Below are 230686 nucleotides of genomic sequence, written 5' to 3' on the forward strand. Positions count from 1 at the left end.
TTTACAAAAACAGTTACCATAAGCTCTAATGCTGCGGGACAACCTAGCAAAACGTTAACCATCAAAGGGAATGTTTTGCCAGATGAAGCAAAAAGCTAATAACAAAAAATACAATGCATAAAAAAGCTTCCTTTCGGGAAGCTTTTTTGTTAAAAATTATTTCATCATGAGAAAACTTGACAATAGTGAATTAGATAGAAAATCTATAGAAGGCTTCAAACAATCGCAAAAAACACCGTTAATTATAGTGTTAGAGGATGTAAGAAGTTTACACAATATTGGCTCAGTATTTAGAACTGCCGATGCGTTTTTAATTGAAAAAATTATTTTGTGCGGCATTACCGCCACACCTCCCAATAAAGAAATCCATAAAACCGCTTTAGGAGCTACTGAAACTGTAGACTGGGAGCATTTTGAAAATTTTGAAGACGCCCTGATTCAGCTCAAAAATGAAAACATTACCACCCTTGCCATCGAACAAGTAGAAAGCGCTATTTACCTTCAAGATTTTCAAGTTGATCCTTTACAAAAATATGCTATTGTCTTCGGAAACGAAGTGCATGGAGTGACACAAAAAACAGTTAGCCTATGCGATGGATGCATCGAAATTCCTCAATTGGGCACCAAACATTCTTTAAATATTTCGGTAAGTGTAGGCATTGTAGTTTGGGATTTATTCAAACAATTCCATTTTCAGCAAGGGTAAAAACTATAGAAATACTAACAAATTCTTAAATAAAAACTCGAATAAGGTTCCCAATTTAAAATTTGTTTTACATTTATGGAATGAAGGCATCTTTAATGTTACTATTACATATATTTTTTCTCTTTCCTCAGATTTTGTTGCCATTTCATGGTGGTACAGACAAGGGTTTTCCCACTCATTTTACGGAAGAAAATCAAAAAACAATTGTTGCCAACATTGCACCTAGCATCAAAGCAACCGGAAACCAAGCCTATTGTCCTTTATCATACACCAACATTGTATCTAGCATTAGTATTACCGACCCTGATGACAACGCAACAGAAGCCATTTACATCCAAATTTCATCAGGATACGACCAAGGCAATGATTTTTTAATTTTAAATAACTCAACTGCTCACCCGAACATAATAAGTAATTGGAATCCACAGGAGGGCAAACTTATATTAGCTTCACCAACTACAGGCAACTTAGTTCCTTATACGGATTTGGTAGCTGCTATTAAAGACGTTCAGTTTTATAATACTTCCCCAAACGTTAAAGGAAGTAGGAGTTTTTCGATAAGTATTAGTCAAGCCAATTATTTACCAAGAAACGGCCATTATTACGAATACGTTCCGAGCTTAGGGATAACCTGGCAAAACGCCAAAATTGCTGCCGAAGCTAAAACCTATTATGGTTTAAAAGGCTATCTAGCCACCCTAACCGCTGCCGACGAAGCACAATTAGCCGGCAAACAAGCACCTGGAGCCGGATGGATTGGCGGAAGTGATGCTGAAACAGAAGGCGTATGGAAATGGGTAACAGGCCCAGAAGCAGGCACCATTTTTTGGAATGGTACCGCTAATGGCAGCAGTCCCAATTTTGCTTTTTGGAACAATAACGAACCCAATCAACTTGGAGATGAGGATTATGCCCACATTACAGCTCCAAGCATAGGCAAACCTGGTTCTTGGAATGATTTATCAAATACTGGTTCTGCAAGTGGAGACTACCAACCAAAAGGGTTTATTGTTGAATATGGCGGGACCCCAGGTGATCCAATTTTAGAATTATCTGCCAGTACCAGCTTAACGGTTATTGACATCACAAGCACTTCACCTGCTTCCAAATGTGACCCTGGTAGTCTAACCTTACAAGCCACTGCTTCTATCGGAACTATTAATTGGTACGACCAATACTCAGGCGGCAATTTAGTTGGCACAGGATCGAGTTTTACCACCCCTTTTTTAAATACTACCACTACTTATTATGTCACTAGCTCCGCATCAGGATGCAGCTCTGAACGTAAAGCTGTAGTGGCCACAATTAATCGTATACCCTCCATCACAACAACCAATTCTCCGGTTCAAAACTGCGGTCCCGCATCAGTAACACTGACAGCAACTAGTACAACTGGCACCATACATTGGTATGAAGATGAGAATTCCAACACTTTACTTAGTACGGGAAATAATTTCATCACACCCCTCATAAACAAAAACACCACTTACTACGCTGAGGCAGTCAATGGAAATTGCACAAATGGCAACAGAATACCAATTACTGTTATCATCAATTCCTTTCCCGATGTAACTGATGAAGAAAAAATCATCTGCCAGTCCAACCCCTTAAAATTAGATGCTGGGGGTATAGGGATGACCTACTTATGGTCTACAGGCGCCATTACTAAAGAAATTACCATAAATGATGTAGGAACTTATTTTGTTGACATTACCAATACAACTAATTGCAGCAGTCGTAAAACATTCACGATCCAACGAACTACCGAACCAAAAATTAATGATGTTTTAGTTACTGAAAATAGTGTAACAATTACAACTACTAATGAAGCTTCTTATTTTGAATACTCTTTAGACAATATCCATTACCAATCCTCGAATATTTTTACCCAAATTCGTCCAGGGATTCAAACGGCCTATGTTAGAGACGCTAATCATTGCTATCTTGACCAACAAGCTTTCATCGTAATTTCACCTCCAAAATTTTTCACCCCAAATAATGATGGGTTTAACGATGTGTGGTATGTAAAGGATTTTGATACTTTCCCAAATGCAACGCTATCAATTTTTGATCGTTTCGGAAAGTTATTAATTCAATTATCACCTAACAACAAGAGTTGGGATGGCACTTTTCAACGCCTACCAATGCCCTCGGATGATTATTGGTATGTGCTGAAATTAGATGATTCAGGGGTGGAGAAAAGAGGTCATTTTTCTCTGAAAAGGTAAAATACAAAGTTGAATAACCAACTATTTCAAATGAATTTTCTTCTGAATTTCATCCAATACAAAAAGGTAATCTTCTTGGTTTTTGACAAAGTCAAGGTCTGAAACATCGATGATAAGAACATTTAAATCCTGTTGCGATTTGATGTAATCTAGATAACCCGTGTTGATTTTGTCTAAATAGTCTGCATCAATATTTTGTTCATACCCACGTCCTCTTTTCTTGATGTTCTGCAATAACCGATTCGTGTTTTGATACAAGTACACATACAAATCGGGTTTGGGCATTTCTTTATAAATAATCGAAAACAGATTGCGATACAAATGGTATTCATCTTCGGCAAGAGTAATTTTGGCAAAAATCAACGATTTAAAAATATGATAATCCGCTACGATAAAATCTTTAAACAAGTCATACTGCGCCAAATCATCCGATAATTGCTGGTAACGATCTGCCAAAAACGACATCTCCAATGGAAACGCATAACGATTCTGATCATTGTAAAATTTAGGCAAAAATGGATTGTCTGCAAAACGCTCTAACACCATTTTCGCATTAAAATCTTCGGCTATTTTGGTAGTCAAGGTAGTTTTGCCTGCACCAATATTTCCTTCGAAGGCAATATAATTATAGTGTTCTAAAGGAATTTTGGACAAAGGCGCTTCTAGCGTATCCACTTTGATACACATACTAGTATCCTTAGTCTCTTTGATCAAGTCATTTACCGACTTGTTAAACACTGGATGAATCCATTGAAATTGAAGATCCTGAAAAGGAAGTAAAACAAACTTCCTATTCTGCATAAGTGGGTGTGGAATTTGTAATTTGTCCGTCTGAACAATTTGTTCATCAAAAGCCACAATATCAATATCAATCACTCTTGCTTGATACCCCAGACTCTTTTCGTTTCGAACTCGACCCAGTTTTTTTTCAATTCTAAGAATTCTTTGCAACACTTTCATGGGCGAAAAATGTGTATGCAATAACAACGCACAATTGTAAAAAGAATCACTCTCAAAACCCCAAGCAGGCGTTTCGAAAACAGCCGATATTTTGATAACAGTCCCTACTTCTTGATGCAACAGCTCAAGGCATTGTTTTATATGGTCAAGACGATTTCCTTGATTACTGCCTAGAGATAAAATGACTTGATATTGTGAATTCATAAGGCTACAAAGTAACTAAAAGAAATTTAAAAACGCTATGGAACACCCGAAGTATTCCTTTTAAAATTAAAAATAAAATCTACATTTGTAACAATCAATTCAAAACTTCGACATACTACATAAACAATTTTAAAGATGAGATTTTTAGGAAATATACTAGCTACTGTAATTGGTATTTTTGTATTCATAATGCTGACTTTTATTGGCATCATTGTGCTGGGCGTTGTTTTTGGAGGCGATTCAGAAGAAGTCGAAGTCAAGAAAAACTCGGTAATTGTTTTGGACCTAAAAGACATCCAAGATGACTACGCTGGAAAATATTCAGACCCTTGGTTAACTGCTTTTTCAGATCGCAAAAAAATGGGGTTAATTGATGTCGTAAATGCTATCGAAATGGCCCAAACCGATGAGTCAATCAAAGGAATTTCACTCTTAAACACACAATCTGCTTTAGGAATGGCTCAAAGCAAAGAATTACGAGATGCTTTGGATCGCTTTAAATTAACAGGAAAGTTTATCTATGCCTATGCACATGCGTACTCTCAAAAGGGCTATTATTTAAGTTCTGTTGCCAATAAAATTTTCCTAAATCCAATTGGAGAATTAGACTTTAAAGGATTGAGCACCGAAGTGATGTTTTTCAAAGATTTTCAAGAGAAATCAGGTTTAAAAATGGAAGTTATTCGTCATGGAAAATACAAAAGCGCTGTAGAACCATTTCTAGAAAACAAAATGAGCGATGCCAACAAAGAACAAACAACAGCTCTTTTAAATTCGATTTGGGAAGCTATGGTTTTGGATGTTTCTAGAAGCAGAAACCTCAGCATCCCCCAACTCAACACTATAGCTAACGGCCTTTTGGCTAGAACACCAGAAATGGCAAAATCTCAAGGATTAATTGACCAAATTGCCTATGAAGATGAATACCATAATGCTATAAAAAGACTTCTAAAAGTTGATGATAAAGAAGAATACAACACCATCTCGATTGCGGATTACACCCAAAAAACGTTAAGTAACGCCATCGACTTGAATGCCGATGCTTCGATTGCTGTAATTTACGCCCAAGGAGAAATTCGCAGTGGCGAAGGCGATGTTAACGAAATTGGAGAAGGATCCATGCGTCGTTCTCTAAAAGAAGCTAGAGAAGACGATGATGTGAAAGCCATTGTACTTCGAGTAAACAGTCCCGGTGGTAGCGCTTTAACTTCCGATTTAATTTGGAGAGAAATCGAGTTGACTAAAAAAGTAAAACCAATCGTGGTTTCGATGGGGAATTATGCTGCTTCAGGTGGTTATTATATCGCTTGTAATGCTAATACTATTTTTGCACAAAAAAACACGATTACAGGCTCAATCGGTGTATTTGGAGCTTTACCTAATTTCTCGGTTGCTGCTAATCGATATGGGATACATTCAGAGCAAGTGAGAACACATGAAAATGCTTCAAATTATAGCCCATTTGTACCTCTAGACGAAAAATTCAAAACCGTAACGTTAGAAGGCGTTGAACAAATCTACCGCACCTTCATAAGTCATGTGGCTCAAGGCCGAAAACTGAGCCTTGCTCAAGTCGATTCTATCGGTCAAGGTCGAGTTTGGTCAGGAAGTGAAGCAATAAAGATTGGACTTGTAGATAAAATTGGAGGCTTAAAAGAAGCATTAACAGAAGCTGCGCGTTTGGCTAAAATAAAATCATACCGAACTGTCAATTATCCTGAATATGAAAAAAGTTTTGAAGACGTATTGGCCAACTTGCCTTTTGCTAAATCCAAAACCAACCTCATAATTGAAGAAATTGGAGAAGAAAACTATCAAATTCTACAAGAAGTAAAACGATTCAAAAGTCGCAAAGGGGTTCAAGCCGTGCTACCTTACGAACTCAGAATAGACTAACAACTATATCAAAAAAAACCAAGCTTCACCTTTCTCATAAACAACTGGTTTAAAAAAAGGAAGCTTGGTTTTTTGATTTAAATATCATTACCTAAAAATTATCCTACTGTAAGCTGAACAACGTACCCTTCATTGTTCCGAACATTAAATACTGTTCCGCCTTCAAACAATAAATACTGGCCTTTTATCCCAATCAACTTCCCACTATACATTGGTGTTTTGTCTAAATTTAAACTACTAATTTTAGTTGGATAAGTCACCACAGGGTAATTCATACTGATGATTTCATTTTGATTTGGGTAAAAATACTCACGCACTTCTTCTGGCAACCAAGCTTCCACCTTACTTTTTTCTTGTGATAAATCAGCAGGTACAAACGAATTGGTCAACATTTTTCGCCAATTGGTTTTATCTGCAAAATGATTCTTCAGGGCCACCTCGGTAATTCCTGCCAAGTACCGATTAGGCACTTCTACTAAAACAATAGCTTGATCGGCTCCTTGATCAATCCAACGGGTAGGCATTTGGGTTTTACGAGTTACTCCAACTTTTACGTCACTTGACAACGCTAAATATACGATGTGAGGTTGTAACTGCACTTTTTGTTCATAAGCCAAATCTCTATCTTCTATCCCTAAATGTGCGGTACTCAACTCGGGTTTCATAATCCAATCGCCTACAGCTGGGCTTGAATAAAAACAATCATAACAAAAACCTTGTCTGAAAATTGTTTTATTCTTTCCACAATTCAAACATTGAAATCCTTTCAACTGAATACTGATTTCTCTATTCAACAATTGATTCATATTGATAAAATCAGATTCAAACACTAAGTAATACTGAATGGGATCTCCCATTTCGGTGGACATTTTGGAGAGCACTCCTTCGTAAATCATTTTGGGCTTACATTTTTAGGTGGATAATTAGAATTCTTATAGTGGAGAAAACTATTTCCAATTAGAATTAATTTGAAAAAAAAAATACTATTTTTGGAATAATAGCAAAGTTAGTATTTGTCAGTCGATTTTCAAATCTAAAATCTGCATCAAAATTTAAACCCTATCGCTTCATGCCATTATCCATAATCAATTCCATAGCTTCGTGGTTTCTAAAGCAGCGCATTCATCAAATTGAATTATTCTTGAAATACCCAAACGAGGTACAAGAAGAACTCTTGATGAATTTAATCCGTTCGGCAGAAAACACAGTTATTGGCAAACAATATGATTTTAGCTCGATTAAATCGTATGCACAATTCATCAACCGCGTACCTATTTCGAGTTATGAGGAGCTCGAACCATTTATAGAGCGCACCCGAAAAGGCGAACAAAATGTATTGTGGGAAACCCCTATAAAATGGTTTGCCAAATCCAGCGGCACTACCAATGCCAAAAGCAAATTTATCCCCGTGAGTAATGAAGCTTTAGAAGATTGTCATTACAAGGGAGGTAAAGATTTGTTATGTCTTTATCTTAATAATAACGAAGATTCTGAAATATTTTTAGGAAAAAGTCTTCGATTAGGAGGTAGCTCTCAAATTTATGAAAACAACAATACATTTTTTGGAGATTTATCAGCGATTCTAATTGAAAATATGCCTATTTGGGCTGAATTCAGTAGCACACCGAGCAATAAAATTTCACTTATGAGCGAATGGGATTCTAAAATGGCAGCCATTGTCAAGGAAACCATCAACGAAAACGTTACAAGTTTTGCTGGAGTGCCGTCTTGGCTATTGGTATTGATGAACAAAGTTTTAGAACAAACAGGTAAAAGTCACCTCATGGAAGTTTGGCCTAATTTGGAAGTTTATTTTCACGGAGGGGTAAATTTTGATCCGTATCGAGACCAATATCATAAAATTTTACCCAAAAACAACTTCAAATATTACGAAATCTACAATGCCTCTGAGGGATTTTTCGCCATACAAGATTTAAATTATTCTAGTGATTTATTGCTCATGCTCGATTATGGCATTTTTTATGAGTTCATCCCAATGGACACTTTTGGCACGCCCAACCAAAAAGTTATTCGCTTATCCGAAGTAGAATTATTCAAAAATTATGCTTTAGTCATCACTACCAATGGTGGATTGTGGCGCTATTTAATAGGCGACACCGTTCGATTTACATCATTAAGCCCTTATAGAATTCGAGTTTCTGGCAGAACCAAACATCATATTAATGTTTTTGGCGAAGAACTCATGGTAGAAAACACCGAGCAAGCCTTGGCCAAAGCGTGCAAAGAAACCCAATCCGAAATTGTAGATTACACAGTAGCTCCAATATTCATGAAGGGCAAGCAAAAAGGAGCTCACGAGTGGATGATTGAATTTAAAACACCACCAAAAGACCTAACAGCATTTGAAAAAATACTAGACCAAACCTTACAATCGTTAAATTCGGATTATGAAGCCAAACGCTACAACAACATGACATTAAACCCGTTAATCATTAATGTAGCGAGAGAAAATCTTTTTTACGACTGGCTTAAACAAAGAAATAAAGTAGGTGGACAAAACAAAATTCCTCGCCTTTCTAATCAACGAGACTATTTGGAGCAATTGAAGGAATTGCAATCCTAACTCATAATTAAGAAAAAAAACGTTTAAAAATTTTGCTGTTTTTACTTTTAGTAGTAATTTCGGCCCCTCGCGGGATGTAGCGCAGCCTGGTAGCGTACTAGCATGGGGTGCTAGGGGTCGCTGGTTCGAATCCAGTCATCCCGACGAATTCTTCAAATTAAAAATCCCATTTACCAAGTGTAAATGGGATTTTGTTTTTCTATAAATAAAATTTACTGTACCCTTGTTTTATAGTTTTTGTCAAATCGAGCGCAGTCGAGATTGATTGTTCTCGACTGCGCTCGAACTGACAAAAACAAGTTTGTATTGCAACTACTATTCCTGCATCATGTCGATGTGTCGATCGTGATAGCCTAATAAGTATAAAACTCCATCCAATCCTAAACTCGAAATGGACGTGGAAGCACTTTCTTTTACTTTAGGTTTTGCATGAAAAGCAATCCCTAATCCTGCCAAATTCAACATCGGCAAATCATTGGCGCCATCTCCTACTGCTATGGTTTGGTTAATATGAATTCCTTCTTTTTCAGCGATTGCTTTTAAGTATTCGGCTTTCTTTTGTCCATCAACGATTTCACCTAAATAATTGCCCGTCAACTTACCGTCTTTTATTTCTAATTGATTGGCAAACACATAATCGATACCCAATTCTTTCTGCAAGTATTCTCCAAAATAAGTAAACCCTCCCGATAAAATCGCCGTTTTGTAACCATAATACTTTAGAGCCTTCATCAAACGATGCGCCCCCTTGGTAATCGGAAGATTAACAGCCACATTTTGAAGCACTTCTTCGCTTAAACCTTCCAAAAGAGCCATACGCTTTTTGAAACTTTCGCTAAAATCAATTTCTCCATTCATGGCCGACTCGGTGATCGCTCGTACTTGTTCCCCTACACCTGCTAATTCTGCCAATTCATCAATCACCTCGGTTTGAATTAGTGTCGAATCCATATCAAAACAAACCAATCGACGATTACGACGGTACATATTATCTTCTTGAAAAGAAATATCGACATTCAAATCGCGAGACACATCCATGAAACTAGAAGTCATTTTGGCTTTGTCCAACAAATTTCCAGTAACGGATAATTGAATACAGGAACGAGGATATTCTTCTTTTTCAACCACAGAGGTTCTCCCTGTCAATCGAATAATTGAATCAATATTGAGCTTATTATTTGATAAAATTTGAGTCACAGCAGACAATTGTACTGCTGTCAATTCTTCTCCCAATACATTGATGATGTAGCGCTGTTTGCGTTGGGCTTTCACCCAATTCTCATAATCCTCAATAGTTACAGGAGTAAATTTTACTTTGATTCCCAATTCGTAAGCTTTGAATAATAAATCTTTCAAAACCGGACCAGAATTTGAACCCTTTTCTATTTCAAACAATATTCCTAAAGACAAAGTATCGTGTATATCGGCCTGACCAATATCTAAAATCGTTGCTCCATATGTTGCCAAAATAGAAGTTAAACCGGCAGTTACCCCTATTTTATCTTGACCAGAAACTTTTAATAATATTATCTCTTTATCTTCTATCGCCATTTTTGAAATATTTAAAGTGTGCCAAAAATCGGAATTCTATCGTTTAAAAAAAAGGACTTTGACGTTTTTATCGAAAGTGAAAATATTATTTTAAAGCGTATCCGTTTATGAGTAAATTCGAAACAAAAGGTCTCATTTAAGGTTAAATCATTAACAAATAAAGCTCAAAAACGAATGTTTCTGAGCTTTATCTTTATTTTAATATACCTTAAAACATTAAGAAGCCATCTCTAAACGCTTCAATAAATTTTTATTCAAGGCTTCTTGTGTATACGCTTTGTCAATTGCCAAAACTTTATGGTCCGAGCTAGGCAATTCGTACATCGCATCTGTTAATACTGCTTCGCAAAGGGAACGCAATCCACGAGCTCCTAATTTATATTCCAAAGCTTTGTCTACAATAAAATCTAAAGCTTCATCAGTAATACTAAATTCAACCTCATCCATCATAAACAATTTTTGGTATTGTTTGATTAAGGCATTTTTGGGTTGCGTTAAAATGGCTCTCAACGTAGCCCTATCCAAAGGATCCATGTGTGTTAGTACCGGCAAACGCCCAATGATTTCAGGAATTAATCCAAAATCCTTGATATCCTTTGGGATAATATACTGCAACAAATTGTCTTTGTCGATATTGTCCTCATTTTTAGAAGTGGAATACCCCACTGCTTGACGATTCAATCGCTTAGAAATAATACGCTCAATACCATCAAAAGCACCACCAGCAATAAACAAGATATTTTGAGTATTGACTTCAACAAACTTTTGATCCGGGTGTTTTCGACCCCCTTTTGGCGGTACATTTACTACAGTTCCTTCCAATAATTTCAATAATGCTTGTTGCACTCCCTCGCCAGAAACGTCGCGAGTAATGGAAGGGTTATCGCTTTTACGAGCAATTTTATCTATTTCGTCAATAAAGACAATACCACGTTCTGCTTTGGCCACATCATAATCTGCAGCTTGCAACAATCGGGTCAAGATGCTTTCTACATCTTCTCCTACATAACCGGCTTCTGTTAACACAGTAGCATCAACAATCGCTAGAGGCACATCTAACATTTTGGCAATAGTTTTGGCTACTAAGGTTTTTCCTGTACCTGTTTGCCCCACCATAATGATGTTACTTTTTTCGATTTCTACCTCATCTTCCAAATCTTGTTGCAACAATCTTTTATAGTGATTATACACTGCAACCGACATCACTTTTTTAGTTTGTTCTTGACCAATAACGTATTGATCTAAAAACGCGCGAATTTCTTTAGGTTTTTTCAAAATCAAATCGCCCACCAACTTAGAGTTTCCGTTTGATTTTAATTCTTCGAGAACAATACCATGTGCTTGCTCGATACATTTGTCACAAATATGTGCATCTATACCTGCAATAAGCAAATTGGTCTCTGGTTTTTTCCTTCCGCAGAAAGAACAATGTAATACTTGTTTTGCCATCTTTTTTTAGTGGTCAGTGGTCAGTGTTTAGTTATCAGTATCGGTTTTACAATAAACTTGTTAGTATTATAAACACATAACTCATTCTTAAAACTGAATACTAAAAACCTGAACACTGAATACTAATTTAACTTCTTCTTAAAACTTCATCAATCATTCCGTATTCTTTGGCTTCATCAGAAATCATCCAATAATCGCGTTCGCTATCAGCATATACTTTGTCAAAAGGTTGTCCCGAATGGTGCGAAATAATTCTATACAATTCGTCTTTCAATTTCAACATCTCGCGTAAGTTGATTTCCATATCCGATGCCACCCCTTGCGCTCCTCCTGATGGTTGGTGAATCATTACTCGTGAATGAGGCAAAGCCGAACGTTTTCCTGCTGCACCCGCGCATAATAAAACCGCTCCCATAGAAGCAGCCATACCAGTACAAATAGTAGCAACATCAGGTTTGATGTACTGCATCGTATCATAAATTCCTAAACCTGCATACACACTTCCCCCTGGTGAATTCAAGTAAATTTGAATGTCTTTGGATGCATCGGCACTTTCTAAGAACAACAATTGTGCTTGTACAATATTGGCAATTTGATCATCGATACCTGTTCCTAAAAAAATGATTCGGTCCATCATCAATCTTGAAAAAACATCCAATTGAGAAATATTCAACTGACGTTCTTCAATGATGTAAGGAGTCATATTTGTCGGATTCATTGCCGCAACGATTTTATCGTAGTATAAGGCATTAACACCTTGGTGCTTTGTCGCAAATTTTTTAAATTCTTTACCGTAGTTCATAGTAATAAGTTTATGGTTTGTCGTTTACAGCTTATAGTTTGTATAAAAAACACTATAAAATCTTGAAATAAAAGAGCGTCAAAAAAAATCTTTTGACGCTCAAATATAACTATTTTTTATGGTTTGGGTTTTCTAATGAAATCATAAAGTTTGCGCTCTATTTCAGGAATCAAACTTTCGACTTCAATCTTCTAACCGCTAACTATAATTTATTCTCCGAAAGAAGCAGCGATAAACTCTTCGTAAGTTACTTCTTTCGTAGTTGGATTGGCTTTTTCTTTGAATAAATCCAACAATTTAGCTGCTACTACTTGATCAGAAAGTCTTCTTACTTCTTCTTGATTAGACAATACTCTAGCTACAATTCCTTGTACTTCCTCATCCGTTGGATTGGTTTGACCGAATTGTGCCATTTGTTGTCTGATTGCATTTGAAGTAAATGTTTTCAAATCTTCAAAAGTGATTTGGATATTACTTTGTGCCATCGCTTTACCTTCGATCAACTGGAAACGCAATCCTTTTTCAGAACGTGCATATTCTACTTCAGCTTCTTCTGGTGTTAATTTTTTCTCACCAACAGTTTGCAACCATTTTTTTAAGAATGTTGCTGGCAATTCAAACGGAGTATTATCAATCAAAAAGTTTTGAACATCAGCTAATAATTTTTGATCCGCTTGTTGTGCGAATTGCGCTTCAGCATCTTCTTTGATTTTTGCTTTCAATTCCTCTAAAGAAGCTACATTTCCTTCTCCGAATAATTTATCAAATAATTCTTGATTCAATTCAGCAGGTTCAGAAGCATTAATAGCCTCGATAGTAAAATCAACATCTACTGCTAAATCGTGTACATTATCATGTCCTACTTTTAAGTAGTCCATCAATTGGTGATCGTCTTCAAATAAACCTTTAGTGTTTACTGTTACCACATCACCTACTTTTTTACCAATAAACAAATCTTGTGTTGCTTTGTCTTTGAAAGTCTCTAATGCAATTGTTGTTGGATTGTTGATTCCGTTAGCTTCGCTAGAGAAAACTCCAGTCAAATCGCATCCTGCAGCTACTACTTCTTGTGGAATTGCTTTTCCGAATTGTTTTTGGATACGCGCTACTTGACCATCAATCAATTTATCATCTGCGATAACAGTGTATTTTACGATGTCATTTTTCGCTTCTAAATCCAATTCAAAATCAGGCACTAAACCAATTTCAAATTCAAATGTTAACTCTTCTGCATCCCAATCCAAATTTTCATTTTCAATTGGCAGTGGAGATCCCAAAAGATTTAATCTCTCGGATTGTATATATTGTTGAATAGCCAAATCAACTACTTTCTTTACCTCTTCTTTTTTAATACCTTTTCCGTATTGTTTGGCCACTAAGTCTCTTGGTACTTGACCTTTTCTAAACCCTTTAACTTGTGCTAAAGGCATTTTTTCGTTGATTCTTTTGGCTACTTGACCTTTGTAATCCATGTGCACCACATTCATCACAATTGTTTCAGTCACAGCATCTATCGCTACTCTTTTGATATCCATCTTGTTCTTATTTTTACGTAATAAAATTGGGTGGCAAAATTATAAAATTTTCAACACCCATACAAGCTTTTTATTTTCAAGCTTTTGAACAACAAAACTTGCCTTTGATTAAATTAAAATTATGTTATAATTCATCCAATTCTCTCCCATAATGAAGATTATGATTTAAATTTAATGTTTTAAACAAAAAAAACATGAACAAACCACTTATCGTTATCACGGGAGCTAGCTCGGGTTTTGGGCTGGAAATGGCAATAGAATTTTCAAAAAGCGGCTATCCACTTTTACTTTTGGCCAGAAGACTAGAAAAAATGGAAGCGCTTAATCTTCCAAATACACTTTGCAGAAAAGTAGATGTTACGGATAAAAATGCTTTTGAAAATGCCATTAGAGAAGCAGAATCCTTGTATGGAAAAACAGATTTACTCATCAATAACGCCGGAGTAATGCTACTTGGCAACATTGCCACACAAGATCCTGCAGAATGGAAATCGATGCTCGATATAAACATTTTGGGAGTCATGAATGGAATGCAGATTGTAATGAATGACATGAAAGCAAGACAAAGCGGCACCATTATAAATGTTTCTTCCATTGCCGGTTTGCAACCTTTTGGAAATCACGCAGCCTATTGCGCTTCAAAATACGGTGTTCGAGGGCTAACACAAACTGCAAGAATGGAATTAAGTCCTTATAATGTAAGAGTAATTGTGGTAGAACCAGGAGCTGTGACTACCGAATTACTTGGCCATACTACTGACAAAAGCATTATCGAAGGCTACAACCAATGGAAAGAAACCGTAGGAGCAGTAAACATTACCGCCAAAGACGTAGCTAATACTATCAAATTTGCCTATGAATTGCCTCAAGGGGTACTATTACGAGAACTTGTTATTACCGACACCAAGCAAGACGCCTAAGAAATCATACAATAGACTTTAAAAAAAGGAGTTCGTTTTACCAATGCAGCAAAACGAACTCCTTTATGTTTTTACCTACAGCAAAAACTAAATACGGTATCGAAATCTATCACCTATTTTTAAGTTGAATGGTAATTTGATCTCCTATAGCAACTTGACCCAAAGTAGTACTTATTAAATTCTGCCCAAACAAAACTTTATTTCCAACTCTTCGATATTCTGCTAAAGTACGCAAGGGATCGCTTCCTGAAACCATTCCTTTGTCTTGATCTACAGTTGTCATTACACAACGTGCGCATGGTTTTACCCCATAAAAAAACTCCTGGCCAATAGTAAATTCCTTCCAAGTTTCTTCTTCATTGGCAGTACCACCAGTAAAAACAAAATTGGGACGAAAACGATTCATCGGAACTGGATTTTCTAAGCGCCTATTCAACTCATCCAAAGAATTTTGACCAATAATCAAAAAAGGATACCCATCGGATAAGGAAGTAAGATCCGTTAAAGTTACAGCATAATCAGGCTCTACTTTTCGCAGACTCTCATCAGGCATATAAACTAATTTCACTTTAAAATTTAGGATGTTAGAAAACCATTGGGAAACCTCAGGCTTAACTTCATAGGCTGCAACCAAATCATCCCATACCGAAACCAACAAAGACGCATCATTATACGTCGAAACCAAAGGAAACTCAACGGATTCACCAGTTATTCGATACTTAACATTTAAAAATTGCTCCTTTATAGCTGTCTGAAATAAGGCCAATTGAGGATATTCTCGCTGAGACACAAATCGGTTTTGCGCATCTACTAACATCCATCGACGGTCATGTGCCAAACCACGATCGGTCAATTGGGCCTGATTGAGCGAAATCCCCCCCATGGATTTGATGGGATAAATCCAAATTTCGGATAGAAGCAACATATTTACTTTTGTTATTAAATTGTATTCTTATGATGTTTTTCTCAAAAACTTCACCTATTCTTTGATAAACAATTTATAAGCTATTGATTGGGACAAGGAAAGCAATAAACTAAAAAGCAAGGCTGTCAAAAAGGAATCCACTACAAAACCACCTACAATTTTAGTACACAAAATGATTACCAATCCATTTATAACCAACAAAAACAACCCAAAGGTAATTATGGTAAAAGGCAATGTGAGCACCACCATTATAGGCTTTATAAAAATATTGATTACTCCCAACACAAATGCTACGATTAGAGAGGTAGTAAAACTTTCTACATGTACCCCAGAAATAAGGTTAGAAATTAACAACACCAACCCTGCGGTGATGAAAAGACGTAATAACATATTCATAGTTTCGATTTTAAATTAGCGTATAAAAAATAAAGTTGAATCATTATTTAAAAAACTCAATACAATATTGATAAAACAACTTCGGATTTTCGGCGTGCAACCAATGCCCCGCTTCTGGTATGGTTTGAAGTTGTAGGTTTGGAAAATGATGCTGAATCCCTTCTAGATCTTCATCCAAAATATAATTAGAATTTCCTCCTCGAATAAAAAGAACGGCCCCTAACCACACCAATTCTTCTGACAAGGCTTTTCCAATTTCTTCAATTTTTTGATTAAACACTGCCAAATTGAAACGGAAAGCCAACTGTCCTGGTTCTTGCCAGTACAAACTCTTTAATATAAATTGTCGAGTTCCAAAATCAGGTATGTACTTAGTAAGTATCACATCTACCTCATTTCGACTAGGCTTAATGGAGAAATCTACTGCGTTCAAACCCGCCAAAATATCTTGATGATGTGGAGCATAATATTTCGGACCTATGTCGGCTACGATTAATTTGCGAATCAAATCAGGATATGTGGTAGCCAACAACATAGCTACTTTCCCCCCCATAGAGTGTCCAATGATATCGATGTTTTGCAATTGTTTATCTTGACAATAGTCGTAAACGTCTTGGGCCATCAATTCATAACTAAAGTCATCCGAATGAAAACTACGTCCATGATTTCGCAAATCCAACAAATGTACTTGGTAACCATCGGTAGCAAATTGAGCTCCCAATGTTTTCCAATTGTCAGACATTCCTAAAAAACCGTGGAGAATAAGCATCACTCTATCTCCCGAAGAAGGAATTGAATTCTCTTGAAGTATAACACTATGTAAAGTCGTTTTACTGTTTACCATCTGTTTTTAATATTTGGATAATACTAACACTGCTCTGTTTTGGACTAGTGAGCTAATTTTTGCAAATACATATTGACCACATTTTCCAAACCTAAATAAATAGCTTCAGAAATCAAGGCGTGACCAATAGAAACCTCTAATAAGCCCGGAATGTTTTGTTGAAAAAATTGAACGTTGTCTAAACTCAAATCATGTCCTGCATTAATTCCTAATCCCAATTCGTTAGCAAGTTCGGCAGCTTTTACATAGGGATCTATTCCTTTTTCATTTCCTAAACTATACTGATGCGCATAGGCTTCGGTATACAACTCTATTCTGTCTGTACCCGTTTTTTTAGCTCCTTCGATCATGGCCTCAATGGGATCCACAAAAATAGAAGTACGAATACCATAACGTTGAAACTCCTGAATCACTTCTGTCAAATAGGATTGATTAACTATCGTATCCCAACCAGCAGAAGAAGTAATTGCTCCAATGGCATCTGGCACTAAAGTAACTTGTGTGGGCTTGCACTCTAACACCAAATCGATAAAATTATGTTGAGGATTTCCTTCGATATTGTATTCTGTATACACTATTGATTTTAAATCTCGAGCATCTTGATAGCGAATATGACGCTCATCGGGACGAGGATGAATGGTGATTCCTTGCCCGCCAAACTTTTGAATATCGGTAGCAACTTGTAATAAATTTGGAACATTTCCCCCTCTAGCATTTCTTAAAGTGGCTATTTTATTGATATTAACACTTAACTTTGTCATAGTAAATAGAAAAATAATTGCAGATAGTTTATTTTGACAACAAAAATACAAAGTAAAACTTAGGACTTTTTCCCTTTTTTTGATTATTTTGCATGAAATATACACAAGAGTATCATGACCGATATCTTAAATTACATTACCAACGACTATAAGGCTATTGACTTCCAAGAAACTATTGCGGAGGCTCAAGATTTTTTACATGAGATTCCTTTTTCACATTTTCCTGTAATTGAAGATGGGATTTATTTGGGATGTTTGATAAAAGACGATTTGGAAACCTTTGATGGAGAAAAAAAAATAGCCGATTATCGTTTTACTCTAGAACCTTTTTTTGCCAAAACTTCAATGATTTGGCTCGATGTATTGGAAGTTTTTGCCAAAAACCACACGAATCTAGTTCCCGTTTTAAATGATGAAAACGCATATGTAGGGTACTATGAAATTGAAGATATCATTAATTTTTTTCACGAAACCCCTTTTTTAAAAGAACAAGGAGGCATACTTGTAGTACAAAAAGCCATACAAGATTATTCCATGAGCCAGGTTTCACAAATTGTAGAAAGCAACAATGGCAAACTATTGGGGTTGTTTATCTCTGAAGCCGATACAACTACCATTCAAATTACTGTAAAAATAAGCTTAGGACCAATGAATAACATCATTCAAACCTTCCGACGCTACAATTACGAAATCATTTCTGAACACCACGAGGACAACTATATCAACAATCTAAAGGAACGATCCAATTATTTAGACAAATACCTTAATATTTAATTCTTCGGATTAACCTACTCTCCTATTATAATGAAAATAGCCATATACGGACAATATTATTTAGTTAGCACAGAACCCATTATCAAAGATATTTTTGTTTTTTTCAATGAAAACAATATCGAAATGGCCATAGAAGCTTCTTTTCTTGAAATGTTGTACGAAAAAAAAATTGTTACCAAATCTTACAACACTTTCAATTCGCATACTGAATTGGACCAAAGCTTTGATTTACTCATAAGTATCGGCGGCGACGGCACCATGCTTAGAGCTGTTACCCTAGTACGAAATTCGGGTGTACCAATGCTCGGAATTAACGCGGGACGACTGGGCTTTTTGACCAATGTTGAAAAAGAAAATATTGCCGCATTTTTACAACTTGTACTCGACAAAAAATACAAACTCTCCAAACGCACCTTATTAAGTTTATCCTGCTCACCAACCAATGAAGCCATTTTGGACTTAGACTTTGCGTTAAATGAAATTTCTGTCAGCCGAAAAGACTCCACTTCAATGATTACTATTGAAACGTATCTCAATGGCGAATTTTTAAATTCTTATTGGGCCGATGGTTTAATCATCGCAACCCCCACTGGAACCACAGGCTATTCCTTGAGTTGTGGTGGCCCCATTTTGATGCCAAACGTAAAAAGTTTTGTTATCACCCCCATCTCTCCTCATAATTTGAATGCACGACCGCTTGTTATCTCGGATGATACCGAAATTTTATTACGTGTATCCGGACGTGAAGATCATTATCTAGTATCTTTAGACTCTAGAATCGCAACCATTCAAAATGAATCCGTTCTAACTATAAAGAAAACTCCTTTTGAAATCAACATGATTGAAATTCAAGAAGTCTCTTTCCTAAAAACCCTCAGAAAAAAATTACTTTGGGGAGAAGACCGAAGAAACTAATCTTGATAAAAAAACCTAAATTATTGCATAACCAACAACATTATAACATAGGTTTTTTCAGAAAACTTAAAAATGCGCACATTTATGCTATAGTTCATCAATTAGAAGTGAATATTATTATATTTGCAGGCAATTGAAATCGTATGAAGAAAATCATTTATTTACTTGCTTTCCTATTTTCTTTCGGAATTTCCTATTCTCAAATTCATGAGATTGGATTTTTTGCCGGAGGCAGTAATTATATAGGTGATATTGGTCCAACGAATTATATAGCTCCTAACAAATTGGCCTTTGGACTGCTATACAAATGGAATAAAAGCCCAAGACACGCTTACCGTTTTTCCTACACACAAACCACATTATTTTCGAACGATTTGGACTCTAAAGAAATCAGCAGATACCAGAGAGGCTTTGCTTTCGAAAACAACATCAAAGAGCTTTCTGCAGGTTTAGAATTCAATTTTTTTGATTTCAATTTACACGAATCAAAAGTAAAAGTAAGCCCGTATGCGTTTACAGGAATTAGTTATTTTTTCAGAGACGAACTTTACAATAATGCAGGAGTGACCCAAAAAGAGGGTAACTCGAATTCATTTGCCTTACCTATTACCGTTGGTATAAAAACAAGTTTAATGCGCAACTTTGTGCTTGGCGCAGAAGTTGGCGCTCGTTATACTTTTACAGACAACATAGACGGAAGTTTTCCTAACAATACAAATTATCAAAAATTTGGCAACATGAATAACACCGATTGGTATGTGTTTTCAGGACTAACCTTAACCTACACATTTGGTGAAAAACCATGTTATTGCGCTTATTAAAATGAAAACAATTAATCAAATAGACAGATCAAAATTACCTAGCCACCTAGCTATTATTATGGACGGGAATGGCCGTTGGGCCAAACAACAGGGGCTTTTAAGAGCCTTTGGTCATGAAAGCGGCACAAAATCAGTAAAAAAAATCATTCAAGCTTGTGTCGAAATAGGTATAGACTTTCTTACACTCTACGCCTTTTCTACCGAAAACTGGAAACGACCAAAACTAGAAGTCGACACCTTAATGAAGGTATTGATCAATTCCTTGCAAAAAGAATTACCAACCCTTCAAGAAAACAACATTCGTTTGAATGCAATAGGGAACTTAGAACTACTACCTTCCAAAGCCCAAAAGCAACTATTGGAAGTAATGGAACTTACCCAAAACAATACAAAAATGACACTCACTCTAGCGTTAAGTTACGGATCTAGAGAAGAATTAACACATGCAGTAAGAAAAATTAGCGAAAAAGTTAAAAATAATATAATTTCTTTGGAATCTATTGACGATTCCATTATAAATAATCATCTTTACACGCACAATTTACCCGATGTAGATTTAGTAATCCGTACTAGTGGCGAACATAGAATAAGCAATTTTTTGTTATGGCAAATTGCTTATGCAGAGCTCTACTTTACGGATATTTTATGGCCTGATTTTAAAGAAGAAGATTTATACGAAGCTTTACTCAGCTATCAAAAAAGAGAACGTAGATTTGGAAAAACAAGTGAACAAATTAAATAAGATTGTAGTGTTAAATAAAACTATAAAAATAGCCCTTTTTACCCTCCTTTTAGGGAGTTTTTTCCAACTATCGGCGCAAGAAAGGGTACCCTTTGATCAAGGTAAAAAATACATCCTTGCTAATATTGATGTAACCGGAAAAATTAGCTTTAACAAACAAACAGTAGTAACATTTACTGGCCTTGAAAAAGGACAAGAAATTACGATTCCTGGAGAAGAAGTAAGTAGTGCCATCAAAAAACTTGGAAAGTTAGGACTATTTGAAGAAATCAATTTTTATGTAGAAAAAATTGAAAACGACAGCGTATACTTAGAATTAAACATACACGAGCTACCCAAATTGAGCGAGGTTCGTTTCAATGGTGTTAAGAAGAGTAAAATTGATGGGCTTATCAAAGACAATAACCTAAAAAAGGGAAAAATTGTCAACGAAAACCTTATTACTACTACCAAAAATTATATTGAAAACAAATATAAAAAAGAGGGATACTACAACACCAAAGTTGTGATTACAAATACCCCAGCAGATACTACGAGCAGCAATCTCGTAAATATGTTGATTAACGTAGACACCGGTACTAAAGTAAAAATTGCAGCTATTGATTTTGTAGGTAATGAAAAATTGACCGACAAGACCTTGAAAGCCGCTATGAAAGAAACCAAACAAAAAAAGGTAACGCGCATCTTCAAAAAATCCAAATTCATTAAGAAAAATTACAAAGAAGATCTAGATAAAGTAATTGCTGCATACAAAGAAAAAGGATACAGAGATGCCCGTATAGTTTCGGATTCTGTAGCTTACAATAAAGAACAAAATGCAATCAACATTAAAATCAATGTTGAAGAAGGTAATAAATATTATTTTGGTAACATCAAATTCTTAGGAAATACAGTGTATACCGATCAAGGGTTATCGCAAATGCTCGGGATAAAGAAGGGCGACACGTATAACGGAGTGCTACTCGAAAAACGCATTGCAGACAAAAGCAAACCCGACGGAGAGGATATTACCAATTTATACCAAAACAATGGATATTTATTTTCTAACATCAATGCCGTTGAGGTAAAAACGGTCAACGATACTATTGATTTTGAAGTAAGAATTACCGAAGGTCCTATCGCGTATTTTAATAAAATTTCTGTAGTAGGAAACGACAAAACTAACGACAAGATTATCTACCGAGAACTTCGCACGAAACCAGGCGAAAAGTACAGCAAAGAAGAACTTGTACGTACCATTCGAGAAATCGGACAGCTAGGATTTTTTGATCCAGAGGCAATCGATCCAAAATTCAAAAATGTAGATGCCGGTGCAGGTACCGTAGATATAGAATACAATTTAGTTGAAAAAGGAGCCAGTCAAATTGAATTACAAGGAGGATATGGCGGAGGAGGTTTTATTGGGACCTTGGGATTATCTTTTAACAATTTCTCTGCTCGAAATCTTTTCAATAAAGAGGCCTACAAACCATTACCAATGGGAGATGGTCAAAAAGTTTCGCTAAGATTGCAAGCCAGTACGTATTTCCAAACCTATAGTTTTTCTTTCTCCGAACCTTGGTTTGGTGGAAAAAAACCAGTTTCCTTCAACACCTCTCTTGCGTATAGTAAACAATACCTCAATAATTTTGTCACTAGAAGAGCGGATAGAAGCAAAAGTTTTAACATTCTGTCGCTTTCTGCTGGAATTTCAAAACGTTTGAGTGTACCAGATGATTTTACTTATCTATCGCACTCTTTAAGTTTTCAAAATTACGATTTGAACAACTATTTTACAGGATTGTTCAGTTTCGGAAATGGGTATTCTAACAACTTAGCTTATACTATAGGTATTACACACTCTAATAAAGGAACTAACCCGATTTTCCCAATGTACGGTTCCGAGTTTAGTTTTTCTGCCAAGTTCACCCTGCCCTATTCTTTATTCAATGGTGTAGATTACAGAAATCTTGGTGAATTAAAAGAAAACAAATACCAATATGATGGTAGTATAGGAGACTCTTACATAGGCGACAATGGGATTATTGTAAACAAAGGAGATTATGTAGAAGCCATTCCTACACAAAATACTAGACCGAATAAAGTAGACGATTTCAGAGATGCCGTAGCAGACCCAGCAAAAGTTGATCAAGAAAAATTTAAATGGTTGGAATACTACAAAATAAAATTTAAAGCCGATTGGTATACTAAAATATACGACAAACTCGTTTTAAGAACTTTAGGCGAATTCGGATTTTTGGGCGCCTATAACCAAAGTAGAGGCTTGATTCCATTTGAAAGATTTTTCTTGGGAGGTGATGGTATGGCGAACTTTGCAATGGATGGTAGAGAAGTAATCCAATTACGTGGATACCCCAACCAATCATTAACGCCAGACGGCCAAAATGATGGAGGTACCATTTATAACAAATTCTCTATGGAATTGCGTTATCCAATTACACTGAAAGCTTCCGCTTCTATTTATGCGTTGGCATTTCTTGAAGCAGGACAATCGTTTGCCGACTTTAAAAATTACAACCCTTTTAATTTAAATCGTTCAGCAGGATTTGGACTACGAGTATTTATGCCGGCCTTTGGATTGCTAGGAATCGATTTTGGACATGGATTTGATGCATTGCCTGGACAAACAAAAGCCAATGGTTGGGAAACCCATTTCATAATTGGGCAACAGTTTTAAAAAAGAGCTATTAACCTTTTTCAAATACTATAAAACTATGAGAAAACATATTTTATTTATATTTTTATCGCTTTTTATAGTAAGCATTGGAAACGGACAATCCAAAGGACCAAAAATCGGCTACATCGATATGGAATACATTCTACAAAATGTAGGAGGCTATATCGAGGCAACAAGTCAATTGGAAAATAAAGCACAAACTTGGAAACAAGAAATAGAAGTCAAAAAAAATGATATTAAAAAATTAAGAGACGCTTTAAACATTGAAAAAGCATTACTCACTAGAGTATTAATTGAAGAAAGAGAAACAGAAATCCAATTTCTTGAACAAGAGCTCTTACAGTTGCAACAACTAAGATTTGGAGCTAACGGTGATTACATCACGAAAAAAATGGCCTTATCTAAACCGATACAAGACCAAGTTTTTACAATAGTTCAAGATATTGCCGAACGATTAAAATATGATTTTATATTTGACAAAACCTCTGATTTCACAATGCTTTTCGCTGCCAAAAGATTTGATATTAGCGATCAAGTACTGAGAAAATTAAATACCGCTGAAAAAAGAGAAAAATTAAGCAAGAAAGAATTAGAAGCGCAAGAAGCCAAAGAAAAAATTCAAGAAGCGTTAGATGAAAATCCAGAATTAAACGAACGTCAGTTACAAATTCAAGCAAAAAAAGAAGCGCAGAAAAAAGCCTTAGAAGAGCGCATTCAACTGCAAGAACAAAAAAGAAAAGAATTTGAAGAAAATAGGCGAAAATTAAAAGAAGCGAGAGGAACTAAAAAAAGTGGCACAATTTCTGAGAGTACAGAAAAACCCACCACCAATACAGAAGGTGTTAGCAATCAAAACAGTACTACCGTTTCAAAATTGGCTACAGAGCTAGACAAAGAAAAAGTAGCTACAGAAAGAGCTCAAGCCGCAGAGGCGAAAAAACAAGAAATTGCAGAGAGAAAAAAAGCTCTAGAAGAAAAAAGAAAAAAAATACTCGAAGAAAGGGAAGCACAAAGAAAAGCTAAAGAAGAAGAAAATAAACAAAAAACAAACGGAAATTAATTACTAAAATTTAAAACAATGAAACAAATTAAAACTTTATTAATTGCAGCAGTAGCAATGTTAGGAGTAAACAGTATGAACGCTCAATCTAAAGTTGCACATGTAAATGTTGCTGAAATTATGACTAAAATGCCAGCTATGCTTGACGCTCAAAAACAATTAGAAAAATTGAGCACTACATATGATGCTGAGTATAAAAAAATGGTAACTGAATATCAAGATTTACTTAAAAAATATGATGCAGAAGCAAAAACAGTAACCGATGCCGTTAATGAAACACGCGGTAAAGAAGTACAAGATATGCAACAACGTATTGTAGCTTATAGAGACAATGCTCAAAAAGAATTACAACAAAAAGAAGGCGATATCACTAAACCTTTATACGAAAAAGTAAGAGCTTCAATCCAAAAAGTTGGTAAAGCAAAAGGAGTACAATACATCCTTGATGCTGCATCATTATTGATGGCTGACGGTCCAGATTTAACTGCTGATGTTAAGAAAGATTTAGGTTTCTAATATCATTCAAATTCTAATACAAACGGCTCCTTTCATTTGATTGGAGCTTTTTTTTTGGTATCAAGCCATAAAACCGTAAATTTGTACTATGCACAATAATCATCCAATTGGCGTTTTTGATTCTGGAATTGGGGGCACCTCGATATGGAAAGCCATACATCAACTCATGCCTAATGAAGCGACAATTTATTTAGCAGACAGTAAAAATGCTCCTTACGGTCAAAAATCCAAAGAAGAAATCATTGCATTGAGCAAGAAAAACACCGATTTTTTATTGAGCTTAGGATGTAAAATCATCGTAGTTGCTTGCAATACCGCCACTACCAATGCCATCAGAGAACTACGCGCTTCATATGACATCCCATTTATTGGAATTGAGCCAGCGATCAAACCGGCCGCTACACATTCCAAAACACAAACTATTGGTATATTAGCCACTCAGGGCACCCTAAACAGCGAACTGTTCAACAAAGCTGTAGAAATGTACCAAGACACTAAAATTATTGAACAAATTGGCCACGGATTAGTACAATTGATAGAAAGTGGTCAAATGTACTCTCCAGAAATGTCGAAATTGCTCCATGACTATCTCACACCAATGATAGCCGCCAATATTGACTATTTGGTTTTAGGTTGCAGTCATTATCCGTATTTGATTCCACAAATAAAAAAAATACTTCCACCTCATATTAAAATTATAGATTCAGGTGAGGCTGTTGCCAAACAAACGCAACATGTATTAAAAGAAACCGTGGGGCTTTCAAATCTATCGGAAAGTCACCCCATTTTCTACACTAATACCAATCCAAAAGTACTGACTGATATCCTAGAACACCAATATCAAGTAATACAAAAAGACTTTTAACGTTCTGTTTCTTCTTTAAACCAACTAGAATACAACACGTAATTATTGGAAATACGTGCAATTTCGCCAGCAAAATCCGACTGATCAATGTCTTTTACTTTCTTTGCCGGTACTCCTGCGAATATAGTTCCTGAAGGGACTACAGTGTTTTGAGTAACTACCGCTCCCGCAGCAATAATAGCATTACTTTCAATTACACAATTATCCATAACAATTGCTCCCATCCCGATTAAAACATTGTCATGAATGGTACAACCATGTACAATAGCATTATGACCTATTGAAACATTATTCCCAATAATGGTGGGATGTTTTTGATACGTACAATGAATAACTGCACCATCTTGAATATTCACTTTGTTTCCAATGGTAATAAAATGCACATCGCCTCGAATAACAGCATTAAACCACACACTACAAGAATGACCAAAAGTCACCTCTCCAACAATTGTTGCATTTGGAGCTACAAAACAATCTTCTGGTATTTGTGGAGACTTTCCGTTTACTGGTAAAATAATCATGTTGAAATCTTTTATTGTTAATTAATTGCCGGACAATCGCACTCAAATTTTTCTCGCTTGCAGAACAAATTCAACCCTAAAGTAAGTTGATGATAACCGCCATTGTCAAATCGAACAGCACCGGCAACATGAGAATAGGTATATGCAAACATAAAATTATGATAATTTACACCAATAATTGGACTAATAAATTGCAATTTTTGAGAAGCGACACCTGAATTTGTAGCATATTGAGCCCCATCAAAACTATTTCTATAGGATAAACCAGCCCAAATACTTCCAAAATCCAAATTTTTATAGGCTTTTAAATTGACATCAATGGCTTTTTCTTTTGTTTTTTCAGTGAATTGAAACAATACCGAAGGTTCCCATAAAATTTGATCTTTTCTACCGAAAATATACCCTGAAGAAATCAAATATTTGCGCAAATTATCAAATTCGTAAATGCTATAAATCTCTCTTCTTGTTTCTACCACATTCTTTATGGTGGCATGGGTATAAAAATTCAGAAAATTATACGAAATGCCCAAATCAAAATTTAGGTAAGCATCACGTTGTACTATAGTTCCGTTTATGCTAGGATCAAAATCACCGGATTGAATAAAATCAGTTTCATCCAATTGACTTTGAATAAAACCTGTACTAATCCCAAACGATAATTGATTTAAATCCAAAGCATCTCTAGAAAACATTAAATGATACGCATAACTCAATTTTACACCTTTTTGAGAATGATATCCATTTCTGTCATTAAAAACAATTACACCAGCACCAGCTTTATCTGTAATTCTACTATTAAAGCTTAGGGTTTGTAATTGAGGCGCATCCTCTTGTCCAAACCATTGTTTTCGAGCGGTAAGCCGCAACTTATCACAATTGGCGGCACCAGCCATCGAGGGATGGATCAAATAATAATTATCAGATAAATAATCAGAATATACTGGAATTCCTTGTTGTGAAAAACTCGAAATTGAAGTCAGTAAAAAAAATACTAAAAGAAAATTTTTATACAACATTAAATTGGTATGGTAAATTGGATTGGTTCTAGCTAAAGAATAATTGAAATTAATTGACGGATTGGAAAATGCTATTATAAAAAACCAAATATAACGATAAGTAAAAAATATCTTTAGTAATTTTGCGAAAAATAAATTGACATGATAAAAATAGCTATAAAGGAAACTCAAAACCCAACGATTCTTAAATTTGAATTTCCAGACTTTATTACACAAAATGAAAATTTTGAATTTAAAAACATAGACGAAGCAAAAAATTCACCATTAGCCCAACAACTTTTCTACCTTCCATTTGTAAAAACAGTATACATTTCCGGGAATTTTATTGCTATAGAAAGATTTAGCATTGTAGAATGGGAAGATGTGAAGGAAGCTGTAGCAGAACAAATTGAAAAATATGTAAATGAGGGTGGGGCAATTATTACTATTGACACAACTAAAGCAAAAAAACAACCCGTAACAGTATACGGTGAAACTACGCCAAATCCAGCTGCTTTAAAGTTTGTAGTTAACAAAATGCTCACCAAAACTCCAATAGAGTATAAAAACATAGATCAAACACAATCTTCACCTTTGGCACAAGAACTTTTCAAATTTCCATTTGTAAAAGAAATTTTCATTGACGAAAACTACGTTTCAGTGACTAAATACGACATTGCCAATTGGGATGAAATCACATTAGAATTACGCACGTTTATCAAACAATACATCGAAAATGGTGGAACTGTAATTGAAGCCTCTCTACTCGACAAAGCTCAAACAGACGAATCCGTTAAAGACGAAAATTTTGATAATCTAGATGAAACTTCGCAAAAAATCATCAACATCTTGGAGGAATATGTAAAACCTGCTGTTGCAGCCGACGGAGGAAACATTGTTTTTGATTCTTATAGCAATGAAACCAACACCGTAAGAGTAATCATGCAAGGAGCATGTAATGGATGTCCTTCATCAACATTTACTTTAAAAAATGGTATCGAAAACATGTTAAAAAGTATGCTCAACAACGATACAATTAAAGTAGAAGCTGTTTAATCTATCTCACAAATACACAATGCCATCTTCATTTCAAGATGGCATTTTTTGTTTTACGAATTTACTTCACTGATTTTCAATAGTTATCAAAAATATTTAGTTAAATTAGTGTCTAATTTAAACTAACTAGTATCATGGGAGTAACATCATTTTTCAAAAACTTATTTGGATCAGCGCAAAAAACAGCCGCTGAATTGGCAAAAGATGCCGAAACTGCTTTTGAAGAAGCAAAAGAAGTAGCCGCGCCTCATCTAGACAATGCAATTAAATTTGCGGATGAAACCATTGACAAAGTCAAAGACTCCTCGGCTACTTATCTTGAAAAAGCTGAGCAATTTGCCGAAGAAACTATCGATAAGGTTTCTGAATCAGCCGCACCAATAATCGATAAAGCTGAAGCACTTGCCCATAAAGCCAAAGATTCGATAAGCGAATACTCTGAAAAAGCAGAGACGGTTATTGGAGATATTGTTGAGGATGTAAAAGAAAAGTCGTCCGAGGTCGCAAAAAAAACTTCAGAAATTGTTGATGAAACCGTAAATGAAGTGAAAAAAAAGTTAGAATAAGAATCAATTATTTCATACAAAATCAAAAAAATTGTACTATTGTATAGTCAACATAACCTTCTCTTTGGTGAAGGTTTTTTAATTCAATTGCTGTATGGATGCTAATCAAATTCAATTTACCAATTACGCGTCGCTATTGTGGAACGCAATTTTAGACTATTCGCCAAAATTGGTGTCGGCTTTTGTGATTTTAATCGTTGGTATTTATGCCATTCGATTGATTACTCGGGTGATAAAAAAAGTGATGCTTCAACGCGAACTAGACCCTACTCTGAGCAAATTCTTGGCTGACATTTTGGTGTGGGCTCTTCGAATTTTACTCTTTGTTGCCTTCATTTCAAAATTAGGCGTGGAAACCTCCTCTTTTGTAGCAATTCTAGGAGCAATGGGATTGGCCATTGGTTTGTCCTTACAGGGGTCTCTTTCAAATTTTGCTGGTGGTATGTTGATTATCCTTTTCAAACCCTTTAAAATGGGAGATACAATCGAAGCCCAAGGTCAAATTGCTACCGTACTCGAAATTCAAATATTTGTCACCAAATTAGTCACCGCCAACAACCAAACTATTTTTATCCCTAACGCCTTATTGTCCAACGGCATGATCATCAACCATTCTATGCAAGGACAACGCAGAGCCGACTTGACCATAGCTATTTCCTATGATACCGATTTAAAGAAAGCTAAAGAAATTATTGCAGAGGTGATGCACAACAATCCAAAAGTTTTATCCCACCCTGCACCAGAGGTAAGTGTAAAAAACCTTACGGATAATGGGATTCAACTAGCGGTACGACCCTGGGCAAAAAATGCAGATTTTGGAGCTGTATTCGCAGAAACTCTCGAAAATTGCAAACTAGCTTTTGACGCAGCGGGCATAGAAATTCAACCTTACGTAAAAGAAGCCTCGAAGAGTTAAGCTTTTTTTGTAGTGATCATGAAGTCTTTCAAGTAAAATGGTTCAAAATATGCCACATCAACAGTGTCATTTTTGAGGTACTTCTCATAACTCAACTGAGACATTTCTTTGGCTGAGGGATACTGAACTCCATCTAAAAAAATAAAATTAGGTGACGAAAGTACCGTTTGACATTTTGCATTACAATCTCCAATGAAGTAGATTTTTTCTTGCCATTCTTCGAATGATGTTTCGGTAATCACTTCTGCCAAAATGGATCTTTTTGACTCATATTGGGCATCAAAAATTGCGCTATACACTTCCATTCTTCGGGCATCAATCATTGGAATTATCAATCCCTCCTCAACTTGAACTTGTCTCGCTAAGGTTTCTAAGGTATCAACTGCAATTAGGGGTATATTCAAAGCATAACACAAACCTTTGGCAGCCGAAACACCAATACGCAAGCCTGTATAAGAACCAGGCCCCTGACTTACAGCAATGGCATTTAACTGTTGATAAGTAATGCCGGCTTGTTGTATTAGTTCCTCAATAAATACATGCAAGTACTCTGCATGAGAATAACCCTCTTCTGCGAGTTCTTTGCTGAAGATTGTAATTCCATCTTTGGCCAATGCTACAGAACAATTTTTAGTAGCTGTTTCTATGTTGAGTATATACGTCACAACTTTATGAATATAAACTCGAAAATCACAATCGTAACTTATGATTGTGATTTTTCGAATTTGATTGATACAATATTACTTTTTATTTTCTTTTTCTTTATCCGATTTTAAAGAAACTTTATCTCCCGAATTCAGTTCTTTGGTGACTGTGGTATACGGACCGGTAATGACCACATCACCTTTTTGCAACCCTGACAACACTTCGATATTGGTATCGTCTTGAATGCCGGTTTTAATGATTCTAATCTTGGCTTTATCGCCAACTTTTACAAAAACACATTCGAATTTCTTATCACTTTTCGGTTTTGATTTTTCTTCATTCGGATCCTCAACTTTAATCTCTTTTACAGCAGCGGTATCCGATTTTACGACCACAGAGCTAATTGGCACAGTCAAAATGTTCGACTTTGTATTTGTAATAATGTCTACAGTGGCGGTCATTCCAGGTCTAAAAGGAGAATAGGTACTTGGCTTTCCAACCAATAGATCTTGATAAGATTCTTTCAATATTCTAACTTTCACTTTAAAATTCGTCACCTGATCAGCTGTTAAAGTCGAGCTGGCAGAATTAGAAATACTCGTAACAACTCCCTTAAATTGTTTTTTCAAATAAGCATCTACTTCTACATTGGCTTTATCTCCAACTTTTATCTTAACAATATCATTTTCGTTTACGTCTACTTCCACTTCCATATTGTTCAAATTGGCTACACGTAAAAGTTCGGTTCCTGCCATTTGCTGTGTTCCCAAAACACGTTCTCCTAATTCTACATTCAAAACCGAAATGGTACCGTCAGCAGGAGCGTAGATTGTAGTTCTTCCTAAATTATCTTTAGCCTCAAGTACCGTAGCCGAAGCACTCTGTACGTTGTAATAAGCGTTTTGCTTATTCGCTTTGGCCACCTCAAAAGTAGCAACAGCTTTATCCCAATCAGCCCTAGAGATTATCCCTTTTTCGTATAAAGATTTGTTGCGATCATAATTGGCTTTGGCTTCTTTATAGGAAGCTTCAGACTGACTTAAACCTGCTTTGGTTCCTGACAAATTAGACACCGTTCTGTTGTAACTTGAGGTGTATAAATCGGGATTGATCTTAACCAACAAATCGCCTTTTTTTACGACTTGACCTTCCTTAACATTCAATGCAATGATTTCTCCAGATACTTCTGAAGATATCTTTACCTCAACTTCGGGTTGGATTTTTCCTGTAGCAGAAACGGTTTCTACAATTGTGGATGCCGCCACATTGGCAATTTCAATTTCTTTACCTTTATCCTTATTCCCAATAATTCCTGCTTTGGAGAGTCCTACTAAGGCTCCTATTAAGACCACAGTAACGGCTAAAAGTATATAAATAGTTTTCTTAGACATAATGTATTAATTTTTTAAGATTGGAATTCCGAAATAGAATTCAAGTATTTTGATTTTAAAAATATAGTCGTATTTGGTACGGATTACTTCAGATTGCGCATTGGTCAACAACGTTTGTGCTTGATTAAAGTCGAAAGAATTCATCATCCCCACCGCATAGCGTTCTTTCGCATAATTGAAAGCCTCTTGTCTTGATTCTAAGGCAACAATAGCAGACTCATGAGTTTTCAAAGCACCTTTGGCATCTGTAAAAGCTGTATAAACATTACGTTGTAAATCCAATTCTTGTTGTTCTAGCGCAATTTTTGATTTCTCAAGATTGACTTTATTACGTTCCACATTATTTTTCACTGACCATCCATTAAAAATTGGAACAGAAAGTTGCAAACCAAAAGCTTGTCCTTTATTGTCTTTAAATTGATTCCAAACAGAATTTGGCCCACCCAAAACAGGTAAAGTATTTGGTCTCAAAACATTTTGATTGGTTCCTTCAACATAACCAATAGTTGAAGTAGGATTTGAAGGATCAATTTTAGACCCAACTATTTGATCAGAATATGCTGCTCTTGTATTAAAATTATAGAATCCTTGCAAAGTGGGCTGAAAAGCTCCTTTAGCAATAGCCACATCTTTTTCTGCAATTTCTAGATTCGTTTTTGCAATTTTCAACTCTGTTCTAGTTTCTTTAGCTTTATCATAAATTGCCGTAGCAGGTTGACCTAAAATATTATTTTCATCTTTAAGAGAAGTATTATCAATAACATCAAAGTCATAAAACTCTTTTAATTGCAACAATTGCGCTAAACTTAACTTAGAAATCAATAAAGCATTTTCTGCCGTAACTACATTTTGTTTATTAGTTGCAACGTTTGCTTTGATATCCAAAAGATCTCCTCTTGGAATAGAACCTGCTTTTACTAATTCTTCTGAACGGGTTAATTGCTTTTCTGTAATAGCTAGCTGTTCCTTTTGAACTTTTAAATTTTCTTTATTGAATAAAACTTGCAAAAAAGCATTTGCTACATTTAGAGCAATATCTTCTTGCATCTTTAGCAATTGATATTTAGAAGCTACAATAGCCAGATTAGCTCTTCTTAGGTTGTTTTGGTTTTGTAATCCTTTGTAAACATCCACACCTACCGTAGCTCCAAAAGAAGAGAATTGTGTGGTTTGATTTCGTAATAACCCTGTAGTGATATCTTGGTTCAAACCAATATTCCAAGAGTGAGAGGCGTTAGCATTCAATGAAGGTAAAAAGTTTCCTTTAGCTCCTCTTTTATTAATATCAGCAGTTTTTGTATCTAGCTCGGTGTTTTTGATAGAAATATTATTCTCTATGGCATATTTTACACACTCTTCAAGTGTCCAAGATTTGGTTTGCGCTGTACCGTAATAGGTTGAAAACATCAACAGTACTAGACCAAAAAAATTATTTTTTTTCATAAATCGAGAGTGAAAGTACAGCAAATATACTGTACATATTTAACATTTTATTTAAAATCATTTGAGTTTACCTAATTAAGGTTTGGGTTCTTCTTGTTGCAATCCTTGATTCCATATTTTTATCTTATCCGAAGGTTGAATTCCTTTTTTTACCTGAACATAAATCCCATCACTTACACCCAAAACCAAATCTCTACGCACAAATTTTTGAGGTCCCGTTTGTACTTCTACATAGGGTTTTTGTGTCTTTTTATCAAACTGTACTAAAGCTTCTTTGATTGCCAACACTCTATCTGCTTTTTCCAAAATAATAGAAGCATTAGCACTCAATCCAGCTCTGATAAAAGTGTTGTCACGATTGGTCATTTTGGCTTTAATTTCAAACTGTATGGCTCCATTTTCGGTTTTTCCCTTTGGAGCAATATAATTTAAGACAGCATCAAACTTCTTGTTTTCGATGGCGCCAATTGTAATTTCAATAGGTAAATTTTCTTTGATTTTGCCCACTTCGGATTCATCAATTTTACCAACAAAAATCATTTTCCCTACATCTGCCACACTAGCAATAGTAGTCCCTTCATTAAAGTTATTGCTTTCGATTACTTGGTTTCCTACTTTTACTGGCACGTCTAACACCATCCCATTAACTGTAGAGCGAATCAGCGTATTGGCATAATTACCCATGCCTGCTGTGGTACCTGTTTTTACAATATCATTGCTTTTTTTGGCTGCGGCATAATTTTGTTTTGCTTGTTTGTATGCCAGTTGAGCAGCATCAAAATCATTGGCCGAAATTACGCCTTTTTCAAAAAGTGTTTTTTGACGTTGGTACAATTTTTCCTGATTATCCAAATCAATTTTGGCTGTTTGCACTTGATTTTGAGTAGCATTTAAATTGGAAACATTGGCCACCACTTTGATTTTAGCAATCAAATCGCCGGCTTTTATACTCTCTCCTGCTTTGATATATACTTCTTCTATAATCCCAGAAATATTGGGCTTTATTAAGACCTCCTCATCAGGAACAATATTTCCCGTGGCAATAGTTGTTTTTACAATAGTTTTGACCTCTGTTTTATCGGTTTGAAAAACTACGGGAGGTTCTTGGTTTTTAGCATACAAATAATACAAAGCCCCAAAGAAGACTAATGCAATAATTGTCAAAATGGTAATGGTGATTCCTTTTTTCATTGTATTGATTGATTTAATCGATTTACTATTATTCGGTTCTTAACGCATCTACAGGCTTAACTTTAATGGCCGTTTGAGCAGGAATAAAACCTGCCAACAAACCCGACCCCACTAATATGAGTAAGGCAAAAAACACTACTGCTAAGTCAACACTTGGATCGGCAAACATTCGATCCTCACTTGGCATCGCATCTAATATTGAATTCAAAACATATAAAACTCCAGTAGCCATAGCTATTCCAAACATACCTGCGATAATGGTTAAAAAAATAGCTTCGGTCAAGATTTGTGTTCGGATAGCACCGGGTGTAGCACCCAACGCACGACGAATACCAATTTCTTTGGTACGCTCTTTTACTACAATCAGCATTATATTTGAAATCCCAATCACACCCGAGAGCAAAACCAGAGTTCCAACAAAATAAGCAATAAACCGAAGAATGGCGAACAAACCTTGTACTTTACTAAACTCCGCATACAAATCAAAATTGCCAATTGCCCGTTCGTCCTTTGGATTAATGGTATGTCTTTGCTTCATAAACTCAATAATCTGAGGTTTTAAGTCTGTAATTGAAGCTTCATCATTGGCCGTTAATGCCATCCATCCTACTGTATCTCCAAAATTAAAGGCTTGTTGAAAAGAAGTAAAAGGAATGTATATTTTCTTTTGTTCTTCTTCGCCACCACGATTGTTTCCTTTGGATTTGTACACGCCAACAACCATAAAGTTTACACCATTAATTTTGATATAACTCCCCATAACGTCTTCGCCAATGGTATACAATTCTTTTATAACTCCTTGACCAACAACCGCAACTTTTCGTTTCAAGTTAATATCTTGTTGATTTAAAAATCGGCCCGTTACGATATCCATTGGCTCTTGCTTGATCAATTCGGGATAATCTCCATAAATGGTATAAGCAGCCGTTTTAGTTCCTCTAACTACGTTATTGGCACCTTGAAAACCTCCCAATTGATTTCTTGGAGAAACATACTGCAAATCCGGAAATTTTTCCTTCAAAGCGGCCACATCAGCATTTTTAAAATTGAATTTTCTATTCGCTGGTAATCCTTTGTAGGGTTTGGAAGCGGTTTGAGACCACATAAACATGGTATTCGTAGCAATACCATCAAAGCCTTTCTTTACGCCATTTTCCAATCCATTGCCAGCTGCCAAGAGAATAACCAAAATAAAGATTCCCCAAAACACTCCAAAAGCAGTAAGTAATGTTCGAAAGGTATTGGCCGTTAATGCCTCTAAAATTTCATCCCATTTATCTTTATCAAACATAATTATTCGTCTCTAAGTGCAACAATAGGTTTAATTTTAGCGGCTCGATACGCTGGAAAAAAACCAGCTAAAGCCCCAGCAAAAACCAACAAAATAAGTGTAGTAATAGCCACTCCAAAATCCACTTCTGGATTTAAAAAATACTCACTTTTTACGTAAGGTCCTGCTAATTCCAACAAAAGCAAACTTGCCAATAATCCCACAAAACCAGCAAGGGTGGTAATAAAAATAGATTCGTGCAATATCATAGTAACTATTGATAAAGGAGACGCTCCAAGGGCTTTTCGAATTCCAATTTCTTTGGTTCGTTCTTTCACAATAATGAGCATAATATTGCTTACTCCAACTACTCCAGCGATTATAGTACATATACCTACCCACCAAAAAAACAAACGGATATATAAATTTAAATCATAAAATTGTTTGGCATTTTCAACACTATTATAAATCCCAATGGCACTTTCATCATCCGGAGCAACGGTATTTTTACTACGAAGCAACTGTCCTAATCCAGACGAAAACTCCTTAGACTGCGCCAAGGCTTCATCGTATGTAGCTTTTTTATTGAGCGTAAATTGCATATTGCTAATTTTATCGCCCACACTAAACGCTTTTTGAGTGGTTGTAATTGGCAAATACACTCTAGACTCTTCTCGCTCTCCAGAAGGATCAGTATAAACACCAATTACTTTAAAATTGACCCCATTGATAACGATGGTTTTTCCAATTGAATTTTGCTCTTTGAACAAATCCATTTTTACTTTTTGACCAATAACTGCCACCTTTTCATTATGCTGCAAGTCATTGTCATTTAAGAATCGTCCGTTTACAATTGTAGCGTTTTCCAAAACAATATAATCCGGATACACCCCTCTATATTGATAATTGCCGTTTTCTTTACCATAAACAATCACCCCATCCCAATACGTATAAACAGCAGAACGATTGTCTAATTTATCTATATATTTTTTAACTGCCACATCATAATCGCTGTTTCGAAACTGAATTTGACGCCCTGGATTCATTCCTTTGTATTCTTTGGTAGTTGTTCCAGACCACACTTCAATGATACCTTCTGCATCGCGCTCAAATTGTTTGGCAATTCCATTCTGCAAGCCTTTACCGGCACCTAAAAGGATCACTAATATAAAGATGCCCGAGGCCACCGAAATCCCAGTTAAAAAGGTTCGTAGTTTATTCTTTGCAATTGCTTCGAATATTTCTTGCCAGCGTTCGGTATTAAACATAGGAAGAAGCTCTAACTTGTTCTACAAATTTATCATCAATAATAACCCCATCTTTGAGCACAACATTGCGTTTGCACATCGCAGCGATATCCGGTTCGTGGGTAACAATTAAAATAGTCTTGCCCTCATCATTGATAGCCTGAATCAACTCCATTACTTCATAAGAAGTTTTGGTATCCAAAGCCCCCGTTGGCTCATCGGCTAGCAAAACTTTTGGATTCGAAGCCAAGGCTCGAGCAATGGCAACCCTTTGTTTTTGTCCTCCTGAAAGTTCATTAGGCAAATGATGCGAGTGTGAAGCCAGCCCCACTTTTTCGAGATAGGACATGGCAATTGCGGTTCTTTCTTTTCGTTTAATGCCCTGATAGTACAAAGGCATGGCAACATTGTCTAAAGCCGTTTTATAATTAATCAAATTGAAGGACTGAAAAACAAAACCTAAAAATTGGTTTCTGTATTTGGAAGCTATGGTTTCGTTTAACTTCTTGATAGGCACCGTATCTAGGGTATAACTTCCCGAATCAGCTTCGTCTAAAATGCCAAGAATGTTCAGCAAAGTTGACTTTCCGGATCCCGAAGACCCCATAATGGCAACCAATTCACCTTCTTGAATATTGAAATTGATTCCTTTTAAAACATGCAACTGAGAAGCACCCATTTTGTAGGATTTATGTAGGTCTTTAATTTCAATCATCTTAATTATTTTTTAACAATATTAGCCAATTTCGGAGCTTATAGGTACTAAAAAAAAGTTAAACCTTACGCTAGTGTGCACTATATGTCTATCACTTTTAATAAATGTTACAAATAAAAAAATTTATAATAGTTTTAGTACTTTTACCTCAACAAACCGAAGTATTATGGCCAAATTACTTTCTTCTTTATCAATAGCAACGCTTGTATTCTTATTCTATGGGTGCACTTCGACCTCTAAAATCGAAACGTTAAAACCCGAACCTGATGATGCCATTCCATTGACTTACGAAAATAATCCTTCGTATATTAATCTTCCCATCACCATTCGATTAAAAGATATTGAAAACAAAACCAATGCCCTATTGAACGGACTTATTTACGAAGATAATAACATAGAAGATGATAATATTGCTATCAAAGTTTGGAAAGAAGCACCAATTACTATTTCGAATGCTAACGTTGCAAATTCTGAAAAAATAAAGACGATTTTACCTTTAAAAGTTTGGATCAACTACAGAGTTGGAACCAAAAAAATGGGGCTAAATTTATATCAAAACGAAGAATTTAATTTAAACGGAGTTGTAACACTGACAAGCGATGTTCAATTAAACAATTGGAGTTTACAAACCAAAACTGAGCTTACCGATTTAGCGTGGAAAGAAAGTCCAAGCATGGTTCTTTTAGGCAAAAATGTTCCAATTACTTTTCTAATCAATCCCGCTGTAAAAGTATTTCGCTCCAAAATAGAAAAGAAAATTGATGATATGATTGAAAAATCGATCGATTTCAAACCCAATGTTATGGCAGCTATTGAAGAAATTTGTACGCCTTTTGAAATGAGCGCTGCCTATTCTAGCTGGCTACGGGTTACTCCTTTAGAGTGTTATTCAAGTCGTTCAAGCTTAAAAAAAGATAATTTTCAAATTGTTATGGGTTTAAAATGTTACATGGAAACGTTAATAGGTACTAAACCAACAAGCAAGTTTGACAAAGAAAAGTTGATTCTCAAATCTGTTACGCAAATACCTCAAAACATCACTACCAACATAGCTGCAGTCTCATCCTATACCGAAGCCTCACGCATACTTTCCAAAAATTTTAAAGGGCAAATTTTTGGCTCAGGAACTAAAAAAGTAACCGTAGAAAATGTCACGCTTTGGCACAAAAATCAAAAATTAATCATAGCCTTAGAACTGGTAGGCAGCGTAAATGGAACCATTTATTTATCTGGAATTCCTCAATACAATCTCAAAACAAAAGAATTGTATTTTGAAAAACTAGACTATGTATTGGACACTAAAAACAAATTAACACGTACCGCAAATTGGTTGTTACAAGGAATCATCCTTCGCAAAATTGAAGCCAACTGCAGGTATTCTATACAGCCTAATTTAGATGAAGGCAAGAAAAACATCATGGAATACCTCAGCAACTACTCCCCCACACCCGGTGTCTTTATCAATGGTAAAATTGAGAGCTTAGAATTTCAAAAGATTCACTTGACCAATCAAGCCATTATTGCATTTGTTTCATTAAATGGCAATGTAAAAGTAACGGTAGATGGGTTAAAATAATGAAGCAGAAAACTATTTTTTCTGCTTCATTTTATAAATATAATACCCAATTCCAGCTATTAAAATATAAGGAATTACCATCAAGTACACAATGCCATCATTGACTGCCTCGGCTTTGGTGACATTATCTTTGTTAGTCAATACAGCGCGGCACATGGCGCATTGTGCTTGTGATTCAAAACTGATAAGTAAAAAAACAAAACTTAGTAAAACAAATTTCAACCTACTCAAGGATGTCTTAATAGTAAAAACAGCACTAGTTTTATCCTTCATTACTTTTAACTTAATTAGCATAATAGGGTGAAATCATTAGATACACCAATACTCCTGTAACGGCAACATACAACCATATTGGAAAAGTAATTTTGGCTATTTTCTTATGACGATCAAAGCGCTCTGCCAATGCTCTTACATAAGAAATAAGTACAAGAGGTATTACCGCTATTGACAATAGGATATGCGTTAACAAAATAAAAAAATACACATAACGTAATACCCCATCACCTCCATAACTAGTCGACTCTGTGGTCATATGATAGGCTATATACATCAGTAAAAAAGCCAACGAACAACCAATGGCTGTTTTCATTAAATTTTCATGCAATTGTCTGTTCCCTTTTTTTATGGCTAATACAGCCCAAACTAATAAAACCGCAGTGATTCCATTAATTGTCGCATAAATAGGAGGTAAAAATCGTAAAGGGGCAACCTCTATACCAAAATCTTTGAGTTTAACCTTAAACAAGATTGCAACAGCTATCGGAATTACTATCGACAAAATAACTATCCACTTATTGTATTTCTGTTCGGCGCTATTTGAATTCATGTTATTCATTTAATAATAATTTAATATCTTCTTGTATGTTTTTAACTCCTTCACTATTTAAACCGTCGTAATACAGAATTGGGTTTCCAAACTCGTCTTTACGACAACGAATATGTCCTTTTTTGTCAATCAAAGCAAATAATCCAGAATGCTCGAATCCGCCATTAACTTTGTTATTTTCGGCGGCGTATAAATTAAAGCCTTTGTTGGCAAGATCAAAAATCGCCGTTTTATCCCCGGTTAAGAAATTCCAATTCGAAGATTTGACACCTAACTTTTGAGCGTGTTCTTTTAGCACTTCAGGGGTATCGGTCGTAGGATCGATAGAAATAGAAACGATTCCAAAGTTTGGGTTCCCGAAAAAAGTATTTTCAATTTGAAGCATACTTAAATTCATCTTAGGACAAATAGTAGGACAAGTGGTAAAGAAGAATTCTAATACATATACCTTTCCATCATAAAAGGCGTTATTAATTATTTTTTTATCTTGATTTGTCAACTCGAATGTTGGAGCAGGTCCTATATCGACTAAATCTTCGGCTACGATTCCTGTGCCTGATTTTTTATCTAAACGATTAGCGTTTACAATAGCATTTCCTTGAATTCTATCAACAATTTTAGGTATTGCATAAATTCCAAAAATCAAAACAATTAATGAAATACCTATGTAAGATTTATTTTTGAGCATATTAAAGTTGTTTTGAGGCGTTTTTATTTTTCTTCAAAGCGGCTTTATATTCATACAATAGAATTTTGAAATCATCCATCATGGCGTTACTCAATTCCGAGGGATGAAAAGTATCATACCCTTCTTTGTATTCTTTAGCATCTTTTCGTCCTCGTAGATTTCTTTCCTTATCCAACAAATAAACATACGAAGTGCTCAGGTGTGCATCTAGATTGCCTTGCAATTGCAATTGATCATAGAAAGCCGTAATCTCCTGGGGAGTAGCAAAAACAAAATGCCATCCTTTGACATTGGTAGTCGTTTTTAGCGCATCGATTAAGGCTTTAGCTTGACTTTCGGTTCCTTTTGGGCACAACATTACAAATTGCAAATCCTGGAATTCATGATAACGCTGGTAAATCTTTTGATTCAAATTAAAAAGATTCCCTCGATTAGCCAATACATCTTCTCCTAAAAAACCTAAGACAGTAATTTTTCCAGTAAGTTTTACATCGTCTCCACGAAGCGATTTCCAGGAGCCAAAATCAGAGACTTTGGGTGTAATTGTAGGTAGTTTCGTGAAACTATTCACCCCAGATGCGAAAAACAAATAAGCTACAATAGGAAGAATGAACAATACAAAAAGTACAATGTTTTTTTTCATCTGAAGTATAAAAATTAATGCTGTAAAAATAAAAAAAGCTCCGATAAATCGGAGCCTTTTTCTGAATTAATATTTAGTTAAAAATTCCACTTTATGATAGAATTTTTAAAAACCCCGAATACATAATCACCTTCCGTTAATAGAATAAAAAGTAAATATAAGATCAAAAATACAAGTGGAGCAACTACAGCATATTTTAGAGAGGTTTTCTCACCTTCCATATGCATGAAAGCCCAAACAATGTAATACGCTTTAAAAATCGTTAAGATATAGAATATCCAATTTAACAAGTTTAATCCAAGAAAATCTGTATAATGCAAAGAATGAGGCTTAATGATACCTAAAATTACTTCAATAGTAGTAACTACAGATAATAAACCAAAAACAAACCAAATTCTTTTAGTGTTAGAAACGTGTTCGTGTGACATAATAATAAGTTTCTTTTAAATTAAACAAGATAGAATACAGTAAATACGAATACCCAAACCAAATCTACGAAGTGCCAATACAATCCCACTTTTTCAACCATTTCGTAGCTCTTACGTTTTTCATAAGTTCCTAATAAAACATTGAAAAAGATAATAATGTTAAGTACTACCCCTGAAAACACGTGGAATCCGTGGAATCCAGTGATAAAGAAGAAAAAATCAGCAAATAACTTATTACCATACTCATTGTGATGCAAGTTTGCACCTTCAATAACAAGTTTAGCTTCGGCCAATCTTGCTTCAGATTCAGCTCTAGAAAGCACTAACTTCTTTTTATCTTTTGTTATCGTTTCAGTTCTTACCAATAACTCTGGATGTGCTTTGAAACCTGCTTGAATTTCTTCCACAGTAAAGGACGGCAAAGTAGGCTCACTCATGAACCATCTCGCTTTATCACGTGTTAATTGCTCACGCTCTCCAGGTAAAGTTTTTGCAAATTCAGCCAAAGCTACACGTTTGCCATCTTTATCAACAAACTGTAACAAGCTTCCACCAGTGGTCTCAACTGCACCATATTCTCCTTTAATAAAGTTTTTCCATTCCCAAGCTTGAGAACCAACGAAAATCAATCCTCCAATAATAGTTAGAAACAGATAAAGCGCCACTTTGTCTTTCTTCATTTGATGTCCTGCATCTACAGCTAAAACCATAGTTACAGAAGAGAAAATCAAAATAAAAGTCATTAAGGCAACATAATACATAGGAGCTGGTACTCCATGTAAGAAAGGGAAGTGTGTAAACACCTCATCGGCCAAGGGCCAAGTTTCAATAAATTTGAATCTTGAAAATCCATAAGCAGCAAGAAATCCAGAAAAAGTTAAGGCATCTGATACGATAAAAAACCACATCATTAATTTACCGTAACTCGCTCCCATTGGCTCGTTTCCGCCAGCCCAAGTTTTTTGTTCATTGTTTGCAGTAGTAACTGTCGCTCCCATAAAAATTAATTGGTTAAAAAAGTCCCCAAATGTACATTTTTTTCTTATTTAAAGAAATATAAAAACAAAAATATGTAAATCCACAAAATATCTAAAAAATGCCAGTAGACAACTCCTAATTCAATCCCCAGAGTTTGAGCGGAATTATACTTTTGTTTATAATGATTATAAATTATAATTAACAAGGAAATTATACCACCTGCTAGATGCAAAAGGTGCATAACCGTTACCACATAAAGGAAAGTTGTAGTAATTGTACTGGCTGGTCCAGTAAAAAAGTATCCCATTTTAACAATTTGGCCAAAACCTACGAATTGTAAAACTACAAAAACTACCCCTAAAAATAAAGTAGCCATCAACCAGGTAGTAGTTGCTCCATACTGATCTTTTTTGATGGCTTTTTTGGCCAAATAAAATGTTAAACTACTCAAAATAATTACCCCAGTACTTACAAAAAAAGCCAAAGGCATTTGAAAATCTTTCAACCAATCCACCCTTGATTTACTCACCACAAAGGCACTTGTTAATCCAGCAAACATCATCGTCATACTGATTATTGCAAATAACAAAATCAATTTGTAAGATCTTGCCGTTCTTGATTGATGCTCTTCTTTTGTCATTATTGTATCCATATTATCTCAAAAATTTATCTACTATATATATTATTTGCAATAGTGTTATGTAGGAAACACTTACCAACATTAAGGTACGAGCGGATTTGGGTGTACGCAATTGGTATACTTTTACCGCAAAAAACAACATCCACAAGCCCAACAAAAACACCAAAACAGCTGCTATAGGTGTCAAAAACAATGCACCGGTATAACCAAACATAGGCAACAAAGAAGCAATGATTAACCAAACGGTGTATAAGATAATTTGCAAAGCGGTACCGTTATCTTTTTTTCCTGTGGGCAACATAAAGAAACCTGCCTTTTCATAGTCTTCATACAAAAACCAACCAATAGCCCAAAAATGCGGAAATTGCCAAAAAAATTGTATCAAAAACAAGGTACCGGCTTCAATACCAAATTCGCCAGTTGCTGCGACCCATCCCAGCATAAAAGGGATAGCCCCAGGAAAGGCTCCTACGAAAACCGACAAAGAAGTCATTGTCTTTAATGGCGTGTAAACGCTTGTGTACAAAAAGATAGAAATAGCACCAAACATGGCCGATTTTGCATTGATACTATACAACAAGAACAAGCCTAACACTGTTAATGCGGTAGCTACCACTAGCGCAACCCTAGGTTGCATTCTACCCGAAGCAACAGGCCGATTTTTGGTTCTATCCATCAATGCATCGAGATCCTTCTCTATAACTTGGTTATAAGCATTAGATGCCCCTACCATACAATAACCTCCAATAGCTAACTTCACAATTATCCAAAAAGTGTCCCATTGAAAACTTTCGGCTCCCAACACAAAACCCGCTATTGACGAAAAAACCACACTTATGGCCAATCCCGCTTTGGTAATAGCCTTAAAATCTACATAAAGCGAGGAAAGAGATACAGAATTTGTCAAAATAAATGTTTCTTAAATATTTTTAAATAAATTGCTGCAAAAGTAGAGTTTCAAATGTGATTTGACAAAAAAGAAGTCTTAAAAAAGCTGTCTCAAAAAACACATTCTCTAATAATCAAAATAAAAATTAAAAATATCCGTCCTAATTCCCACTGTAAACCAGTTGGTGCTTTGAGTAAAAGTGGCAATCGTATTTTGAGTTGGATCAAAATTTCTGTAGATATAACTGGCAAAAAGTTTCAAATTAGTAGCTGGATTAACCAAATACCCTCCTTGAATATCCGCTATAAAAATTTTCGTTTTATTGCCTTGCCCTACTTTCACTCCTTTATCAAAAGGACGCTTTTCATCATAATCTTTATAAATATTGCCTCCATAATTAAACCCATCTTCTTTGGTATCAAAATCTAAACCTCGGGTACCGAATGTAATTTTGGCATCGGCAAAAAATCGACCTTTATAGTATCGAGCAATAGCAATACACTCATTAAAGTTCCCTCCCCATTGATGGCCCAAACTTTGATTATTATGAGCATAATTCGTAATAGGATTGCTATGCGAATAGACATAAGGACGCACCAGATTGTATTCTAATTGCAGTAATAAATTTTGCACTTTAAAGGCATTGTAATACTTCACGCCTACTTGATAACCAAATTTATTCTTCCAACTATTCTCTCTTTCTTTGATATCGCCTAGCGAAAACTCATCTACTAAAAATTGCCCATAAGCGTTGACTGAAGCATTCCACTTATACTTAAACGTTAAGCCAAGTAACGCATTTCCACTTCTGGAAGAAGAACTAAACTCAACGGCACGATAAAAGATAATCGGATTGACAAAACTCATATCAAAACCTCTATTATTGTCTTTGGTCCAAACTACCGATTCAAAAAAACCCAAATTCAAACGATTGGAAACATTCCAGCTCAAGTAATGATTGGCCATAAACTTGGTTGCATACGTACGATCTACCGTTACTTCGGGACGCACATCTTTGAGCCACATATAGGTGTTGGTGTACTTTATTTTCCAAAAATTGGTGTTGATTTTAAAATAGGGATATGGACTTGCTCCATCGCTTTCCAACAAAGAACGATACCCGTCACCTATAAAATTTCTACCATAGCCCAACTGCAAATCAATAAATTTATTTGGCGTAAAAGTAATATTGGCTTCCGCCAAAGGAAAATCATAAGCATCGTCTTTGAATCTTTTGGCAATTCCAACACCGGGAATGATAGCGGGATTTCCTCCCGAAGGTTTTATGGATTCGGCATATTGATTATAATAGCCCGCAAAACGGCCTTGACTTTCGAAAACAGTAGTGGTAAAATTCAATTGTTTACCCAATCCTCCTCTAAAATTTAGCGCTCTTGTATTCACAAAGGTATTAGGATTATCACTCTGTGACGCTCTACCTACTTGAAGATCCACAATTGGATTCAAGGCAAACCAATAGTCTTCACCTTGAATTTGAACCATATTTTCGTTCCATAATTTTCTTGCCCACCAACCCGAAGCCTTCTTTTGTAGTTTGGCATTTACCGCATTCATATCATAATACTTGGCTACCTCTGCATAAGTATATGGTTTAGACGCCGTATGATTATTACTGCCAATTTGATTCATTTCCGCTTCAAATTGAGCATACACTTGATCTGAAAAAGGCACATTAAGATGACTACTAAATTCTGGATTATGATATTTTTTGTAAACAATACTATCTAATTCAGTCAATTTAGGCTTTTTACTATTTAATATTTCTGCCTGCGCCAAAGCTTGTGCTGCTATGGTTTCTTTGGTTTGCAAAGGCAAACTAAGGGTCATAACAAACTTGGAATAAGTAGGCTTTCCGTTATAAGTAGCAGGTTGAATCCTTGGAAAGGAAACAAACACCCTTTTAGTTTCTTTTTGAATGTCTTCTGAAAAAGAATCCACATACAACACTTTGAATTGACCTTCTGCAGTTACTTCAAAAAGCACTTTAAATGATCCGTTGTTCAACGCTTTATTGGGTAAATTAAAATTAGCAAATACCCAATCTTGAACTTGATCATAAAAACATTTCTCTAAACCAACACTTGGTTGGTCTTTACAATTTGAAAAAACAGGAAACTGTTGGACATCACTAAAAGGTGTTAACGAAGTATTTTGACTATACGCATATTGAAGTCCAAATAGAAGAACTATAGCTTTTAAAAAATTTGACATTAGTAGGCTTTGGGGAGAAATTAATACAAATCCGTTAATAAGTTTGTTGATGAGATTCACCATCAATTATGGCTTTAGCACCAGAGGTTCCAATGCGTTGAACACCCAATTGAATCATCCGTACGGCATCATCATAATTGCGCACTCCTCCAGCTGCTTTCACAGGCAATGGCGAAGCATTTTCTAGCATAATTTTAATACTTTCAAAAGTAGCTCCATTAGGCTCATTATTGGGAGTAATATAAAATCCAGTAGACGATTTCACAAATACATTATTCCATTGAGACGAATCGAAATTGTCCTGTATTACATTTTTAATAAGAGCTGTCAATTGAGCAATTTGATCTGCACTTAAAGCAGCAACTTCTATAATCCATTTGACTACTTTATGATGTGCCAAACCTAGTTGGGTTCCTTTGACAATCTCATCTTTAACTAATTCTTCATTACCTAGTTTAAATGCCTCATAATTGCACACAAAATCCAAATCGTCGGCACCATTTTGAATGGCAATTTGTGCTTCTGCTAATTTTACTTCTATCGCTGAATCTCCTTTTGGAAAATCAATTACAGTACCTATCAAGACATTGGATTGCGCCTCGCGAATCAATTGTTTTGCCAACGTCACACGATCCGGACGAATCATTATTAATTTAAAACCTTCTCGTATAGCCTCTTCAATGAAGGATTTTGCCACTAAAATATTTTCAGATTCTGAAAGTTTAGCTTGTTCATTCGTTTTTAAATACGTGGAATCTAAATAAGGTCTAAGGTCCATAGTAACGAAATTTCATTAATTATCAATGAGAACAAAAGTACATTAATATTCGATACAATTGTTTTTGAAATACATTTTAAACTAGAAGCACGTTTTATCGGTCTCAACATACAATTGCATAAATTAGCAATGAAGATTACCAAACTACATTGTTCCAAAAAAAATCCCATCGGAATGGGATTTTGATACTATTTCAATGCGGTAAAGTGTTTTTGGAAAGATTTCAACAAAGACAATCCTATTAAAGCCCCAAATACATTGGCCAAAACATCTCTATAATCAGCACTTCGAGTTGTGGTAAAATAGGCTTGCATAAATTCTATTCCGATGCCAAAAAAGAAGGAAAGCAAAAACACTATCCCAATAACTTGACTTAAGGACAATTTACTTGTAGTTACTAATGCAATCCCCCAAAAAAAGACAAACAGTAAATGCAGCATCAAATGAACTAATTTATCCACTCCCACTACATTTATTTGGGGAACGTCAGAAGATCGTATCAAACACAGATACAATATTATTCCTGACCAAAGTATAGCAATACAAATGAAAAAAAATTTACGCACCAATTAATTCTTTGTAAGCCTCATCAGAAAGCAATTCTTCAATTTCTGAAGGATTCGCAATTTTCACTTTAATCATCCATCCTGCACCGTAAGGATCTGAATTAACGGTTTCAGGAGCACTTTCCAAAGCATCATTAAACTCAATAATTTCACCAGAAAGAGGCAAAAATAAATCTGAAACTGTTTTTACTGCTTCTACTGTTCCAAAAACTTCGTCTTTGTCTAAAGTTTGGTCTAAGGTCTCTACCTCTACATATACGATATCACCTAACTCTTTTTGAGCAAAATGTGTAATCCCTACTGTGGCAACATCACCTTCAATGCTTACCCATTCGTGATCTTTTGTGTACTTTAAATTGGATGGAATGTTCATACTATAAAATGTTGTGTTATTATAAATAAAAGGCAAATATAACTATCTTAAACTAAATTTTGACACCCTTTTAATCAAATTAATTACCAAAATTATATCGCAAGGTGAATCCCGATCTGATGTTCGTTAAAGGAAAAGTAGTTGAAATTACGGCCTTAGAAAACGAATGATCATAATAAAAAATAGCGGTTAGATTTTTACTAAATGCATAATCGGCAGCAATGCGTAATTGCCATAAATTTTGACCCGCAGCCAATTGATTGTTATTATAGTCTAAATACCGAACTATCGTTTGATTGTTTCGATAAGACAAATCAGCCTTCAAATTGATATCACTTTTGATAATGCCCGTAGGATTATCGGCTAATCGTGAGGAAAAAATCACATCTTTGAAACGATAACCCAATCCAACAATGTATTCTACACCTTTGACCTCGGTCAATAAATTATTATCAAAACTCATCGATAAAGCGCGATCTTTCTTAATTTCTGTCAACACTTTGAATGAATTCTTCAATTCAAAATCCAAGCGAATAAGCGGACTAAATTGTTCTACCAAATTGACATTGGAAAGTACTGTTGGATTGTAAAAATTACCACTAACATCAACTCCATTAGGGTTCTTAGTATACTCAAAATTGGAACGATAATCATTTATAGTGTACGATGCACGGTAATTGTGTAACAAAGAAACTCTTCTAAAATTATTCTTGAAGAAATTATAACGCATAAATCCATTATACTTTATTGACCAATTGGGAATAGGAAAACTTCTGAAGATACTCGTACTTATTCCTTCGGCATTACTCCCTGTATAAGCCGCTAAGAAAGCAGGCAATAATACACCCTGATTATTTTTTCCAAATCCTTTAGGAAAGCCTTCTGCGTCTAGATTTGCAGGATTATTGATATCTATCCCCCTTTGTGATGCTAATCTATTGGCTATAATAATTCGGTTATCTCTAAACGCATCAAATGCATCTGACCCAAGTGCATCGCTTTTAGAAAATGCGGTTTTTATCAATACCGTAGAAATAGAAAACATTCCATAACTATAAGGCGACAAGGGCATATAAACCCCATTAAGCACATTATATTGTTCCGAAGAATTTTCAGAATAAGAGCGATCAGCAGCCAAATCTACTTTGAAATCCGGAAACAAATCAATGTTTGCCGTGGCTTTCAACAACTTATTGGTTACTTGCGTGAAATTTTGGTTAAAATCTTGATACGTGGTCAACCAACCTCTTTTGGCCGATTCGTATCGAACATCATCTTGGCTTCCAAAAATAAAACCAAGAGAAGGTCTTGAGGAACCTAAAAACCCTATACTTGGAGTATATCCTGGCAAAACTGTTCCGCTATTGTGAGTATAATTAATCTGAACATTTTTCACACTGGTCAATACTCCAATTACCCCCTCAAGAAACGGACTTCTATCAAGCGCTGGTTTAACGGCAGTATTCACTACTTTTTCACCTGGTTTAGGAATAGCAGGCTTAGGTTTTGCAGTTGAACTTGCAGTTGATTTCTTAGACAACCCCAAATATTTGTATAAGGTTTCCATAGCAAAAGAAGCATTCAATATTTTGGAACTGGCATTTTGTATGGTATTCCCTAAATTGTACTCCACTCCTCCAATACTGATATCTGATAACGCATTTGAAGCGCGTTGCCAACTATAGTCACCGGTATAAGTAAAATTGGCTTTTACAAACCCAAATACTGGTATTTTATTTAATGGAATATCATAATTTACAATCAATTGTTGCATATGCTGATTGGGGTCTCCAATATCAAAATAACTATCCCAAATAGAAAAACTATCAATAGGAACATCATCCGCATTCAAATAATTTCTGACAATATTATTGGAGGAAGCCGTGTAATTGACCCGCAATGCTTTTGTTAAATTATAATTGAAGCCGTATTGATAATTAAATGCAAAATTTCTTCGGTATAACGGATCAAGTCCAATACCTACCACATCTACTTGTCTAAATTGTTGTTTATTATACTGACGTACGATACTTGAATTGAACGTAATATTGGTAGGAAGAAAATTAAAATTAAAGTCTTGCAACCATTTCCAATAGTCACTTTTCTTAACAAAAGCTTTTTTCTTAAACGGCTCAACGGTTTTGTTTTCAAAAGTATAAGCGTAGTTAACCGTTGTATTGCTTAACAAGTCCTCATAACTTTCAATTTCATAATCATGGCGTTCCACTTCATTGTATGACTGCGAAAATGTAAAATTCTCTGGATCATAAACATGGGGTTTTTGTTCTGGTAATCTTTCTTTTCTAACCCCTATAAAATTGATACTCGTACGTTTGGTATAATCAACAGCTCTAGTTTCAATATTATCTTTTTTGTCTTGATCAGAAGTATTCGCTAACAATTGTTTTAACTTAATATCTTGGTTAAAAGGATCATATTCTGGGGTAATTACCTCTTCGCCAATACCGTAATTAAATGGCAAATTGATTCCCCACTTTTTGGGTAATAATTGACCTAAATTCAAATTCGTTACCAAACCATATTGTTGCAAATCTTCTCTACTTCGCTCATTTGCCCCTTGCTCTAAAGCTCCAAAGCCTATGGTTGTTTTTCTTCCTGACAAAGAGAAGGTAGCAAAATCAGCCATATTGGAATCGATATTCAATAAAGCAGCCATACCTCCGCTATTTTCCATATCGGACATCCGCAACTCATTGAACCATACTTCTCCTTTAATATCCTGACTCGAATCATTGTTTTTTAGCCCCACCATCAACGTACGAACGAATCCAAAATTGGGATTTCCTTTGATTCCAATTTTAAGCTTATTGGGTTTTCCCGAAGCTGAATTGTCCAATTCGTCTTCATTTTTATACAAAATCCCATCAGGAGGAAGTGTAGTTGGGTCCACATTCATGGCCAAAATTTTCAGTTTGGTCAACAACTCAAGTTTTAAATCCAATTCATTAACTTCTGGCCAGACCAAAGAAGGACTTTGAGGAGGGCAGTTCGAAGTACCATTCGAACTAGGCAAAGTAACCTGTAATGGGATTTCAATTTGATAGAAATTTTCGGTAAAATCATTTCCAAAACGAATGAAACCCACCATCTGATTGTCTCGCAAGGCTACTTCATTAGGCAAAGACTCGGCATGTAAGAACATTTTAAGTTTTTTAAACTGTCGCATATCAATGCTCACATTTTTAAAAACCGCCCTAGAGTCCTTAGGTTCTAATCCTTTTCCAGAAACACGCAAAGAAAGCGATTGCTCGTTTTGATTGATTACTGTATTATTATTGAACAATTGCTCTCGAACTACTCCGGGAGGTGTAACATAATTTACAGGACAACGTTGATTGTTTTCTTGAATATTTACTGACAACACGTCCAATGTTGTATCATCATCAGATACATTAACATCATTAAAATCTAAAGTATTTGTGTACCTTCTCCATTCTCCTCGAACCAAATCCAAAGCACCAAAACGAAGGGTAATGGGAGTTTCAAAATTGGTCATAAACATTCTCATAAAACGAATAGAACGAAAATCCGTAATTCCTCCTATGGTATTTTGAGGTTGAGACACTGGTATTTTGAATTGAATCCAACGCGCCTCCGTGGCCGAACCGTCGGGCAACGTAACTTGAGTATTTCTGATATCCGTAATAAAATTTTCTCCTACTTTCATGTTCGGACGCATATCTATACTATATTCATAATAGGCATTGATAGTATTCATTGTATTGTCGCGATTGATATCTTCTATATCGGGAAATGTTGTAGCCCCTCTATTGGCATCTGTAATACTTACAGCAGAATTCCCATCGGTACCATTATAATTTTTATATCGTTCGACTACTCCACCAGTTGTATTGGCAAAATAGGTATAATCATCTCCTGCTGGATCAGGGTCTGAGGCGTAATTGGAATACACCGAAGCCTCTTGGCTATTTTTCATTCCATCCAACCCAATGTCTTGATTAGTCCGATTTGAAGCATTGCTGTCAAATGCATAAATCAAAGATTGTGAGGCGGGAACCTCTCCCCAAATTGGTTTTGGAGTCACTAAAATTTGATCGGGTCCTAAACCATTTTCATATTGTTTTCTTCCGTCTTTAAGAATATCCTCAGAGATTTCTCCTAAGTTAAAATATACTTTCCCAGTATTTGCCGGAGCACTATTTCCTTTTCCAACATAAGGATCTAATACCCAAAACTGGATATACTCCACATTACCTTGTTCAAAATTAGTGGTGGCTATGGATCGCATTATTCCTCCAAAGTTATCCCTTGGCGAGGCCGCAACATTGATAGCATTGTTATAAGGACCTCTTTCGGTAGGATAATAACTCAAATCCAAAGTATTTACTACCTGAGACTGTCCTTGGGCTATATCAGTATTGGGATACAACTCTTCACTAAAAATACGTCTAGTCGTATTTAGTGAAATATCAGCATTTGAAATTCCATCAGGTTTTTGGGTAAAAAATAGTGGATCGATGGTATACCAAGACAATTTGGCTCTTTTGAAACCATAACTCAAGTCGGTAGCACTTTCATTAAAATTATAAAGACTTTCAGCGTCATTAACAGGTGTAGAAGATAAAAACCAAGCTAAAGGAGAACGCAAATCAATCGTAGACTGAGAGCCTTCGAAGTCATCTACATAAATGGTAGATTCGCCATCAAAGCGGTCTGCTTTTGGGGTGTCTGGTTTTAGAAAAGCTACTTCTCCTCTTATCGAAAGATTAGAAGGGATATCGGTATCTATATTGGGCAATTTATTTACTAATCGGGTCAAAAAGGGAACCTCTGTGGCATAATTACCATTAAAACCAAAAATGGTATTGTTTACAGATTCTTGACCGTAATTGGATTTTTGAGTAAATGGACGCTCAGACATTTTAAGAAAAGTACCTCCTAACACAAATTTATCCGAAATTTTATGCTCCACATTCACTCCCATAAAACGGCGAGTTTGTTGACCAAAAATAGAATTATTCTCCAAAGAAACTTCAATTGGAGTATTTGATGCCTGTAGCGAGGGATCCAATATTTGAACCCTTCCCAATTGATAATTCACACTATAATCCACACCTTCAACCAAACGTCGTCCTGCAGCAGTAACTACCACAGACCCTTGAGGGACATTAAGTGCACCAATTGGAATACCATCACCACTAGACGATTTGTATTTACCACGAATCAAATACTTGTTTTTATCGATATCTTGTAATGCTCCTGCTTGAGTATTGCGATACATGCTTCTAAACACGTATTTCTTTTGATTGGCATTGTAGGTATCAACATTTTTGTAATCTTCAAACGATCCAGGGTTTTTCAATTTTGAAAAGATTAATTCCCCAAAAGGCTCCTTGGTCGTAAACATAATTCTACCATTTTGTGCATCAACGGTAGTTCCTGGCAAAAAGTCAAAAAAACCATCGCCTCCAGCTTGAGGATCGTTGAAAAAATTCAATCGATCCAGATTAAACACCTTTAACAAAGGAGTTTCAGCAATTTTATTTTCTGGCGTCGGATTTGCAGGAAAAGGAGTGCCATTAACCTCTGTAATATAATTAATCGGCGAAGGATCGGCATATAGGATATTCATTCGAAAATCTTCTTGCTTCAATTGATAGCCCCCTGGCACTTGATAAATATTTTTCATCATCAAATTCCAAATAGGATCCTTTACATTAGTCAAGTTGCTTTTTAGCATTTTCAACACCAAACTTTGTGTAATAATCGCCTGAGGTACATTGTTGTTTCCACCAACTACATTGGTTGCATCTACCCCATCATTTCCAAATTCTCCTACTTGATAAACTTTGTCTCCAATAGTATATTGATAAGCAACAGCCAATACTTCATCATTACTCAATCGTTGTTGGAGTGATATAAATCCTAACTTAGAATTAAAAGTATATTCATTTGAAGTTAACTTTCTTGCGTTCTCCAATTTAGCATAATCCCTTCCTTCACTTACAGTAGTGTTAAATCCCGAATTTGAAGTAGCAATTTCGCGTATGTTTTTATTTAACAATCCAGTTCCTGTTTCAATTTGACCTGGGTCGTAGTCATTATTGGCATTATCTGAAGGGGTATCAGGAGGTGCGTTGAAAATACCCGTGGCAGGATTTAAAACCACAATTTCATTATCTGTCAATCCAGTCAACTGTGCTTCTCCCAAATCTTGAATGGCAATTATATTTCTTAAATTGTTAGAAGTAGGTTGAACCCGATTTTGTTTATTAGTCACCCACACTTCAATTCTAGTAATTTGCACACGGCTATCAATAAATGGGTAGGCTTCTAAAGCTTTATCATAGCGGTTTCTAAAATATTGCGACAAGAAAAAATGCCTGTCGTTATCGTAATCAAGAGCAAATAGTTCATAATTTTGAATTGTACCTCCTCCTTCAGCTACTAAGCTTCTTGTTTGTGATTTTTGTTCAGAAAAGACGCCAGTAATGGTTGTTTTCCCAAATTGCAATTGTGTTTTTACCCCAAACAAACTCTGCGCACCTCTAATTAGGGAACTGTTTAGTGGCAAATTCACATTACCCACCTCAATTTTTTGGATGATATCATCTTCAGAGGGGGTATACTCAAGTTTTATTAAATTTTGAAAAGCAAAAGTAGATTGGGTATCATAATTGGCATTTACTCCCAAACGAGTACCAACTTTTCCCATCAAACTCATACTTATTCTTTGATCAAAATCGAATGAAGTATTGGCTCTATTTCTAGGTGAAAATGCTGGGTTGTCTTGTTTGGTATAACGAACTCCCAAATCCATTTCAACCGATCCTGTGGGTTTAATATCGATAGTATTACTCCCAAAAATCGATTCGAAAAAACCTGACCTTACATAATATCGGGGAAGCAAATCCTTTTTGGCAGCTTCGGCTCCTTTCTTTTTCCCGTCTATAGCATCGGCTTTTTTCTTGAAGTAATTACGTCTTGATTCTTGCAAAGCCAATTTTTCATACTCTGCAGGGGTAAGAATAATTGGAAAATCAATTGTAATTCCATCTATAGAGTTAGTATACACATACCGGTCTGTAATGGGATCATAGGTATAAGCAGAGAGCAGACTTTTAGGGTCTTTTAATTGAAGCTTCCCTTTTGTATAGCCTTTTTTAACAGTATCTTGTACCGATGGATTGACTTGCCCATAGGAAATGACACTGAGAAATACGAATAATAAAACTATACATTTTTTTTGCATATAGTAAAGCGCTTCTGTTTTATAAACTTTGTAAAGCTTTTTTAATGATTGTTTCAACTGAAGCTTGAGGATCTGCTAGTACAATTTTTTCAACTACTTTTTCGCAAGCTTTGCGTACAAATCCTAAAACCTCTAGAGCTGATAACGCTTCATCTTTATTTGTATTGCTTTCTACAACCGAAAGTTCATTTAAATCATACAATTTAACTACTTTTTCTTTCAAATCCAAGATAACGCGTTGAGCTGTTTTACTCCCTATTCCTTTTATAGATTGTATTGTTGCCACATCAGCACTGGCAATGGCATTAATGATTTGTTTGGGTTCTAAAGAAGAAAGCATAGTTCTGGCTATTCCGGCCCCTATTCCTGAAACCGAAAGCAACAAACGAAATATCTCTCTTTCTGATTTTTCGATAAAACCATACAATGTATGAGCATCTTCTTTAATCTGAAGATGCGTAAATACTTTTACAAAATCTGTATTGGGTAATAACGAATAAGTATGCAAAGAAATATTGATATGATAACCCACACCCGCACAATCTATAACGATATGAGTAGGTGATTTTTCAACGAGTTTCCCTTGTAAATGTGCTATCATTATTTTATTTTAAATCAAATATAACAAAAAAAGTCTAGCAAATGATTCGAAATCAAACGCTAGACTTTAGAGTGAGTTAGAATTAGTTTTTTTTGCTTCTCTTATGCTTTTCTTGAGCGTCAATAATAGCAATTGTAGCCATATTTACCATCTCTTCTACACTTGCGCCAAGTTGAAACACGTGAACCGGTTTGCCCATTCCTAACATAATTGGACCTATAGATTCCACACTATTTAACTCTTTTAAAAGTTTATAAGTAATATTAGCAGATTCTAAATTTGGGAAAATTAAAGTGTTCACTTTTTTATCAGCTAATTTTGAAAAGGGAAACTTCGCTTTTAACATGGAAGCATTCAGAGCAAAATCAGCTTGGATCTCGCCATCTATACATAAATCTGGATAATGTTCATGTAAATAAGCAATAGCTTCTCTTATTTTTGATGCCGAAGGAGAATTTGACGAGCCAAAATTAGAATACGACACTACAGCAATTACTGGTTCAATTCCAAACATTTTGGTCATCTTTGCGGTCATCAAAGCAATTTTGGCAATTTCTTCTGCCGAAGGATTGACGTTAATAGCTGTATCGGCACAAAACATTGGCCCTCTTTTGGTCATCATAATATTAGCAGAAGATACAATAGAAGCTCCTGGAGCTTTATCTACCAATTGTAACATAGGTTTCACAACCGATGGATAACTTCTTGTGTGTCCAGTTACTAAAGCATCAGCTTCACCTTCATTAACCATCATTGCTGCAAAATAATTACGCTCGCGCATTAACTTTTGAGCGTCCAAAAGAGAAATACCTCTACGTTTACGTGTTTGCCAATAAGCGTTTGCAAAACGATTACGTCTTGCTTCTTCTTCTTTTTCTTTGGGGTCAATAATAGGAACATTTGCTGAAAATCCTATTTCCTCTTTAAGTTCTAGTATAATTTCTTTGTTTCCTAATAAAATAGGGAAACCTATTTTTTCGTCATGTACAATTTGAGCAGCTTTGAGAACATCCAAATGATCTGCTTCTGCAAAAACAATCGATTTTGGATCAGATTTAGCCCTGTTTGTTATCATTCGAACCAACTTATTATCGTGGCCCAATCGCTCTAATAGTTCTTCTTCGTACTTTTCCCAATCTGTAATTGGATTTTGGGCAACGCCAGAATCCATAGCAGCCTTTGCTACTGCAGGAGCAACAATAGCAATCAATCGTGGGTCAAAAGGTTTTGGAATGATATATTCTCTTCCGAAAGTCAATTTTGTAGCTCCGTAAGCTACGTTTACTTGTTCTGGCACCGATTCTTTGGCCAATGAAGCCAAAGCTTTTACAGCAGCCATTTTCATTTCCTCATTAATTTTGGTAGCTCTTACGTCGAGAGCACCTCTAAAAATATATGGAAAACCGAGTACATTGTTTACTTGGTTAGGAAAATCTGACCTTCCTGTAGCCATGATAATATCTTTACGTGTGGCTACGGCTAAATTATAATCGATTTCTGGATTTGGGTTAGCCATGGCAAAAACGATTGGATTTTCAGCCATTGTTAACAGCATTTCAGGAGTCAAGACATCAGCTGTTGAAAGTCCCAAAAACAAATCACAACCAACCATAGCTTCTGCTAAACTTACAGATTCTCCTTCTCTGGCATACTTTTGTTGCAAGACAGATAAGGATGGGTTGTCTTTTGTTAACAAACCTTTACTGTTGTACATGTATACATTTTCGGGTTTTACACCCAATAGCACGTATAGGTCAGCACAAGCAATAGCAGCCGAACCAGCACCTGATACCACCATTTTTACTTCCTCTGCTTTTTTACCTGCCAATTCTAATGCATTAATCAAAGCTGCTGACGAAATAATTGCAGTTCCATGTTGATCATCGTGCATTACAGGAATGTTTAATTCCTCAACCAAGCGACGTTCAATTTCAAATGATTCGGGCGCTTTGATATCTTCTAAATTGATTCCTCCAAAAGTAGGCGCAATATTTTTAACGGTAGCTATAAACTCGTCTACATTTTTGGTGTCAATTTCAATATCAAAAACATCAATGTCAGAAAAAATTTTAAACAACAATCCTTTTCCTTCCATTACAGGTTTTGAAGCTTCTGGCCCAATATCACCCAAACCTAATACAGCAGTACCATTTGTAATAACAGCAACCAAATTTCCTTTTGCTGTGTATTTGTATACATTATTTACATCTTTTGCAATTTCCAAACAAGGCTCTGCAACACCAGGAGAATATGCTAATGACAAATCACGTTGAGTAGCATAGCTTTTAGTGGGCACAACTTGAATTTTTCCAGGAGTTGGCTTGGCGTGGTAAACCAAGGCTTCCTTTCTTTTATTGTTATTATCCATTCTGTTATTTTTATTTGTCTAGCTACAAAGATAAAAGTATCGAATTAAAAAGTGCTTAAAATGTAATTTTGTTTTGGTGGAATAAAATAAAAAAAGCTGCCAAAGCAGCTTTTTAGAGGGATTAACCAAAGTTTTATTGGGTAATATAAGTGTTTAACTGATTTATTGTGTTTTTTTGAGTATCAATAATCGCTTTTACAACATCACTAATTGATATGATTCCTATCACAATATCGTTGTCAATTACAGGCAAATGACGTACTCTCTTCTCACTCATTAACTCCATACAATATTCTATATTATCATTTGGGCTAACGGTGTACACATCAGTTACCATAATTTCAGAAACTAATGATTTTTTAGATGATTTCGATTTCAAAACGATTTTTCTAGCATAATCTCTTTCGGACAAAATTCCTTTCAATTTTCCTTCTTCAATGATTAGAATTGCCCCGATATTTTTCTCACTCATTACAGTTAATGCCTCGAAAACGGTATTCGTTGAAAGTATAGAATACACATTCTTTCCCTTTACGCTTAAAATTTGATTAACAGTCATTTGATTTAAATTTTAGTATTTATAAAATTAAAAAAAATAAGAGTACAAATTACATTTTTTTAAAGTTTTTGACACTCGAAATCAAAGTTACTTTTTACTATTCATCACATTGCGCATCATTCCTGACCACTTCGTTCTTTTTAAGGGCGAATTTTTAAAAAAAGTAGCAAAGGTATCAGCTGTTAATTCTTCCCAATCTTGTTTAGTCCATTGCAACACAGTACTACTTGGCGAAAAAAGGGGTTCATTATGAGGTTTGGAGAATCGATTCCATGGACAAACATCTTGACAGACATCGCAACCAAAAATCCAATCATCAAATTTTCCCTTATATTCAGCAGGAATAGCATCTTTTAATTCGATGGTAAAATAAGAAATACATTTGCTTCCATCCACTACATATGGAGCAACTATTGCTTGGGTGGGACAAGCATCTAAACACGCAGTACAGGTTCCACAATGATCGGTTGTAATCGAATCATATTCTAAATCTAGATCAATTATTAACTCCGCAATGAAATAAAAAGAACCTACCTTTTGTGTAATTAGATTGCTGTTTTTACCTATCCAGCCCAAACCGCTTTTAGCAGCCCATGCTTTATCTAACACTGGAGCAGAATCTACAAAAGCTCTACCATTAACCTCACCTATTTCTGTCTGAATTGAGTAAAGTAATTCCTTTAGTTTATCCTTGATGACAAAATGATAATCTTCACCATATGCATATTTCGATACTTTGTAAGTATTTTTAATCTGCTCTTCGGAAGGATAATAATTATACAACAAAGAAATCACACTAACTGCACCATCAACCAATAATGTTGGATCAAGACGCTTATCAAAATGGTTCTCCATATAAGCCATTTGGCCATTTCGATTTTCTTGAAGCCATTTTTCTAATCTTGGCGCTTCTTGTTCCAAAAATTCAGCCTTTGAAATACCACAGGAAAGGAAACCGAGACGTTGCGCCTCGGTTTTTATAAAAGCAGAATATTTTGATTTTAAGTTAAGAAGCATCGCAAATTTGTTACATTTCAAAAAGGGTACCTGGTTTATTCATTGGAGATTTTCCCAAATGCTTATATGCTTTTTCAGTAACTTCACGTCCTCTTGGCGTTCTCATAATAAAACCTTCCTGTATCAAAAAAGGTTCGTAAACCTCTTCTATAGTTTCGCTACTTTCAGAAACAGCTGTAGCTAGTGTAGTCAATCCAACAGGGCCTCCTTTGAACTTTTCTATAATTGTACTGAGAATTTTATTATCCATTTCGTCCAAACCATGCGCATCAACATGCAACGCTTTTAAAGCAAATCGAGCAATTTCAATATCTATCGTACCATTCCCTTTGATTTGAGCAAAATCACGAACTCTACGTAATAAAGCATTAGCAATACGTGGTGTTCCCCTACTACGACCTGCAATTTCGACAGCTGCTTCCATGGTTATTGGCATTTTAAAAATAGAGGCACTACGTTGAACAATTGTTGTCAACAATTCTGTAGAATAATACTGCATTCTTGAAGAAATACCAAAGCGTGCACGCATAGGAGCCGTTAATAAACCTGAACGGGTGGTAGCACCAATTAAAGTAAACGGATTTAAATTGATTTGAACGGTTCTAGCATTGGGACCAGATTCAATCATGATATCGATTTTGAAATCCTCCATTGCGGAATACAAATACTCTTCGACAACTGGACTCAAACGATGAATTTCATCAATGAACAAAACATCTCTCTCATCAAGATTAGTTAACAAACCTGCTAAATCGCCAGGCTTATCCAACACTGGACCTGAAGTAATTTTAATACCTACATTCAATTCATTGGCTAGAATATTCGCCAATGTAGTTTTTCCTAATCCCGGTGGGCCATGAAAAAGGGCATGATCTAAGGCTTCATTTCTTTGATTAGCTGCTGCAACAAACACTTTAAGATTTTCTAGTACTTGATCTTGCCCAGTGAAATCATCAAAACTAAGCGGTCGTAATCGTTTTTCAAGATCTAATTCCTCAGAATTATAATTACTGTTGGTTGGGTCTAAATGTGCATTCATTGGATAAAGGTAGAAAAAGAGGTAATAAAAAAAAAGCCTTTCCAAGGAAAGGCTTTTAAATTACTGTATATATTTTAGTGATGTAAGACTTCTTCGCCGTCTTTCATAGGAACATTTTGAGGGATAAAATCTTCATCATGTCCAGGTTTGCTATAATCATATGGCCATCTGTGTACTTCAGGAATAGCTCCAGGCCAGTTTCCATGAATATGCTCAACTGGTGCCGTCCATTCTAATGTATTAGATTTCCATGGATTTTGTTCAGCTTTTTTACCGAAGAAAATACTAGAGAAGAAATTGTACAAGAATACTAATTGAAATACCCCACCAATAATAGCAAAAGTAGTAATCAATACATTTACATTTTGTAAATCATCAAACAATGGGAAATTTGTATTTGTATAATAACGTCTTGGCAATCCAGCTAATCCAATAAAGTGCATTGGGAAGAAAACACCATAAGCACATACGGCTGTTACCCAGAAGTGAACGTAACCTAAGTTTTTATTCAACATTCTACCAAACATTCTTGGAAACCAGTGGTAAATTCCTGCAAACATCCCGTACAAAGCAGAGATACCCATTACTAAGTGGAAGTGAGCTACTACGAAATAAGTATCGTGTACGTTGATATCTAGAGTACTATCTCCTAAAATGATACCTGTTAAACCTCCTGTAATAAAAGTGGAAACTAATCCAATTGAAAACAACATAGCTGGGTTCAATTGCAAATTACCTTTCCACAAAGTCGTAATATAGTTGAACGCTTTAACTGCTGATGGAATCGCAATTAATAATGTTGTAAAAGTAAATACAGATCCTAAGAAAGGATTCATTCCTGATACGAACATGTGGTGACCCCAAACGATGGTAGACAAAAAGGCAATGGCCAAGATTGACATAATCATCGCTCTGTAACCAAAGATTGGCTTTCTAGCATTTGTAGCAATAATTTCTGAAGTTATACCTAATGCTGGCAACAATACAATGTATACCTCAGGGTGACCTAAGAACCAGAATAAGTGCTCAAAAAGAACTGGAGAACCTCCTTGATAATGTAATACTTCTCCAGCAATATAAATATCAGATAAGAAGAAGGATGTACCGAAGCTTCTATCAAAAATTAACAACAATGCTGCTGATAATAACACAGGAAACGAAATGATACCAATGATAGCTGTTACAAAGAAAGCCCAAATTGTAAGTGGCAATCTTGTCATCGACATTCCTTTTGTACGCAAATTGATAACTGTTACAACATAATTTAAAGACCCCATTAAAGAAGATGCAATAAACAATGCCATAGAAACCAACCATAATGTCATACCTGTTCCAGAACCTGGTATAGCTTGAGGTAAAGCACTTAAAGGAGGGTAAATTGTCCATCCAGATGATGCAGGTCCAGCTTCAACAAATAAAGAGCTAACCATAACAACACTAGACAAAAAGAACAACCAATAAGAAATCATGTTCATGAATCCAGAAGCCATATCTCTTGCTCCAATTTGTAGCGGAATCAATAAGTTACTAAAAGTTCCACTCAAACCAGCGGTTAATACGAAAAATACCATTATAGTACCATGAATCGTAACTAAGGCTAAATAAATATCATTAGCCATAACCCCTTCAGGTGCAAATTTGTCTCCAAGTAAAATGTTAAAAATCTTAAAAGACTCTTCTGGCCAAGCCAATTGCATTCTAAAAAGCAATGACATCCCTACACCAATAATCCCCATAACAATACCAGTAATTAAGTATTGCTTAGCAATCATCTTATGATCAATACTAAAGATATACTTAGTAATGAACGTGTCCTTGTGATGGTGTTCGTGTTCTTGTTCGTGTCCGTGAACGTGACCTTCTGCTGACATATATGTAAACTTTAAATATTTAGATTAATTAATTCATTGCTACTTTAACGGCAGCAGTATCCTGTGTAGTTTGTAAACTATCAGCTCCTTTAGCAGCATCTGTTGCAGGTGCTTCTTTAGAGGCTTTGTATTCTTTAACTAAAGCTACTTTATCACTTAGCCATTTTTTGTAATCCTCTGGAGTATCTACTACAACTTTCATTTGCATGTTGTAATGTGAAGCTCCACAAATTTTATTACAAAGTAAAATATAATCAAAAGTATAAGGATCTAAGGCAGTTTCTCCTTTTGCTACTAAATCAGCACTCTTTTTTGCTCGTAAAGCATTAATTCTAGCTACTTTTTCAACCATAAATGGCAATTCTCTATACTCAGCCGATGTGTAAATTGGTGTAAAAGCGAACTGAGTCACCATTCCAGGAACACAATTCATTTGAGCACGGAAATGAGGCATATAAGCTGAGTGTAATACATCTTGAGAACGCATTTTGAAAAGTACTTTTTTTCCTTTTGGAATGTGAATTTCGGAAGTTAAAAAGTCATCTTGAGCATTTTTATCCGCTAAATCCATACCCACAGTATTTACGCCTTCAATTAAACGTACGTTAGCTTTACCAAGAACTTGATCAGCTCCAGCATAACGTGCTGTCCATTTGAATTGTTGTGCGTAAAGTTCTATTACAATTGTATCTTCATCTTCTTCTACAAACATGATGTTTGTCCAAGCATACAAACCATATAAGATTAATCCGGCAAGTGTTACAGCTGGAATCAAACTCCAAATAGCTTCTAATTTATTGTTATCAGCAAAATACAATGCTTTTTTATCGTTGCTCCCTCTATATTTAAAAGCAAAATAGTGCAATAATACTTGAGTAACTGCTTGAACAATAAAAATCAACACCCAAGAGATATTCATTAAACTATCTACTGTTGCACCATGTTCAGATGCTGGTGTATGAAGAGGTAGATCTCCCCATTTAATTAATCCATAAATTGTAAAAAGGTAAATAAAAGCTAAAAAGCCAAACATTAAATATCCTTGAACATTATTATCATTATCAGTGGCTATTTGAGAATCATCTGATTTTGATCCTACTTGAGTAAGATCAAAAATTTTAGTTAATTGCCAAACAGCAATAGCCAATAAAACTACAACTAAAAGTACCAACAAAGTTGTCATCTGTTTTTTTATTTTAAATATTAATAATGAAAATGTTTACTCTCTTCGATAAAAGGATTTCTTTTTGGCAAAAGAGGCGCTTTAGTTAATGCTGTAAACACAACAAAAATAAACAACCCTGCGAAAAATAAAACAGAAGAAATTTCAGGAATTCCAATAAACCATTGATCTCCAACTGTACCAGGCATGATCATGTTAAAGAAATCAATATAATGACCCAATAATATTACTGTACCAGCCATAATTAATACCCAAGTGATGCGTTTAAAATCAGTATTGATCAAAATTAATACTGGGAATAAAAAGTTCATCGCGATAGCACCAAAGAATGGTAAATTATAATCAGAAATACGTGTTACGAAATATGTGATTTCTTCTGGGATGTCAGCATACCAAATTAACATGAATTGCGAAAACCATAAGTAAGTCCAAAATACACTGATTCCAAACATAAACTTAGCCAAATCATGAATGTGGCTGGTATTTACATACTCTAAGTAACCTTTTGCTTTCAAGTATAGTGTTACCATACAAATCATAGTAATTCCACTTACAAAGAAACTTGCAAATACATACCATGCAAAAAGAGTACTAAACCAGTGCGGATCGATAGACATGATCCAATCCCAAGCCATAACAGATTCAGTAACAATAAAGAATACTAAAAATGCTGCAGACATTTTGAAATTCTTTTTGTAAAAGTAATTATCATCTGCTTCATCTTGTGCTAAACAGTTTTTTCTAGAGAAATAACGGTATAAATTCCATCCTGCTAAAAATATAGCAGCTCTAACAATCCAAAATGGGAAGTTCAAATAACCTGATTTTTTTTGAATTAATTCATCATGTGCTACTACTTCAGGATCTAACCAAGTGAATAAATGGTTAAAATGTAAACCACACAAAACTAATACAATAAAAAAGATAACAGAACCTACAGGTAAATACGCAGTAATTCCTTGCATTACTCTAAACAATACAGGAGACCATCCTGCTTGCGCTACTTGTTGAATAGCATAAAAAGCCAAAGTTCCTAAAGCAATAAGCATAAAAAAGATACAAGCCACATAAAGTGCCGCCCAAGGTTTATTGCTTAATTGATGGAAAACATGCTCTAAATGTTCTTGATGTTCAGCATCAGCATGTGCATCGTGTTTAGTCGTTGTAGCTTTTTCTGAATGTGCCTCATGACTAGCTTCAGCTGTTGCATGAGTTGCTTCACCATGACCACCATGAGATTCAGCAGCAAGAAGTGCTTCAACTTCTTGTACGTTTTTAGGCGCACTGTAAAAACCATATCCTATTCCTAAGATTCCTAAAACCATTAGGATAAGAGAAAAGGTTTTTAATTTACTTGAAAATGTATACATATCTATAACAATCAGTTTGTTCTACAATTATAATTGACTTTTAAGTTTTAGTACATGGTCTACCACTAACCAGCGCTCATGTGCACTAAGTTGATTAGCATGCGATCCCATAGAATTTAATCCGTAAGTGATTACATGAAAAATACTTCCTTCCGTAATGGGACGATCTGCATAACTTGGAACTCCTAAGAATTTTTCTCTTTCAACTAATTTACCTTTACCATTACCAGCAGCGCCATGACAACTGATGCAATAAATTTCGTAAAGCTCTTTACCTTTTTCAGAGTTTCTTTCTAAAGAATCAAGAGGTGATTTTAAATTAGCTTTTGCCAATTCATATCCTGCAGGTGAGTTTTCGTATTCATAGACTTCAAAACCTCTTTTGATAGTACCTTTGGCAGGTAACTGCCCTTCTTTTCCATCTTTAAATGCTTTTGACTCGACATAGGTTTCATATCCTACAGACTCATACATGTTAGGAAAATACTGATAGTTTGGTGTTAGTTTATCATAACATGATGTTACCAAGACAGACAAACCAGCTACAAGTGTTAATTTTAATATACTTTTCATAGCTTTAATTAATTCTTATCAATTACATTTACTTCTACAGCACCAGTCGCTTTAAAGAATGAAATCATTTCTTCTTCATCTTTATTAAGAGCAACTTCCATCAAGAAATGGTCATCTGTAGTTCTTACGTCAGGGTTTTCAGCTTGTTTGAAAGGCCACAATTTACTTCTCATATAAAATGTGATTACCATCAAGTGTGCTGCAAAAAATACCGTTTCTTCAAACATAATAGGTACAAATGAAGGCATATTTTCAATGTAACTAAAACTAGGTTTTCCTCCGATGTCTTGAGGCCAATCTTGGATCATAATATAATTCATCATCCAAGTACCAAAAGAGATTCCACACAAACCATAGATAAATGCACAAATGGCAATTCGTGTTGGAGCTAATCCCATTGCTTTATCCAATCCGTGTACAGGAAATGGAGTAAAGACTTCTTCAATATGATAATGAGCAGAACGTGTTTTTTTAACGGCAGACATTAAAACATCATCGTCATTATAAATAGCATGTATTACTTTATTACTCATGGTGTAAATCTTTATTTGCTTCTCTTTCTCTTTTGTAATTATCTCCTGATCCTTTTAAAATTGTTTTTACCTCTGCTTGAGCGATTACAGGGAATGTTCTTGAATACAATAAAAACAATACAAAGAAGAATCCAATAGTTCCAATAAATATTCCAATATCAACGAAAGTTGGTGAAAACATGGTCCAAGAAGATGGTAAATAATCTCTGTGCAACGAAGTAACAATAATTACAAAACGCTCAAACCACATTCCAATATTTACTACAATAGATATCACGAAGGAGAACATGATACTTGTACGTAATTTTTTAAACCACATAAATTGTGGAGAGAATACGTTACAAGTCATCATTGCCCAATACGCCCACCAGTAAGGACCTGTTGCTCTATTCAAGAATGCATATTGTTCGTACTCTACTCCAGAATACCAAGCAATAAACAACTCAGTAATATAAGCTACCCCTACAATCGAACCAGTAATCATGATTACGATATTCATCAATTCAATATGCTGAATAGTAATATAAGCTTCTAAATTGGACACTTTTCTCATGATGATTAACAAGGTATTTACCATAGCAAATCCTGAGAAAACTGCACCAGCCACAAAGTAAGGAGGGAAAATGGTAGTATGCCATCCAGGAATTACCGAGGTAGCAAAGTCCATCGATACAATGGTATGTACAGAAAGTACCAAAGGAGTTGCTAATCCTGCAAGTACAAGAGAAACCTCTTCAAAACGTTGCCAGTCTTTTGCTCTACCACTCCAACCAAAACTAAGGATTGAATATACTCTTTTATTAAAAGGTGTGATGGCTCTATCACGTAACATCGCAAAGTCAGGTAAAAGACCAGTCCACCAGAAAACTAATGACACCGATAAATACGTAGAAATTGCAAATACGTCCCATAACAATGGGGAGTTGAAATTCACCCATAAAGACCCAAATTGGTTTGGAATTGGTAATACCCAGTAAGCTAACCATGGACGTCCCATGTGAATGATTGGGAACAATCCTGCTTGAATAACTGAGAAAATTGTCATGGCTTCCGCTGAACGGTTAATCGCCATTCTCCATTTTTGACGGAAAAGTAATAGTACAGCAGAAATAAGAGTACCTGCGTGACCAATACCAACCCACCAAACGAAGTTAGTAATATCCCAGGCCCAACCAACTGTTTTGTTTAATCCCCAAGTTCCGATACCGGTAGATACAGTGTAAATAATACAACCCAATCCCCAAAGGAAAGCGGTTAATGCAATTGTGAAAACAATCCACCAATGCTTATTAGCCTTTCCTTCAACAGGTGCAGCTACATCTACAGTTACATCGTGATAAGTTTTATCACCTATAACTAAGGGTTTTCTAATGGGTGCTTCGTAGTGAGACGACATAATCCTTTATATTGATTCTTAATTAATTTATTTTCTAGATATTTCTAACTTTAACTTGGTAAACCACGTTTGGTTTTGTTCCAACATGTTCTAACAAATGATACGATCTTTTATCAGCAGCTAATTTAGTTACTGCAGCTTCTTGATCATTAACATCTCCAAAAACCATTGCTCCAGAAGAACAAGCACTTGAACAAGCCGTTTGGAATTCACCATCTTTAATAGCTCTTCCTTCACGTTTTGCTTTTAATATCGTAGCTTGAGTCATTTGAATACACATAGAACATTTCTCCATAACTCCACGTGAACGAACGTTTACATCAGGGTTTAATACCATACGACCCAAATCATCATTCATGTGATAATCGAATTCACTGTTTTTGTTATACAAGAACCAGTTAAAACGACGAACTTTATAAGGACAGTTGTTTGCGCAATAACGTGTACCAACACAACGGTTATATGCCATGTGGTTTTGACCTTGACGTCCATGCGAAGTAGCCGCAACTGGACATACAGTTTCACAAGGCGCATGGTTACAATGTTGACACATTACAGGTTGAAAAGCAACCTGAGGGTTATCGCTAGCATTTTCCATTTCATTGAAAGTAGACAATGAACTAGAAATTCCAGCAATATTCTCTTTTCTTTCAACATCACCAGCAAAAGTGGTTTCAGAAGAATAGTATCTATCAATACGCAACCAATGCATATCTCTACTTCTTCTCACTTCATCTTTACCAACTACAGGAACGTTATTTTCTGCATGACAAGCAATAACACACGCTCCACATCCTGTACAAGCATTTAAATCTATCGATAAATTAAAATGATGTCCAATAGAACGGTCAAAAGAAGTCCATAAATCTACTGTAGAAGCTTCCACTTCTTTGTGATCTAATGAAACTACCGGTTTTTCATTCCAAATTTTTGCTTCTTTAGTATTAAAGATTTCTAAAGTAGTTTCTTTGATAATATCACCACGACCCATCAAAGTTTTTTGACCTTGAACACAAGCAAATTCGTGCTCACCTCCAACTTTTTCAATGGTTACAATTTGTGTATCGATATTATTTTTATACAAAGCGTAAGCATTAACACCTACTTGCATTTCTTCTTTCAAAGCTGCTTTACGACCATACCCTAAAGCCATACCTACGGTTCCAACAGCTTGTCCAGGTTGTACGATTACAGGAACTTTTTCTAAAGTAACGCCATTGGCAGTAACTTTTGCATAAGACCCATTCAATCCACCATTAGCAACAATTTCATTAGATAAACCTAAAGCTTTAGCGTCTGCTTGAGAAACAGTAATGTAGTTGTCCCAAGATACTCTTGTGATAGGATCTGGGAATTCTTGTAACCAAGGATTATTGGCTTGTTGACCATCTCCTAAACCAGTTTTGGTGTACAATACCAACTCTAAACCTTTTGCAGTAGATGCGGCAGAAAGTGCTGTTGCAGCTGCTGCAAAATTAGCAGAACCTGCTGATACAGTAGCAACATTTCCTACTACTACTCCATCATGCACTGCTTTATTCCAAGTAGTACCTGCAGTATACGCTACGGATACCGCTTTTAAATAATCATAATAATTTCCAGGAACTCCATTCAATGACATTAAAACATCTTGTAATTGTTTTGTATTGAATAGCGGACGGATTGTAGGCTGAGTAATACTATAAGTACCTTCAGTCAACATTAAATCTCCCCAAGATTCTAAGTAATGAGGAACCGGTGCAGCTATAGTAGCTAATAAAGCAGTCTCGTCCTCCTTCATTGACATGGCTACTGAAGTAGATACTTTTTTCAATCCTTCAGTAAACGCTTTAGAATCTGCTAATGTATAAACAGGGTTTACACCACTCATGATTAAGGTATGTACCAACCCAGCGTTCATATCTTTTACTAATTGAGCTACTTCTGCGCTAGAACCTTTTCTTATTAAACGAGCACCAGATAACACAAATGACTCACTAGCTAATGCTTGATTAATTGCTAAAACTAGCAATTGAGCATTCACATCTTGAATACCAGAAACCAAAACTCCTTTTGCGCCAGCAGACTTCAACTGTTGAGCAGCTTTAGTAACTTCTGCTTTTACTTTACTATCTATGTTAACCGCAATATTATTTCCGGTTATAATGTTATAAATATGAACTAAAGCTTGTTTTTGAACCGCAACCGTCATTGGAACTCTCTTATCAGCAGCAGCTCCAGACAAAGTTAGATTTGCTTCAAATTGAAAGTGACGTGACATTTTTCCAGCTTGAGGTATTCTACCTTTTGCGTAGCCAGCATCAAATCCACCACCTTGCCAATCTCCAAGGAAATCAGCTCCTACAGAAACAATTAACGATGCTTTAGAAAAATCATAATCTACTAATGCTCTTTTCCCATACACTGTTTGATAGGCATCTAAAGCTTCAGAAGAAGAAACCGCATCATACACTACATGCTTCGCATTAGGATTTTTAGCCAAAAACTCAGCAATTAACTTTTCAGTTGATGGACTTGCCAATGTATTGGTCAAGAAAACCACTTGTTTTGCATTTGCTTTTGCCTCTGCCACACTAGACTTCAATTTCGCGTCAACATCTGACCATGACGCAACTTTTCCAGCTACTTTAGGCTCTTTCATTCTCATATTGTCATACAAAGACAAAATAGAGGCATGAATTCTTGCATTTGCAGAAAACTTAGCTCCTGCAATAGTATTATTATCGATTTTAATAGGACGCCCTTCGCGAGTTTTTACCAATAAATTAGCAAAATCAAAACCATCAAAAACGGTTGTAGCATAATAATCGGCTACACCTGGAATGATTTCCTCTGGTTGCAACACATACGGTATTGATTTGTTAACCGGTCCTTCACAGGCCGCTAATGTTGCAGCCGCTGTACTAAAACCAACGTACTTTAAAAAGTCACGACGTGAAGTAGAAGAATTAAGCTTATCACTATTTCCTAAAAATTCATCAGTAGGAATTTCTTCAACAAATTCGTTATTTTTAAGCGCCTCAACAATTGAACTATTTTGATCTAGCTCTTCAACACTTTTCCAGTATTTTTTGTTTGTTGACATATTATATATAAATATTAAATCTTAATAATCTTTTTAATAGTGACATTTACCACACTCTAAACCACCCATTTGAGCCGCTGTAAGCTTTTCAACTCCATACTTTTTAGAAAGTTGTTCGTGGATTTTGGTATAATATTCGTTCCCTTCCATCTTCACATCTGTTTTACGGTGACAATCAACACACCATCCCATTGTTAATGGAGCAAACTGTTTTTGAATTTCAAAAGTTTCTACAGGACCATGACAAGTTTGACACTCAATACCAGCAACAGTAACGTGTTGCGAGTGATTGAAATATACAAAATCAGGCAAGTTATGAATACGCACCCATTTTACAGGCTGAGTTTTCCCAGTATAACTTTGTGTTGTTTTATCCCAACCAACTGCAGTATATAATTTCTGAATTTGCTCATCGTAAAAAGCTTTGCTATACTCAGGAGTTGCAGTAGTTTCAGCCACTTCAGAAATGTTTTTATGACAGTTCATACAAACATTCAACGAAGGGATACCTGCATTTTTACTTACTCTAGCTGCTGAGTGACAATACTTACAATTGATTTCATTATCTCCAGCGTGAATTTTGTGCGAATAATGAATTGGCTGAATTGGAGCATAATCTTGATCAACCCCAACCTGCATTAAAAACCCATAAACAAAATAAGCACTACTCAAAAGCAAAAAGATAGCAGTAACCAATACCAAAAATTGGTTTTTCACAAATGCTTTCCAAATAGGAGTACCTGCCGCTTTAGCCTCTACTTCTATTCCATTTGCTTTAGCAACTTTTCTCAATAAATTGTTAACTAAAACTAGCAACACTACTAGCATAGCCATCACTAATGCTAAGGCACCAAGAATTACATTATTACTAATCCCTCCATCTTGTGCTTGTGTTGTAGCTGTACCCGTTGCAGCAGCTGCCGCTGGAGCTTCTTCTTTTGGCGCAGAAGTATACGCTATAATATTATCAATATCTGCATCAGACAATTGAGGAAAAGCAGGCATTACTGACTTATTATTTTCCTCAAAAAGCTTAACTGCATAAGCATCCCCAGATTTTATTACCTCTGAACTGTTCTTAACCCACTTGTGAATCCAAGCTGCATCTCGTCTTTCCGCTATACCTCTCAAAGCAGGTCCAGTCGCTTTGGCATCTAATTTATGACAAGCAGCACAGTTAGTGTTAAATAATTCCTTACCTTTCACAGCATCACCTCCTGATGCTGCTGGCGCAGCCGCTTCTGCAGGAGCAGCCGCTTCTGCGGGTGCAGGATTTTGCGCAAATAAACTCAAGGAAGCCGTCAGCAGAATTGCCAGACTCAAACCCATTCTCCTTGTAATCGAACTATGGTTACCCATCTTTTTCATATTGTATATTAATTATCTAAAAAATTTTAGCGTTTTACCAACTAATTTTGTTTGACAAAACCACTTTTTTGAAAATACGCGACAAAAATACACTTTCAGAACTATCCACAAAACCTTAAAATAGTCTTAAATTCAATTTATACGCGTTCTAAATAAGGAATTTGATTTATTTTAATTTTTAATATTCTATTTTTGCGTAAAAACCAAGTAGTTATGATAAAACAAAGGCTTATAAAACGTTTTCTTCTAGTATTTCTAACAACTATATCGTTGTCGAATATTTCTGCTCAAAATAAAAATTTAACAATAATTGATGACCCTAGAGTAGACCAACTTCTTAATGAAAAGAAAAAAATAAATCCATCGTTAACCCTACAAGAACGCTATCAAATACAAATATTCAGTGGTAGTTCCGAAATTGCTAAAAAACAATTAACAGAATTCAAAACAGAATACAAAGAAGTTGATGCCACACTTTTTTTCCAAACACCCAACTACAAAGTTTGGGTTGGCAACTTTAGAACCAGAATGGAAGCGGAAAAAAAACTGATGGAACTCCAAAAAAAATACAAGAATGCTTTCTTAATAAAACCATCCAAATAACCTACAAAAAAAAGCCTCGAATAATCGAGGCTTTTTTTTATAGATCACATCTTATTTTAATTTCTTCTTAATTGCTACTTCGTGATATGCTTCAATAATATCTCGCTCTTCAATATCATTGAAACCTTTGATTTGAATACCACAGTCATATCCTTTGGTAACTTCCTTAACATCGTCTTTAAATCGCTTAAGCGCTAACAATTCGCCCTCAAACACAACTACTCCGTCACGGATTACGCGAATTTTAGCGTTTTTCGTTATTTTACCATCGGTAACCATACTACCTGCAATTGAACCTACTTTAGATATTTTAAATATCTCTCTGATTTCAGCGGTACCTAATACCTCTTCTTTCATTTCTGGAGCCAACATTCCTTCCATAGCATCCTTCAAGTCATCAATAGCAGCATAGATGATAGAATAGTAGCGTATGTCGATTTCTTCCTTATCAGCTAACTGTCTAGCATTACCCGCGGGTCGAACATTAAATCCAATAATAATAGCATCAGAGGCAGAGGCCAACATTACATCAGTTTCAGTAATCGCACCTACACCTTTATGTATAATATTGATTTGAATTTCATCAGTAGACAATTTAGAGAAAGAATCCGATAACGCTTCAACAGATCCGTCCACATCACCCTTAAGAATGATATTCAATTCTTTGAACTGACCTAAAGCAATACGTCTTCCAATTTCATCTAAAGTAATATGACGTTGCGTTCTTACAGACTGCTCACGCATTAATTGAGCACGCTTAGCAGCAATTTGTTTAGCTTCTTTTTCATCCTCAAATACCGTAAACTTATCACCAGCAGTGGCAGCTCCATCTAAACCAAGAACAGACACAGGAGTAGAAGGGCCTGCTTCTTTTACCACATGGCCACGCTCATCATGCATTGCTTTGATTTTTCCGTGATGCTTTCCTGCCAACATATAATCTCCTACTCTTAATGTTCCGTGCTGAACTAAAATCGTAGACACATATCCTTTTCCTCTATCAAGATACGCTTCAACTACCGTACCTTGTGCCAACTTATTTGGGTTGGCCTTCAAATCAAGTATTTCAGCTTCAAGTAAAACTTTTTCTAACAATTCTTTCACCCCTGTTCCTACTTTCGCAGAGATATCGTGTGATTGAATTTTTCCTCCCCAATCTTCAACTAACAGATTCATTCCTGCCAATCTTTCCTTTACTTTATCAGGGTTAGCATTAGGCTTATCAATCTTGTTAATTGCAAAAATAATTGGCACTCCAGCAGCTTGCGCGTGAGAGATTGCCTCTTTGGTTTGAGGCATGATATCATCATCTGCAGCGATAACAATAATCGCTATATCCGTTACTTGAGCTCCACGTGCACGCATAGCAGTAAACGCTTCGTGACCCGGCGTATCTAAGAAGGCAATTTTTTGACCATTATCCAATGTCACTCCATACGCCCCAATGTGCTGAGTAATACCTCCAGACTCCCCTGCAATTACATTTTCTTTACGAATATAATCTAGCAAAGACGTTTTCCCGTGATCAACGTGACCCATAACAGTAACAATTGGAGCACGAGTTACTAAATCCTCTTCTCTATCTTCAACAACTTCTATTGCTTCTTCAATATCAACAGTAATAAACTCCACTTCATAACCAAACTCATCACAAACAATTGTCAAGGTTTCAGCATCCAAACGTTGATTCATGGTCACCATTATACCTAAAGACATACACGTTCCAATCACTTTTGTAATTGGCACATCCATCATAATTGCGATTTCACCAACGGTTACAAATTCAGTAACTTTTAGGATTTTGCTTCCTTCGTCTAATGCTCTTTGTTCGTCATCAGTTTTTTGACGATGTGTTTCTCTTTTTTCTCTTCTATACTTAGCTGCTTTAGATTTACCACCTTTCCCTTGAAGTTTTTCAAGAGTTTCACGGATTTGATTTTTAACTTCTTCTTCCGTTGGCTCTACTTTGGCTACAATTGCAGGACGATTCCCTTTTACAAATCCTGGTTTATTTCCTCTATTAGGCCCACCAGCATTGCCTTGTGCGTTTCTATTTGGATTTGGTCCAGTTGTAGTTCCTGGGGTCTTTTGCGCATTTGCACCTGGTTTTGGAGCAATACGTTTGCGTTTATTTTTGTTTGCATTGGCCCCTGGAGCACCTGGCTTATTAGGTGTTATTTTAGGATCTTCTTTTTTCTTTTTAGGTTTTTCAAATTGAGAAAGATCAATTACTTGCCCCGTAAGCGTAGCCCCAGAAAGTTTCTGATATTGAGTAGTGATAGTATCTTCTACTACAGGCTCAGAAACCACAGGTGTAACTGTTTTTTCTTTAGAAGGCGTAACTACAGGAGCTTCAGCTTCCTTGCTCTCTTCAATTTTCTTCTTAGGCTCTTGAGGAAGCCCTTCTTTTTTATCTGAAGAAGTTTCATTTGAAATAACCGCCGTTTTTTGAACAGGCTCAGTAACTTTTTCAACCGGAGGCACTACTTTTTCTTCCGCAACAACAGGAGCGCTAATTGGAGCTGATTTTTTGGGATTCAAATCGATTTTCCCAACTTGAACAGGACCAGTTACCGTTGCTCTAGCTTTAATGACTTCTTGCTGTCTAGCTTTTTCTTCATCTGCTTTACGTTTATTCTCAATTTCTTTCTCTCTTTCGATACGTAAAGCTTCCTTCTCTTTTCTTTTTTCCTCTCCTACTTCTTTAGACGCCTCTTTGTTACCTTTGTCTCCAGCAAACTGACTGCACAAGACATTGTATACCTCTTCAGAAATTTTAGTGTTTGGATTGGATTCAACAGCAATCCCTTTATCTTTAAGATAATCCACCGCTCTTTCTAAAGAAATATTCAATTCCCTTAAAACTTTGTTTATTCTTATTATTCTCTCTTCAGACATAAAACCTTTTTATTATTATCTATTTTGTTGTGTTGTGTGAAGAATATAGATTAACTATCGAATTCTTCTTTCAAAATTCTAATTACATCTAGAATTGTTTCTTCTTCTAAGTCAGTTCTTCTAACTAGATCGTCTACATCTTGGCTCAAGATACTTTTAGCGGTATCCAAACCAATTTTTGCAAATTCATCGATAATCCACTCATCGATTTCATCTGAAAACTCTGTTAATTCAACATCATCTTCATCAGCAGTTGCCCCAGCGATATCTCCTTCACGAATAACATCCAATTCATAACCTGTTAGCATACCTGCCAATTTGATATTTTGTCCTCCACGTCCAATAGCTTTTGAAACTTCTTCTAATTTCAAAAACACTTCGGCACGTTTAGTTTCTTCATTTATTTTAATAGACGAAACTTTAGCAGGACTTAAGGCTCTAGTGATATACAATTGAATATTATTGGTGTAATTGATTACATCGATATTTTCATTTCCTAACTCTCTAACAATACCGTGAATACGAGAACCTTTCATCCCCACACATGCTCCAACTGGATCTATACGATCGTCATAGGAATCAACAGCAACTTTTGCTTTTTCTCCAGGTATGCGCACTACATTTTTGATCATAATCAAACCATCAAAAACTTCTGGAATTTCTTGCTCAAACAATTTCTCTAAGAACTTCTCAGAAGTTCTAGACATGATAATTTGAGGTTTGTTTCCTTTTAATTCTACGCTTTCAATAATTCCGCGAACATTATCTCCTTTTCTAAAGAAATCAGAAGGGATTTGTTTTTCTTTTGGCAATACAATTTCATTACCTTCATCATCAACCAAAATTACAACTCTTGGACGCACATGGTGCACTTCGGCTGTATAAATCTCACCGATAATATCTTTAAATTGTTTATAAAGATTCGTATTATCGTGTTCATGGATTTTAGAGATTAAGTTTTGACGTAAAGCCAAAATAGCACGTCTTCCTAAATCTATTAATTTTACTTCTTCTGAAACTTCTTCTCCAATTTCAAAATCCGCTTCAATTTTACGAGCTTCTGTTAAAGTAATCTCTTCGTTTTCGAAATCCAAGTCTTCATCGGCAACAATTACTCTTCTTCTCCAAATTTCCATATCTCCTTTATCAGGATTGATAATGATATCGAAATTTTCATCAGAACCATATTTCTTTTTCAAGGCATTTCTAAATACATCTTCTAAAATTGCCATAAGCGTTACACGATCAATAAGCTTATCATCTTTAAACTCTGAAAATGATTCGATTAATGCTAAATTTTCCATGCGAATTCTCTAATTAAAATGTTACTGTAACAATTGCTTCTTTAATATCTGAATAAGGCAACTTTAGTTCTTTTTGAACAGTTTCCTTTCCTTTTCCAACTTTTTTAGGCTCTCTTGCTTTCCAAGACAAAATTATAAAATCATCGGTTGCTTCAACTAATTCTGCCTCAATATTTTCAGTAGCAGTTTTCACAATCAATGTTCTTCCGATATTTTTCTTGTATTGACGAATCATTTTTAATGGCGAACCAACACCTACAGATGCCACTTCTAATGAAAAATCCTGTGCTTCACGGTCTAATCCATTTTCGATTTCACGACTTACATCTATACAGTCCTGAAGAGCAACCCCATTATCTCCATCTAAAGTAACTTGGATTTTAAAGGCATCATTAATAGATACGTCTATTAAAAAAACGCCTGGCTTCTCCAGCAAAGCCGCCTCGATCAACTCTTGTACTTTTGCTTTAAATGACATAATTTTATAATAATTGTATAAAAAGAGGGGACTACTGCCCCCTCATTACTTAATTTTTAATAAATAATGTTGCAAATATAGTGTTTTTTTACAAATTAATTTATTTGATTATACTAAAAAAAATATTAAATTTACTATAACCTTTTAAATAAAGGAATTTCTCACATTAAAACCCCAAAACCAACCATGAAAAGGATTTTAGTTCCAACTGATTTTTCAATCTATGCCGAAAACGCATTAAAAGCCGCTGCACAAATCGCAAAACAAAACCAAGCAGAAATTGTGTTACTGCACATGTTAGAACTCCCAAACCAAATGTCTGATGCTGTTTCAAGCGGAAAAAGCATTCCCGAAGTAATGCTATACATTGAAAAAGCAAAAGAAAAACTATCAGAAATTTCAGAAAAACCTTATCTTGACAACATTCAAGTATCTGAATTGATTCAATTTGAAAAAGCTTTTGATGGCGTTTTAAAATTTGTCAACCAAAACAACATCGACCTAATTATAATGGGTTCACACGGCGCTTCTGGAATGGAAGAAATATTTCTAGGATCCAATACCGAAAAAATTGTTCGCTCTTCCGAAGTACCCGTTCTAGTAATCAAAAACGAAGAAGATGATTTCAAAATTAACAACATTGTTTTCGCCTCGGATTTTTCCAATGAAGCCAAAATTCCATTTTCTAAATTAAAATCATTAGCCGAAAAGTTTGATGCTAAAATTCAATTAGTAACTATATGCACACCCAACAGCTTTAAAACAACTCAAGAAGCAACTATTTTAATGCAATCTTTTGCGCGAGAATTTGACTTAACCAATTATAGCATCGCTGTATTTAATGAAACCAATGTAGAAAAAGGGATCATGAAGTACGCTGACGAAGTTAACGCAGATCTTATCGCCTTATACACACACGGAAGAACAGGATTTGCTCATTTCTTCAACGGAAGCATTACAGAAGATCTAGCTAATCATTCTCAAAAACCAGTTTTGTCTTTTAAACTTTAATTCTTCCAATAGGCATAAAAACAAAAAAACCTCTCATTTCTGAGAGGTTTTTTTTCTTTGTTGGTCTACTAGGACTCGAACCTAGAAAGACGGCACCAAAAACCGTAGTGTTACCATTACACCATAGACCATTGCTATCGTTTTGCGAGTGCAAATGTAATACAAAAAATAAGTTTCGCAAACTTTTTAAGCGAATTTATTCAAAAAAAATCACATTTTTTTTCTCGAATAAAAAATTTTCTGGTTATAAAATTCATAATCAAATATTTACCTACAAGCCCAACAAAAACATAAAATACCATTAATGCTTTTCGCTTTCCACAAAAAAACATTTTCTTTGTAATCGAAATAAAAACACATAAGATACATGGATCAAACTTCCTTTAATTTTAACAAATGGAACACCATTCTAGGTTGGTTCACCTTTGGAATTGCCCTTTTGACTTATTCTTTAACTGTAGAACCCACCATGAGTTTTTGGGATTGTGGCGAATACATTGCTACAGCCGCTAAATTAGAAGTAGGCCACCCTCCTGGAGCGCCTTTATTTCAAATGATGGGAGCCTTTTTTGCAATGTTTGCTACAGATCCATCTCATATAGCCTTAATGGTAAACATGCTTTCTGTTTTTTCGAGCGCCTTCACTATTCTATTTATGTTCTGGTCCAGCTCCATGATTTTAAGAAAAATGATTGCGCACTATTCAGAAATCAACACTAATAATGAAATTGCTATTTTAGGAAGTTCTTTTGTAGGTTCACTGGCTTATACTTTTTCGGATAGTTTTTGGTTCAATGCGGTTGAAGCCGAGGTATACGCTATGGCCTCATTACTTATTGCTTTATTATTTTGGCTTGGTTTGCGTTGGGAACAAGACATGGACCAACCCAAAGGCAACAAATGGTTGCTTATCATCTCTCTAGTAATAGGATTATCCTTTGGGGTGCATTTCATGGCATTGCTAACTATACCTGCCATTGGTTTTTTATATTATTTCAAACACTATGAAAAAGTAACTATAAAGAATTTCATTATTGCCAATATAGTGGTAATATCCGTTTTATTATTCATATTCAAACTACTTCTACCTTTAACCATGGCGTTCTTTGGAAAAACAGAAGTATATATGGTGAATAATCTAGGTTTACCATTTGATTCCGGAACCTTGTTTGTAGCCCTGCTTTTTGGTTTGTTTTTCTATTTCGGACTACAGTACACACATAGAAAAGGCTTAGTGTTTTACAATACTATTATTCTATGCATTTTATTTATATTAATTGGATTTTCTACTTGGATGATGTTACCCATCAGAGCTAATGCCAATGTGGTAATAAACGAAAACAAACCTTCAGATGCGAGAGAAGTATTAGCATACTATAATCGTGAACAATATGGTGCTAGCCCATTATTTTATGGATCACAATATACTGAAGCTTTTGCCGGATTAGATCCAAACAACCCGTATTTAGACAAAGCTCCAAACTACGAACGAGACTATAAAACCGGCAAGTATGTGATTGTTAACAATTACAAAAACGCGGAACAAAATAGTGATGATGCTCATAAAACTATTTTGCCTCGAATGAGAAGCGGTGATCACATCGAAAATTACATTAATTTCACCAACCCTCCAGCTTTTAGACTCAACCCCGATTACCCATACGAAGAAGATCTGTTACAATATGGTATAGATCCAAGCAAATTGAGTGAAGAAGATTTAAACAAAGCTACGGCTCAAGTACGTAATGAAATTGAAAAAATTGTTGCCGAGTTTAGAGCAGCTTATGCCCAAAAACAAATTGACAACAGTGGATATGTAAAATTCCTTAAAAGCTATGGCGATTATTTAATCGTTGAAAAACCAACTACATGGGACAACTTATGGTTTATGGCTGAATACCAATTTGGATATATGTATTGGAGATACCTTATGTGGAATTTCGTCGGAAGACAAAACGACATTCAAGGAAAGTATGACAATCTTGACGGTAATTGGTTAAGCGGAATTAATGCACTAGATTCATTTCGTTTGGGCAACCAAAACAATTTACCAGAAGACGTTTTGAATAATAAAGGTAGAAACACTTATTACTTCTTACCTTTTATCTTAGGTTTAATCGGATTAATGTTCCACGCAAGTAAAGACCGTAAAAGTTTTTATGTACTATTAACACTTTTCTTATTTACCGGTCTTGCCCTGAAAATATACTTAAACGAGCGTCCTTTTGAACCTCGTGAAAGAGACTACGCCTTAGTGGGATCCTTTTATGTTTTTGCCATTTGGATTGGTTTTGGGGTATATGGACTGTATGAGAGTCTCAGAAAATATGTGGCACCAAAATGGGCTGGACCAATACTAATTGCCGGAAGTTTATTAGCCGCCCCAGTATTAATGGCTACTCAAAACTGGGACGACCATGATCGTTCTGATAGATATACTGCTGTAGCCATGGCCAAAGCTTATTTAAATTCTTGTGATAAAAACGCAATATTATTTACAATTGGTGACAATGACACCTTCCCTCTATGGTATGCTCAAGAAATAGAAAAAGTTAGAACCGATGTCCGAATTGTAAATACCAGCTTATTTATGACGGATTGGTATATCGATCAAATGAAAAGAAAAGCATACGAATCCAACCCACTACCCATTTCCTTTAACCATGATGAATATGTGGGCGATAAGTTAGATTATGTTGCGTATATCGAAAAAATCGATACGCGCTGGGACATCAAGGATATGATGAATTTCATCAAACATCCAAAATCAACCGTTGAGTTACAAAATGGACAAACCATACATTTTTTCCCAACAAATAAACTCAGATTGCCTGTAAACAAAGAAGCTATCATCAAAAACAAAATTGTAGCACCGTCTCAATATGACTCCATCGTACCTTATATTGATATCGACATCAAAGGAAGAGCATTGTACAAAAACCGTTTAATGATGTTGGATTTAATTGCCAATAACAATTGGGAGCGACCTATCTACTTTAGTGGAGGCGCTTATGATGACGAAGACTTCCTTTGGATGAAAGACTACCTACAATTAGAAGGTATGACTTATAAGCTAGTACCAATTAAAACAAAAACGTCAAAAGACGCAAGTCCATTAGAAATGGGAGGAATGGACTCTGAAAAGATGTATGAAAATGTCATGAAATGGGATTGGGGCAATAGCGAAAGTCTAAACATCTATCACGATCCTGAAACAAGAAAAAACAGCATCACCTACCGTTCGTACTTGTCAAGACTTATGAATCAATTAATTGCAGAAGGCAAAAAGGATAAAGCCAGAAAAGTAATCGAACTTGCTATGACCAAAATGCCTCTGGATAAATTTGGTTATTACTCCTTGGTGGAACCCTTTGCCAAAGGATATTATGATCTTGGTGAAACACAAAAAGCACAGGAGCTATTGTCTAAATTAATCAAAAAATACCAAGACAATCTTAGGTATTTCAGCACCCTTCCTCCATCTGACCAAACAGACATAGCCATCGATATAATTACAGATATTGAACGTTATAGAAGTTTGCTGATGGTCATGAAAGAAAGTGGCGACTTGAATTTTTACAATAAAAACAAAGCTGCCTTTAACACCTACATCAACATCTTTGAAAGATTTGGTAGAGAAAAAGAATAGTAAAAAATAATACCCCATTTAAAATGTAGCATAATTCGATTATGCTACATTTTTTTTAACTTTATAGTAAAAACTAAAGAAACATGTCATTCTATTGGATAAAGACCAACGCATTGATTAAAAAATATTTTTCCAATTATCTTTGGGATTGTCCTAACCATCACAACAAAATCTATTTAACGTTTGATGATGGACCAACCCCCGAAATCACTACTTGGGTGCTCGAACTCTTAGAAAAAGAAAACATAAAAGCAACTTTTTTCTGTGTTGGAAAAAACATAGAATCCAATCCATTGTTATTCCAAACCATACTATCACAAGGTCATGCTATAGGAAATCACACCTACAATCATCTTAATGGATGGAAGCACACTTTAGAAAACTACATTGCAAACGTCAAAGAGTGCGAAACAATTATTCATAAAAAAACCAATCATAAGCCAAACTTATTTCGCCCTCCTTATGGGAAAATAAAAAGAAAACAAGCTCAACAATTGAAGGAATTGGGATATAAAATAGTCATGTGGGATGTCCTAAGTGCTGATTTTGACACTACAATTTCTCCGCAAAAGTGCTTAGACAATGTTATTTCATCAGTGCAATCGGGCAGTATTATCGTTTTTCATGATAGCGTTAAAGCCTCCAAAAACTTATACTTTACCCTACCCAAAGCTATTTATGATTTAAAACAAAAAGGATTTGTATTTGAAACGCTTTAAACATCTCAAACACAAATCCTTTTTTAAATAGGAATCAAAAAACTAGATTCTATATTTGTTCTTGAACTAATCCAATTATTGTATTAGCATCCAATTCTCCTGATTGTCTCCACATCATGACACCCTCTTTGTAAATCATCAAAGTTGGCAAACCTTTGATACGTAAAACCTCTGCTAACTCTTGATTTTTATCCACATCAATTCGAATGACTTTGGCTTTGTCTCCTAAGGCTGCAGCTACATCTTTTATCACAGGATGCATCGAAACTGAAGATTCGTTCCAATCAGTGTAAAAATCAATTAACACTGGAACTTGAGCGTTTATTAGTTCTCCAAATTTTGACATATAACCAAAATATTTAATTTATAATATTTTTTTAGTGATATTATTTGCAAATATAGCATATTTAACCAATCATGCTCTATTTTCTCCTTTTTTTAGTTGAATTACAGTTATTTCCGGCATAATACCCACTCTACCAGGATAAGCATGAAACCCAAATCCACGGTTTACGTAGACGTATCTTCCTAAATGTTCATATAGTCCCGCCCATTGTTTGTATACATATTGCGCTAAACTCCATTTGAAATAGCCTGGAATTTCGATACCAAACTGCATTCCGTGGGTGTGTCCAGAAAGGGTCAGCTGAAAATGCTTTTCATCCTCTCTAATGATGTGTTCCCAATGACTTGGGTCATGACTCATTAAAATTTTAAAATCGTTTCGTTTCAATCCTTCGGAAGCCTTAACGATATCACCAGCTTTTTTAAAGTTATGCCCCCAATTTTCTACACCAACTAGAGCAATTTTTTGATCCTCTTTTTCAATAAAAACATGTTCATTTAGCAAAAGTTTAAAACCAATTTGTTCATACAATGCTTTTATAGCTTCAAAATTCTTGGCTTTCTCTTCATTGGTTTTCCATGTAATGTACTCTCCATAATCATGATTCCCTAAAACAGCAAATTTCCCATAAGGATGCTTTTCGATTTTATTAAAGGTATCAATCCATGGAAGCATTTCATTAGCATGAGTATTCACGATATCGCCTGTAAACAATATGATATCGGTTTTTTGTGCGTTAATTAAATCTATCGCATAAGCAATTTTATCTGGATTGTCGAAGCTACCACTGTGCACATCTGAAATTTGAGTAATCGTAAAACCATCAAAAATTTCGGGTAAATCAGGAAAATAAATAGCTTGTTTTATGACCTTAAAATTATATCGTCCCTCGAAAATACCGTACAACAATGAAAAAAATGGTACTGCAGCTAAGCCCAATCCCATTTGACTTATAAATTTACGACGAGTGGGCAAAAACCCAACTTCTTTTTCTCTATTTACCACATATCCAATACAAGCAGAAACTACTCTAAATAAATCTTCTCCCAATAATACAAAAGCAAGAAAAGTTTTAGGAACATAAATCAACAACATCAGTCCCATGGTGCGCAAAGTAGCTTGGGTTTGCCCTACCGAACGATCAAACTGAGAAAAACCATATACAATGTAAATCAAAAGAACAGCACTTACAAAAAGATAGCTCCACAAAAAAAATTTGCTTTTAACGATTGATCTAATAGCTTGAAAAGAATAGACTTCTATAATTGCAATGATGACAAAAAACACCAAAAAACGAAACATCATACCCGAGGATTTACAGCGCAAATTAACAAATAATGTAAAGTAAGTTGGAGCGGATTATCTTAATTTTAACTTATTTTTTTTAAACATACACCATACTTCGCTAATTGAAAATAATCCTTTATAGTCTCCAATTGGAAGAATATACTTTAAGCAATATCTCCCTAGGTTTTCCAATTGCTTTGATTATTTTTACCTTTTCAAATTTATAGATAAAAAAACCATGTCAACACCAAAACGACTTTTCCTGCTGGATGCCTATGCGCTTATTTTTCGTGGCTATTATGCTTTTATCAAAAACCCGAGAATCAACTCAAAAGGCATGGACACTTCGGCCATTATGGGTTTCATGAACTCTTTGATGGATGTTATTCGAAGAGAAAAACCCGATCACTTGGCTGTAGCTTTTGACAAAGGAGGCAGTGATTATCGTTATGAAATGTATCAAGAATACAAAGCGCATCGTGACGAAACGCCCGAAGCGATTAAAATTGCGGTTCCCTACATTCAGGAATTGCTAAAGGCCATGCATATTCCAATCATAGAAAAAGCTGGTTTTGAAGCCGATGACCTTATTGGGACCTTAGCCAAACAAGCCGAAAAAGAAGGTTATCAAGTATTTATGGTTACACCCGATAAAGATTTTGCACAATTGGTATCCGAAAATATTTTTATGTACAAACCTGCCCGAATGGGGAACGACATTGAAATATGGGGAATTCCAGAGGTTTTGGCCAAATTTGAAATTGAACGCCCCGAACAAGTAATCGACTTTTTGGGCATGATGGGCGACTCGGCAGATAACATTCCAGGACTACCGGGAGTTGGCGAAAAAACCGCTAAGAAATTCTTGGCCGAATACGGAACCTTAGAAAACTTGCTGGCCAATACCCACCAACTCAAAGGGGCTATGAAAAGCAAAATAGAAGCCAATGCCGAATTAGGGATTTTATCCAAAAAACTAGCCACCATCTTACTCGATTGCCCTGTTACCTTTGATGCACATGATTTTGAGCTATCCAAACCAGATGTTGAAAAAACCGACGCCTTGTTTCAAGAATTAGAATTCCGTCAAATGAAAGCGCAATTCGACAAACTCTTTGGAACTGGAAAAGAATACGATGAGATTGAGAGCAATGGAGGCGAAACACTTACAGCTACAACTAAAAAAACTCCATCTAAAAAAACCGCAGAAAACCAAATGGATTTATTTGGGTTCTCTGACGAAGAAAATAGTCATGAGAATGGTTTCAATAAGTTTTACAAAACATTAGAGGATACCCCTCACTTTTACCAAACTATTCAAGGTGATTTTCCTGTAAAATTATTGCTTCAAAATTTATTGCAACAAACTTCAGTTTGTTTTGATACCGAAACTACCGGAATTGATGCTTTGAATGCCGAACTAGTTGGGATGTCTTTTTCTTGGGAAAAAAGCAAAGGGTTTTATGTTCCTTTTCCAGAAAACCAAGAAGATGCGCAGGTATTGATAGAAAAATTCAGGCCCTTTTTTGAAAATGAAGCCATCGAGAAGATTGGCCAAAACATGAAATATGACCTGAAAATTCTTTCCAATTACAATATTCAAGTCAAAGGAAAACTATTTGACACCATGATTGCGCATTATTTGATCAATCCCGATATGCGACACAATATGGATGTTTTATCTGAAACCTACTTAAAATACAGTCCAAAATCGATCGAAACTTTAATTGGCAAAAAAGGAAAAAACCAATTATCAATGCGTCAAGTAGAATTGGAAGCCATTAAAGAATATGCTACCGAAGATGCTGATATCACATTTCAATTGGCAACCCATTTTCAACCAATTTTAGAAAAAGTGGGCACTCAAAAATTGTTTGACGAGATCGAAATGCCTTTAGTACAAGTGTTGGCCGATATGGAGAAAGAGGGTATCAATTTGGATGTTGACTTCCTAAAAAACATGTCGATTGATATGCAAAAAGAAATCGATGCTTTCGAACAACAGATATATGAGACAGCGGGTGAAAAATTCAATCTAGCTTCCCCAAAACAACTGGGCGATATTTTATTCGACAAGTTAAAAATTGGTGGAACAAAACAAAAGAAAACCAAAACAGGACAGTATGCTACGGGTGAAGAAGTTTTATCTTATTTAGCCCATGAGCACCAAATTGTTCGTGATATACTCGAATGGCGTCAGATGGTAAAACTGCAAAGTACATACATTGATGCTTTACCCAATCAAGTCAATAAAAAAACCGGACGAGTGCATACCGATTACATGCAAACGGTGGCTGCAACAGGTCGCTTGAGTTCCAATAATCCTAACTTACAAAACATTCCTATTCGTACAGAAAGAGGACGACAAATCAGAAAAGCATTTATCGCACGTAATGAAAATTACACGCTCCTTTCTGCGGACTATTCTCAGATAGAATTGCGCATTATCGCGGCTTTGTGCGGTGAAGAGAACATGATCAAAGCTTTTCAAAACAAAGAAGACATTCATAAAAGTACGGCTGCCAAAGTGTTTAATGTTCCTTTAGAAGAAGTAACCAAAGAACAGCGTAGCCATGCTAAGACAGTCAACTTCGGAATTATCTATGGTGTCTCTGCTTTTGGATTAAGCAACCAAACCAATTTGTCTAGAAAAGAAAGCGCTGATTTGATCGAAGCCTATTACAAAACCTATCCAAGATTAAAATCATTCATACAAGAACAAGTTGATTTTGCCAGAGAAAACGGCTATGTAGAAACCATTTCAGGCAGAAGACGTTATTTAAAAGATATTAACTCTGCCAACGCCATTGTACGTGGTGGAGCAGAACGAAACGCTGTCAATGCTCCTATCCAAGGTTCCGCTGCCGATATTATCAAAATTGCTATGATCAATATTCATAAAAAGCTTACTGATGAAAATTGGCAATCCAAAATGTTATTACAAGTGCATGACGAATTGGTGTTTGACGTACACAATTCGGAACTTGAAAAAATACAACCGATGATCAAACACGAAATGGAAAATGCCTTCAAAATGGCAGTCCCACTAGATGTTGAAATTGGAATCGGTAAAAATTGGTTGGAAGCACATTAAACTAGGACATTGCTACAGTAGTATTAAGTCCAAAACCAAAACCAGAAAAGGCAGAAATCGAAAAGCCAATGATCTTATCGATTTCTGCCTTTTTGTTTTAATCCTACAAACCATTTTCAATTATCAATCCCTAAAGAACTATAAAATACCGATTAAAAAAATCGAAGATTTTTAAATTAATCCACTATCTTTACACTATTGATTTACAAATAATTGCGCGAACCAAAAAAATATTTTTATGAAAAAAACATTCAAAACGATTCTTTTGATTTTGGTATTTCTTATCGGCGCAGGCACCTATACATTGAGTGCCCAAAATCCACCTGCTCATGCAAAAGCACACGGATTAAAAAAGAAATACAGATATTATTCGGAAGCCAATGTCTATTACGACCCCATTGCTAGGTTATACACTTTCCTGAATGGAGGCCGATGGATTACTCGCGGCTCTTTGCCCAACACTATTCGATTAGAAGGCACTTTTAATGATTTTGATTTTGAGGGAGACGATCCTTGGAGAGAAAATTCAAAACACAAAGAAAAATACAAACTAGCAAAAGCTGTCTCTAAAGGGAATACAAAAAAAATTGAAAAGGCATTTGATTCAAATGATCGAAATAAAAATAAAAGGCACGGAAAAAAGAACAAATAGCTCAAAAACAACAATCAATACAAAACAAAAAGGCAATCAGAAAAATTTTGATTGCCTTTTTATAGTAATGTGAATCGATTATTTTGATCGGGTCGATTCTCTTTCTTTCAATTTAGTTTTAATCACTTTAGTTTGATATGGCAAATGCTCTTCTTTAGATTCCAGACGATCAATTAATAATTGAGCCGCTACTTCACCAATTTCAACACCATGTTGACTTACGGTGGTCAAACTTGGAGAAAGTCTTCGAGAAGCTAAGATTCCATCAGCAAAACCTATTACCGATAAATCCTCAGGGATACGCAAACCTCTTTTTATCCCGAATTTTAAGGCCGCAACTGACTCATCTTCCGAAAGTGCAAAGACCCCATCTATGGTATTATTAGCATACATGGCTTCTACCTTTTCATTCAAACCTTCGCTCGAATCGGTGCTTAGAATAATATTCTCATTGATTGGCAATCCATTATTTTTTAAAGCTTGCAAGTAGCCTTGTAAACGCAATTTCCCAATACTCAAGTTATCTATAGTTGATAACAAGGCAATGTTTTTACAACCTGAATCTATCAAATACTGCGTGGAATCTAAGGCTGAATCAAAATCATCTACTATAACTTTGTCACAATCTAATTCGTCAGTTGTTCTATCAAATAAAACAATTGGCGTTCCATCACTAATAATTTCCTTTAAATGATTGTACTCATGATTTTTTTGAGCTTCTTCAGAAATAGACAAAACAAAACCGTCGATGGTACCGTTACTCAGCATCTCTAACGTATTGGCTTCTTTTTCTAGCGATTCATTAGAAATACACATGATTACGTTGTAACCTCTAGAATCTGCTACTTTTTCTATTCCACTGAAAACTTTGGCGAAAAAAGAGTTCAAAATATTAGGAATAATTACACCAATCGTTTTTGTTTTACGATTCTTAAGATTTAAACCAATCACATTTGGTTTATAATTTTTTAGTTTCGCATACTCTTTTATTTTAATCTTGGTCTGCTCACTAATTTCCGGGCTGTCATTGAGGGCTTTAGAAACGGTTGACACCGATACATTTAGTTCCTTTGCAATTTGTTTTAGAGTGGCTTTCACTTTCATTTTCGTATATTTTATTTTAATTGATCAGCCATAACTGAAATTTTGAGGTCTCTATTATGACAAAATCTATTGAATTTATTTTACATTTCTTTATCAAATGTAAAAATACAACAAAAATAACATCTTAAAATGCATTTTTCCGAAAATAATTAACTATTTATTACAATTTAAACTACTTTTTCAAAACTACTTTTTCAAAACATGGGCTGCATCGACCCATTTATTTAAGGGAGAATCTACTATCAATTGATACACCTTTGGGATCTGTTTTTGAAACCTTTTGACAATATCTTCCGTAATATTTTGCGCTGAAAAAGGCACATTTAAAACAAATTCCTCGTTGGCCCCCGCATTTCTTCCATACTTATAATCATAAACAAACCTACTCCCATTTGAATCAGTTACAACCGAGGGATTATTCAAATTGGGTACACTAATGAAGAAGTCCGCTTTTTGAACATGAGTAGTAGAGTTATCTAATTTTTGTTGTACAAGATACTCATAAAGTGCTTCTGCGGTATTCACTGAAGGATCAATTAAATGCACTTCTTTCGAAAGCAACTTCTTATAAAGGTAAACTCCATTTTGTTTAACCGTACGCAATTCTCTCAAAACTTTATCAATTTCTCGCGTCAAAAAAGGATAATGCGTACAACCTAAAATTAAAGTTTTTAACGGTAAAGCATTGGGGGTTTTTCTCATTTTTTCAAGTAAAGAAACCAAATGATACCGAACATAATTCTCGGGCGAATTGATTTGAATTAAACCGCATTGATCCACTTCTTTGGCATCGCATAACATTTTAAAATTAGAAAAATCAAACCCATATATATTCAGCAACGTTTTGTCAATAGACAAATCTGAATTAGCCAAACCTGGACCTTTGTAAATAGACCTTGGAGAAGTGGCATTAGGGTCGATATAATTCAAATCTTCATCAACGGCCTCTGCCACACCTACCCCACCTTGGCTATACAACTGAATATTTCCTTTATAACCATTTTTCTTAATATATTCTTGAATCGCATGAGTATATCCATTAGAAGCCACTGTTCCTGCTGTTGCAAAAATACCAATACTTCCATTTTCATTTTTACCAAAAGTCTGAAGGGCGCCTTGCACTCCAGCATTAATAACACCAATAACTTTGACTTTGGTATTGGTCAGTTCCAAATAGTGTTCAATATCCGACAAACCATATGCTGTAGCTGTATTGCAAGCCACAACCATAGTTTTTATAGGTGATTTAGAAAAATTCTTTTGATTATTGACATAAAAAGCGTTTTGAATCAAAAAATGTGCATCTTTAACAATATGCTCTCTTAGCAAATCTGTTTTATTGGTCGCTGCATAATTTCCATAAGGCATGTTGGCCTGATCTGCCAAATAAATAAAATCTTCATATTGAAAATCCAAGATTCCATCGCTCCCTTTTTTATGTGTAACATTATTATAGGAATCCAAATTAACAATAGCATTTAAAACTGTTAACCCACCGGTACCCGAATCAAAAACACCAATAGGCATAGTGGGACTAATCGCAGGATATTGAGAAAAATCATAAAAATAAGGACTGCTTTTATCATTAAAGATTGTCTTTACAATTGCCGGTGATTGAGCATAACTAGAGAAAACAACAAGATTAAAAACAAAAAAAGTAAAGTAAAAAGAATTATTACGCATTCTGAACGGTTTAAATGATATTGATTAGTAAAGTACGTACAAACAAATCTATTCAAAAAAAGAATTGATAAGAATGAAAAAAAAAAAAAAAGGAGTTTCCATACCTTAGAAAGTATAAAGAGGAACTTCAGAATCAGTTTACAATATATTAACATCTGATAATCAACACAAAATATTATAATGAGATGGTTTGGTTTTATAAAAATTAATTGTACTTTTGCACTCCCTTTATTGGGGATGGAATGTTTAATTAAAAATTATTATTGTGAACGCATTAAGCTACAAGACAATTTCAGCAACTAAAGCCACTTCAAACAAAGAATGGATTGTTGTTGATGCTGAAGGTCATAACTTAGGACGTCTTGCTTCTAAAGTCGCTATGATTTTAAGAGGGAAGTACAAACCAAGTTACACACCTCACGTGGACTGTGGAGATAACGTAATTGTTATCAACGCAGAGAAAATTAACCTTACAGGTAACAAACTAGATGACAAAATTTACATGCGTCATACAGGTTACCCAGGAGGACAAAGAACTTTAACTGCTAAAGTATTACAAGCTAAGAACCCAGCGTTGTTAGTAGAGAAAGCAGTAAAAGGGATGTTACCTAAAAACAAATTAGGAGCAGAACTTTTCAGAAATTTAAATGTTGTTGTAGGAGCTGAGCACAAACATGGCGCTCAAAAACCTAGAACTGTTAACCTAAACGATCTTAAGTAATGGGAGTTATTCACAAAATCGGTAGAAGAAAAACCGCTGTTGCTCGTGTTTATGTTTCAGAAGGAACAGGAGTAATCACTGTAAACAAAAAAGAATTCGCAACGTACTTCCCAACTGCTACTTTACAGTACAAAGTAATGCAACCAATGTCTATGACTGAAAATGCATCAAACTTTGACGTAAAAGTAAACGTTTATGGTGGAGGTGTTACTGGTCAAGCAGAAGCTGTTAGAATGGCAATCGCTCGCGCAATGTGTGAGGTAAATGCTGAAAACAGAGGCGTTTTGAAACCAGAAGGTTTATTAACAAGAGACCCAAGAATGGTTGAACGTAAGAAATTCGGTCAGAAGAAAGCTCGTAAGAGATTCCAATTCTCTAAACGTTAATATTGCCTGTCTTGTTCGCTATGGGCAAGACTTAATAGAATTATTTATTCAATTAAAAACAATGTTGTTATTGTCCCGATGCGTCGGGAGATTAGTTTAGCATCTAAATGTAAGTAGCCGATTTTTTCGCCATTCGTACATTGCTATAATCAACAGAACGTAAACTAGTACAAAAATGTCAAACAAAGTAGAAGTAAAAGAATTACTAGAAGCAGGTGTTCATTTCGGACACATGACTAGAAAATGGGATCCAAACATGGCTCCTTACATTTATATGGAGCGTAATGGTATCCACATTATCAATCTATATAAAACTGCAGCAAAAATTGAAGAAGCTAACGAAGCTTTGAAAAAAATCGCTGCATCTGGTAGAAAAATATTATTTGTTGCTACCAAAAAACAAGCTAAAGACATCGTAGCTGAAAAAGCAAAAGCTGCAAACATGCCTTATATCACTGAAAGATGGCCTGGTGGAATGTTAACAAACTTTGTTACTATCCGTAAAGCTGTTAAAAAAATGTCTTCTATCGACAAAATGAAAAAAGACGGAACTTTTAACACCCTTTCTAAAAAAGAGCGTTTGCAAGTGGATCGTCTTAGAGCTAAATTGGAGAAAAACTTAGGTTCAATCGCAGATATGTCAAGACTACCTGCAGCATTGTTCGTAGTAGACATCAAAGCGGAACACATCGCAATAAAAGAAGCTCAAAAATTAAACATTCCAGTTTTTGCAATGGTAGATACCAACTCTGATCCACGTGAAGTTGATTACGTTATCCCTGCAAATGATGATGCTTCTAAATCAATTGACAAAATTTTATCTTTAGTAACTACTGCTGTAATCGAAGGCCTTTCTGATAGAGGTGCTGAGAAAGAAGCGGAAGCTGCTCCTGCTACCGAAGAAGTAGCTCCTGAAGCTCCAGCAACTGAAGAATAATAAATCAAATTTAAATTCCAAAACTTGAATTCCAAAATCCAAAATCAGAAAATTAACCTTCTGATAAAGTTGGAATTTGGGATTTAAGGATTGGAATTTTTACTTTTAAACATTTAAATACAATATATTATGGCAACAATTACTGCTGCAGACGTAAATAAATTAAGAACAATCACTGGTGCAGGTATGATGGACTGCAAAAAAGCCTTGGTTGAAGCAGAAGGAGATTTTGATTTAGCAATCGAAAACTTACGTAAAAAAGGACAAAAAGTAGCGGCTAACCGTTCTGATAGAGAATCTACAGAAGGAGCAGTTATCGCTGCTGTAAACGCTGACAAAACTGCAGGTGTTGTAGTTTCTTTGAACTGTGAAACTGACTTCGTTGGTAAAAACGAATCTTTCGTAAAATTAGCTCAAGATTTAGCTGCTTTAGGATTGAACTTCAACACTAAAGAAGAATTATTGGCTGCTGATTACAACGGAATCACTGTTGCTGAAAAATTAATCGAGCAAACAGGTGTAATTGGAGAGAAAATCGAGATCGGTGCTTTCGAAAGATTAGAAGGAGCTTTTATCGGTTCTTACATCCACGCTGGTAACAAAATCGCTACATTGACTGCTTTATCAAAAAACATCGAAGGAGCTGAAGAAGTAGCTAAAAACATTTCTATGCAAGCTGCAGCTATGGCACCAATCGCACTTAACGAAGAAGGTGTTGATGCTGAAACTATCGCTAAAGAAATTGAAATCGCTAAAGACGTATTACGTCAAGAAGGTAAACCAGAAGCTATGTTAGACAACATCGCTAAAGGTAAATTAGCTCGTTTCTTTAAAGATAATACTTTAGTAAACCAAGATTACATCAAAGATAGCAAACTAAGTGTTGCTGCTTATGCTAAAACTTTAGATAAAGATTTAGTAATTACAGGTTTCAAAAGAGCTGCTTTAGGATAATCAATAATCCAAGAGAAATAAAAAAAAGTCCCAATTTATATAAATTGGGACTTTTTTATTGGTCAAAACTTTATTTTCTATCTTGAGATTCTACTCGGATCATCGTTGTTTTTTCTAATTCTTCTTTTTCCACTAAGGCGAAGAGTTTAAAAACCAAGACCGATCCAATAACACCAAGTGTTGCCATAAAAAGCCAGTTGGTCTCATAACCAGAATAATGAATAATCTCCATACCTGTTTTAGCACTCAAAATATGAGCAAAACTATAACTCATCGTAAAAGCTGCCATATATCTTCCTTCTTGTTGTTCATAGGAACGCTCCATGGCAAAAGAATTAGCAAAAGGAAAAGTCATCATCACTCCACAGGTCATAAATAACATCATTGGAATCAACATCCCTTCTGAAGGATACAAGAGAAACAAAAAACTTACCGTCATACACATCAAACCAATAAATATTACTCGGTGATTGTTGATTTTGTTTCGAGTTACATAGTTTACAATAGGCAATTCAAACAACAATATCAACAACCCATTCAAACTCAACAACAAACCACTATCAAATTCAGACATATTAAATTGTTCTTTGTGGTACAGAGGCAAAGTTGTGAAAATTTGAAAAAACAAAATTCCAGTAATCAAACAGATGATTAAATGCAACATAAACGGTTTGTCATTTCTCAAGCGAACACTTTTAGTAGCTTGCTCCTCGGCTCTAACTTTTAGTGGTAATTGTTTCTCTTTCACAAAAAACACAAACACTAAAATAGCCAATATACAAGTTATCCCATCAGCATAAAAGATATACTCATACCCAGATTGCATGATGATTAATCCCCCTAGAACTGGACCAAAAAGAAATCCTAAATTAACAGCCGCACGTGTCAAGGAATACGCTCTAGCACGATTTTCTTGACTTGTAAAAGTCTTTAAACAAACCAACATAGCGGGTCTAAACATATCAGCAATAGTAGTGAGTAATAAAATCCCAACACACAATTCTTCAAAAGTTCGAGCATTATGCAACAAAATAAATATCACACCACTTACAAACAAGCTAAACACCATTACTTTGTAAAAGCCAATTTTATCCGATAACTTACCACTTAACCAAGTACCAAGTATAGAACCAATTCCGAAAAAAACCATTACCCACCCAATTTGGCTATAACTAAAATAAAGGGTTTCTTTCATGTACTTTGACAGAAACGGAATCACCATTGTACCCGCTCTATTAATAAATGTAATTAAAGTCAAAATCCAAACTTCTCTTGGAAAATCTCTAAAATTGTTAAGGTATTTTTTTATCATAATTCTTAGTTTTGGGGCTATAAAATCAGTTTTAATAAAAGCAAAAATAAATTATTTTTTAACCTAGACAACAATTCTGTGTTAAAAACTACAAAATATGTCTTAATTAAATCTGAAAAAATTACAAAATAAAAATTAATTAAATATGTGTTGAATTTGAAATTTTAATTTAGATTTGCAACATAACCTCAAATCAAACACAGACTATGAAAGGAAAAATATTATTTATTGCCACTTTATTGCTGTTTTCCTATTCTACTTATGCACAACTTTACGGAGGCATTGAAATTGGAAGCAAGGGTGTAAAAATGACCGTACTTGAAGTTGAAAACCTTAAAAAGAACAATTACGACGTAAAAGAGTTTTGGACAGAAAATGTAGGAATTGCTACGGGTATATCCATCGACGGTACACTTTTTCAGGAAGACATTGATAGAGCAGTTGCTGTTGTATTAGCCAATTACAACAAAATGCTTACGGAATACAAAATTGAAGACAAAAATATTTTTATTGTAGCTTCTTCAGGGGTAGGATTAGCCTCAAATACTAATGTTTTAACCGACAAGATAAAAGCTCTTACAAAGAAAAATACCGAAGTAATTTCTTCTTCTATTGAAGCCAAATTATTGCTAAAAGGCTGTATTCCTCCAAAAAATTACATGAACTCTGTTATTGTGGATATCGGAGGAGGAAATAGCAAAGGAGGTTTTGCCAAAGAAATTAATAGCGCAGGTGTATTTTTTCCAATTTCAGCAGATATCGGGACTGTAACTTTAACGGAATTAATCAATAAAAAATGTAAACAAAAAACTGTTTTTGAATTCAACGAACAAATGTTTGAGTATTTACCAACTTTGAGAGAGTCATTCAAAAAAATGTACCTAAACCGACCTGAATCTCAACAAAAAAACAATGTTTACATCTCTGGTGGTGCTGCTTGGGCTTTTTATACCTTACTTACAGGTCAAAAAGCAGAAGAAAACTTTACCCAAGTTACCTATGATGATATTTTGTCTCTAAAAGCTATAGCTGAAAACAATTACCAACGTTTTGTTATCGATGCTGAGACTAACGAAGAGAAGAAAAAAGTATTAAAAACCTACCAACAAAAAAATCTAATTGCTGCTTTTAACCTTTTAGAAACTTGTTTAGAAGTAATTCCAGACATGAAAAGCAAAAAAATATATTTTGCCAAACAAGGACAAATAGCCTGGTTAGTAAGTTATGTATTTGATAACGCCAGAGGTATCAAACAAATCTATTAATAACATCAACATCAATTCAAAAATCCCAAACTTTAGAGTTTGGGATTTTTCTTTTATAAAAAACCGACGACTTTTAATAAAAGTTAAAATAAATAGTACATTTGATAAAATCAAAATCATGTTTAAAACACGCAAAGAATTTGTATTTGTAATCTTGGCTGGCATATTTATTGCTAATGCAATTACCGCAGAATTAATCGGGGGAAAATTAATTCAAATTGGACCATTTGTAATGAGTATTGGGATATTACCTTGGCCCATTGTTTTTTTAACAACCGATTTAATCAATGAGTATTTTGGTGAAAAAGGAGTTAGAAAGCTGTCCTTCATTACGGCATGTTTGATTGCCTATTCCTTTTTGATTTTATTACTAGCCATAAGTATTCCTGCTGCTAAAGGGATTAGTCCTGTTAATGATGAGCAATTCCAAGCCGTTTTTGGGCAAAGCATGTGGATCATTGTTGGCAGCATCATTGCCTTTTTGGCTTCACAATTAATTGATGTGACAGTTTTCTGGTTTTTCAAAAAAAGAACCGGGAATTCCAAAATTTGGTTAAGAGCAACGGGGTCAACTTTGATTTCGCAACTTTTCGATTCTTTTATAGTATTGGGCATTGCGTTTTGGTTACCTGGCAAAATCAATTTTGAAACCTTTTTAAGTTCGGCCCTAACAGGTTATACTTTTAAACTTTCAATCGCAATCTTATTGACACCATTAATTTATGCCGGTCACTATTCAATTAAAAAGTTTTTGTCAAAAGAATTAGAACTTTAATTAAGATTTGTTTTATTAGATATTCAGCATGATTCGTTTCAGTACACTTCCAATTTTTTTTCTCCTTTTTATGCTTTTTAGTTGCAATAAAAATGACCCGAAAGAAAACGAGATTTTGAATTCAATCTCGGATCAACCTAAAGAAAACAATCAAAATACGACTGAAAAAAAATCGGTTCCATCCACTAGTTCTGCAAAAAAAATTCTCACACCCCCCACAAAAAGCCATACTAAATCACCTTCGATTACTACAAACAAAACTTCTGAAGCAAAACTAGAAGAAAAAGAAAGCTTATTAGCATCTAAAGCCATCAAAACACCGGTAATAGAATTATTGAAAAATGGTCAAATTGGAAAAACCTACACCAAAGAGGAATTAAAAAAGGAATTTCATTTTACCGATGAATCTTTGAAATTAATCAAAAGTCTAACCTTAAAAAACAATACGACCTTAGATTTTAAATGGAAATCCACTTGGTTTGTAGAGTCGGTTTCTGATGCAAAGTTTAAAAATGGGCCTATGACTTTTAATTTTCATCCGCGACAAATTTCGATAAAAGGTGGGGCCATCGGTATTAAATACAAGAAAAAAGTATATACCGATTTACTAATAAAAAACGGCAAAATATATATCCCTTCTGTTAAAGGATTCTATTGGGAAGTACGGAAATAATGGAAAAAGAACTCACACGATGCCATTGGTGTAACTCCAGCGAATTATACCAAAAATACCATGATCACGAATGGGGAAAACCTGTTTATGATGATGCTACTCTATTTGAATTTTTACTTTTGGAAACCTTCCAAGCAGGTCTAAGCTGGATTACGATCTTAAACAAAAGAGACAATTTCCGTAAGGCATTTGATGCTTTTGATTATAAAAAAATCGCCCAATATTCTGATGATAAAATTCAAGAATTATTACAAGATGCAGGTATCATTCGCAACAAGCTCAAAGTGTATTCGGCGGTAACCAACGCACAAAATTTCATTAAAATCCAAGAAGAATTTGGAAGTTTCTCTACTTACATTTGGGCTTTTGTAGACCATAAACCTATAGACAATTTCCCTAAAACCTTGAAAGACGTTCCAGCTACTTCACCAATTTCGGATGCGATAAGTAAAGATTTAAAAAAGCGAGGATTTAAGTTTGTGGGTTCTACAGTTATCTATGCCCATATGCAAGCTACAGGCATGGTGAACGATCATATTGAAGATTGTTGGACCCGAAAAGTTTAAAATACAGTTTTACAACTTCAATATCTTCATAAAATCATCACGCTCAATTTCTACACAACCCAAACTGGCTAAATGGTCGTTGTAGACTTGACAATCTAAAAGACGATACTTATTACTTTTTAATTGATTAACCAAAGCAATAAAAGCCACTTTAGAAGCATTGGAAACCAAAGAAAACATACTTTCTCCACAAAAAACATGGCCTAAATCTACACCATACAATCCTCCTACCAATTGATTGTCTTGCCAGACCTCAACCGATTTTGCTAAGCCTAATTCGTGCAATTTACAGTAGGCCTCAATCATATCATTTGTAATCCAAGTCCCTGTTTGTCCATCGCGTTTTACTTGTTGGCAATAGGAAATAACCGCTCTAAAATTTTGATTGAAGGTGACTTTAAAAATATTCCGATTCAAAATGTTTCGCATACTTTTGGAAACCACTAAATCATCCAAAAACAGCACCATTCTAGGATTGGGCGACCACCAAATAATGGGTTGATCCTTTTCGAACCATGGAAAAATTCCACTTGAATACGCCAATTGCAAACGCTCTGGTGATAAATCGCCTCCAATAGCCAAAATTCCATCGGCTGTTGCCTCAGAAACAGGAGGGAAAACTAAGTTTTCAGATAAATGATACATCTTCTTTCGTGCAACAATTTAATTTTAACTATCATCAAAAAAAAATCCAAATCCCAACTAACCATAAGGCTTTGGGATTTGGAATTTCGAATTTGAAATTTAATTTTTTAGAAAGGCAAATCGTCTGCTTCTTCTTCTTTAAAGTTGGTCGCAGGCGCAAAAGTTTCAGCCGCAGGAATTGGAGGCGTTTGAACAGGAGCTTGAGGAGCTGCCGCTACTTGTTTCTCAATTCTCCATCCTTGAATACTATTGAAATATCTGGTTTCACCTTGAGGATTTACCCATTCTCTTCCTCTGATATTAATGGAAATTTTCACAGGCTCCCCAACAGTATAGTTGTTTAACAAATCACATTTGTCTTGAGTAAATTCAACTAAAATGTGCTGAGGGTATTGCTCATCTGTTGTTACAACTACTTCTCTTTTTTTGAATGAAGCACTCACTTGTTGCTCAGCATTGATTACTCTGATTTTTCCTAAAATTTCCATCTATATATAATTATTTGTTTTACTTATTTTAATTCGGCCAACAAAACTTTCCAAGCCGCTATCGGATCCTTCTTCGCAATGTATTTCTTGGCTTCCAGAAAAATTTTCTCCTGATTATCAGCACTTAAAATCGCTTTAATCGAGAAGTTCTCTTTTACAAATATAGCAACTTCTTCTTTAGTAGGCAATACTTGAACATTTCCTAAAACCCCTAAATCATTACCTGTAAACAAATGACTTTGCTTAATAAAATCAGGAATTGCATCAACTCCAATACCTAAAGTTGTTAAAGGTTTTTCTACTTCAAAAAGTCCCAAATTGGCTCTTGAATACCAATTCCCACCCAATCGAGAAACCAAATCGATTTTGAATTGATCTATCGCACCCGATGCATCCAAAATATTTTCTGAAATGTGCATTTTCACTACTTCACATACCACTAAATTTCCAGCTCCTCCTTGATCTCCCAAAGGAATAATTTGATTCACCTTACATTCAAACTGTACCGGAGCTTCTTTTACACGATAAGGTTTTACTAGATCTGATGCTAATGGAGTAAATCCTGATTTCACAAACTCATCAACACCTTCAGGATATTCGGTACTGGCCAATGAAGTTTGCTCCACCATATCAAAATTAACTACATTGATTACCACCTCACTGATAGCCACTACGTTATCCAAGGTGTGTTTTGTGGTATTATCTCGCACTCTTCGTGCTGGCGAAAACACCAATATAGGCGGATTGGCACTAAACACATTAAAAAAGCTAAATGGCGATACATTGTGTTGCCCTTTGCTATTGATAGTACTTGCTAAGGCGATAGGTCTTGGTCCTACGGAACTTTGTAGATAGCCTTGCATTTGAACAGTGGTGATCTCTTTGGGGTCAATAGTAATCATAGTACAATTTTAAAAAAACATTTTACAAATGTAATCAAAACAAAAGCAATTAAAAGAGTAAACCAGTTCATCGCGCTCTTTTTAAACTTAATTAGATTCATATAAATTGAAACAAAGCAACAATAATTTCCCTATATTTAACCATAAATTTCAACCTATGCATTTTTCCAAACAAAGGAGTTACACACAATGGATCATACTTTTTTTTTCGTTTTGGATAGTTGTTTTGATCCTATGGAACACGTATACTTTTTTTCAAATCTTCAAAAATGAAGAACGATTGAAAATGACCTTTTGGGCTAATGCACAAAAAACACTCATCAACGCAGATGAAAACACTGATGTTGACCTTCCGCTTTTAATATTTAGCAACAACCATTCAATCCCAATTATTCTGACGGAAAACGACAGCATTATTAACACTGCAAATATTGACACTGCAATCGTTAATGATCCCGAACAATCGCAAAAGTATTTACTGCAATTAAAAAAAGAAAACGACCCCATAGTTATTTCCTATGCCCCCGGAAAATCGCAAAAATTATACTACGGAAATTCATCGCTCTTAAACCAACTAAAGTATTTCCCAATAGCTTTACTATTGATTATTGTTTTATTTGCCGCATTGGTTTTCAATTACTTCAAAAGTTCAAAAATTGCTACTCAAAACAAATTGTGGGCCGGAATGGCCAAAGAAACAGCCCATCAAATAGGCACTCCCTTATCTTCATTAATCGGTTGGGTGGAGCTTTTAAAAACAGAAGAAACTGCCGAAAGTATTACAAGAGAAATTGAAAAAGATATTGAACGATTACAAACCATTACCGATCGTTTTTCAAAAATTGGTTCCAAACCCAAATTGGAACAGAAAGATATCGTTGCAGAAACATTGCTTTCATATGATTATCTTCAATCCAGATTTTCCAAACAAATTGAATTTTCGCACACTACACCCATACATGCAATTTGGGTAGAACTCAATCCTACCTTACATAGCTGGACCATTGAGAACATCGTTAAAAACGCCATAGATGCGATGAAAGGAAAAGGGAAACTGCATTTGGAAATCCTAGAAACTACCAACACCGTAACTCTTTTAGTAACAGATACTGGTAGTGGTATCCCAAAAAATAAATTTAAAAAAATATTTGAACCTGGTTTTACCACTAAAAAAAGAGGCTGGGGATTGGGCTTATCCTTAACCAAACGTATTGTCAAAGAATACCACAAAGGACAAATCAAAGTATTACAATCTGAGCTTGGAAAAGGCACAACTTTAGAGTTAATCTTTAAAAAAACATTAGTATAGAATCGAAATGAAACAAAAAAAGGTAGCAACTCAAAAATTGCTACCTCTTAAATCATTTGCATTAGGAATTTTACAAAAACTGTTGAATTCTAATCGTTAGATCTTCAAACTCAGCTTTGGACAAACTCACTTTATTTTGAAAACGCATTTCATTCATTTCGTTTATGGGAATCAAATGAACATGAGCATGAGGCACTTCAAGACCAATTACTGCCATCCCTACTCGTTCGCAAGGCACCGCTTTTTCTAGTGCTGCAGCTACTTTTTTTGAGAAACGCATTAAGCCCAAATACAATTCCTCATCCATATCAAAAAGCTTATCAATTTCTTGTTTTGGAATACAAAGCGTATGCCCTATTGCATTTGGATTAATATCCAAAAAAGCAAAAAACTGCTCGTCTTCAGCTATTTTATAACAAGGAATTTCCCCTTTAATTATTTTGGTAAAAATACTGCTCATCGCTCTATTTAATCACGGGTAATTTCAAGAATTTCAAATTTCAAAACACCATTAGGCACTGTTATTTCTGCTACTTCGCCCACTTTTTTTCCTAATAATCCTTTTCCAATAGGCGATGTTACCGAAATTTTGCCTGATTTCAAATCTGCTTCACTTTCGGCTACCAAGGTATATTTCATTTCCATGCCATTTCCTTGATTTTTAATTTTCACATTAGAATGCACCAAAGCTTTAGACAAATCCAATTGCGTTTCATCAATCAAACGAGCATTAGCATAAACTTCTTCGAGTTTTGCTATACGCATTTCTAATAACCCTTGGGCTTCTTTGGCAGCATCATATTCGGCATTTTCAGACAAATCGCCTTTATCTCTGGCATCAGCAATGTCCTGAGAGGCTTTAGGACGCATTACTCCCTTTAAATAATCCAATTCGTCTTTTAATTTTTTCAACCCTTCTGCTGTATAATACGATACTTTACTCATAATTGTTTAGCATTAATTGTTACATCTATTTTGTTTCTTTTCATGAAATCAACCGTTAATAAGATTGATTATCCAACATAAAACAGAACATTCACTACCTATTTATAAATAGAAAAAATCCCATCGGGACGGGATTTCTAATGGCAAATATAGCATATTTTTTTAAGGAAAAATTAAATGTTAACATTTACTTAGACAATCTTAATTAATTTTAAATTTGTTATTGTCATTAATAAAAAACACACATGATCCAAAAACTCTTATCCCTATTTGCCATCGTATTTTTTGTCAGCTGTAGTGAAAATGAAAGAACCTCTAAAAACCCATTTTTACCCAATTATCCCGTTGCAATAGATATCAATACAAGCCTACCAGCTTATTCCAATTTAAAATTTCCAAGTAATGCCATTTATTATCCCGGGGCTGGAATCCGCGGTGTAATTGTTTTTAACACGGGAAGCGGCTACAATGCGTTCGATGCTGCTTGTCCTAATCAAGCCTTGAGCAATTGCTCCACTATGACCATCAAAGGAATCAATGCCGTTTGTGCCTGCGATACTAAAGAATACAGTTTGTTCACCGGTTTAAGCGACCTACAATATCCGATGAAGCAATACCGTGTAGAGGTTATTGGAAATGTGATTAGAGTATATAATTAAGATTTGGGCGCGTGCTTAAAACATCTCATACTCTTCATACTCTTTGGACAAAAAAAATCCAGTGCCGTTACAACACTGGATTTCAAAAAAACTTAAATTAAAAAAAACGCTAAAATTTCAAGTTCAATCCGGCTAAGAAATTAATCCCAGCTTGAGGATAATAATAAGGATACACATCCCACATATAGCCATTGGATACATATTTCTTATCTAAAATATTATTCACCAAACCAGTTAACACAATTTCTTTAAAAATTGTTTTGGGCTTAAAAGTATAGCTAACATTAAAATCGTTTACAAAGTAATCTGCTAATTTTGCGGCAGGCAACTCAATATTGTTCATGTATTGCGCTCCAACATATTTTTGCAATAAAGACAAATGCAAGGCTTTTATAGGCGAATACACAATAACGTTACCCACAATAACAGAAGGAGAATAAGCAATATCCGTTGTTCCGTAAGAAGTTCCTGTAACATTCAAATCCACATTTTTGTTGGCACTCAAAGTAAAGTTAGGTCTTACGATCCATTGTTCGGATAAAGCAATTGTAGCGTCAACCTCTAACCCCAAACGGTAACTTTTGTCGCTGTTTGAACGAATAGGAGCCCCTACATCATCCAATTTTCCAGTTAAAATCAACTGGTCTTTGTAGGCCATATAATATACGTTGGTGTTCAACTGAATGTTCTCCGTATTTAATCGCCAACCCAACTCAAAATCATTTAATTTTTCGGGTTTAGGATTACCATTTTCATAATCGGTACGGTTAGGTTCGCGGTTGGCTCTTGCATACGAAAAATACAAAGTATTCCCCTCATTAATAGTATAATTTAAACCCGCTTTAGGATTAAAAAAACGAAAAGTATCGTTTACCAAACCCGTCTCAGGGCTATCCGCTTTGTAGTGTACATTTCGGTACTGCAAATCACCATACAAACTCAACTTTTCCGTTAGTTGATAATTCGCTTTAGCAAAAAAGTTACCGTCAGTTTTTGTAGCAAAATCTTCATAATAACGGTCGCCCAATTCACTTTGAGAGGCATAACGCGCCCAAATCACTTTTCCAAAATGAGCGCCTTCGTATTTATTATACCCTCCGCCCAAAATTAATTGCAACGCATCGGTGGTATAATTAGCAGAAAAAGTGGTACCATAGAAATCATTATCCAACCATTTTTGGCGTACCAAATCGGTTCTATTAATGGTGATTCCATTGATAACAATTGGGGTCAAACCATAACTAGAAAACTTAGCGTCTTCTTTATAATTTTCGTAATAGCCTCTGCCTTTGGTGTAATGCAAAGCTACGTTCGAACTCCAATTATCCGACCATCTTTCATTCCAATGCAATTGAGAATGGTCTTGTTGGTAATTATCGGTTTCGTTATCATAGAAGCGAGTATTCCCAGCTTCATCAGTATACATTCCTGCCGAATTGAAAGTGCGATTACTGTTTAAGGTTTCGCCATCAATTCCATTCCAAGATTGGTAGGTTCTTTCTTTTCCTCCAAAAACTAAGGCTTTAATTAAGGTTGTTTTACCCACGTAAGTCCCTTGCAGAAAATACGATTTTAGATCTGTACTTGCCCGATCTACGTAACCATCAGAATTCAACACAGACAATCGTCCTGCCAATTCAAAATGATCATTCAATAGTCCGGTACTAAATTTAACCGTATTTTTAAAGGTATTAAAACTCCCTGCAGAGCTGGAAATTTCGCCATTAGCGGTAGTTGCATACGAATCAGTAAGCATATTCAAACTCGCTCCAAAAGCGCCTGCACCATTGGTAGAAGTCCCTACTCCGCGTTGCAATTGAATGCTCTCTACCGATGAAGCAAAATCAGGCATATTCACCCAATAAGTACCATGACTTTCAGAATCGTTGTAAGGAATTCCGTTGATGGTCACATTGACACGTGTGGCATCGCTACCACGCACTCTGATTCCGGTGTACCCAATTCCGTTTCCAGCGTCAGAAGTGGTCACCACAGAGGGCATATAGTTCATCAAAATAGGAATATCTTGACCTAAATTGCGAAATCGAATCTCTTTTTGCGTCAAATTGCTAAAAGAAACCGGAGTTTTAGAAGTTACCCGCACTGCCGATACCAAAACATCATCTAATTGATTGACTTTGGTCGTGTCTTTTACTTGAGCAAAAGTGATACTAGAACATAGAAAAAAGAGCATAGAAAAAAGACGTAAAGGAGTTGTCTTTGTACTTTGTACTTTATACTTTGTACTTTTTGAATAAAATAAAGTGATCATCCGTAAATGGTTTACGAATAAAAGGGGGAATTATTCTTTTGTTATAATTAATAAATGGTTTGTTCTATGACAAGACAATAGCGTGCACTCTAGTATTTTGTCATTTTTTCCCTTGGCAGCATTACCCGCCCAGGTTCTTTGGGTATGATCTCAGCTCGTTATTTAGAGCACCCCTTTGAGACGGCGCAAATATATATCATTTGTTTGATGTTGCAAGTCTAAACTTCAAAGTTTTTCAAATTGCTAAAAATCAAGCTTTCGTCTTGATTGCTTGATCTCTGACAAATTCTTTTTTTCCTTAATTCTTTTTCGGATGGCCGATTTTGGAATTTTGGTAGCTTTTCTTTCTTTAGGAACGAACAATCCTTGTTCGAGTATAGCCAAAAAACGTTTGACAACCAATGCTTTATTTTTCAATTGACTCCGATCCTCATCGCAAGTCAAAATCAAAAGTTGTGCAGCAGTCAGTCTATGCGCTAATTTGTTTTCTAGCAATGATTTCTGCTCCTCAGTTAATGCTTGTGATTTTTTCAAATCAAATATCAACTGTACTTTTGAAGCCACTTTGTTTACATTTTGACCTCCTGCGCCACTGCTTCTAACCGCCTTGAATTGTAACTCTTGTATCAATTGTTGCTTATCCATTACAAGGTATTTTCCAATTGATGTGCAGGCTTCAGCAAATCATTTACATTTTTGACAGGATTGAAAGTAATCATTGGAACCTCAACAAAAATAGTGATCCAATTTGCCATTGCACCATTCCAAAGACCCGGTAACTCATACGATTTTATCAATTTTTCGCTAACAGTTCGCTCCAAAACAAATCCACTGCTTGGATCTACAAATTGAGTTAAATCAAATTTTTGATTTTTAAAATCTTTAATTCCACACACTAAATCAACCGGGTTAAAATGAGTGGCTTGTTCTAAAAACTGTTGTTGCATTTCATTATTTAAATCAATTTGAGAGGTTTCTACGATTTGCAACGACGTTATTCCCTCTTTATCAGTAACCCAAAATGGCCCACCTCCTGGTTCTCCTTCATTTTTTACCATGCCACAAACCCGAATGGGGCGATTTAAAATTCGATACAATTCCTCTACCTGATTTTCAAAAGTGAACTTAGAAAAGCCTTTTATTAGTTCAATATTAAGATTCTTTTTCGTAAAAGAAATTATTTTTTTTAGCTCGGTCTCGGTAACTTTTTGCTGTTCTATTTTTTCACAATAGTCAAAAATTTGTCTTTGTAATTTCAACAATTGTCCCGCAAGCGCTTTTTTATACAATGCCACTTCTTCATTATGATTCTGGATTACATTATCGATATTTTTCACAAATATGATATCAGCGTCGATGGTATTCAGATTTTCAATCAATGCACCATGACCTCCTGGTTTAAACAAGAGTTTTCCATTTTCATTTTTCACCCATTTATTATGAGAATCAACAGCAACTGTATCTGTTTTTCTACTTTGATATGTATAATCGACTCGCAAACTAGTTTGAGTGTCATTTTCGATTTGGGGTTTTATATCTTTTTCCAACTGCTCGAATAGCACTTGATGAGATTGTGTAATTGTAAAATGCAAGTAGCCTTTTTGTTTATTGCATGCATAGGATACGCATTCTTTTAAATGTTCTTCAAAAGGTGTTAGTACATAATCTACATAGGAATGAAAGGGCAATACCCCTTTTGGCTTATTTGAAAAATTGAAATATTCCGGACGCAACATATAAACAATAAAAAAGTATTGTTTGTAATCTGTACTTAGATTATCAAAAGCTATAATTTCATTGCGCAACCTGGAGTTGATTGTATTAAAAAATGGGAACTTATCCATTCCTAAAAGAAATAAAGAAAGTTCTAAGTCATTTTTACGATTAATATAAGCATTAACACTTTCGGTTGCTACATCGAAATCATTTAAAAATTCATTTAAAAATTTAAACATACGAGTGGCAGCACCTGAAGCTGGCACAAATTTTAAAATTTTTAAATCGCTTTTATTTTGATCATAATAGGTCGCATTTTGTTCAAATTCATTTTGTTCCATGGACCAAATACCGTCACCAACGATTGCTGGACGATCTATGTACGTTTTACTAATGCCATAGGTGTAAATTTCGTATTGTTTTTTTATGCGCTCCAAAGGAATACCATGTTCATAGATTTGCACAAAATCAAGTGAATTCAGACCAAGTTCTCTGGCTAATTGTAATTCATCTATAATCGAAATTGCCTTTTTTAATCGAGTTGCTACATCACCACTTAAAGTTATATAAGGCTTTTGATTGTCTATCAAAGCTTGTTGAAATACTGAAAAAACTGAATCCCTTCCTTCTGGGCTATCACGTAATCCGTCAGCTTCCCAAGGCACATCAATATCCGTTAAAAAATACAAATCGTAATGGTGTGAACGAGCCGCCGCATCCAAAAGTGGATCGCAATACTGATAGTACAATTCGGAAAAAACTTTAGTAACCATCAAATTCGTATCACAAAACAGATACTTATTGGCTACTGCGGATTTTTCTTTTTCTAAATTGGCTTGCCCGTAGGCGATAGGCAACATGTCAGAGAGTTCACAGATTCCTTTTCCACTATCTAATTTTTCTTGAAGATAGTCACGAGCAAATTCTGGAACCCAAGTCGTTTGATAATGTTCTGCTAATTGCTTTGCTAAAGTAGTTTTGCCAGTAGATTCGGGACCAAAAATAGCTATACGAACTATTTTTGTTGCTTTAGACTTGAGGATTTTTGTAAGTTTTTTTTCCATTCTAAATAACCATAAAAGGCAATAATAGTGAAGACAACATATTGTAATGAAGTAAAGGTATACCCTTTTGCAAAATAAAGTGGAATAGAAATACAATCTCCTATGATCCAAAATATCCAATTTTCGATTTTTCTCTTGGCCATTAACCACATGCCTACGAAAAAAATAGCCGTCAATAAAGTATCTAAATATGAATACCAAGTAGTAAATTTACCAAAATAAAGATAAACAAATACTACAAATACTATAGTACTTACAAAAATAAAAAGACCATAGATTTTATCTTTTTTTGATGTTAATGAAATTGGAAATTCTACTTCATCTCCTTTTTTGCGTGTCCAATGGTACCAACCGTAAAGACTCATCACAAAATAATACACGTTGATCATTGAATCGCCCAACAATTCCCATTGCCAAAGTAAATAGGCATATATGGAAGTGCTAACCAAACCCGAAGGGAATACCAAAATATTGTCTTTCTTAGCAAACCAAACACTAATCAAACCGAAAAAAATGGCAATTAACTCTAAACTAACCATTACAGTTGAATAGTCTTTATATTGAGCAAAAAAGTAATCGATCATTGTTTATTGTATATTATTTATTTTCAAAAAAAGAAGGATTTTTTTCAAAAGCCGTTCCGATTACTACCAAATCGGCACCAAAATCATACGCTTGCTGAATGCCTGACCAATTGGTAATTCCTCCTCCTACAATCAAAGGGATGTTGATGCTATGGGCCACCTCATGAATCATTTCTACAGGAACTGCATACTTTGCACCACTTCCCGCCTCGAGGTAAATCAGCTGATGTCCGAGCATTTCACCTGCCATAGCTGTATGACAAACTCCGTCGATATCGATGCGTGACATGGGTTGTGTTTTACTCACTCTAGCCACTGCTGTTACGTTACCACTTTCTATTAAAAGATAACCCGTAGGAATAATTTCTAAGGTTGTTTTCTTGAGAATTGGTGCTGCTTTAACTTGATGTTCAATCAAAAAATCAGGATTGCGACCCGATAACAGGGACAAAAACAAAATGCCATCGGCGTGAATAGAAATTTGAGAAGGATTACCAGGGAAAAGCAAAATGGGCAATTGACAAATTTCTTTAATTTTTACAATTAGCTCATCGAGGATGTTATTCTCTACATGACTCCCACCAACAAAAATATGAGTCGCAGGCGAAGCTATAATTTTTTGAATAAAAAGAGGCACATCTTGCAAATCGATTTTGTCGGGATCCAAAAGAACAGCAAGGAGCTTGCGTTTTTCTTTCTTGGCTTGCAAAATAGCCTGATAAATTGTTGTCATAAGCATCATCACACAGCTATTTGCTGAGCCTTCACAAAACTACAGAAAGAATAAATAAAATCAATAGCTTTTTTCAAAAGCATACACCAAAGTAAAATTGGCAAATTCTTCAAAAAAAATGGCGTATTCGTATTGTTTATTTTCAAAATCAAGCAAAGCGATAGTCTGAGCATCTGGAATCTCAAAAGGATGTACACGAATGTGGTCTTTAAAACTAATGCCTTTTTCGTTACGAATCTTGAAGATTGCTTCCTTGGCACCCCATTTTACGGTTAATTTCCGAATATAATCTTCTGTCGAAAAGCTTTGTAGTCGAGACAACTCAGCGGAATCGACAAATTTATCGGCGATGCGAAGGATTTTTTCTCGTTGTAATTCGATATCAATTCCAACGGATTGATTGCTTATGATGATGGCGGCGAATTCGTGAGAATGGGTAATGGATATGTATTTGTTGTCGTTCAAATGAGGTTTACCCGAAGCATCGTAAAACAAATCAAAGTCGGTATATCCTGCTTCGGCTAGTAATTTTCGAACACTTAAAAAGGCACGTTGATGCAGTTGCGACTTCATTCCGTTGAGTCGTTTCGTACTAAGCGCATTTAGGTGGATTTGCTCGTATAACTCCGAAAAAGACTCGGTGATGTGCCAGACATAGAGTGTGGTTTCTTGGTTATATGTGATGGTTTTAAATAAAGGCATTTGTAAATAGGGTGTTGTTTATAGTTTGTTCATGAATACAATTCTGTTGTCCATTAGCACATTGCCTAGCCCTGATGGGAACGGCATCCTTGTATGGCGGGGTTCGCCATACAAGATATAGTGGACAGCAGGATGAGCTCCATAAAAAAAATTTTACTTTAGGTTTAAAAACTAATTTGGTTAAGAATCTAATTCTTAAGAAATTAAACAATTCACAATTCTCGCCGAAATTGGTTTTTTTCTAAACTTATTACTTAAATTTGCAAAAAATTTCAACATACAAATATACTATAAATGAGTACAGCAACTACGCCTTATGTGGCTTACAAAGTGAAAGACATTTCCTTAGCAGCTTGGGGAAGAAAAGAAATTGAATTAGCAGAAGCTGAAATGCCAGGATTGATGGCACTTCGTGCAGAATATAAAGACGAACAACCTTTGAAAGGGGCTCGTATTGCAGGATGTTTACACATGACCATTCAAACCGCTGTTTTGATTGAAACTTTGGTAGCATTAGGAGCTGAAGTGACTTGGAGCTCTTGTAATATTTTTTCAACTCAAGATCAAGCAGCTGCGGCTATTGCTGCTGCAGGAATTCAGGTGTATGCTTGGAAAGGTCTTGACGAAGAATCATTTGACTGGTGTATTGAACAAACATTGTTCTTTGGTGAAGACAGAAAACCATTGAACATGATTTTGGACGATGGTGGAGATTTAACCAACATGGTTATTGATCGTTACCCAGAATTGGTTCCTGGAATCAAAGGATTGTCTGAAGAAACTACTACTGGAGTTCACAGATTATACGAAAGAATGAAAGCGGGAACATTACCAATGCCAGCTATCAACGTAAACGACTCGGTAACTAAATCTAAATTTGACAACAAATACGGCTGTAAAGAATCTGCTGTTGATGCCATCCGTCGTGCAACTGACGTGATGTTGGCTGGAAAAAGAGTGGTTGTTTGTGGATACGGAGACGTAGGAAAAGGTACTGCTGCTTCTTTTAGAGGTGCGGGATCTATTGTAACCGTAACAGAAATTGACCCAATTTGCGCGCTTCAAGCTGCCATGGACGGATATGAAGTTAAAAAATTAGATACTGTAGTTGGAAATGCTGACATTATCATTACCACAACTGGAAACAAAGACATCGTTTTGGGTTCTCATTTCGAAAAAATGAAAGACAAAACTATCGTTTGTAACATCGGACACTTTGACAACGAAATTGATATGGCTTGGTTGAACAAAAACCACAGTGCTTCAAAAATCGAAATCAAACCACAAGTGGACAAATATACTATCAACGGTAATGACATCATCATCTTAGCTGAAGGTCGTTTGGTAAACCTTGGTTGTGCTACAGGTCACCCAAGTTTTGTAATGAGTAACTCATTTACAAACCAAACGTTGGCTCAAATCGAATTGTGGAAAAACAGTGCCGCTTACAAAAATGAAGTGTATATGTTACCAAAGCATTTAGATGAAAAAGTAGCGATGTTGCACTTAGCTAAATTAGGTGTGGAATTAGAGACTTTACGTCCTGATCAAGCAGAATACATTGGAGTAACTGTTGAAGGTCCATTTAAGCCTGAATATTACAGATACTAGTATTACGATTTTAGTACAAAGAATTAAGACAAAACCCTTACAGGAAACTGAACTACATTCAGTTGTACTGTGAGGGTTTGTTGTTTTTGGTATGAGCCTTCGGAAAAACAAGTATTGAGATCAGTTTCAATCTATATGTCTAAATAAAACATATAAATTTTCAATCCCACTTCCAAAAATTTGTTATAAAAAGCATATTGCATAACAAGTAATTCTATGTTTTGTAGTATATCTTTTAATATATTTGATAAGTAAGATAAAATCATTTCACTAAGACGAATACCAATAATATAAAATGAAGCAAATTATACTACTTTTTTTCTCTCTAATGAACTTTATGCTCCTACTTGCACAAAATGATCCAATTAATAGATTTATAATACCTCCAAGAAATATTGATTTTAAAGACTGCGTAAAGAGTATTACAGTTTTTGATTATTCCATTAATCGCAGTAGAAACAATATGGATACTATTAAGGAAGTAAATAAAATACTATTCGACAAAAAAGGAATAACAACAAAACAATTTAACTGTGTAAAATCAATTGAAGACCCTTGGCAAATAATCGAATATGATAATAAAGGTAGAATAAAAACCATCTCCAGAAAAAACAATGACAAAATTTCATTGTTTGCAAAACAATTTTTTAATGAATTTTCTGAATACCCAGATTCATTAAATATCTATAGAGGAGAAAAAAGCAAAACCGAACAATATATAAATATCTTTAATGGAAAACTTTTAGTTAGACAAGAATTTTACACTCAAGACACATTGAGACATTACAACTCTTATAATTATGACAAAAAAAACAGACTAATTAAGGAATCATTTATCAATACAAAAAACGGATGGGGAATAACTATTGACAAAAGCATTACTGAAAACAAAGACGAAAAAACTCTTAACTCTAATAACCATATAACTTATGAGTACAATCTGATTAAAGACACTTTGGTTATTACAAAAACGAACATTACTCAAAAGCATACTAATAAAGAAATAAAAAGAGTATTAAGAAACAAAAAACACACTTTAGAAATTAATGATGAATATGATAATGATTATCTACAAAAATCCACACAAATTTACACTTCAAAAGATTCAATTTCCCATAATATCTTTTATTACAATAGCAAGAAGGAAATAAGGGGATATTATAAAACAATTACTACCCCAAATAGTCAAATTGGCAGTTGGAATAGCGACGTACATAAGGAAAAAGAAAGTACACAAACTATTAAAATTGAAATTGTACTCGACAAATTCAATAACTGGACAAAAAAAACATATTTATCAGACAATACTATAACAAGAATAATCACAAGAGAAATTGAATACTATTGTCATTAAATTACTAATGAATTTTGAGCAAACATTCCCAGAAAACATAAAACAATAAACAAACCCTTACAGGAAAGGGTTTGTTTATTGTTTTATGTTGTCAATCTAGCACCTCCAAAACCCAAGCTCTTCTAGCCTCCCGAATTAGCAGCCAAATCAAACACCAATAATCAGGACTCCGAATAGCCTAGGCCTTTTTTTTCAACAATCAAACCATAAACAACAAACTGAAATATTTTATATCTTTTTATCTTAATTGATTACTTATCCAAATGACCACACTAACTGTCAACATAAAAGATGTTTCGCAAATTGCCATCATCAAAAAAATTTTGAAAGCATTTGACGTGGAAGTAATTGAACAAAACAATGAAATTACAAATCCAAAAATAATCGAAAGATTAGAAAAACATCATGAAAACTTTCAAAATGCTACATACAGAGAAAAAAACTACACCAAAGTAAATGCCAAAAATATATGGGCAGATATACAATAGAAATAAGCAAATAAGCCCTTGCTGATTTATCCTAAATAAAAAAGACCGATTAGTTTATGAAATCATCGACCACGAAGTCGTAGTGATTATAATCTCTGCTTTAAGACATTATACTGACAAATAACTATTTGCATTTCAACGTAAGGTAATCTTTCAAAAATCATTCACAACATAAACAAACCCTTACAGGAAACTGAACTACATTCAGTTGTACTGTGAGGGTTTTTTATTGGATTTTTTTTTCAAAAAATCTAAACCTCTACTAATAAGCTATTAACGTTTTTTTTTAATATTTTTATGAGGTAAAAAAAATTCAATTGCTAAACTATTGCGTTATGAACAATATTGAAGTTAGACCCGAATTTCTACGCGCCGGAAAAGACGATTTTTTCAGAAAATTAAACAAGGAAGTCCAAGAAAAGGTTTTGAAAGATAAAAAACTGCAATATAAAAACATTTACAAAGCCATATTGTTGCTGTTCGTTTTTATCGCATCCTATAGCTGTATTCTCCTTTTGGGCAATTCCACCCCTTTGTTATTTCTTAGTTATCTTTTGATGGGATTTTCGATGATTTTACTTTTTGTAAATTCCTTTCATGATGCCAGCCACGGGGCCCTTTTTTTTACCAAAAAACAAAACAGAGCCTTTTGCTATATTGTGGATGTATTTGGCTCTAATAGCGAGATTTGGATTCAGCGTCATTTGGTTTTACACCATCCTTACCCAAATATCCAGCATTGGGATTGCGACATAAAACAAAGCGACGTGGTTCGGATATTCCCAAATAGTCCGAGATTTTCTTTTCATAAGTACCAACATATCTACATGTGGTTTCTGTATCCTCTTTATACCCTTATATGGTTATTCATTCGAGATTTTAAAGACTTTTTTGGCACCAAAGACAATTACTTAAAAAGAGTATACACCATTCCTCGTATTGAATACTTCAAACTCATTGTTGCCAAAATCTTTAATTTATGCTATATGCTGTTAATCCCATTTTGGGTGCTTGATCAAAAATTTACAACTATTCTTCTTGCTTGGGTGATCATGCACCTTTGCTCTAGTCTATTTGGAGTAGTAGCGCTAATCTCCACACATGTTGACGAAGATTCTATCTTTCCTGAAGTACCAAAAGATGGCAAAATGAATCTTACTTGGGCCGAGCACCAGATGAGAGTAACCAGAGATTTTAATGCCGGCCATCCTCTTTTTGATTTTCTATATGGCGGATTCACTCACCATGTTGCTCATCATTTGTTTCCAACTGTTGGACACACTTACTACCCCAAAATTACCCCAATTATCCAAAAATATGCTCAAGAAAACCAATTGCCCTACCAAAGCCGTCATGCAATAAATGCGATACATTCTCATTTCAAATTATTAAAAAATTCAGGACAAAAAGATGGCATCTTGTTTTCTTCTGAATTATAGTGTATCCTAAAAATAGTCATCCCCTAAACCACCATATTTTGAAAAGTATCCTCCCTTTTTTATTTTGCCTTAGTGTTTTTTCTTTCAACACTACCCTTTGGAGTCAGAACAAAAAACCCAAAATTGCCTTGGTTCTTAGTGGAGGTGGTGCCAAAGGCATAGCCCACATACCGGTACTTCAAGCATTGGACTCACTTGGCATTGTACCTGACCTAATTATAGGCACAAGCATGGGAAGTATTGTAGGTGGCTTATATGCCATGGGATATTCCGGAGATAGCATTGCCAAAATTGCCAAAACCACCCATTGGGACGAGCTACTCGGAGGCACCGTATCCTTAAACAATGTGAGTGTAGAAGAAATGGGGGAATTTAATAAATACCTTATTGATATTGATGTAAAAGATTACAAACCTAGAATCAAATCTTCTTTAATCAACGACCAAAACTTAAGGGAGTTTTTATCGGTACTCACCTATCCATCCTTCCAAACCACCAAATTTGACGAGCTTCCTATTCCCTATAGAGCCATAGCCACCGATATTGTAAACGGACAATTAGTAGTCATGGACGAAGGCTCCTTAGGTCTTGCTATGCGAGCAAGTATGTCTATTCCTGGGGTTTTCAAACCCGTTCCATACAAAAACACCTTACTTGTAGACGGAGGATTGCTAAACAATTTCCCTACAGATATCGCCAAAAAAATGGGTGCCGATTTTATTATTGGTAGCGATGTAGGAGACGAAAAAGTGAGTAAAGAACAACTCGAAAATCTTTCAACTTTAATTTTTCAATCTACCATGCTGATTAGCAATTTGAAAAACGAAGAAAACAGAAGGGCTTGTGACATTTTACTAAACCATTTCCCAAATCTTACCTACTCCACAGCCGATTTTAATGCTAGTACTACCCTATACAACGAAGGCAAAATTGCTACAAAACAAAACCTTCCCGCTTTAGTTGCATTAGCTCAAAAATTAAGACCCCATAGCAACAAAAAAATTGAGCTCTTACAAATTGACAAACAATTTGTCTTAGACACGATTGTTTACAACAATTTTAGCTCCTCAAATCTAAAATTAGTCACTAAACGTTCTAGCATACAAACAGGACAAAGCTATACCATTTCTAATATCGTTGAAGGTGTAAGAAAAGCCATTGGCACCAATTTATTCAATCAGATAAATTCGAATATTTACACCAAAGACAACCGTACATTTCTAGAACTTAATGCCTTCGAAAACTACAGAAGCCAACTCAAAGGTTCTTTGCATTTTGATAGCTTTAGAGGTTTTGGTGCCATTTTAAACTATACGGGCAGAAATTTATTAGGCGAATCCTCCCGTTTATTGATAACGACCGATATCGCTCAACAACCCCGAATTCGAGCGCAATACCAGAAGATTTTTGGACAAAATAAAAATTGGTGGTGGCGAACCGAAAACTACAACCATCGACTTATTCAAAACGTTTTCATTGAAGGAAAAATCGCTGATAATATTCAGTACAATGCTATTCATTTCAACAACCAAATCAACAGAAATATCAATTCGCTGAAGAGTTATTTGGGACTAGGAATCAACTATCATTTCACCCATTTACGTCCAAAAACAGACCCTACATTCAATACCATCTTCACCTTGCGCAGTTACTACTTGAATCAAACCGAATTGAATATTCACTACCATTACAACACAATTGACAAAGTATACTATGCCACCAAAGGGAGTAATCTTTATGTAGAACTTTCAAAATCATTGTTTCAAAAAGCCGATATTAATTTCATAAATTCCTCGAGAGAAAACTTTAGCGGAAGTTTGAATGGATTTACTAAATTGAATTTCAACTACGAATACAGAAAACCTATTTCGGACAAAGTTTTAATATTTCAAGCAAACTCAGGATTGTTGTTCGAAAATAATCGCAAGCCCAATCAGTTGTCGGTTTCAGAATACGGATACGCTTCCAAATATTTTTTAGGAGGATACACTACAAACCCATTAAAAAACGGCATTAGTTTTCCGGGTATAAAAGAAAACGAATTAAATGTTAGTCAGTTTATACATTTGAACCTGAGTCTTCAGAGCAATCTTAGCCAAAAAGTTTATTTAATTCCGCACATAGACCTTGCTAGTATTGGTTTTTCAAACATTAAAGAATACGGTCAAAATTTTCTATCGCCCAAAGGAAATTGGCAAAGTAAAGAAAGCTCTAGTTTCCTAGTGTCAACAGGAGCTACTGTTTCATATAACTCGTTTTTGGGTCCAATTAGTTTTGATGCTTCATGGGTAAACAATAACAAATTATCCTTATTCATTAGCATCGGGCTATTATTTAATCCGTCGTAATAAAAAAAGCCTGTCTTTTGGACAGGCTTAAAAATAGTAACATCGTTTTTGTTATGCTTCGAATGGAAGAACAGAAACGTATGATTTATTGTCTTTTTTCTTTTGGAACTTCACAACACCATCCACTTTTGCATGTAAAGTATGATCTTTACTGATGTAAACGTTTTCACCTGGATTGTGTTTAGAACCTCTTTGTCTTACGATGATGTTCCCAGCAATAGCCGCTTGACCACCAAAAATCTTAACGCCTAAACGTTTCGATTCTGATTCTCTACCATTCTTGGAACTACCGACACCTTTCTTGTGAGCCATGACGTATTGGTTTTAATATTGTTATTATTCTTTTGTTTCTTCTTTTTTAGCTTTTGGAGCTCTTTTTGCTTTAGGAGCTGGCGCTTCTTCAGTAGTTGCTTCTACAGCTGCTTTTTTAGTCGCTGCTTTTTTTGGAGCACCACCTGCAGTAATCCCCTCAATTACGATTTGAGTAAGATATTGTCTGTGACCATTTCTTTTTTTGTACCCTTTTCTTCTTTTCTTTTTGAAAACGATAACTTTATCTCCTTTTAAGTGTTGTAACACTTTTGCTTCAACTGAAGCACCTTCTATAGCTGGGGCGCCTAAAGTTACATTTCCATTATCGTCTAACAAAAGAACTTTGTCAAAAGAAACTTTTGAACCTTCTTCGTTAGCCAAACGGTGAACATAAACCTTTAAGTCTTTGCTTACTTTAAATTGTTGCCCTGCTATCTCTACGATTGCATACATACCAAATTGATTTATTGATTTTTAAGTTTGCAAATATACAACTAAAAATAAAACCTGCAATTCCTCCCTTAAAATTTATTTCATTCTTTCTTACTCCCTGACAATTAAGCATTTCAAATACCCCCACAACACGCCAAAACACTCGCAAAACAAGAATAACTACATAAGAATAACTAGAAAAAAGTATCTTTGACCTAACAAATACTGTTTTCTTCTACTTAAACAGCAATCAAACAAAGTAATAACCCATGAAAAAAACAATAATGGCCTTAAGTAGCGCACTCATGCTTGGAGGTGTAGCCTCTGCACAAAAAGTAGTTTTCGAAGAATACAACTTAGAAAATGGATTACATGTCATTTTACACCAAGACGCTTCTGCACCGGTTATCATTACTTCGGTAATGTACCATGTTGGCTCCAAAGACGAAAGACCTGATCGTACGGGTTTTGCGCATTTTTTTGAACATTTATTGTTTGAAGGCACCGAAAATATCAAACGCGGGGAATGGTTCAAAATTGTAACTGCCAATGGAGGAGTGAACAACGCTAACACTTCTGATGACAGAACGTATTATTATGAAATTTTCCCTTCCAATAATTTAGAGCTGGCACTTTGGATGGAATCCGAACGAATGATGAACCCAGTTATCAATAAGATTGGAGTTGACACTCAAAATGAAGTCGTTAAAGAAGAAAAAAGAACCCGTTATGACAACCAACCCTACGGCCGTTTTCAAATGGTGGTGAAAGAAAATTTATTCAAAAAACACCCGTATCGCTGGACCACCATTGGCGCCATGGAACATCTTGACGCAGCAACATTAGAGGAGTTTCAAGCGTTCAATAAAAAGTTCTACATCCCAAACAATGCGGTTTTAGTGGTAGCAGGAGACTTTCAAAAGGACCAGGCCAAGAAATGGATCGAGCAATATTTCGGATCCATTCCAAAAGGCGCACCCATAACTAGAACACAATATATTGAAGAACCAATAACCGAAACCATAAAAGCGCGTTTTGAAGACCACAACATTCAAATTCCAGCAGTTATCACTGCCTATCGCACACCATCCATGAAAACCAGAGATGCCCGTGTATTGGAATTGATTTCTTCGTATTTGAGTGATGGAAAAAGCTCTAAATTGTATAAAAAAATTGTTGACGAGAAAAAAATTGCCCTTCAAACGGGCGCTTTTAGCAACAGTCAAGAAGACTACGGCATGTATATAATATTTGGATTGCCCATGCCTCAACATACTGCTGATGATATTTTAAGAGAAATTGATGAAGAAATACTCAAACTCCAAACCGAACTCATTTCTGAAAAAGATTTTCAAAAACTGCAGAACAAATTCGACAATAACTTTGTCAACTCCAATGCTTCTATTGAAGGCATAGCCGAAAACTTAGCTACATACTATTTACTTTATGGCGACATCAACCTTATCAATACCGAAATTGAACTCATCCACTCCATTACCCGAGAAGAAATTCTCGAGGTAGCTAAAAAATACTTGAATCCTAACCAAAGGCTGGTATTAGATTATGTCCCAACTGCCGAAAAAACCAAATAATCCAGTCTGATTCAACATGAAAAATAGCCATATCTTCTTAACTCTTTTCTTTGCAATAGGAATTATGCAAGCACAAAACAGAACACAACCCACCCCCGGAGCTTCCCCAAAAGTTCAAATCTCAAAACCACAAAGCTTTGCTTTAAAAAACGGTTTAAAAGTATTAGTCGTTGAAAACCACAAATTACCCCGAGTAAGCTTTACCTTAACACTAGACAACCCTCCCTTTGCCGAAGGCAGCAAAAAAGGAGTAGACGATTTAACAAGCAGCTTGCTAGGTAACGGTAGCCAAAAAATCTCTAAAAATGATTTTAATGAAGAAATTGACTTTTTAGGAGCTAACCTCAACTTTTCATCTCGAGGTGCATCGGCAAGTTCGCTATCTAAATATTCGGGCCGTGTACTGGAATTACTAGCTCAGGGCGCTTTACTACCCAACTTTACCCAAGAAGAATTCGACAAAGAAAAAGCCAAAATCATCGAAGGTCTCAAAGCCAGCGAAAAAAGTGTAGCCGCTATTTCTAGCCGAGTTGTTGATGTACTAGCTTTTGGAAAAAACCATCCTTTTGGCGAATATCTCTCCGAGGAAAGCCTTATGAATGTCACTTTAGCCGATGTACAGAACAATTACAACAATAGGTTTTCTCCTGAAAATGCGTATTTGGTAATTATTGGCGATATAAAATTCAAAGAAACCAAAAAAGCTGTCGAAAAACTATTTGGCCATTGGGTCAAAAAAGTTGTTCCTAAAGAAACACATACTCCCAATGCCAACGTAGACCAATTACAAATCAACTTGGTAGATGTACCCAATGCCGTTCAATCTGAAATCTCATTGGTAAACAATCTTACTCTAAAAATGAGCGACCCCGATTTTTTCCCAGCTGTCATTGCCAATCAAATTTTAGGAGGCGATTTCAATTCCTATTTAAACATGAATTTGAGAGAAAAAAACGCATGGACTTATGGCGCTAATTCTAGCCTTGGTAGTGGCAAACACATTACCAAATTCGTAGCCACAGCAGCGGTAAGAAACGCAGTTACTGATAGTGCTGTAGTTGAGTTCATCAAAGAAATTAAAAAAATCAGAACCGAAAAAGTAGCCGATGAAGTTCTAAATAACGTAAAAGCAGGATACATTGGTCGTTTTGTTATGCAAGTACAAAAACCACAAGCCGTAGCCCGCTATGCCCTTAACATCGAAACCGAACAACTGCCCACCGATTTTTACGAAAAATATATACAAACGATCAATGCCGTAACACCTGATGACATCCTTCGTGTGGCTAATAAATATTTCCTTCTGGTCCACGCCCGTATCGTAGTGATTGGAAAAGCAAGCGAAATCACTCCGGGATTAGAAAAACTCCAATTACCGCTCTACTTTTTTGACAAATATGGCAATCCTACAGAAAAACCAATAGCAAAAAAAGAAATCCCAACAGGAATTACCGCCAAAAGTGTGTTAGAAAATTACATCAAAGCCATAGGCGGCATAGAAGCTTTAAAAAAAGTAAAATCAATCGTGACCATTGCCAGTGGATCAATTCAAGGCACAACAGTTGAGATGACTTCAAAAATAACCTCAGACAAAAAATTGAGCGTTGAAATGAAAGCTGGAGGCGCAACCATGATGAAAAGAGTACTTGGAGACCAATCAGGATACGCTATCCAACAAGGACAACGCAAAGACCTTTCAACAAAAGAGTTTTTAGAAAAGAAAGCCGACATGAATCCTTTTGATGAATTACCGTTACTTGATAAAGCCAGCATCACATTAGCAGGGATCGAATCCATCAACGATACAGATGCCTACGCAATCAAAGATGGCCAATCAACGTTGTATTACGATACAAAAAACTACTTCAAAATTGCAGAGAGCAAAACGTCTGACAAGGGAACACAAACCACTTATTTCAATGATTACAGAGAAGTTAAAGGAATCAAATTCCCTCACACAACCATAATGAACATTGGCATAGAGCTTAAACTTACCACTTCCAAAATAAAAATCAACGAAGGCGTAACTGATGCCGATTTTCAATAATCACAAATAAAATTAAAACAACAAAGACTGCTTTCATCGGCAGTCTTTTTTAGTTTACAATATTTTGTCCCGGCCATCAAAAATGATTTCCGTTATCGGTTTTTGCATCTCTAGCTTTTCTAATTTGCAGCTTTCTGCCTTCTCTTTTCTATAAATCTACAGTCTATTTCCTTGCCGACAAATACACGCCAACCAATACAATAAAAGCCCCAAAGAGCTGTACAGGAGTCAACATTTCATGATCCAATACTCCCCAAAAAAAAGCCACCACCGGAATCAAATAGGTAACCGAAGTTGCAAAAACAGGGGACGAAATCTGAATCAATTTAAAGAAAACAATATTGGCAATTCCCGTTCCTAAAACACCCAAAATCAAAATGTAAAGCATCGATTCTTGGACCTTAACTTCGTGGAGCACCGTAAAAAAATCCGTGAAGTACAATACCCCCAATGCCGGAAACAGTAAAACCAAAAAATTTCCTGTACTGATACTCAAGGGGGGCAAATCGGATAAATGCTTCTTAATCAAATTGACATTGGTAGCGTAACAAATAGAAGCAATAACCACCAAAATAGCATAGTAATAATTTTGGTTGGGATGATGTACTGCGCCATTCCAAATCAAAAGCAAACTTCCCGCTAGCCCAATCAAAACACCAAAAATTTGATTGCGTCTAAAATCCAAATGAAAGAAGATAGCACCAATTAATAATGTATTCAAAGGAGTTAAAGAATTTAAAATCGAACTAATCGAGCTGTCAATTTGCGTTTGTGCAATGGCAAACAAATAAGCAGGAATAAAGGTCCCAAACAAGGAGGTCAAGGCAACATATTTCCATTGATGGTGTGGAATTTTAATCAAACTTTTAAAACCAATCAACAACAAAAAAAGTGCTGCAAAAATAATGCGCAAAGAACCTAATTGAAAGGCGCTCAATCCTACCAACCCTTTTTTAATCAGGATAAACGAACTACCCCAAATGAGCGATAAAAGCAATAAAAAAACCCACTTGAATTGTTTAGCAACCATACTTTTAATTTTGGGCCAAAATTCTAACAATTTTACGAATATTCGGCGCGCTTTTTGATTAATTTTGTCCCGATCATATTTTAAATAATTATAATTCAACTACAATGAATATCAATAAAACAATTGTTGCGCTTGCTTTGGCTAGTATCGCAATGGTAGGTTGCAAAAAAGAAACTGAAACTGCAAAACCAGCAGAAGTAGCTATTGAGGCTCCAAAAGCCCAAAAACCAATTGCAGCCGCTAATCTTCAAACAGCAAGTTTGGCCATCGAAGGCATGACTTGCGCTATGGGGTGCGCCAAAACTATCGAAAAAAAATTAGCCGAATCTGAAGGAGTAGAAAAAGCTACCGTAGATTTTGACAAAAAATTAGCCACCATTTCTTTTGACAAAACGGTTCAAAACCCAACGTCATTGACTAAAATTATTGAAGGGGTTGCCGATGGAAAAACCTACAAAGTAGTACCTACGAAATCGTAATTCAAAAAACACTAAAATCAAAAAGCATTCGCCAAAAACGAATGCTTTTTTTTGATTCTTACTTACCCTACTGTATTAATTTAAGCATTTTTATGTCATGCTGAGGAACGAAGTATCAAACAAAGTGAAATGCTTTAAGGATTCTCTAAAATAAGACACCTAACAATACAACCCATTACTCTTCTTGTATATGATGATTGACCCTACCTATCTATATAATCAAGACCAAACAACAACTTGAACCTGATGAACATCAAAAAAGAAACGGATGATGTAACAAATCGACCGCGGTCGATTCAGTAATTGACCGCGGTCGATTGATCAAATGACCGCGATCAATTAAACGGTTCGTCTTGATGAATTTATATAACGAACCGTATCAGGTCAAAAAGCGATGAGGATGAAAACAAAAAAATAATTAAATAAGGTTTTCAGGCCAACCTTAATACAAATAAAGCTTTTTTTTCTTATCTGAATTTAAATTTAATTAAAAGAAAAAATAAATATATTTGAAAAACGATATTGCGAAACAAAAATCATTCATCTACCTGAATTTCTGTATTTACTAAAGTTTGTTTCGCTTATAAACAAGTTATGCGTCAGTTTACCGCAGAATACAGAAAATTTACTAACCAAAAACAAAAAAAATATGGGCTTTTTTAATCTTTTCTCTTCAAAGAAACCGTCAAAAAAATTTAATCAAATAGCTTTAGAATTTCAAAGTTTAGATTTTCAAGAACTTTTAGAGATATCTTCCTTTTATGAAGAACACCAAAACGAAGGGAAATTCAATTCGATTTCTTATGAAACAATTTTAAATATACCTTTCTTAAACTCGTTCAACAAAATTAGGTTAAGAGTTTCAAGTACCGAAAAGGAATTTGACAAACTTAAAATGGTAACTTTTGTAAGTGACTATGACATTACAATTGACGAAATTGCAAATCTTGTTAAACTATTTACAAATTTATTTGAAATTTATGATGACGATTTCACTGAAGTTGATGTAATGCGAATCGAATCAGGTGAATGGCGAGGACGAAGTTATTTGTTAGACCTAGGCTTTGTAATGATTGAATTCGACAAATTAGGACAATTAAATTTTAGTGTAGCTGGCTTTCAAAATTTTATAGAGTATCTAGATAACATATCCTAAAGCTAAATATTAAAATAGTAATTATGGGTTTACGGTATCAAAAAAGAATTGGTGGAAATAAGGGATTTGGTTTAAATCTAAGTGGTTCTGGTATTTCAAGTAGTTACAGAACCAAATATGGAACTATTGGTTCAAAAGGTTTTTCAATTAGAAGTGGAATTCCAGGACTATCTTTTAGAAGTGGATATGGTCGTGGTAAAGATAAAGGAGTAACTGCTATAATAATTCTTGGAATAATTGTTTCCGGCTTTTTATTATATTATTCAGCAATAATTCTATACAATTTAGCATTGTTCTTAATTTGGGCTTTTGAGGAAGTTCGTAAATTGATTTTGAGGAAATATTACATTTGGAAAGAATATAAAGAGTCTGAAAAAGTGCAGAATTAAAAACAAAATAATGTATAAAAAACCGAACGCATAACCGCCGTTTGGCAATATGGCGGGATTTGGCTTAATTTAAAGACGGTTTTGTACTTGTAAAATAGTCATTAACCGAAAATTTAGGCTTCTTTAATCCGCCACATCGCCAAGCGGCATAACGTTGTAGGCAATTGCAAAAACAGACGTGATAAAAATCGAAATATGCTAGTTTATAAATATAGAGGCGGAAACTCAGAAATCTTTATTCGCGATTTAGTTTCTTTGGAAAATAATTACTATTGGGCTCCAAATTTCGACGACTTAAATGATACTACTGAAAATGCTGTTGGTCATGAAATATTTTTACAACAATTGACTTTGGTTAATTCGATATTTGGAAATGGGAACAAGGATAGTCAAAATCCTGTTGAAATCGCTCTTAAAAATTTACTTTCTCATAATGCAAAAATGGGAATATATTCTTTATCAAAATCATATCTTGAAGAACTTCTTTGGGTACACTATGCAAACTCACACAAAGGCTTTTGCATCGAATATGACAAAGAAATACTTCTAGAAAGTTTTAAAAATGAAAATCCTTTACCATTTGACGTTGAATATGAGAAATTACCACCAGAAATTGACATTTTGGACATATCCGAAAAAAATGCTATTATCCAAAAGATGGCTGGCTATAAATCACAATGCTGGAAATACGAAAATGAATTTAGAATCGTCCATGGCGATTATGGAAAACAATTCTATAATTATAAAGCTGTAAAATCGATATATTTTGGCGCAAGAATGCTTGAAAATCAAAAAATTGAGTTAATAAATACATTAAAAGGTCGCGGTATAAAATATTTCCAAATAGAACGCATAGATAAAACTTTCCAGTTTACGGCTAAAGAAATAAGAGATCATAATGGTGAAGTCAAAACTTATTTAACACAAATTCCGTGTACAATAACGAAACATAAACCCGTAAAATTTGAAATTACTAAACAAAAGTTCTTTAAGCCAATCTTACTTGGAGAAATTGAAATTAGATTAGAATCAATTATTAATAATAATGAAATAATTTGGCTGGCAAACACCATAAAAGATGTAATTTTTCAAACAGCAAATAGCATTTTCATTACTTACTACATCGAAAATCAAAACGATGATTTGGTTCCGTGGGCGACATCCAATTTTGTTGACAATATGTTTGAAATAAACATTAACGATCATCATGACCTATAGCAACTGCCTACAACCACCATTCCAATCGAAAAACAGTTGAAGACAATTGTTAAATGACCTAATACCTTTGAAACTATGAAAAATAATGACTACTATGTTTATGCTCTAATTGATCCAAGAGATAATCAATATTTTTATATTGGAAAAGGTCGAGGTAAAAGATATATGGCACATTTAAAAAAAAATCGACTTGATTTTAACTTAACTAAGCTTGGTCGAATTGCAGATATTGAAAAAAATGGATACCAAGTTAAGATAGAGATATTATTCCCAAACATATCTGAGGAAGTAGCTTTTGAGTTAGAAAAAATTATAATCTATAAACTTGGAAGACAAATTCTAAATGAAGGGATTCTAACGAATATGAATCCTGGCGGAAATTGGAAAAAGAATGATTCAGTTTTATATTCTGAAAATTATCAACCTGATTTTAATTTAGATAAATTGGATTTTGTAGCGCGAGAAAAATTTCTGTCAATAAAAACTGTAAGGAAAGCAAATTACCTTAATACCAAAAATGAGAAACAAATAATTTGCAGATATACAAATAATGGAGATTTCGATTCAATACAGTCTTTGAATTGTTTTCTATTAGATGGATTTATGGGAAACACAATTGAGTTACTAAAAGCATTGAATGAAAATGAGTTACCAATTTACCTTCACTCGATTTTTTCGAAATATTTTTATCCCAAAATTTATATTTCAAAACATCTTCCATTTTCAGATTTTGATATATTAGATGAACAATTCAATAAAGATTTTGATTTACTATTTGCGCAAGGGAACGATTTTCAATTAGACTTCAATTTAAACGGAATCCTGAGACAGAAAGCCGAACGAAAAAAGGACCTTATATTTCTACATTCTTACTATAATTCTGGATAAATAAAATCTTTTCGACAATCTAAAAACGGTAATCTTTTTGGAGAATCACGTGATTGGTACGAAAACGGCAATCTAAAACTTGAAGAAATACGCAAAGAAAATCAAACAGGAATTTGCCGAATTACATATTTTGAAAACGGAAACAAACACATAGAAACCAGTAATTTCAATAGAAAACAAACTTATAAAAGATGGTTTGAAAATGGGAAAGTACAAATGGAATTTTTTGAAGAGCTTGGTTACATTGAATACAACGAACTCGGTATAAAAATTACATCAGCTTTTGAAAGAAGTAAAATTATCAGTGAAAATAATCAGTTTGATTTTTCATTTCCAATTGAATTGTCCGAGGAAATGAAAGAAGAAAAAAGACAATCAGATCTAGATTGGCAAGAATATGAAAATTTATTTAGAAAACCCGATCGCTCGGATATGGAATAAATTTCTTCGGTTGGATAGCGCGAAGCTTTTTTACTTCGCGCAAAATTACCACAAAGGAAACGTTAGCCTTTTTGAAAAAAGAACTCATGAGTATTAATAATTGCCGACCTCCCCATTTGCACTAAATTTCTAGTTTTTTTCAAAAAAATACCTAAGGATTTTTCGTTATAAATAAGTTTCATTTCATTTGAATAATCTGTTACAAGATACATATCTCCCTCTAACTTAAAAAAAGGAATATCTTGCTTACCTTTCATCTTAATTGCCTTATTAACAACTACCCCTTTTGACAAAGCCTCTTTTAAAATAGATTCATCTTTTTCTTTTGACGCTACTTTTGTATATGAAACCATCATATTCATCCACTCATCACTATCTATCAAATACCAATTTACCTTGTTAAAATCAATTCCTTGGTCACTTATCCAACCATAGCTTGTAAATGCTAGTAGTACTTGTTTTCTTCCATCGAGTTTTGGATTATCCGTTGGACTAAATTCTTGAATTTTGAATGAAATTACAGAAGTTGATGACATGTCCTTTAATTTTTTACCATCAAAATCAAGAGTTTTCAACGAAAAACTTGTTAATTCTGGATGATTGGACAAAACCCATTCTGTAGCATTCAATTCTGCTCTTTCTTTCATATCTTCAATTGCCATGATTCCAGCGCCAATAGCCATTAAACCAGCCCCAACTGCAACTGCTGTAGCGACGCCCTTATCTTGAGAATTAGAATTTTTAGGCAATAACAAAAATACAATGGTTAAAAAAATTACACTTTTTTTCATTTGAAATAATATTAATATTGGTTTAGTAAAATTTAGTTTTTCATTTAATAACAGCTCTAATTTCAGACTTTCATTTTTTGTTTATATTAAATTATATTCAACTTATAAAAATTGATTAAAAAACTATTAATACCTCTATAAAATCAATAACTAATAGATCTATAATAAACTAAAAAAAAAGTTTTAAAAAAATCAAATGTAATATTAAACGATCCTCTATACAATACCCAGATTTAGTGATTTTACAACTGTCTTGTCCTTAAATAGGTTTACATAAAAGTGTAAAATATGGAAAGATTTTCAAGAAACTAGAACGTGTTTAATTAGTGAACAAATCAAAAATGTGGAGGAATGGCTTGAGAAGAAAATTGACATAATTTTCACTTTCGAATTATAAAATTAGAGTGTTTATAAAAATGAATGGTTTCAAATTGAAATTTCGACTATGGTTTATGATTTTGAAAGTAATCCCATTTTAAAAATGTAACCTTGAAAAACGAAGTGATATGACTTCGTTTTCTTGTCATTCTTAGGTCTAATTTTTGTTTTGAAAAAACTTTTATACTTACGTTTACTCAGTCAGATTGAGCTCAGTCGAAAACCTTATTTAGCAGAACCTCTAAGGTAGAAACAAAGAATCACATAATGTAAACAACTTAAGTGGTAGCTCCCCCAATTCGCTTCGCTCTTATTCTCCTTTGTTGGAAAAACAAAATCAAAATTGTTTTTTTTTTAATTAATGACATTTTAGAAAAGCGTCTCGCTCATGCACACCTGCAAATTTATTAACAATGAATCTTCATAAATCAAAAAGCATTCGCCAGAAACGAATGCTTTTTTTGTATTTAAAATTCTTTCTTAGAAAAACAAAAACATTACTCCCATTGTAAGGTTTCCATCAAATGTTGCATGTCGTTTTTAATGTAACTTGCTGCCGGCATGACCGAATCAAAATTGGGCTTGGCATAAAAATACAATGACCCGGTTACAAAATGACGCGTACTGTCGGTCAAATAAAACTGTGAATTGGTCGCCGCATTACCATCCACCTGATAAAACATACCATATACTTTTTTATCCGGATTAATATATGGTTGCTCTACGATATCATCTGCTTTAATTACATGTTCAAAAGTTAGTTTTTGAGCATCACGCAACAACGCTTTTAGATTGTTAGAAACAGGCTTGTACGTTAAATAGAGTGTAGCTTTCATTTTGGGATAATGAATAGTATAACTACAATCGGGTTTGCCATTAATTTGCGCTTTTGCATTCATTTCAAAGCCATAAGCACATTTTCCTTTAAATGCTGTATAGGTGGCTTTAGGATAATCTAAACGCAAATACCCTGTGGGTTTAGGTAACACTTCGTCTTTGCAGGCAACCATCATAAACAACACAGTACAAAAAGCAAAAATAACCGCAATTTTATTTCTCATTCTTAAAAAATCTTTCACTTCTATTTAAAATGGTAAATCATTAATAGGTAGATTACCATTTGCAGGGTCAAAGTTAGTGTTTTTTGCCGATTCTGTATTGGCATTACCCTTTTGTTCCTGCTCCTTTTTGGTAGTCAAAAAGGTAAACTCCGTGACTTGTATTTCGGTAGTTGTTTTCATGGTACCATCTTCGGCTTGCCATTGACGGGTTTTGATACGACCCTCAACGTATATTTTATCGCCTTTGGAAAGGTATTTTTCGCAAATCTCCGCCGCTTTATTACGTACGACTAAGTTATGCCACTCGGTAGACGTAATTTTCTCGTTGGTCGATTTATTAATATACACTTCGTTCGTAGCCAATTGAAAGCGTCCAATACAGTTACCGCCTTCAAAATAATGCATCTTGATATCGTCGCCCAGATGCCCAATTAACATCACTTTATTTAAAGTCCCGTTCATAATAATTAAGGTATTTCAACCAAAGATACATTATTTTTAAAAACTATCTAGCAGCATATTCTTCAATAAAATTGTGAATCACTATAGGAAATGGAAAGATTTTTAATTGTTCCGTAGTGATTCCATCCTCTAAAGCATTGGCAATCGTAACTTTCCAAAACTTAATATACAAATGTTGATGCGATAATTTATGCACTATACTTATAGGATTTACTTCTTCAATACCAACCAACGATGATCCGAAAGAAGTTTCACTCTTTATTAAAGACGCAATCTTTTTGAAACCTTCTTCTTTTGGTGTTTCTATCAAAGGGAACTCATATAGATTATACCAAATGCCTTTGTCGGTGCGCTGTTGTAGCTTCGTATTACCATTGGCATCACTCAGTACTATATAATTAAAGTAACGATGGGTAACTTTTGTCTTTTTCAGCTTTACAGGTAAATCGGCTACTGTTCCTTTTTGCAACGCCACACAACTGGAATTAAAAATACAATCGGTACAATTCGGGCTTTTGGGCACACATTGCAAAGCACCAAATTCCATTATAGCTTGATTAAACAGCGCGGGTTGTGCTTTGGGCAATAATTCGGCAGCTAAAGCGGTAAATTCCTTTTTGGTTCTCCCTAAACTGATGTCAGACTCGATTCCGAAATACCGAGACAAGACTCGAAACACATTTCCGTCTACCACAGGAACGGGTTCTTCAAAAGCAAACGATGCTATGGCAGCGGCAGTATATTCGCCAACTCCTTTTAATTGTATAAGACCAGCATAGGAGTTTGGAAAAACGCCATTCAATTCCCTAACTATATATTGTGCGGTTTGATGCAGGTTTCTTGCTCTAGAATAATATCCTAACCCTTGCCAAAGCTTAAGTACCTGTTGCTCGTCGGCTTTGGCTAAATCAAACACGGTAGGAAAAGCAGTTAAAAACGAAAAATAATAGGGCATTCCTTGCGTTACACGCGTTTGTTGCAGCATAATTTCGGAGAGCCAAATGGGATAAGGGTCGTTGGTATTTCTCCACGGCAACTCTCTTTTATTGCCTAAATACCAGTTTATCAATAGATTAGCAAAATTCATAATAATAATTTGTCAGCAAAAGTAAAAGTTTATGTAATTAAATTTTAACGATTTAGGTTGAATTATTGCATATTAAATTCATATATTTGCAAACTCAAAAAAAACATACAACAATATTAAATAGGAAAGAAAATGACGAAAGCAGATATCGTAGCAAAGATTTCAGAAAAATTGGGTCTTGAAAAAGGTGACGTTCAAGCCACAGTTGAAACTTTTATGGAGGAAGTAAAAACTTCACTTGAAACTGGAGACAATGTATATCTAAGAGGTTTCGGAAGCTTTATCGTAAAAACAAGAGCAGAAAAAACAGGTAGAAATATTTCCAAAAATACTACAATTAAAATTCCAGCACACAACATTCCAGCATTTAAACCTGCAAAAGTGTTTGTTGAAGGAGTTAAGACAAATAACGAAGCAAAATAATCTATTAATTAACATAAAAATCTTAGGATATGCCAAGTGGTAAAAAAAGAAAGAGACATAAGGTAGCAACTCACAAACGTAAAAAAAGAGCGAGAGCTAACCGTCACAAAAAGAAAAAGTAGTTTTAAACTACTTTTTTCTTTTTAAAAGTTCATTGAAATTTGAATTTCAGACATTAGATTTTAGACTTCAGATCGCAGCTTAAACTGCATACTGCTCTCTGAATACTGCCGACTGAAAATTCATCCGGGTCAAACCTGTAAATTATTGTTTAATCCATCCTTACAATTCAGTTATGAGTTATGAGTTATGAGTTATGAGTTGTAAAACTGAAAACCGTAAACTGAAAACTGAAAACTTTAAAGTCTGGATAAAAATGTACCGCGTGAATAAAGAATTAATTATTCGTTCGAGTTCCGATGCCGTAGATTTTGCCTTATTAAAAGATGGAAAACTAATTGAATTACACAAAGAACAAGAAACCAGCAATTTTCAAGTAGGTGATATTTTTATTGCCAAAATCAGAAAACCTGTTGCAGGACTCAACGCCGCTTTTGTACATGTAGGCTATGAAAAAGACGCCTTTTTACATTATCATGATTTAGGTCCAAATCTTGCTTCTCAATTGAAATTCATAAAACTTGTAAGCGCAGGTAAAATAAAAGATTTCTCCCTAAAAAACTTTCAGTTTGAAAAAGAGATTGATAAGGACGGTATCATCACCGATGTGTTGAATGCCAACCAATCCGTTTTAGTACAAGTCGTTAAAGAACCTATCTCGACCAAAGGGCCTAGAATAAGTGCCGAACTTTCCTTGGCTGGTCGATTTATCGTACTGGTTCCTTTTTCTGATCGTGTTTCTATTTCTCAAAAAATAGAGGACAAAAAAGAAAAAGACCGACTTAAAAAACTTGTACAATCCATCAAACCAAAAGGCTTTGGCGTCATTGTACGCACCGTAGCCGAAGGCAAAAATACCGCCGAATTAGAAAAAGATTTGCAGAACCTGCTCAGCAGATGGACTGCAATGTGTAAGAAATTACCAACTGCTCATCATCCGTCAAAAGTATTGGGCGAACTCAACAGAGCTTCCTCCATTCTTAGAGACGTTTTTAATGATACCTTTAGTGGTATTCAAATAGATGATGAAGAGTTGTACCAACAAACAAAGGATTATTTGCAAGAAATTGCTCCTGCCAAACAATCAATCGTAAAGTTTTATCAATCGAAAGACACCCCCATATTCGAGAAATACAACATTGAAAGACAAATCAAAACTTCCTTTGGAAAAACAGTTTCCATGAGTAAAGGCGCATATTTGATTATCGAACATACCGAAGCTCTACACGTAATAGATGTGAACAGCGGTAACCGTTCCAACAAAGCCAGCTCTCAAGAAGATACTGCCATGGAAGTAAACATGATTGCTGCCGCCGAGATCGCAAGACAATTGCGCTTGAGAGATATGGGCGGAATCATTGTTGTCGATTTTATCGATATGGCCAATCCCGAAAATCGCAAAGTATTATTCGACTTCCTTAAAGAAGAAATGAGCGATGATAAAGCCAAACACAAGATCTTACCTCCTAGTAAATTTGGATTAGTTCAAATTACTAGACAAAGAGTAAGACCAGAAGTCAACATCAAAACACGTGAAGAAGATCCTAATAATGGAAATGGCGAAATAGAAGCACCAATTTCTATCATTGACAGAATCACTTCCGATCTTGAAAGACATCTAAAAACCCACAAGAAAGTGGTACTTAATGTACACCCGTTTGTGGCTGCTTACCTCAGTAAAGGTTTTCCATCCTTACGTTCAAAATGGTTTTTTGAGCATAAGAAATGGGTGAAAATTATACCTCGTGACGCTTACACGTATTTAGAATACCATTTCTATGATAAAAAAGGAAATGTTATTGAAGACTAAAACAAACAAAAACCGCTATTCGAAAGAGTAGCGGTTTTTTTGTGTCTTATTTTAGGGATTGAGAAACACTATTATTTCCTCTTCTCAGCAAAAAAACGCTTCATCAAATCAGCGGCTTCCTCTGCCAAAACACCACGAACTACCGTAGTTTTGGGATGCAACTGAGTGCCCAATTTTTCATAACCGCGATGCGTATCACTAGCCCCATAAACAATTTTTGAGATTTGACTCCAATACAAAGCCCCTGCGCACATTTGGCAAGGTTCTAAAGTTACATACAAAGTGCAATCTTTCAAGTATTTTCCGCCTAAGAAATTCGCGGCTGCCGTTATCGCTTGCATTTCGGCGTGGGCCGTAACATCGTGGAGCAATTCGGTCAAATTATGGGTTCTGGCAATGACTTTGTCGGCCACCACAATAACGGCTCCCACAGGAATTTCACCTTTGTCAAAAGCCATTTCAGCTTCTTGCAAAGCTTTTTTCATAAAATATTCGTCGCTGAAAGGATGTATCATAGCCGCCTAACCCGCCATGGCGGGGAATAATTAAGTGAATCGCAAAAATATAAAAAACAAAACCGTAAATTCGCTTTTTAATTATAAATGAAAACCAAATTACTCGAACATATCAATTCCCCCGTCGATTTACGCTTACTTAATGAAGCGCAACTTCCTTATTTGGCACAAGAATTACGCGATTTTATAATTAATGTAGTAGCTGTAAAAGAAGGCCACTTAGGAGCCAGTCTTGGCGTGGTCGAACTAACTATTGCGTTGCACTATGTGTTTGATACACCCAACGATTTATTGATATGGGACGTAGGCCATCAAGCCTATGGCCATAAAATTTTAACCGGTAGAAAAAACATTTTTCACACCAACCGACAATTAAATGGCATATCGGGTTTTCCAAAAAGAAGCGAAAGCGAATACGATGCTTTTGGCGTAGGCCACTCCTCTACCTCCATTTCGGCCGCATTAGGCATGGCAATTGCTTCCAACCTGAAAGGCGACACAGAAAAACAACACATCGCCGTAATTGGCGATGCTTCTATAGCCTCTGGAATGGCCTTTGAAGGGCTCAATCACGCTGGAGTGACTGATGCCAATCTATTAGTTATCTTAAATGATAACGCCATAGGTATCGATCCAAGCGTAGGCGCCCTGAAAGAATACTTAACCGCTGTTAAAGAAGGTAAAAATCATTGGCAAAACAACATGATTAAATCCTTAAATTTTGATTATTCAGGCCCTATAGATGGTCATGATCTCAAAGCCGTTATAAAAGAACTCAAACGATTAAAAAAGGTAAAAGGCCCAAAATTTTTGCATGTTATCACTACCAAAGGTAAAGGACTACAACAAGCCGAAGAAAACCAAGTACAATACCATGCTCCAGGTAAATTTGATGCCGCAACAGGCGATTTACTCCCCAAATCAGAAGGGCATTTACCACCAAAATATCAAGATGTTTTTGGTTTGACGCTTTTGGATTTAGCTCAAAAAAATGAAAAAATCATTGGTATCACCCCAGCAATGCCCTCTGGAAGTTCCTTGAAATACATGATGGAAGCGCTACCCAATCGCGCTTTTGATGTAGGCATTGCGGAACAGCATGCTGTTACATTAGCCGCAGGAATGGCTACTCAAGGTATGATTGTTTATTGCAACATTTACTCCACTTTTTTACAAAGGGCCTATGACCAAGTAATACATGATGTTGCCCTGCAAAACATACCTGTTATTTTTTGTCTAGACCGAGCGGGATTAGTTGGCGAAGATGGAGCTACCCATCATGGCGTTTTCGATATTGCGTATTTGCGTTGTATTCCAAACGTAATAATATATGCCCCCTTAAACGAAATAGCCTTACAAAACATTTTATATACCGCACAATTGGGCTTAGACCATCCAATTGCCATTCGTTATCCTAGAGGAAGAGGCGAATTTCAAGATTGGAAATCACCCTATGAAAAAATTAGTATTGGCTTAGCCAAATGTTTAAAAGAAGGGAGTTCAATTGCCATTTTATCTTGCGGAACTATTGGAAACAATGTAATCAAGGCCTTGAAAGAAACAGAAAACCAAGCAGTTTTTGCGCATTTTGATTTTGGCTTTATCAAACCCCTTGACACCAAGTGTTTGCATAATATATTTAAATCCTATAACATGGTGATTACCATTGAAGACGGAGTAATAACAGGTGGGTTTGGTTCGGCAATTTTAGAATTTGCCTCAGAAAATAGTTATCACATTCCTATAAAACGACTGGGAATTCCTGATCACTTTATTGAACAAGGTAATATCAATGAACAACAATCTATTTGCAAAATAGACGTTAAAAATTTGAAAACTTTTTTTTCAACCTTAAAAATCAATTAAATTGCGCTTACCAAAAAAACCAACAATGAAATTGTACATCATCCCCATTATTCTACTCTTTTTTCTAATCTCTTTACCTACATATTCCCAAGAAAATCCCACACCTACAGAAATTGGTACAGACTCTATTTCTATACTTACCCCTACAGTAGGACCAACGTTTCGGCCGTTTGTAATTCCGAAAAAATTACCTCCTATTAAAGCCCCGATAATCAAGAAAACATCAGTAAACACTTCAGGGATTTCCAATTGGATCAAAACCAACAAATTAGGATTTGACATAACTCAAATTGCTTTTGTAAATTGGAATGCCGGGGGAACTAGTTCCATTTCTGGCCTACTTAAAGGTAATTTTACTAGAATCTATACAAGGGAAAGATACAAATGGCAAAATGAAGTAATTTTTCGATACGGTTTGAATAAACAAGACGGTATAGAACTTCGAAAAACAGACGATGCGATTTTAATAAACTCCACATTTGGATATCGAAGAGATACCTTGACCAATTGGTACTACTCAGCCAAATACAATTTTAACACTCAATTTACTGACGGTTACGCCTATCCCAATAAAGAAGTGGCCATATCACGATTTTTTGCTCCAGCTTATGTGTTTTTGGGTCTTGGAGCGGAAAACCTTGACAAAAAGAAAAAGTACTCGTACTACATCTCTCCATTTACCATGAAGAAAACATTTGTAATGGATCAAAGATTGGCCAATCAAGGTGCTTTTGGTGTTGATCCCGCAATTTATGACTCCAATGGCAATCTGATTCGAAGAGGAAAAAAAACCAAAACAGAGCTTGGATTTTTACTTCAATCACAAATAAAAAAGGAAATCTTCAAGAACATTATTTTAGACAATCGGATCATTTTTTATTCGGATTACTTAAACAATTTTGGTAATATCGATGTGGATTGGAACATTCAATTGGAACTAATTGTCAACAAATACGTTAAAGCCAATATAGGCACACAAATAATTTACGATGATGACATCAAAACAAAAAGTGAGGAAAATGGAGTTCAAATTACCGAAGGGCCTAAAATGCAATTAAAACAAGCATTAGGAGTAGGTTTAGTATACGCTTTTTAACACTTGATAATTCGAGCAACACAAATTTTAAACCACCCATATATTCCTCCTTTAATCATAAAACAAAAAAGCCTAACGCATTATAATTCTTTACTAAAAATAATAATGCGTTAAGCTTAACCAAAACTTCCTACCCTATATTACACGGTAAAACCTCTATTTCTTTGCTAAGGAATTAACTTTTCATGTTTCCTTGCAACATTGCATAAAGCTGCAAGGCATTGCCGTCGGTTAGCATCGAGATGTAGTGACAAATATGCAATAAACGCTCGTAAAGGTTATCTTTTTCGAGATAATGTTTTTCGGGAAGCATTTTTAAAATAAGCAAATCATAGTTTGAAGCATTACCGTCCCATTTATTATTGAAAGCAGTTATAAATTTATCCAATAGAGTTTGAATGATTTGATAGCCCACCAATTCTTTTTCGATTACTTCTCTGCTTTGATAAATATTTTGCACACTAATTTTGATGATATCATCCATTTGTGCTTTGTATTTGCTCTTGTCCATTAAAGCAAAAGGAAAATTACCTTTCAAAATAGCTTCTTCATTTTCGACAAAAACGCTAACTGCATCATTAATCAAACTCCCAATAGCAAGGGCTCTTAAGTAACTAATTCGGTCCTCTTTGGTGGTCAAGGTCTTGTATTTTGACGTATCGATGCTATCTTTTACCAATTTTATCAAATATTCTAAAGCAAAATCTTCAGAGATTAACCCCAGATTGATGCCGTCTTCAAAATCAATTATGGTATAGCAAATATCATCAGCAGCTTCGACCAAATAAGCCAATGGATGACGTTCAAAACCTATATCATCATTTGATTTATTGGCAATCAGGCCCATTTCTCGAGCTACTTCCTGAAAAAATTCTTTATCCGTTTGAAAAAAGCCATATTTTTTATCGGCAATATTTCGGGTTGGTTTTTTAGGCAAACTTTCTTTGGGATATTTCATAAAGGCCCCCAAAGTAGCATACGAAAGTCGTATGCCCCCTTCCACTCCGGGACGAGAGCTATTCAGCACCGAAAAACCATTGGCGTTACCCTCAAAATCAACTAAATCTTGCCATTGTTTGGGTGTCAACAACTTTTGATATTTTTGACCTTTACCTATTGAAAAATATTCACCTATGGCTTTTTCACCTGAATGGCCAAAAGGAGGATTTCCGATATCATGTGCCAAAGAAGCCGCTGCTACTATCGCACCAAAATCATTCATCTGATAACCATGGACCTCACTTAAATAAGGATGTTTTTCAATTATTTTTTTTCCAACTAATCGCCCTAAAGAACGTCCTACCACAGAAACCTCTAGACTATGCGTTAAACGAGTATGCACAAAATCGGTTTTAGACAAAGGAATTACCTGAGTTTTGTCTTGTAAACTTCTAAATGCAGAAGAAAAGATGACACGATCATAATCTACTTCAAAACCTAATCGTGTTTCATCTTGTTCGATACGCAAACGCTTTCCTGTATCGCCTTGACGTTTTAATGATAATAATTGTTCCCAGTTCATGTTGTTTGTGAAAGATTCGTTTTCAAATATACGAATATGGATGATTCTTTATTTTTTATTCGGCTACTTCCTGCAATTGATTTAGCATAGCCTCTTGAATGACATTATTTTTGACCGATTGTATCAAATGATTTTTGGCCTCGGCAAAAGAAATATTATACAAGCGCTCCATTTTTTGAAATTGAGGCGGATACTTTTGCAACAACGTATCATAATACGTATCTAAAACGGTCGAATTGGGTGCAGTAAACTCGAGTTGCAATTCAAATCGACGCACTAAGGCCTCATCGATCATATGAATTTGATTGGTAGCCGCAATTAAAACGGAGCGACTAGGAAAACTATCTATCAACTGAATAATGGCATTCACTACTCGCTTCATCTCGGTATTGTCTTTGTTGTCATAATCCCTTATTTGTCCTAAGGAATCGAACTCGTCAAAAAACAATACGGCACTTTCGTACTGCACTTCTTTAAATAAGCCTTCGATGTTTTTTGAAGTCTCCCCTAATTTGGACGAAACAATTCTTGCCAAATTCACAATGATGAGTTTTTTGTCTAGTTTTTGAGCAATGGCTTTGGCGGTCATCGTTTTGCCACAACCCGTTTTTCCGTAAAGCAACATCTTATTGGCTACAGGCAAATCATATTGTTCGAGTACTTTTCGAAATTGATATTCTTTCAAAAATTGATTAATTTTCTCAGCAACTGCTTCGTTAAAGACCACATCTTCAAGCCGAACAGTACTTCGGTCCGTAAAATATAATACACTCAAGGGGATTAGATTATTAAAAGTTTTTACTTACAAACCAAGTCTTTTTGACCAGTTTTTTGGAGAGCGAGAGGTATGAAAAACAGCAATAACTATAACCTTATTTTCTTTGAATCTATAATGAATTCCATAAGGAAATCTAGAAATAAAACGGATTTTAATATCCTTATATTTCTTTTGGAAAGCATCGGGGTTTCTCAAGATCGCATCAATTGCAGCTTCAAGACAAAGTTCGAAATCATACGAAAGACCTGTTCTTTGTTCTTCATACCATATAACAGCATCCTCAACATCAAATAATGCTTCCTTTGTGAATTGAATCTCAGGCATTATCTAATCGTCTTCAAATGTGCTTTTACGGTCTCCCATGAATACAATTCAGATTGACCTTCTTCTAAATTTTGAAGCCGATTATCTAATTCTCTTTTTACTTCATCAGAGATTTCCAATTCTTTTTTAGAAATGCTATCCCATATTTGCTCCGCAAAAACAATTTTTTCAGCATCGCTATACTTTGATAAATTCTTGATTTTCATTATTGGCTACTTTTAACAACAAAATTAAACAAATAAATGAAAGTTTGTAATGATGGTTTTATTTAAAGATTGTTTGAAAAAGCAAAAAAAAGAGGTTGCTTTATTTCATACAACCTCTTTAATTCATTTACGACCCACACATCTCACAGTCCTCTGGACCAGCATTTCGAGCCAACTCTATCATTGCTCGATACTCTTCGGCCGTCATTTCTTGTGTTTGCACTTCAAGTGATTCTACAGCTACAGGTTTGGATTTAATCTCTGGAACAACTTCTGTTTTTTTATCATTATTCAAGGTAAATTTAATCGCATCAACAGCCGATTTTGTTCTCAAATAGTACATTCCTGTTTTCAATCCAGATTGCCAAGCATAGAAATGCATAGAAGTCAATTTGGAGTAATTAGCATCCTGCATAAACAAATTCAACGACTGAGATTGATCGATGAAATATCCTCGTTGGCGGGACATGTCAATAATATCTCGCATTGACATTTCCCATACCGTTTTATACAAATCTTTCAAATCTTGAGGGATAGCGGCAATATTTTGAACAGAACCATTTTGTCTCATGATTTCTTGTTTCAATTCTTCATTCCACAACCCGCGTTCTACTAAATCGTGCAACAAATGCTTGTTTACCACAATAAACTCTCCAGAAAGCACACGACGAGTGTAGATATTTGAAGTATAAGGTTCAAATGCTTCATTATTTCCCAATATTTGAGACGTAGAAGCGGTTGGCATAGGTGCTACCAATAAGGAGTTACGTACACCATTGGCCATTACTTCTTTTCTCAAAGCAGCCCAATCCCATCTTCCTGACAATTCTTCGTCTTTCAAACCCCAAAGATTGTGTTGAAACTCCCCTTGAGAAATTGGCGATCCTGCAAAAGTAGAATACGGACCTTCCTCTTTAGCCATTTCCATAGATGCCGTAACAGCCGCGAAATAAAGGGTTTCAAAAATTTCTTGGTTCAATTTCTTCGCTTCATCACTGGTAAAAGGCATGCGTAGCAAAATAAAAGCATCGGCTAATCCTTGCACGCCCAATCCAACTGGACGGTGACGCATGTTGGAGTTCTCCGCTTCTTTTACGGGGTAGTAATTTCTGTCGATTACTTTGTTCAAGTTTCGAGTCACACGTTTTGTAACTTTAAATAACAGCTCGTGATTGAATGCTCCATTTTCTACAAACATTGGCAACGAAATAGAGGCTAAGTTACACACCGCAATCTCATCTTTTGAAGTGTACTCCATAATTTCGGTACACAAGTTAGACGAGCGAATAGTTCCTAAATTCTTTTGATTCGATTTGCGGTTAGCGGCGTCTTTGTATAGCATATAAGGCGTTCCCGTCTCAATTTGTGATTCTAGAATTTTCTCCCATAATTCTCTTGCTTTGATCGTTTTTCTTCCTTTTCCTTTGCTTTCGTATTCCGTATAAAGCGCTTCGAATTCTTCGCCATACACGTCATACAGACCAGGACATTCGTTTGGACACATCAACGTCCAATGTGCGTCTTCTTGTACTCGTTTCATGAATAAATCCGAAGTCCACATAGCGTAAAATAGGTCTCTAGCACGCATTTCTTCTTTTCCGGTATTCTTTTTCAGATCTAAGAATTCGAAAATATCAGCATGCCAAGTTTCTACATAAACTGCAAAACTTCCTTTACGTTTTCCACCGCCTTGATCTACATAACGAGCCGTATCGTTGAATACACGCAACATCGGAACAATTCCATTTGAAGTACCATTTGTCCCACGAATGTATGAGCCTGTTGCTCTCACGTTATGAATAGATAGACCAATTCCTCCAGCGGATTGCGAAATTTTGGCCGTTTGTTTCAAGGTGTCATAAATCCCATCAATACTATCTTCTTGCATGGCTAATAAGAAGCATGATGACATTTGAGGCTTAGGTGTTCCGGCATTGAACAAAGTTGGTGTAGCATGTGTAAAGAACTTTTTAGACATTAAATCGTATGTTTCAATTACTGCTTCAAGGTCATCAAGGTGAATCCCAACCGCTACACGCATCAACATATGTTGAGGGCGTTCTACAATTTTGCCATTAATTTTTAACAAATACGAACGTTCTAAGGTTTTAAAACCAAAATAGTCATAATTAAAATCACGGTTATAAATTATATGTGAATTTAAGAATTCTGCATTTTCCATGATAACTTTATGTACTTCATCAGAAAGCAAGGGTGCTTTTTGACCGTTTCTTGGATTCACATAATGATACATTTCGTTCATAGTTTCAGAGAACGATTTGTTGGTATTTTTATGCAAATTAGAAATAGCAATACGTGCAGCCAATTGTGCGTAATCTGGGTGCGCTATGGTCATAGAAGCAGCAGTTTCGGCCGCTAAATTGTCCAATTCAGAAGTGGATACTCCATCATACAAACCTTCGATTACTCGCATAGCTACTTTTACAGCATCTACCAAATCATTCAAACCATAGCATAGTTTTTTAATTCTATCTGTGATTTTGTCGAACATTACCGGCTCTTTATGGCCATCTCTTTTTACTACGTACATAAGTTTTGGTTTTAAAAAAACAGCAAATCCCTTTGCTATTTCAGGGTATTTGTAATAATTGAATTGGGAAACTAATCCCTAAGAATCTATTGTTTAGTTAGAAGCCAATACTGCCTTATCACCATAAAAAACCATGCCTAATAAAAAGACAAAATTTTATAGGTAATAAAAAGAACTACTTACTTCTAGTTACTAAGGATACTACTTAACTTTTTAAAAATCAGCGTCGAATGAAATCTTCTGCGCGTCACTGTCGGTGTTCATTACGCCCGCTTTCTGATATTCTGCTACTTTTTTCTCAAAGAAGTTGGTTTTTCCTTGCAATGAAATCATATCCATGAAATCAAAAGGATTTGTGGTATTGTATTCTCTTTCGCAACCTAACTCAACCAACAAACGGTCGGTTACGAATTCTAAATATTGTGTCATTAATCCTGCATTCATTCCAATCAAACTTACTGGAAGTGATTCAGTGATAAACTCTCTTTCAATATTTAAAGCATCTACTAAAATTTCTCTAATACGCTCTTTCGATACTTTATTAATTAAATGATGATTATGCAAATGCACTGCAAAATCACAGTGTACGCCTTCGTCACGAGAAATCAACTCGTTAGAGAACGTCAATCCTGGCATAAGGCCACGTTTTTTTAACCAAAAAATAGAACAAAAACTACCTGAAAAGAAAATCCCTTCAACCGCTGCAAAAGCAATCAATCGCTCGGCAAACGAATCGGATTTGATCCATCTCAAAGCCCAATCTGCTTTTTTCTTGATGGCAGGGAACACTTCAATTGCAGTAAATAACTCATTTTTCTCTACTTCATCTTTTACATAGGTATCAATTAATAAAGAATACGTTTCGCTATGAATGTTTTCCATCATGATTTGAAACCCATAAAAGAATTTAGCCTCTGGATACTGTACTTCGTTTACAAAGTTTTCAGCTAAATTTTCATTTACGATTCCGTCAGAAGCCGCAAAAAAGGCCAAAATATGTTTGATAAAGTATTGCTCATCGGAATTCAGCTTATTGTTCCAATCGTTCAAATCTTGAGACAAGTCAATTTCTTCGGCTGTCCAAAAACTGGCTTCCATTTTCTTGTACCATTCCCAAATATCATGGTGCTTAATCGGAAAAATTACGAATCGGTTTTTGTTTTCTAGTAAAATTGGTTCTAACTGAGACATTTGCGCTGTTGCTTTTTTTTGTATTATTAACGTGTTCTGTTTTGTATTTGTGGACTACAAAGATTATGAAATATTGCGTGTTTTAAAAGCCAAACTTATTCACAATTCCCTTTAGTTTTTAACAAAACCAAAAGGAATTGAACTCGAAAACAACATTTTGTAATTTGTTGTTTTTCAGTGCTTTAAAAATTTGTAAAATCACAAAACCCTTGAAAATGTTGAGATATAAGGCTTCGAAATGCGATTCCAAAAATCGCAAAAAGGAATTATTTTTTTAGCTCCTTGGCAACGCGTTCGAGCTCCATATACCAATCTTCTCCAAACCTTCTTATTAATGCTTCTTTGACAAATTGATATACGGGGACTTCCAACTCTTTTCCAAGAGAGCAAGCCGGATCACAAATATCCCATTGGTCATAGTTTACTGCTGCAAAATCACTAAAATCTTTTACTCGTATGGGATACAAATGGCAAGAGACAGGTTTTTTCCAATCGATTATACCTTGGTTATAGGCCTGTTCTATACCACAAAGTGCAGTTGCACCATCAAAAATTACGTAAGCGCAATCTTTATTATCAATTAAAGGTGTTTCAAGTTCGCCATCCGTCCCTTTTACCCAAGCCCCTTGTTCCTCGATTACAGCGATTCCTTCGGGTCGCAAAAAAGGTTGTACTTTGGGATAGATCGATTCTAAAATTTCTGTTTCGGCTTGACTTAAAGGCGCACCGGCATCACCATCGATACAACAAGCCCCCTTACAAGCGGTCAAATTACACACAAATTCTTTTTCGAGTATATCTTCGGATACGATGGTTTTGCCTAATTGAAACATGAGTACAATCTTTTTTTATTATGGCAAAGGTACAAAAAGCGGAAGCTGAATCGGTTTTTTGATCCCTCTTTAACTATAATAAATACAAATATTGCCACCTTAACTTGCAATGCTACTGGCTTTGAGGAAGTAATACTTTTACATAAAAACAGAGAAAACACAAAAAAAATTCACAGTCAATGATATACTGTATTGAATGTTATACCTTTGCCAAAAAAAAATTATGTTCGATTTTGATTTGAGAGAAATTGCTACAGTTGGAATGGTTTTATTTGCCGTTATTGACATTATAGGTTCAATTCCAATTATTATTAATTTGAGAGCGAAACATGGTCATATAGAATCCGAAAAAGCTTCATTGGTGGCAGGTATGATAATGATTGTGTTTTTATTTGTTGGAAACGAATTGCTTTCTTTAATTGGAATTGATGTAAATTCTTTTGCAGTTGCCGGATCCTTTGTTCTCTTTTTCTTAGCTCTGGAAATGATTTTAGGCATTCATTTGTATCGAGACGAAGAAGCAAAAACTGCTTCTATTGTACCTATAGCTTTTCCCTTAATTGCTGGCGCAGGTACAATGACTACCTTGCTTTCTTTACGCTCACAGTTTCACACCATCAATATTGTAATTGGCATAATTTTAAATATTATTTTAGTTTATATTGTGCTGAAATCTTCGGGAAAAATTGAAAGAATGCTAGGAAAAACTGGTCTTGGCGTTATCCGTAAAACCTTTGGTGTAGTACTTTTAGCAATTGCTGTTAAATTATTTGCTGCTAATGTTAAAGGTTTGTTTGTCTAAAATAAATTTTTATACTTTTACTTCAATAATAGTTTTAACAATCTCGCTGATAGAAGCGTTAAAAAACTTCTGATTATTAAAACGTTAAATAAAAAAACATGAAGATCTTTACTACTATTTTAATTTTCTTGGCTATTGCTTTAATCATTTTCAACATTACTTTATTGGATTTTTCAGAACCTTTCAAAGGAAATAGTGCTGTAGCCTTAATTGGTGTAGCGGCTTCACTTTGTGCTGTTCTAATACTAATCATTTTTAGAGTATCGAAAAAAATTGAAGAAAAAGTAAACGAAAACCAATAAATGTTTGATGTTTTAATAATTGGCGGTGGTGTTGCCGGAATGTCTTGTGCTTTAATTCTGGGATCAGCTCGATCAAAGTCTTTTGTATCTGATAAACGCATAGGAATCCTCACCCATCAAAAAACATCTGCTCTTCAAGAAGCGAAGTTTCATAATGCTTACGGAGTACCTTCTGGTACTTTGGGTAGTGATTTGTTGGTGCAAAGTGTAGAACATTTAACGCACACTTATCCTCATATCGAACAAATTCCCGACGAAAAAGTCCTTAAAATTGAAGGAACATATCCTGAATTTTTAGTCATTACCAACAAAAAAACGTATCAAACAAAAAGTGTAGTCGTGGCTATTGGCTCGTCAAATACTTTTGCAATAGAAGGATTATTAGATTTTGTAGAACCTCACAAAAAATCTGTAGTCGAAAAACAACGCATTCAATTGCGCAATCAAGACCATAAAGTCACTCAGGGTATCTTTGTTGCTGGAACACTTGCGGGTTGGCCAAGTCAATTAGCTATTGCCGCTGGAAGTGGTGCTGCCGTGGCCACAGATATATTAACTGCATGGAATAATGGCATTCCGACCCACTCACATGACAGTATTCGCTAAGGGGTCACTTTAGACAAAACCTTTGCCACCATAGTATCGTTTTGTAAAATTATTTTATAGAAATATTCATCCCCAAACAATTGTCTGGCAAATTCAGCTTGAATAAACTGCATAATTGGCGTTTTACTTTTTTGGATGGGCAAGGCGACTCCATTATGTATCAAATATTTTTCAAACCGTTGAAAATATTCTTTCGCATTAAATCTTGATTGAAATTGGGCAAAAGTCAATCCCTGGAATAAATTTCGATTATCATCCAACATCTCAAAAACAAAATGGCCAATCATACCAGATTGCTCAATGATTTGGGCATGCTCTTCACCATTGTTTTCATTTATTGGCACAAAAACATCGGGCACTATACCTCCTCCTCCATAAACTATTTTTCCTTTTTTAGTTCTAAACTGTAAAGAATCGGCAATTTTGATACTGTCCTTAGAATACAACTCGCCATTTAGAAACCGCTGGTTGGCCTCGTTAAAATAAGCCGTATTCCCTTTGAGGTATGGTTTTTGAATCGACCTACCCGATGGTGTAAAATATCTTGCAACCGTCAGCCGAACAGCCGATCCGTCCTTGAAATTCATCTCTCGCTGTACTAACCCTTTCCCAAAAGAACGCCTTCCAACAATTACCCCTCGGTCGTTATCTTGTATCGCCCCTGCAATAATTTCACTGGCAGATGCAGAATTTTCGTTAATTAAAACAAACACTCTACCGCTTTCAAAATTGCCTTGCGAAGTAGCGAACGTCTTTTCAACGAGTCCTTTTTTGTTCTTAGTAAAAACGATTAATTCCTTGTTTTTCAAAAAATGATCAGCTACAGCAATCGCCTCTTCCATATAACCTCCACCATTATCTCTAAGATCTACAATTAAGGTTTTCAATCCTTTCTTTTGTAAATCAGACAAGCCCGTATTGAACTCTTTTAAAGTAGACTCTGCAAATCGATTCAACTTAATATACCCTATAGAAGGTTCCAACATCAAAGCAACATCTACACTTTTTATAGGTATCACCTCCCGCTGAATCGTAAAACGGAGGGTTTGCTTGGTTTTTTTGCGATATACTGTGATTTGCACTTTTGATCCAACAGCTCCTTTTAATTTTAAAAAAAGACTATCCGAAGCCAGTTTTCGACCAAATAACTGGTCTTTTCCTGCATACAAAATCCGATCTCCCGCTTTTACCCCTGCTTTCTCTGCAGGACCATTGGGCACGGGTTTAATTACTGCAATTGAATCTCTGTACCGATAAAAATTGATCCCTATACCCACGAAATCACCTTTCATGGTTTGGGCAATTTGTGCTTGTTCGCTAGCCGGAACATAAACCGAATGCGGGTCTAATTTGGCCAAAATAGCATCAACGGTTTGATTCACAATAGAATCGGTATCGACCTTATCTACATATTCGTTATTGATAAAATCGATTAAAGCATTCAGTTTTGATTTTGAAGCATTGCCAGCCACAGCACTAGCAGGATTTGAGTATCCTAATCCTCTACCCAAAACTACCCCAAGCGCCAAAGCAACACTAATAACAAGTGGAATATAATATTTTTCGACTTTCATTTAATCATCTAATGAAGCAATGTGAATAACCTCAACACCCGCTTTAATCAAAAAATCCAACCCTGAATTGTCTCTATACCCATTATGATACACTACTCTTTTGATACCCGATTGATGAATTAACTTACTACATTCTTTGCATGGTGACAAGGTAATGTACAAAGTAGCACCTTCGCAGGATTGTGTAGAGCGGGCAACTTTCAAAATAGCATTAGCCTCGGCATGCAACACATCCCAACGGGTTAGCCCTTCTTCGTCTTCGCAACAATTTTCAAACCCAGAAGGAGTACCATTGTAACCATCCGAAATAATCATTCGGTCTTTTACAATGATGGCTCCTACTTGTTTGCGTTTGCAATACGAAAGCAAACTCCACTCTCTTGCAATGCGCAAGTAAGCTTTGTCGTATTTATTCAATTTAATTTCATTCATATTTATCGTAACCAAAATTCACTTTCTACAATTAAGGGAAGCACTACACCAATAATAAAAGAAGACATCACCAAGGCCCAATCTCTTCTAGAAAATCGAAATAGGGTTTGTACTATGTAAGACAAAATCAAGACTACAAAAACAACGGCAATTTGCGCAGCTTCTATTCCCAATGCAAATTCCGTTAAAGGTAATACTTTTGATTGGGCTGAGCCCCCTAAAATGGTTTTGAAATAATTAGAAAATCCTAAACCGTGAATGATTCCAAAAAACAAAGTAATAAAAAACACCAGATTAATTGACTCTTTTTTATTGGATTTCCCAGCAGTAAACAAATTAAACAAAGCGGTAATTAAAATGGTAATGGGAATCAACATCTCGACCACACTTACTTTGATGGCAATAATTCCGAAGACCGAAAGAAACAAAGCCATAGTGTGCCCAATGGTAAAAAGTGACACTAAAAGAAAAAGACGCTTCCAATCGGCAAAAGAATACGGGATTGCTAAGGCGATTAAAAATAAAACATGATCATAGGCATGTATGTCTAAAACGTGACGTAAACCGATTTGAAAATAAATCCAAAATTCTGACATAGGTATTAAAATATTTTTTGATTAAGGGTTTGTAAACTTACAATTATTTTTGAAAATGACTAGCCCGAAATAAAGTGAGACCTAAGCCTTGATGCCAAAGCTCTCCCGGACTCCCGTAATGATCAGCATCTGATATCGACAATAAACAAATCGTGTTCAAATCAATAGCACATTATTTCATCCTCTTATTCTTATTTTTTATTTTTTTTTGTACCTTTAATACAACCCTTAAAACTATGATTATGTCTATTTCTGATTTATTTGATAACGAGTTTAAACAACGTAACAAAGGTCATTTTTCTGCTATTGTTCGAGTGGCATTGGCCGATGGGAACGCTTCCAATGAAGAACAAGCTTTTTTAGACAAATTAGCTGCTCGATTAGAAATTTCTAAGGAAGAGTACAAAGAAATCCTAAAAAACCCATTGAAATACGACATAAACCCGCCTTATTTGTATATTGAACGCTTGGAACGACTTTATGATTTGGGGCGTATGGTGCACGTCGATCATCAATTGGGAGACAAACAAGAAAAATTATTGGAGCGGTTTGGTCTAGCTCTTGGTTTTACCCCTGGTAACGTTAATTATATTGTACACAAAGCGCTGGCGCTTTTGGATAAAAAAGTTGACGTTGACACCTTTATTTATGAAATGAAAAACATGAATAAATAGTCCTGAGTACTTAACTATTAGTAAGCACTAAGAAACTGTCAAAAACAAAAAACCGGTACCTTTTACAGCTGCCGGTTTTTTTATGTTCACAAAGAAGCGCATTGTTGCTCTTTTAGCCCTGATCGCAGCGACATCCTTTACTGCCGGGGTTCGGCAGTAAAGATATAGCGGAGAGCAGGAACCCTTGTTTGTTGAAAATTCCAGATGTTTCGCTCCTAATTATTGATGGCTTTTGCCATGAATTCTTCGGCTTTTTCGACCATATTGTAGCTACCACAAAAGAAAGGCACGCGTTGGTGCAACTCAGTGGGTTGAATTTCGAGAATACGTCCAAAACCATCCGACGCTTTGCCTCCGGCTTGCTCAGCTAAGAAAGCCATGGGATTGCATTCGTAGAGCAAACGCAATTTCCCTTTGGGTGCTTTGGAACTGGTGGGATACAGATAAATACCGCCTTTAATCATGTTGCGATGAAAATCGGACACCAAACTTCCGATGTAGCGCGACGTGTACGGACGATCGCCTTCTTCTAGCTGACAATATTTGATATAATCTTTCACTCCTTGTGGAAAATGGACATAATTGCCTTCGTTAATGGAGTAAATAGTACCGTTTTGTGGATACTTCATGTTGGGATGCGATAGATAGAAAGTCCCTATAGCAGGATTCAAAGTAAAACCGTTTACACCATGACCAGTGGTATAGACTAGCATAGTCGAAGTACCATAGATTACATAGCCTGCCGCTACTTGATTGATTCCGGGTTGCAAGAAATCCTCCATAGTTACTGGAGTACCAATCGGTGTTACACGACGATAAACAGAGAAAATGGTTCCCACTGATACATTCACATCAATATTGGAAGAACCATCTAATGGATCCATCAAGAGTACGTACTTGTTGTTATGACTTCGATCCGAACCTTCTACGGTGATGAAATCATCACTTTCTTCTGAGGCAATTCCGCACACAATTTCTCTGTTAATGAGTGTTTGTATGAAAATTTCATTGGCATAAACATCAAGTTTTTGTTGGTCTTCGCCTTGAATGTTTTGCTCGCCGGCGGCCCCTACTATGTCAACTAAACCGGCTTTGTTTACCTTATAGTTGACTACTTTGGCTGCTAAACGAATGGAGTTAATAATCCGGGACAATTCTCCCGAAGAATACTGAAATTGGTTTTGTTTTTCGATGATAAATTCACCTAGTGTTTTGTTACGTGCTTCCATTACGAAATCGTTGTAGTTAGTTTAAGTCACAAATATCGTTTTTTTTGTGAAAATGAATTGATAATTATAGAGTTAGTTTTTCTCTATTGTATATTTGTGCACGAAACAACCTAAAAGCCCAGTATTTATTGTTATTTTTAGGGGTATCAATTTTAAAAAAAACAAGATGATTATACGTAAAGGGGTACCCTCCGACATGAAAGGGGTTTTGGCACTTATCAAGGAATTGGCCGTTTTTGAAAAAGAACCTGATGCGGTAGTTATTACCGAAGAAGATTTATTACGAGATGGATTTGGAGAACATCCATTATTTCAAGTATTTGTGGCAGAAAAAGACCAAGAAATTGCTGGTATCGCTTTGTATTATTATCGTTATTCCACTTGGAAAGGCAAAACTATTCACCTTGAAGACTTAGTGATAAAAGAGAATATGAGAGGAACTGGTATTGGAAAAGCACTGTATACCGCGATTATTCAACAAGGAAAAACCGAAGGAGTACGACGAATTGAGTGGAATGTGTTGAATTGGAACACCCCAGCCATTACCTTTTATGAAAACTCAGGCGCGAAAGTTTTAGACGATTGGAGAGTTGCACAAATGGATGAAAATGCCATTAATGCTTATTTAGAAAAATTACATAACCTTTAAAAATAGGAACTTATCGCCTATTTTATCTATTAGATTGAAACATGAAAGTATTTAAATTTGGAGGAGCATCCGTTAAAGATGCTGATGGAGTAAAAAACGTATACCACGTATTACAAACTGTGGGACATGAAGAAGTTGTATTGGTAGTTTCGGCCATGGGAAAAACTACAAACGCTTTAGAACTAGTGATCAAGCATTATTTTGAAAAATCTCCAGAACTAAATGCTTCGGTACAAGAAGTGAAAAAATACCACAATCAAATTGTATTAGATTTATTCGAAGACACCAATCATCCCGTTTTTAGTGCCGTAAATTTACTTTTCGCTGAACTCGAATACTTTTTATCTCACAATAAATCGCCCAATTACAACTTTGTGTATGATCAAGTGGTAAGTTTTGGAGAATTAATCTCTTCTACAATACTGACTTATTTCATGAATTTCATGAATATCGAGACTCAATGGGTGGATGTACGAAATTTAATAAAAACTAATGCCAATTATCGTGATGCCGAAGTAGATTGGGAACAAACCAAGAAAAACATAACCGCTACTATTCATACCAAAACTTTGAATATCACTCAAGGATTCTTAGGATCGGATGAAAATAACTTTACGACCACTTTAGGAAGAGAGGGATCGGATTACACTGCCGCTATTTTTGCGTACTGCTTGAATGCCGAAAGCGTAACCATCTGGAAAGACGTTCCCGGAGTAATGAATGCCGACCCAAGGTATTTTGAAAATGCAAGTTTGTTGAATCAGATTTCGTATCGTGAGGCTATTGAACTAGCTTTTTACGGCGCCACGGTAATTCACCCCAAAACCTTACAGCCTCTGCAAAAAAAGGAAATTCCATTGTACGTCAAATCCTTTATAAATCCTCTTTTAAAAGGAACTTCTGTATCTAAAGGCGCCGATTTAGATCCGCAATTGCCTTGCTTTATCGTAAAGCGCAACCAATTGATGATTTCACTTTCGTCTATTGATTTTTCATTTATTATGGAGGAAAACATTAGTGAAATTTTTGCCTTATTCCATAAGTACAAAATCAAAGTGAACTTGATTCAAAACTCGGCAATTAGTTTCTCGGTTTGCGTAGAAGATAAATTTGGCAATTTCGGAGAATTGAATGCTAAACTTTCTAAAAAGTTTAAAGTAGAGTTTAACGAAGATGTGACTTTGTACACTATTCGTCATTTTAACGACCAAGCCGCTAAACTGGTTGAAGAAAATAAGCAAGTCCTGCTCAAACAAGTGAGTCGTGAAACGATGCAAATCATCACCAAAGAGACTTTATAAAAACAAGAAAGACCATTTTAAAGCAAATTTAAAATGGTCTTTTTTTATTGAAAAACATCATTTGATGGATTACAAATGACGTTGTAATAACTTTTCAATGTAAAGACTTGAAGGTCTAGGGGCGTCTTTGTCAAGTATTTTACCATCTTTTCCAAACAAAACATAACGAGGTATCGAATAAATCTTAATCTCTTTCATTAATTGGTCTTCTTCTGATTTTGTTAGCAAAAAACTATTGTCTTTATTTAAAATTTTGGGATACTGAAGCATTGCTTTTTCCCAAGCTGCTGCACTTTGGTCGATGGATACAAAAACAAAAGCTATAGTAGGAAACTTATCCATCAAAGCTTTTTCGGCAGGGAATTCTGCTCTGCACGGTTTACACCACGATGCCCAAAAATCGACCAAAACCAATTGCCCTTTGTACTTATCAATTTTACTTTGCAACACAAATGGAAGGTTCTTAGGTTGTAAATCTAAATTGATAGCATCAAGATATTCTTGGTCTTTACAATGTTTTCTAAATAAATCAATAGAGGGTTGATCTACTTTAGTTATCGATTTTGGATCATTTAAGGCAAAATTCAAATCCTCAAACAAGAAATAATTTATGACTTTTTGATTTTGAAAAGTGGTTGTAACAAATGTTAGTTCTTTCAATAAGGTAGGTGTCTTGCCTGCTTTTGCCAAAGACTTTTCAATGTATCTTCGTACCAAGGCTCGATATTCATCCACTACAAAAAGAGAATCTGCTCCTTTAAAACTTTCTTCTATTGCAGAAATAGTTGCCGGAGCAACAGTTGCTTCTTCAAGTTCATTTGTTTTTATCAAAGACCAATACATTATTTTAAAATACGAATAAAATTCTTTAGAAACTTTTCCTGATTTAAAATTACTTTCTAAGAATCCTTGTTCTTTTTGATACGTAGGATCAAAATATTTAGGTTCTTTCATCAAGGAGCGTATTTTTTTTCTTTCATTGTATGTTAAAATACTTTCTGCTTGGCCATATTTTTCAAAACTCTCATTAACATATTGGGATTCGGTAGCACGATATTTATTAGTCTTACAAGAATATTCGATTAACCCTTTTTTATTGAAATCAAATTCTATCACTTCATTAGGCAAAGCAAAAATGGGTATTGCCTTTTTATAATGCGTACATTTAATTACTGAAGGCTGATTGAGCTTAAAAACCAATTCTCGTTCTCCAGGACTGAATGCTCTGGGACCAATCCAAAATTTTTCGGAGTGACCAATAAATGAAATACCATCATCATTATCGCCAATGAATTTTAAAACGATGTTTTGAGAAAAACAAAGGGAAGTAAGAAACAACAAGCAGAGCGTAATTTTGAATACTTTCATAAATATAGGTTTAGCGGATTTATTTTTAAACGTAATTTACTACAAAATATTACAAATAGTATCATGATGCTAAGAATAGTATTAACACTCATAAACTTCAATAATGAAGTTAAACAACAATCTGAGATCTTAAAATAATAAAAAAGCTCAGGGTTTAAAAAAACAACTCTGAGCTTTTTATTTTATCCAATTTCCTGTTATTCTTTAATTACTTTCTTTGTGTAGCTGGTCCCATTGACTAAAGTAACTTTTACAAAGTACATCCCATTTTGTAACGCTTGAGTAGAAAATACAATTTCGGAATCATTTGCAAAATTTTTCAGTTCTTGAATCTCAACTATTTTCCCAGTGACATCCCAAAGTGCTACTTGAATAGATCCTTTGCTTTCAAGATTTAACTTTATGTTTAGCTGGTTTTGGAATGGATTAGGATAACATTGAATAATGGTATCCGCAATGAAATCTTTATTCTCCAAAGTAGCCCCAAACAGATATTGAAGCATCTTTTCTGTAAAACTGGCTATACTAGCTTTTGAAGCAGTCTCTAATGGAAAAGAAATATACACAACACCCCCGTCTTTAGTTCCCGCTCCAAATTTTCCCTTATATCCAACTCCACCTACTTTATTAGCGCCAGTATAATTCAATAAATTAGTAGCTCCAGTTACCGCGCTGATGTTATCTGGATAATCTTCTGGGTACACCTCTCCAAAAGGGATACTTATTCCTGCGAAATCCGAGTTAGCAATACCGGTTGCCGGAGTGTAGGTTTCATCTCCATCGTCAACATAATTAGCTTTTAGATAATTATTCATAAAATTCAAATCGTACTGAGCACGGGAAGAGTTTCCTACATTATAGGCTATTTCCGAACCTGAAATTAGTATCTTGCCACCTGCCTCTAAATAATTTTTAATCTTATTTTTTTCTGATGTACTAAAGGCCAAATCCACGCCAGAATCATCCCCTACAAACCAAACTACAAGTTGATAATCATTAAGATTTACTGTATCGTCTTCTATTTTTTCATTCGCAGCCGTGCTAATTTGAAGCTGTGCTTTGTCGCGAAGCCCCATAAAATAACTAGCTGCAAAAGAATGGGCATTACTAGTATAAGACCCTGAAGCTCTATCAAAAGCATCCACAATTAAAACTTTTGTACCTGTAGTATTGGCACTACGAGAATAAACATCACTTGCACCACTTTCAACTACTGGATTGGCACCATTTGGAACTACAGCTGTAAGTCTAAAATGGTGCACATTACCGGTTGGAACTACTTTAAATTGACTTTGATTCAAAGAAATAGAAGTTGTATTGGCTGATAAAGAAGTTTCATCAGCCGCTAATGCCCATTGCGTCATTGTATCATCTGTGGCATAATACAAACGATAACCCAATAAAGAAGGCTCTGTATTTGTCTTCCATGAAGCTTGAATTACTGTTCCATTTCCAGGATTGGTAACCGAAAAAAGTGTTGGTGCGGCTACTGTAGGTGTAATTTGTCCACCCGTGATACGAGATAGTATAGCATCCCATCTTTCAGGAGTTAAATTAGGGCAAGTCGTCGAGCTTACATCATTATGGCCATAAATTCCTTTGTCTCCATTATTGGCTCTTCTAACCTTTGGAATATTATTTCGATTACAAACATCAATTGCTAAATTAGCTAAAGCAGTCTGCATCTGTTGACTGTCCCACATAGATAAGTTTGTAGATAAAACCTCGTGTTCTACTCCTATACCATAATTATTATACTCACTAACCCCTTGAGTCCATGCTTTATTACTTTCCAGCACCACTTGAGTAATCTCGCCATTTGAATTTTTCACTATGTAATGTGAACTAGCCTGAGCATCTGGATTTTTAAACCAACTAATTGCTCCTTCATAAGTACCTGTAGCAATGTAGTGTATAAAATAATATTTGATGGCACCAGCTGGTCTACTACTAAAATTTACTGTAGTTAAATTCTGAATTGCTCCCGAATAATCAGATGTCACGGTTGACTTTGAGGTGCTTTTTTTGGGCAATTCAGCGTTTTGCTTTCCCAATTTTGAAAGCTGAACCTGCTGTCCTTTAATAGTAATTATTTCTTTCCAAAGTGAAACGGTTTTACTACCATTTTGAATCACTTCGAAAAATCGTAACGCTAATGATGCTTGTAATTCTTCCTCTTTTAATCCCGTCAAATCTTTGGTAGCTTCAAACCAATCTTCCACTTTTTTGGCTTTTCCATAGTTTTTTTGATAATGAGCCAATAAAGCAGCTCCTGCAAAAATATTAGCTTTAGCCTCTTGCTGAATCTGAATAACAGTGTAATTTGACAATGTACTAGCAAGACTAATTTGTTTTTGAAATGAATTTTCAATTAAACCCATTACCCCATAAGAACCATAGAAAGACGGTGCTGATTGTGCCCAATTGCTTTGTACTTGAGCCGTTGCCTTTAAAATTTCGACTGGCACTTTATATGCAAGTGCGGCCTCATCAAAATATTTTTCTAAAGTGGCTACAGAAGGATGCGGACGATTCAAAAATTCTAATTGTAGCTCGTCATTATGATGATGACCGTTATCATCATCTTTTGAAAGACTTAATTTTTCTGTCGCTTTTGATTGACTAATTTGAGACAGATAACTAGTCATGTCACGCTGCAAAAAGACCTCACCATTAGATTTTTTTATGATTTTAATGGGAGTTTTCACATAACGATCAGCTAAATCATATAACTCTTGATCTGTCTTCACAGGTTGACTTACCTGAGCAAATGATTGAAAAGACGCTATAATTCCTAAAAGAAAAAAAAAGGAATTTCGCCTAAAGGTAATTTTTACATTCATGATTGTAAGGTAATTATAGGTTTAGTTAATAAAACAAATATATATTAAATATATTTTTTTTCTGACTAAAAAAAATAAAATATTTTTAATTTAACTAATAAGATGCTACAACTTAATGATAAACTCAGAAAACAAGAATGACTTTAACCATACGACTAAATTTCTCCAATAAAGAAGTTTAAACTTTTAGATTAAAATAAGTAAGTATACCTATCGTAATTAGTATCCTATTCACTATTAAATACTACTTTTGAACATTGGACGTTATCGTAACTATGTGGAATAAAATTGTGCTTCTTGGAGTCTTCTTTTGGCTTTCTGGCGTCTACGCGCAGGAAAATCAGTCGTCCTATCGCACTAAAAAAATCCGTGTGACTACCGATACCATTTGGCTAGAAAAAACAAGTATCAATCCGAGTTTTTTTAAAATTACCACCAACAAAAAGGAGACACTTCCCACCGCAAACTACAGCGTAAATTTTGAAAAAGGCTATTTGTTGTTACAATCTCTTTCGACACTTACCGCCGAAGAACTAACGGTTCAGTACCTAAAGTACCCCGATTTTTTGACCAAAACCTACCAAGTCTACTCGGATAGTCTAGTGGTCAATAACGAGGCGCTGAAGGGCACTTTATATCAAATGACTGATACGAATCCCAAAAAAGCAACGCCTTTTGATGGGCTCAATACCTCTGGAAGCATCACGCGAGGAGTTACGGTGGGTAACAATCAAAACGCGGTGCTCAACTCAAATTTGGACTTACAAATCAGCGGTAAACTCTCAGACAAAGTCAGTATTAGCGCCTCGATTCAAGACAGTAATATTCCGTTACAAGATGGAGGCTATTCGCAAAGACTGGATCAGTTTGATAATATTTTTATGGAATTATACAGCAAAGATTGGAGAGTTCGTGGAGGCGATTTGTTTTTAGAAAATCGAACGTCTCAGTTGATGAATTTCAATAAAAAAGTACAGGGTTTGAGCACTCAATTCGATTGGGGTGACACCGAAAAACACACCAAAATAGAAGCTGCAATTGGTTTGGTCAGAGGACAATATGCTAGAAGTACCATTACGGGTCAAGAAGGCAATCAAGGGCCTTATAAACTCAAAGGCAATAATGAAGAAGCCTACGTATTGATCGTTTCGGGTTCGGAGCGCGTATATGTGAATGGTAATTTGCTAAAACGTGGAGAAAACAACGATTATGTGATGGATTATAACGCGGGAGAGTTGGTCTTTACGCCTTTATTTACCATCACTTCCGAAATGCGAATTGTAGTTGAATACCAATTTACAGACCAAAATTACACCCGAATTGTTGCCTATGGAGGCGGAATGCACGAGAACAAAAACTGGCGTTTTGGTAGTTATTTGTATTCCGAAAGCGACTTGAAAAACCAACCCGTACAACAAAGCTTGTCCAAAGAACAAGTTGCCATTTTACAAAATGCGGGCAATGATCCCAACAAAATGAATGCGCCATCGGCCTATGAAGATTCCTATTCTGAAAACAAAATTTTATATGAGAAAAAAAGCGTCAATGACATTGAATACTTTGAATTTTCGACCAATGACCAAGCCGTTTTGTACAATGTTCGCTTCAGCAAAATAGGGCCAAATCAAGGAAATTATCTCTTGAAAAACTCCGGAGCCATTGGCCGAATTTACGAATACGTAGCGCCCATCAACGGGATTTTACAAGGAGAATATGAGCCTACCATTCCGCTCATCGCTCCCAAAAAAATACAAATCGCCACTTTTTTAGGGCAATATCAGCCGAATGAAAAAAGCAGCACTGATTTTGAAATCGGTGTGAGCAACAACGACCAAAACTTGTTCTCGCGTCTTGATGACAATCAAAACAAAGGATTAGCCGCAAAACTCAACACCAAACAACGCTTGTTTACCGGAAAATGGAATTTGGATTTCATAGGCAATTACCTATACATAGCCGAAAGTTTCAAAACCGTAGAACGCTTGTTCAACATCGAATTCAATCGCGATTGGAATTTGGGCACCGCAACCACTGGTAACCAAAGCTTCTGGACTGCGGGCATCCAAAGCGAATGGAACCCAAACTACAAAGGAAAGCTAAAAGGTAATGCGTCTTATCAACTGGAAAAATTAGATTTTACCGATTCTTTTTCTGGTCAAAAACACCGCATAATGGCGCACTTCCAGCTTCCGAATTGGCGTTTTCAAAACCAAACCAGTGTACTCAAAAGCGACAATTTGTTGAGCACTTCTAATTTTGTTCGCCAACAAACCCAAGTCCGTTTTCACAAAAAGAAAAATTGGGTGGGTGCTACCTTCCGCTTAGAAGACAACCAAGAGAAAATCAAGAACACCCAAAGCTTCACGCCCATCAGTCAGCGTTTTTCAGAGATAGGAGGATTTGCAGGTCGCGGCGATAGTACCAAAATTTTCGTGGCTTTGGGATATTTACAAAGAGCCAACGATAGTATTCAAAATGGCGTCTTACAACGCGTCAATCATTCGCAAACCTTTAGCTTAAAATCAAAAGTCTTTCAAACTGCCAAAAGCGATTTGTCTGTCTTTGCCAATTATCGCGTCTTGGAATACACCAATAACTCGGCACAAAAAGAGCCTTCACTCAATTCGAGAGTGGTCTATAACGACCGTTTTTGGAAACAATTAATACAAAGCACCACCGCTTATGAAACCAATTCGGGCTCAATTGCCCAACAAGAATTTACCTTTTTAGAAGTCAATGCGGGTCAAGGAGTGTACGCTTGGAACGATTACAACGGCAACGGCATTCAAGAATTACAAGAATTCGAAATCGCGCCTTATCCTGATTTGGCCAAATTCATTCGCGTGTTTTTGCCCAACCAAATCTTTATCAAAACCCATCAAAATAAGTTTTCGCAATCCCTAATCATTAACCCAAACCAATGGCAAAACGAAAAAGGACTCAAAAAAACAGCCTCCTATTTTTACAACCAAACCTCGTTTATTATGGACCGAAAAATTAAAAACGAAGGCGGTAATTTCGATTTGAATCCGTTTGGAAGCCCGAAAGATGATGTTTTGGGACTCAACTCCGTTTTCAGAAACAGCTTATTTTTCAATCGAGGCAAACAAAAACACTCGGTCACTTACACCTATTTGCAAAACAAGTCCAAGAGTTTATTGTCCAATGGCTCACAGGAAAACAGCAATGCCTCACACCAATTGCAATACCAACATTTGTTTCAAAAAAGTTGGTTGCTGAACTTCTTTACCAAAACATTAGCAACCGCCGTGGTTTCCGAAAATTATGCTGAGAAAAATTTCGACATCAAAGGCTACCAAATCGCCCCAAAAATCAGCTATTTGTTTTCTAAAAACGCCAGTTGGGAATTGTTTTATGAGTTCCAACACAAAGAAAACCAACTCGCACAAGCCGAAACCTTGCAACAAAACCGATTGGGAACCGCCTTCAGTTATGCGCGCAACGCCAAATTCACTCTCAACGGCGAACTCTCTTTTTATCAAAATCAATTCGATGGCAATGCACAATCGGCCGTGGGTTTCCAAATGCTCGAAGGCTTACAAACCGGACAAAATCTCACTTGGCGTGTGTTATTACAAAAAAATATCACCCAATTTCTCGACATTAATTTCAACTACCAAGGCCGCAAAAGCGAAACCAGCGCCGCCATTCACACCGGAAATGTGCAGTTAAGAGCTTATTTTTAGGACAGCTATAAATTGTTAAAACATATAAGTCATTCAATTTTTTATTGACTTTTTGAACCATATAAGGAATTTAAGGGCATATAAGACCCCAAATTACGCAATGTTCGCAAAGAATAATTGGCTGTTTAAATGATTAAACTTATCTGACTAATATGTTAAAAATTAAACAATTAGGAGAGCCAACAAAAGGCTTTTTCAGCCATCAGGGATTCCTGCTATCCACTATATCTCTTGTCTTGTTGTAAGGACAAGACAAGAGGATGCCGTTCCTATCAGGACTAAAAGCAAAATTTAGGCCTTCTTAGCAACAGTAATACTAAGATTTTTAGAACTTTACACGCATATCCAAAAAAAATTAGTAGCTTTAGTACTCCATTAATTTAAAACCCTAAAACTATGAAAAGAATACTGATTTTATGTTTCTTGTTTATCGCGTCCAACACCATTTTCGCTCAAGAAACAGCCACCAAAAAGAAAACTACACAAGCTAAAACAGAAGTTTCTGCTGCCGAAAAAGAAGCCAAACAAAAAGCAGCCAACGAAAAAAGAAAAGCAACCATAGCCGCCAAAAAAGAAGCTGAAGCACAAGCCACTGAAGCTAAAGCAGCCAAACAACAAGCCGCAAACGAGAAAAGAAAAGCAACTATAGCTGCCAAAAAAGCTGCCGCCGAAAAAGAAACCGCTGACAAAGAAGCCAAAAAAGCAACTGCAGCAGCCAAATCCGAAAAAAGTAAGACCGAAAAAGCAGTAACAGAGAAAACTACCAAAACCAAAAAAGAAGCTACAACTACCAAAAAATCAGCCGAGGTTAAACTCAAAGAAACTACCGAAAAAGCACCAAAAACTCCAGACAAAGTAACGGGTGAATACAACGGAAAAAAAGTTTATACTGGTCCAAGAGGCGGAAGATACTACATCAACAAAAACGGGAATAAAACCTACATCCAAGATTAGCCAACAAGCTATTTATAATTTAACCCAGATTGTGCTTTAGAATTCTAAAAAAGATTCTAGGCTAAAAAAACTGACTAAAACACATGACGTGCAATTAGTCAGTTTTTTTAATGGCGAAATTTAAACATTTCATAATAGTTTGAAAACTCCAAAAAAAAAGGATCTGGCTACCTTGCCATGTTAGAAATTCATAATTTTGAAACGAAATGGCTATAGACACCTCCTCCAAAAATATTTTAATCGCTCCTTTAAACTGGGGCTTAGGCCACGCAACACGGTGTATTCCTATCATTAAAGCATTACAAGAGCATAATTTCATACCCATTATTGCCTCTGATGGCGATGCATTAGCTTTGTTAAAAAAGGAATTTCCATACATTCAAACCCTCGAACTGCCTTCGTACCAAATTGAATATGCCAAGAAGGGTAAAAACTTCAAATGGAAACTCTTACAAAGCTTACCCAAAATGCTCCAAGCGATACATAAAGAAAACAAATTGGTACAAAAATGGATTAAAAAATATGCTATTGAAGGTGTCATTTCAGACAATCGCCTTGGGGTGTATAGCGCCAAAGTACCTTCCGTTTTTATTACCCATCAATTGAAAGTATTAACTGGCAATACAACCGGGTTAACCACCAATTTACATCAAAGAATCATAAAAAAATATGTGCAATGCTGGGTGCCCGATGTCAAAGAAAATCCTAACCTTAGTGGAGAATTGGGCCATATCAATCACGGTAAATTCCCCATCCAATACATTGGTCCGCTAAGTCGATTACACAAAAAAGATCTTGAAAAACAATACGATTTAATGGTAATCCTTTCTGGTCCTGAACCGCAAAGAAGCCTATTAGAACAAAAACTCGCCGATGAGATGAATCGTTTTTATGGCAAAGTTGTTTTCATTAAAGGAGTCATCGAAAAAAAACAAATCAAAGAAACTATTGGCAATGTAACCTACTACAATTTCATGACTACCCGCCAATTAGAACAAGCCTTTAACGAAAGTGAACACATTCTTTGTCGCTCGGGGTATACCACCATCATGGACTTGGCCAAATTAGGCAAAAAAGCCTTTTTCATCCCTACCCCTGGACAATACGAACAGGAATATTTGGCCGTAAAATTAGACCAAGACGGTAGTGTTCCTTATGCCAACCAAGAGGATTTTAACATTACTATGTTAAGCAAAATCGAACAGTATCAGGGCCTATCAAATTATGAAGTCGCTGTGGATTGGCAAACCCTTTTTACTGTTTTTGATACCAAAGCGCCGCTTTGATTTTTGATCTTTGTGGCATTAAATTAAAAAACCACATAAAGCATTTTCCTTTGAATAGCATTGGAATCAATTGAAAACAACTTTATATGGCATGAAAAATTACCTAGTCATTGAAAAAACTTTGGTAATGGGTTACGATTAAATATTCAATAATTACTCTTCGCTGGGAAGGTCAAATTTTTCGTGTTTTATAATCTTAGAATGAACCATAAAATACACAGATTCTGCGATATTGGTACAATGTTCTGAAATGCGTTCCAAATGTTTCAACACCATTACTAAATTGGTTCCGGAAACGACTACTTTGGAATGCGACTTCATTTCTGCAATAATAGCGTGAATCGTATCGTCAGTTTTGCTTTTAATTCCTTTGTTTAAAAGAAAAATCTCTCCAATAGTATTTTCTTCATTGGTTTGAAAACATTCGTTGGTCTTTGCTGTAATCAATTCAATTTCGCGCGCCAAACCTTCCACTTCAAACTTAGCAATCAAATCGTGTTTATCTTTAATACTTTTGGTTTTCTTAATGATACTCAAAGACAAATCACCAATTCGTTCAAACTCGTTGCTGATTTGCATGGCCGACATGATAAACCTTAAATCTGAAGCCAACGGTTGTTGCAAAGCAAAAATATTTTGACAAATTTCATCGATTTTAATATCAAGTTTGTCTATACGTTGTTCTGTTTTCTTTACTTCTTTGTTAGCAATGGGCTCTGATAAGATTGCTTTTGTAGCTTCCCCAACTTGGATTTCGGCCAAATTCCCGATTTTTATGATAATATCTCTTAGCTTCTCTAACTCTAATTCGAAATGTGTCATTTTATTTGTTTTTTAAATAAGACCAACTCTAGGTGTAGACGGTATAAGCAATTTAAAACATGAAATTATTACTTCAATTTCGTTTTTTATAACCTTATCCAAATCTTCCTGTGATATAATCTTCGGTTTGTTTTTTTTCAGGTTTGGTAAAAATATCTTTAGTTTTACCCATTTCGATCAATTCTCCCATATAGAAAAAAGCAGTGTGATCACTTGTTCTCGCTGCTTGTTGCATGTTATGAGTCACAATAATAATGGTGTATTGCTCTTTTAATTCATGTAACAGTTCTTCTATTTTTGAGGTAGATATTGGATCGAGTGCACTCGCAGGTTCGTCCATTAAAATGATATCAGGATTTACAGCCAAAGTTCTTGCAATACAAAGACGTTGTTGTTGTCCTCCAGAAAGCCCCAAAGCGGAATCGTCCAAACGATCTTTTAGTTCATTCCAAATAGCTGCTTGACGTAACGAGGTCTCCACAATTTCATCCAATTGCGACTTATCCTTTATCCCATTTATTCTTGGGCCATATACAATATTCTCGTAAATCGACTTAGGGAATGGGTTTGATTTTTGAAAAACCATTCCTATCTTTTTTCTAATATTTACAACATCAACATTTTTATCATAAATATCTACCCCTTCCACTAATAATTCACCTGTAATTTTCACCTCTGGAATCAAATCATTCATACGGTTTATACACCTCAAAAAAGTTGATTTACCACAACCAGAAGGTCCAATCAAAGCCGTTACCTTATTCTCTGGAATTTGCATCGAAATCTCTTTTAATGCTTTTTTTTCTCCATAATATAACGATAAATCTTTGACACTTATTTTTGTATGTTTCATAACATTGTTTAATTCGAATTTTAAATATATTGAGGTGCACTTCCCCTCTGAGCTAATAATGTTCCCATGGAACGTGTTGTTCTACTTTGCTAATCCTCCACTTAGAAAAAAACGTTACGATTTTGCTCTTCTTCTGATTCTGGAACGAATAAGCACGGCAACTAAATTTAGTGACAAGGTAAGCAATAATAAGACTAAAGTCGTGGCAAATTGTATTGGCATGGTCTTTTCCACATCGGAGGATTGTGTTGACATGATGTAAATATGATACCCTAAATTCATAAACTGATCACTCAACGAACCTGGTAATGACGCCAAATAATAAGCCGCCCCTGTAAATAGTATGGGTGCAACTTCACCCGCACCACGACTAATGGCTAAAATGGTACCGGTCATCACTCCTGATACCGATCCAGGTAACACCACATTTTTGATGGTCTCCCATTTGGTTGCTCCTAAAGCTAAACTAGCTTCACGCAATTCTCTTGGGATGGTTTTTAAGGCTTCTTCTACCGACACAATAATCACCGGAAGGGTTAATAAAGACATGGTCAAACTCGCCCAAAGAATATTGGGTTGCCCCCAACGTAATGCCCCACCATTAAAAACCGTATCAGCCCCTGTGCCTACAAATTGAATAAAAAAGCCCAATCCAAAAAGTCCAAAAATTATTGAAGGTACTACGGCTAAAGTACGTATCGAAAAACGAACGGCTGCGGCAAATTTTGACTTCTCGCTGGCATATTCTGTAAGATATAAAGCGGTAATCGTTCCAAAGGGTACTGCCGCAATTGACATCAGGATAACTAACAAAAAAGTACCTATCAGAGCAGGAAAAATTCCACCTTCAGTCATTCCATTGGTTGGAAAAGACACTATAAAATCCCAAGAAAACTTTGTTCTTGCTTGATAGACAATAATTCCTAAAATCACTATAAGAATAGCAATTATTAAAATAACGGCCAATTGGGTGATACCAATAATAGTTTTGCCTTTAACATCTTTTTTAGAATTCAGGGCATTCAAATAAAGGCTTTCTATTGAGGTTGTAGATTTCTCCATAATTTATTTTCCTTGAAATTTTTTGATCAACTTGCCTTTTACATAAAACTCTGCAATGGCATTCAAAGCAAAAGAGAAAATAAAAAGTAAGGATCCTATAAAAAACAAAACACTATAATGGGTTTCCCCAAAAACCGTTTCGGCCATTTCCGAACCAATAGTTGCGGCAAACGTACGGACACTTTCAAAAGGGTTGGTAGATAACAATGCGGCATTACCCGTTGCCATCAAAGCAATCATTGTTTCGCCAAACACCCTTCCAATTCCTAGTAACAACGCTGCAAAAATTCCAGGTGTAGCCGCAGGTAAAATTACCCTAAAAGCCGTTTGCGCTTTGCTAGCCCCCAAGGCCAAACTTGCTTCATTGTACGTTTTAGGTACTGCCGAAAGGGCATCCTCTGCTATAGTATAAATAATTGGAATTGCTGCCAATGCCATGGCTACTCCACCTATAAAAGCATTTAAACGGGAAGCATACCCAAACATATTTTGAAAAAAAGTAGCCAAAACCATCAAGGCAAAAAATCCAATCACAACCGATGGGAAAGCCGCTAGCATTTCTATGATGGGTTTGATGATTTCCTTTCTTCTTTTGGAAGCAAAACATGAGGTATAAATTGCCGCCAAAATAGCCAAGGGTCCTGCAATCAACATAGCGATAATAGTCACTTTTAAGGTTCCCACAAGTAAAGCAATCAATCCAAAACGAGGATTATCCGATACAGGAACCCATTCTGTAGACACAAAAGTACTCCAAGTTTTATGAGCTCCATCCTGATTTTGTTCTGTTTTCTGAGCTTCTGTCTCAGCACCTACAGTGAGTTTTTCAATGGGTTCACCGTACGTTTCTGGCTCAAGAGTTTCGGCTTTGGAGTCCTCTGCAGTAGGAGTCAAATCTTCTACTGGCTCACCATACGTTTCAGGGGTCAAATCTTCGGTGGGTGCACCATAAGTTTCGGGTTGTGAGGTAGTGGTTACTTGAGTTTCTGTTTTCGTTGCTTCTTTTGCAGTACTAAAAAGGGGTAACGACTCTTTGAAAACAAAAATAAAAATTAAGAAAATAATAGCGATAGATAAGAACGCTATGGAAGAGATTACCTTTTCGGCTAAAAATTCAGACCAGCGGAATTGTTTTTTTAGATTTTCAGGGGTAAAACTAGAATTCGCAGGGTAAGAAGAATTCATATGTGTATTTTAAAATTCAATAGAATAAAACTCCCTTCTGCTTAAAGCGAAGGAAGTTTTGATTTTAATAGCTTATTTTACTGGGTAGTAGCCCACTTCAACAATTACCTTTTGTCCTTCGGCACTCAAAATCCAGTCGATGAATTTTTTAGTTTCTCCAGTTGGTTTTTCCTTCAAATACATAAACAAGTATCGAGAAATTGGATACGTTTTATTTTTGATCGTTGCTGCCGTTGGCAAAACACCTTTACTGTTGGCATCTTTTTTTACTTTACAATCTTTTACGCCCTCAGCATAAGCTGCACCACCGTATCCAATACCAAATTTGTCTTTTTTCACCGCATTTATTATAGCCGCAGTACCTGGCAAAGTCTGACATGTAGGTGCAAAATCAGATTTTACTACATGCTCTTTAAAAAATTCAAAAGTTCCAGAACTGCTTTCTCTTCCATACAATTGGATTTTAGCGTCTGGTCCACCCACTTGTTTCCAATTGGTTATTTTTCCAGAAAAAATGGCTCCTAATTGCTCAATAGACAACTCATTTACAGGGTTGGCTTTGTTTAGAAAAACTGACAATCCGTCTTTAGCACAAGCAATTTGAATACTGCTTTTGTTGTATTTCGCTTTAATTTTTTCTAATTCAGCAGGTTTAATAGGACGACTTGAATTGGCGATATCTGTAGATCCATTAATCAAAGCGGCGATACCAACTCCTGATCCACCTCCAGTTACTTGAATAGTGGTTCCGGGATTTTTCTTCATATAAAGTTCTGCCCATTTTTGGGATAAGATCACCATGGTATCAGAACCTTTTACAGTAATTTTAGTAGCCATTGTGAATGAAAATCCAACTACTGCAATAATTGCTAACGCAACCGCTAATTTTAATTTTGTTTTATACATTTTTTAAAGTTTATTTAATTTTAGGGCAAAAGTAGAGGGTCAATATTAACTCTGTGTTAAGGCAACATTATTCAATCTTTATACTTTAAAAAAAACAAACTAGTATTACAAAACAAAGAGAGACCAATTACTTGATCTCTCTCTGTCCTTATAACTTGTATCGTGTTCTAGAAATTAAATTGAGCTTGTAAACGCAACAAACTTCCTTGTTGTCTGTTGTTTGGTAGCGCACTGTCTTCAAATCTTCTGTCTGAAACCACCCATTCTGCCACAAATTCAAAATTATCTATTGGTTCCCATTCTAATCCAAATTCATATTCTCTTACTACATAACTACGGGCATCTTTTTCAAATTTTTTACCACCATCATAGTATTGAAATTTGGCAAAAGGATATAACAATTGATTTTTCGGTAAATCCCATTTGTAGTTAAGGGTAACATATCCCCCTTCCAAATCAGAAACTTGAACACTATTGGTTAATTTATCATAGCGAGGACCTCTACCAATATTGTACTCTGTTTGAATCCCGAATGGTTTAGGATACAATACAAATGTTGCTCCTACACGCTGATCCGTGGTTTGTAATTTATTAGGAGTATTCACCCCAGAAGACAATTCATTTGTAAACGCCCACTTACCTGTGTAAGCTTGCAACCCTGGCTCGATTATCTGACTACCAATAACAAAAGGATAAGTAATTCTAGATACCACGTGTAAATTTCTATTCCCTTCTGTCTTGTTTGCCCCTTGACCATTATATACTCCAAAACCAAAAACCCCATAATCTCCAGAACCTTTTAATCCTTCTTTGATTAACATGGTAAAACGCTCACGAACATGAGCTGGAGCCCAATAAAAGAAAACCCCTAAATCACGCTCATTGGCAGCCGCACTATTTATGGCATCATTACGGTCTAAAGTTAAACGGTTTTGACTGGATTGCATGTTTTCAAATCCGTAAGGAATTTTACTTTGACCTATTCTAAAACGATACTCTCTTTTTTTATCCAAAGACAAATCAAAATAAGCATCACGTAATTGACCAAAATGATTGTTTCCTGAACCTGCTGAACTAGCAAAATCGGGCTGAATATACAAATACACATTAGGATGTACTTGACCTGAAAATACTAAACGAGTACGTCTTAAGAATAATCCATTATTGGCTTTTGCATCTGGCGCGGTAGAAGTAGTTCCCCAAGATTTATCACATTGATCGCAGGAAACTTTATCGTTGGTAGAAAACAAACCATTGTAACGCACTTGCACATACCCTCTTAATCCTATAGTGTTATACCAACTGGCTTTTTTAGGTTTGGCTTTCTCCTCAGCAATTTTTGCATTGTTTATCGAGTCCAAAACATGCATTACTGCTTTTTTAATTTCTTCTTTTTTTACCTCTTGAGCACTTGTTACAAAACACCCCATTGATAACATTGCCAATAAAATTTTTCTCATTTTTTTTGTATGATTTATTTTGTTGCAAATGTCCGAGTGTAATGTTAAGATAACGTTAACTCAATATTATGAAGGTGATAAATTATCATTAAATATGATGAACTGATTTTTTCAGAAAATTATTTCGGTGTAATTTAGATGGTTTTTTTACATTATTAAAAATAAGTACTAAACCGCACCATATCAAGGGGATTTATTTAAATAAACTTTTTACTATACCGCCTTTGAGCCATTTTTTTTAGGTTTTGCTTTAACTAAAGTAAATGAGAATTCTGATCCAACCCCATATTCACTTTCTACATAGATCTTCTCTTTATGAGCTTCAACGATATGTTTTACTATAGAAAGTCCTAATCCAGATCCCCCTTCGGCACGAGAACCACTTTTGTTAACGCGAAAAAATCGTTCAAAAAGTCGAGGAATATATTGCTGCTCAATCCCTTCTCCATTATCTGTAATTCGAATCAACACTTTCTTGTTGGTCAAGTTAACAATAGCCACTTCTGTAACACCTCCTGTTTTCCCATACTTTATCGAATTAACCAAAAGATTCTCTAAAACTTGCTGTATACGATCTTTATCTGCATAAACAAAAATGGGTTGTATGAATTGATTCTCAAAAGTCAAGGTGATTTTCTTTTTATCGGCTTTCATTTCGAGTAAATCAAACACGTTTTGAATCAAATCGACAATATCAAAATTTGAAAACTCCAAATTCAAGTCACCGGATTCTAATTTGGTAATCATGTCGAGGTCCTCTACAATATAAATCAAACGTTCCACTCCTTTATCGGCTCTTTTCAAATACTTCTTTCGTACCGATTTGTCGTCTATTGCTCCATCAAGTAAGGTGGACAAATAGCCTTGTACCATAAATAATGGGGTTTTCAATTCGTGGGAAACGTTCCCTAGAAATTCACGACGGTACGCTTCTCTTACTTGCAACATTTCAATTTGCATTTTTTTATCAGTAGCAAACTTTTTTACTTCTCGGGTGAGCGTTTCCATATCGGTAGTTACCGGTTGATTGACAAAAGAGGTGGATTCTAACAAAGACACATCGTCATATATCTTTTTTACCCTTCGATAAATAAACCGCTCTACTCGATATTGAATGATGAGAAAAGAAAAAACATAACACCCTACAAAAGCAATCAAAGCAAAGGATAAAATAATCTGAGAAGAAGGCTTAAAAAAAGCTTGCAACAAAATGGCTGAAGCCATAGCTACAAACAAACTAACATATAAAGCCGATTTAAAAGCAAAAGTATAGGTCTTTTTAAAGTTAATTTTTACAGTATTGCTCATTTCTAATATGGAATTTATAATGGTAAAAGTATAGAACTATTCTAAAAACAAAAAATCACAAATCTCATTCCTATCAAGGAAATAAATTTGTGATTGCTTTTATAAGGGATAGCGTAAATTAAACTATGTTTTATTTTTCAAATTTATACCCAACCCCTTTGATGGTTTTGAATAGATCTTCGCCTATTTTTTCTCGTAACTTCCTAATGTGTACATCGATGGTTCTACCGCCAACTACTACTTCATTCCCCCATACTTTATCTAAAATTTCATCACGTTTAAAAACTTTTCCGGGTTTAGAGGCCAAAAGATAAAACAATTCAAACTCTTTTCTGGGCAAAGCAATTTCGAGATTGTCTTTGATGATTTTGTATTCTTCTCGATTGATTTCGATGCCGCCCACATTAAGGTTTTCTGTTTGCTTCTCGTCTTCCTTAAGTCTTCGTAATAACGCTTTGACTTTGCTCACCAACAATTTAGGCTTAATTGGTTTGGTAATATAATCGTCGGCTCCAGCGTCAAAACCGGCTACTTGAGAATAATCTTCGCTTCTTGCTGTTAGGAAAGTAATAATTACATGGTTTAATTCGGGAATTTTACGGATATTTTCGCAAGCTTCCATGCCGTCCATTTCGGGCATCATTACATCCATAATAATCAGATCAGGCAACTCTTTTTTAGCTTTAAGAATGGCTTCTTTACCATTACTTGCAGTAACAATTTGATATCCTTCTTGTGATAAATTATATCCCACAATTTCTAAGATATCCGGTTCGTCGTCAACTAGTAAAATTTTAGTATTTCTTTTTTTCATAAAAAAGGGTATGTTTTATTAAAAACCAATCAAATTTAGGCTTTTATATATTTAAAATCTAATAAAAGGTAGTAAATGTAACCATAAACTAGTCATATAAAAAAGCAAGAATTTATGACTTAACTTTAATTTAATATCTTAACCTTGCTGTAACAGTAATAAAATAGTTTGTTAATATTTGAATAACATCGTTTTTACAAGCAGGTCTTTATTTTGCACCCAACAAACAAAGACAACACATGAAATTAAAATTTTTAATCCTAACCTTATTAATAAGTGTTATAGGATTTTCTCAAAACAAGGGAACTATTATTGGCACTGTTACTGACAAAGACGCCAATAATCAATCGCTACCTTTTGCAAATGTAACTTTAAAAGGAACAAAAATTGGTGTCAACACGGATATTGAAGGCAAATATAGTCTGAGCGCTCAAGCAGGGAATTATATCCTTCAATTTAGTTTTGTTGGATACGAATCGGTTGAAGTACCCGTGACCATCAAAGCCAATGAAACCATCACTATTAACAAAACTCTTGGATCAGGTAGTTACAAACTAGACGATGTGGTGATAAAAGCTACCGCACCAAATAGAGAAAAAGAAACCGCTTTGTTATTAGAACAAAAAAATGCGGTAGTTATCAAACAAAGTATTGGTGCACAAGAAATGGCTCGTAAAGGAGTGAGCGATGTTGAAGAAGGATTAACCAAAATTACAGGAATTTCTAAAGTAGGTTCAAGAGGACTTTTTGTTAGAGGACTTGAAGATCGTTACAACAATCTATTAATAAATGATTTGGCTGCACCTACGAATAATCCTTTCAAAAAAATCATTCCTCTTGATTTATTCCCCACAGATATTGTTAGTGTAATTGATGTGTACAAAACCTTTAACCCAAATTTATATGGAGATTTTGCAGGTGGTACCTTCAATATTGGAACTTCAAAAGGAAATAAAAGTATCACAAAGATCAGTATTGGCACTGGCTATACAACCAACAATAATTTACGCGAATTTCTTATTTCCAAAGACGCAAATGGAACCAAAGGATTTTTTGGTTTAACTGGAAAAGACAGGGCATTACCAGGATTTTTAGGTGGGGTACCCGCAAGTTATACTTTTACACCGCAACAATCTTTAGAATATTTTACGAGCGGTTTTGATGTGGCCTCTTCAAAAAGTCCATTAAATATGAGTATCGGTCTACTTCACTCAGAGAAATTTAACTTAAACAATAGTGCAAAATTTTCGTATCTTTTATCTTTGAATAGCGACAATAGCTTTACTTATAGAAATGGTATTGAAAGAAATTTCATAAACAATCAGTCAGGTTTTGTATATAGAAATGATTTTATCAATACAGAGTACCGCTATAAAACCTCTACTTCTTCGTTATTGGGTTTAAATTATGCATCGGATAGACTCAATTTGACTTGGAATAATTTTTATATTAGAACAACAGAAAACTTAATTAAAGATCAATTTGGTTTTGCCGATTTGACAACCAACAACAACAAAACCCTAATAAGAACCAATCAATTGGATCAATCCAATTATTTTAACTCGCAATTATTAGGAGAATATGCCTTAACAAAAGACAATAATCAAACGCTAAAAGCTGGAGGCTCTTTTGCCAAAACATCGTACCAACAACCTGATAGAAAATTCTTTTCTGGAACCCTTACAGGTGATAATCTTTTGACCTCCATTGCAGGTAACAACTTCATCAAACAATATTTAGACATTAATAGTGATATTTATCTGTCAGGTTTAATGGAATATAATTTGAAATTTGGTAAGGAGGAAAAACAAAATAAAGTTAGCATTGGATATAATGGTAGCGCTTCATTAATGCAATCATCCTACCGATTTATTGCTCCTGTTAATAATTTTACACCTAACAGTTTCAATGTTCCTCTAAAAAGTTTAGATGCAACATTAAACAACTATTTGGAGCAAAATGCCTTTGCTTTTAGAGAAAGTTCGAATGCTACTTACAAAGCAAAATTGAGAGACTTATCCAATGCAGGTTATGCGAACGTATTACTTAAATTTGGGGACAAATGGGAAGTTAACGGAGGGCTTAGAGGCGAATATACTTTAAGAGAAACCAAGTACAGATTACAAGGTTCATTTCAAGATCCATATGAAATAGTTACAAAAAACAAGCTATACATTTTACCCTCTTTAAACGTAAAATATGGAGTAACCGAAAATGCTAATTTGCGTTTTACAGGAAGCAAAACCTACACAAGACCCGTTATCATGGAAGCATATCCAATTGAATATGTTAATCCAGATGGTACATCGACAAGAGGTAATCCCTTTTTAGTAAATAGTGACAATATAAACTATGATGCCAAGTTTGAATTATTTCCAACTGCAAAAGAAATGTTTGCCGTAGGTATATTTGGTAAAAATTTGCAAAATCCAATAGAAAGAACTTTTATTGCTAACGCAGCAAACGCAACCATTACTACTTATCTTAATTCTCAAAAAGCGAATATTTACGGTGTTGAATTAGAATTCCTGCTAGACGGTGCTAGAGTAAACGAAGCACTTCAAGACTTCTCATTTGGTTTTAACACTTCATTAATGACAACTAAAGTAATAGTGAGCCCAGTTACAGTAAATCCTGATGGAAGTGTAATAAATTCTATTGAAACACACAAAACAAGAGATTTACAAGGTGCTTCAAAATGGTTAATCAACTCCGACTTAAAATATCAGTTTTCTATTAATGAAAAATGGGAAAATACGTTATCATTAGTATATGGTGTTTTTGGAAAAAGAATATATGCTGTTGGAACAGGAGGATTGGATCATATTTATGAATTACCTGTACAACAATTAGATTTTGTTTGGGGAAGCAAACTAAACGATCATTTTGATGTGAAATTTGTAGCCAACAATTTGTTTAATCCTTACATCAAATTTGAACAAGGTACCAATGGAACTTCTCCTATAGCAGAACCTTCAAACCTAATTTCGAGTTACAAAAGAGGTGTTGGCTTTTCTTTAAATTTAAGCTATACTTTTTAAAAAAATATTGTGAAAATACCAAAAAACCGGTTCTTACCGGTTTTTTTTGTACAGCAAATTACTCGAATGCCATCTTTAACGGTTGAAAGTAGAAGTATTTGAAAAAGTTTGGCCAAATCTAATGTCCGAAAATGATTGATTAAGCATTTCTAACACGTTAACCCATTTTTAATTTTCAGCGCCTTTAAACCCTGATATTCTTTACAATAACTTTACTATTATGTATACAATTCGTAACTCAATTTTAATACTAGCATAACTTCATAAAAGAACACTGCACCTACATTTGTAACATAAAATTTAACAAAAAAACCAATGAAAAAATTACTTTTAAGTTTAGCGATTATTGCTTCAACTTTTACCGCTTGTACAAGTAGTGATGACAACACAACTGTTACACCTGTTACTGGAGAAATTACAGGTAAAATTACTGCAAACAAAACTTTCCCATTAGGGACTTATACATTAAAAGGAATTGTAAAAATCGAAAGTGGAGTAACGGTGACTTTCGATGCTGGTTCAACCATTACAGCTGACAAAACTACTGGTGACAATGCCTTAGTAGTACTTAATGGAGGAAAATTAATTATCAATGGAACGGCAAGTCAACCAGTAGTTTTCACTGAAAAATCAGGGGTTCCAGGTTCTTGGGCAGGTATCATCATGTATGGCGACGCTCCAATCAAAGCTATTGGCGGAGTTACCTCCTCGACTTCAGAAGATGGAAATGCATTACCTTACGGTGGAACTAATGCAGACCATGACGGTGGTTCTTTAAAATATGTAAGAGTTGAATATGCTGGTGCTAAATTAGCTGATGGAACGAAAGAGAACAATGCATTCACTTTTTACTCTGTAGGTTCTAAAACTGTTCTAGATCACTTAGTAGCTTACAAAGGTGCTGATGACGGGTTTGAATTTTTTGGTGGAACAGTTAGTATGACAAATGCTATTTCATATGGTAACTTTGATGATGCTTTTGATTGGCAAGATGGATGGCAAGGTAAAAATAATTCTAACTGGTATGCTTATCAAACTGTTAAAGGAAATTTTGGGATGGAGATAGAGTGTTCTAACAACAATAATGCATTCTGGCCAAAAATTACAAACATCACTTTGAAAAGAGAAGCAGGTTGTACCCCAGAGGTTGCTGGTGATATTCAGGTTGATGCTTTCCAATTCAAAAAAGAAGGAAATGGTGAATACAGCAACATCATTATCGACGGTTATGGAGATTATACAGAGGGTGCTACAGTTTACAAAGGAGCTGCAGTAAAAATCCAAGATGCTACTACTAACACCAACCAAGTAACTGGAGGCAAAATAATTTTAACTAATGTAAAAGTTACAAACACCTCCCAAACCAATCCTGTTGGGGCTACAGCTGCTATTGTGGTAAACTTCCCAGCTGCAAATTTTGTAACAAGTACTGCTGCTACTGGAGCTGCGTTAACATCAGGGGCTTGGTCTACAGTTAGCGGAGTTAATCTAATCAAATAATTTCAGGTTACTTTCTTTGTATGTTAAAAAATGTCTTTCAATTTTGAAAGGCATTTTTTTTTATTTTATGTTGCAAATTTTATATCTTTACTGTTAAAACTAAGCCAATGATAAAAAACTACTCCTATATTATTCTTGTATTGGTCTTTTTCTTTTCAGTAGCAGCATCTGCCCAAGAAAACAAACCACAAGCCAAAACTCAAGACCTTACCTCTATTGAAGGATTGAGTTTGTACCCAAACCCTGTGAGTAATGGTAAGGTATATATTTCTACTAAAGAAGACTCCGAAAAAGAAATTACCATCTTTGATGTTTTGGGCAAAAGAGTGTTACAAACACAGCTTAGTTCCAAAGAACTCAATGTCTCCTCACTCACTCCCGGTGTTTATATTATTAAAATCACAGAAAATCAAGCTACGGCTACTAGAAAACTGATTATTAGGTAAAAAATATTCCTCTCAAAGCTCCAATCTCTTGGAGCTTTTTTTTGACATATTCATTATGTTTATCAAAAAAATAAAAAAGGTTACCTTTGCAAAAAATTTTTTCATTGGACACTTCAATTGATCTTTTTTCGATTTCTAATCATAAGCAATTTGAAAAATTAGCGCTTAAAACTTTTCGTTATCAATACGAAAACAATATTGTTTACAAAGAATTTTGCGATTTATTAAAGACCAATGTGCAAAAGGTAAAAACACTGCAGCAAATTCCGTTTTTACCCATTCAGTTTTTTAAAAGTCATAGGGTTGTGAGCCATAACGAAGCCCCTCAAGCTATTTTTACGAGCAGCGGAACCACAGGTATGACAACCAGCCAACACCTTGTTACTGATGTTTCCCTTTACGAAGAAAGTTATCGTCGAGGATTTTCTCAGTTTTATGGCAATATTGAAAATTATGTCGTTTTGGCCCTTTTACCTTCTTACTTAGAACGCGAAGGCTCCTCTTTGATTTACATGGTCGAAGATTTGATTCAGTTATCCAATCAACCAGAAAGTGGTTTTTACCTCAACAATCACGACGAATTAATCAAAAAGATGATGGAGCTGCATCAAGCCGAAAAAAATGTAATCCTAATTGGTGTAACTTATGCACTACTCGATTTGATAGACTATTCAAAATCTATTGCATTCCCTCTTTGGGAGTTAGGAGGCTCCACTATTGTTATGGAAACAGGCGGTATGAAAGGCAAGCGCAAAGAAATGATCCGCGAAGAATTGCACGAACAATTGTGCGCTGGTTTTGGGGTTACTAGCATTCATTCAGAATACGGTATGACCGAATTACTCTCACAGGCGTATTCGCTTGGAGCAGGTGTATTTGAATGTCCCTCTTGGATGAAAATCCTAATTCGAGATACCGAGGACGCCTTAACTTATATAGAAAACGGAAAAACTGGTGGCATCAACGTAATTGATTTGGCCAATCGAAATTCCTGCTCCTTTATAGCTACTCAAGATTTGGGTAAAAAACACGCTAACGGTACTTTTGAAGTGTTAGGTCGTTTTGACAATTCGGATATTCGTGGGTGCAATTTAATGGTAGTGTAAACAAAAAAGTCCGCAATACAAATTGCAGACTTTTTAGTGTATAAATTTCGGGCATTACACCACTCTTATCACAAAATAATTCTTCTTACCACTTTGCAACAAGACAAATCGATCGTTGATTAAATCATTGGTAGTCAACACAAAATCTTCTTTTACTTTTTCTCTATTTACCGAAATAGAATTGGCAGTCAAAGCTCTTCTCGCCTCACCGTTCGATTTGAAAAATCCTGTTTTATCGTTCAATACTTTTACAATTTCCAATCCGTTTTCAAGTTCTGATTTGGCAATTTCAGCCTGAGGAACACCATCAAAAACTTCTAAAAATGTTGCTTCATCGAGCTGTTTCAAATCATCGGCTGTCGCATTTCCAAACAAAATGCCCGAAGCTTTTATCGCATTGTCTAAATCTTCCTTAGAATGCACCATAATTGTGATTTCTTCGGCTAATTTCTTTTGCAACAAACGCAAATGTGGCGCTTCTCGGTGTTGCAACGTCAACTCCTCAATGGCTTCTTTGGTCAAGAACGTAAAAATTTTGATGTATTTCTCGGCATCTACATCCGAAGTATTCAACCAGTATTGGTAGAATTTATAAGGTGAAGTTCTAGCAGCATCCAACCAGATATTTCCTCCTTCGGATTTTCCGAATTTCGTTCCATCCGCTTTGGTAATCAACGGACAGGTTAAAGCATAGGCTTTGCCTCCGTCAATTCGGCGCACTAACTCTGTACCTGTGGTAATATTACCCCATTGGTCGCTTCCACCCATTTGTAAGGTACAATTTTTAGCTTTGAACAAATGCAAGAAATCATAGCCTTGCACCAACTGATAGGTAAACTCTGTAAAAGACATCCCTTCAGCAGCTTCTGATGTCAAACGTTTCTTTACCGAATCTTTGGCCATCATATAATTCACAGTAATGTGTTTTCCGATATCGCGAATGAAATCCAAAAACGAAAATTCTTTCATCCAATCGTAATTATTGACTAATTCGGCAGCATTTTCACTGTTCGAAGTGAAATCTAAGAAACGTGCCAATTGTGCTTTAATTGCTTCTTGATTGTGGCGTAAAGTAGGTTCGTCTAATAAATTCCTTTCGTTGGATTTTCCAGATGGATCTCCAATCATACCTGTGGCTCCTCCCACTAAAGCCAAAGGTTTGTGTCCTGATAATTGGAAATGTTTGAGCAACATTACCCCTACTAAATGACCTATATGCAATGAATCGGCTGTTGGATCAATACCCACATAAGCCACGCGCATTTGCTCCAATAAATGTTCTTCGGTGCCTGGCATAACATCGTGGAGCATCCCTCTCCAAGTCACTTCTTCAATAAAATTTTTCATCGTCTTTAATTTTTGGCAAAGATACTAATTTGAGCGGTATTAACAATTGCTCCAGAATTATTGAAAATTAAGGCTCTAAGTATCTGTTATAAATTAACACATTTTAAATGTAACTAAAAATAGTACAAAACAATCTAAAGTATAATGTAAACCATATCAACTTGAACCTTACTTTATAATTAAAATAAACAGAAAAAACTGAATAATTGTTTAACTTTTATATATTTGAATGATTTATTACTTCAACAACTATAATCAACCAAAATTTTATCAAGCCCAAAAAATATACTATGAAGAAAAAATTAATACAATTAATCTTCTTTTGCTTAATACTATCCTCTTGTTCATATGAATTTTCTTCGGATAATTTTATAGAAATAGTACAACCTGAAGTAGTTGAAAAAATAATTGACCTTAACAACTTCAAAAATTTAGATACCATAAATATCAATAGCCAAATAAAATACACCTTCAAAGGGACATCCAATCAACACTTACTTGAATCAAAAATATTAATTGATGGCAAAGAAACATATGCTACTAGCAACGGAAATGAATATACTTTTTTTATCAATCCTGCAAATTATGAAGATGGCATTCATACCATTGTTATCGAAAACAAATACACATCTGGGTCGGGTAGTATCGCTGATCAGGTTCAAAATGAGATTCTAAAATCTACCCAACAATATAAATTTATTGTTCATAGAAAACCCTCAAACCCTCCTAGTGTTACCGAAGCCATAATAAAAGATGGAAGTATTTTTGTAAAATGGGAACCTTTAAACAATCCAGAGTATAAAAACGCTTTTTTAAGTTTAAAATTTAAAAATAAAGAAATAAAGATTCCATTATCAAAAGAAATTCTTGAAAGTGGCATATACAATGATAAAAAAACGGTATTATTTAATGGGAACTTCAACGAACCAGAATTTGACGCCTACTCAAAAGTCACTTACTCAATAATATTTGAAAGCCCTTATGTAGAGTTATATGGGGCAAATAAATCCATTGTCTATGACAATTCATGGTTTAATGTTCAAATAGCATTATCAAATAATAACAGTTATAAAATAATTTGGTCTACCCATCCACTTTATGCAAACATCAAAGAAATTGAATTCAGATCAGGAAACAATATTTTCATGGGATCTAGCAAAGGGGGAGAATACACTATTAATAGCCCCTACATTATAGGCTATGAATATAACATAATCACACAAATCACGGATTTAGAGAACAACTACCTTCCGTTTTATACTTTTAGAAATGTAGGTATAGATGGAAATACTGTTATGAATTTTAATTTTAACCCCTATTTTTCAAAAGAAATCCTATATAATCCCAGCACCAATCACTATTATTCATTAATTCTTGAAAGGAATTCAACAGGATATTTTAAAATATTTATTTATGAATTTTCTGAAAAATTCATATTCTTGTCGAAAAAATTTATTGCCGATTATAACTCGCCTAGACATGAAAGATTAAAATTTTCTATAGATCCAAGCAGTCATAATTTCTATATCGATGCTGATCACGGTTCGTATACAATTGAAAAATCGAACTTAAGTATCATAAAAAAATATGTTGGTCAGCCATATTCTGCTTCCTCAATTTTACGAAATGATATATTAGTGATTACAGATGGGTACAATATTACGGTTTCTAATATTGATTCAAATACTCAAATATTCTCTGGTATTGCAAGTAGCTGCTATCTATCTCGTGATGGCAAATACCTCTATATTAAAAACCAGACAAACAATGCCGTGTTCAAAATAGAAAACAATCAACTCACTAAAGTAGTAGACATAAATTACAACTCATGGAGAAACAATATTGATATTGAAAATGATATTTTATATTATATGAATAACAATCAAATAAATATTGTAGATCTTAAATCCAGGATTAGCAAATCATTTACTATTGGCTCGTATGATACCATGTACTTTGATGGCTTTTCTCAAAAAATACTTTTTTGTCAATATAACCGAAGTGTTATTTATGATCTATCAACTAGCAAGCTAAGTATGTTTTTATCAGAAATAGGTAAACAAGCAATTGGCGATTTTTATCAGGAGGACAATGAATATTTTATGAGAATTAGAAACAGAAAATTAATACACTCAAAAGGGATTGCTTTAGATTTAAATTAATAATTATGAAAAAAATTTGCTTACTGTTCTTCTGTGTCTTAATTCAATCTAAAATTCAAGCTCAAAAAATCGAACTCTTTAGCGATGTAATCCTTGGTATACCTTCAACAAAATCATTAAAATTATTTCATAATGAACTTGCCCAGCAAGTTGAATTCGAAAATTTTAAAACTAAAGAACATTTCAACAATTATTATGGATTTAGCTTCGGATTAAGATACAATAGAAATTTATCAATCTTTTATAGTAACAGAGTGACCGGAGCAAAATCATCTGTGGCTGACTACTCGGGTTATGTCCGCCTTACAAACGAGTTATCTGGTAACACTTTTGGAGTAATTTATCAAAAAATAATTTACCAAAAAGAAAAGGGAACATTACTTGTTACCTCTAAAGTTTTTGCTACTAATTCAATATTAAAATTAAAATCGCAAAGTAGTATAGCAAATGTAATTGAAAACAGTCAACTCAATTTTAAATCTATTGATTTTGGATTAGCAGCTGGACTAGCTTATGAATACGACTTAAATTTTGTGATTTTAAGAGCCAATGTTGATTTAGAAGCATATTTATATGGCAAACTAAAAATCAAAGATGGTAATTTTAATGGTATGCACTTAACGAATGCCAATGGAGAAAAAGTTATCACAGGATGGTCAGGTATAAATGCAGGACTTGGAATTTCAATTCCAATAATAAAATAATTATTACAATTAAAATCTAAAGATAATCACCATCATGTTTTAAGAGAAATACTTTTAAAAAAACAAAAAGCCTTAAAAACAATTGTTTCTAAGGCATTTTTTTTGTGGAGAAGATGGGGCTCGAACCCACGACCTCTTGACTGCCAGTCAAGCACTCTAGCCAACTGAGCTACATCCCCATGACTATGGCGCAAATATACTATATTAATTTTTCAAAAAACAAATTTATTCTTCACAAAAATAGGGTCTTTGAAAAAAAAAGGAAATTAGAGTCTGGAAATAATTATACCTTTACCATAAAAACAAAAGCATGTCCAATTCATCAAAAAGTGGGTTTATTCAAGTGGCTTCTTCACATGGTGTTGCCACCTTAACCTTAGGTCATCCCGCTAGCAATTCTTTTCCAAAAACCCTTTTAAACGAGTTAACCCAAGCCCTAAATCGGCTTGGTAAACAAGAAGACATACGCGTCATCATACTTCAAAGTGAAGGTGAAAAAATTTTTTGTGCCGGCGCTTCTTTCGAAGAACTTTTGGCCATTAACACCCTAGATGAAGGCATAGCATTCTTTTCTGGATTTGCCCAAGTAATTAATGCTATGCGAACCTGTCCCAAAATAATTGTTGGTCGGATTCAAGGAAAAGCGGTTGGCGGAGGAGTGGGCATCATAGCCGCATGCGATTATGCCTACGCCTTAGATCAAGCTAGTGTAAAATTATCCGAATTGACAATTGGAATTGGGCCTTTTGTAATCGAACCCGCAGTGAGTCGAAAAATTGGAAAAACTGCTATGAGTGAATTAACCTTGGCCGCTCAAGAATGGAAATCGGCCGAGTGGGCCAAACAAAAAGGACTCTATGCAGGGCTATTCGACACGACTTCCGCGCTGGATCAAGCGGTTTCGCAACTTGCTACACAACTCGCCAACTACAATCCAAATGCCCTTTTGGAACTAAAAAAAATACTATGGGAAGACACCTCCCACTGGGAAACTCTTTTGATAGAAAGGGCTGCCATTTCTGGACAACTTGTCCTATCTGATTTCACAAAAAAAGCTTTACAATCGTTTAAAAAATAAACTCATGACCCTAATAAGTTTACTACAAAATGTGGATGTTGCCAAAAAAATAGCCGAAGCCCCAGACAAAAGCTATGAAATAGGCGTTGTCATTGGCTCCTACTTGCCCTTTGTGGTATTGGTCGGTTTTGCCTATTGGATGTATTACCGAGCAAAAAAAAGAGATCAAAACCAGTAATAATGCTTAAATTTGCAAACTAATTCAATTTCGATGAGCAAGATAAGAATCACCAAAAAATTCAATTTCGAAACCGGTCACGCTTTGTATGGCTATGATGGGAAATGCAAAAATGTGCATGGACACAGTTACAAATTATGGGTTACGGTTATTGGCACCCCAATAGAAGACACCAAAAATGTTAAACTCGGAATGGTGATTGATTTTACTGATTTAAAAAAAATTGTCAAAGAAGAAATTGTAGACCAATTTGATCATGCCACCGTTTTCAACAAAACCACCCCTCATGTGGAATTGGCCAAAGAACTCAAAGAACGTGGACATCATGTCATTTTGGTCAACTATCAACCTACGTCCGAAAATATGATTGTCGATTTTGCTGAACGAATCAAAGGCAGATTACCCCAAGGAATTGAATTGTACTCTTTGAAATTACAAGAAACCGAATCTTCCTTTGCGGAGTGGTTCGCCAGCGACAATCAATAGGAATTGACACATTCCACATTCCAAATTAGATTCCATGACTTCAATCACAAAAAAAATATACTTTGCCTCCGATCAGCATTTTGGAGCTCCAACTCCAACCTTAAGTTTTCCAAGAGAAGAAAAGTTTGTAGCTTGGCTAGAAACCATCAAAAAAGATGCTGAAGCCCTTTTTTTAGTAGGCGATTTGTTCGATTTTTGGTTCGAATACAAAACGGTTGTCCCCAAAGGCTTTGTGAGAGTTTTAGGCAAATTGGCCGAAATCCGAGATAGTGGCATCCCTATTTATTTTTTCGTTGGTAATCATGATTTGTGGATGAATGACTACTTCGAAAAAGAACTCAACATCCCTGTTTTTCATGACAACCAAGAGTTTACTTTTCATGGCAAAACATTTCTCATTGGCCATGGAGACGGCAAAGGCCCTGGAGATTTAGGTTACAAACGCATGAAAAAAGTCTTTACCAATCCCGTGTCCAAATGGCTGTTCCGATGGTTACATCCTGATCTTGGTGTACGTCTGGCACAATATTTATCAGTAAAAAACAAACTGATTTCGGGTGCCGAAGATGTTACTTTTCTAGGAGAAGACAACGAATGGCTTATTCAATATGCCAAAAGAAAATTAACTACAAAACATTACGATTACTTGGTTTTTGGACATCGCCATTTACCCATGAAATTCAATCTAGGATCCAATGCAGAGTACGTTAACCTTGGCGACTGGATATCGTATTTTACCTACGGTGTATTTGATGGATCCACTTTTGAAATCAAAACCTGGGAAGACCCTACAAAATAAAACCTTTTACTAAAATCAATTACTTTTAAAAAGATACTGTAATGCAACTGAGTTATTGGGAAATAAAAAATTGGTTTACCAACGTTGATTATACGATTGTTGGAAGCGGAATTGTTGGGCTACACACCGCTTTACGATTGCGAGAGCGTTTCCCTCAGGCAAAAATTCTACTTCTCGAAAGAGGAATGCTTCCACAAGGAGCCAGTACTAAAAATGCTGGTTTTGCCTGTTTTGGAAGTCTTTCAGAGATTATCGAAGATTTAAAAACGCATACCGAAGAAGAAGTAATTGAACTAGTAAAAAAACGATGGTCTGGTTTGCAACTGTTACGCAAAAGAATTAACGATCAAATTCTGGATTTCAAACCTTTTGGAGGTTATGAATTGTTCTTAAAAGAGGAAGAAAATTTATTTGCCGAATGTGTCGCAAAACTCCCTTTTGTCAATGAACTTTTACGACCTATTTTTAAAGCTGATGTTTTTTCCAAAGAGGTTGACCGTTTTAATTTTGACAACATCAAAGATTATTTGATATTCAACCCCTTTGAAGGGCAAATTGACACTGGCAATATGATGCAAGAATTGCTTCGACAAACTGTTGCCGCTAATGTTTTGATTTTAAACCAACAAACGGTAACAGGTTTCGAAGATTTAGGCAACAAAGTATCGGTAGCATTGGGTAATTTTAGTTTTACCACTCAAAAACTATTATTTACCACCAATGGATTTGCCTCAGAATTAACAAAAGGCGCTGTCAAACCAGCGAGAGCCCAAGTGTTAATTACAGAACCTATCCCTAATTTAGACATCAAAGGAACTTTTCATTTGGACAAAGGGTATTACTATTTTAGAAACATAGGCGATCGTATTTTATTTGGTGGCGGCAGAAATTTGGCCTTTGAAGAAGAAACCACTACGGAATTAGCTCAAACAGAATTAATACAAAATAAATTGGAACAATTACTAAAAGAAGTAATTTTGCCCAATCAAGAAATTACTATTGCTCACCGATGGAGCGGAATTATGGGAATTGGCTCCGCCAAAAACCCTATAGTGACGAATGTCTCAGAAAATGTGTATTGTGGTGTCCGAATGGGAGGCATGGGTGTAGCCATTGGAAGTTTAATAGGAACAGAATTAGCAGATTTAGTATAAATGTCAACACAAAAAAAAGCAACCAAAACCCCAACAAGAAACTCTAAAAAAAAACCAGTTAAAAAAGAAGTAAATTTTAGCAGCATGATTAAACGTTTTTTGATAAAAATACTGTTATGGTTTTTTGGCCTTTCTTTGTTTTTGGTAGTCGTTTTTAAATTTGTACCAGTACCTTTCACGCCTCTTATGGTTATTCGTTATTTCGAAAATGTAGCCCAGGGCAAAGAAAATCATTTTAGTCACGACTGGGAACCCATTGAAAATATCTCAAAAAATTTACAAAAAGCAGTCATTGCTAGCGAAGATGCTACTTTTTTAACACATAATGGTTTTGACTTTTTGGCCATGCAAAAAGCATATAAAAACAACGAAAGAGGCCGAAAAATAAAAGGAGGAAGCACTATTTCACAACAAACCGCCAAAAACGTGTTCCTCTGGCAAGGAAGGAGTTATTTTCGAAAAGCGCTAGAGGCCTATTTCACGGTACTAATCGAATTGATTTGGGGAAAAGAGCGCATCATGGAGGTATACCTCAACAGTATTGAAATGGGAGATGGCGTGTATGGAGCCCATGCTGCCACACAATATTGGTACCGAAAAGACGCTTCGAGTTTAACAAAATTACAAGCCGCTGGAATTGCCGCTATCTTGCCCAATCCGAGAAAATATAAGGCTACAGGGTCCTCATCCTATATCAACAATAGAAAGGCAAAAATAGTTCGGGTTATGAATCATGTTGGTCCATTAAACTATAAGCACTAACTATCCCATAAGCCATTTCCGATGGCACTATAACCAATACTATTAATTTTTGATTTAAATTAGTAAAAAAAAAGGAAAGAAGAACAAACCCAAAAAAAGAGATTCTTCCTGTAAAAAAACTTTATTATGATACTAGTTACTGGAGGTACAGGTTTAGTTGGAGCTCATTTATTACTTCAACTGATTGAAAATGGCGAGCAAGTTAGAGCCATATATCGAACCGAAAGTGCCTGTATTAAAACAAAAAACTTATTTCAACTCTATAAAAAGGCAGACTTATTTGACGCTATACACTGGGTAAAGGCCGATATTCTAGACGTCCCTTCTTTAGAAAAAGCCTTCGAAGGTATTCAATACGTGTACCATTGCGCCGCTTTTATTTCATTTGACCCTAAAGACGAAGACGCTTTGCGAAAAACCAATATTGAAGGTACCGCCAATATTGTCAACTTTTGTTTAGACTATACTATCAAAAAACTTTGTTTTGTGAGTTCGATAGCCGCTTTAGGAGACTTGGCCGCCAATGAAACTGAAATTACCGAAGCCACCGAATGGAATCCTGAAAAACCCCATAGCGATTATGCTATTTCAAAATATGGCGCCGAAATGGAAGTTTGGAGAGGTCAACAAGAAGGATTAAATGTGGTGATTGTAAACCCCGGAGTTATTCTTGGGCCTGGTTTTCCCAAACAAGGCAGCGGTAAAATATTCCAATCGGCCAAAAAAGGAATGTCCTTTTACACCAATGGTTCAAGCGCCTTTATTGCCGTTCCTGATGTCATTAACAGCATGATTCACTTGATGACTCACAACTTTTGCAATGAAAGATATACATTAATAGCTGAAAACATCACATTCAAAGACCTCTTTTTTTGGCTGTCAGATGCCTTTAAAGTGAAGAGACCTTCCTATTGTGCCACTGCTTTTCAAACTTCTATTGCTTCTAAAATAGATGGTATTTTGACTTTCATGAGAATTAAAGAAAGGACTTTAAGCAAGGCTACTGCCATAGCCGCACACACCACTACACGTTATAGCAATGCCAAATTGGTACAACAAACACACCCTGCTTTCACACCAATTAAAGAATATATCCAGCAAATAACCCCTTATTTTTGATGCTACTGGGTTAACGTATCAGCTTTGTTTGATCCGCGTCGCCTTGATTTTTTACGTAATTTTTCTTGGCGCTTTTTTACAATGGTATCCAATAGATCGCTTTTGGTCTGCATTCTTTTTTGTACTTCTTCAAACATCAGCCTATAATCCTCAATTGAGGAAGCATAGAAAAGATTGTTTTGAGAAAACTGCGCACTATCTATTTTGTACTTTTTATAGATGAATTCTTTTGGTGGTATTTTTTTAAACCCTTCTTTAGAATAATTTTGGTAACGAGAAGCCTCTAACAACGCCAAATCATAATAAATATTAATCATCACCGACCTTTCAATCGGTTTCTTTGGCGTTTTTACGTCAGAGTCTTTATGGCATCCTAATGCCATAAAGACTAACAACAATACAACAGTACCTTTTCTCATTTTACCTTTCAAATAACAGACGCTGACCTGCTTTTATTTCTTTCACTTGTGCATCTTGGTACACCAACTGCCCATTTACAAAGGTGTGGGTTACGCTAGACTTAAAAGTAACACCTTCAAATGGAGACCAACCACATTTTGCTATAACATTTTCCTTAGTTACTTCCCATGGACTATTAGCATTTACCACTACTAAATCGGCATAATATCCTTCTTTTACATAACCTCTTTTCTCGATACTGAAAAGCTTTGCTGGGTTATGACACATTTTCTCCACAATTTTTTCAATGGTGATTTTCCCTTGATGATGGGCTTCAAACATGGCCACTAAGGCATGCTGTACCAAAGGTCCTCCTGATGGAGCTTCGCTATATTTTTTACTTTTTTCTTCCAATGTATGAGGCGCATGATCTGTCGCAATGACATCAATACGATCATCATTCAAAGCTTGCCATAAAACTTCTCTATCATGAGCGGTTTTAACAGCAGGATTCCATTTGATGAAATTGCCTTTGGTTGCATAATCTTCTTCAGAAAACCACAAATGATGAATACATACTTCGGCAGTAATTTTTTTCTCTTCTAACGGAATTTCATTGGTAAACAACTCCATTTCTTTAGCTGTAGATAGATGAAAGATATGCAAACGTGCTCCGGTCTTTTTTGCTAATGCAATAGCCCTAGACGATGACAGATAACAAGCTTCTTCACTTCGGATTAAATGATGCGCCGTAACCGGAATATCTTCTCCATATTCTGCTTTGTATTTGGCCAAATTGTTTTTGATGGTCATTTCATCTTCGCAATGTACCGCAATTAATAGTGGAGTACTGGAAAAGATTTTTTCCAAAACAGCTTCATTGTCTACCAACATATTCCCCGTTGATGAACCTAGAAAAATCTTAATTCCCGCTACGTTGCGTCCGTTAGTTTTTAACACTTCTTCCAAATTATCATTGGTAGCGCCCATCATAAATGAATAATTGGCATAAGACGATTGGGCCGCAATTTGATACTTTTGTTCTAATATTTCTTGTGTAACCGCATTGGGGACCGTATTAGGTTGCTCTATAAAGGATGTAATACCACCGGCTACAGCAGCGCGAGATTCGGTTTCTATGGTCCCTTTATGTGTCAATCCCGGTTCTCTAAAATGTACTTGATCATCTATCACTCCTGGTAGTAAATAATTTCCTTGGATATCAATCACTTCATAAGAAGCATCAACGGCATCAATTGAAGCTGCAATTTGAACAATACGCTCATTTTCGATTTTTACATCGCCTTGAAAAATTGTCCCTTCATTGACAATTTTAGCATTTTTAATTATAAACTTTGTCATAATAGTTGGTTTTATAGACGGCCAAACAATTGGCGAAGTCGAAGAGAAATAACACCAAAAACCGCCTCTATAATGATAGAATTACTCATTTTAGACACGCCTTTAGTACGATCAGTAAAGATAATAGGAACCTCAGTAATTTCAAATTTTTTGCAATACGTTCGATATTTCATTTCTATTTGAAAAGCATACCCAACAAATTTTATTTTATCAAGATTGATGCTCTCCAAAACATTTCGTTTGTAACAAACAAATCCTGCAGTAGCATCATGAATCTTCATACCAGTAATCAATCGAACATATACCGAAGCGAAATAAGACATCAACACACGATTTAAGGGCCAATTGACCACATTAACGCCGGTAACATAACGAGAACCTATAGCCAAATCAGCTCCTCCAAAATGACACGCATCATACAACCTTTCCAAATCTTGGGGATTGTGTGAAAAATCAGCGTCCATTTCAAAAATATAGGTATACTTATTCTGCAAGGCCCATTTAAAACCATGTACATAAGCCGTACCGAGTCCAGATTTTTCCTTTCTTTTTTCTAAAAACAATCGATCAGGATACTCTTCTTGCAATAAAGCCACTTTATCGGCGGTATGATCGGGTGAATTATCGTCAATAATTAGAACATGAAAATGCTTGTGCAAAGAAAGCGTGGTTCGAATAATTTTTTCGATATTTTCAATTTCGTTATAGGTAGGGATTATAACAATACTATCATTCATGTTTGTAGCAATTTCGTGGCAAAAGTAAACTTTTTATACCATTTAATCCATAATACATTTATAATAAAAGTTTGAAACAAAAAATTAGTAATTTTGTTTCCTATGATTGATCCTGTACTTCACCCTAGAATAATTGAGAACAAAGATTGGGCTACGGCGCTCTTTGTTTTGTCGCTTCTGTTAATTGTATTCACCAAATCAGCGTTTGAAAATCGTTTTGTCGATTTTTCAAAATTGCTTATTTCAGATAAATACGTTAAAGTATATCGAGACAGTAGTCATTTATTAAGTGGATTTACCATCGCGTTGTTTATCGTTCAGATCATTTCTTTTTCTTTTTTTGTCCAACTTTTTTTGAGCTATAATGGCTTGGCAAAAAAAACCGATTGGCAACTGTTTACACAAATTTTCACGGTTATCACCTATTTTATTTTGGCAAAATTTCTCATCGAGAAAATAATTGCCACGGCATTCAACATCGAAGAATTTATGGAACAATACAATTTGAAAAAGGTGACCTATCGTACCTATATTGGGGTATTAATCCTTCCTTTGGATTTAATATTGTTCTATTATGATGTTTTTTCTAAAAACATTTTTTTACCCATTTTTTCTATTGCGCTGATTATAAACCTTTTCACTTATTTTCTAACAATTAAAAGCTATCAAAGATTAATTATAGGTAAATTGTTTTATTTTATTTTATATCTTTGCGCACTTGAAATAGCACCCTATTATTTTATCTATTACTGGTTTACAAAAGGAAATATTTAGACGATTTAATCTATGAAAGTTAAAACTATTTTGGTGTCGCAACCAGAACCAAAAGTAGAGAATTCTCCTTACTTCGAATTGCAACAAAAGCATAAAGTAAAAATTGATTTCAGACCTTTTATTCACGTAGAAGGAGTAAGCGCCAAAGAAATCCGTTTACAAAAAATTGACCTACACAACTTTACTGCCATCATTTTAACCAGTCGCAACGCAGTAGACCACTTTTTCAGAGTAGCCGACGAAATGCGTTACAAAGTCCCTGAAGATTTAAAATATTTTTGCCAATCTGAGGCGATTGCTTTCTATTTACAAAAATATGTGGTGTACAGAAAACGTAAAATCTATGTAGGACCAAAAGATTTTGCTGATTTATCGCCTTTAATCAAAAAATACAAAGACGAAAAATTCTTATTACCTGCATCAGACCAACTCAATGCTGACATTCCTGTTACCTTAAACGCGTTAAAAGTAGACTGGACGCCAGCCACTTTTTATCGTACGGTAATGAGCGATCTTTCAGATTTAGCCGATGTTTATTATGATGTGTTGGCCTTTTTTAGCCCAACAGGAATTAAATCGTTATACAAAAACTTTCCTGATTTCAAACAAAACAATACCAGAATAGCCGTTTTCGGAAGCACCACTCAAAAAGAAGCCTTAGATCATGGTTTACGAGTAGACATTATGGCTCCAACACCTGGCACCCCCTCTATGACAATGGCACTCGAAAAATACATCGCCGAGGTGAACAAATCAAAATAATACATTTTAAATAACAACATACAAAATCCAAATTCCAATTACTAAACGGAATTTGGATTTTTTTTGTACCAATAAAAACTTAAAACTAACATTTACAGCATTTTATCAAATAAAACATTTAAGCTTTACTTTGACAAGAAGAGCAAATAAATAACTCATTAAAGTAGTCAGATCGTTTTAAAAGAATAACGGTAACTTATATTCACTTTTAACCATGAACATTAGTACACTGGCTAAAAAACTTAGTTGACTTATATGTTTATAATCAAAAGTTTTTGATTATAAAAAATAGCACTACAAAACCACACTTGCTTTCAAATTAAAACTAAAATGACTATTTTAGTTAAAAATTTACTACATGAAAATCAATTCTCTTGTTATTGAAATAGATGGTATTGACAAAGAAATTTTGCGCTACCTGATGGAGGATGCTAGAAAACCCATCTTGCAAATTGCCAATAAAATCGGAATTTCGGGAGCAGCTATTCACCAACGTCTTCGTAAACTAGAACAATCTGGAGTGATTTCTGGTTCAAAATTCACCGTGAATCACAAAGTACTTGGCTACAACACTATGGCTTTCGTTGGAGTATATCTCGATAAAGCCGCCCGAAACTCAGAAGCCGTAAAAGAATTGAAAAAAATTCCAGAAGTACTCGAATGTCATTATACCACGGGCAACTGGTCTATTTTAATTAAAATCATTTGCCGCGACAACGAACACTTAATGCAACTCTTGAATTCAAAAATCCAGACCATAGAAGGCGTTTCCAGAACCGAAACGTTTATTTCACTGGAACAACAAATAGAGCGTCAAATACAACTTTAAAATTCCAAATTCCAAATTTCAAATCCCAAATTTCAAATTCCAAATTTCAAGTAAAATAAAAAATTCCAACCTCAAAACTTCGAGATTGGAATTTTTTATTTTTTTGATTTTTTCTTTTATTACTCTCTTCTACCTCCCATGTACAATGAAACATAATACAACAAGGTTGCAATAGAACCTATAGCCGCAACCAAATACGTTCTAGCGGCCCATTTCAAAGAATCTTCAGCTCCGTCATATTCTGCTCTGTTGAGCATGTTTTTATTTTTCAACCACGCCAAAGCCCTATTACTTGCATCATACTCTACTGGCAAGGTAACAATAGAAAACAAAGTAGTCGCCGCAAAAATGATAATCCCAATTAACAACAAACTCGGAAATGTCTTAATCATTAAAATCCCTGCCAACAAAATCCATTGCACAAAGTTAGACGCAACACTAACAATTGGCACCAACTTAGAACGCATTTGCAACCATTCGTACCCCACAGCATGTTGTACGGCATGACCACATTCGTGCGCTGCCACGGCTGCCGCTGCCGCATTGCGTTGATTGTACACCGCCTCACTTAAATTGACCGTTTTATCTACCGGATTATAATGATCCGTTAATTGACCGGGGGTCGAAATAACACGAACATCATAAATCCCATTATCCGCAAGCATTCTTTCGGCAATTTCCCTACCTGACATGCCATTTTGCAATTGTAATTTTGAATAGTGTTCAAATTTACTCTTCAGTCTTGAACTTACTAACCAGCTGAAAAGCATTATCGCTCCAGCTAATATCATATAACCACTTCCCATAAATTTATTATTTAGTTTTTAAGTAAATATACTGCTTCAAATTATGAACCAAATTACAAAAATGCCATTTTGGCACAAGTTAAATATTCTTTAAAAGTAGTAATAAAAAAATCCAAACTCCAATCGTGAAATTGGAATCTGGATTATTTAAAGTTAGAATTTAATAATTTACCCTACCAAGTTGATAATTTTACCTGGCACAATAATCACTTTATTGGGCGTTCTACCGTCTAATTGTTTTTGGGTTCTTTCGTCTTGCATTACGATTTCCTCGATTTGTTCCTTGGTTAAATCCAAAGGCAATTTGATGGTGAAACGCATTTTACCGTTGAAAGAAACTGGATATTCTTTCTCGCTTTCCACCAAATGTTGCGGGTCAAATACTGGAAACGGAACTGTTGCAATAGACCCTTGGTGACCTAACAACGACCACAATTCCTCGGCAATATGAGGCGCATAAGGCGAAATCACAACCGCCAACGGCTCAAGAATAGCACGAGAATGACAGTTTTGTGATGACAGTTCGTTGACACAAATCATAAATTGTGAAACCGAAGTATTGAAAGAGAATCCTTCAATGTCTTCTGCCACTTTTTTGATGGTTTTGTGTAATGATTTCAAGTTTTCTTTGGTAGGTTCGTCGTTGTTTACAATTAAACCATTCTCATCAAAATACAAACGCCATAATTTTTTCAAGAAACCAAAAACTCCCGAAATTCCAGCGGTATTCCAAGGTTTGGCTTGCTCCAATGGCCCTAAAAACATTTCGTACAAACGCAACGTATCCGCTCCGTATTCTGCACAAATATCATCAGGAGTTACCACATTGTATTTCGATTTCGACATTTTTTCAACTTCACGACCTACTATGTATTTGCCGTTTTCATCAGTGATAAAAATTGCATCTTTATAATCTTCTCTCCAAGCTTTGAATTTTTCAATATCCAACTCGTCGGAAGAATTTACCATTGAGACATCTGCGTGAATTGCAGAAACTTGAATATTAAATAATGACAAGTCTTCCTTTTCTAGATTTTCAATTTTAGTTCTTAAATGAGGATATTCAATAATCAAATAATCTCTTACCTGCTCAAAGCTTTTTGATATAACTTCTTGTTCTATAATAGTCCTAAAATCATTAACATCTTTATATTTTAAACTAATAAAAAACGAAGGAATCTTCAATGTTGTTTCTATTAGTCTAATATCTAAACTTTCAATGAAGAAAAATGGAGTTATTCTATATACAAACGCACTCGTACCCAAAATCATCCCTTGATTAATCAGTTTTTTGAATGGTTCTTCGGTTGGAGCAAAACCTTTATCTTTTAAGAATTTGTTCCAAAAACGAGAATACAACAAGTGACCCGTTGCGTGTTCGCTTCCGCCAATGTATAAATCTACGCTTTCCCAATATTTCAAGGCTTCGGTAGAAGCAAATTCGGTTTCGTTTTGCGCATCCATATAACGCATCCAATACCAAGAACTTCCTGCCCATCCCGGCATCGTATTCAATTCTAAAGGAAAAATGGTTTGGTTGTCTATCAACTGAGTACTAACCACTGAGCACTGAACACTATCCCAAGCCCAAACTGCTGCGTTCCCCAAAGGAGGCAATCCGTCTTCGGTTGGTAAATACTTCTCAACTTCAGGCAAAACGATTGGCAAATGTTTGGCATCAATCATTTGTGGCAATCCGTTCACATAATACACGGGGAAAGGCTCTCCCCAATAGCGTTGACGCGAGAACACCGCATCACGCAAACGGTAATTGATTTTCCCTTTACCTTGACCTATTGCTTCAAGTTCTGCAATAACTTTCTGAGTCGCTTCTTTGTAACCTAAGCCGTTCAAGAAATCAGAATCGATTAATTGAAACCCTTCTTTGGCGCCATAAGCTGCTTCCGAAATGTCTTGGTCAAAGATATTTTTGATGGTTGGCATTCCGTTTTGGCCTTTAAAGAAATTCGCAAAAGCATAATCTCTTTCGTCTCCACAAGGCACCGCCATTACTGCTCCAGTTCCGTAACCCGCCAACACATAATCGCCAATCCAAACTGGAATCGGTTCTTTGGTAAACGGATGTTCCGCATAAGCACCCGTGAACACTCCCGAGATCGTTTTTACATCGGCCATACGCTCTCTTTCGGAACGTTTCGCTGTTTTTTCAATATAAGCTTCTACAGCTTCTTTTTGTTCAGGAGTCGTAATTTGAGCCACCAAATCGTGTTCTGGAGCCAAGGTCATAAACGTTACTCCAAAAATAGTATCAGGTCTGGTTGTAAATACGTCAATACTTGCTTCGTGATTTTGCACATTGAAAGTTACCATCGCCCCAACCGATTTTCCAATCCAGTTGCGTTGGCTTTCTTTGATACTTTCGCTCCAATCAATTTCGTTTAATCCTTGCAACAAACGCTCTGCATACGCTGAAATTCGCATACTCCATTGTGTCATTTTCTTGCGAATTACTGGAAATCCACCACGCTCCGAAACGCCATTTACAATTTCATCATTGGCCAAAACCGTTCCCAATCCAGGACACCAATTTACTTCGGTTTCTGCTAAATAGGTTAATCGGTATTGCAATAAGATCTTTTGTTGTTCTTCAGAAGAAAATGCGTTCCATTCCTTAGCTGAAAAACTAATGATATTATCATCACAAACGGCATTTACGGTAGTATTTCCCTCTTTTTCAAAAACAGCAATCAAGGTCGAAATATCTTCGGCTTTATCCGTGTTTTTATTGTACCAAGAATTGAACAATTGGATAAAAATCCATTGTGTATGTTTATAATAATCAGGATTCGAGGTACGTACTTCACGATCCCAATCAAAAGAAAATCCAATTTTATCTAATTGTTTACGGTAACCCGCAATGGATTTTCCTTCTTTATCCACACCTCCATCAATATTCACACGTGTCGTATCTTCGGGTCTTTGTCCGGTTTGAATCGCATATTGCTCTGCAGGCAATCCAAAACTATCATACCCCATAGGATGCAACACATTAAATCCTTGATGTCTTTTGAAACGCGAATACACATCCGAAGCAATATACCCTAGCGGATGTCCCACATGAAGCCCCGCTCCTGATGGATAAGGAAACATGTCTAGCACATAATGTTTGGGTTTGTCTGAATTGTTTTGAGCCGCAAATGTTTTGTTGTCTGCCCAATACTTTTGCCACTTGGCTTCGATTTCGTTCGGATTGTATTTCATTCGTACCTAGTTTATTGTTTTATAAAGTCGATATGCTTTCACTCACGTGAAGTCATTCCTTTTATATTGTTTTTAAAAGAGTCCTGCTTTCGCCTACTCAAGTCATTGTTCTGTGAAGATTTTTGGCTGGTGATTTATCCATCTTTTTTATGTTGATAACAACAAACTAAAAACTATCAACCACAAACTAAAAATAAGCCGCAAATTTACATTTATTGCACGAAAGTTGAAAGTTTGAGTGTTATTAACTTCATATAAAGAATATGTTTGTTATTTTTACGGCGTAATTTAAGTATGCTATGAGTTCGAACTATGACAAATTTCAAAAACGTAGATTAATTTCCTCCTATTTCTCCGTTGTATTGAGTGTATTCTTGGTCCTATTTCTTTTGGGAATTTTAGGTCTATTTATTGTGAATTCAAGAAAACTGGCCAACGATTTCAGAGAAAATATTCCTATGACTGTTTTCTTTAAAAAAGAAGCTACCGACAGCACCATTCAAGCTTTTGAAAAAGAGTTAAAAGCGGCCAAATTTCAAAAAAAGTTTGTTTATGTTTCCAAAGAACAAGCCGCTAAAGAACATTCGGATATTTTAGGAGAGGATTTCTTAACCTTTTTAGGAGAAAACCCACTTCAAAATTCCTTTGACATCAATTTGGTTGCGAATTATGTGGAACGTGATAGTATTGCAAAAATTGAAAGTCATTTCCGTAAAAATCCGATGATTGCTGATATCGTTTACGACAAACAGTTGGTCAATTTAGTAAACGACAACATCAAGAATGTGAGTATGTGGATCTTAATTATCAGTGGTTTTTTAACCGTTGTTGCGGTATTGTTAATCAATAGTTCTTTGCGATTATCCATTCATTCCAATCGATTCATCATCAAAACGATGCAAATGGTTGGCGCCACAAAGTCTTTTATTAGAAAACCATTTATCATTAGAAGTATTAAATTAGGAATGATCGGAGCAGGATTAGCTATTGTAGCCCTGATTGTTCTTTTAACTTATATCGAGACAAATTTTCCTGGCTTAGGTATTTTAGAAAACAAAATCGTCATCCTCTGCATCCTAGTTGGTGTCTTTGGATTGGGAGTATTAATCACTTGGTTGAGCACATATTTTGCCACACAACGTTTCTTGAACTTAAGAACAGACGATTTGTATTAACCCAAAAATATAATTTAAACGATAGACATGAACAAAGAAGTAAAAAAAGAATTTCTTTTTGGAAGAACAAATTATATTTTTTTATTAATCGGAATTGCCGTTATCACATTAGGATTCATATTGATGTCTGGAGGCGGAAGCGACGACCCCAATGTGTTTAGCGAGGCCATTTTTGATTTTAGAAGAATTCGTTTGGCGCCCACCACCGTACTTTTGGGCTTTGGAATAACCATTTATGCCATATTAAAACAACCCAAAAAGTAAATTCCCACTATTAATAACAAGTGAATCGTAATTCGTTTTGATACAAATTGCGATTCACTTGTTAAATTTAATTCCCAATTAATTTTTACAAATGAATACCATTCAAGCTATTATATTAGCCATTATTGAAGGGATAACCGAGTTTTTACCCGTTTCCTCAACCGGACACATGATTATTGCTTCTTCTTTTTTTGGCATTGCACATGACGATTTTACCAAGTTATTTACTATTGTAATACAATTGGGTGCCATTTTATCGGTAGTGATATTATATTTCAAAAGGTTTTTCCAATCGCTGGACTTTTATTTTAAGCTTTTGATTGCTTTCATACCCGCAGTAGTTTTAGGATTGCTGTTGAGTGATTTTATTGATGGCCTTTTAGAAAATCCAGTGACGGTAGCCATCTCTTTATTGCTAGGCGGATTCATTTTATTAAAAGTTGATGAGTGGTTTAATACTACCTCTAGCGAAAACGAAAAAGAGATAACTTATAAACAAGCCTTCAAAATTGGTTTGTACCAATGTTTGGCTATGATTCCAGGTGTTTCTCGTAGTGGTGCTAGTATCGTGGGCGGTATGGCCGAAAAACTGTCTCGTACCTCAGCGGCAGAATTTTCTTTTTTCTTAGCTGTTCCAACTATGCTTGGCGCTACGGTTAAAAAATGTTACGATTTTTATAAAGATGGCTATGTGTTAAGCAACGATCAAATCAACTACTTAATCATAGGAAATGTAGTGGCCTTTATTGTGGCTTTACTAGCTATAAAAACTTTTATAGGTTTCTTGACTAAAAACGGTTTCAAAGTATTTGGTTATTACCGAATTGTAGCCGGAATTATTTTATTGATCATACATTTTTTCATTCATCCCTTGACCATAATCTAATGAAAGCCGAAGACTATTTAGAAGGCCAAATATTGTTAATCGACAAACCACTCCATTTTACCTCATTTCAAGCGGTAAACAAACTGAAGTACTTATTAATTAACAAAGTTGGTCTACCCAAAAAATTCAAAATAGGTCATGCAGGCACCCTTGACCCCTTGGCTTCGGGTTTACTTTTAATTTGTACAGGCAAATTCACTAAACGAATCGCAGAGTTGCAAGGACAAGCCAAAGAATATACTGGGACATTTTACATGGGAGCCACTACTCCATCCTATGATTTGGAAACTGAAATTGATGAACATTTTCCTACGGCACATCTTACTGAAAACTTGATTCATGAAACTTCGAAACTTTTTCTAGGTGAAATCGATCAAAAGCCACCTCTTTTTTCGGCAATAAAAAAAGATGGAGTTCGACTTTACGAACATGCCAGAGCGGGCGAAACGGTTGAAATTGCCAGCCGAAAAACCACTATTCACGAATTTGAAATCACCCGAATTGCATTGCCAGAAGTAGAATTTAGAGTAGTCTGCAGTAAAGGTACCTATATCCGATCCTTAGCCTATGATTTTGGAAAGGCCTTACAGACCGGATCACATTTAACGGTTTTACGACGCACCAAAATTGGAGATTTCAACGTTGAAAATGCAGTAACCCCTGCCGAATTTGAACTACATCTTGGCTAACTTTTAAAAACAAAAAAACACATGACAAGCACTTTTTCTAGTACTTGCGATGTGTCTTTCATAAAAACCCTTAAGTATTTTTAACCCATACTCTTGAATTTTAGGTTTTGGGGCTAAACCAAAGTTAATAATGTGACATTCGCTCTCCTCCAAACAAAAAAGTAGAAATCATGTCGTAAAATTTTTCAAAAAACTTTCTCATAAGATGTTATTTAAATGTTAGACATTAAGTAAACACCAATAAAAAAGTAAATCAAATCGTATAGACCTGGTTAGCAGTAGCTAATTTACTTTTTCTAACCCAAAAAAATACTTATTAAGATTAAAAGTTTTGTTAATACTTATTAACAAAATTTGTTCAATTAAGACATTACACACTCATTATCAACTGGTAACAATTGCGAAATTTCTAATTGTGTAGTCAATCCTTTATCATGCAAATACCACAATTGTAATTCCGTTTTTGCAGTTTCGTCCACTACACCGTGTTCTTTTTTGTAGTTGATAATCAATTCTGCTGCTGCTTTTGGACGCGGTCCCCAAACTCCAACTACTTCGGTAGTATCTTTTTCAAGGATTATTAATTTTGGAATAGCCCGAGCGCCATTGGTTAGAAAATGTTGCATTAGCTCTTCATTTTCATCTCTAAAAACAACTTTAAAATCGATCTTGTCCGATTCTAACGCCATTTTATTCATAATCGGTAACAATTGTGCCGCATCGCCACACCATCCCTCGGCTAAAACCAACCAAATATATTCTTTCTCCAATCCTTTTAGTTGTGAAGCTATTTTTGGATCTATTTTAATGGTTTTGTCTAAACGATTCATTCGGGTTTCGTTCAACTCGCTATAATGAGTTAAAGCTTCAGATTGTTCATTCCCAGAAGATTTTCCTTCTTTTAATAAATCGGATACAATTTTTCTATAATTACTATAAGTATGGCTATTAAAAAGCGCCTTGGCAATAGATGTTTTCATTCTGTTATAATTTTTGAGCAAAAGTAATCAGAACCCTTGATGTATACGGTGATAAAAATCACAAAAGAAAAAGAAGAGCAGCAATTTAGAATAAAATAATTCCAAAAATTCTTTGAGCGTACTTATTTGAGATATTTAAACGTACATTTTTTCAGAAAAAATAGAATATCGCTATATTTGCACCAAACAATTCAACAAACTGATGAAATACAAAAGAATCCTTCTCAAATTAAGTGGTGAAGCTTTAATGGGCGATATGAACTACGGAATCGACCCTAAAAGATTAGCGGAATATGCTAATGAAATCAAAAAAGTACATGCAAAAGGAGTAGAAATTGCCATTGTAATTGGTGGAGGAAACATTTTTAGAGGGGTAGCTGGTGCAAGCTCTGGAATGGATCGTGTTCAAGGCGATTATATGGGAATGTTAGCTACCGTGATTAATGGTATGGCATTACAAGGCGCTTTGGAAGACAACGGAATGAAAACCCGTTTGATGACCGCTTTAAAAATGGAAGCCATTGCTGAACCCTACATCAAAAGAAGAGCCGATCGCCATTTAGAGAAAGGACGTATCGTAATTTTTGGAGCAGGAACTGGAAACCCATATTTTACCACCGATACTGCTGCCGTATTACGCGGAATTGAAGTAAACGCCGATGTAATTTTGAAAGGAACACGCGTTGATGGTGTTTATGATTCGGACCCAGAAAAGAATGCTTCAGCCGTTAAATTCGATTATATTTCATTTGAAGACGTATTAAGCAAAGGCTTAAATGTAATGGATACTACAGCTTTTACATTGAGCCAAGAAAACAAATTGCCTATTGTTGTTTTTGATATGAACAAAGAAGGTAATTTATTGAAAATTTGTGAAGGTGAAAACATTGGAACAGTAGTTAATATATAAGTTTATGGTTAAAGGTTTGTAGTTTACAGTTGACTGCGAACCACCAACAACAAACAACAAACATAAGATTATGACTGAAGAAATTGACTTTATATTAGAGAGTACAGAAGAATCTATGAACGGTTCTATTGCACATTTAGAGAAATCATTTTTGAATATCCGTGCGGGGAAAGCTTCCCCTGCCATGTTAGGAAGTGTTTTTGTTGATTATTATGGATCTGCTTCACCACTTTCTCAAGTATCAAAAATTAGTGTGCCAGACGCAAGAACCATTACACTGCAACCTTTCGAAAAAAGCATGTTGCATCCTATCGAAAAAGCCATCATGATGGCAAATCTAGGTTTCAACCCGATGAACAATGGAGACGTAATCATCATTAGCGTACCACCTTTGACCGAAGATCGTCGTAGAGAATTGGCTAAACAAGCCAAAGCTGAAGCTGAAGATGCCAAAATTGGCGTTCGTAATGCACGAAAAGATGCCAACACCGATATTAAAAAATTAGAAAAAGAAGGCACCTCCGAAGATATTTGCAAAAGTGCCGAAGAACAAGTACAAAACTTAACCAACGCTTTCATCAAAAAAATCGATGAATTGCTAGCCGTTAAGGAAGCCGAAATCATGAAAGTGTAACTTTCAAAAACATTCAGCAACGAAACCGTCTCCAGATTCTATTGGAGACGGTTTTTTTTGTGACTAAAATCACTAAATGTGGGTATTGTGAAATGAAAGAAAAGAATTATTTTTACAATCTATTAAACTAATTTTTAACTATTTATGAAATCACAAACAAACAAACAAACAAACTAAAAAGGACTGTTTTAACCTTAATGTTGTTGCTATTTATTGGATGTTTTCAGAGTTGTCATGAGGACGAAACTTTTAATGAAATCAATGAACCAATTACAACAAGCTACAACGAAACTATTTTATCTTATCTAACCAATTTAAAAAGTGAAGCAGGAAAAGAGAAAAGTGCTTTAATAGAGGTAGTAATGGAAGGTATAAACCTCAATACAATTCATATTTATGACCTAAAAAGCACCGAAAAATTGCTCATTGCAGATGTAAGTCCCTTAAAAGGTATTGAGTCTTGTAATGCAACCAAAGCTATTTTCTTTATTTACAACAATAAAATAACACACTCTAAAATTGTAACTGCTAAATATGATGATAAATTCAACAAAACCAATCAACTAATTATATCTATATTTAACAGAGACAAAAACAAAATGAACTTTACAGGTACTATTTCTTTTTATAATATGTTACAAAAATTTCAACTATCAAATGATTTTGAAGATGGTATACTAAAAAAAAATAGTATTGTTTTACCTAAAAGCAATAAAACCAATAAATCAAATATGTGTATTGATTGGTATTTGATTACTACCTATACCGATGGCACACAAACCAAAACCTATTTATACAGGACATGTGAATGTACTTTAGAAAAAACAACTTCAAAATCAGCCTGTGGTGGCGGAGGTGGCGGAGGGGATGGAACATCTACAGGGTCAAATGAAATAGTTTATCCTTCACAGCCTTATAATGGCCAAACATTCATTTATATTGATAGAGATGGTGAAATTATTACAAAAGTATACGATGAAAATACACACACGTGGGTCTTAGTATCAATTTCACTGCCGCCCGCTGTTGTAACAGCTAATAGTGATTACTATTTTTTCCTAATTTTTGAATGGCCCATTAATAATCAAACCGTAAGCATGTATGATTATTTATACACTTATGATGCTGCCTCAGGTTATTGGGTAGCAAAACCAGAAACACCTGAAAACATTGCTGCAGCCATAGAAGATCATATTGATGACTCCAAATTAGATCCCTGTACCAAAGCGATTATGGAGAAGTTGAAAAATACTATCCAAAGTGACATTGCTAAAATGCTTAGTCGATTTGCTCCAGCAACATCATTTTTCAATATTAATATATCAAATGGACAAGTAAAAGACATAGGGAATTGGGCAGAAACCACTCCGGTGAATGGATTATATACTGATGTTAATATCGTTTTTAGCGAAAATTATATAAATGGTGTGGGCAACCCTAATCGCCCTACTGATTTATCGATTGCTACAACAATCGTCCATGAAATGATTCACGCCTATTTGATTAGTTTAGTGAAAGATCATTCTATGTGTGGGTCACAAGGAATTTGTGATTTTCCTACAATTTATGATGCTTATGTACAAGATCAAATTAAAAAAAACACTAACATCCTGCCAGAGGAACATCATGAATTAATTGCAAAACAATATGTATTCGCTATAGCATCAACCATTCAAGAATTTCACACTGGTCAGTATACCGATTATCCATATCAAGATTATATTGATTTGGCTTGGGGAGGACTTCAAGGCACCTATATTTTCAACAAAAACTACCCAGACGACCCAACTCACAAAAATTATAAGGATCGATTGCGAATTATGGCAAAAATTAATACAGAAAAATTAGGTACTCAATATGGCATCTATTCCCCTTTGGGTACTCCATGTAAAAAATAGAAATCATGAGACATTTAAAAAAAACACTTATCGCACTTACTTTCTTTATTTTTTCATGTGCAAGTAATCCCTATCTTGAGAATTATGAGCCAATAAATGTCTTTCTTGAGACCCAAAAAAATATAGATAAAAATAGGATGTACATTTTGCAGAGCGACAAAGAGCAAAACAAGCAAACCTTACGAATTTTTAATGGAGGAGAAGGAATTGTGCGTGAACTAAACCCAATAGATTCTATAGATCATACCGATGGTTTATATGTAGAAAAACATTGGAAAAAAATGTATCAAAAATACGCACAAGACACCATAAAAAAGTATTGGAAAAAAGAAGACTTCCCAAATTATAATTTTACTTTAGAAAAAGGGCCAAATCTTACCTTAAGTTATTCGATTGCTATAAAATACATGAATACTGGGGTTCATGAAGTTATTATAATTTCGGAACCCATATACTACATGAATAAAAAATACATTATGTTTTATTTTAGCAAAGCATTTTTTGAGGGTTCATCGTCTTCAAAAGTTGTAATAATGAAAAAAGAAAAGGGCAAGTGGACAATAGTTAGAGTTATGGGAGATTATATCTATTCATAATGTAAAGAATAAAACACAACATAAGAAACCGTCTCCAGATTCTATTGGAGACGGTTTTTTTGTGTTATTTTTGTTCTTTTAGAATTTTATCGCAATTTTCCAAATCCAATACATGAAGCATCTTACTTGGTTGTTCCTTTTTATTTCGCTTTCGCTTCAAGCGCAATTCCAATGGAATGGTCGTGTGATGGATGCCAATTCCAACAAACCCTTACCCTTTGCAAGCATCAGCTGCTCCTCAGGAATTGCGACCCTTGCAGATGTTGATGGTAAATTTCAACTCCTAAGCCCGAATCCTATTACTGATTTTACAGTTTCCTACTTGGGTTACACCCCATTCAAACAAACCATCCTACCCAATCAAACATTTTATGTAGTTGCCCTACAAGAACAACCCTTGCTATTACCTGAAGTGAAAATAGCTCAAAAAAAACAAGCACAACAGTTGATTCGTAAAGCTATTGCAAATAAATCAACCAACAATCCGCAACAAAAAAACAATAGCTTTTCGTTCAAATCCTACAACAAACTGATTGTTACCGCCAATCCAGATTCGATTAACGGAAAAATTGACTCGGTTTTTGTAGATAAAACCTATGGCAGAGTACTTGTAAAAGTAGACTCGGCCAACTACAAATTCAAAGAAATCATTCGCAAACAACATTTGTTCCAAACCGAAAAAGTGTCGCTGTTTCAATACAGTAATTCACAGCTAAAAGAAACAATTTTGGGATCAAAAATGTCGGGGTTCAAACAGCCGATATATGAAATCATCGCCTTCAATTTGCAATCGTTCTCCATTTATGACTCAAAGTATGAACTCTTCGAAACCAAATACAACAGTCCTATTGCCGATGACGCCTTAGATCACTACCACTATCAACTCCTAGATTCCACCATGATCGAGGCTAGAAAAGTGTTTATGATTTATTTCAAAAACAAGAAAAAGAAAAACGCCGCAGGACTAGAAGGCGTTCTATATATCGACGCTAATAATTATGCCGTTGCCAAAGCGATCATGCGAATAAGAGGAGTTTTGGATATTAGTGGTCTACACGAATTCACCTATCTACCGGAAAAAAAAATATGGATTCCTACAGGTAAAACCACTCGAATTGTAAAAGGAAAAAACGAAGAAAACATAAATATTCTAGGCGGTACTATTGCCTTTGAAGGGGAATATTCCAACGATTTTAGACCCCGAAAAAAAGAAGCTACAGACATCAGTTATCTCGAATCTAAAAGCTATAACTTTGATTGGGAGTACCCTCAAAATCTTATCATCAAACAACCTAAAATTGCCATTGACCTCCCTCAAAATGCTATTAATCCATCAGAACCATTTTGGGAAGCCTATCGCAAGGAACCTTTAGACAGTAGAGGCTTAAAAACATATGATGCTGTTGATAGCATTTCTATCAAAAACGGAATAGAAAACAAAATCCTATTTGGAAGAAAGATTATCAAAGGCTACTTGCCGTTTCGTTTTATTGATTTCAATTTAAAAAAAGTAATTAGTTTTAACAACTATGAAGGGTTTCGTCTAGGTATTGGCGGTATTACCAACGACCGTTTTTCTAAACAATGGAAACTAGAGGGCTATGCTGCCTATGGCACAAAAGATGGCACGTTGAAATACAGTTTGGGCTTAGGCAATCGACTTCACGGACCTTCACAAACCTGGTGGAGCCTCTATTATACTGATGATATTCGAGAAATTGCAAGTACCAATTGGGCAATTGACAGAAGAGCTTTTAAAATTTACGACCCTCGTCCTATTAATATAAGCACGTTTTATCATTATAATAGTTGGAAAGCCGCAATTGAAACGAAAATCATTCCAAAAACCGAAAGTTTATGGGAAGTATCCAATACTTATGTCGAACCGCTATTCAACTATGTTTATCACTTGAACGGGAAGTTATACTCAAAATACAACCTTACTACGTTCATGGTTTCTATGCGCTGGAGTCCTTTTAGCGATTATATGCAAACATCAAACGACCGAATAGAAACGGAAAAAAGATATCCCAAGTTCAGCTTTCAGTTTACCAAATCGTTGCCAAATGTGGGTGATAATGATTTTGAATTTAGCATCATTGACTTCAGAACCGAATATCAAAAAAACTATTTAAATGGTCAAAAAACCAATCTGCGCTTGGAAGCTGGTTATGCCATTGGCGACGTACCCTTGACTCATTTATACAATACCTCTCCCAACAATTTGAATAAAGAAACCATACTACAAAGGATTACTTTTGCAGGCAAAAATAGTTTTGAAACGATGTTTTTTAATGAATTTTTCTCGAGCAAGTTCGTGTATTTTCAAATGAAACACAGTTTTAATCGGTTAAAAATTGTACCAAAAATCAAACCTGCCTTGGTCTTTGTAACCCGAATGGGATGGGGTGATATGGAAAAACCAGAACAACATGTAGGGATAAACTACAAAACCTTACACGAAGGATTTTATGAATCTGGCATCGAACTGAACCAAATAGTTAATGGTTTAGGATTGAGTGGATTTTATCGTTATGGACCCAATCAATTGCCCAAATGGGAAGACAATATTGCAGTAAAAATCAGCTTTATTATCAACTTAGGTTTTTAGGACTCTGATACAAGTTTGAGTCCGATAATGGAACCAATTAAGGTAAACAAGAAAAAAATACGCCAAAAGGTAGCGGGTTCTTTAAAAATGAATAATCCCACCAAGACTGTCCCTACTGCCCCAATTCCAGTCCAAACAGCATATGCTGTTCCGATAGGTAAGGTTTGTACCGCTTTGTACACTAAAGACATACTAATAAAAAGACACACCAAAAAACCTATAAACCACAAAGTTGAGGCCGTTCCTTGACTTTCTTTGGCTTTGCCTAAACAAGTGGTAAATCCCACTTCGAAAAGTCCTCCTATTATAAGTAAAAACCAATTCATTTTAATGTTTTAAAATTAATACCGAGGGTACGCCACTAAGCCAAGAAGAACGAGAATCCAAAAGATTTTTCCAACTTTCTAGACTAATAACCATTAGGTCTTGTTGTGCTAAAAATTCTTTTTTAATACTTTTTTCAGTGTAAAGCGACAACTGGTTTGGGAATTTTTCCTCTAAAGAGGCAATGGCGCTACTAATTATAAAATTGGATTTTATATGGCCATTAACATCTAAAAACACAATCTGAGCCTTATTATTATGTACTAATTTTTGTGCATATTCCATCAAAAAAGCATCATCGGCTGTAAATATTGGTATAAAAACTTTATCTACCTTTTGAAGTTCTTTATCGATTAATATTCCTACAGGCATTTTGGCTTTCAACAATATTTGACGGGTACGTTCATCAAATGGAGAGGTATCAAACAACCCTTCTTTACCGGTAAACTTATCCATTAACCGTTCAGGATTAATCATTCGAGTAGTAAATCCGATAACTTTGCCTAATAAAGTTCCTTCGAAAATAGATTTTCCTAAACCTACCAAAAGCAAATCATAATCGCCGTTATTGGCCACATCAGTGATTTCAGTTTCTATGTCTAAGGTTGCTTTAAACACCGTTGTAATTTCTTGTTTTAAAGCTTTAGATTCCTGAATTATTGGCGAAAAAACAGTCGCTTCTTTGTCTTCAATAGAAAACGGATGCAATTCATTACTCACAGACAAATGCATCGTAGTTACTGCCGTATCTTTTTGTTTTTTGACTAAGGCATTCGCTACACGAAGCAAAGAACGCCCTTTTTCATTATTTCCAAACGAGATTAACACCTTAAAAATCTTTGAATGAACGATTTCTTCAGATTCTTCTACATCTTTGGTATTGAAAATAAAATTAATCAAATTCAAGGCCGGTCCCGTCATAAAGGTAGTAACCAAAGCCATAATAACCATCATTGTAAAAACCGCTGGTGTTAATACACCTAACTCTAGACCTATGTTGAGTACAATTAACTCCATCAATCCACGGGTATTCATCAAAGCCCCTATGGTTAAACTGTCTCTCCAATTTTGACCCACAAATTTTGCTGCCAAAGCACTTCCGATGAATTTACCCACAACGGCTACCAAAATAATAAATCCTGTCACTTGCCATAAATAGGGATCGTTTATCAATCCTATTTCGGTACGAAGTCCTGTAAAAACAAAAAATAAGGGCAACAGTAAAATTACCGATACATCTTCGACTTTTTCAATAAATATAATGCGGAATTTGGCTTGATCGGGCATGATAACTCCGGTCATGAAGGCGCCAAAAAGAGCGTGAATTCCTATAACTTCTGTAGCATATGAAGCCATGATTAACGTAATAAAAAATATGGCAACCACGGGTTTGTTTAAGGCTTCTTTGGATTGATAAAGTTCGCCTATGCGTTTTAAAAATGGCTTCACTATGAATAGCATCGTCAATACAAAACCAACGGAAAGAGAGATAACATACAAAGAACTAGTAAACGAACCTGCTTTGACAATGGCAATAACAGCGGCCAACAAACACCAGGCGGTGATGTCATCGGCGGCTGCACAAGTGATCACTATGGCACCCAACTTGGTTTTATGAATCCCACGTTCTTGAACAATACGGGCCAAAACCGGAAATGCCGTAATACTCATAGCAATTCCCATAAAAAGGCTAAACGACAAGAATTGTATCCCCTCAGGAGCAAATTGATCGTAAACAAAATAAGCCAAGCCAATCCCTAAAGCGAAAGGAATAACAATACTCGCATGGCTAATTACTACCGCATCATTGGCTTTATTTTTTAAAACCTTTAAGTCCAATTCCATCCCGATCACATACATAAATAGAATCAAGCCTATTTGACTTAAAAATTTCAAATTCCCCAGAGAAGCTTCAGGGAATAAAAAATGGGAAAACTCCGGAAAATAAGTTCCAATCAGTGAAGGACCTAAAGCAATTCCTGCAATAATTTCACCAATCACAGTGGGTTGTCCTATTTTTTTAAATATCCATCCAAAAATACGAGCAACAATAATGATGGTGATAATTTGAGCCAGCAAAATAGCCAAAGGCTCTTGAAAACTATGTTGAATACTCGTTACAAAATCCAACCAAGCATCCCGAGAAGAAACGGGCGCTTTTTTTACAAAATCAGGTTCTAGTAATTTCCCTTTTTGGATAATCCAATACATCAAAGCGGTAAAACCACCAGTAACAGTTAGGTAAAAAATAGTGTTTTTGTAATTTTTCATCTCCTAAAAATTGGCCATATTTGGTTTATAAATCTTGTCAAAGATGAGAAAATAAAAAATAGAATTAAAAAATTGGGGTGAAATTATAACCGAAACTTAATACTTGATTAAAAAAACCAAAAATTAAGAGCGAAACAAAATAATTTAGGCATTGTTTTTTAGTAGTTTCTTACCTTTACCCCTTTTTAAATTCAGAAAATGGTAAAATGGTTTAGTTTGGGATTTTGGGAAATGATTGCCCGTATTGTCCTTAGAAATAGAATTTTAATACTTACAATTATTGCTGCCATTACAGCGTTTTTGGCGCTCCAATGGAAGCACATTCATTTTACCTTTACCGAGGCCAACATGTTGCCTGAGGACAACATTGCTAATATTGAATACAATTCCTTTTTGAAACAATTTGGAGAAGAAGGCAATTTGATCATCATTGGGGTAAAAGACAACACTTTGTTCACCCCAAAAGCCTTTTTAGCTTGGAACAAATTGATGAACACAATCAAAGAGAATCCAAATGTTGAACTGGTTGTTTCTATCAACGATTTGAAAAAACTACAAAAAAATGTAGCCGAAGAAAAATTTGAACTTGTTCCATTTGTAAACCCTTCCAAATCAGTAGAACCTACTTATTTACAACAAATTAAAAAGGAATTATTTAACGATTTACCTTTTTATGAAGGCTTATTGTTCAATAAACGTTCCGGTAGTGTGCGCTCGGCCATTTATATGGACAAAAAGATTGTAAACACCAAAGCGCGTAAAACTTACATCTTAGAAAAATTAGTCCCAGCGATAAAAGCTTTTGAACATGAAACAAACATCGACTTGCGAGTTTCTGGCATGCCTTACATTCGAACATTAAATGCACAAACAATATTAAGCGAAATCAGCTTGTTTATCGGCGCTTCACTGTTTATTACCTCGTTGTTGTTTTTCTTGTTTTTTAGATCTTTTAAAGCCACATTAATTTCCATTATCATTGTGGTTATTGGCGTAATGTGGTCCTTTGGTTTTCTGGGCTTGTTCAATTATGAAATTACAATTTTAACGGCATTAGTCCCTTCTTTGATCATTGTCATCGGAATACCTAATTGTATCTTTTTGACCAATAAATACCATCAAGAATTTAAAGTTCACCGCAATAAAGCCAAATCATTACAAAGGGTTATCACCAAAATTGGCATGGCTACATTGATGACCAATGTAACTACGGCCATTGGTTTTGCCACCTTTGTGGCTTCCAACAACAACCTGTTGATTGAGTTTGGCGTTGTTACATCCATCAACATTTTGGCGTTATTTTTCTTAAGCATGGTCCTAATCCCTATTTTCCATAGTTATATATCGGCCCCTAAAGACCGTCATATACAACATTTGGATAGAGGTTCGGTTAAAAGTTTTATGGATTGGATTTTGAACACCATCAAACACCATCGTTTTTCGGTTTATGTCGTAGCGGTTTCTCTTTTGATTTTTAGCATCATTGGAATGTACAAAATGCGCATTTCCGGAAGTTTGATTGAAGACATGCCTAAAAAAGAAGCTTTTTTTAAAGACATCGTATTCTTTGAAAAAGAGTTTGACGGGGTCATGCCTTTGGAAATCATGATTGATACCAAGCGTAAAAAAGGAGTAATGAAACTGTCTACCCTTAAGCGCATGGAAGAACTAGAACACACCATTCAAGAAATTCCTGGTTTATCAAAACCCATTTCGATAGTTAACCTAGTGAAATATTCCAAACAAGCTTACTATAATGGAAATCCAGAATATTACGATCTTCCTACCTCTCAGGAGCAGGCTTTCATTCTTTCTTATGCGAAAAATGCCGTAGGTAAAGGCAAAGAAAATTTGATGAAAAGTTATGTAGATTCCAGCGGAAGATATGCTCGTATTACCACATACATGCGTGACGAGGACGGTGGACAAATAGCCAAATTTGAAGAACAAATACGCAAAAAAGCGGATAAGTTGTTCCCCAAAGATCGATATGATGTAATGATTACTGGAAAAGCCCTGGTCTTTCAAAAAGGAACAGGATATTTGTTAGACAATTTGTTGTCTTCGCTCTTGTTTGCCTTTTTCCTAACTGCCCTTTTAATTGGATTTATGTTCCGATCCGGCAAGATGATACTAGTATCCATATTACCCAATTTACTTCCATTATTTCTAACGGCTGGCTTAATGGGCTTTTTGGATATTCCACTAAAACCTTCAACGATTCTAGTCTTTGGAATCGCCTTTGGATTATCTGTTGATGATACTTTGCGATTCTTATCTCAATATCGTGAGGAATTAAAGAAAAATAATTGGAAAATAAAAAAATCTGTCTACGCCACTTTCAATGAAGCCGGCTTGAGCATGTTTTATACGTCTATAGTTTTATTTTTTGGATTTTCAGTATTCATGCTTTCTAGTTTTGGTGGTACCATTGCCTTGGGTGGATTAATATCGCTCACTTTGCTCTTTGGTATGTTATCCAATTTAATGTTGTTGCCTGCATTAGTTTTAACGTTGAACAAAACCATTGCCAACCAACAAGAATTTGTAGAGCCATTAATTGATATCGCGGAACATTCAGATGAAGAAATAGACTCTCTTAACACCAATAAAAAATAGTAAGTATGAAAAAAACGCTCATTCTCGTACTTTTCATGACCATGAATTATGGTCTTTTGGCACAAACTACTACTATTTATTGCATTCGCCATGCTGAAAAAGTCGACAACTCAAAAAATCCAGATTTATCGCCAAAAGGATACGAAAGAGCCAATCAATGGGCATACACATTCGATAAAGTCCCCTTAAAAGCCATATACAGTACGGATTTTATTAGAACCAAAGCAACAGCCAAACCCACTGCCGAAAGTAAAAAGCTTGAAATCATAACCTATGACACAAAAACTTTGGAGCTAGAAAAAATCAACAAGAATTATCCCGGGCAAGCTGTTTTAATTGTTGGTCATAGCAATTCTATACCCGAAATGATCAACCAATTCATCAACGAAAAGGCTTACACAACAATCGAAGACACTGTTTTTGGGAATTTATACATTATTTCGATTACAAATGGTAAAATCTCCCATCAATTGCTTCAAGGGAAATAACAAAACGAAAGAATAGCCTCTCCTAAGGCAAAAAATTGCGTAAAAAAAATACAGCTAAAAGATTTATATTTGCAATAAGAAATCAACCTTGCATTAAGGTTTTTTAGCTATCAGAACTCTAAAAATTGAAAATGAAAATGAAACACACAAAAGTCAAAGACTTACTTAACAGTACAACTATACTTCAAGAAGTAAATGCTAAAGGATGGGTAAGAACGTTTAGAAACAATCAGTTTATTGCTCTCAATGACGGATCGACTATTAACAATATTCAGTGTGTGGTTGATTTTGAAAATACACCAGAGGAAACCCTAAAACGCATTACCACTGGGGCTGCTATTTCGGTAACAGGAACTTTGGTTGAAAGCAAAGGAGCTGGTCAAAAATATGAAATACAAGTTCAAAAATTAGAAATTTTGGGCGACTCCGATGCGGAGAAATTCCCAATGCAGCCTAAAAAACACTCTTTGGAATTCTTGCGTGAGAATGCGCATTTGAGAGTTAGAACGAATGCTTTTGGCGCGATTATGCGCGTGCGTTCGGTTTTGGCTCACGCTGTGCACACCTATTTTCAGGAGAAAGGTTTTGTGTATGTGAATACGCCAATTATTACTGGTTCGGATGCAGAAGGTGCGGGTGAAATGTTTAAAGTAACCGCTTTGCCTTTTGACAACACGCCAAGAACGGAGGAAGGAAAAGTAGATTACAAAAAAGATTTCTTTGGTAAAGAAACGAACTTAACGGTTTCTGGACAATTAGAAGGAGAAACATTTGCTATGGCGTTGGGTCAGATTTATACTTTTGGTCCTACGTTTAGAGCCGAAAACTCGAATACTTCTCGTCACTTGGCCGAATTTTGGATGATTGAGCCAGAGGTGGCTTTCAATGATTTGGATGACAATATGGATTTGGCTGAGGACTTCATTCAATTTGTGATTAAATATGTGATGGATAAATGTCCTGAGGATTTGAAATTCCTAGAGGGACGTTTGTTAGAAGAAGAAAAATCAAAACCACAAGCCGAACGAAGCGAAATGGCGTTGTTGGAGAAATTGAACTTTGTGTTGGAAAACAATTTCAAACGTGTTTCGTATACTGAGGCTATCGAAATTTTGAGAAATTCAACTCCGAACAAGAAGAAAAAATTCCAATATATTATTAACGAGTGGGGAGCTGATTTGCAATCAGAACACGAACGTTACTTGGTCGAAAAACACTTTAAATGTCCAGTGATTTTGTTTGATTATCCAGCCAACATCAAAGCATTTTACATGCGTTTGAACGAAGACGGAAAAACGGTTCGTGCGATGGACATTCTTTTCCCTGGTATTGGAGAAATCGTTGGTGGTTCACAAAGAGAAGAACGCTACGATGTTTTGGTAGAAAAAATGAAAGCCTTAGGCATTGACGAAGAAGAATTGTGGTGGTACTTAGATACCAGACGTTTTGGTTCTGCTGTTCACTCTGGTTTTGGTCTTGGTTTCGAAAGATTGGTATTGTTTGTAACCGGAATGACCAATATTCGTGACGTAATTCCTTTCCCAAGAACACCAATGAATGCGGAATTCTAAAAATTTGTTTCAGGTTTAAAGTTTAAAGTTGTTGAAAATACCGCAACCTTAAACTTTAAACCTTAAATTTTTAAACAAAAAAAATGCTCAAGCAATTTTTAAATTTAAAATTATCACAGAAATTATCTCCTCAACAAATTCAGTTGATGAAGTTAATTCAATTGCCTACGCAAGCTTTTGAACAACGTTTAATTGAAGAAATGAACGAAAATCCAGCGCTAGAAGCTGGTAAAGAAGACGAGTACGAAAAAGACGAGTACGATACTACAGAATACGAAGAGTACGATACGGACTCCGATAGAATTGAAGCGGATGACATCAATTTGGATGATTACTTAGGAAGTGATGACATCCCCGATTACAAAACACAATCCAACAACTACAGCAATGATGATGAGGAGTATGATGTACCTATAGCAGCAGCTATTAGTTTTCATCAAGATTTAATCAATCAACTCAACACCTTTATTCTTTCCAACGAAGATCGCGAAATTGCCGAATTTCTTGTAGGAAATATCGATGATATGGGCTATATCCGAAGAAGTATTACCGATATTGTCGATGATTTGGCTTTTACTCAAGGCGTGTACACTGATGAAAAAAATGTAGAACGCTTGTTGCATGTGATTCACGAATTGGAACCCACAGGAGTGGGAGCTAGAGATTTGCAAGAATGTTTACTCTTGCAACTCAAACACAAAACTCCTACGGAATATATAGCGCTAGCCATTGCAATAGTCGAAAATCAATTTGATGCTTTTACCAAAAAACATTACGAAAAATTGATGCAAAAATTCAATGTTTCGAATGATCAACTCAAAAAAGCAATACAAGAGATTGAGAAACTGAATCCCAAACCTGGAGGTTCATTTGCTGGAAATACAAAAGTTACCGATACCATCGTTCCTGATTTTGCTATTCGAATTGTAGAAGGCGAACTCGAATTAACGTTGAATGGTCGAAATGCCCCTTCATTGCACGTTTCGAAAGATTATCAGGAAATGATGCAAACGTATAAAGAATCGAAAGACAAATCGGCACAACAAAAAGAAGCGGTTCAATTTATCAAACAAAAATTAGATTCGGCCAAATGGTTTATTGATGCCATTCGTCAGCGCCAAGAAACGCTATTTGTCACCATGAATGCTATCATGCATTATCAACAAGATTTTTTCTTAGACGGCGACGAAACCAAGTTAAAACCGATGATTCTAAAAGATATTGCAGACATGGTAGGCCTTGATATTTCGACCATTTCAAGGGTGGCCAACAGCAAATATGTAGAAACACCTTACGGCACCAAATCGATTAAAGAATTTTTCTCTGAAGCCATGATGAACGATCAAGGGGAAGAAGTTTCAACTTTAGAGATCAAAAAAATTCTAAAAAACACCATCGAAGAGGAAGACAAATCAAAACCACTTCCAGATGATCAATTGGCCGAAATATTAAAAGAAAAAGGTTATCCAATTGCCAGAAGAACTATAGCCAAATACCGAGAACAACTTGATATTCCGGTGGCGAGAATGCGAAAGAAAATGTAGTTGTTTGTTATGCCTCAACCATTGTGATGCTTCATTCACAATTACTAAAACAACGCAACTTTTTTTTGTAACTTTACCCAAAACAAAGAATTATGATAACGGATATTAACGAATTAGACCTTAATAAGACTTACTCTTATGCTGATTATCTAACTTGGCAATTTCAAGAAAAATTGGAGTTGATTAAAGGAAAAATTTTCAAAATGAGTCCTGCACCAAGTACTAATCATCAAAAAGCATCAGGTAACTTACATGGTCTTATTTGGAATAAATTCAAGGGTCATCAATGCAATTTATTTGCCGCTCCTTTTGACGTAAGGCTAATAGATAAAAAAAAATCGACTTTAGATAAAGAGATTTTTACTGTAGTGCAACCCGATTTGTGTGTCATTTGTGACGATTCAAAAATTGATGAAAGAGGTGCCATTGGAGCTCCTGATTTGGTAATTGAAATCCTATCACCGGGGAATTCTAACAAAGAAATGAAGTATAAATTCGATTTGTATGAAGAAGCCGGCGTTCAAGAATATTGGATTGTAAATCCAGCAGATAAAACTATTTTTATTTATGTTTTAAAAGAAAATCAATTCATTGGAATGCATCCATTAATTGAAGAAGACACAATTCAAAGTAGGATATTTCCTGACTTAGATTTTCAATTAGCCGAAATATTCAATTGAAATGCAAAACCCTTTCTAGTTATCACTTCGAAAGGGTTTCTTTTTTCTCTTCAAATTATTTTTTGTCTTTATCATCGTGCATCGCATGATAAAAAGCAGCTCTACTCAAAGGCTCATATTCTTCGGTTTCTCCAAGCATTACAAGCTTATCATTATCCGTTTTTCTAAAACTATAGTTGGCCAAATTTCCAGTTCTTGTACAAACCGCATGAACCTTCGTTACATATTCGGCCGTAGCCATCAAAGCAGGCATTGGCCCAAATGGATTGCCTTTATAATCCATATCCAATCCCGCCACAATGACACGGATGCCTTGATTGGCCAAGTCATTACAAACGGTTACAATTTCATCGTCAAAAAATTGGGCTTCATCTATGCCCACCACATCGCAACCTTGAGCTAAAAGCACAATATGTGCCGCCGAAGGAACTGGCGTTGAACGAATTTCATTATCATCATGAGACACTACCATTTCCTCGTGATATCGAGTATCGATGGTAGGCTTAAAAATTTCAATTTTCTGTTTGGCAAATTGTGCCCTACGCAAACGGCGTATCAATTCTTCTGTTTTCCCCGAAAACATCGAACCGCAAATAACCTCGATCCAACCAAATTGTTCTTTATGATTTACTGTATTTTCGAGAAACATTTTTTACTTTTCTACGTTTAAAAATGAATAGTTTTTATTACTTTGTAGTGCCACAAATTTATTAAAAAAGACACACCCTATTCACTATAAAATCAAAAGTTATGAAAAAAAGATTGGAGGCTGATTTAGTTAGTATTGCGCATCGAATTCTTCAAATGAAAAATAAATCGGATGTAAATGCACTGTTTTTAGAGACCCAAAAATTATATGAAAAACTAGCGATTTTAAAATTTGTAGAAGAAAATTTAGGAGAAATCCAACCCACTATTGGCAAAGAAGATTTAGAAATTGAAATCGAAAAGACTTTCGAAAAGCCCGCAATCGAACCTACAATGACTATCTCTGAAACTGCAAAGGCAACTCAAGAAGCAACAACTGTATTCCCTATTGCTGAATTAGAAGATTCAACTGAACTTGATGCAGCCACACTAGACGTTACTAAAACAGCAACTACAACAGAATCAACACTTGAGGCTTCCATAAATGAACTTTCTACTGAAGTAATATCGCTTGAAGCGGATCAACAACAGGAAGAAATCACCAAAGAAGAATTAGAAATTCCACTCCATTTTGACACTGTTGTGCCTGAAAAAAACAGTAAAAAAGAACATATTACAGAATCTAAAATTGCTGAAAGTGACAAAAATCCTCAAGTGATGCAAATTTCCTTTGAAGATTTATTGGGAGGACATTACACAGAAACCGAATTTGTAAAAATAGATTCGTTGCCCTCGAGTCCAAAAAAACCTATTGTAGAACCGGCTTTTCAAGTAGATCTCGAAAAGATAGAGCCACTAACACAACCCATCGAACCCAAACCAAAATCGCTAAATGACAAATTAGCCAAAGGGTTTACTATTGATTTGAACGACCGAATTGGTTTTGTGCAACACCTTTTTGATAATGATAGCGAAGATTTCAATAGAGTAATGAGTCAGCTCAATAGTTTTGAATCGTTCCATGAAACCAAAACTTTTATCAATGAGATGGTCAAACCCGATTACAATAATTGGGAAGGCAAAGAGGACTATGCTACCCGTTTTATGGAATTAATTGAAAAAAAATTCTTGTAATTAAAGATAGTTTTCAAGATAATCATAACCAAACACGAACTTCGTTTATTAGCGAACTTCGTGTTTAACTTTTTTAAATTATGTCGAAACTTTATATCGTACCCACCCCCATCGGCAACTTAGAAGACATGACCTTCAGAGCCATTCGAATTCTTAAAGAAGCCGATTTAATTTTGGCGGAAGACACCCGAACTAGCGGCAAATTGCTCAAGCATTTTGAAATCAACACCCATATGCACAGTCACCACATGCATAATGAACACAAAACCATCGAAAATATAATTACTCGATTACAAGGAGGCGAAACCATCGCTTTAATTTCGGATGCTGGCACACCTGCTATATCTGATCCTGGTTTTTTAATCACACGTGCATGTATTGAAAACGGCATTGCTGTAGAATGTTTGCCAGGCGCCACAGCCTTTGTACCCGCTTTAGTCAATAGTGGCTTACCCAATGATAAATTTGTTTTTGAAGGTTTTTTACCTGATAAAAAAGGCAGACAAACACGTTATTTGGCTTTGGCCGAAGAAACCAGAACCATGATTCTTTATGTTTCTCCTCATAAATTAGTCAAAACTTTAAGTGAATTCTTAACTTATTTTGGAGCGGATCGCCCTATTTGTGTGTCTAGAGAATTGTCCAAATTACATGAAGAAAATGTTAGAGGTACTGTAGCAGAAGTCCTCCAACATTTTGAAAAAACACCCCCTAAAGGAGAAATTGTAGTGGTAGTTGGAGGAAAACCTGCTGCAAAAGAAGCTAAAAAAAATAAATACTCGGAAGAATAAACTCAATGATGAAAAATTGCACAGTTCATATTATTGGCGCAGGTTTATGCGGTCTTACCCTTGCTTATTTACTCCAAAAAAAGGGAATAACTGTGAAAATTTTTGAAGCGAATAATAAAATTGGCGGAAGAATTCTTACCCAAAAAAGTACAAATAAGGGCACCTTAGAATTGGGTGCTACCTGGTGCAACGAACAACATATAGCCGTACTATCCCTTTTAAAAGAACTTAACGGCACGTTCTATAAACAATACACACAAGGTATTTCGTTGTATAAAACTTCTAGGTATGAAAAACCGCATTCATTTTCCATTCCCGATGATGAAGCCTCCTCTTTTAGAATATCAGGAGGAACGGATTTTCTTATTCAACAGCTTGCTCAAAAACTGAACAAAGACACGCTCTTTCTAGGACATAAAGTAAATAAAATTCAACTCGACAATCATCAAATCTCCCTTACCACTGATAACGGAATCACCTATAATTCTGATTTTATCATTAGCACTATTCCTCCCTATTTGATGTGGAAAACTATAGCATTTGTACCCGAACTTCCTTTCAACATTAGTGCAGTAGCTCAAAAAACACATACTTGGATGGGAGATTCGATAAAATTTGCTTTGGAATTTCACACGCCTTTTTGGAGAGAAAAAAATCTTTCTGGAACTTTATTCAGTACAGTAAACATTGTTCAAGAAATGCACGATCATAGTGCCAACCTAGATTCTTTTTATGCTTTAAAAGGATTTCTCAACTCAAGTGCTTTTTCATTATCGCTTGAAGAAAGAAAAAAAGCCATCCTTGAACAATTACAACGATTAATGGGTAATGAAGTTTTGAATTATGTTCAATATCATGAAAAAATATGGCGTTGGGATTCCGCTACATTTGCCCCTTATGACACCGTTGTTTTGCCACATCAAAATAATGGGAATCCCGTTTATAAAACCCCTATATTTGAAAATAAATTTTTTATTTCAGGATCCGAAACAGCCCATCAACACCCTGGCTATATGGAAGGCGCTATACAAGCTGCTCGGTATATCAATTCATTCTTTTAATCATTTAAACTCTCAATCATGTCAATAGCATCATTTATTGAAAAAGTAAAAAATCAACCAAACGTAATTTCTTTTCAAGAAACCATGTCAATTATTGAAACTTATTACAATTTTACACCAACAGCTTTTCAAAATGGAGCCGTTCACAATGCGGCTAACGAAAACAATGGCTCATGTAAATTGTTTGCTTTTGCTCAATTGAATGCTTTATCTGAAACAGAAACCTTGGCCTGCTTTGGCGATTTTTACTTTGAAGAAGTATTAAAAAATCCACAAGCAACGAATCATCAAAACATACGTAATTTCATTACTACCGGATGGAGTGGCATCAAGTTTGAAAACAACCCACTTACTTTAAAATAAAAAAAAATCATACTGCTACACTATTCATCAAAATAGCATCATCAATCAAAGTTTAAAAAAACCAAACAATAACAATTTCACATAAGAACACATGCGTTGGACACTAAGAACAAAGCCCGAATCTGAAAAAATTAAACATCTAGTTGATGTGCTCAATGTTTCTGAAACGATTGCTGCTTTACTGCTTCAACGAGGAATTGAAACTTATGATCAAGCCAAAAAATTTTTCCGTCCAAGTTTGGAAGATTTGCACGATCCCTATCTGATGAAAGATATGGATAAAGCAGTAACAAGAATTGAAACTGCTATAAAAAATCATGAAAACATTTTAGTTTTTGGTGACTACGATGTAGATGGCACTACCGCCGTATCTTTGGTCTACAGTTATCTGAAAAGTTTTTATCCCAACGTGGCCACATACATTCCAGATCGATATGATGAAGGCTACGGAGTGTCATTCAAAGGTATTGATTTTGCAGATGACAATGGTTTTTCGCTAATTATTGCACTAGACTGTGGTATAAAATCTATTGATCACGTGGCGTATGCCAAAGCAAAAAATATCGATTTTATCATTGGTGATCACCACAGACCAGGAGACGAAATTCCAGACGCAGTAGCCGTTTTAGATCCAAAAAGGCAGGATTGCACTTACCCATACGACGAACTTTGCGGATGTGGTATTGGATTCAAATTAATTCAAGCTTTAGCCAAAAATCGTCAGCAAACCCTAGAAGATCTAGTGCCCTACTTGGATTTGGTAGCTACTGCCATTGCTGCCGACATTGTCCCAATTACAGGTGAAAATCGAGTTTTGGCTTATTTTGGGTTACAAGTCATTAATAGCAGCCCACGCCCAGGCATTAAAGCTATGATTCATCAAATCAAAAAAAAGAGCTTAGATATTACCGATGTAGTATTTATAATTGCTCCAAGAATTAATGCCGCAGGACGAATCAAACATGGTAATCATGCCGTGGAGCTTTTGACCGAATTTAATTTTGAACAAGCCCAGCAGTATGCTGCTGAAATAGAAAATTACAATGCCGAAAGAAAAGGTTTAGACCAACAAATTACCCAAGAAGCTTTGGCTCAAATTGAAGAAAATAATGAGCAAAATCGCTTCACTTCAGTGGTCTTTCAAGAAACATGGCACAAAGGAGTCATTGGAATTGTAGCCTCGCGAATGATTGAAACTTATTATCGCCCAACGCTAGTCTTTACACAAAGTGGCGACAAATACGCCGCCTCAGCTCGGTCAGTTAAAGGATTTGACGTGTACAATGCCTTAGAAGCCTGTTCGGAACATTTGGAACAATTTGGAGGGCATATGTATGCCGCAGGTATGACCTTGAAAGCAGAAAATTATGAAGCTTTTAAAGAAGCGTTCGAAAAAACAGTACAAGAAACCATAGATCCCAAACTATTAGAACCCGAAATAACAATTGATGCTGAAATTGATTTTAAGGACATTACCCCTAAATTCATAAGGATTTTGAAACAATTCGAACCTTTTGGTCCGCAAAACATGACCCCAACCTTTGTATCAAAAAACATTAACGACACCGGATACGGAAAACCTATGGGTCAGCAGGAAGATCATTTAAAACTATTTGTACGTCAAAACAACTCCGATGGCATTGCAGCTATTGGATTTGGACTAGGTAAGAAGTACGATCTTATAACTAACAAAAATCCTTTTGAAGCAGTGTATTGCATTGATGAAAATGAATGGAACGATAAAGTAGAATTACAATTACGACTCAAAGATATTCGAAAAAATGAAAGTTAAAAACGACCCCTACGCGGCACTCCGCTACAATGAATTTAATATTTTTTTACTCTTGCGTTTTGCCATGGTTTTTGCTTGGTCTATGCAATTTATCATTATTGAATGGCAAGTATACAGCATGACCAAAAACCCGCTTTCCTTAGGTATTATCGGACTAATGGAAATTATTCCAGCCATAGCCATGGCGCTTTTTGCTGGACATATTGTAGATCAAAATGAAAAAAAACAATTACTGGTTAAGTGTATTGCCGGTTTTTCGATAATTAGCTTTGGCCTTTTTTTAATTACTTGGCCAGAATTAGTAAAAGGTTGGAATACCCAAACTATTTTGTACGTTATTTACTTTTTAGTCTTTCTAGGCGGCATAGTACGCTCATTTTTAGGACCAACTATTTTCTCCCTAATGTCATTAGTAGTGCCAAAAAAAGTCTATCCAAATGCAGCAACTTGGAGCTCCTCTATATGGCAGGTAGGATCTGTACTTGGTCCAGCTTTAGCAGGATTTTCTATTCATTGGATAGGAGTGCATTGGTCACTATGTATTGTTTTTGTATTCTCATTGATTGCTTTGATGGCATTAACTCAAATCGAATCCAAACCTATTTTAAACAAAAAAATTGGCGAACCTGTCATGAGTAGTTTAAAAGCAGGTGTGAAATTTGTATTTTCCAACCAAGCCATTTTATCATCACTATCACTAGACATGTTTGCCGTTTTATTTGGGGGGGCTGTAGCCTTATTACCCATATTTGCTCAAGACATTTTAAAGGTAGGCCCCGAAGGTTTTGGCGTTTTAAGAGCCGCTCCTGCCGTTGGTGCTTTTATCACGATGTTTGTTTCGGCTTATGTCCCATTAAATAAAAATGCGGGAATAAAATTACTTTCTGCAATATTTGCCTTTGGCATTTGTATTATTATTTTCGGATTGTCAACCTACTATTGGCTTTCGGTAGCAGCCTTATTTTTCAGCGGAATTTTTGATGGCATTTCAGTGGTGATTCGTCAAACCATTTTACAACTCAAAACACCTGATGATATGCGAGGTCGTGTTTCGGCAGTGAACTCTATATTTGTAGGTTCGTCGAACGAATTGGGTGCTTTTGAAAGCGGTGTTACGGCAAAACTAATGGGAACAGTAACCGCAGTTGTGTTTGGTGGAAGTATGACTTTATTGACCGTACTAATCACAGGATTCGCTTCTCCTTCATTTAGAAAATTAGATTTGCAAAAAGATTTGGATGCACACGCAAAAGAATAATCACAAACTATTTGAAAAATTAAACTCATATTAACATTTCACTTTAATTAGATTAAAAACTAACTTATTTGAAATGATTATTTTTGCCCATAAAATTTGACATCATGAAAAAGATTCTTGTATTAACCTTATCCCTGATGAGTTTGACAACTATGGCTCAGAACACACTAACGCCCGAGTTACTCTGGAAACTAGGACGCGTAACACCACTAGGTATATCAAAAGACGGAAAAAACGTTATTTATAAAGTTGCTACACCCTCTGTAGCCGAGAACAAATCCAGTTCCAAACTGTATTCGCTACCCATCGAAGGGGGAAATGCTTCCGAAATTAAAGACACCAAAGGCCTCCTAATCGACAAAAATATCTCGCCAGACGGAAAATATATAGTCTATCACGAGGAAGTAAAAATCGACAAAGTACACGGAAGAGATTTCTATCCCGAACTGGAAAAATCGAATGTGCAAATCTACAACGGCCTCGATTACCGTCACTGGGACACTTGGAATGAAGGCAAATTCAACCATGTGTTTTACAAAGAAAATAAAGAAGGCGCCACAGGAATCGATATCCTAAAAGGAGAAAACTTCGATAGCCCACAAAAACCTTTTGGTGGCGACGAAGATTATATTTGGTCACCAGATAGCAAAAGCATTTTGTATGTATGCAAGAAAAAAGCAGGCACGCAATATGCCATTTCTACCAATACAGATATTTATGAATACCAACTCGAATCAGGCAAAACCATCAACCGAACCGAAGGCAATTTAGGGTACGACACGGCTCCTCAATTTTCGCCGGCGGGTTACTTGACTTGGTTGCAAATGAAACGTGATGGCTATGAAGCCGATAAAAACGATATCATCGTAGATTTCAAAGGTCTCAAAATGAACCTTACCGCCAATTGGGACGGAACAGTAGACCAATTTATGTGGAGTCCAGACGGGAAATACATCTATTTTGTAGCACCTATTGACGGCACCAAGCAACTATTTGTGGTAAACTTCCCTGGAATGACTAAAATTGCGGTAACTGTGCGCCAAATTACCAAAGGTGATTTTGATGTAAGCGATATTATTGGCTTTTCTGGCGACCAAGTTTTGGTGACTAGAACCGATATGAATCACGCTGCAGAAATTTTTTATTTTAATCTAAAGAAAAACACTTGGAAACAATTATCCAATGTCAATACTGCAACGTATAACACTTTGGCATTAAGCAAAACTGAACGCAGATATGTTACCACGACCGATGGCAAAAAAATGTTGGTTTGGGTAATTTTACCTCCGAATTTTGATGCAACGAAAAAATATCCCACATTATTATATTGTCAAGGCGGACCACAATCCCCTTTAACACAAAGCTATTCCTTCCGTTGGAACTTTTCTTTAATGGCGGCTCAAGGCTATGTAGTGGTAGCACCAAACCGAAGAGGAATGTATGGCCACGGACAAGAATGGAACGAAAAAATATCGGGTGATTGGGGCGGTCAAGTGATGGACGATTATTTAGCAGCCATTGATGACGTCGCCAAAGAATCGTATGTAGACAAATCGCGTCTGGGATGTGTAGGAGCAAGTTATGGAGGCTATTCAGTGTTTTATTTGGCTGGAATACATAACAATCGTTTCAAAACATTTATTGCTCACGACGGTGTTTTCAATACACAGAGTATGTTTGGCACTACCGAAGAAGTCTTTTTTAACAACTGGGATTTTGGAGGAGCATATTGGGAAAAAGACAATAAAGTGGCGCAAAAAGCCTACACTACTTTCAACCCAATCACCTTGGTAGATAAATGGAATACCCCTATTTTAATCATACAAGGAGGTATAGATTTTAGAGTACCGATTGGCCAATCACAAGAAGCCTTTCAAGCGGCACAATTAAGAGGTATCAAAAGTCGCTTTTTGTATTTCCCTGAAGAAAACCACTGGGTTTTGAAACCTCAAAATGCCCAAGTGTGGCAAAGAGAATTCTACAAATGGTTGAAAGAAACCTTATAGTTACCCACAAAAAAACCTCGCAAGTAGCGAGGTTTTTTTTTATAGTAATATTTTCCTATCTATTCTGGATCATTCATTTTAAATGAATCCATAAAGGCAGTAGTGTAATCTCCTGCTATGTAACGAGGATCATCCATTAACTGTCTGTGGAAAGGAATAGTAGTTTTGATTCCTTCAATTACGAATTCGTCCAAAGCTCTACGCATTTTGCTAATCGCTTCTTCACGAGTTTGCGCAGTAGTAATCAACTTTGCAATCATCGAATCGTAATTTGGTGGAATAGTGTATCCAGAATATACGTGCGTATCTAAACGTACTCCGTGTCCACCTGGCATATGCAAGGTTGTAATTTTTCCTGGAGAAGGACGGAAATCATTATATGGATCCTCCGCATTGATACGACACTCAATAGAATGTAATTGTGGTAAATAATTTTTTCCAGAAATTGGCACACCAGCAGCTACTAAAATTTGTTCACGGATCAAATCGTAATCAATAACTTGTTCCGTAATTGGGTGCTCTACCTGAATACGAGTGTTCATTTCCATGAAATAGAAGTTACGGTGTTTGTCTACCAAAAACTCAACCGTTCCAGCACCTTCGTATTTAATATATTCAGCCGCTTTTACTGCAGCTTCACCCATTTTAGTACGCAATTCATCTGTCATAAATGGAGAAGGTGTTTCTTCTGTTAACTTTTGGTGACGACGTTGTACAGAACAATCTCTTTCAGATAGGTGACAAGCTTTACCGTAAGCATCTCCCACTACTTGAATTTCGATATGGCGAGGCTCTTCGATGAGTTTCTCCATATACATACCATCATTTCCAAATGCGGCAGCAGCTTCCATACGAGCACTTTCCCAAGCTTTTTCTAATTCTTCTTCTTTCCAGATGGCACGCATCCCTTTTCCACCACCACCAGCAGTAGCTTTCATCATCACAGGATATCCAATCTCAGCAGCTATTTTTTTAGCTTCTTCAAAAGATTCTAAAATTCCGTCAGATCCAGGAACACAAGGCACACCTGCAGCTTTCATAGTTGCTTTGGCGGTAGCCTTATCTCCCATTTTTTCAATCATCTCTGGAGCAGCTCCAATAAATTTGATTCCGTGCTCTTGACAAATTTTAGAAAATTTAGCATTTTCAGATAAGAAACCATAACCAGGATGAATAGCATCGGCATTGGTGATTTCGGCTGCAGCAATGATATTTGGCATTTTCAAATATGACAAATTACTTGGAGCTGGACCAATACATACTGCCTCATCAGCAAACTTAACATGTAGACTGTCCGCATCAGCAGTAGAATAAACCGCTACTGTCTTGATACCCATTTCGCGACATGTTCTAATAACTCTAAGAGCAATTTCTCCTCTATTTGCTATTAATATTTTTTTAAACATCTTCTTTTTATTAAAATTACAAATTCCAATCTCCAAATTCCAATCTCCACTGGTTGGATTTGGATATTTGTCTATTGGAATTTTTTTAAATTATGATGGGTCTACTAAGAATAAAGGTTGATCAAACTCTACTGGAGACATATCGTCTACTAAGATTTTAACAATTTTACCTGAAACTTCAGATTCGATTTCGTTGAAAAGTTTCATCGCCTCAATCACACAAAGAACATCTCCTTTGGCAATTGTGCTTCCTACTTCGGCAAATACAGGTTTATCTGGAGCAGGTTTTCTGTAGAAAGTTCCAATCATTGGCGATTTTACCGTTACATATTTAGAGGTATCATCTTTAGCAACAGTTTCTGTTGGAGTAGCAGCAACTACTGGTGCGATTTGTGGTATAACCGCAGATTGAAGTGTAGCTTGTGCAGGTACTTGTTGCACATAAGTGGTTTCTGTTACATTTCCTTCTAAAGTAGTTCTAATGGTGATCTTTACATCATCCATTTCTAACTTCACTTCTGCAACTCCTGAATTGGCTACAAATTTGATTAGGTTTTGAATTTCTTTTAAATCCATGATCGTTTATTTTAGTTTTTATTTTATTTTGTATCGTATGCCCATTTTAAGTAAATAGATCCCCAAGTGAAACCACCTCCAAATGCTGCAAAAATAATAGTATCTCCTTTTTTCAATTGTTTTTCGAAATCATGAAGTACTAATGGTAAAGTAGCTGAAGTAGTATTTCCGTAACGCTCTATGTTTACCAATACTTTTTCATCTTCAAGATTCATGCGTTGTGCTGTGGCGTCAATGATACGTCTATTAGCTTGATGAGGCACTAACCATTGTACGTCGTCATGAGTCAAGTTATTGCGTTTCATGATCATCTCACTAGCATCGGCCATATTGGTTACAGCATATTTGAATACAGATTTACCATCTTGCATGATGTTATGCATGTTATCTTCAACGGTTTGTGCAGTAGTTCTAAGGATAGATCCCCCAGCTGGAATTTTTAAAAAGTCTCTCCCAACGGCATCACTTCTTAAATACTCATCTTTTAAACCATATCCCTCATAATTAGGTTCGAATAAAACCGCACCTGCACCATCACCAAAAATGATACAAGTAGCTCTATCTTTATAATCAATGATTGAGGACATTTTGTCGGCACCTATAAGTAGTACTTTTTTGTATCTTCCTGATTGAATGTAGGCCGCTGCAGTAGACATTCCGTATAAAAAACTGGAACAAGCCGCTTGTAAATCATAGGCAAATGCATTAGTAGCACCAATTTCTGTTGCTACATATACACCAGTTGCCGCAACAGGCATATCAGGTGTAGCAGTTGCCATTATAATCATATCAATTTCTTTAGGATCGATGTTGGCTTTACGAATTAAATCCTCAGCCGCTTTAATAGCCAAAAAAGAGGTTCCTTTTCCTTCTTCTTTTAAAATTCTTCGTTCTTTAATACCAGTACGAGTAGTGATCCATTCGTCATTAGTATCCACCATGGTTTCCAAAACTTTGTTCGATAAAACAAAATCCGGAACATATCCTCCTACTGCGGTAATTGCTGCGGTAATTGCACTCATTGTATAAGACTTTTATAATCAAATACTAGTATTTGATTTTAATTTAAAAGGGGCCGAAAATTACAAAATTAATTCCTAATCATTCAACTTAACCTTTCTTATTTACTAAATATTATTCAACAAAAAAAACTCTCACAATGGAGAGTTCTACTATTTTTTTAAAAAAGTATTAAGCAACAGCTACAGATTTATCTATAACAACTTGCCCTCTGTAATACATTTTACCTTCATGCCAGTAAGCTCTGTGGTATAAATGTGCTTCTCCTGTTACAGGACAAGTTGCAATTTGAGCTACAGTTGCTTTGTAATGAGTTCTTCTTTTGTCTCTTCTTGTTTTGGAGACTTTTCGTTTAGGATGTGCCATTTTACTATATTATTTATCCGTTAATAGTTGCTTTAATTTGTCCCATCTTGGGTCAATATTGTCTTGCTTTTTTTCTTTATTCTCTTTGTTCTTTAATACCTCTTTTGGATTTGCACTTATTTTTTTCAGCTTTTCTAATGCTTCTGATTGCAAAGTCCCATCTTTAACTCCAGGATGTACTCGTTTTTGAGGCACAGACAACACAATCATTTCATAAATATATTGTGCGATATCTAGCTCAAATTCTCCAAAAGGCAATACCAACAACTCCTCGTTGTCATTATTGAATGTTTCTCCAAACCGAACGATTAACTTGATTTTTCCTTTTATAGGCAAATCAAATTCTTCACCAGTCAAATCACAAGGTACTTGAACTGTTCCTTTGTGCTTAAAATTCAATTCTAAAAAATTCGCTTTTTTTTCTAAAACTACATTTACTTTGATATTTGATTGCTCAAAATCACTAAAGTCAAAGATCTCAAAGAACGAATTGTCGATTAGGTATTCAAATTGATGTTTCCCTAGCTTCAATCCTACAAAAGGAATAATGAATTCTTTTCTCTTGTTCATTTCATCAATATTTCCCTCCAATTCAGTATTACCTGAATCGGGGTGCAAAGATATAAAATTATTGCAAAACAAATAATCTTATTCCCCTTTTTTTGTTAATAACTATTTTTCTCTTGTTTTTAGAGGATTTGAACTCACTTCGTGATGCTGTATTCTTGATTTATAGACATCTATTGCCAAGTACACTGCTTCTTTGAAAGAGGTAAAATCTGCTTGGTTTTTACCAGCAATATTAAATGCAGTGCCATGATCTGGCGAAGTTCTTACTTTATTTAAACCCGCGGTATAATTCACTCCTCGACCAAAAGACAAGGTTTTAAAAGGAATCAATCCCTGATCATGATATGCTGCTATAATAGCATCGTATTTTTCATAATTATGACTACCAAAAAAACTATCCGCCGCAAAAGGTCCAAAAACCAACGTCCCTTTATCAAATATTTTTTTCAAAGTTGGCCTCAACACCTCGTCATCTTCTGATCCTATCACCCCGCCATCACCACAATGAGGATTCAATCCCAAAACAGCAATTTT

At 35.4% G+C, this 230686-nt stretch carries 206 protein-coding genes and 3 tRNA genes (2 of these 209 only partly in view); 98 read left to right on the forward strand and 111 right to left on the reverse strand.

The features are described 5' to 3' along the window. From ACZIX2_RS00540 to ACZIX2_RS00550, 3 genes are all read left to right on the forward strand, one after another. Positions 1-99: the final stretch of a DUF1573 domain-containing protein gene (locus tag ACZIX2_RS00540; RefSeq protein ID WP_463338121.1), read on the forward strand. It extends 345 nt beyond the left edge of the window; only the last 99 of its 444 coding nucleotides appear in the window; its start codon lies beyond the left edge, outside the window; its stop codon occupies positions 97-99. 67 nt (positions 100-166) lie between these two features. Continuing rightward, positions 167-706 carry an RNA methyltransferase gene (locus ACZIX2_RS00545; RefSeq protein WP_463338122.1) on the forward strand — a complete coding sequence of 180 codons (540 nt, stop codon included), beginning with the start codon at positions 167-169 and terminating at the stop codon, positions 704-706. 80 nt (positions 707-786) lie between these two features. Beyond that, entirely contained in the window at positions 787-2934 is a 2148-nt protein-coding gene (locus ACZIX2_RS00550; RefSeq protein ID WP_463338123.1) for an Ig-like domain-containing protein, read from the forward strand. A 21-nt stretch (positions 2935-2955) separates the two neighbouring features. Here ACZIX2_RS00550 and folK read toward each other — a convergent pair whose 3' ends face one another. After that, the gene (gene folK, locus ACZIX2_RS00555; RefSeq protein WP_463338124.1) at positions 2956-4098 is read right to left on the reverse strand and encodes a 2-amino-4-hydroxy-6-hydroxymethyldihydropteridine diphosphokinase; all 1143 of its coding nucleotides are present in this window, start codon (positions 4096-4098) and stop codon (positions 2956-2958) included. A gap of 135 nt (positions 4099-4233) precedes the next feature. Between folK and sppA the strand changes: the two genes are divergently transcribed. Next, positions 4234-5994 (forward strand): signal peptide peptidase SppA, encoded by a 1761-nt coding sequence (gene sppA, locus ACZIX2_RS00560; RefSeq protein ID WP_463338125.1) that lies wholly within the window; start codon positions 4234-4236, stop codon positions 5992-5994. A 98-nt stretch (positions 5995-6092) separates the two neighbouring features. Here sppA and ACZIX2_RS00565 read toward each other — a convergent pair whose 3' ends face one another. After that, positions 6093-6890 carry a DUF2797 domain-containing protein gene (locus ACZIX2_RS00565; RefSeq protein ID WP_463338126.1) on the reverse strand — a complete coding sequence of 266 codons (798 nt, stop codon included), beginning with the start codon at positions 6888-6890 and terminating at the stop codon, positions 6093-6095. A 173-nt stretch (positions 6891-7063) separates the two neighbouring features. Between ACZIX2_RS00565 and ACZIX2_RS00570 the strand changes: the two genes are divergently transcribed. Together ACZIX2_RS00570 and ACZIX2_RS00575 are read left to right on the forward strand one after the other, a co-directional pair. After that, positions 7064-8578 carry a GH3 auxin-responsive promoter family protein gene (locus ACZIX2_RS00570; RefSeq protein WP_463338127.1) on the forward strand — a complete coding sequence of 505 codons (1515 nt, stop codon included), beginning with the start codon at positions 7064-7066 and terminating at the stop codon, positions 8576-8578. A gap of 70 nt (positions 8579-8648) precedes the next feature. Continuing rightward, a tRNA-Pro gene (locus tag ACZIX2_RS00575) sits at positions 8649-8722 on the forward strand. 171 nt (positions 8723-8893) lie between these two features. On the opposite strand, the gene serB is transcribed toward ACZIX2_RS00575, so the two are convergent. The 4 genes from serB to ACZIX2_RS00595 all read right to left on the reverse strand — a co-directional run bounded on the left by serB (position 8894) and on the right by ACZIX2_RS00595 (position 13915). Continuing rightward, positions 8894-10129 carry a phosphoserine phosphatase SerB gene (gene serB, locus ACZIX2_RS00580; protein ID WP_463338128.1) on the reverse strand — a complete coding sequence of 412 codons (1236 nt, stop codon included), beginning with the start codon at positions 10127-10129 and terminating at the stop codon, positions 8894-8896. A 216-nt stretch (positions 10130-10345) separates the two neighbouring features. Continuing rightward, positions 10346-11578 (reverse strand): ATP-dependent Clp protease ATP-binding subunit ClpX, encoded by a 1233-nt coding sequence (gene clpX, locus ACZIX2_RS00585; protein WP_463338129.1) that lies wholly within the window; start codon positions 11576-11578, stop codon positions 10346-10348. 127 nt (positions 11579-11705) lie between these two features. Beyond that, positions 11706-12380 (reverse strand): ATP-dependent Clp endopeptidase proteolytic subunit ClpP, encoded by a 675-nt coding sequence (gene clpP / locus ACZIX2_RS00590; protein ID WP_463338130.1) that lies wholly within the window; start codon positions 12378-12380, stop codon positions 11706-11708. A gap of 209 nt (positions 12381-12589) precedes the next feature. Further along, entirely contained in the window at positions 12590-13915 is a 1326-nt protein-coding gene (locus ACZIX2_RS00595; RefSeq protein ID WP_463338131.1) for a trigger factor, read from the reverse strand. Between the two features lie 194 nt (positions 13916-14109). Here ACZIX2_RS00595 and ACZIX2_RS00600 point away from each other — a divergent pair, with 194 nt between their 5' ends. Continuing rightward, a complete protein-coding gene (locus ACZIX2_RS00600; RefSeq protein WP_463338132.1) occupies positions 14110-14835 on the forward strand; it encodes an SDR family oxidoreductase in 726 nt (241 codons plus the stop codon). Positions 14836-14944: 109 nt separating this feature from the next. On the opposite strand, the gene ACZIX2_RS00605 is transcribed toward ACZIX2_RS00600, so the two are convergent. From ACZIX2_RS00605 to ACZIX2_RS00620, 4 genes are read right to left on the reverse strand one after another with little or no spacing between them, the layout of a single operon-like run. Further along, positions 14945-15760 carry an MOSC domain-containing protein gene (locus ACZIX2_RS00605; protein WP_463338133.1) on the reverse strand — a complete coding sequence of 272 codons (816 nt, stop codon included), beginning with the start codon at positions 15758-15760 and terminating at the stop codon, positions 14945-14947. A 54-nt stretch (positions 15761-15814) separates the two neighbouring features. Then, positions 15815-16156 carry a phage holin family protein gene (locus ACZIX2_RS00610; protein ID WP_463338134.1) on the reverse strand — a complete coding sequence of 114 codons (342 nt, stop codon included), beginning with the start codon at positions 16154-16156 and terminating at the stop codon, positions 15815-15817. Between the two features lie 43 nt (positions 16157-16199). Beyond that, positions 16200-17000 carry an alpha/beta fold hydrolase gene (locus tag ACZIX2_RS00615; RefSeq protein ID WP_463338135.1) on the reverse strand — a complete coding sequence of 267 codons (801 nt, stop codon included), beginning with the start codon at positions 16998-17000 and terminating at the stop codon, positions 16200-16202. A gap of 44 nt (positions 17001-17044) precedes the next feature. Then, positions 17045-17761 (reverse strand): pyridoxine 5'-phosphate synthase, encoded by a 717-nt coding sequence (locus tag ACZIX2_RS00620; RefSeq protein WP_463338136.1) that lies wholly within the window; start codon positions 17759-17761, stop codon positions 17045-17047. 114 nt (positions 17762-17875) lie between these two features. On the opposite strand from ACZIX2_RS00620, the gene ACZIX2_RS00625 reads away from it, so the two are divergent. The 8 genes from ACZIX2_RS00625 to murI all read left to right on the forward strand — a co-directional run bounded on the left by ACZIX2_RS00625 (position 17876) and on the right by murI (position 26131). Next, positions 17876-18535, forward strand: coding sequence for a CBS domain-containing protein (locus tag ACZIX2_RS00625; protein WP_463338137.1), 660 nt, complete (start codon positions 17876-17878; stop codon positions 18533-18535). A gap of 30 nt (positions 18536-18565) precedes the next feature. Further along, positions 18566-19450 (forward strand): NAD kinase, encoded by an 885-nt coding sequence (locus ACZIX2_RS00630; RefSeq protein ID WP_463338138.1) that lies wholly within the window; start codon positions 18566-18568, stop codon positions 19448-19450. Positions 19451-19593: 143 nt separating this feature from the next. Next, entirely contained in the window at positions 19594-20271 is a 678-nt protein-coding gene (gene porG / locus ACZIX2_RS00635; RefSeq protein ID WP_463338139.1) for a type IX secretion system protein PorG, read from the forward strand. A 1-nt stretch (position 20272) separates the two neighbouring features. Beyond that, entirely contained in the window at positions 20273-21013 is a 741-nt protein-coding gene (locus tag ACZIX2_RS00640) for an isoprenyl transferase (RefSeq protein WP_463338140.1), read from the forward strand. A 7-nt stretch (positions 21014-21020) separates the two neighbouring features. Beyond that, on the forward strand, positions 21021-23690 hold the full coding sequence (locus tag ACZIX2_RS00645; protein WP_463338141.1) for a BamA/OMP85 family outer membrane protein: 2670 nt from the start codon (positions 21021-21023) through the stop codon (positions 23688-23690). Positions 23691-23727: 37 nt separating this feature from the next. Further along, the gene (locus ACZIX2_RS00650; protein ID WP_463338142.1) at positions 23728-24750 is read left to right on the forward strand and encodes an OmpH/Skp family outer membrane protein; all 1023 of its coding nucleotides are present in this window, start codon (positions 23728-23730) and stop codon (positions 24748-24750) included. Positions 24751-24768: 18 nt separating this feature from the next. Further along, entirely contained in the window at positions 24769-25266 is a 498-nt protein-coding gene (locus ACZIX2_RS00655) for an OmpH/Skp family outer membrane protein (RefSeq protein ID WP_463338143.1), read from the forward strand. An 88-nt stretch (positions 25267-25354) separates the two neighbouring features. After that, positions 25355-26131 (forward strand): glutamate racemase, encoded by a 777-nt coding sequence (murI, locus tag ACZIX2_RS00660; RefSeq protein WP_463338144.1) that lies wholly within the window; start codon positions 25355-25357, stop codon positions 26129-26131. Here murI and ACZIX2_RS00665 read toward each other — a convergent pair. Then, positions 26128-26652, reverse strand: coding sequence for a gamma carbonic anhydrase family protein (locus ACZIX2_RS00665; protein WP_463338145.1), 525 nt, complete (start codon positions 26650-26652; stop codon positions 26128-26130). The genes murI and ACZIX2_RS00665 overlap by 4 nt on opposite strands. Positions 26653-26669: 17 nt before the next feature. Continuing rightward, complete coding sequence (locus tag ACZIX2_RS00670; protein WP_463338146.1) at positions 26670-27668, reverse strand: PorP/SprF family type IX secretion system membrane protein; 999 nt, start codon at positions 27666-27668, stop codon at positions 26670-26672. Between the two features lie 141 nt (positions 27669-27809). On the opposite strand from ACZIX2_RS00670, the gene ACZIX2_RS00675 reads away from it, so the two are divergent. From ACZIX2_RS00675 to ACZIX2_RS00685, 3 genes are all read left to right on the forward strand, one after another. Then, positions 27810-28703, forward strand: coding sequence for a NifU family protein (locus ACZIX2_RS00675; RefSeq protein ID WP_463338147.1), 894 nt, complete (start codon positions 27810-27812; stop codon positions 28701-28703). Between the two features lie 134 nt (positions 28704-28837). Then, positions 28838-29269, forward strand: a complete 432-nt coding sequence (locus tag ACZIX2_RS00680) for a YtxH domain-containing protein (RefSeq protein WP_463338148.1) — start codon at positions 28838-28840, stop codon at positions 29267-29269. A gap of 94 nt (positions 29270-29363) precedes the next feature. Then, a complete protein-coding gene (locus ACZIX2_RS00685; protein ID WP_463338149.1) occupies positions 29364-30185 on the forward strand; it encodes a mechanosensitive ion channel family protein in 822 nt (273 codons plus the stop codon). Here the strand turns inward: ACZIX2_RS00685 and tsaB are convergent. The 7 genes from tsaB to ACZIX2_RS00720 form a co-directional block, all read right to left on the reverse strand. Next, positions 30182-30850 carry a tRNA (adenosine(37)-N6)-threonylcarbamoyltransferase complex dimerization subunit type 1 TsaB gene (gene tsaB, locus ACZIX2_RS00690; protein WP_463338150.1) on the reverse strand — a complete coding sequence of 223 codons (669 nt, stop codon included), beginning with the start codon at positions 30848-30850 and terminating at the stop codon, positions 30182-30184. The two genes, ACZIX2_RS00685 and tsaB, sit on opposite strands and share 4 nt — an antisense overlap. 75 nt (positions 30851-30925) lie before the next feature. Further along, on the reverse strand, positions 30926-32221 hold the full coding sequence (locus ACZIX2_RS00695) for an efflux RND transporter periplasmic adaptor subunit (RefSeq protein WP_463338151.1): 1296 nt from the start codon (positions 32219-32221) through the stop codon (positions 30926-30928). A gap of 6 nt (positions 32222-32227) precedes the next feature. After that, positions 32228-33664, reverse strand: coding sequence for a TolC family protein (locus tag ACZIX2_RS00700; RefSeq protein ID WP_463338152.1), 1437 nt, complete (start codon positions 33662-33664; stop codon positions 32228-32230). Between the two features lie 75 nt (positions 33665-33739). Beyond that, on the reverse strand, positions 33740-34855 hold the full coding sequence (locus ACZIX2_RS00705) for an efflux RND transporter periplasmic adaptor subunit (RefSeq protein WP_463338153.1): 1116 nt from the start codon (positions 34853-34855) through the stop codon (positions 33740-33742). 28 nt (positions 34856-34883) lie between these two features. After that, the gene (locus tag ACZIX2_RS00710; protein ID WP_463338154.1) at positions 34884-36146 is read right to left on the reverse strand and encodes an ABC transporter permease; all 1263 of its coding nucleotides are present in this window, start codon (positions 36144-36146) and stop codon (positions 34884-34886) included. A 2-nt stretch (positions 36147-36148) separates the two neighbouring features. After that, positions 36149-37393 carry an ABC transporter permease gene (locus ACZIX2_RS00715; RefSeq protein WP_463338155.1) on the reverse strand — a complete coding sequence of 415 codons (1245 nt, stop codon included), beginning with the start codon at positions 37391-37393 and terminating at the stop codon, positions 36149-36151. Further along, on the reverse strand, positions 37386-38087 hold the full coding sequence (locus ACZIX2_RS00720; RefSeq protein WP_463338156.1) for an ABC transporter ATP-binding protein: 702 nt from the start codon (positions 38085-38087) through the stop codon (positions 37386-37388). The genes ACZIX2_RS00715 and ACZIX2_RS00720 overlap by 8 nt, the downstream gene beginning before the upstream one ends. A 166-nt stretch (positions 38088-38253) precedes the next feature. Between ACZIX2_RS00720 and ACZIX2_RS00725 the strand changes: the two genes are divergently transcribed. Next, positions 38254-39663, forward strand: a complete 1410-nt coding sequence (locus tag ACZIX2_RS00725) for a DUF4403 family protein (protein WP_463338157.1) — start codon at positions 38254-38256, stop codon at positions 39661-39663. A gap of 12 nt (positions 39664-39675) precedes the next feature. Here the strand turns inward: ACZIX2_RS00725 and ACZIX2_RS00730 are convergent, their stop codons facing one another. The 26 genes from ACZIX2_RS00730 to ACZIX2_RS00855 form a co-directional block, all read right to left on the reverse strand. Next, positions 39676-39936 carry a hypothetical protein gene (locus ACZIX2_RS00730; RefSeq protein WP_463338158.1) on the reverse strand — a complete coding sequence of 87 codons (261 nt, stop codon included), beginning with the start codon at positions 39934-39936 and terminating at the stop codon, positions 39676-39678. A gap of 10 nt (positions 39937-39946) precedes the next feature. Beyond that, a complete protein-coding gene (locus tag ACZIX2_RS00735) occupies positions 39947-40489 on the reverse strand; it encodes a DUF420 domain-containing protein (protein WP_463338159.1) in 543 nt (180 codons plus the stop codon). 1 nt (position 40490) lies between these two features. Further along, positions 40491-41177, reverse strand: coding sequence for an SCO family protein (locus tag ACZIX2_RS00740; protein ID WP_463338160.1), 687 nt, complete (start codon positions 41175-41177; stop codon positions 40491-40493). Position 41178: 1 nt separating this feature from the next. Next, the gene (locus ACZIX2_RS00745; RefSeq protein WP_463338161.1) at positions 41179-41820 is read right to left on the reverse strand and encodes a hypothetical protein; all 642 of its coding nucleotides are present in this window, start codon (positions 41818-41820) and stop codon (positions 41179-41181) included. A 77-nt stretch (positions 41821-41897) separates the two neighbouring features. Beyond that, complete coding sequence (locus tag ACZIX2_RS00750) at positions 41898-42248, reverse strand: cytochrome C oxidase subunit IV family protein (protein ID WP_463338162.1); 351 nt, start codon at positions 42246-42248, stop codon at positions 41898-41900. 20 nt (positions 42249-42268) lie between these two features. Further along, positions 42269-43246, reverse strand: coding sequence for a cytochrome c oxidase subunit 3 (locus ACZIX2_RS00755; RefSeq protein WP_463338163.1), 978 nt, complete (start codon positions 43244-43246; stop codon positions 42269-42271). Positions 43247-43290: 44 nt separating this feature from the next. Continuing rightward, complete coding sequence (locus ACZIX2_RS00760) at positions 43291-43878, reverse strand: cytochrome c oxidase subunit 3 (protein ID WP_463338164.1); 588 nt, start codon at positions 43876-43878, stop codon at positions 43291-43293. A gap of 1 nt (position 43879) precedes the next feature. Further along, entirely contained in the window at positions 43880-44776 is an 897-nt protein-coding gene (cyoE, locus tag ACZIX2_RS00765; protein WP_463338535.1) for a heme o synthase, read from the reverse strand. Positions 44777-44881: 105 nt separating this feature from the next. After that, positions 44882-46987, reverse strand: a complete 2106-nt coding sequence (locus ACZIX2_RS00770; RefSeq protein ID WP_463338165.1) for a gliding motility protein RemB — start codon at positions 46985-46987, stop codon at positions 44882-44884. Positions 46988-47021: 34 nt separating this feature from the next. Continuing rightward, the gene (gene deoC, locus ACZIX2_RS00775) at positions 47022-47765 is read right to left on the reverse strand and encodes a deoxyribose-phosphate aldolase (protein WP_463338166.1); all 744 of its coding nucleotides are present in this window, start codon (positions 47763-47765) and stop codon (positions 47022-47024) included. A gap of 188 nt (positions 47766-47953) precedes the next feature. Beyond that, positions 47954-48331: a VanZ family protein gene (locus ACZIX2_RS00780; protein ID WP_463338167.1), complete on the reverse strand. Its 378-nt coding sequence runs from the start codon at positions 48329-48331 to the stop codon at positions 47954-47956. Continuing rightward, positions 48324-48704, reverse strand: coding sequence for a glycine cleavage system protein GcvH (gene gcvH, locus ACZIX2_RS00785; RefSeq protein WP_463338168.1), 381 nt, complete (start codon positions 48702-48704; stop codon positions 48324-48326). Before gcvH ends, ACZIX2_RS00780 begins: the two co-directional genes overlap by 8 nt. Positions 48705-48783: 79 nt before the next feature. Continuing rightward, complete coding sequence (gene sov / locus ACZIX2_RS00790) at positions 48784-55938, reverse strand: T9SS outer membrane translocon Sov/SprA (RefSeq protein ID WP_463338169.1); 7155 nt, start codon at positions 55936-55938, stop codon at positions 48784-48786. Between the two features lie 19 nt (positions 55939-55957). After that, a complete protein-coding gene (gene ruvA, locus ACZIX2_RS00795; RefSeq protein WP_463338170.1) occupies positions 55958-56539 on the reverse strand; it encodes a Holliday junction branch migration protein RuvA in 582 nt (193 codons plus the stop codon). Positions 56540-56621: 82 nt separating this feature from the next. Continuing rightward, a complete protein-coding gene (locus tag ACZIX2_RS00800; RefSeq protein ID WP_463338171.1) occupies positions 56622-58907 on the reverse strand; it encodes an NADP-dependent malic enzyme in 2286 nt (761 codons plus the stop codon). 133 nt (positions 58908-59040) lie between these two features. Continuing rightward, positions 59041-59466, reverse strand: coding sequence for a CBS domain-containing protein (locus ACZIX2_RS00805; RefSeq protein WP_463338172.1), 426 nt, complete (start codon positions 59464-59466; stop codon positions 59041-59043). Positions 59467-59553: 87 nt separating this feature from the next. Continuing rightward, on the reverse strand, positions 59554-60483 hold the full coding sequence (queG, locus tag ACZIX2_RS00810) for a tRNA epoxyqueuosine(34) reductase QueG (RefSeq protein ID WP_463338173.1): 930 nt from the start codon (positions 60481-60483) through the stop codon (positions 59554-59556). A 10-nt stretch (positions 60484-60493) separates the two neighbouring features. After that, positions 60494-61522: a Holliday junction branch migration DNA helicase RuvB gene (ruvB, locus tag ACZIX2_RS00815; RefSeq protein WP_463338174.1), complete on the reverse strand. Its 1029-nt coding sequence runs from the start codon at positions 61520-61522 to the stop codon at positions 60494-60496. Positions 61523-61596: 74 nt separating this feature from the next. Next, entirely contained in the window at positions 61597-63393 is a 1797-nt protein-coding gene (locus tag ACZIX2_RS00820) for a cytochrome c oxidase subunit I (RefSeq protein WP_463338175.1), read from the reverse strand. 28 nt (positions 63394-63421) lie between these two features. Then, positions 63422-64576, reverse strand: coding sequence for a cytochrome c oxidase subunit II (locus ACZIX2_RS00825; RefSeq protein ID WP_463338176.1), 1155 nt, complete (start codon positions 64574-64576; stop codon positions 63422-63424). A gap of 20 nt (positions 64577-64596) precedes the next feature. Next, entirely contained in the window at positions 64597-65946 is a 1350-nt protein-coding gene (locus ACZIX2_RS00830) for a quinol:cytochrome C oxidoreductase (RefSeq protein ID WP_463338177.1), read from the reverse strand. Between the two features lie 27 nt (positions 65947-65973). After that, positions 65974-66519: a c-type cytochrome gene (locus ACZIX2_RS00835; RefSeq protein WP_463338178.1), complete on the reverse strand. Its 546-nt coding sequence runs from the start codon at positions 66517-66519 to the stop codon at positions 65974-65976. An 8-nt stretch (positions 66520-66527) separates the two neighbouring features. Beyond that, entirely contained in the window at positions 66528-67052 is a 525-nt protein-coding gene (locus ACZIX2_RS00840) for a DUF3341 domain-containing protein (RefSeq protein ID WP_463338179.1), read from the reverse strand. Further along, on the reverse strand, positions 67045-68448 hold the full coding sequence (nrfD, locus tag ACZIX2_RS00845) for an NrfD/PsrC family molybdoenzyme membrane anchor subunit (protein ID WP_463338180.1): 1404 nt from the start codon (positions 68446-68448) through the stop codon (positions 67045-67047). Before nrfD ends, ACZIX2_RS00840 begins: the two co-directional genes overlap by 8 nt. Positions 68449-68482: 34 nt before the next feature. After that, positions 68483-71533 carry a TAT-variant-translocated molybdopterin oxidoreductase gene (locus ACZIX2_RS00850; RefSeq protein ID WP_463338181.1) on the reverse strand — a complete coding sequence of 1017 codons (3051 nt, stop codon included), beginning with the start codon at positions 71531-71533 and terminating at the stop codon, positions 68483-68485. Between the two features lie 33 nt (positions 71534-71566). Then, positions 71567-72901, reverse strand: a complete 1335-nt coding sequence (locus tag ACZIX2_RS00855) for a c-type cytochrome (RefSeq protein WP_463338182.1) — start codon at positions 72899-72901, stop codon at positions 71567-71569. A 213-nt stretch (positions 72902-73114) separates the two neighbouring features. Between ACZIX2_RS00855 and ACZIX2_RS00860 the strand changes: the two genes are divergently transcribed. Beyond that, entirely contained in the window at positions 73115-73504 is a 390-nt protein-coding gene (locus ACZIX2_RS00860) for an SPOR domain-containing protein (RefSeq protein ID WP_463338183.1), read from the forward strand. Positions 73505-73555: 51 nt separating this feature from the next. On the opposite strand, the gene infB is transcribed toward ACZIX2_RS00860, so the two are convergent. From infB to rimP, 3 genes are read right to left on the reverse strand one after another with little or no spacing between them, the layout of a single operon-like run. Continuing rightward, the gene (gene infB, locus ACZIX2_RS00865; RefSeq protein ID WP_463338184.1) at positions 73556-76402 is read right to left on the reverse strand and encodes a translation initiation factor IF-2; all 2847 of its coding nucleotides are present in this window, start codon (positions 76400-76402) and stop codon (positions 73556-73558) included. Between the two features lie 50 nt (positions 76403-76452). Next, the gene (gene nusA, locus ACZIX2_RS00870; RefSeq protein WP_463338185.1) at positions 76453-77706 is read right to left on the reverse strand and encodes a transcription termination factor NusA; all 1254 of its coding nucleotides are present in this window, start codon (positions 77704-77706) and stop codon (positions 76453-76455) included. A 13-nt stretch (positions 77707-77719) separates the two neighbouring features. After that, complete coding sequence (rimP, locus tag ACZIX2_RS00875) at positions 77720-78184, reverse strand: ribosome assembly cofactor RimP (RefSeq protein ID WP_463338186.1); 465 nt, start codon at positions 78182-78184, stop codon at positions 77720-77722. 186 nt (positions 78185-78370) lie between these two features. Here rimP and ACZIX2_RS00880 point away from each other — a divergent pair, with 186 nt between their 5' ends. Then, positions 78371-79195 carry a universal stress protein gene (locus tag ACZIX2_RS00880; RefSeq protein ID WP_463338187.1) on the forward strand — a complete coding sequence of 275 codons (825 nt, stop codon included), beginning with the start codon at positions 78371-78373 and terminating at the stop codon, positions 79193-79195. 60 nt (positions 79196-79255) lie between these two features. Here the strand turns inward: ACZIX2_RS00880 and ACZIX2_RS00885 are convergent. Continuing rightward, positions 79256-79326, reverse strand: a tRNA-Gln gene (locus ACZIX2_RS00885). Between the two features lie 236 nt (positions 79327-79562). On the opposite strand from ACZIX2_RS00885, the gene ACZIX2_RS00890 reads away from it, so the two are divergent. Together ACZIX2_RS00890 and ACZIX2_RS00895 are read left to right on the forward strand one after the other, a co-directional pair. Beyond that, a complete protein-coding gene (locus ACZIX2_RS00890; protein ID WP_463338188.1) occupies positions 79563-82844 on the forward strand; it encodes a glycosyltransferase family 117 protein in 3282 nt (1093 codons plus the stop codon). 83 nt (positions 82845-82927) lie between these two features. Next, positions 82928-83563, forward strand: coding sequence for a polysaccharide deacetylase family protein (locus tag ACZIX2_RS00895; RefSeq protein WP_463338189.1), 636 nt, complete (start codon positions 82928-82930; stop codon positions 83561-83563). A gap of 49 nt (positions 83564-83612) precedes the next feature. Here ACZIX2_RS00895 and ACZIX2_RS00900 read toward each other — a convergent pair whose 3' ends face one another. Continuing rightward, complete coding sequence (locus ACZIX2_RS00900) at positions 83613-83909, reverse strand: thioredoxin family protein (RefSeq protein ID WP_159690082.1); 297 nt, start codon at positions 83907-83909, stop codon at positions 83613-83615. A 69-nt stretch (positions 83910-83978) separates the two neighbouring features. Further along, the gene (locus ACZIX2_RS00905) at positions 83979-85214 is read right to left on the reverse strand and encodes a metallophosphoesterase (protein ID WP_463338190.1); all 1236 of its coding nucleotides are present in this window, start codon (positions 85212-85214) and stop codon (positions 83979-83981) included. A gap of 220 nt (positions 85215-85434) precedes the next feature. Between ACZIX2_RS00905 and polA the strand changes: the two genes are divergently transcribed. Together polA and ACZIX2_RS00915 are read left to right on the forward strand one after the other, a co-directional pair. Further along, a complete protein-coding gene (gene polA / locus ACZIX2_RS00910) occupies positions 85435-88290 on the forward strand; it encodes a DNA polymerase I (protein ID WP_463338191.1) in 2856 nt (951 codons plus the stop codon). Positions 88291-88528: 238 nt separating this feature from the next. Continuing rightward, positions 88529-88942: a hypothetical protein gene (locus tag ACZIX2_RS00915; protein WP_463338192.1), complete on the forward strand. Its 414-nt coding sequence runs from the start codon at positions 88529-88531 to the stop codon at positions 88940-88942. A gap of 78 nt (positions 88943-89020) precedes the next feature. Here ACZIX2_RS00915 and ACZIX2_RS00920 read toward each other — a convergent pair whose 3' ends face one another. Both ACZIX2_RS00920 and ACZIX2_RS00925 read right to left on the reverse strand, forming a co-directional pair. After that, positions 89021-90046, reverse strand: a complete 1026-nt coding sequence (locus ACZIX2_RS00920; RefSeq protein ID WP_463338193.1) for a LacI family DNA-binding transcriptional regulator — start codon at positions 90044-90046, stop codon at positions 89021-89023. A gap of 186 nt (positions 90047-90232) precedes the next feature. Next, complete coding sequence (locus ACZIX2_RS00925) at positions 90233-91729, reverse strand: glutamate racemase (protein WP_463338194.1); 1497 nt, start codon at positions 91727-91729, stop codon at positions 90233-90235. Positions 91730-91994: 265 nt separating this feature from the next. On the opposite strand from ACZIX2_RS00925, the gene rplM reads away from it, so the two are divergent. The 4 genes from rplM to tsf all read left to right on the forward strand — a co-directional run bounded on the left by rplM (position 91995) and on the right by tsf (position 94727). Continuing rightward, positions 91995-92450, forward strand: a complete 456-nt coding sequence (gene rplM / locus ACZIX2_RS00930) for a 50S ribosomal protein L13 (protein WP_463338195.1) — start codon at positions 91995-91997, stop codon at positions 92448-92450. Continuing rightward, a complete protein-coding gene (rpsI, locus tag ACZIX2_RS00935; RefSeq protein ID WP_024980376.1) occupies positions 92450-92836 on the forward strand; it encodes a 30S ribosomal protein S9 in 387 nt (128 codons plus the stop codon). The genes rplM and rpsI overlap by 1 nt, the downstream gene beginning before the upstream one ends. A 175-nt stretch (positions 92837-93011) precedes the next feature. Further along, on the forward strand, positions 93012-93773 hold the full coding sequence (gene rpsB, locus ACZIX2_RS00940; protein ID WP_463338196.1) for a 30S ribosomal protein S2: 762 nt from the start codon (positions 93012-93014) through the stop codon (positions 93771-93773). Between the two features lie 129 nt (positions 93774-93902). Continuing rightward, entirely contained in the window at positions 93903-94727 is an 825-nt protein-coding gene (gene tsf, locus ACZIX2_RS00945) for a translation elongation factor Ts (protein WP_463338197.1), read from the forward strand. Between the two features lie 70 nt (positions 94728-94797). On the opposite strand, the gene ACZIX2_RS00950 is transcribed toward tsf, so the two are convergent. Beyond that, positions 94798-96039: an MFS transporter gene (locus ACZIX2_RS00950; protein ID WP_463338198.1), complete on the reverse strand. Its 1242-nt coding sequence runs from the start codon at positions 96037-96039 to the stop codon at positions 94798-94800. A 206-nt stretch (positions 96040-96245) separates the two neighbouring features. Here ACZIX2_RS00950 and ACZIX2_RS00955 point away from each other — a divergent pair, with 206 nt between their 5' ends. The 4 genes from ACZIX2_RS00955 (at position 96246) to ACZIX2_RS00970 (ending at position 99318) form a co-directional block, all read left to right on the forward strand. Further along, positions 96246-97304, forward strand: coding sequence for a Ppx/GppA phosphatase family protein (locus tag ACZIX2_RS00955; RefSeq protein ID WP_463338199.1), 1059 nt, complete (start codon positions 96246-96248; stop codon positions 97302-97304). A 118-nt stretch (positions 97305-97422) separates the two neighbouring features. Then, the gene (locus ACZIX2_RS00960; RefSeq protein ID WP_463338200.1) at positions 97423-98079 is read left to right on the forward strand and encodes a queuosine precursor transporter; all 657 of its coding nucleotides are present in this window, start codon (positions 97423-97425) and stop codon (positions 98077-98079) included. Between the two features lie 115 nt (positions 98080-98194). After that, a complete protein-coding gene (locus ACZIX2_RS00965; protein WP_463338201.1) occupies positions 98195-98752 on the forward strand; it encodes a hypothetical protein in 558 nt (185 codons plus the stop codon). Then, the gene (locus ACZIX2_RS00970) at positions 98752-99318 is read left to right on the forward strand and encodes a DNA-3-methyladenine glycosylase I (protein ID WP_463338202.1); all 567 of its coding nucleotides are present in this window, start codon (positions 98752-98754) and stop codon (positions 99316-99318) included. The genes ACZIX2_RS00965 and ACZIX2_RS00970 overlap by 1 nt, the downstream gene beginning before the upstream one ends. 9 nt (positions 99319-99327) lie before the next feature. Here the strand turns inward: ACZIX2_RS00970 and aat are convergent, their stop codons facing one another. From aat to ACZIX2_RS00985, 3 genes are all read right to left on the reverse strand, one after another. Beyond that, positions 99328-99963 (reverse strand): leucyl/phenylalanyl-tRNA--protein transferase, encoded by a 636-nt coding sequence (gene aat / locus ACZIX2_RS00975; protein ID WP_463338203.1) that lies wholly within the window; start codon positions 99961-99963, stop codon positions 99328-99330. A gap of 107 nt (positions 99964-100070) precedes the next feature. Then, positions 100071-100451 (reverse strand): DUF3127 domain-containing protein, encoded by a 381-nt coding sequence (locus tag ACZIX2_RS00980; RefSeq protein WP_463338204.1) that lies wholly within the window; start codon positions 100449-100451, stop codon positions 100071-100073. A gap of 23 nt (positions 100452-100474) precedes the next feature. Next, positions 100475-101353, reverse strand: coding sequence for a flavin reductase family protein (locus ACZIX2_RS00985; protein WP_463338205.1), 879 nt, complete (start codon positions 101351-101353; stop codon positions 100475-100477). A gap of 157 nt (positions 101354-101510) precedes the next feature. Between ACZIX2_RS00985 and ACZIX2_RS00990 the strand changes: the two genes are divergently transcribed. After that, on the forward strand, positions 101511-102662 hold the full coding sequence (locus tag ACZIX2_RS00990; RefSeq protein ID WP_463338206.1) for a sensor histidine kinase: 1152 nt from the start codon (positions 101511-101513) through the stop codon (positions 102660-102662). Between the two features lie 70 nt (positions 102663-102732). Here ACZIX2_RS00990 and ACZIX2_RS00995 read toward each other — a convergent pair whose 3' ends face one another. Further along, positions 102733-103122 (reverse strand): HIT family protein, encoded by a 390-nt coding sequence (locus ACZIX2_RS00995; RefSeq protein WP_463338207.1) that lies wholly within the window; start codon positions 103120-103122, stop codon positions 102733-102735. Between the two features lie 8 nt (positions 103123-103130). Further along, positions 103131-103607, reverse strand: coding sequence for a transcription elongation factor GreA (gene greA / locus ACZIX2_RS01000; protein ID WP_463338208.1), 477 nt, complete (start codon positions 103605-103607; stop codon positions 103131-103133). Between the two features lie 245 nt (positions 103608-103852). On the opposite strand from greA, the gene ACZIX2_RS01005 reads away from it, so the two are divergent. Next, complete coding sequence (locus ACZIX2_RS01005) at positions 103853-104266, forward strand: Rieske (2Fe-2S) protein (protein WP_463338209.1); 414 nt, start codon at positions 103853-103855, stop codon at positions 104264-104266. 109 nt (positions 104267-104375) lie between these two features. Here ACZIX2_RS01005 and ACZIX2_RS01010 read toward each other — a convergent pair whose 3' ends face one another. The 6 genes from ACZIX2_RS01010 to ACZIX2_RS01035 form a co-directional block, all read right to left on the reverse strand. Beyond that, positions 104376-106538 (reverse strand): TonB-dependent receptor, encoded by a 2163-nt coding sequence (locus ACZIX2_RS01010; protein ID WP_463338210.1) that lies wholly within the window; start codon positions 106536-106538, stop codon positions 104376-104378. Between the two features lie 243 nt (positions 106539-106781). Beyond that, on the reverse strand, positions 106782-107183 hold the full coding sequence (gene arfB / locus ACZIX2_RS01015) for an alternative ribosome rescue aminoacyl-tRNA hydrolase ArfB (RefSeq protein ID WP_463338211.1): 402 nt from the start codon (positions 107181-107183) through the stop codon (positions 106782-106784). Further along, positions 107183-109318: a DUF4301 family protein gene (locus ACZIX2_RS01020; protein ID WP_463338212.1), complete on the reverse strand. Its 2136-nt coding sequence runs from the start codon at positions 109316-109318 to the stop codon at positions 107183-107185. Before ACZIX2_RS01020 ends, arfB begins: the two co-directional genes overlap by 1 nt. Beyond that, positions 109270-109902 (reverse strand): nicotinamide riboside transporter PnuC, encoded by a 633-nt coding sequence (gene pnuC, locus ACZIX2_RS01025; protein WP_463338213.1) that lies wholly within the window; start codon positions 109900-109902, stop codon positions 109270-109272. Before pnuC ends, ACZIX2_RS01020 begins: the two co-directional genes overlap by 49 nt. Positions 109903-109915: 13 nt before the next feature. Then, positions 109916-110635, reverse strand: coding sequence for a phosphoglycerol geranylgeranyltransferase (locus tag ACZIX2_RS01030; RefSeq protein ID WP_463338536.1), 720 nt, complete (start codon positions 110633-110635; stop codon positions 109916-109918). A 60-nt stretch (positions 110636-110695) separates the two neighbouring features. Then, complete coding sequence (locus ACZIX2_RS01035; protein ID WP_463338214.1) at positions 110696-111337, reverse strand: 4'-phosphopantetheinyl transferase family protein; 642 nt, start codon at positions 111335-111337, stop codon at positions 110696-110698. Positions 111338-111631: 294 nt separating this feature from the next. On the opposite strand from ACZIX2_RS01035, the gene ahcY reads away from it, so the two are divergent. The 5 genes from ahcY to ACZIX2_RS01060 all read left to right on the forward strand — a co-directional run bounded on the left by ahcY (position 111632) and on the right by ACZIX2_RS01060 (position 118577). Then, the gene (gene ahcY, locus ACZIX2_RS01040; protein ID WP_463338215.1) at positions 111632-112948 is read left to right on the forward strand and encodes an adenosylhomocysteinase; all 1317 of its coding nucleotides are present in this window, start codon (positions 111632-111634) and stop codon (positions 112946-112948) included. Between the two features lie 337 nt (positions 112949-113285). Beyond that, on the forward strand, positions 113286-114302 hold the full coding sequence (locus ACZIX2_RS01045; protein WP_463338216.1) for a hypothetical protein: 1017 nt from the start codon (positions 113286-113288) through the stop codon (positions 114300-114302). Positions 114303-114565: 263 nt separating this feature from the next. Further along, a complete protein-coding gene (locus ACZIX2_RS01050) occupies positions 114566-114790 on the forward strand; it encodes a hypothetical protein (RefSeq protein ID WP_463338217.1) in 225 nt (74 codons plus the stop codon). Positions 114791-115125: 335 nt separating this feature from the next. Then, the gene (locus ACZIX2_RS01055) at positions 115126-116229 is read left to right on the forward strand and encodes a fatty acid desaturase family protein (RefSeq protein ID WP_463338218.1); all 1104 of its coding nucleotides are present in this window, start codon (positions 115126-115128) and stop codon (positions 116227-116229) included. A 38-nt stretch (positions 116230-116267) separates the two neighbouring features. Continuing rightward, positions 116268-118577, forward strand: coding sequence for a patatin-like phospholipase family protein (locus ACZIX2_RS01060; protein ID WP_463338219.1), 2310 nt, complete (start codon positions 116268-116270; stop codon positions 118575-118577). A 51-nt stretch (positions 118578-118628) separates the two neighbouring features. Here ACZIX2_RS01060 and rpmA read toward each other — a convergent pair whose 3' ends face one another. Continuing rightward, on the reverse strand, positions 118629-118889 hold the full coding sequence (gene rpmA, locus ACZIX2_RS01065; RefSeq protein WP_463338220.1) for a 50S ribosomal protein L27: 261 nt from the start codon (positions 118887-118889) through the stop codon (positions 118629-118631). A gap of 24 nt (positions 118890-118913) precedes the next feature. Next, positions 118914-119342, reverse strand: coding sequence for a 50S ribosomal protein L21 (gene rplU, locus ACZIX2_RS01070; RefSeq protein WP_463338221.1), 429 nt, complete (start codon positions 119340-119342; stop codon positions 118914-118916). Positions 119343-119590: 248 nt separating this feature from the next. Between rplU and ACZIX2_RS01075 the strand changes: the two genes are divergently transcribed. Then, positions 119591-120913 carry a M16 family metallopeptidase gene (locus ACZIX2_RS01075; protein ID WP_463338222.1) on the forward strand — a complete coding sequence of 441 codons (1323 nt, stop codon included), beginning with the start codon at positions 119591-119593 and terminating at the stop codon, positions 120911-120913. Positions 120914-120929: 16 nt separating this feature from the next. Continuing rightward, entirely contained in the window at positions 120930-122960 is a 2031-nt protein-coding gene (locus ACZIX2_RS01080) for a M16 family metallopeptidase (RefSeq protein ID WP_463338223.1), read from the forward strand. Positions 122961-123123: 163 nt separating this feature from the next. On the opposite strand, the gene ACZIX2_RS01085 is transcribed toward ACZIX2_RS01080, so the two are convergent. After that, a complete protein-coding gene (locus ACZIX2_RS01085) occupies positions 123124-123990 on the reverse strand; it encodes a DMT family transporter (protein ID WP_463338224.1) in 867 nt (288 codons plus the stop codon). A 104-nt stretch (positions 123991-124094) separates the two neighbouring features. Between ACZIX2_RS01085 and ACZIX2_RS01090 the strand changes: the two genes are divergently transcribed. The 6 genes from ACZIX2_RS01090 (at position 124095) to ACZIX2_RS01115 (ending at position 128561) form a co-directional block, all read left to right on the forward strand. Continuing rightward, positions 124095-124469 (forward strand): heavy-metal-associated domain-containing protein, encoded by a 375-nt coding sequence (locus ACZIX2_RS01090; protein ID WP_463338225.1) that lies wholly within the window; start codon positions 124095-124097, stop codon positions 124467-124469. 649 nt (positions 124470-125118) lie between these two features. Beyond that, complete coding sequence (locus tag ACZIX2_RS01095; RefSeq protein WP_463338226.1) at positions 125119-125625, forward strand: hypothetical protein; 507 nt, start codon at positions 125119-125121, stop codon at positions 125623-125625. A gap of 23 nt (positions 125626-125648) precedes the next feature. Next, positions 125649-126014, forward strand: a complete 366-nt coding sequence (locus ACZIX2_RS01100; protein WP_463338227.1) for a hypothetical protein — start codon at positions 125649-125651, stop codon at positions 126012-126014. 195 nt (positions 126015-126209) lie between these two features. Further along, entirely contained in the window at positions 126210-127232 is a 1023-nt protein-coding gene (locus ACZIX2_RS01105) for a DUF2971 domain-containing protein (RefSeq protein WP_463338228.1), read from the forward strand. Between the two features lie 75 nt (positions 127233-127307). Then, positions 127308-128120 (forward strand): LEM-3-like GIY-YIG domain-containing protein, encoded by an 813-nt coding sequence (locus ACZIX2_RS01110; RefSeq protein ID WP_463338229.1) that lies wholly within the window; start codon positions 127308-127310, stop codon positions 128118-128120. 216 nt (positions 128121-128336) lie between these two features. Next, a complete protein-coding gene (locus tag ACZIX2_RS01115; RefSeq protein ID WP_463338230.1) occupies positions 128337-128561 on the forward strand; it encodes a hypothetical protein in 225 nt (74 codons plus the stop codon). A gap of 62 nt (positions 128562-128623) precedes the next feature. Here ACZIX2_RS01115 and ACZIX2_RS01120 read toward each other — a convergent pair whose 3' ends face one another. The 4 genes from ACZIX2_RS01120 to mutY all read right to left on the reverse strand — a co-directional run bounded on the left by ACZIX2_RS01120 (position 128624) and on the right by mutY (position 132340). Continuing rightward, positions 128624-129352, reverse strand: a complete 729-nt coding sequence (locus ACZIX2_RS01120) for a hypothetical protein (protein ID WP_463338231.1) — start codon at positions 129350-129352, stop codon at positions 128624-128626. 875 nt (positions 129353-130227) lie between these two features. Continuing rightward, a complete protein-coding gene (gene gldD, locus ACZIX2_RS01125) occupies positions 130228-130791 on the reverse strand; it encodes a gliding motility lipoprotein GldD (RefSeq protein WP_463338232.1) in 564 nt (187 codons plus the stop codon). Between the two features lie 24 nt (positions 130792-130815). Further along, positions 130816-131253 carry a single-stranded DNA-binding protein gene (locus ACZIX2_RS01130; RefSeq protein WP_463338233.1) on the reverse strand — a complete coding sequence of 146 codons (438 nt, stop codon included), beginning with the start codon at positions 131251-131253 and terminating at the stop codon, positions 130816-130818. A 43-nt stretch (positions 131254-131296) separates the two neighbouring features. Next, positions 131297-132340, reverse strand: a complete 1044-nt coding sequence (mutY, locus tag ACZIX2_RS01135) for an A/G-specific adenine glycosylase (RefSeq protein ID WP_463338234.1) — start codon at positions 132338-132340, stop codon at positions 131297-131299. 132 nt (positions 132341-132472) lie between these two features. Here mutY and ACZIX2_RS01140 point away from each other — a divergent pair, with 132 nt between their 5' ends. After that, positions 132473-132763 carry an HU family DNA-binding protein gene (locus tag ACZIX2_RS01140; protein ID WP_007805026.1) on the forward strand — a complete coding sequence of 97 codons (291 nt, stop codon included), beginning with the start codon at positions 132473-132475 and terminating at the stop codon, positions 132761-132763. A gap of 385 nt (positions 132764-133148) precedes the next feature. Further along, the gene (locus tag ACZIX2_RS01145) at positions 133149-134693 is read left to right on the forward strand and encodes an Rne/Rng family ribonuclease (protein ID WP_463338235.1); all 1545 of its coding nucleotides are present in this window, start codon (positions 133149-133151) and stop codon (positions 134691-134693) included. 71 nt (positions 134694-134764) lie between these two features. Here the strand turns inward: ACZIX2_RS01145 and ACZIX2_RS01150 are convergent, their stop codons facing one another. After that, positions 134765-135208, reverse strand: a complete 444-nt coding sequence (locus ACZIX2_RS01150; RefSeq protein ID WP_463338236.1) for a nucleoside deaminase — start codon at positions 135206-135208, stop codon at positions 134765-134767. Positions 135209-135295: 87 nt separating this feature from the next. On the opposite strand from ACZIX2_RS01150, the gene ACZIX2_RS01155 reads away from it, so the two are divergent. Together ACZIX2_RS01155 and ACZIX2_RS01160 are read left to right on the forward strand one after the other, a co-directional pair. Then, on the forward strand, positions 135296-137074 hold the full coding sequence (locus ACZIX2_RS01155; protein WP_463338237.1) for a 1-deoxy-D-xylulose-5-phosphate synthase: 1779 nt from the start codon (positions 135296-135298) through the stop codon (positions 137072-137074). Between the two features lie 25 nt (positions 137075-137099). Beyond that, a complete protein-coding gene (locus ACZIX2_RS01160) occupies positions 137100-138170 on the forward strand; it encodes a DUF3078 domain-containing protein (RefSeq protein ID WP_463338238.1) in 1071 nt (356 codons plus the stop codon). Positions 138171-138345: 175 nt separating this feature from the next. Here ACZIX2_RS01160 and ACZIX2_RS01165 read toward each other — a convergent pair whose 3' ends face one another. The 7 genes from ACZIX2_RS01165 to ACZIX2_RS01195 all read right to left on the reverse strand — a co-directional run bounded on the left by ACZIX2_RS01165 (position 138346) and on the right by ACZIX2_RS01195 (position 145575). Further along, positions 138346-139692 (reverse strand): deoxyguanosinetriphosphate triphosphohydrolase, encoded by a 1347-nt coding sequence (locus ACZIX2_RS01165; RefSeq protein WP_463338239.1) that lies wholly within the window; start codon positions 139690-139692, stop codon positions 138346-138348. A gap of 55 nt (positions 139693-139747) precedes the next feature. Then, positions 139748-140467: an AAA family ATPase gene (locus ACZIX2_RS01170; RefSeq protein ID WP_463338240.1), complete on the reverse strand. Its 720-nt coding sequence runs from the start codon at positions 140465-140467 to the stop codon at positions 139748-139750. A gap of 27 nt (positions 140468-140494) precedes the next feature. Then, entirely contained in the window at positions 140495-140794 is a 300-nt protein-coding gene (locus tag ACZIX2_RS01175) for a type II toxin-antitoxin system RelE/ParE family toxin (RefSeq protein WP_463338241.1), read from the reverse strand. After that, positions 140794-141000 carry an addiction module protein gene (locus ACZIX2_RS01180; protein ID WP_463338242.1) on the reverse strand — a complete coding sequence of 69 codons (207 nt, stop codon included), beginning with the start codon at positions 140998-141000 and terminating at the stop codon, positions 140794-140796. The genes ACZIX2_RS01175 and ACZIX2_RS01180 overlap by 1 nt, the downstream gene beginning before the upstream one ends. A gap of 127 nt (positions 141001-141127) precedes the next feature. Continuing rightward, on the reverse strand, positions 141128-143551 hold the full coding sequence (locus tag ACZIX2_RS01185; protein ID WP_463338243.1) for a ribonucleoside-diphosphate reductase subunit alpha: 2424 nt from the start codon (positions 143549-143551) through the stop codon (positions 141128-141130). Positions 143552-143764: 213 nt separating this feature from the next. Continuing rightward, entirely contained in the window at positions 143765-144742 is a 978-nt protein-coding gene (locus ACZIX2_RS01190) for a ribonucleotide-diphosphate reductase subunit beta (RefSeq protein ID WP_463338244.1), read from the reverse strand. Between the two features lie 266 nt (positions 144743-145008). Next, positions 145009-145575 carry a DUF3109 family protein gene (locus tag ACZIX2_RS01195; RefSeq protein ID WP_463338245.1) on the reverse strand — a complete coding sequence of 189 codons (567 nt, stop codon included), beginning with the start codon at positions 145573-145575 and terminating at the stop codon, positions 145009-145011. A gap of 223 nt (positions 145576-145798) precedes the next feature. Here ACZIX2_RS01195 and ACZIX2_RS01200 point away from each other — a divergent pair, with 223 nt between their 5' ends. The 3 genes from ACZIX2_RS01200 (at position 145799) to ACZIX2_RS01210 (ending at position 147285) form a co-directional block, all read left to right on the forward strand. Continuing rightward, on the forward strand, positions 145799-146377 hold the full coding sequence (locus ACZIX2_RS01200) for a MarC family protein (RefSeq protein ID WP_463338246.1): 579 nt from the start codon (positions 145799-145801) through the stop codon (positions 146375-146377). A gap of 98 nt (positions 146378-146475) precedes the next feature. After that, positions 146476-146679 (forward strand): hypothetical protein, encoded by a 204-nt coding sequence (locus tag ACZIX2_RS01205; RefSeq protein ID WP_463338247.1) that lies wholly within the window; start codon positions 146476-146478, stop codon positions 146677-146679. Then, positions 146680-147285, forward strand: coding sequence for an FAD-dependent oxidoreductase (locus ACZIX2_RS01210; RefSeq protein ID WP_463338248.1), 606 nt, complete (start codon positions 146680-146682; stop codon positions 147283-147285). Here the strand turns inward: ACZIX2_RS01210 and ACZIX2_RS01215 are convergent. From ACZIX2_RS01215 to ACZIX2_RS01225, 3 genes are read right to left on the reverse strand one after another with little or no spacing between them, the layout of a single operon-like run. After that, the gene (locus ACZIX2_RS01215) at positions 147282-148859 is read right to left on the reverse strand and encodes a S41 family peptidase (protein ID WP_463338249.1); all 1578 of its coding nucleotides are present in this window, start codon (positions 148857-148859) and stop codon (positions 147282-147284) included. The genes ACZIX2_RS01210 and ACZIX2_RS01215 overlap by 4 nt on opposite strands. Then, a complete protein-coding gene (locus tag ACZIX2_RS01220; RefSeq protein ID WP_463338250.1) occupies positions 148860-149291 on the reverse strand; it encodes a deoxycytidylate deaminase in 432 nt (143 codons plus the stop codon). Positions 149292-149293: 2 nt separating this feature from the next. Continuing rightward, entirely contained in the window at positions 149294-149887 is a 594-nt protein-coding gene (locus ACZIX2_RS01225) for a HupE/UreJ family protein (RefSeq protein ID WP_463338251.1), read from the reverse strand. 242 nt (positions 149888-150129) lie between these two features. On the opposite strand from ACZIX2_RS01225, the gene ACZIX2_RS01230 reads away from it, so the two are divergent. Next, positions 150130-150561: a tellurite resistance TerB family protein gene (locus tag ACZIX2_RS01230; RefSeq protein WP_463338252.1), complete on the forward strand. Its 432-nt coding sequence runs from the start codon at positions 150130-150132 to the stop codon at positions 150559-150561. A 215-nt stretch (positions 150562-150776) separates the two neighbouring features. Here ACZIX2_RS01230 and fbp read toward each other — a convergent pair whose 3' ends face one another. Further along, positions 150777-151790 carry a class 1 fructose-bisphosphatase gene (gene fbp, locus ACZIX2_RS01235; protein ID WP_463338253.1) on the reverse strand — a complete coding sequence of 338 codons (1014 nt, stop codon included), beginning with the start codon at positions 151788-151790 and terminating at the stop codon, positions 150777-150779. Between the two features lie 166 nt (positions 151791-151956). Between fbp and ACZIX2_RS01240 the strand changes: the two genes are divergently transcribed. Together ACZIX2_RS01240 and ACZIX2_RS01245 are read left to right on the forward strand one after the other, a co-directional pair. Further along, entirely contained in the window at positions 151957-152439 is a 483-nt protein-coding gene (locus ACZIX2_RS01240) for an N-acetyltransferase family protein (protein WP_463338254.1), read from the forward strand. Between the two features lie 41 nt (positions 152440-152480). After that, positions 152481-153740: an aspartate kinase gene (locus ACZIX2_RS01245; RefSeq protein WP_463338255.1), complete on the forward strand. Its 1260-nt coding sequence runs from the start codon at positions 152481-152483 to the stop codon at positions 153738-153740. A 69-nt stretch (positions 153741-153809) separates the two neighbouring features. Here ACZIX2_RS01245 and ACZIX2_RS01250 read toward each other — a convergent pair whose 3' ends face one another. Then, entirely contained in the window at positions 153810-155108 is a 1299-nt protein-coding gene (locus ACZIX2_RS01250) for a TlpA family protein disulfide reductase (protein ID WP_463338256.1), read from the reverse strand. Between the two features lie 197 nt (positions 155109-155305). Further along, on the reverse strand, positions 155306-157951 hold the full coding sequence (locus ACZIX2_RS01255; protein ID WP_463338257.1) for an N-acetylmuramoyl-L-alanine amidase: 2646 nt from the start codon (positions 157949-157951) through the stop codon (positions 155306-155308). 275 nt (positions 157952-158226) lie between these two features. On the opposite strand from ACZIX2_RS01255, the gene ACZIX2_RS01260 reads away from it, so the two are divergent. The 3 genes from ACZIX2_RS01260 (at position 158227) to ACZIX2_RS01270 (ending at position 163898) form a co-directional block, all read left to right on the forward strand. Then, on the forward strand, positions 158227-161658 hold the full coding sequence (locus ACZIX2_RS01260) for a hypothetical protein (protein WP_463338258.1): 3432 nt from the start codon (positions 158227-158229) through the stop codon (positions 161656-161658). A 396-nt stretch (positions 161659-162054) separates the two neighbouring features. Continuing rightward, on the forward strand, positions 162055-162612 hold the full coding sequence (locus tag ACZIX2_RS01265; RefSeq protein WP_463338259.1) for a hypothetical protein: 558 nt from the start codon (positions 162055-162057) through the stop codon (positions 162610-162612). Between the two features lie 206 nt (positions 162613-162818). Continuing rightward, a complete protein-coding gene (locus ACZIX2_RS01270; protein ID WP_463338260.1) occupies positions 162819-163898 on the forward strand; it encodes a glycosyltransferase in 1080 nt (359 codons plus the stop codon). A 153-nt stretch (positions 163899-164051) separates the two neighbouring features. Here ACZIX2_RS01270 and phoU read toward each other — a convergent pair whose 3' ends face one another. The 8 genes from phoU to ACZIX2_RS01310 all read right to left on the reverse strand — a co-directional run bounded on the left by phoU (position 164052) and on the right by ACZIX2_RS01310 (position 172308). Next, a complete protein-coding gene (phoU, locus tag ACZIX2_RS01275; protein WP_463338261.1) occupies positions 164052-164720 on the reverse strand; it encodes a phosphate signaling complex protein PhoU in 669 nt (222 codons plus the stop codon). Between the two features lie 94 nt (positions 164721-164814). Next, on the reverse strand, positions 164815-165573 hold the full coding sequence (gene pstB, locus ACZIX2_RS01280; protein WP_463338262.1) for a phosphate ABC transporter ATP-binding protein PstB: 759 nt from the start codon (positions 165571-165573) through the stop codon (positions 164815-164817). Positions 165574-165687: 114 nt separating this feature from the next. After that, on the reverse strand, positions 165688-166635 hold the full coding sequence (gene pstA / locus ACZIX2_RS01285; RefSeq protein WP_463338263.1) for a phosphate ABC transporter permease PstA: 948 nt from the start codon (positions 166633-166635) through the stop codon (positions 165688-165690). Between the two features lie 3 nt (positions 166636-166638). Next, entirely contained in the window at positions 166639-167820 is a 1182-nt protein-coding gene (pstC, locus tag ACZIX2_RS01290; RefSeq protein WP_463338264.1) for a phosphate ABC transporter permease subunit PstC, read from the reverse strand. Between the two features lie 72 nt (positions 167821-167892). Continuing rightward, positions 167893-168726 carry a phosphate ABC transporter substrate-binding protein gene (locus ACZIX2_RS01295; RefSeq protein WP_463338265.1) on the reverse strand — a complete coding sequence of 278 codons (834 nt, stop codon included), beginning with the start codon at positions 168724-168726 and terminating at the stop codon, positions 167893-167895. Between the two features lie 167 nt (positions 168727-168893). Continuing rightward, positions 168894-170186 (reverse strand): porin, encoded by a 1293-nt coding sequence (locus tag ACZIX2_RS01300; protein WP_463338266.1) that lies wholly within the window; start codon positions 170184-170186, stop codon positions 168894-168896. A 213-nt stretch (positions 170187-170399) separates the two neighbouring features. Further along, positions 170400-171494, reverse strand: coding sequence for a sensor histidine kinase (locus ACZIX2_RS01305; protein ID WP_463338267.1), 1095 nt, complete (start codon positions 171492-171494; stop codon positions 170400-170402). Positions 171495-171624: 130 nt separating this feature from the next. Then, complete coding sequence (locus tag ACZIX2_RS01310; protein ID WP_463338268.1) at positions 171625-172308, reverse strand: response regulator transcription factor; 684 nt, start codon at positions 172306-172308, stop codon at positions 171625-171627. A 239-nt stretch (positions 172309-172547) separates the two neighbouring features. Here ACZIX2_RS01310 and ACZIX2_RS01315 point away from each other — a divergent pair, with 239 nt between their 5' ends. The 4 genes from ACZIX2_RS01315 to ACZIX2_RS01330 all read left to right on the forward strand — a co-directional run bounded on the left by ACZIX2_RS01315 (position 172548) and on the right by ACZIX2_RS01330 (position 178401). Further along, entirely contained in the window at positions 172548-175349 is a 2802-nt protein-coding gene (locus ACZIX2_RS01315) for a TonB-dependent receptor (protein WP_463338269.1), read from the forward strand. Between the two features lie 315 nt (positions 175350-175664). Then, positions 175665-176849, forward strand: coding sequence for a hypothetical protein (locus ACZIX2_RS01320; protein ID WP_463338270.1), 1185 nt, complete (start codon positions 175665-175667; stop codon positions 176847-176849). Between the two features lie 107 nt (positions 176850-176956). Then, positions 176957-177295 carry a T9SS type A sorting domain-containing protein gene (locus ACZIX2_RS01325; protein WP_463338271.1) on the forward strand — a complete coding sequence of 113 codons (339 nt, stop codon included), beginning with the start codon at positions 176957-176959 and terminating at the stop codon, positions 177293-177295. Between the two features lie 86 nt (positions 177296-177381). Continuing rightward, positions 177382-178401, forward strand: a complete 1020-nt coding sequence (locus ACZIX2_RS01330) for a LuxE/PaaK family acyltransferase (RefSeq protein WP_463338272.1) — start codon at positions 177382-177384, stop codon at positions 178399-178401. Positions 178402-178455: 54 nt separating this feature from the next. Here ACZIX2_RS01330 and tyrS read toward each other — a convergent pair whose 3' ends face one another. Next, positions 178456-179748, reverse strand: a complete 1293-nt coding sequence (gene tyrS, locus ACZIX2_RS01335; RefSeq protein ID WP_463338273.1) for a tyrosine--tRNA ligase — start codon at positions 179746-179748, stop codon at positions 178456-178458. 290 nt (positions 179749-180038) lie between these two features. Between tyrS and ACZIX2_RS01340 the strand changes: the two genes are divergently transcribed. Both ACZIX2_RS01340 and ACZIX2_RS01345 read left to right on the forward strand, forming a co-directional pair. Beyond that, positions 180039-181910, forward strand: coding sequence for a hypothetical protein (locus tag ACZIX2_RS01340; RefSeq protein ID WP_463338274.1), 1872 nt, complete (start codon positions 180039-180041; stop codon positions 181908-181910). Positions 181911-181915: 5 nt separating this feature from the next. Continuing rightward, on the forward strand, positions 181916-182614 hold the full coding sequence (locus ACZIX2_RS01345) for a hypothetical protein (RefSeq protein ID WP_463338275.1): 699 nt from the start codon (positions 181916-181918) through the stop codon (positions 182612-182614). Between the two features lie 105 nt (positions 182615-182719). Here ACZIX2_RS01345 and ACZIX2_RS01350 read toward each other — a convergent pair. Beyond that, positions 182720-182793: transfer RNA gene (locus tag ACZIX2_RS01350), tRNA-Ala, on the reverse strand. Between the two features lie 131 nt (positions 182794-182924). Between ACZIX2_RS01350 and ACZIX2_RS01355 the strand changes: the two genes are divergently transcribed. The 7 genes from ACZIX2_RS01355 (at position 182925) to ACZIX2_RS01385 (ending at position 188190) form a co-directional block, all read left to right on the forward strand. Beyond that, positions 182925-183692, forward strand: a complete 768-nt coding sequence (locus ACZIX2_RS01355) for an enoyl-CoA hydratase/isomerase family protein (protein ID WP_463338276.1) — start codon at positions 182925-182927, stop codon at positions 183690-183692. A gap of 4 nt (positions 183693-183696) precedes the next feature. Next, positions 183697-183870, forward strand: a complete 174-nt coding sequence (locus ACZIX2_RS01360; RefSeq protein WP_463338277.1) for a hypothetical protein — start codon at positions 183697-183699, stop codon at positions 183868-183870. Positions 183871-183903: 33 nt separating this feature from the next. Next, complete coding sequence (locus ACZIX2_RS01365) at positions 183904-184356, forward strand: 6-pyruvoyl trahydropterin synthase family protein (protein ID WP_463338278.1); 453 nt, start codon at positions 183904-183906, stop codon at positions 184354-184356. Between the two features lie 34 nt (positions 184357-184390). Then, a complete protein-coding gene (locus ACZIX2_RS01370) occupies positions 184391-185155 on the forward strand; it encodes a UDP-2,3-diacylglucosamine diphosphatase (protein WP_463338279.1) in 765 nt (254 codons plus the stop codon). Positions 185156-185196: 41 nt separating this feature from the next. After that, positions 185197-186309, forward strand: coding sequence for an NAD(P)/FAD-dependent oxidoreductase (locus ACZIX2_RS01375; protein WP_463338280.1), 1113 nt, complete (start codon positions 185197-185199; stop codon positions 186307-186309). Continuing rightward, positions 186310-187071: a monofunctional biosynthetic peptidoglycan transglycosylase gene (mtgA, locus tag ACZIX2_RS01380; protein WP_463338281.1), complete on the forward strand. Its 762-nt coding sequence runs from the start codon at positions 186310-186312 to the stop codon at positions 187069-187071. It begins immediately after the preceding gene. A 126-nt stretch (positions 187072-187197) separates the two neighbouring features. Further along, positions 187198-188190: an NAD-dependent epimerase/dehydratase family protein gene (locus ACZIX2_RS01385; RefSeq protein WP_463338282.1), complete on the forward strand. Its 993-nt coding sequence runs from the start codon at positions 187198-187200 to the stop codon at positions 188188-188190. Between the two features lie 2 nt (positions 188191-188192). Here ACZIX2_RS01385 and ACZIX2_RS01390 read toward each other — a convergent pair whose 3' ends face one another. From ACZIX2_RS01390 to ACZIX2_RS01400, 3 genes are read right to left on the reverse strand one after another with little or no spacing between them, the layout of a single operon-like run. Then, on the reverse strand, positions 188193-188609 hold the full coding sequence (locus ACZIX2_RS01390) for a DUF4296 domain-containing protein (protein WP_463338283.1): 417 nt from the start codon (positions 188607-188609) through the stop codon (positions 188193-188195). A gap of 1 nt (position 188610) precedes the next feature. Continuing rightward, positions 188611-189951, reverse strand: coding sequence for a dihydroorotase (locus tag ACZIX2_RS01395; RefSeq protein ID WP_463338284.1), 1341 nt, complete (start codon positions 189949-189951; stop codon positions 188611-188613). Between the two features lie 11 nt (positions 189952-189962). Next, positions 189963-190688 (reverse strand): polyprenol monophosphomannose synthase, encoded by a 726-nt coding sequence (locus ACZIX2_RS01400; RefSeq protein ID WP_463338285.1) that lies wholly within the window; start codon positions 190686-190688, stop codon positions 189963-189965. Positions 190689-190790: 102 nt separating this feature from the next. Between ACZIX2_RS01400 and ACZIX2_RS01405 the strand changes: the two genes are divergently transcribed. The 3 genes from ACZIX2_RS01405 to ACZIX2_RS01415 all read left to right on the forward strand — a co-directional run bounded on the left by ACZIX2_RS01405 (position 190791) and on the right by ACZIX2_RS01415 (position 193053). Then, positions 190791-191462, forward strand: a complete 672-nt coding sequence (locus tag ACZIX2_RS01405) for a DUF4271 domain-containing protein (RefSeq protein ID WP_463338286.1) — start codon at positions 190791-190793, stop codon at positions 191460-191462. Positions 191463-191474: 12 nt separating this feature from the next. Continuing rightward, positions 191475-192224 (forward strand): uroporphyrinogen-III synthase, encoded by a 750-nt coding sequence (locus tag ACZIX2_RS01410; RefSeq protein WP_463338287.1) that lies wholly within the window; start codon positions 191475-191477, stop codon positions 192222-192224. A gap of 358 nt (positions 192225-192582) precedes the next feature. Then, positions 192583-193053: an Lrp/AsnC family transcriptional regulator gene (locus tag ACZIX2_RS01415; RefSeq protein WP_463338288.1), complete on the forward strand. Its 471-nt coding sequence runs from the start codon at positions 192583-192585 to the stop codon at positions 193051-193053. A 119-nt stretch (positions 193054-193172) separates the two neighbouring features. On the opposite strand, the gene ACZIX2_RS01420 is transcribed toward ACZIX2_RS01415, so the two are convergent. After that, positions 193173-193859 carry a zinc metallopeptidase gene (locus ACZIX2_RS01420; protein ID WP_463338289.1) on the reverse strand — a complete coding sequence of 229 codons (687 nt, stop codon included), beginning with the start codon at positions 193857-193859 and terminating at the stop codon, positions 193173-193175. A 168-nt stretch (positions 193860-194027) separates the two neighbouring features. Further along, the gene (locus tag ACZIX2_RS01425) at positions 194028-197081 is read right to left on the reverse strand and encodes a leucine--tRNA ligase (RefSeq protein WP_463338290.1); all 3054 of its coding nucleotides are present in this window, start codon (positions 197079-197081) and stop codon (positions 194028-194030) included. Positions 197082-197380: 299 nt separating this feature from the next. Here ACZIX2_RS01425 and ACZIX2_RS01430 point away from each other — a divergent pair, with 299 nt between their 5' ends. From ACZIX2_RS01430 to truB, 4 genes are all read left to right on the forward strand, one after another. Beyond that, positions 197381-198256 (forward strand): cell division protein FtsX, encoded by an 876-nt coding sequence (locus tag ACZIX2_RS01430; RefSeq protein WP_463338291.1) that lies wholly within the window; start codon positions 197381-197383, stop codon positions 198254-198256. A 27-nt stretch (positions 198257-198283) separates the two neighbouring features. Continuing rightward, complete coding sequence (locus tag ACZIX2_RS01435; protein WP_463338292.1) at positions 198284-198520, forward strand: DUF3098 domain-containing protein; 237 nt, start codon at positions 198284-198286, stop codon at positions 198518-198520. Between the two features lie 91 nt (positions 198521-198611). Beyond that, positions 198612-199406, forward strand: a complete 795-nt coding sequence (locus tag ACZIX2_RS01440; protein ID WP_463338293.1) for an undecaprenyl-diphosphate phosphatase — start codon at positions 198612-198614, stop codon at positions 199404-199406. After that, positions 199406-200095: a tRNA pseudouridine(55) synthase TruB gene (gene truB, locus ACZIX2_RS01445; RefSeq protein WP_463338294.1), complete on the forward strand. Its 690-nt coding sequence runs from the start codon at positions 199406-199408 to the stop codon at positions 200093-200095. Before ACZIX2_RS01440 ends, truB begins: the two co-directional genes overlap by 1 nt. Before the next feature lie 362 nt (positions 200096-200457). Here the strand turns inward: truB and ACZIX2_RS01450 are convergent, their stop codons facing one another. Then, positions 200458-201075, reverse strand: coding sequence for a thioredoxin family protein (locus tag ACZIX2_RS01450; RefSeq protein ID WP_463338295.1), 618 nt, complete (start codon positions 201073-201075; stop codon positions 200458-200460). A 202-nt stretch (positions 201076-201277) separates the two neighbouring features. Here ACZIX2_RS01450 and pyrH point away from each other — a divergent pair, with 202 nt between their 5' ends. The 5 genes from pyrH to ACZIX2_RS01475 all read left to right on the forward strand — a co-directional run bounded on the left by pyrH (position 201278) and on the right by ACZIX2_RS01475 (position 207724). Then, positions 201278-201985, forward strand: a complete 708-nt coding sequence (gene pyrH, locus ACZIX2_RS01455) for a UMP kinase (RefSeq protein WP_463338296.1) — start codon at positions 201278-201280, stop codon at positions 201983-201985. Positions 201986-202055: 70 nt separating this feature from the next. Further along, positions 202056-202619, forward strand: a complete 564-nt coding sequence (frr, locus tag ACZIX2_RS01460; protein WP_463338297.1) for a ribosome recycling factor — start codon at positions 202056-202058, stop codon at positions 202617-202619. A gap of 197 nt (positions 202620-202816) precedes the next feature. Then, a complete protein-coding gene (locus tag ACZIX2_RS01465) occupies positions 202817-204517 on the forward strand; it encodes a hypothetical protein (protein WP_463338298.1) in 1701 nt (566 codons plus the stop codon). A 5-nt stretch (positions 204518-204522) separates the two neighbouring features. Beyond that, on the forward strand, positions 204523-205113 hold the full coding sequence (locus ACZIX2_RS01470) for a hypothetical protein (RefSeq protein ID WP_463338299.1): 591 nt from the start codon (positions 204523-204525) through the stop codon (positions 205111-205113). 112 nt (positions 205114-205225) lie between these two features. Beyond that, a complete protein-coding gene (locus ACZIX2_RS01475; protein ID WP_463338300.1) occupies positions 205226-207724 on the forward strand; it encodes a DUF5686 family protein in 2499 nt (832 codons plus the stop codon). Here the strand turns inward: ACZIX2_RS01475 and ACZIX2_RS01480 are convergent. Further along, complete coding sequence (locus ACZIX2_RS01480; protein ID WP_463338301.1) at positions 207721-208050, reverse strand: DMT family transporter; 330 nt, start codon at positions 208048-208050, stop codon at positions 207721-207723. The two genes, ACZIX2_RS01475 and ACZIX2_RS01480, sit on opposite strands and share 4 nt — an antisense overlap. Position 208051: 1 nt before the next feature. Beyond that, on the reverse strand, positions 208052-210319 hold the full coding sequence (locus tag ACZIX2_RS01485; RefSeq protein ID WP_463338302.1) for a cation:proton antiporter: 2268 nt from the start codon (positions 210317-210319) through the stop codon (positions 208052-208054). A 198-nt stretch (positions 210320-210517) separates the two neighbouring features. Between ACZIX2_RS01485 and ACZIX2_RS01490 the strand changes: the two genes are divergently transcribed. From ACZIX2_RS01490 to ACZIX2_RS01510, 5 genes are all read left to right on the forward strand, one after another. Further along, a complete protein-coding gene (locus ACZIX2_RS01490; RefSeq protein ID WP_463338303.1) occupies positions 210518-212938 on the forward strand; it encodes an efflux RND transporter permease subunit in 2421 nt (806 codons plus the stop codon). Between the two features lie 5 nt (positions 212939-212943). Beyond that, the gene (locus ACZIX2_RS01495; protein ID WP_463338304.1) at positions 212944-213426 is read left to right on the forward strand and encodes a phosphoglycerate mutase family protein; all 483 of its coding nucleotides are present in this window, start codon (positions 212944-212946) and stop codon (positions 213424-213426) included. A gap of 137 nt (positions 213427-213563) precedes the next feature. Then, positions 213564-214997 (forward strand): asparagine--tRNA ligase, encoded by a 1434-nt coding sequence (gene asnS, locus ACZIX2_RS01500; protein WP_463338305.1) that lies wholly within the window; start codon positions 213564-213566, stop codon positions 214995-214997. Positions 214998-215080: 83 nt separating this feature from the next. Then, positions 215081-216541: an RNA polymerase factor sigma-54 gene (rpoN, locus tag ACZIX2_RS01505; protein ID WP_463338306.1), complete on the forward strand. Its 1461-nt coding sequence runs from the start codon at positions 215081-215083 to the stop codon at positions 216539-216541. 92 nt (positions 216542-216633) lie between these two features. Further along, entirely contained in the window at positions 216634-217221 is a 588-nt protein-coding gene (locus tag ACZIX2_RS01510; protein ID WP_463338307.1) for a Uma2 family endonuclease, read from the forward strand. Between the two features lie 55 nt (positions 217222-217276). On the opposite strand, the gene ACZIX2_RS01515 is transcribed toward ACZIX2_RS01510, so the two are convergent. After that, complete coding sequence (locus ACZIX2_RS01515; RefSeq protein ID WP_463338308.1) at positions 217277-217870, reverse strand: thymidine kinase; 594 nt, start codon at positions 217868-217870, stop codon at positions 217277-217279. Between the two features lie 101 nt (positions 217871-217971). On the opposite strand from ACZIX2_RS01515, the gene ACZIX2_RS01520 reads away from it, so the two are divergent. The 7 genes from ACZIX2_RS01520 to ACZIX2_RS01550 all read left to right on the forward strand — a co-directional run bounded on the left by ACZIX2_RS01520 (position 217972) and on the right by ACZIX2_RS01550 (position 226214). Further along, positions 217972-218943 carry a hypothetical protein gene (locus tag ACZIX2_RS01520; RefSeq protein ID WP_463338309.1) on the forward strand — a complete coding sequence of 324 codons (972 nt, stop codon included), beginning with the start codon at positions 217972-217974 and terminating at the stop codon, positions 218941-218943. Between the two features lie 80 nt (positions 218944-219023). Then, positions 219024-219734 (forward strand): 16S rRNA (cytidine(1402)-2'-O)-methyltransferase, encoded by a 711-nt coding sequence (gene rsmI / locus ACZIX2_RS01525; RefSeq protein ID WP_463338310.1) that lies wholly within the window; start codon positions 219024-219026, stop codon positions 219732-219734. Between the two features lie 5 nt (positions 219735-219739). Further along, positions 219740-220795, forward strand: coding sequence for a flavin monoamine oxidase family protein (locus ACZIX2_RS01530; RefSeq protein ID WP_463338311.1), 1056 nt, complete (start codon positions 219740-219742; stop codon positions 220793-220795). Between the two features lie 18 nt (positions 220796-220813). Then, positions 220814-221158, forward strand: a complete 345-nt coding sequence (locus ACZIX2_RS01535) for a HopJ type III effector protein (protein WP_463338312.1) — start codon at positions 220814-220816, stop codon at positions 221156-221158. A 91-nt stretch (positions 221159-221249) separates the two neighbouring features. After that, positions 221250-222950 carry a single-stranded-DNA-specific exonuclease RecJ gene (gene recJ / locus ACZIX2_RS01540; protein ID WP_463338313.1) on the forward strand — a complete coding sequence of 567 codons (1701 nt, stop codon included), beginning with the start codon at positions 221250-221252 and terminating at the stop codon, positions 222948-222950. Then, a complete protein-coding gene (locus ACZIX2_RS01545) occupies positions 222940-224208 on the forward strand; it encodes an MFS transporter (RefSeq protein WP_463338314.1) in 1269 nt (422 codons plus the stop codon). Before recJ ends, ACZIX2_RS01545 begins: the two co-directional genes overlap by 11 nt. 104 nt (positions 224209-224312) lie before the next feature. Continuing rightward, on the forward strand, positions 224313-226214 hold the full coding sequence (locus ACZIX2_RS01550) for a S9 family peptidase (protein WP_463338315.1): 1902 nt from the start codon (positions 224313-224315) through the stop codon (positions 226212-226214). A gap of 59 nt (positions 226215-226273) precedes the next feature. Here ACZIX2_RS01550 and accC read toward each other — a convergent pair whose 3' ends face one another. The 6 genes from accC to pdxA form a co-directional block, all read right to left on the reverse strand. Then, positions 226274-227620 carry an acetyl-CoA carboxylase biotin carboxylase subunit gene (gene accC / locus ACZIX2_RS01555; RefSeq protein WP_463338316.1) on the reverse strand — a complete coding sequence of 449 codons (1347 nt, stop codon included), beginning with the start codon at positions 227618-227620 and terminating at the stop codon, positions 226274-226276. Positions 227621-227710: 90 nt separating this feature from the next. Further along, on the reverse strand, positions 227711-228196 hold the full coding sequence (accB, locus tag ACZIX2_RS01560; protein WP_463338317.1) for an acetyl-CoA carboxylase biotin carboxyl carrier protein: 486 nt from the start codon (positions 228194-228196) through the stop codon (positions 227711-227713). Positions 228197-228219: 23 nt separating this feature from the next. Further along, the gene (locus tag ACZIX2_RS01565; RefSeq protein ID WP_463338318.1) at positions 228220-229218 is read right to left on the reverse strand and encodes a beta-ketoacyl-ACP synthase III; all 999 of its coding nucleotides are present in this window, start codon (positions 229216-229218) and stop codon (positions 228220-228222) included. 169 nt (positions 229219-229387) lie between these two features. Beyond that, positions 229388-229582: a 50S ribosomal protein L32 gene (rpmF, locus tag ACZIX2_RS01570; protein ID WP_324325189.1), complete on the reverse strand. Its 195-nt coding sequence runs from the start codon at positions 229580-229582 to the stop codon at positions 229388-229390. 9 nt (positions 229583-229591) lie between these two features. Then, positions 229592-230152, reverse strand: coding sequence for a YceD family protein (locus ACZIX2_RS01575; protein WP_463338319.1), 561 nt, complete (start codon positions 230150-230152; stop codon positions 229592-229594). Positions 230153-230254: 102 nt separating this feature from the next. Then, on the reverse strand, positions 230255-230686 hold the 3' end of the coding sequence (gene pdxA, locus ACZIX2_RS01580) for a 4-hydroxythreonine-4-phosphate dehydrogenase PdxA (RefSeq protein WP_463338320.1). 612 nt of this gene lie beyond the right edge of the window; 432 of the gene's 1044 nt are visible here — the last part of the coding sequence; its start codon lies off the right edge, out of view; the stop codon is at positions 230255-230257.

Source organism: Flavobacterium riviphilum (assembly GCF_055231795.1).

Coding starts and splice junctions, on each gene's coding strand:
- ACZIX2_RS00545 (WP_463338122.1), top strand. CDS start 167: ATGAGAAAACTTGACAATAGTGAATTAGATAGAAAATCTATAGAAGGC.
- ACZIX2_RS00550 (WP_463338123.1), top strand. CDS start 787: ATGAAGGCATCTTTAATGTTACTATTACATATATTTTTTCTCTTTCCT.
- folK (WP_463338124.1), bottom strand. CDS start 4,098: ATGAATTCACAATATCAAGTCATTTTATCTCTAGGCAGTAATCAAGGA.
- sppA (WP_463338125.1), top strand. CDS start 4,234: ATGAGATTTTTAGGAAATATACTAGCTACTGTAATTGGTATTTTTGTA.
- ACZIX2_RS00565 (WP_463338126.1), bottom strand. CDS start 6,890: ATGATTTACGAAGGAGTGCTCTCCAAAATGTCCACCGAAATGGGAGAT.
- ACZIX2_RS00570 (WP_463338127.1), top strand. CDS start 7,064: ATGCCATTATCCATAATCAATTCCATAGCTTCGTGGTTTCTAAAGCAG.
- serB (WP_463338128.1), bottom strand. CDS start 10,129: ATGGCGATAGAAGATAAAGAGATAATATTATTAAAAGTTTCTGGTCAA.
- clpX (WP_463338129.1), bottom strand. CDS start 11,578: ATGGCAAAACAAGTATTACATTGTTCTTTCTGCGGAAGGAAAAAACCA.
- clpP (WP_463338130.1), bottom strand. CDS start 12,380: ATGAACTACGGTAAAGAATTTAAAAAATTTGCGACAAAGCACCAAGGT.
- ACZIX2_RS00595 (WP_463338131.1), bottom strand. CDS start 13,915: ATGGATATCAAAAGAGTAGCGATAGATGCTGTGACTGAAACAATTGTG.
- ACZIX2_RS00600 (WP_463338132.1), top strand. CDS start 14,110: ATGAACAAACCACTTATCGTTATCACGGGAGCTAGCTCGGGTTTTGGG.
- ACZIX2_RS00605 (WP_463338133.1), bottom strand. CDS start 15,760: ATGTTGCTTCTATCCGAAATTTGGATTTATCCCATCAAATCCATGGGG.
- ACZIX2_RS00610 (WP_463338134.1), bottom strand. CDS start 16,156: ATGAATATGTTATTACGTCTTTTCATCACCGCAGGGTTGGTGTTGTTA.
- ACZIX2_RS00615 (WP_463338135.1), bottom strand. CDS start 17,000: ATGGTAAACAGTAAAACGACTTTACATAGTGTTATACTTCAAGAGAAT.
- ACZIX2_RS00620 (WP_463338136.1), bottom strand. CDS start 17,761: ATGACAAAGTTAAGTGTTAATATCAATAAAATAGCCACTTTAAGAAAT.
- ACZIX2_RS00625 (WP_463338137.1), top strand. CDS start 17,876: ATGACCGATATCTTAAATTACATTACCAACGACTATAAGGCTATTGAC.
- ACZIX2_RS00630 (WP_463338138.1), top strand. CDS start 18,566: ATGAAAATAGCCATATACGGACAATATTATTTAGTTAGCACAGAACCC.
- porG (WP_463338139.1), top strand. CDS start 19,594: ATGAAGAAAATCATTTATTTACTTGCTTTCCTATTTTCTTTCGGAATT.
- ACZIX2_RS00640 (WP_463338140.1), top strand. CDS start 20,273: ATGAAAACAATTAATCAAATAGACAGATCAAAATTACCTAGCCACCTA.
- ACZIX2_RS00650 (WP_463338142.1), top strand. CDS start 23,728: ATGAGAAAACATATTTTATTTATATTTTTATCGCTTTTTATAGTAAGC.
- ACZIX2_RS00655 (WP_463338143.1), top strand. CDS start 24,769: ATGAAACAAATTAAAACTTTATTAATTGCAGCAGTAGCAATGTTAGGA.
- murI (WP_463338144.1), top strand. CDS start 25,355: ATGCACAATAATCATCCAATTGGCGTTTTTGATTCTGGAATTGGGGGC.
- ACZIX2_RS00665 (WP_463338145.1), bottom strand. CDS start 26,652: ATGATTATTTTACCAGTAAACGGAAAGTCTCCACAAATACCAGAAGAT.
- ACZIX2_RS00670 (WP_463338146.1), bottom strand. CDS start 27,668: ATGTTGTATAAAAATTTTCTTTTAGTATTTTTTTTACTGACTTCAATT.
- ACZIX2_RS00675 (WP_463338147.1), top strand. CDS start 27,810: ATGATAAAAATAGCTATAAAGGAAACTCAAAACCCAACGATTCTTAAA.
- ACZIX2_RS00680 (WP_463338148.1), top strand. CDS start 28,838: ATGGGAGTAACATCATTTTTCAAAAACTTATTTGGATCAGCGCAAAAA.
- ACZIX2_RS00685 (WP_463338149.1), top strand. CDS start 29,364: ATGGATGCTAATCAAATTCAATTTACCAATTACGCGTCGCTATTGTGG.
- ACZIX2_RS00695 (WP_463338151.1), bottom strand. CDS start 32,221: ATGTCTAAGAAAACTATTTATATACTTTTAGCCGTTACTGTGGTCTTA.
- ACZIX2_RS00700 (WP_463338152.1), bottom strand. CDS start 33,664: ATGAAAAAAAATAATTTTTTTGGTCTAGTACTGTTGATGTTTTCAACC.
- ACZIX2_RS00705 (WP_463338153.1), bottom strand. CDS start 34,855: ATGAAAAAAGGAATCACCATTACCATTTTGACAATTATTGCATTAGTC.
- ACZIX2_RS00710 (WP_463338154.1), bottom strand. CDS start 36,146: ATGTTTGATAAAGATAAATGGGATGAAATTTTAGAGGCATTAACGGCC.
- ACZIX2_RS00715 (WP_463338155.1), bottom strand. CDS start 37,393: ATGTTTAATACCGAACGCTGGCAAGAAATATTCGAAGCAATTGCAAAG.
- ACZIX2_RS00720 (WP_463338156.1), bottom strand. CDS start 38,087: ATGATTGAAATTAAAGACCTACATAAATCCTACAAAATGGGTGCTTCT.
- ACZIX2_RS00725 (WP_463338157.1), top strand. CDS start 38,254: ATGGCCAAATTACTTTCTTCTTTATCAATAGCAACGCTTGTATTCTTA.
- ACZIX2_RS00730 (WP_463338158.1), bottom strand. CDS start 39,936: ATGAAGGATAAAACTAGTGCTGTTTTTACTATTAAGACATCCTTGAGT.
- ACZIX2_RS00735 (WP_463338159.1), bottom strand. CDS start 40,489: ATGAATTCAAATAGCGCCGAACAGAAATACAATAAGTGGATAGTTATT.
- ACZIX2_RS00740 (WP_463338160.1), bottom strand. CDS start 41,177: ATGCTCAAAAATAAATCTTACATAGGTATTTCATTAATTGTTTTGATT.
- ACZIX2_RS00745 (WP_463338161.1), bottom strand. CDS start 41,820: ATGAAAAAAAACATTGTACTTTTTGTATTGTTCATTCTTCCTATTGTA.
- ACZIX2_RS00750 (WP_463338162.1), bottom strand. CDS start 42,248: ATGTCACACGAACACGTTTCTAACACTAAAAGAATTTGGTTTGTTTTT.
- ACZIX2_RS00755 (WP_463338163.1), bottom strand. CDS start 43,246: ATGGGAGCGACAGTTACTACTGCAAACAATGAACAAAAAACTTGGGCT.
- ACZIX2_RS00760 (WP_463338164.1), bottom strand. CDS start 43,878: ATGGATACAATAATGACAAAAGAAGAGCATCAATCAAGAACGGCAAGA.
- ACZIX2_RS00770 (WP_463338165.1), bottom strand. CDS start 46,987: ATGTCAAATTTTTTAAAAGCTATAGTTCTTCTATTTGGACTTCAATAT.
- deoC (WP_463338166.1), bottom strand. CDS start 47,765: ATGGACCTTAGACCTTATTTAGATTCCACGTATTTAAAAACGAATGAA.
- gcvH (WP_463338168.1), bottom strand. CDS start 48,704: ATGAACATTCCATCCAATTTAAAGTACACAAAAGATCACGAATGGGTA.
- sov (WP_463338169.1), bottom strand. CDS start 55,938: ATGCAAAAAAAATGTATAGTTTTATTATTCGTATTTCTCAGTGTCATT.
- ruvA (WP_463338170.1), bottom strand. CDS start 56,539: ATGATAGCACATTTACAAGGGAAACTCGTTGAAAAATCACCTACTCAT.
- ACZIX2_RS00800 (WP_463338171.1), bottom strand. CDS start 58,907: ATGGATAATAACAATAAAAGAAAGGAAGCCTTGGTTTACCACGCCAAG.
- ACZIX2_RS00805 (WP_463338172.1), bottom strand. CDS start 59,466: ATGACTGTTAATCAAATTTTAAGCGTAAAGGGAAAGAATGTGTATTCT.
- queG (WP_463338173.1), bottom strand. CDS start 60,483: ATGCTTCTTAACTTAAAATCAAAATATTCTGCTTTTATAAAAACCGAG.
- ruvB (WP_463338174.1), bottom strand. CDS start 61,522: ATGAATGCACATTTAGACCCAACCAACAGTAATTATAATTCTGAGGAA.
- ACZIX2_RS00820 (WP_463338175.1), bottom strand. CDS start 63,393: ATGTCAGCAGAAGGTCACGTTCACGGACACGAACAAGAACACGAACAC.
- ACZIX2_RS00825 (WP_463338176.1), bottom strand. CDS start 64,576: ATGACAACTTTGTTGGTACTTTTAGTTGTAGTTTTATTGGCTATTGCT.
- ACZIX2_RS00830 (WP_463338177.1), bottom strand. CDS start 65,946: ATGTATACATTTTCAAGTAAATTAAAAACCTTTTCTCTTATCCTAATG.
- ACZIX2_RS00835 (WP_463338178.1), bottom strand. CDS start 66,519: ATGAAAAGTATATTAAAATTAACACTTGTAGCTGGTTTGTCTGTCTTG.
- ACZIX2_RS00840 (WP_463338179.1), bottom strand. CDS start 67,052: ATGAGTAATAAAGTAATACATGCTATTTATAATGACGATGATGTTTTA.
- nrfD (WP_463338180.1), bottom strand. CDS start 68,448: ATGTCGTCTCACTACGAAGCACCCATTAGAAAACCCTTAGTTATAGGT.
- ACZIX2_RS00850 (WP_463338181.1), bottom strand. CDS start 71,533: ATGTCAACAAACAAAAAATACTGGAAAAGTGTTGAAGAGCTAGATCAA.
- ACZIX2_RS00855 (WP_463338182.1), bottom strand. CDS start 72,901: ATGAAAAAGATGGGTAACCATAGTTCGATTACAAGGAGAATGGGTTTG.
- ACZIX2_RS00860 (WP_463338183.1), top strand. CDS start 73,115: ATGATAAAACAAAGGCTTATAAAACGTTTTCTTCTAGTATTTCTAACA.
- infB (WP_463338184.1), bottom strand. CDS start 76,402: ATGTCTGAAGAGAGAATAATAAGAATAAACAAAGTTTTAAGGGAATTG.
- nusA (WP_463338185.1), bottom strand. CDS start 77,706: ATGGAAAATTTAGCATTAATCGAATCATTTTCAGAGTTTAAAGATGAT.
- rimP (WP_463338186.1), bottom strand. CDS start 78,184: ATGTCATTTAAAGCAAAAGTACAAGAGTTGATCGAGGCGGCTTTGCTG.
- ACZIX2_RS00880 (WP_463338187.1), top strand. CDS start 78,371: ATGAAAAGGATTTTAGTTCCAACTGATTTTTCAATCTATGCCGAAAAC.
- ACZIX2_RS00890 (WP_463338188.1), top strand. CDS start 79,563: ATGGATCAAACTTCCTTTAATTTTAACAAATGGAACACCATTCTAGGT.
- ACZIX2_RS00895 (WP_463338189.1), top strand. CDS start 82,928: ATGTCATTCTATTGGATAAAGACCAACGCATTGATTAAAAAATATTTT.
- ACZIX2_RS00900 (WP_159690082.1), bottom strand. CDS start 83,909: ATGTCAAAATTTGGAGAACTAATAAACGCTCAAGTTCCAGTGTTAATT.
- ACZIX2_RS00905 (WP_463338190.1), bottom strand. CDS start 85,214: ATGATGTTTCGTTTTTTGGTGTTTTTTGTCATCATTGCAATTATAGAA.
- polA (WP_463338191.1), top strand. CDS start 85,435: ATGTCAACACCAAAACGACTTTTCCTGCTGGATGCCTATGCGCTTATT.
- ACZIX2_RS00915 (WP_463338192.1), top strand. CDS start 88,529: ATGAAAAAAACATTCAAAACGATTCTTTTGATTTTGGTATTTCTTATC.
- ACZIX2_RS00920 (WP_463338193.1), bottom strand. CDS start 90,046: ATGAAAGTGAAAGCCACTCTAAAACAAATTGCAAAGGAACTAAATGTA.
- ACZIX2_RS00925 (WP_463338194.1), bottom strand. CDS start 91,729: ATGCGTAATAATTCTTTTTACTTTACTTTTTTTGTTTTTAATCTTGTT.
- rpsI (WP_024980376.1), top strand. CDS start 92,450: ATGGGAGTTATTCACAAAATCGGTAGAAGAAAAACCGCTGTTGCTCGT.
- rpsB (WP_463338196.1), top strand. CDS start 93,012: ATGTCAAACAAAGTAGAAGTAAAAGAATTACTAGAAGCAGGTGTTCAT.
- tsf (WP_463338197.1), top strand. CDS start 93,903: ATGGCAACAATTACTGCTGCAGACGTAAATAAATTAAGAACAATCACT.
- ACZIX2_RS00950 (WP_463338198.1), bottom strand. CDS start 96,039: ATGATAAAAAAATACCTTAACAATTTTAGAGATTTTCCAAGAGAAGTT.
- ACZIX2_RS00955 (WP_463338199.1), top strand. CDS start 96,246: ATGAAAGGAAAAATATTATTTATTGCCACTTTATTGCTGTTTTCCTAT.
- ACZIX2_RS00960 (WP_463338200.1), top strand. CDS start 97,423: ATGTTTAAAACACGCAAAGAATTTGTATTTGTAATCTTGGCTGGCATA.
- ACZIX2_RS00970 (WP_463338202.1), top strand. CDS start 98,752: ATGGAAAAAGAACTCACACGATGCCATTGGTGTAACTCCAGCGAATTA.
- aat (WP_463338203.1), bottom strand. CDS start 99,963: ATGTATCATTTATCTGAAAACTTAGTTTTCCCTCCTGTTTCTGAGGCA.
- ACZIX2_RS00980 (WP_463338204.1), bottom strand. CDS start 100,451: ATGGAAATTTTAGGAAAAATCAGAGTAATCAATGCTGAGCAACAAGTG.
- ACZIX2_RS00985 (WP_463338205.1), bottom strand. CDS start 101,353: ATGATTACTATTGACCCCAAAGAGATCACCACTGTTCAAATGCAAGGC.
- ACZIX2_RS00990 (WP_463338206.1), top strand. CDS start 101,511: ATGCATTTTTCCAAACAAAGGAGTTACACACAATGGATCATACTTTTT.
- ACZIX2_RS00995 (WP_463338207.1), bottom strand. CDS start 103,122: ATGAGCAGTATTTTTACCAAAATAATTAAAGGGGAAATTCCTTGTTAT.
- greA (WP_463338208.1), bottom strand. CDS start 103,607: ATGAGTAAAGTATCGTATTATACAGCAGAAGGGTTGAAAAAATTAAAA.
- ACZIX2_RS01005 (WP_463338209.1), top strand. CDS start 103,853: ATGATCCAAAAACTCTTATCCCTATTTGCCATCGTATTTTTTGTCAGC.
- ACZIX2_RS01010 (WP_463338210.1), bottom strand. CDS start 106,538: ATGATCACTTTATTTTATTCAAAAAGTACAAAGTATAAAGTACAAAGT.
- arfB (WP_463338211.1), bottom strand. CDS start 107,183: ATGGATAAGCAACAATTGATACAAGAGTTACAATTCAAGGCGGTTAGA.
- ACZIX2_RS01020 (WP_463338212.1), bottom strand. CDS start 109,318: ATGGAAAAAAAACTTACAAAAATCCTCAAGTCTAAAGCAACAAAAATA.
- pnuC (WP_463338213.1), bottom strand. CDS start 109,902: ATGATCGATTACTTTTTTGCTCAATATAAAGACTATTCAACTGTAATG.
- ACZIX2_RS01030 (WP_463338536.1), bottom strand. CDS start 110,635: ATGACAACAATTTATCAGGCTATTTTGCAAGCCAAGAAAGAAAAACGC.
- ACZIX2_RS01035 (WP_463338214.1), bottom strand. CDS start 111,337: ATGCCTTTATTTAAAACCATCACATATAACCAAGAAACCACACTCTAT.
- ahcY (WP_463338215.1), top strand. CDS start 111,632: ATGAGTACAGCAACTACGCCTTATGTGGCTTACAAAGTGAAAGACATT.
- ACZIX2_RS01045 (WP_463338216.1), top strand. CDS start 113,286: ATGCTCCTACTTGCACAAAATGATCCAATTAATAGATTTATAATACCT.
- ACZIX2_RS01050 (WP_463338217.1), top strand. CDS start 114,566: ATGACCACACTAACTGTCAACATAAAAGATGTTTCGCAAATTGCCATC.
- ACZIX2_RS01055 (WP_463338218.1), top strand. CDS start 115,126: ATGAACAATATTGAAGTTAGACCCGAATTTCTACGCGCCGGAAAAGAC.
- rpmA (WP_463338220.1), bottom strand. CDS start 118,889: ATGGCTCACAAGAAAGGTGTCGGTAGTTCCAAGAATGGTAGAGAATCA.
- rplU (WP_463338221.1), bottom strand. CDS start 119,342: ATGTATGCAATCGTAGAGATAGCAGGGCAACAATTTAAAGTAAGCAAA.
- ACZIX2_RS01075 (WP_463338222.1), top strand. CDS start 119,591: ATGAAAAAAACAATAATGGCCTTAAGTAGCGCACTCATGCTTGGAGGT.
- ACZIX2_RS01080 (WP_463338223.1), top strand. CDS start 120,930: ATGAAAAATAGCCATATCTTCTTAACTCTTTTCTTTGCAATAGGAATT.
- ACZIX2_RS01085 (WP_463338224.1), bottom strand. CDS start 123,990: ATGGTTGCTAAACAATTCAAGTGGGTTTTTTTATTGCTTTTATCGCTC.
- ACZIX2_RS01090 (WP_463338225.1), top strand. CDS start 124,095: ATGAATATCAATAAAACAATTGTTGCGCTTGCTTTGGCTAGTATCGCA.
- ACZIX2_RS01095 (WP_463338226.1), top strand. CDS start 125,119: ATGGGCTTTTTTAATCTTTTCTCTTCAAAGAAACCGTCAAAAAAATTT.
- ACZIX2_RS01100 (WP_463338227.1), top strand. CDS start 125,649: ATGGGTTTACGGTATCAAAAAAGAATTGGTGGAAATAAGGGATTTGGT.
- ACZIX2_RS01105 (WP_463338228.1), top strand. CDS start 126,210: ATGCTAGTTTATAAATATAGAGGCGGAAACTCAGAAATCTTTATTCGC.
- ACZIX2_RS01110 (WP_463338229.1), top strand. CDS start 127,308: ATGAAAAATAATGACTACTATGTTTATGCTCTAATTGATCCAAGAGAT.
- ACZIX2_RS01115 (WP_463338230.1), top strand. CDS start 128,337: ATGGAATTTTTTGAAGAGCTTGGTTACATTGAATACAACGAACTCGGT.
- ACZIX2_RS01120 (WP_463338231.1), bottom strand. CDS start 129,352: ATGAAAAAAAGTGTAATTTTTTTAACCATTGTATTTTTGTTATTGCCT.
- gldD (WP_463338232.1), bottom strand. CDS start 130,791: ATGAGAAATAAAATTGCGGTTATTTTTGCTTTTTGTACTGTGTTGTTT.
- ACZIX2_RS01130 (WP_463338233.1), bottom strand. CDS start 131,253: ATGAACGGGACTTTAAATAAAGTGATGTTAATTGGGCATCTGGGCGAC.
- mutY (WP_463338234.1), bottom strand. CDS start 132,340: ATGAATTTTGCTAATCTATTGATAAACTGGTATTTAGGCAATAAAAGA.
- ACZIX2_RS01140 (WP_007805026.1), top strand. CDS start 132,473: ATGACGAAAGCAGATATCGTAGCAAAGATTTCAGAAAAATTGGGTCTT.
- ACZIX2_RS01150 (WP_463338236.1), bottom strand. CDS start 135,208: ATGATACATCCTTTCAGCGACGAATATTTTATGAAAAAAGCTTTGCAA.
- ACZIX2_RS01155 (WP_463338237.1), top strand. CDS start 135,296: ATGAAAACCAAATTACTCGAACATATCAATTCCCCCGTCGATTTACGC.
- ACZIX2_RS01160 (WP_463338238.1), top strand. CDS start 137,100: ATGAAATTGTACATCATCCCCATTATTCTACTCTTTTTTCTAATCTCT.
- ACZIX2_RS01165 (WP_463338239.1), bottom strand. CDS start 139,692: ATGAACTGGGAACAATTATTATCATTAAAACGTCAAGGCGATACAGGA.
- ACZIX2_RS01175 (WP_463338241.1), bottom strand. CDS start 140,794: ATGCCTGAGATTCAATTCACAAAGGAAGCATTATTTGATGTTGAGGAT.
- ACZIX2_RS01180 (WP_463338242.1), bottom strand. CDS start 141,000: ATGAAAATCAAGAATTTATCAAAGTATAGCGATGCTGAAAAAATTGTT.
- ACZIX2_RS01185 (WP_463338243.1), bottom strand. CDS start 143,551: ATGTACGTAGTAAAAAGAGATGGCCATAAAGAGCCGGTAATGTTCGAC.
- ACZIX2_RS01190 (WP_463338244.1), bottom strand. CDS start 144,742: ATGTCTCAGTTAGAACCAATTTTACTAGAAAACAAAAACCGATTCGTA.
- ACZIX2_RS01195 (WP_463338245.1), bottom strand. CDS start 145,575: ATGTTTCAATTAGGCAAAACCATCGTATCCGAAGATATACTCGAAAAA.
- ACZIX2_RS01200 (WP_463338246.1), top strand. CDS start 145,799: ATGTTCGATTTTGATTTGAGAGAAATTGCTACAGTTGGAATGGTTTTA.
- ACZIX2_RS01205 (WP_463338247.1), top strand. CDS start 146,476: ATGAAGATCTTTACTACTATTTTAATTTTCTTGGCTATTGCTTTAATC.
- ACZIX2_RS01210 (WP_463338248.1), top strand. CDS start 146,680: ATGTTTGATGTTTTAATAATTGGCGGTGGTGTTGCCGGAATGTCTTGT.
- ACZIX2_RS01215 (WP_463338249.1), bottom strand. CDS start 148,859: ATGAAAGTCGAAAAATATTATATTCCACTTGTTATTAGTGTTGCTTTG.
- ACZIX2_RS01220 (WP_463338250.1), bottom strand. CDS start 149,291: ATGAATGAAATTAAATTGAATAAATACGACAAAGCTTACTTGCGCATT.
- ACZIX2_RS01225 (WP_463338251.1), bottom strand. CDS start 149,887: ATGTCAGAATTTTGGATTTATTTTCAAATCGGTTTACGTCACGTTTTA.
- ACZIX2_RS01230 (WP_463338252.1), top strand. CDS start 150,130: ATGTCTATTTCTGATTTATTTGATAACGAGTTTAAACAACGTAACAAA.
- fbp (WP_463338253.1), bottom strand. CDS start 151,790: ATGGAAGCACGTAACAAAACACTAGGTGAATTTATCATCGAAAAACAA.
- ACZIX2_RS01240 (WP_463338254.1), top strand. CDS start 151,957: ATGATTATACGTAAAGGGGTACCCTCCGACATGAAAGGGGTTTTGGCA.
- ACZIX2_RS01245 (WP_463338255.1), top strand. CDS start 152,481: ATGAAAGTATTTAAATTTGGAGGAGCATCCGTTAAAGATGCTGATGGA.
- ACZIX2_RS01250 (WP_463338256.1), bottom strand. CDS start 155,108: ATGAAAGTATTCAAAATTACGCTCTGCTTGTTGTTTCTTACTTCCCTT.
- ACZIX2_RS01255 (WP_463338257.1), bottom strand. CDS start 157,951: ATGAATGTAAAAATTACCTTTAGGCGAAATTCCTTTTTTTTTCTTTTA.
- ACZIX2_RS01260 (WP_463338258.1), top strand. CDS start 158,227: ATGTGGAATAAAATTGTGCTTCTTGGAGTCTTCTTTTGGCTTTCTGGC.
- ACZIX2_RS01265 (WP_463338259.1), top strand. CDS start 162,055: ATGAAAAGAATACTGATTTTATGTTTCTTGTTTATCGCGTCCAACACC.
- ACZIX2_RS01270 (WP_463338260.1), top strand. CDS start 162,819: ATGGCTATAGACACCTCCTCCAAAAATATTTTAATCGCTCCTTTAAAC.
- phoU (WP_463338261.1), bottom strand. CDS start 164,720: ATGACACATTTCGAATTAGAGTTAGAGAAGCTAAGAGATATTATCATA.
- pstB (WP_463338262.1), bottom strand. CDS start 165,573: ATGAAACATACAAAAATAAGTGTCAAAGATTTATCGTTATATTATGGA.
- pstA (WP_463338263.1), bottom strand. CDS start 166,635: ATGGAGAAATCTACAACCTCAATAGAAAGCCTTTATTTGAATGCCCTG.
- pstC (WP_463338264.1), bottom strand. CDS start 167,820: ATGAATTCTTCTTACCCTGCGAATTCTAGTTTTACCCCTGAAAATCTA.
- ACZIX2_RS01295 (WP_463338265.1), bottom strand. CDS start 168,726: ATGTATAAAACAAAATTAAAATTAGCGGTTGCGTTAGCAATTATTGCA.
- ACZIX2_RS01300 (WP_463338266.1), bottom strand. CDS start 170,186: ATGAGAAAAATTTTATTGGCAATGTTATCAATGGGGTGTTTTGTAACA.
- ACZIX2_RS01305 (WP_463338267.1), bottom strand. CDS start 171,494: ATGAGCAATACTGTAAAAATTAACTTTAAAAAGACCTATACTTTTGCT.
- ACZIX2_RS01310 (WP_463338268.1), bottom strand. CDS start 172,308: ATGAAAAAAAGAAATACTAAAATTTTACTAGTTGACGACGAACCGGAT.
- ACZIX2_RS01315 (WP_463338269.1), top strand. CDS start 172,548: ATGAAATTAAAATTTTTAATCCTAACCTTATTAATAAGTGTTATAGGA.
- ACZIX2_RS01320 (WP_463338270.1), top strand. CDS start 175,665: ATGAAAAAATTACTTTTAAGTTTAGCGATTATTGCTTCAACTTTTACC.
- ACZIX2_RS01325 (WP_463338271.1), top strand. CDS start 176,957: ATGATAAAAAACTACTCCTATATTATTCTTGTATTGGTCTTTTTCTTT.
- tyrS (WP_463338273.1), bottom strand. CDS start 179,748: ATGAAAAATTTTATTGAAGAAGTGACTTGGAGAGGGATGCTCCACGAT.
- ACZIX2_RS01340 (WP_463338274.1), top strand. CDS start 180,039: ATGAAGAAAAAATTAATACAATTAATCTTCTTTTGCTTAATACTATCC.
- ACZIX2_RS01345 (WP_463338275.1), top strand. CDS start 181,916: ATGAAAAAAATTTGCTTACTGTTCTTCTGTGTCTTAATTCAATCTAAA.
- ACZIX2_RS01355 (WP_463338276.1), top strand. CDS start 182,925: ATGTCCAATTCATCAAAAAGTGGGTTTATTCAAGTGGCTTCTTCACAT.
- ACZIX2_RS01360 (WP_463338277.1), top strand. CDS start 183,697: ATGACCCTAATAAGTTTACTACAAAATGTGGATGTTGCCAAAAAAATA.
- ACZIX2_RS01365 (WP_463338278.1), top strand. CDS start 183,904: ATGAGCAAGATAAGAATCACCAAAAAATTCAATTTCGAAACCGGTCAC.
- ACZIX2_RS01370 (WP_463338279.1), top strand. CDS start 184,391: ATGACTTCAATCACAAAAAAAATATACTTTGCCTCCGATCAGCATTTT.
- ACZIX2_RS01375 (WP_463338280.1), top strand. CDS start 185,197: ATGCAACTGAGTTATTGGGAAATAAAAAATTGGTTTACCAACGTTGAT.
- mtgA (WP_463338281.1), top strand. CDS start 186,310: ATGTCAACACAAAAAAAAGCAACCAAAACCCCAACAAGAAACTCTAAA.
- ACZIX2_RS01385 (WP_463338282.1), top strand. CDS start 187,198: ATGATACTAGTTACTGGAGGTACAGGTTTAGTTGGAGCTCATTTATTA.
- ACZIX2_RS01390 (WP_463338283.1), bottom strand. CDS start 188,609: ATGAGAAAAGGTACTGTTGTATTGTTGTTAGTCTTTATGGCATTAGGA.
- ACZIX2_RS01395 (WP_463338284.1), bottom strand. CDS start 189,951: ATGACAAAGTTTATAATTAAAAATGCTAAAATTGTCAATGAAGGGACA.
- ACZIX2_RS01400 (WP_463338285.1), bottom strand. CDS start 190,688: ATGAATGATAGTATTGTTATAATCCCTACCTATAACGAAATTGAAAAT.
- ACZIX2_RS01405 (WP_463338286.1), top strand. CDS start 190,791: ATGATTGATCCTGTACTTCACCCTAGAATAATTGAGAACAAAGATTGG.
- ACZIX2_RS01410 (WP_463338287.1), top strand. CDS start 191,475: ATGAAAGTTAAAACTATTTTGGTGTCGCAACCAGAACCAAAAGTAGAG.
- ACZIX2_RS01415 (WP_463338288.1), top strand. CDS start 192,583: ATGAAAATCAATTCTCTTGTTATTGAAATAGATGGTATTGACAAAGAA.
- ACZIX2_RS01420 (WP_463338289.1), bottom strand. CDS start 193,859: ATGGGAAGTGGTTATATGATATTAGCTGGAGCGATAATGCTTTTCAGC.
- ACZIX2_RS01425 (WP_463338290.1), bottom strand. CDS start 197,081: ATGAAATACAATCCGAACGAAATCGAAGCCAAGTGGCAAAAGTATTGG.
- ACZIX2_RS01430 (WP_463338291.1), top strand. CDS start 197,381: ATGAGTTCGAACTATGACAAATTTCAAAAACGTAGATTAATTTCCTCC.
- ACZIX2_RS01435 (WP_463338292.1), top strand. CDS start 198,284: ATGAACAAAGAAGTAAAAAAAGAATTTCTTTTTGGAAGAACAAATTAT.
- ACZIX2_RS01440 (WP_463338293.1), top strand. CDS start 198,612: ATGAATACCATTCAAGCTATTATATTAGCCATTATTGAAGGGATAACC.
- truB (WP_463338294.1), top strand. CDS start 199,406: ATGAAAGCCGAAGACTATTTAGAAGGCCAAATATTGTTAATCGACAAA.
- ACZIX2_RS01450 (WP_463338295.1), bottom strand. CDS start 201,075: ATGAAAACATCTATTGCCAAGGCGCTTTTTAATAGCCATACTTATAGT.
- pyrH (WP_463338296.1), top strand. CDS start 201,278: ATGAAATACAAAAGAATCCTTCTCAAATTAAGTGGTGAAGCTTTAATG.
- frr (WP_463338297.1), top strand. CDS start 202,056: ATGACTGAAGAAATTGACTTTATATTAGAGAGTACAGAAGAATCTATG.
- ACZIX2_RS01465 (WP_463338298.1), top strand. CDS start 202,817: ATGTTGTTGCTATTTATTGGATGTTTTCAGAGTTGTCATGAGGACGAA.
- ACZIX2_RS01470 (WP_463338299.1), top strand. CDS start 204,523: ATGAGACATTTAAAAAAAACACTTATCGCACTTACTTTCTTTATTTTT.
- ACZIX2_RS01475 (WP_463338300.1), top strand. CDS start 205,226: ATGAAGCATCTTACTTGGTTGTTCCTTTTTATTTCGCTTTCGCTTCAA.
- ACZIX2_RS01480 (WP_463338301.1), bottom strand. CDS start 208,050: ATGAATTGGTTTTTACTTATAATAGGAGGACTTTTCGAAGTGGGATTT.
- ACZIX2_RS01485 (WP_463338302.1), bottom strand. CDS start 210,319: ATGAAAAATTACAAAAACACTATTTTTTACCTAACTGTTACTGGTGGT.
- ACZIX2_RS01490 (WP_463338303.1), top strand. CDS start 210,518: ATGGTAAAATGGTTTAGTTTGGGATTTTGGGAAATGATTGCCCGTATT.
- ACZIX2_RS01495 (WP_463338304.1), top strand. CDS start 212,944: ATGAAAAAAACGCTCATTCTCGTACTTTTCATGACCATGAATTATGGT.
- asnS (WP_463338305.1), top strand. CDS start 213,564: ATGAAACACACAAAAGTCAAAGACTTACTTAACAGTACAACTATACTT.
- rpoN (WP_463338306.1), top strand. CDS start 215,081: ATGCTCAAGCAATTTTTAAATTTAAAATTATCACAGAAATTATCTCCT.
- ACZIX2_RS01510 (WP_463338307.1), top strand. CDS start 216,634: ATGATAACGGATATTAACGAATTAGACCTTAATAAGACTTACTCTTAT.
- ACZIX2_RS01515 (WP_463338308.1), bottom strand. CDS start 217,870: ATGTTTCTCGAAAATACAGTAAATCATAAAGAACAATTTGGTTGGATC.
- ACZIX2_RS01520 (WP_463338309.1), top strand. CDS start 217,972: ATGAAAAAAAGATTGGAGGCTGATTTAGTTAGTATTGCGCATCGAATT.
- rsmI (WP_463338310.1), top strand. CDS start 219,024: ATGTCGAAACTTTATATCGTACCCACCCCCATCGGCAACTTAGAAGAC.
- ACZIX2_RS01530 (WP_463338311.1), top strand. CDS start 219,740: ATGATGAAAAATTGCACAGTTCATATTATTGGCGCAGGTTTATGCGGT.
- ACZIX2_RS01535 (WP_463338312.1), top strand. CDS start 220,814: ATGTCAATAGCATCATTTATTGAAAAAGTAAAAAATCAACCAAACGTA.
- recJ (WP_463338313.1), top strand. CDS start 221,250: ATGCGTTGGACACTAAGAACAAAGCCCGAATCTGAAAAAATTAAACAT.
- ACZIX2_RS01545 (WP_463338314.1), top strand. CDS start 222,940: ATGAAAGTTAAAAACGACCCCTACGCGGCACTCCGCTACAATGAATTT.
- ACZIX2_RS01550 (WP_463338315.1), top strand. CDS start 224,313: ATGAAAAAGATTCTTGTATTAACCTTATCCCTGATGAGTTTGACAACT.
- accC (WP_463338316.1), bottom strand. CDS start 227,620: ATGTTTAAAAAAATATTAATAGCAAATAGAGGAGAAATTGCTCTTAGA.
- accB (WP_463338317.1), bottom strand. CDS start 228,196: ATGGATTTAAAAGAAATTCAAAACCTAATCAAATTTGTAGCCAATTCA.
- ACZIX2_RS01565 (WP_463338318.1), bottom strand. CDS start 229,218: ATGAGTGCAATTACCGCAGCAATTACCGCAGTAGGAGGATATGTTCCG.
- rpmF (WP_324325189.1), bottom strand. CDS start 229,582: ATGGCACATCCTAAACGAAAAGTCTCCAAAACAAGAAGAGACAAAAGA.
- ACZIX2_RS01575 (WP_463338319.1), bottom strand. CDS start 230,152: ATGAACAAGAGAAAAGAATTCATTATTCCTTTTGTAGGATTGAAGCTA.